The 172,653-nt window shown below is 49.0% G+C and carries 153 protein-coding genes and 3 tRNA genes; 66 read left to right on the forward strand and 90 right to left on the reverse strand.

What is annotated here, in order from left to right; all coding sequences use genetic code 11:
• Positions 1–628: 628 nt before the first annotated feature.
• The 8 genes from B4W65_RS09545 to B4W65_RS09580 all read right to left on the reverse strand — a co-directional run bounded on the left by B4W65_RS09545 (position 629) and on the right by B4W65_RS09580 (position 9,154).
• Entirely contained in the window at positions 629–919 is a 291-nt protein-coding gene (locus B4W65_RS09545; RefSeq protein WP_088654930.1) for a YdeI/OmpD-associated family protein, read from the reverse strand.
• A gap of 193 nt (positions 920–1,112) precedes the next feature.
• Complete coding sequence (locus B4W65_RS09550) at positions 1,113–1,484, reverse strand: GNAT family N-acetyltransferase (protein ID WP_205741252.1); 372 nt, start codon at positions 1,482–1,484, stop codon at positions 1,113–1,115.
• A complete protein-coding gene (locus B4W65_RS09555) occupies positions 1,485–1,979 on the reverse strand; it encodes a lipocalin family protein (RefSeq protein WP_088654931.1) in 495 nt (164 codons plus the stop codon).
• Positions 1,972–3,636 carry a hypothetical protein gene (locus tag B4W65_RS09560; RefSeq protein WP_146697768.1) on the reverse strand — a complete coding sequence of 555 codons (1,665 nt, stop codon included), beginning with the start codon at positions 3,634–3,636 and terminating at the stop codon, positions 1,972–1,974. The genes B4W65_RS09555 and B4W65_RS09560 overlap by 8 nt, the downstream gene beginning before the upstream one ends.
• A gap of 37 nt (positions 3,637–3,673) precedes the next feature.
• Entirely contained in the window at positions 3,674–5,671 is a 1,998-nt protein-coding gene (locus tag B4W65_RS09565) for a DUF3857 domain-containing protein (protein ID WP_088654933.1), read from the reverse strand.
• Positions 5,668–7,521 (reverse strand): DUF3857 domain-containing protein, encoded by a 1,854-nt coding sequence (locus tag B4W65_RS09570; RefSeq protein WP_088654934.1) that lies wholly within the window; start codon positions 7,519–7,521, stop codon positions 5,668–5,670. Before B4W65_RS09570 ends, B4W65_RS09565 begins: the two co-directional genes overlap by 4 nt.
• 49 nt (positions 7,522–7,570) lie before the next feature.
• Entirely contained in the window at positions 7,571–8,245 is a 675-nt protein-coding gene (locus tag B4W65_RS09575; RefSeq protein WP_158522824.1) for an outer membrane beta-barrel protein, read from the reverse strand.
• Positions 8,246–8,335: 90 nt separating this feature from the next.
• A complete protein-coding gene (locus B4W65_RS09580; protein ID WP_088654936.1) occupies positions 8,336–9,154 on the reverse strand; it encodes a M48 family metallopeptidase in 819 nt (272 codons plus the stop codon).
• Between the two features lie 104 nt (positions 9,155–9,258).
• On the opposite strand from B4W65_RS09580, the gene B4W65_RS09585 reads away from it, so the two are divergent.
• A complete protein-coding gene (locus B4W65_RS09585; RefSeq protein ID WP_088654937.1) occupies positions 9,259–10,137 on the forward strand; it encodes a DMT family transporter in 879 nt (292 codons plus the stop codon).
• Positions 10,138–10,177: 40 nt separating this feature from the next.
• A complete protein-coding gene (locus tag B4W65_RS09590) occupies positions 10,178–10,786 on the forward strand; it encodes a class I SAM-dependent methyltransferase (protein WP_088654938.1) in 609 nt (202 codons plus the stop codon).
• Here B4W65_RS09590 and B4W65_RS09595 read toward each other — a convergent pair.
• From B4W65_RS09595 to B4W65_RS09640, 9 genes are all read right to left on the reverse strand, one after another.
• Complete coding sequence (locus tag B4W65_RS09595; RefSeq protein WP_088654939.1) at positions 10,776–11,735, reverse strand: glycosyltransferase family 2 protein; 960 nt, start codon at positions 11,733–11,735, stop codon at positions 10,776–10,778. The two genes, B4W65_RS09590 and B4W65_RS09595, sit on opposite strands and share 11 nt — an antisense overlap.
• On the reverse strand, positions 11,732–13,216 hold the full coding sequence (locus B4W65_RS09600; protein ID WP_088654940.1) for a hypothetical protein: 1,485 nt from the start codon (positions 13,214–13,216) through the stop codon (positions 11,732–11,734). Before B4W65_RS09600 ends, B4W65_RS09595 begins: the two co-directional genes overlap by 4 nt.
• Before the next feature lie 10 nt (positions 13,217–13,226).
• The gene (locus tag B4W65_RS09605; protein ID WP_088654941.1) at positions 13,227–14,405 is read right to left on the reverse strand and encodes a MalY/PatB family protein; all 1,179 of its coding nucleotides are present in this window, start codon (positions 14,403–14,405) and stop codon (positions 13,227–13,229) included.
• Between the two features lie 13 nt (positions 14,406–14,418).
• The gene (locus B4W65_RS09610) at positions 14,419–15,501 is read right to left on the reverse strand and encodes a GDP-L-fucose synthase family protein (RefSeq protein WP_088654942.1); all 1,083 of its coding nucleotides are present in this window, start codon (positions 15,499–15,501) and stop codon (positions 14,419–14,421) included.
• A 12-nt stretch (positions 15,502–15,513) separates the two neighbouring features.
• Complete coding sequence (gene gmd, locus B4W65_RS09615) at positions 15,514–16,629, reverse strand: GDP-mannose 4,6-dehydratase (RefSeq protein WP_088654943.1); 1,116 nt, start codon at positions 16,627–16,629, stop codon at positions 15,514–15,516.
• 31 nt (positions 16,630–16,660) lie between these two features.
• Complete coding sequence (locus B4W65_RS09620; protein ID WP_088654944.1) at positions 16,661–17,644, reverse strand: SDR family oxidoreductase; 984 nt, start codon at positions 17,642–17,644, stop codon at positions 16,661–16,663.
• A 288-nt stretch (positions 17,645–17,932) separates the two neighbouring features.
• On the reverse strand, positions 17,933–19,462 hold the full coding sequence (gene rny, locus B4W65_RS09630) for a ribonuclease Y (RefSeq protein WP_088654946.1): 1,530 nt from the start codon (positions 19,460–19,462) through the stop codon (positions 17,933–17,935).
• A 129-nt stretch (positions 19,463–19,591) separates the two neighbouring features.
• On the reverse strand, positions 19,592–19,882 hold the full coding sequence (locus B4W65_RS09635; protein WP_088654947.1) for a cell division protein ZapA: 291 nt from the start codon (positions 19,880–19,882) through the stop codon (positions 19,592–19,594).
• An 11-nt stretch (positions 19,883–19,893) separates the two neighbouring features.
• A complete protein-coding gene (locus tag B4W65_RS09640) occupies positions 19,894–20,187 on the reverse strand; it encodes a hypothetical protein (protein WP_088654948.1) in 294 nt (97 codons plus the stop codon).
• A 194-nt stretch (positions 20,188–20,381) separates the two neighbouring features.
• Between B4W65_RS09640 and B4W65_RS09645 the strand changes: the two genes are divergently transcribed.
• Together B4W65_RS09645 and B4W65_RS09650 are read left to right on the forward strand one after the other, a co-directional pair.
• Positions 20,382–22,370, forward strand: coding sequence for a YgiQ family radical SAM protein (locus B4W65_RS09645; RefSeq protein ID WP_240509535.1), 1,989 nt, complete (start codon positions 20,382–20,384; stop codon positions 22,368–22,370).
• 35 nt (positions 22,371–22,405) lie between these two features.
• A complete protein-coding gene (locus tag B4W65_RS09650; RefSeq protein WP_088654949.1) occupies positions 22,406–23,155 on the forward strand; it encodes a DUF4197 domain-containing protein in 750 nt (249 codons plus the stop codon).
• Between the two features lie 3 nt (positions 23,156–23,158).
• Here the strand turns inward: B4W65_RS09650 and B4W65_RS09655 are convergent, their stop codons facing one another.
• The 5 genes from B4W65_RS09655 to B4W65_RS09675 are packed head-to-tail and all read right to left on the reverse strand — an operon-like array spanning position 23,159 to position 28,245.
• Positions 23,159–24,100: a TIGR01212 family radical SAM protein gene (locus tag B4W65_RS09655; RefSeq protein ID WP_088654950.1), complete on the reverse strand. Its 942-nt coding sequence runs from the start codon at positions 24,098–24,100 to the stop codon at positions 23,159–23,161.
• 41 nt (positions 24,101–24,141) lie between these two features.
• Positions 24,142–24,843 (reverse strand): N-formylglutamate amidohydrolase, encoded by a 702-nt coding sequence (locus B4W65_RS09660; RefSeq protein ID WP_088654951.1) that lies wholly within the window; start codon positions 24,841–24,843, stop codon positions 24,142–24,144.
• Complete coding sequence (locus tag B4W65_RS09665; RefSeq protein ID WP_088654952.1) at positions 24,843–26,063, reverse strand: carboxylate-amine ligase; 1,221 nt, start codon at positions 26,061–26,063, stop codon at positions 24,843–24,845. Before B4W65_RS09665 ends, B4W65_RS09660 begins: the two co-directional genes overlap by 1 nt.
• A 5-nt stretch (positions 26,064–26,068) precedes the next feature.
• Entirely contained in the window at positions 26,069–27,520 is a 1,452-nt protein-coding gene (locus tag B4W65_RS09670; RefSeq protein WP_088654953.1) for a RimK family protein, read from the reverse strand.
• 14 nt (positions 27,521–27,534) lie between these two features.
• Positions 27,535–28,245: a C39 family peptidase gene (locus B4W65_RS09675; RefSeq protein WP_088654954.1), complete on the reverse strand. Its 711-nt coding sequence runs from the start codon at positions 28,243–28,245 to the stop codon at positions 27,535–27,537.
• A gap of 112 nt (positions 28,246–28,357) precedes the next feature.
• On the opposite strand from B4W65_RS09675, the gene B4W65_RS09680 reads away from it, so the two are divergent.
• The gene (locus tag B4W65_RS09680; RefSeq protein ID WP_088654955.1) at positions 28,358–29,056 is read left to right on the forward strand and encodes a 16S rRNA (uracil(1498)-N(3))-methyltransferase; all 699 of its coding nucleotides are present in this window, start codon (positions 28,358–28,360) and stop codon (positions 29,054–29,056) included.
• A 31-nt stretch (positions 29,057–29,087) separates the two neighbouring features.
• On the opposite strand, the gene B4W65_RS09685 is transcribed toward B4W65_RS09680, so the two are convergent.
• Both B4W65_RS09685 and B4W65_RS09690 read right to left on the reverse strand, forming a co-directional pair.
• Positions 29,088–29,486 (reverse strand): RrF2 family transcriptional regulator, encoded by a 399-nt coding sequence (locus B4W65_RS09685; protein WP_088654956.1) that lies wholly within the window; start codon positions 29,484–29,486, stop codon positions 29,088–29,090.
• Between the two features lie 158 nt (positions 29,487–29,644).
• Positions 29,645–31,294 carry a diphosphate--fructose-6-phosphate 1-phosphotransferase gene (locus tag B4W65_RS09690; protein ID WP_088654957.1) on the reverse strand — a complete coding sequence of 550 codons (1,650 nt, stop codon included), beginning with the start codon at positions 31,292–31,294 and terminating at the stop codon, positions 29,645–29,647.
• A 231-nt stretch (positions 31,295–31,525) separates the two neighbouring features.
• On the opposite strand from B4W65_RS09690, the gene B4W65_RS09695 reads away from it, so the two are divergent.
• Positions 31,526–32,518, forward strand: coding sequence for a glycosyltransferase (locus B4W65_RS09695; RefSeq protein ID WP_088654958.1), 993 nt, complete (start codon positions 31,526–31,528; stop codon positions 32,516–32,518).
• Positions 32,519–32,526: 8 nt separating this feature from the next.
• On the opposite strand, the gene B4W65_RS17655 is transcribed toward B4W65_RS09695, so the two are convergent.
• Positions 32,527–32,649 carry a hypothetical protein gene (locus B4W65_RS17655; RefSeq protein WP_262487810.1) on the reverse strand — a complete coding sequence of 41 codons (123 nt, stop codon included), beginning with the start codon at positions 32,647–32,649 and terminating at the stop codon, positions 32,527–32,529.
• A gap of 123 nt (positions 32,650–32,772) precedes the next feature.
• Positions 32,773–33,366 carry an RNA polymerase sigma factor gene (locus tag B4W65_RS09705; protein WP_088654960.1) on the reverse strand — a complete coding sequence of 198 codons (594 nt, stop codon included), beginning with the start codon at positions 33,364–33,366 and terminating at the stop codon, positions 32,773–32,775.
• A 199-nt stretch (positions 33,367–33,565) separates the two neighbouring features.
• On the opposite strand from B4W65_RS09705, the gene uvrA reads away from it, so the two are divergent.
• A complete protein-coding gene (gene uvrA, locus B4W65_RS09710) occupies positions 33,566–36,376 on the forward strand; it encodes an excinuclease ABC subunit UvrA (RefSeq protein ID WP_088654961.1) in 2,811 nt (936 codons plus the stop codon).
• Between the two features lie 21 nt (positions 36,377–36,397).
• Here uvrA and B4W65_RS09715 read toward each other — a convergent pair whose 3' ends face one another.
• The 8 genes from B4W65_RS09715 to gcvT all read right to left on the reverse strand — a co-directional run bounded on the left by B4W65_RS09715 (position 36,398) and on the right by gcvT (position 44,378).
• Positions 36,398–36,853: a hypothetical protein gene (locus B4W65_RS09715; protein ID WP_088654962.1), complete on the reverse strand. Its 456-nt coding sequence runs from the start codon at positions 36,851–36,853 to the stop codon at positions 36,398–36,400.
• Positions 36,854–36,881: 28 nt separating this feature from the next.
• Positions 36,882–37,808, reverse strand: a complete 927-nt coding sequence (locus tag B4W65_RS09720) for a hypothetical protein (protein ID WP_088654963.1) — start codon at positions 37,806–37,808, stop codon at positions 36,882–36,884.
• A 182-nt stretch (positions 37,809–37,990) separates the two neighbouring features.
• Positions 37,991–38,977, reverse strand: coding sequence for a dihydroorotate dehydrogenase-like protein (locus B4W65_RS09725; RefSeq protein WP_088654964.1), 987 nt, complete (start codon positions 38,975–38,977; stop codon positions 37,991–37,993).
• A 50-nt stretch (positions 38,978–39,027) separates the two neighbouring features.
• Complete coding sequence (locus B4W65_RS09730) at positions 39,028–39,702, reverse strand: YggS family pyridoxal phosphate-dependent enzyme (protein ID WP_088654965.1); 675 nt, start codon at positions 39,700–39,702, stop codon at positions 39,028–39,030.
• Between the two features lie 14 nt (positions 39,703–39,716).
• Positions 39,717–40,964 carry a DUF1015 domain-containing protein gene (locus B4W65_RS09735; RefSeq protein WP_088654966.1) on the reverse strand — a complete coding sequence of 416 codons (1,248 nt, stop codon included), beginning with the start codon at positions 40,962–40,964 and terminating at the stop codon, positions 39,717–39,719.
• Positions 40,965–41,036: 72 nt separating this feature from the next.
• Positions 41,037–41,960, reverse strand: coding sequence for a 3-phosphoglycerate dehydrogenase (locus B4W65_RS09740; protein ID WP_088654967.1), 924 nt, complete (start codon positions 41,958–41,960; stop codon positions 41,037–41,039).
• A 104-nt stretch (positions 41,961–42,064) separates the two neighbouring features.
• A complete protein-coding gene (gene serC / locus B4W65_RS09745) occupies positions 42,065–43,135 on the reverse strand; it encodes a 3-phosphoserine/phosphohydroxythreonine transaminase (RefSeq protein ID WP_088654968.1) in 1,071 nt (356 codons plus the stop codon).
• 160 nt (positions 43,136–43,295) lie between these two features.
• Positions 43,296–44,378, reverse strand: coding sequence for a glycine cleavage system aminomethyltransferase GcvT (gcvT, locus tag B4W65_RS09750; protein ID WP_088654969.1), 1,083 nt, complete (start codon positions 44,376–44,378; stop codon positions 43,296–43,298).
• A gap of 172 nt (positions 44,379–44,550) precedes the next feature.
• On the opposite strand from gcvT, the gene B4W65_RS09755 reads away from it, so the two are divergent.
• Both B4W65_RS09755 and B4W65_RS09760 read left to right on the forward strand, forming a co-directional pair.
• Complete coding sequence (locus B4W65_RS09755; protein ID WP_088654970.1) at positions 44,551–45,027, forward strand: Hpt domain-containing protein; 477 nt, start codon at positions 44,551–44,553, stop codon at positions 45,025–45,027.
• 5 nt (positions 45,028–45,032) lie between these two features.
• On the forward strand, positions 45,033–45,344 hold the full coding sequence (locus B4W65_RS09760) for an STAS domain-containing protein (protein WP_088654971.1): 312 nt from the start codon (positions 45,033–45,035) through the stop codon (positions 45,342–45,344).
• 18 nt (positions 45,345–45,362) lie between these two features.
• On the opposite strand, the gene clpB is transcribed toward B4W65_RS09760, so the two are convergent.
• Positions 45,363–47,936: an ATP-dependent chaperone ClpB gene (clpB, locus tag B4W65_RS09765; protein ID WP_088654972.1), complete on the reverse strand. Its 2,574-nt coding sequence runs from the start codon at positions 47,934–47,936 to the stop codon at positions 45,363–45,365.
• A 252-nt stretch (positions 47,937–48,188) separates the two neighbouring features.
• On the opposite strand from clpB, the gene B4W65_RS09770 reads away from it, so the two are divergent.
• Both B4W65_RS09770 and B4W65_RS09775 read left to right on the forward strand, forming a co-directional pair.
• Positions 48,189–48,620 (forward strand): hypothetical protein, encoded by a 432-nt coding sequence (locus tag B4W65_RS09770; protein WP_088654973.1) that lies wholly within the window; start codon positions 48,189–48,191, stop codon positions 48,618–48,620.
• 61 nt (positions 48,621–48,681) lie between these two features.
• Positions 48,682–51,762, forward strand: a complete 3,081-nt coding sequence (locus tag B4W65_RS09775) for an ATP-binding cassette domain-containing protein (protein ID WP_088654974.1) — start codon at positions 48,682–48,684, stop codon at positions 51,760–51,762.
• 98 nt (positions 51,763–51,860) lie between these two features.
• Here B4W65_RS09775 and B4W65_RS09780 read toward each other — a convergent pair whose 3' ends face one another.
• The 10 genes from B4W65_RS09780 to rpsA all read right to left on the reverse strand — a co-directional run bounded on the left by B4W65_RS09780 (position 51,861) and on the right by rpsA (position 61,608).
• The gene (locus B4W65_RS09780; protein WP_088654975.1) at positions 51,861–52,241 is read right to left on the reverse strand and encodes a DUF1987 domain-containing protein; all 381 of its coding nucleotides are present in this window, start codon (positions 52,239–52,241) and stop codon (positions 51,861–51,863) included.
• A 21-nt stretch (positions 52,242–52,262) separates the two neighbouring features.
• Complete coding sequence (locus B4W65_RS09785; RefSeq protein ID WP_088654976.1) at positions 52,263–52,811, reverse strand: SiaB family protein kinase; 549 nt, start codon at positions 52,809–52,811, stop codon at positions 52,263–52,265.
• 158 nt (positions 52,812–52,969) lie between these two features.
• The gene (epsC, locus tag B4W65_RS09790) at positions 52,970–53,896 is read right to left on the reverse strand and encodes a serine O-acetyltransferase EpsC (RefSeq protein WP_088654977.1); all 927 of its coding nucleotides are present in this window, start codon (positions 53,894–53,896) and stop codon (positions 52,970–52,972) included.
• Entirely contained in the window at positions 53,853–54,422 is a 570-nt protein-coding gene (locus tag B4W65_RS09795; protein WP_088654978.1) for an AAA family ATPase, read from the reverse strand. The genes epsC and B4W65_RS09795 overlap by 44 nt, the downstream gene beginning before the upstream one ends.
• Positions 54,423–54,432: 10 nt before the next feature.
• A complete protein-coding gene (pnuC, locus tag B4W65_RS09800; protein WP_088654979.1) occupies positions 54,433–55,050 on the reverse strand; it encodes a nicotinamide riboside transporter PnuC in 618 nt (205 codons plus the stop codon).
• Positions 55,051–55,100: 50 nt separating this feature from the next.
• Positions 55,101–56,699: a S41 family peptidase gene (locus tag B4W65_RS09805; protein WP_088654980.1), complete on the reverse strand. Its 1,599-nt coding sequence runs from the start codon at positions 56,697–56,699 to the stop codon at positions 55,101–55,103.
• Between the two features lie 105 nt (positions 56,700–56,804).
• Positions 56,805–58,334, reverse strand: a complete 1,530-nt coding sequence (guaA, locus tag B4W65_RS09810) for a glutamine-hydrolyzing GMP synthase (RefSeq protein ID WP_088654981.1) — start codon at positions 58,332–58,334, stop codon at positions 56,805–56,807.
• Between the two features lie 95 nt (positions 58,335–58,429).
• Positions 58,430–59,356, reverse strand: a complete 927-nt coding sequence (locus B4W65_RS09815) for a ribonuclease Z (RefSeq protein WP_088654982.1) — start codon at positions 59,354–59,356, stop codon at positions 58,430–58,432.
• 6 nt (positions 59,357–59,362) lie between these two features.
• The gene (locus tag B4W65_RS09820) at positions 59,363–59,719 is read right to left on the reverse strand and encodes an STAS domain-containing protein (protein ID WP_088654983.1); all 357 of its coding nucleotides are present in this window, start codon (positions 59,717–59,719) and stop codon (positions 59,363–59,365) included.
• A 23-nt stretch (positions 59,720–59,742) separates the two neighbouring features.
• Positions 59,743–61,608, reverse strand: a complete 1,866-nt coding sequence (rpsA, locus tag B4W65_RS09825) for a 30S ribosomal protein S1 (protein WP_088654984.1) — start codon at positions 61,606–61,608, stop codon at positions 59,743–59,745.
• Positions 61,609–61,845: 237 nt separating this feature from the next.
• Between rpsA and B4W65_RS09830 the strand changes: the two genes are divergently transcribed.
• Genes B4W65_RS09830 through B4W65_RS09850 form a run of 5 tightly spaced genes read left to right on the forward strand, consistent with a single transcriptional unit; the run spans position 61,846 to position 66,950 of the window.
• Positions 61,846–62,796, forward strand: coding sequence for a UDP-glucuronic acid decarboxylase family protein (locus tag B4W65_RS09830; RefSeq protein ID WP_088654985.1), 951 nt, complete (start codon positions 61,846–61,848; stop codon positions 62,794–62,796).
• A gap of 6 nt (positions 62,797–62,802) precedes the next feature.
• Complete coding sequence (gene rfbA, locus B4W65_RS09835) at positions 62,803–63,696, forward strand: glucose-1-phosphate thymidylyltransferase RfbA (protein WP_088654986.1); 894 nt, start codon at positions 62,803–62,805, stop codon at positions 63,694–63,696.
• Between the two features lie 21 nt (positions 63,697–63,717).
• The gene (gene rfbC / locus B4W65_RS09840; RefSeq protein ID WP_088654987.1) at positions 63,718–64,281 is read left to right on the forward strand and encodes a dTDP-4-dehydrorhamnose 3,5-epimerase; all 564 of its coding nucleotides are present in this window, start codon (positions 63,718–63,720) and stop codon (positions 64,279–64,281) included.
• Positions 64,282–64,294: 13 nt separating this feature from the next.
• Positions 64,295–65,170 (forward strand): dTDP-4-dehydrorhamnose reductase, encoded by an 876-nt coding sequence (gene rfbD / locus B4W65_RS09845; RefSeq protein WP_088654988.1) that lies wholly within the window; start codon positions 64,295–64,297, stop codon positions 65,168–65,170.
• A gap of 34 nt (positions 65,171–65,204) precedes the next feature.
• A complete protein-coding gene (locus tag B4W65_RS09850) occupies positions 65,205–66,950 on the forward strand; it encodes a phospho-sugar mutase (protein WP_088654989.1) in 1,746 nt (581 codons plus the stop codon).
• Positions 66,951–67,063: 113 nt separating this feature from the next.
• On the opposite strand, the gene B4W65_RS09855 is transcribed toward B4W65_RS09850, so the two are convergent.
• Positions 67,064–68,485, reverse strand: coding sequence for an ATP-dependent DNA helicase (locus B4W65_RS09855; RefSeq protein ID WP_088655077.1), 1,422 nt, complete (start codon positions 68,483–68,485; stop codon positions 67,064–67,066).
• An 88-nt stretch (positions 68,486–68,573) separates the two neighbouring features.
• Here B4W65_RS09855 and B4W65_RS09860 point away from each other — a divergent pair, with 88 nt between their 5' ends.
• From B4W65_RS09860 to B4W65_RS09870, 3 genes are read left to right on the forward strand one after another with little or no spacing between them, the layout of a single operon-like run.
• A complete protein-coding gene (locus B4W65_RS09860; RefSeq protein WP_088654990.1) occupies positions 68,574–69,209 on the forward strand; it encodes a hypothetical protein in 636 nt (211 codons plus the stop codon).
• Positions 69,210–69,220: 11 nt separating this feature from the next.
• Positions 69,221–70,069: a DUF3822 family protein gene (locus B4W65_RS09865; RefSeq protein ID WP_088654991.1), complete on the forward strand. Its 849-nt coding sequence runs from the start codon at positions 69,221–69,223 to the stop codon at positions 70,067–70,069.
• Positions 70,060–70,602, forward strand: coding sequence for an RsmD family RNA methyltransferase (locus B4W65_RS09870; RefSeq protein ID WP_088654992.1), 543 nt, complete (start codon positions 70,060–70,062; stop codon positions 70,600–70,602). The genes B4W65_RS09865 and B4W65_RS09870 overlap by 10 nt, the downstream gene beginning before the upstream one ends.
• A gap of 89 nt (positions 70,603–70,691) precedes the next feature.
• On the opposite strand, the gene B4W65_RS09875 is transcribed toward B4W65_RS09870, so the two are convergent.
• From B4W65_RS09875 to aroQ, 5 genes are all read right to left on the reverse strand, one after another.
• A tRNA-Asp gene (locus tag B4W65_RS09875) sits at positions 70,692–70,765 on the reverse strand.
• A 27-nt stretch (positions 70,766–70,792) separates the two neighbouring features.
• Positions 70,793–70,869: transfer RNA gene (locus B4W65_RS09880), tRNA-Asp, on the reverse strand.
• 28 nt (positions 70,870–70,897) lie between these two features.
• Positions 70,898–70,974: transfer RNA gene (locus B4W65_RS09885), tRNA-Asp, on the reverse strand.
• 305 nt (positions 70,975–71,279) lie between these two features.
• Positions 71,280–72,713 carry a pyruvate kinase gene (gene pyk, locus B4W65_RS09890; protein WP_088654993.1) on the reverse strand — a complete coding sequence of 478 codons (1,434 nt, stop codon included), beginning with the start codon at positions 72,711–72,713 and terminating at the stop codon, positions 71,280–71,282.
• Between the two features lie 46 nt (positions 72,714–72,759).
• Positions 72,760–73,185: a type II 3-dehydroquinate dehydratase gene (gene aroQ / locus B4W65_RS09895; RefSeq protein ID WP_088654994.1), complete on the reverse strand. Its 426-nt coding sequence runs from the start codon at positions 73,183–73,185 to the stop codon at positions 72,760–72,762.
• Positions 73,186–73,423: 238 nt separating this feature from the next.
• Here aroQ and xerD point away from each other — a divergent pair, with 238 nt between their 5' ends.
• Positions 73,424–74,323: a site-specific tyrosine recombinase XerD gene (gene xerD, locus B4W65_RS09900; protein WP_088654995.1), complete on the forward strand. Its 900-nt coding sequence runs from the start codon at positions 73,424–73,426 to the stop codon at positions 74,321–74,323.
• Between the two features lie 417 nt (positions 74,324–74,740).
• A complete protein-coding gene (gene pckA, locus B4W65_RS09905) occupies positions 74,741–76,363 on the forward strand; it encodes a phosphoenolpyruvate carboxykinase (ATP) (protein WP_088654996.1) in 1,623 nt (540 codons plus the stop codon).
• Between the two features lie 37 nt (positions 76,364–76,400).
• Here pckA and B4W65_RS09910 read toward each other — a convergent pair whose 3' ends face one another.
• Genes B4W65_RS09910 through folP form a run of 5 tightly spaced genes read right to left on the reverse strand, consistent with a single transcriptional unit; the run spans position 76,401 to position 81,238 of the window.
• Positions 76,401–77,375: a lysophospholipid acyltransferase family protein gene (locus B4W65_RS09910; protein WP_088654997.1), complete on the reverse strand. Its 975-nt coding sequence runs from the start codon at positions 77,373–77,375 to the stop codon at positions 76,401–76,403.
• 3 nt (positions 77,376–77,378) lie between these two features.
• On the reverse strand, positions 77,379–78,263 hold the full coding sequence (locus B4W65_RS09915) for a TIGR01777 family oxidoreductase (protein WP_240509537.1): 885 nt from the start codon (positions 78,261–78,263) through the stop codon (positions 77,379–77,381).
• 15 nt (positions 78,264–78,278) lie between these two features.
• Complete coding sequence (locus B4W65_RS09920; RefSeq protein ID WP_088654998.1) at positions 78,279–79,568, reverse strand: mechanosensitive ion channel family protein; 1,290 nt, start codon at positions 79,566–79,568, stop codon at positions 78,279–78,281.
• A gap of 17 nt (positions 79,569–79,585) precedes the next feature.
• Positions 79,586–80,365 (reverse strand): diadenylate cyclase CdaA, encoded by a 780-nt coding sequence (gene cdaA, locus B4W65_RS09925; protein ID WP_088654999.1) that lies wholly within the window; start codon positions 80,363–80,365, stop codon positions 79,586–79,588.
• Between the two features lie 18 nt (positions 80,366–80,383).
• Entirely contained in the window at positions 80,384–81,238 is an 855-nt protein-coding gene (gene folP / locus B4W65_RS09930) for a dihydropteroate synthase (RefSeq protein ID WP_088655000.1), read from the reverse strand.
• A gap of 247 nt (positions 81,239–81,485) precedes the next feature.
• Here folP and B4W65_RS09935 point away from each other — a divergent pair, with 247 nt between their 5' ends.
• The 7 genes from B4W65_RS09935 (at position 81,486) to B4W65_RS09965 (ending at position 91,867) form a co-directional block, all read left to right on the forward strand.
• Positions 81,486–82,577 (forward strand): COG1470 family protein, encoded by a 1,092-nt coding sequence (locus tag B4W65_RS09935; RefSeq protein ID WP_158522825.1) that lies wholly within the window; start codon positions 81,486–81,488, stop codon positions 82,575–82,577.
• Between the two features lie 2 nt (positions 82,578–82,579).
• Positions 82,580–83,341: an ABC transporter ATP-binding protein gene (locus tag B4W65_RS09940; RefSeq protein WP_088655002.1), complete on the forward strand. Its 762-nt coding sequence runs from the start codon at positions 82,580–82,582 to the stop codon at positions 83,339–83,341.
• Positions 83,338–84,330 carry an ABC transporter permease subunit gene (locus B4W65_RS09945; RefSeq protein ID WP_088655003.1) on the forward strand — a complete coding sequence of 331 codons (993 nt, stop codon included), beginning with the start codon at positions 83,338–83,340 and terminating at the stop codon, positions 84,328–84,330. Before B4W65_RS09940 ends, B4W65_RS09945 begins: the two co-directional genes overlap by 4 nt.
• 84 nt (positions 84,331–84,414) lie before the next feature.
• Entirely contained in the window at positions 84,415–85,659 is a 1,245-nt protein-coding gene (locus tag B4W65_RS09950) for a BT_3928 family protein (protein ID WP_088655004.1), read from the forward strand.
• A 2-nt stretch (positions 85,660–85,661) separates the two neighbouring features.
• Complete coding sequence (gene tpiA / locus B4W65_RS09955) at positions 85,662–86,417, forward strand: triose-phosphate isomerase (RefSeq protein WP_088655005.1); 756 nt, start codon at positions 85,662–85,664, stop codon at positions 86,415–86,417.
• Positions 86,418–86,500: 83 nt separating this feature from the next.
• Positions 86,501–87,349 carry a 50S ribosomal protein L11 methyltransferase gene (gene prmA / locus B4W65_RS09960; protein ID WP_088655006.1) on the forward strand — a complete coding sequence of 283 codons (849 nt, stop codon included), beginning with the start codon at positions 86,501–86,503 and terminating at the stop codon, positions 87,347–87,349.
• Between the two features lie 9 nt (positions 87,350–87,358).
• Positions 87,359–91,867, forward strand: a complete 4,509-nt coding sequence (locus tag B4W65_RS09965; protein ID WP_158522826.1) for a hypothetical protein — start codon at positions 87,359–87,361, stop codon at positions 91,865–91,867.
• Between the two features lie 87 nt (positions 91,868–91,954).
• On the opposite strand, the gene B4W65_RS09970 is transcribed toward B4W65_RS09965, so the two are convergent.
• Complete coding sequence (locus tag B4W65_RS09970; protein WP_088655008.1) at positions 91,955–92,587, reverse strand: NAD(P)H-dependent oxidoreductase; 633 nt, start codon at positions 92,585–92,587, stop codon at positions 91,955–91,957.
• Positions 92,588–92,937: 350 nt separating this feature from the next.
• Here B4W65_RS09970 and queC point away from each other — a divergent pair, with 350 nt between their 5' ends.
• The 4 genes from queC to B4W65_RS09995 all read left to right on the forward strand — a co-directional run bounded on the left by queC (position 92,938) and on the right by B4W65_RS09995 (position 96,369).
• Positions 92,938–93,609: a 7-cyano-7-deazaguanine synthase QueC gene (gene queC / locus B4W65_RS09980; protein WP_088655010.1), complete on the forward strand. Its 672-nt coding sequence runs from the start codon at positions 92,938–92,940 to the stop codon at positions 93,607–93,609.
• A gap of 23 nt (positions 93,610–93,632) precedes the next feature.
• A complete protein-coding gene (locus tag B4W65_RS09985; protein WP_088655011.1) occupies positions 93,633–94,493 on the forward strand; it encodes a 7-carboxy-7-deazaguanine synthase QueE in 861 nt (286 codons plus the stop codon).
• A 33-nt stretch (positions 94,494–94,526) separates the two neighbouring features.
• Entirely contained in the window at positions 94,527–95,402 is an 876-nt protein-coding gene (locus B4W65_RS09990; protein WP_088655012.1) for an NADPH-dependent 7-cyano-7-deazaguanine reductase QueF, read from the forward strand.
• An 88-nt stretch (positions 95,403–95,490) separates the two neighbouring features.
• Positions 95,491–96,369 carry an ATP-binding protein gene (locus B4W65_RS09995; RefSeq protein WP_088655013.1) on the forward strand — a complete coding sequence of 293 codons (879 nt, stop codon included), beginning with the start codon at positions 95,491–95,493 and terminating at the stop codon, positions 96,367–96,369.
• A gap of 14 nt (positions 96,370–96,383) precedes the next feature.
• Here the strand turns inward: B4W65_RS09995 and B4W65_RS10000 are convergent, their stop codons facing one another.
• Complete coding sequence (locus tag B4W65_RS10000; RefSeq protein ID WP_240509538.1) at positions 96,384–97,154, reverse strand: formylglycine-generating enzyme family protein; 771 nt, start codon at positions 97,152–97,154, stop codon at positions 96,384–96,386.
• Positions 97,155–97,250: 96 nt separating this feature from the next.
• Positions 97,251–98,411: a glycoside hydrolase family 11 protein gene (locus B4W65_RS10005; RefSeq protein WP_088655015.1), complete on the reverse strand. Its 1,161-nt coding sequence runs from the start codon at positions 98,409–98,411 to the stop codon at positions 97,251–97,253.
• A gap of 376 nt (positions 98,412–98,787) precedes the next feature.
• Between B4W65_RS10005 and B4W65_RS10010 the strand changes: the two genes are divergently transcribed.
• The 3 genes from B4W65_RS10010 (at position 98,788) to B4W65_RS10020 (ending at position 102,054) form a co-directional block, all read left to right on the forward strand.
• The gene (locus B4W65_RS10010) at positions 98,788–100,500 is read left to right on the forward strand and encodes an alanine/glycine:cation symporter family protein (RefSeq protein ID WP_088655016.1); all 1,713 of its coding nucleotides are present in this window, start codon (positions 98,788–98,790) and stop codon (positions 100,498–100,500) included.
• 114 nt (positions 100,501–100,614) lie between these two features.
• A complete protein-coding gene (locus B4W65_RS10015; RefSeq protein WP_088655017.1) occupies positions 100,615–100,980 on the forward strand; it encodes a peptidase associated/transthyretin-like domain-containing protein in 366 nt (121 codons plus the stop codon).
• On the forward strand, positions 100,981–102,054 hold the full coding sequence (locus B4W65_RS10020) for a TIGR04133 family radical SAM/SPASM protein (RefSeq protein WP_088655018.1): 1,074 nt from the start codon (positions 100,981–100,983) through the stop codon (positions 102,052–102,054). It abuts the gene before it with no gap.
• A gap of 260 nt (positions 102,055–102,314) precedes the next feature.
• Here the strand turns inward: B4W65_RS10020 and purL are convergent, their stop codons facing one another.
• Both purL and B4W65_RS10030 read right to left on the reverse strand, forming a co-directional pair.
• Positions 102,315–106,004 (reverse strand): phosphoribosylformylglycinamidine synthase, encoded by a 3,690-nt coding sequence (gene purL / locus B4W65_RS10025; RefSeq protein WP_088655019.1) that lies wholly within the window; start codon positions 106,002–106,004, stop codon positions 102,315–102,317.
• Between the two features lie 162 nt (positions 106,005–106,166).
• On the reverse strand, positions 106,167–107,327 hold the full coding sequence (locus tag B4W65_RS10030) for a galactokinase (protein ID WP_088655020.1): 1,161 nt from the start codon (positions 107,325–107,327) through the stop codon (positions 106,167–106,169).
• A gap of 162 nt (positions 107,328–107,489) precedes the next feature.
• Here B4W65_RS10030 and B4W65_RS10035 point away from each other — a divergent pair, with 162 nt between their 5' ends.
• From B4W65_RS10035 to B4W65_RS10045, 3 genes are all read left to right on the forward strand, one after another.
• Complete coding sequence (locus B4W65_RS10035) at positions 107,490–108,527, forward strand: aldose epimerase family protein (protein ID WP_088655021.1); 1,038 nt, start codon at positions 107,490–107,492, stop codon at positions 108,525–108,527.
• Between the two features lie 14 nt (positions 108,528–108,541).
• Positions 108,542–110,443: an AMP-dependent synthetase/ligase gene (locus B4W65_RS10040; protein WP_088655022.1), complete on the forward strand. Its 1,902-nt coding sequence runs from the start codon at positions 108,542–108,544 to the stop codon at positions 110,441–110,443.
• Between the two features lie 140 nt (positions 110,444–110,583).
• Positions 110,584–111,447, forward strand: a complete 864-nt coding sequence (locus B4W65_RS10045; protein ID WP_240509539.1) for a hypothetical protein — start codon at positions 110,584–110,586, stop codon at positions 111,445–111,447.
• Positions 111,448–111,605: 158 nt separating this feature from the next.
• Here B4W65_RS10045 and uvrB read toward each other — a convergent pair whose 3' ends face one another.
• Together uvrB and dapF are read right to left on the reverse strand one after the other, a co-directional pair.
• Positions 111,606–113,627: an excinuclease ABC subunit UvrB gene (gene uvrB / locus B4W65_RS10050; protein WP_088655023.1), complete on the reverse strand. Its 2,022-nt coding sequence runs from the start codon at positions 113,625–113,627 to the stop codon at positions 111,606–111,608.
• A gap of 7 nt (positions 113,628–113,634) precedes the next feature.
• Positions 113,635–114,441, reverse strand: coding sequence for a diaminopimelate epimerase (gene dapF / locus B4W65_RS10055; protein ID WP_088655024.1), 807 nt, complete (start codon positions 114,439–114,441; stop codon positions 113,635–113,637).
• A gap of 417 nt (positions 114,442–114,858) precedes the next feature.
• On the opposite strand from dapF, the gene B4W65_RS10060 reads away from it, so the two are divergent.
• Positions 114,859–116,328 (forward strand): Do family serine endopeptidase, encoded by a 1,470-nt coding sequence (locus B4W65_RS10060; RefSeq protein WP_088655025.1) that lies wholly within the window; start codon positions 114,859–114,861, stop codon positions 116,326–116,328.
• An 81-nt stretch (positions 116,329–116,409) separates the two neighbouring features.
• Entirely contained in the window at positions 116,410–117,270 is an 861-nt protein-coding gene (locus B4W65_RS10065; protein WP_088655026.1) for a sigma-70 family RNA polymerase sigma factor, read from the forward strand.
• Between the two features lie 46 nt (positions 117,271–117,316).
• Here the strand turns inward: B4W65_RS10065 and B4W65_RS10070 are convergent, their stop codons facing one another.
• Positions 117,317–118,444 (reverse strand): glycosyltransferase, encoded by a 1,128-nt coding sequence (locus B4W65_RS10070; RefSeq protein WP_158522827.1) that lies wholly within the window; start codon positions 118,442–118,444, stop codon positions 117,317–117,319.
• 75 nt (positions 118,445–118,519) lie between these two features.
• On the reverse strand, positions 118,520–120,487 hold the full coding sequence (gyrB, locus tag B4W65_RS10075; protein ID WP_088655028.1) for a DNA topoisomerase (ATP-hydrolyzing) subunit B: 1,968 nt from the start codon (positions 120,485–120,487) through the stop codon (positions 118,520–118,522).
• Between the two features lie 305 nt (positions 120,488–120,792).
• Here gyrB and B4W65_RS10080 point away from each other — a divergent pair, with 305 nt between their 5' ends.
• A complete protein-coding gene (locus B4W65_RS10080; protein WP_240509540.1) occupies positions 120,793–121,317 on the forward strand; it encodes a UpxY family transcription antiterminator in 525 nt (174 codons plus the stop codon).
• A gap of 35 nt (positions 121,318–121,352) precedes the next feature.
• Here B4W65_RS10080 and B4W65_RS10085 read toward each other — a convergent pair whose 3' ends face one another.
• Both B4W65_RS10085 and gdhA read right to left on the reverse strand, forming a co-directional pair.
• Entirely contained in the window at positions 121,353–122,555 is a 1,203-nt protein-coding gene (locus B4W65_RS10085) for a uracil-xanthine permease family protein (RefSeq protein WP_088655030.1), read from the reverse strand.
• 117 nt (positions 122,556–122,672) lie between these two features.
• On the reverse strand, positions 122,673–124,028 hold the full coding sequence (gene gdhA / locus B4W65_RS10090) for an NADP-specific glutamate dehydrogenase (RefSeq protein ID WP_088655031.1): 1,356 nt from the start codon (positions 124,026–124,028) through the stop codon (positions 122,673–122,675).
• Between the two features lie 192 nt (positions 124,029–124,220).
• On the opposite strand from gdhA, the gene B4W65_RS10095 reads away from it, so the two are divergent.
• Entirely contained in the window at positions 124,221–124,415 is a 195-nt protein-coding gene (locus tag B4W65_RS10095; RefSeq protein ID WP_088655032.1) for a hypothetical protein, read from the forward strand.
• Here the strand turns inward: B4W65_RS10095 and B4W65_RS10100 are convergent, their stop codons facing one another.
• Complete coding sequence (locus tag B4W65_RS10100) at positions 124,416–125,198, reverse strand: GIN domain-containing protein (RefSeq protein ID WP_088655033.1); 783 nt, start codon at positions 125,196–125,198, stop codon at positions 124,416–124,418.
• Positions 125,199–125,408: 210 nt separating this feature from the next.
• On the opposite strand from B4W65_RS10100, the gene B4W65_RS10105 reads away from it, so the two are divergent.
• Positions 125,409–125,939, forward strand: a complete 531-nt coding sequence (locus B4W65_RS10105) for a nitroreductase family protein (RefSeq protein WP_088655034.1) — start codon at positions 125,409–125,411, stop codon at positions 125,937–125,939.
• A gap of 10 nt (positions 125,940–125,949) precedes the next feature.
• On the opposite strand, the gene B4W65_RS10110 is transcribed toward B4W65_RS10105, so the two are convergent.
• Positions 125,950–126,933, reverse strand: coding sequence for a DUF6588 family protein (locus tag B4W65_RS10110; RefSeq protein WP_088655035.1), 984 nt, complete (start codon positions 126,931–126,933; stop codon positions 125,950–125,952).
• Positions 126,934–127,257: 324 nt separating this feature from the next.
• On the opposite strand from B4W65_RS10110, the gene B4W65_RS10115 reads away from it, so the two are divergent.
• Positions 127,258–129,297 (forward strand): M3 family metallopeptidase, encoded by a 2,040-nt coding sequence (locus B4W65_RS10115; RefSeq protein ID WP_088655036.1) that lies wholly within the window; start codon positions 127,258–127,260, stop codon positions 129,295–129,297.
• Positions 129,298–129,370: 73 nt separating this feature from the next.
• Here B4W65_RS10115 and B4W65_RS10120 read toward each other — a convergent pair whose 3' ends face one another.
• Both B4W65_RS10120 and B4W65_RS10125 read right to left on the reverse strand, forming a co-directional pair.
• A complete protein-coding gene (locus B4W65_RS10120) occupies positions 129,371–129,892 on the reverse strand; it encodes a hypothetical protein (protein ID WP_146697772.1) in 522 nt (173 codons plus the stop codon).
• Positions 129,893–130,579: 687 nt separating this feature from the next.
• Positions 130,580–131,032, reverse strand: a complete 453-nt coding sequence (locus B4W65_RS10125; RefSeq protein WP_088655038.1) for a YhcH/YjgK/YiaL family protein — start codon at positions 131,030–131,032, stop codon at positions 130,580–130,582.
• Positions 131,033–131,458: 426 nt separating this feature from the next.
• Between B4W65_RS10125 and kamA the strand changes: the two genes are divergently transcribed.
• From kamA to B4W65_RS10140, 3 genes are read left to right on the forward strand one after another with little or no spacing between them, the layout of a single operon-like run.
• The gene (kamA, locus tag B4W65_RS10130) at positions 131,459–132,781 is read left to right on the forward strand and encodes a lysine 2,3-aminomutase (RefSeq protein ID WP_088655039.1); all 1,323 of its coding nucleotides are present in this window, start codon (positions 131,459–131,461) and stop codon (positions 132,779–132,781) included.
• 28 nt (positions 132,782–132,809) lie between these two features.
• Positions 132,810–133,643, forward strand: coding sequence for a putative beta-lysine N-acetyltransferase (gene ablB / locus B4W65_RS10135; protein WP_088655040.1), 834 nt, complete (start codon positions 132,810–132,812; stop codon positions 133,641–133,643).
• Positions 133,644–133,652: 9 nt separating this feature from the next.
• Positions 133,653–135,080, forward strand: coding sequence for a sodium:solute symporter family protein (locus tag B4W65_RS10140; protein ID WP_088655041.1), 1,428 nt, complete (start codon positions 133,653–133,655; stop codon positions 135,078–135,080).
• Here the strand turns inward: B4W65_RS10140 and B4W65_RS10145 are convergent.
• Positions 135,031–136,002: an InlB B-repeat-containing protein gene (locus tag B4W65_RS10145; protein WP_088655042.1), complete on the reverse strand. Its 972-nt coding sequence runs from the start codon at positions 136,000–136,002 to the stop codon at positions 135,031–135,033. The genes B4W65_RS10140 and B4W65_RS10145 overlap by 50 nt on opposite strands.
• A 153-nt stretch (positions 136,003–136,155) precedes the next feature.
• Between B4W65_RS10145 and B4W65_RS10150 the strand changes: the two genes are divergently transcribed.
• Positions 136,156–136,851 carry a GDSL-type esterase/lipase family protein gene (locus B4W65_RS10150; RefSeq protein ID WP_088655043.1) on the forward strand — a complete coding sequence of 232 codons (696 nt, stop codon included), beginning with the start codon at positions 136,156–136,158 and terminating at the stop codon, positions 136,849–136,851.
• Between the two features lie 89 nt (positions 136,852–136,940).
• Here the strand turns inward: B4W65_RS10150 and B4W65_RS10155 are convergent, their stop codons facing one another.
• Genes B4W65_RS10155 through B4W65_RS10165 form a run of 3 tightly spaced genes read right to left on the reverse strand, consistent with a single transcriptional unit; the run spans position 136,941 to position 138,902 of the window.
• Positions 136,941–137,429, reverse strand: a complete 489-nt coding sequence (locus B4W65_RS10155; protein ID WP_088655044.1) for a MarR family winged helix-turn-helix transcriptional regulator — start codon at positions 137,427–137,429, stop codon at positions 136,941–136,943.
• Between the two features lie 11 nt (positions 137,430–137,440).
• Complete coding sequence (locus tag B4W65_RS10160; protein ID WP_088655045.1) at positions 137,441–138,199, reverse strand: MBL fold metallo-hydrolase; 759 nt, start codon at positions 138,197–138,199, stop codon at positions 137,441–137,443.
• 34 nt (positions 138,200–138,233) lie between these two features.
• Positions 138,234–138,902 carry a B3/B4 domain-containing protein gene (locus B4W65_RS10165; protein ID WP_240509541.1) on the reverse strand — a complete coding sequence of 223 codons (669 nt, stop codon included), beginning with the start codon at positions 138,900–138,902 and terminating at the stop codon, positions 138,234–138,236.
• 63 nt (positions 138,903–138,965) lie between these two features.
• On the opposite strand from B4W65_RS10165, the gene B4W65_RS10170 reads away from it, so the two are divergent.
• Positions 138,966–139,649, forward strand: a complete 684-nt coding sequence (locus tag B4W65_RS10170; protein ID WP_088655046.1) for an HAD family hydrolase — start codon at positions 138,966–138,968, stop codon at positions 139,647–139,649.
• 5 nt (positions 139,650–139,654) lie between these two features.
• Here B4W65_RS10170 and B4W65_RS10175 read toward each other — a convergent pair whose 3' ends face one another.
• Complete coding sequence (locus B4W65_RS10175) at positions 139,655–140,065, reverse strand: secondary thiamine-phosphate synthase enzyme YjbQ (protein ID WP_088655081.1); 411 nt, start codon at positions 140,063–140,065, stop codon at positions 139,655–139,657.
• Between the two features lie 132 nt (positions 140,066–140,197).
• Here B4W65_RS10175 and B4W65_RS10180 point away from each other — a divergent pair, with 132 nt between their 5' ends.
• The 6 genes from B4W65_RS10180 to B4W65_RS10205 all read left to right on the forward strand — a co-directional run bounded on the left by B4W65_RS10180 (position 140,198) and on the right by B4W65_RS10205 (position 145,012).
• Complete coding sequence (locus B4W65_RS10180) at positions 140,198–140,815, forward strand: SIS domain-containing protein (RefSeq protein ID WP_088655047.1); 618 nt, start codon at positions 140,198–140,200, stop codon at positions 140,813–140,815.
• A gap of 4 nt (positions 140,816–140,819) precedes the next feature.
• The gene (locus B4W65_RS10185; protein WP_088655048.1) at positions 140,820–142,349 is read left to right on the forward strand and encodes a phosphohexomutase domain-containing protein; all 1,530 of its coding nucleotides are present in this window, start codon (positions 140,820–140,822) and stop codon (positions 142,347–142,349) included.
• A 92-nt stretch (positions 142,350–142,441) separates the two neighbouring features.
• Positions 142,442–142,984 carry a hydrolase gene (locus B4W65_RS10190; protein WP_088655049.1) on the forward strand — a complete coding sequence of 181 codons (543 nt, stop codon included), beginning with the start codon at positions 142,442–142,444 and terminating at the stop codon, positions 142,982–142,984.
• Position 142,985: 1 nt separating this feature from the next.
• Entirely contained in the window at positions 142,986–143,960 is a 975-nt protein-coding gene (locus B4W65_RS10195; RefSeq protein WP_088655050.1) for a carbohydrate kinase family protein, read from the forward strand.
• Between the two features lie 115 nt (positions 143,961–144,075).
• A complete protein-coding gene (locus tag B4W65_RS10200; RefSeq protein WP_158522828.1) occupies positions 144,076–144,399 on the forward strand; it encodes a LapA family protein in 324 nt (107 codons plus the stop codon).
• Positions 144,374–145,012, forward strand: a complete 639-nt coding sequence (locus B4W65_RS10205; RefSeq protein WP_088655052.1) for a WbqC family protein — start codon at positions 144,374–144,376, stop codon at positions 145,010–145,012. Before B4W65_RS10200 ends, B4W65_RS10205 begins: the two co-directional genes overlap by 26 nt.
• Here B4W65_RS10205 and B4W65_RS10210 read toward each other — a convergent pair.
• Positions 144,980–145,435, reverse strand: coding sequence for an NUDIX domain-containing protein (locus tag B4W65_RS10210; RefSeq protein ID WP_088655053.1), 456 nt, complete (start codon positions 145,433–145,435; stop codon positions 144,980–144,982). The genes B4W65_RS10205 and B4W65_RS10210 overlap by 33 nt on opposite strands.
• A 4-nt stretch (positions 145,436–145,439) precedes the next feature.
• The gene (locus B4W65_RS10215) at positions 145,440–146,225 is read right to left on the reverse strand and encodes a C40 family peptidase (RefSeq protein ID WP_240509542.1); all 786 of its coding nucleotides are present in this window, start codon (positions 146,223–146,225) and stop codon (positions 145,440–145,442) included.
• Between the two features lie 161 nt (positions 146,226–146,386).
• Between B4W65_RS10215 and B4W65_RS10220 the strand changes: the two genes are divergently transcribed.
• Positions 146,387–148,513: an HD family phosphohydrolase gene (locus B4W65_RS10220; protein ID WP_088655054.1), complete on the forward strand. Its 2,127-nt coding sequence runs from the start codon at positions 146,387–146,389 to the stop codon at positions 148,511–148,513.
• 141 nt (positions 148,514–148,654) lie between these two features.
• Here the strand turns inward: B4W65_RS10220 and B4W65_RS10225 are convergent, their stop codons facing one another.
• Genes B4W65_RS10225 through ileS form a run of 3 tightly spaced genes read right to left on the reverse strand, consistent with a single transcriptional unit; the run spans position 148,655 to position 153,132 of the window.
• Positions 148,655–149,296 (reverse strand): lipoprotein signal peptidase, encoded by a 642-nt coding sequence (locus B4W65_RS10225; protein ID WP_088655055.1) that lies wholly within the window; start codon positions 149,294–149,296, stop codon positions 148,655–148,657.
• Positions 149,297–149,304: 8 nt separating this feature from the next.
• Positions 149,305–149,682: a TraR/DksA family transcriptional regulator gene (locus tag B4W65_RS10230; RefSeq protein WP_088655056.1), complete on the reverse strand. Its 378-nt coding sequence runs from the start codon at positions 149,680–149,682 to the stop codon at positions 149,305–149,307.
• Positions 149,683–149,712: 30 nt separating this feature from the next.
• The gene (ileS, locus tag B4W65_RS10235; RefSeq protein ID WP_088655057.1) at positions 149,713–153,132 is read right to left on the reverse strand and encodes an isoleucine--tRNA ligase; all 3,420 of its coding nucleotides are present in this window, start codon (positions 153,130–153,132) and stop codon (positions 149,713–149,715) included.
• A gap of 181 nt (positions 153,133–153,313) precedes the next feature.
• Between ileS and B4W65_RS10240 the strand changes: the two genes are divergently transcribed.
• Positions 153,314–155,737 carry a TonB-dependent receptor gene (locus B4W65_RS10240; protein ID WP_088655058.1) on the forward strand — a complete coding sequence of 808 codons (2,424 nt, stop codon included), beginning with the start codon at positions 153,314–153,316 and terminating at the stop codon, positions 155,735–155,737.
• A 31-nt stretch (positions 155,738–155,768) separates the two neighbouring features.
• Here the strand turns inward: B4W65_RS10240 and B4W65_RS10245 are convergent, their stop codons facing one another.
• The 4 genes from B4W65_RS10245 to argS form a co-directional block, all read right to left on the reverse strand.
• Positions 155,769–156,065, reverse strand: coding sequence for a type II toxin-antitoxin system RelE/ParE family toxin (locus B4W65_RS10245; RefSeq protein ID WP_088655059.1), 297 nt, complete (start codon positions 156,063–156,065; stop codon positions 155,769–155,771).
• Positions 156,055–156,291, reverse strand: a complete 237-nt coding sequence (locus tag B4W65_RS10250) for a hypothetical protein (protein WP_088655060.1) — start codon at positions 156,289–156,291, stop codon at positions 156,055–156,057. The genes B4W65_RS10245 and B4W65_RS10250 overlap by 11 nt, the downstream gene beginning before the upstream one ends.
• Positions 156,292–156,541: 250 nt before the next feature.
• Positions 156,542–157,756, reverse strand: a complete 1,215-nt coding sequence (locus tag B4W65_RS10255) for a PepSY-associated TM helix domain-containing protein (protein WP_088655061.1) — start codon at positions 157,754–157,756, stop codon at positions 156,542–156,544.
• A 93-nt stretch (positions 157,757–157,849) separates the two neighbouring features.
• Entirely contained in the window at positions 157,850–159,646 is a 1,797-nt protein-coding gene (gene argS, locus B4W65_RS10260; protein WP_088655062.1) for an arginine--tRNA ligase, read from the reverse strand.
• Between the two features lie 220 nt (positions 159,647–159,866).
• On the opposite strand from argS, the gene B4W65_RS10265 reads away from it, so the two are divergent.
• Entirely contained in the window at positions 159,867–162,026 is a 2,160-nt protein-coding gene (locus B4W65_RS10265) for an ATP-binding protein (RefSeq protein ID WP_088655063.1), read from the forward strand.
• Here B4W65_RS10265 and B4W65_RS10270 read toward each other — a convergent pair.
• The 3 genes from B4W65_RS10270 to B4W65_RS10280 all read right to left on the reverse strand — a co-directional run bounded on the left by B4W65_RS10270 (position 162,023) and on the right by B4W65_RS10280 (position 164,391).
• Positions 162,023–162,697: an energy transducer TonB gene (locus B4W65_RS10270; RefSeq protein WP_158522829.1), complete on the reverse strand. Its 675-nt coding sequence runs from the start codon at positions 162,695–162,697 to the stop codon at positions 162,023–162,025. The genes B4W65_RS10265 and B4W65_RS10270 overlap by 4 nt on opposite strands.
• Positions 162,698–162,774: 77 nt before the next feature.
• Positions 162,775–163,071: a hypothetical protein gene (locus B4W65_RS10275; protein ID WP_088655065.1), complete on the reverse strand. Its 297-nt coding sequence runs from the start codon at positions 163,069–163,071 to the stop codon at positions 162,775–162,777.
• Positions 163,072–163,119: 48 nt separating this feature from the next.
• The gene (locus B4W65_RS10280; protein ID WP_240509543.1) at positions 163,120–164,391 is read right to left on the reverse strand and encodes a S28 family serine protease; all 1,272 of its coding nucleotides are present in this window, start codon (positions 164,389–164,391) and stop codon (positions 163,120–163,122) included.
• Between the two features lie 140 nt (positions 164,392–164,531).
• Here B4W65_RS10280 and arfB point away from each other — a divergent pair, with 140 nt between their 5' ends.
• From arfB to B4W65_RS10305, 5 genes are all read left to right on the forward strand, one after another.
• Positions 164,532–164,939, forward strand: a complete 408-nt coding sequence (gene arfB, locus B4W65_RS10285; RefSeq protein ID WP_088655067.1) for an alternative ribosome rescue aminoacyl-tRNA hydrolase ArfB — start codon at positions 164,532–164,534, stop codon at positions 164,937–164,939.
• Positions 164,940–164,958: 19 nt separating this feature from the next.
• Positions 164,959–165,435: a hypothetical protein gene (locus B4W65_RS10290; RefSeq protein WP_088655068.1), complete on the forward strand. Its 477-nt coding sequence runs from the start codon at positions 164,959–164,961 to the stop codon at positions 165,433–165,435.
• 177 nt (positions 165,436–165,612) lie between these two features.
• Positions 165,613–166,029 (forward strand): DoxX family protein, encoded by a 417-nt coding sequence (locus tag B4W65_RS10295; RefSeq protein ID WP_088655069.1) that lies wholly within the window; start codon positions 165,613–165,615, stop codon positions 166,027–166,029.
• A gap of 153 nt (positions 166,030–166,182) precedes the next feature.
• On the forward strand, positions 166,183–167,016 hold the full coding sequence (locus B4W65_RS10300) for an aldo/keto reductase (protein ID WP_088655070.1): 834 nt from the start codon (positions 166,183–166,185) through the stop codon (positions 167,014–167,016).
• Between the two features lie 4 nt (positions 167,017–167,020).
• Positions 167,021–167,254 carry a DUF3820 family protein gene (locus tag B4W65_RS10305; protein WP_088655071.1) on the forward strand — a complete coding sequence of 78 codons (234 nt, stop codon included), beginning with the start codon at positions 167,021–167,023 and terminating at the stop codon, positions 167,252–167,254.
• 55 nt (positions 167,255–167,309) lie between these two features.
• On the opposite strand, the gene B4W65_RS10310 is transcribed toward B4W65_RS10305, so the two are convergent.
• Both B4W65_RS10310 and B4W65_RS10315 read right to left on the reverse strand, forming a co-directional pair.
• Positions 167,310–168,950 (reverse strand): AMP-binding protein, encoded by a 1,641-nt coding sequence (locus B4W65_RS10310; RefSeq protein WP_088655083.1) that lies wholly within the window; start codon positions 168,948–168,950, stop codon positions 167,310–167,312.
• Between the two features lie 10 nt (positions 168,951–168,960).
• On the reverse strand, positions 168,961–169,527 hold the full coding sequence (locus tag B4W65_RS10315) for a helix-turn-helix domain-containing protein (RefSeq protein WP_088655072.1): 567 nt from the start codon (positions 169,525–169,527) through the stop codon (positions 168,961–168,963).
• A gap of 302 nt (positions 169,528–169,829) precedes the next feature.
• Between B4W65_RS10315 and B4W65_RS17300 the strand changes: the two genes are divergently transcribed.
• From B4W65_RS17300 to nrfA, 3 genes are all read left to right on the forward strand, one after another.
• The gene (locus B4W65_RS17300) at positions 169,830–170,084 is read left to right on the forward strand and encodes a hypothetical protein (protein ID WP_158522830.1); all 255 of its coding nucleotides are present in this window, start codon (positions 169,830–169,832) and stop codon (positions 170,082–170,084) included.
• A 202-nt stretch (positions 170,085–170,286) separates the two neighbouring features.
• Positions 170,287–170,868, forward strand: coding sequence for a cytochrome c nitrite reductase small subunit (gene nrfH, locus B4W65_RS10325; RefSeq protein ID WP_088655074.1), 582 nt, complete (start codon positions 170,287–170,289; stop codon positions 170,866–170,868).
• Positions 170,869–170,895: 27 nt separating this feature from the next.
• On the forward strand, positions 170,896–172,410 hold the full coding sequence (gene nrfA, locus B4W65_RS10330) for an ammonia-forming cytochrome c nitrite reductase (RefSeq protein ID WP_088655075.1): 1,515 nt from the start codon (positions 170,896–170,898) through the stop codon (positions 172,408–172,410).
• Positions 172,411–172,653 lie beyond the last annotated feature (243 nt).

The following is a 172,653-nucleotide window of genomic DNA, read 5'->3' on the forward strand; positions in this document are numbered from 1 at the left end:
CCGGTTGTCCTTATGCACCCTTCACTGTGGCCAATTCGACTTTCAGGATGCTTTGTCATGCAAATCACGGCAATCCAGTCAGTTCAATATATTCGGGCAGTTTCTACCGAAACCCGATATGGGTCTGCCAAACTTCACTTTCCTACAACAACCGCAGGAATCCCGGTGTACTACTCTGCACGTACCTTTAAAAGACCTACCCACTGTCTGACCACTATCTTTACTTCACGAATCCCTGGTCAAAGACGCTTGGATTTATATTTTTTGTCTCGCGAAATCCTTCCGGCTGGGAATCAAGAAAAACACGTTCTGCGAATCAGTTATACATGCTGGGAATCCAAGGGCTAGACTACAACACATGTATAAACGCTATTGCGTTTAGGAGTATTATATGATCGTGAAAAAACGGGCGTAAGTGCCTGATGTAACGAGCATATAGACAATTTGGATATATTTGGTTAGTAGAAAATGTAGGCTTTTGGCACGACTTCGTCTTCCTCAGTCACATGGTGGCAGGGTTAGGGGGGCGTGAATCTTGAAAATTCAGAACACAATATTTGCATTATTTTTAACATTAACAATATTTAATAAAAAATTGTCATGGGCCCACAACTAATTGGCTTTAAACTCAATAGAATAAAACATGCTGTAAAACACCCCAGCAGTTGATGGCCAGGAAGAATAACTTACGTTTGCCTTCCTTTAGTTCTTCGGTCATACGATAAATATGAGCGGCTCTGGTTTCTTGCTTCTTCACAATGGTTATCCAGCAAATCCACTCATTGCGTTGAATCGATGTTAGTTTATTCCATCGATCAAGTAAAACGACATCTGCTTTTAACACCGTCCTTACGTCCTCTGGAACTTCGTGTAGTACACCAGAAAGTACATTATGGTCCAAGCTGTTTGTTGAATTCATTTTATCTGTTTTAAGATTTAAAACGAAACGACAGCATCAATCGAATTTTAGCTTGCTGTATATCTCGAGATCGATAAAGGTGCCGTCAGGCATCAGCTCTCCTGCCCTTTCAATGCCTTCGAATTTAAAGCCCAAGCGCTGAGGAATGCGCTTGCTGGGGACATTACCTACTGCACATTAATCTGAATCCGGTTTATAAGGCATAAGCACATAAGCGCTCCACCGACCGGCTTACAATGCCTTGTTTTTGATGATCTTTGGACAGCCAGTAGCCAATTTCGGTCTTTTGATTCAGTTTGTCTGTATCCTTATAACCAATTAAACCAATAAACTCCCCTCCTTTTCTAATGGCAAAAACCAATTCAAAGTGATCTGCGGGTGCGTTTACCACCGATTCAACAAAGCATTCAGAGTCGGACAGTTCACGCGTAAAGACCACAAAGGGCAGCCACTTTCCCAGGTAGTCTCGCTGACTGTCGATTGTTTCAAATATGGCCTTCGCATCCGCCCTTTCGAGTTGCGTCAGCTCAATATCGGCATCCACTTTAATAATTACTTGTTGCATTTATTTCTGGTTGTGTTCTACCCATATCAGGTCGGAAGTGTCGTAACCAATTTCCTCGGCGAGCTGCAAATACTGATCTTTGATTTCGTCAGGTACCGTGGTTTCCCGAGACAGGATCCACAGCAAGTCAAGGTCTTTTCCGGCAATAAGGGCATAGCGGTAATCCACATCGAGGGCTATTACGTTGTAGCCTGAATAGAATGGTCCGAAAAAGGATACTTTCAGCCGTGCTGTGGTTTCGTCTCCAACAAATTTGGCCTTGCCTATGGCCTGGGTCCATTCCTCTTTTACGGTGTTGTAACCTCTGTTTACAACCTTTATGCTGCCGTCCTCATTCAAGCTGTACTCGGCGGTGGTATTGTTCAGGTTCCGCTCAAATTTAAAGTCTTTCCGCGCTATCTCATACCAAAGTCCAAGGTAGCGCTCTTTTTCAAAGGGGCTTACCGGGTTCGCTCCTTTAGGTAACAGGGTTGGGAGTAAGATGTTTTTATTCAATCAAAATCGTTTGCAGGGCCCATTCGTTCAAAAGACCGGAGCCCAAAGCCCGGGTAAAAACGTAAACTTCTTTACCGCTTGCATTAGAGAAAACAAAATGGGGCTCGGCCGCATAAAACGCTCCGCCGCCTGAATTATCAAAGACCACATATTGCTCTAAAGCTATCTGGTAGCGAAATGTTAGGTTGTACGAATTGTAGACATACAAAAAAGGCTGGTTAACAGATTCCCACCCCTGGTTTCCGGCAATAATATATAGGTTGTTCTGGGCTTCTGAATGGTCTAAACCTACTACCTGTGTCGAACTATAATAGGAATTATCGTCTTCTGCAAAACGAATTTTTCCATTATAAAGCATGTCGTATTCTTGAATTTCAGAGGCTTTAAATACGTTGCCTGAGCGGGTAAAAATACGATTACCGTCTTGCGACATCCATAAATTGCCACGCACATCATAATCTCCATGATAGGGCGAATCGTACAGGTAGGCCGCAGTGCCATTTTGAATATCAAATTTTTCCAAATCAGACGGACTTAAACCATTATCAGCTGCGTACATGAACTTTCCGGAAGGATGCAGCTTGGCTTTTGTTCCTGCATAAATGGAGTATCCGGTATGGTGACTCTCCACTGGCTGAGCATCCTCAACATTGATGCAGCGAACGGTGGTGTGCTGATCCTGCTCGGGAAAAACATAGGTCCATCCGTTTGAAGCCAGCACAATATCTATTGCTTTACATGACACATTATGGGTACTAATAACTTCCCCGGTATGGAGATTCACGTAGCTTACCTGGGCATCGTGACCAACAACGGCTTTGGTGCCGTCTAGTGAGACGGCAACGCATGTTGGGATAAAAGCCAGGTTAATGTGATCGGTTTCTCTGGTCAGGGGGTCGTAAATATTCAACTTCAAATCACTGGTCACATACACCAATTTGTCGGTTGATTTTGAGTACTCCGCATCCACTACAACACTTGGCACCATCATTTTTTCTTCTTTAAAAAAATCTATAGAAACCGCTATAGTGTCTACCTTTTCATTTACCGTCAGGTAGATTTCTGATTGATGGGTGCCGGATGAGAGTTTATCCTGATTAAGGAGCACTGTTATACTGCCTTTTTCATATAAACCTACCGACCCACTTTCGTGAGATAAGCTTAACTTGTCATTGGAAACCGCTGCCTCAAAACTAAAGCCAACATTCCCTCCATTGACAATTTCGAGGGTTTGACTGTGGTCAAAAGCTGTAAAGTGGAGCGTTTCTGGAACAGTGTACAACAAATTTTCTCCAACAAATCCTTTTAAATAAACAGACTCTGAACCACTGGTTGACATAATCTCCATGGTGCCGGTGTATAGGCCGGGCGCTCGACCTTCCAGAAGAGAGGCCACTGCTATTTCCTCAACGTCGTTGTTAAAAGTTCCGGCTTCGGGGTATACAACCACCCAATCGGGATAGGAAACTACTTGAAACTCTCCTTCCGAGGCTGGTTTAGAAGAAACAAAGAGGGACTTCGTTTCGACCCCATTAAAAACAAGCGTGTCTGCCGAAAGAATTAACTCTGGCTCCATCCAGACTTTTTTCTCCTTTTCGCAACCTGCCATAATTAATACGACGATCGCAGCCACACTGCCTAAATTTCTGATTTTCATACCTGTCATTTATTAACTTTCTTAACTATCTTACAAACTAATTGGAACTGATTTCATCTAACCTTGAAAGCTCTGCAGCCTTTTGCAGCACTATTTTCTCATTGCCTTTTTTCACAATTTGATCAAAATAAGATTTGACTTTTGAATAATCGGCGGGTGCGTAAACCGTATTTTTGAAGTAATAATCGAAGGTAACCGTAAGCAAATTGCCATTAATGCTGGCGGAGTAGTTCAGGTCAAAAAGGCCGCTGCTTATGCGCTGACCGGCGGGCAGATAATCTACAGAATAGCCTTCAGGTATGGCTATGATGGACCTAAAAACTCTGCGTTTGGGATAGGTAATATCTACAGGGTAGGAACGCTCATTTTGCTTTAGGGGATTATCGGAGGTGGTTTCGCTTAAAAAGGGGGAGATATAGATTTTGTCGTTCACCAATTCGGGATGGGTCTTTAGCTGGTAATTCAACACATAGGGAAGCTCCCTGTCCAGCTGATTTTTAACTGCGATACTGGTGTCAATCACATCATAGCCTAATTTTTCCAGGCTTTTGGCAATAGTTTCCTGATCGCTGGTTTGGGCATTTCTATACTGCAGGGCATCGTACTCGGTGGCATATTTAGAAATGTCGACAAGCAGCTGCGCATCATTGGTTATTTCCAGGCTGAAATTGGTGGTAATGGAAGAGGGAAACAGGCATTCCAGGCCCATCCATTCCACCTGATCTTTTTGAACGATCAAGCCCTTTTCGTTGATACATCTGGATGGGATCCGATGGTTCAGACTCAGTACCTCGGTGGCATCGCTCAAGACTTTTTGCCCATCAACTATGGCCAGGATGATTACATAGTTAAAAAAATGAGTAAAGGGGTAATCGTAGGCGATTTTTCCATTGGATCGGGTGCTGAGGAGTACCGGTTTGGCCTCAATTCCAGAGGCATTGAGCAAACCTATGGCGAATAAATTGACATCTAAAACATTGCCAAATTTTTCTTCCACAAACTTCTTTGGTGATTTGCTCGCATACCTGCCATGCGTTTTATCCCAGTTGTAATTTTTCTTTACATGGTCTATGATAAAATTAAATTTGTCCATCTCATTATCAAACTGTTCTCCATCAAGGTCCATAACTTTCGCAGCAAGCTTCTCTGCGCCCTGAATGTACTTACCAAAATCCTTGTGTTTCAGCAATTCTTTATTCATTTCTTCCCAGGTGGTCATCACATCAACCTTCCCTCCTTCCGGATAATTGATTTTTGACAACTGAAAATCAATTTTCACGATGTAGTCGTTAATGGAAGTTATAAATTCCTCATTATCAAAGGCCGGAACCTCTTTCATCACGTAATTGTGGATCATATCCTGGAAAGTAACGGAACCAAACCGACGTTCCATACCTCTGCTCACAAACGACTTTTGTGAAGTAAAACTACTGGCTCCTTGCAACAGAAAAGTGTACTCATAAAAGGGAATCATTTCTACCTGATATTCGCTGTGAATTACGGGGATGCGCCATTGAAACTCCCAGTCGCGCAAATTAAACATATACTGAGAGTTAATCTTATACCGATATTCTATGATGGTCCCTTCTTTAACGTTGGGAACGGCAAACTTTTTAACATTCCAGTAGTTGTTTACTTTCTCCTCATACACGTTGGATAAATCGAGCGGGGTTTTGTTGATTATACCGTTTTCATAATTGTAGGCATAGGCTTCAATTTCCGAAACAGTTTCATAAATACCACCTTCCTGATAAAAGAGGATCTCAACCTGAGCCCATTCATTTCCGGCTTCGGACAGTACTTTTATACGTGTGCTCCGTTCAAAAACAACGTCGAAGGACCGATCGTTATTAACAAAATAGGAGCGTCCGATATCAAACAGTACTACAGCATGAGCATCTTTATCCTTTGGGTAGGTCTTAAGCTCAATTTCGTCTTTGCCAAGTTTACCAAATTCATTGATGTACTGTTGTCCCTGGATACTGAAGTGCACGATCAGGCACAAAAAGAGCAGGGATGGCGTCTTCATTTTCATAATAATGGTATGTTTTTTTGGAAGGATAAAATGGTGCTGTTTTCGACGGTCAAAATTTGTCTGTAAAAATCGTAAAACGCGGCATATTCTGATTTTGGATATAAGCCGGCGTTAATAAGCAGGCTTTTTACAACTTTGATGCTTTGTCCGTCTTCCAGTATTTCCAACTGGTACTCGCCGTATCTGGAAGACAGCGCCACATCTTTGCTGCCGGGGTTAAGCGAATAACCATGAGGCAGTTCGTAAACAAGGGTGTCGGTTTCATAAATGGGATGGTCTATTTGTACGGGCAGACTTCGGTATTGCGGCTTTTCAAAGGCTGGCAATGCAAAGGCTATATTGCTGAGCAGGATGTCGTTGCCGTAATGCTTGTAAACCTGCTGGGAACGGACGTTGTATCGCATGGTAATGCTTGCAGAATCCCTATCGGGCTTATCGATTTGGTAATCGACCAGATGAAAACCCTCGGGGACAACAAAATTTCGAACTATACGCGCTTTATCGGTTTCATTATATCCGGTGGCCAGGTGCAGAATACGCTCGTAATCGGCTCCCCGTAAGTGGCTTTCAAAAGATAAATGTGCTTCTTTTGGATCATAGGAAATGGCTACATTTCTAGAAACAAGTACATCTTCGGGTTGAAGGGCGGGAATTCTTAGAAAGTGGCTTTTGTTGTCATCGACAACAAAAGCATCCCGATTTTGGATAAAAGTACCGATATAATTCAGGGGCGTTTTGCTTGTACAATCTATCCAAAGGTCACCCTCCTCGTGCGGAACATACAAAATGGCATGATTGAATTGTTGGGAAGGAAACTCTTTTTCAATTTCGTCGTTGGGACTCCCGGCATATACCTTGGCGTAATAAGCGGGAATTTGAACAAAATCCAATAGGGCTTTGAAGTAATTGGTGAGGGCTTTACAATCGCCATACTTGTTGTGCGCAACGTAACTGGCCGGATAAGGTTTTAATCCGCCGGTTTCTATGGTGACGTTTATGTAACGTGTTTCATCCTGAAGATAGTGGTACAGGATTTTAATTTGTTCTTTTACATCGCTTACATCCTGTATCATCCCTTGAATTCGCTCCTTTTCGAAAGCTGGCAGTTCATTCAGGTTACGGAGCAAATCAAATTGCCAATGGCCATAGCTCGCCCAATCTTTAAAGGAACCGTTCCTTTCAAAATTGAAATCGACGGGAACAATTGCGACGGAGGGCAGCAGCTCAGGCATCGGAGGTGACAGCACCTCCGATTTAATTAACTCCTTATAGCTGGCACGCCAATGATAAGTAAGGCGGTTGCCCAGTGTATCCACCTTAAAATCATCTACCTGCTGGTTTTGAAAACTTAGCCTGTAATCCCGTGGCACCGATACATGCAAATCGGCGGCGAGTGTGGGTACACCCTGATGAATGACGGGCATCCAATAAGTAAGGTAAAGAAAATCAGACTGTTTTATTTGATAGGAATAGACGATGGTGTAGGGATAAGTATTGTGCTTTAAGGTGAACGACTGAACAGATTCATCCTCATACAACGAAAAGTCAGATATGGAGCTCCTTGTGGTCAGGTCAGACTTTTTGAGCTTCTTAACCACGCGTCCCCCGGCATCTTTAATGTAGGCGTCAATCTTGCTTAGTTTGTTGAGACTCGAATATGGAATCTCTACCTGGGTAAACCGCTCTCCGCCCCTGTTGTTAATGCGTATTTCGTAAGTAATATTTTTGATCAGGCTGCCCCTATCGACTTCAATGGAAGTATTAGCATAAAGCACCTCAGCATCGTAATGCTGAGCAAACACTGGAATACATAGGGCAAGAAACAAACAAATGGTCGAAAACTTTATCATCGGGGGCAAGACTAATATTTAGGGTTGCGCATAAACAACTTAACGGGGACTAAAGCGCCAGCTTTAGACCGAAACTCCAGTAGGCTGGATTGAAATTGACGAGAAACGAAGCGCTATCGGTTTCCCAGTCAGGTATGGAGTAGGCAATGCCACCTAAGCCCAGACTTAAGCCTAATTTGGGGGTAATAAAATACGTAAGCTCAGGATAAAGTGTGGTCACAAAGAGATCGCTGCTGTTGGAGTTCTCAGCAGTCCTGAATTCGGAACTGGATGACCAGGAAATGGACTGAAAGGCCATAAAAGTACTGTATTCACTTGAAATATTACCATAGGCCAGTTTCAGGTTAGTACTCAAATACAAACGATCTATAATCGGTGCATAATAGCCTGCAAAAACACTGGGCATAAGACTGCTCGAGGTCAATTCCATAAGCTCCGCAGATATGGTCTCGCCCATAAAAACCTGGGATGAGCGGTCTTCAACACTTCGATAATAGTCCAGTCCGGCCCCTACCACAAAATTGTCTCGTAGGGCCAGACCGAGAGATACACCCAAATTCAGGTTTTTGGCCTTACTCTGGGTATGGTTGGTGGTGGGACCGTTGTCATTTAGCGATTTTTGGTAGTTGCCTTCTGCACTTAATAGGACCGCTCCTTTTTGCAGTTGGGCATAAAAAGGCATGGTACAGCAAAGCACAAGTAGGGTTACAGCAAGCTTTTTCATTTTGGGCATTACTTAGGTTTAAGAATTTAGCTCAACAGGGTGTAGAACAACCTTTGGGGATGTTGGCGCGTAGGCGTATGGCGGCACTACTTATTTGTTGTAGTACTGCATGGCTTCGGGTAAGGCTCGTTGTAGGTCCTGAATGCGCTTTTGGTGGGTGGGGTGGGTACTCAAAAAAGGAATACTGCCTCCTCCTCCACTCATCTCGGCCATACGACTCCAAAAGGCAACAGCGGTAGAAGGATCGTAACCGGCCATGGCCATAAAAATGAGCCCCAAACGATCGGCTTCTGTCTCATGGGTGCGTGAGTAAGGCAAAATCACTCCCACCTGGGTGGCTACCCCAAAGGCGGTTTGCGCCATAGCCTGCGTTTGCTCGGGTTTTTCTGACAGCAAAACACTCAAAGTGGTACCGGCCAGTTCGGTGGCTACCTGCTGACTCATACGCTCGCTGCCGTGTTTGGCCACGGCGTGGGCTATTTCGTGGCCCATCACAACGGCCACGCCATTGGCATCCTGGGCAATGGGCATAATGCCTTCGTAAAACACCACTTTGCCACCGGGCATGCACCAGGCGTTGGGGGTATCGTCGGCAACGAGGTTAAACTCCCACTGAAAGTGAGCAATGGCATCGGACAAACCCTTTTCAGCAAAGTAACGCTCAACGGCGGCGGCAATGTTTTGCCCCACCTCTTTAACCATGGCAGTTTGGGCTTTGTTGGTCGACAAGGGATTTTCCTGCAAAAACTGACTGTACTGGCTAAAGGCCATTGCGGTGACTTCAGAATCGGAGACGAGACTGATTTGACGACGCCCGGTAATGGGCACAACGGAGCAGGCGGTGATAATAAGGGCTGTAACAAGCAGTAAAACACCTGCAATTTTGTAAGGCAGCGTGAGCTTTTTCATTGGGTGCTGTATTAGAGTTGGTTTCTGACTTTAAATCAAGGTATGAAAATAAGAAAATTTAGTTTCAAAAAGCTAATTTCGCCGCGCATATTTTAATTGGCGGCATGGAGCAGTACCGGAAGGATTTGATTCACTTGCACATTATTGTGTTCATCTATGGTTTTACAGCCATCTTGGGACGTTTGATTGGACTCCATGCAAGCGATTTGGTGTGGTACCGGGTGCTTATCGCCTTTGTTTCGCTGGGTGCACTTATGATTTACCGCAAGGTATCGTGGCAACTGCCGCGCATTTCCATTATAAAGCTGATTGGGGTGGGCTTTATTGTAGCGCTGCACTGGGTAAGCTTTTTTCATGCCATAAAAATTGCCAACATCTCGGTTGCACTGGGTTGCCTGGCAACCACCACCTTATTTACCAGCTTTTTGGAACCTTTGGTACTGCGGCGACGCATTTCTAAACTTGAGATTTTTGTGGGGGTACTTATTATTATTGGTTTGTACACCATCTTTCAATTTGAGGCCCACTATTTGGCAGGCATTGTAACGGGACTGGTATCGGCCTTTCTGGCGGCATTGTTTACGGTGCTCAATAAATATTTTATTCGCGACCACCATCCCCTGGCCATCAGTTTTTATGAGATGGGGGGTGGACTGCTCATTATGAGCTTATATGTCCTTTTGAAGCATGCTGAAGGGGCCCCCTTCCCGCTTCCACAGGGAATGGATTATGTTTATTTGTTGGTATTGGGGACGATATGTACCGCCTATGCCTACATGGCGAGCGTTAAGGTTATGCAGTCGCTCTCGGCCTATACGGTGGTACTCACAGTTAACCTGGAACCGGTGTACGGCATTTTAATGGCTTTTATTCTTTTTGGCGAGTCGGAACAAATGTCGGGCGGCTTTTATGCGGGAACTCTAATGATATTGGGTGCGGTACTGCTCTTTCCGGTACTGCGGCGACGTAAGATTTTGCACTAAATTGCCTATTTTTACCCGAATAATTCAAACAACAGGCACTATGCAGCGATTAACAAGGATTCTGGGGCTCGCACAAATATATCAATTGTACCAATGGATGGTGGGTGCGCACAAGTATTCGCGTCTTTTTGCTGAGCGCTACATTCAGTACCAAGTCGGCCAAAAGATATTGGACATCGGCTGCGGTCCGGCCGACATCCTTAAGTACCTCCCTAAAGACGTGGATTATACAGGTATTGATTTGAGTGAAGATTACATTATAAATGCGCGCAAAGCACATCCCCACCAACGCTTTATATGCGCCAATGTGGCCGAAACGCTTCCCTTGGATAAGGAACTTTTCGACACCGTGTTTTTTATTGGGGTTCAGCACCACCTGACCGATGCCGAGATGGAGGCAACGTTGCGCTTTGCCTGGTCGAAGGTAAAATCAGGCGGCCGCCTGTTGTCGCTTGAGCCGGTACGTCTGCCGGGCCAGGGGCGTCTGGAAAGGTGGTTTATGGACAACGATCGTGGAAAACACATTCGTACGGCCGAACATTACCGACAAATTTCTGAAAAAGTGCAGAAGGGAGGCAGTCAAACCATACTGAAAAACACCATGAATATTCCCTTTACCATTATCATCAGCGAATCGATTAAAGCTTAGGCGTCTCTTCTTCAATCAGGAAACGCGGCCTTTGCTTAACTTCCAGAAATATTTTGCCTACATACTCGCCAATCAGTCCCAGACAAATCATATTGATGCCCGAGAAAAGGGTTATGATGAGTAACATCGATGTCCACCCCGCAATGGTATTGCCACTGAGATAGGCAATAAGCACCCAAAAGGCGATGAGCAGGGAAAGGATAAACATGCCGATGCCCATCCAGGTAACAAAACGCAGCAAAGAGGTGTTGAAGGAGGTAACCCCCTGCCAGGCAAAACTGGCCATTTTACGAAAGGGGTATTTGGTTTCGCCCAGCTGCCGCGGGGCTCTCGAGTAATACACCACCTCGCTGCGGTAGCCCATCAGTGGGAAAATGCCTCTCAAAAACAGGTTGACTTCGTTAAAGCGTTGCAAACCTTCAATCACCGTGCGATCGGCCAAACGAAAATCGGCATGGTTGTAAACCGTTTTGACCTTTAAAAAACGCAACAAACGATAAAAGAATTGAGCGCTTTGACGTTTCCAAAAACTGTCGCTTTGCCGGCTCTCCCTTACACCATAAACAATTTTGGCTCCGGCCACATACTTCTCCACCATATCCTCTATCACCTCCACATCGTCCTGCAAATCGGCATCAATGGTCAGCAGACAATCGGCAGCACCCACCTGTGTAAAGAGTCCGGCCAACAGTGCATTCTGGTGACCAAAGTTCGACGAGAGTTTAAGACCCTTGATGTTGGGATCCGCCAGGGCAAATTCCTTAATGAGGGTCCAGGTGTTGTCGCTGCTGCCGTCATCAACCAAACAAATAAAACTGTTGGCCGCCACCCTGGAGCGGGCCACCAAAGCCTTCAACCTATGCATTAATTCCTTAACGCTCAAAGGCAAAACAGCGGATTCGTTGTAACAGGGAACAATAATGGCTAAGGTAGGTGTGCTTTTTGTCATGGCGCTATTTTCTGGTTACGAAGGAGGCTGATGAAAACGGGCCCTTTACTAAAGACTTCAACCGGCTCCCACAACTCCCGGTTTTCCAACTCATCAATCAGGTCATCCGACAGATTCGAAAGGTTCGAATAAATGAAGTAGGCTTTATCATGGTCTTGACCAATACGTAAATCCCTGTCCTTAAGATCCACGTAGCGCTGATTACCTGAAAACAGGAAACCACCCCCCACCTGCTCCTCGTCAATATGGTTTTGCTCCAGATAAGTCAGTAATTGCTCGCGAAGGGTATAATAGGGCGTGTGCGCCAGAGTTGCATCCCAGGCGACGGATACCCTGGAAGGATAAACCCAGGCGTGTCCGCCTACAAAAAGGAGTCCCACAACCAGTGCGAAGGTCTGGATGCGCCTGGTGCACCAAAGGCGCTCGGCCGCGACAAAGACGAGCAGTCCCAACACCAAAGTAATGCCCATATAATAACGCGAGCCAATGACCAGCACCGTAGAAAGTGCAAAATACAAAAAGAGCAAGATCAGTCCCCCCACCAATACCACCAACGGCAGTTCTTTTTTGCCTATCAGGGAGGTACGTCGTTTGTAGGCCTGCGTTATGAGGACTAAAGCACTAAGCCAAAGGGCAAAACGTCCATTTTCGAGGAGTCTGAGTCCAAATGCTGCGAAGTTTTTAAGGTAGGCCATAAGGCCCTGAGGCGATTGCCAGCCCTCCGACCAGGGCGAATCGGCCTGGTTCAGAAACCAACCGTTATTAAGCAGGTACAGACCAATGTAGAGTCCGTAAATGCTGTAGGCGGGGACAAAAGGCAGAGCCGTGCGCCACAGCATTTTTACACCAAGCGGAGTGCCCTCAGTAAGATGTTTGTGCAGCACGGCAAAAAGATAAACAAAAGGACCGGCCAACATGCCCCGGCCATTGATCAGCACCAAAAACAGCAGGGCCATGCTGGTCAGCCCCCTGCGCCTGTTTACAATGCCGTACAAAGCCATGACAAGGGCAGTGAGCAAAATGACATCGGGCGAAGCGATCGCAATTTGCGTGAGCAGGGTAGATTCGAGCAACAAAACCAATAGTGCCCAACCGGCTACGCGGGGTGAAAGATAGCAGCGAAACAACTTATGGGTAAACAAGACCAGTAAAACGGACCAAAACCCAATAAATACATGGGACACCCACAAATGCTGACCCAAAACCATCCACAATCCGGCAGTCATCATCCCAATAAGCGGGAAATGATAAGCGGTTCCGGTTATTTCTTCTCCATCGGAAAAACCCGGCAACCAAAAAGAGCTGAATTGCTGTTGATAAAACCAATGTGCCTCTCTGGAAGTTTGCTGCACATTGTCCCAAAAGTAAACCCCATTCAGATGGCTGATCACCAAAACCAGGTAAACCAGCAGAACGGGAACCGCAAACAGCAAAAAATCTTGATGGCGCTTAAAAAAAGGGGCCCGGGTCAACTGCTTCATAAGCACAAATTTAAACCCCCTTATCCCGGGCAGCCTTCAGTTGCTCGAGGGCTTGCTGAATGAGGGCACGGGGACTGGCCACGTTCAGGCGCATGAAACCGCGCCCCTCGTTGCCGAAGGTGAGTCCGTCGTTGAGTCCCAAACCGGCCTGTTCTACCATAAATTTCTTCAGGTCGTTTTGCTTCATGTCCCAGGCACGGAAATCGAGCCACAACAAATAAGTCGCTTCGGGCAAGTGCATTTTTACTTCGGGCAAGTGCGCCTTTAAAAAGTCGGCCACCAGGGTGATGTTGCCTTCGAGATAGCTGCGCAATTCATCAAGCCAGTCTTCCGACTCGTTGTAAGCGGCCTCCAGGGCGGTGGCACCCAATACGTTGCCCATGTGCAGGTGCAAACCAAAAATTTGCTTGCGCATGGCTTTCAGCAGCTCAGCGTTGGTTACTACCAGGTAGGCGGTGCTGTAACCGGCCAGGTTAAAGGTCTTGCTGGGCGCCATGCAGGTCACCGTTATGTCGGCAATCTCGGGCGAAAGCGTGGCCAGCGGACGGTGTACGTGACCAAAAAGGGTCAAGTCGCAGTGTATTTCGTCGGAGATGATGACGACGCCGTGCTTGACACAAATTTCACCCATGCGCTGCAGCTCTTCGGGGGTCCATACCCGACCCACGGGATTGTGGGGGTGGCAGAGCAAAAAGAGTTTGTTTTCGGGTTGGGCACACACCTCCTCAAAATGGGCAAAATCTATTTCGTAGTAGTTGTCCGCATTGGCCTTAAGGGGATTCTCCACCACCTTGCGATCAAAATCGCGCACCACACCAAAAAACGGCGGGTACACGGGAGGCTGTACAATAACGCCTTCGCCGGGTTGGGTAAAGGCTTGTACGGCCAGACCGAGACTGGGCACTACGCCGGGGGTGAACTCGATCCACTCCTGCGCTATTTCCCAATTGTGCCGGCGCTTGTTCCAGCGTTGAATGGCCTCGAAAAAGGTGGTGGGACGCACGGTGTAGCCATAAATGGGGTGCTCCATGCGCTGCTTCAGTGCCTTTTGTATGGCCGGTGCTGCAGCAAAGTCCATATCGGCCACCCAAAGGGGCAGCACATCGTTGGTGCCAAAGAGCAAAGAGCGTTTTTCCAGTTTTAAGGCCCGGGTGCCTTCCCTATCGATGATTTGGTCGAATTGAGACATGAAATATTTTTTTTTAAAAGCTGTTGTACACTTGACGGATGCCGTCTTCGAGCTGGATGCGGGCTTTCCAGCCGAGCTGGGCCAGGCGCGATACATCCATAAGTTTTTGGTAGGTGCCGTCGGGTTTGTCGCTGTCCCAACTCAGACTGCCCTCAAAACCGACCACTTTCTTGACCACCTGGGCCAGTTCGGCAATCGACAAATCGGTGCCCGAACCGATGTTGATGTGGGTGTTGCGGACTTCTTTCAGTCCCCGCTCCTGAACAATGTCGTTAAAACTAATATTCTGCATGACAAAAACCACTGCTTCGGCCAAATCGTCGCTGTGCAGAAACTCGCGACGGGGGGTGCCGCTGCCCCAAAGCCGAATATCTACCTGCAGGTTTTCGTTGGTGAAAATACCAAAGGCTTCGAGCTCCTGGGTCAACTGCTTTTCGCTGGAGGCGGCCGACAGCCCTTTTAGGGGGCGCTCCTCAAGATCGATGCGAATGCCGTTCCAGTCCTCCTCCATGATGAGTTTGCCCAAGTGCATTTTACGGATTAACGCGGGCAATACGTGCGAATTATACAGGTTGTAGTTGTCGTTGGGCCCATACAGGTTGGTGGGCATCACCGAAATAAAATCGGTATTGTACTGCAGGTTGTAGGCCTCACACATCTTCATGCCGGCAATTTTGGCAATGGCGTAGGGCTCGTTGGTGTATTCGAGGGGGCCGGTCAACAGGGCTTCTTCGGTCATGGGCTGGGCACATTCCTTGGGATAGATGCACGAGCTGCCCAAAAACAAAAGCTTCTTCACCCCGCTTTTCCAGGCAGAATGAATGATGTTGTTCTGAATTTGCAGGTTCTCATAAAGAAAGTCGGCCCGATAAGTATTGTTGGCCATGATGCCGCCAACCTTGGCGGCGGCCAAAAAGACAAATTCCGGCTTTTCTTCTTCGAACCAGGCGGCAACAGCAGCCTGATCGAGCAAATCGAGCTGCTGACGGTCGGCCGTCAGCAGGTGCTTGTAACCCTGGCGGTGTAAATGTCGGTAAATGGCCGAACCTACGAGTCCTTTGTGGCCGGCAATAAATATCCTGCTGGTCTTGTTCATTGTATATGGGATTTACTCAAAATAATTCATTACCTGGTAACCGCCGTCCTTCAAATAGCGGTCCTTTTGCATCAGCTTGAGGTCCGAAGCCATCATGTCTTCGACCAGGGCCTGCAAGTCGTACTTAGGCTCCCAACCCAGCTGTTTTTTGGCCTTGGAGGGGTCGCCGATGAGCAGTTCCACTTCGGTGGGACGGAAATAGCGGGGATCGACCTCTACCACGCACTTGTCCTTCAGGTGCGCGTAAGCGGCATTGCCGACACCCACTATCCAGCCCTTCTCGTCCACGCCCTTGCCGCGGAATTCCACTTCGCAACCCAGCCAGGCAAAGGCCATGCGGACAAACTCGCGGACTTCGGTAGTAATTCCGGTGGCCACCACGTAGTCTTCGGGCTTATCCTGCTGCAAAATCAGGTACATGGCTTTCACATAGTCCTTGGCGTGACCCCAGTCGCGCTGGGCCGACAAGTTGCCCAAATACAATTTCTCCTGCATGCCCAGCGCAATGCGCGATACGGCACGGGTAATTTTGCGGGTTACGAAAGTCTCGCCCCGGATGGGCGATTCGTGGTTAAAAAGGATGCCGTTGCAGGCATACATGTTGTAGGCCTCCCGGTAGTTAACGGTAATCCAGTACCCATAAAGCTTGGCTACGGCATAGGGCGAGCGCGGATAGAAGGGCGTGGTCTCGCTTTGCGGAACCTCTTGCACCAATCCGTACAACTCGCTGGTAGAAGCCTGGTAAAAGCGGGTCTTTTGGGTGAGCCCCAAAAGACGAATGGCCTCTAAAAAGCGCAGGGTGCCAATGCCGTCGGCATTGGCGGTGTACTCGGGGGTATCAAAACTTACCCCTACGTGCGACATGGCGGCCAAATTGTAAATTTCATCGGGCTGCGTTTCCTGAATGATGCGAATCAGGTTGGTCGAGTCGGTCAAATCCCCATAATGCAGGGTAAAATTCCTGTTCTCGGTATGCGGATCCTGATAAATGTGATCGATGCGGTCGGTATTAAAGAGCGACGAACGTCGCTTAATGCCGTGTACGATATAGCCTTTCTTAAGGAGAAACTCCGAAAGGTAGGCGCCGTCCTGACCGGTTACCCCGGTGATGAGTGCTGTCTTTGCCATAGCTGCTTGTGCTGGTTGTATGAATTCTGCTTTATTTCAAATTGTTCCAATACCATGTGATGGCCGACTTTAAGCCATCCTGGAAGTAGTGGGTGGGCGCATAGCCCAACAGGGATTTTATCTTGTCGATGGAGGCCAGGGAATGCGGCACGTCGCCAAGGCGTTCGGGACCGTAATCGGGCTCCAGGCGGGCAATTTCAGGATCGAAGGCACTCAGGAGTGTGCGCAGGTGCCCAAACAGTTCGTTGAGGGTACTGCGCTCCCCGCAGGCCACATTGTAAACCGTATTCACCGCATCGGCACGGTCGATGGTGGCTGCCCTTTCGTTGGCCTGAACCACATTGGCTACATAGGTAAAATCGCGCGAGAAACTGCCGTCGCCATTGATGCGCGGCCGCTCGTGGGCAATGAGCGCCTTAACAAAAAGAGGAATAACCGCGGCATAGGCGCCATTGGGATCCTGGCGGGGACCAAAAACGTTGAAGTAACGCAGTCCCACCAGCTCCATTTTGTAAGTCCTGGCAAACACCGAGGCATAGAGCTCGTTCACGTATTTGGTGACCGCATAAGGCGAAAGGGGCTGACCAATGCGCTCCTCCACCTTGGGCAGCTCGGTACTGTCGCCATAGGTAGAACTGCTGGCCGCATAAACCAAACGCTTAACGCCGGCATCGCGGGCCGCCACCAACATATTCAAGAAACCGCTCACATTGACCTCATTGCTGGTAAGGGGATCGTTGATAGAACGGGGAACCGAACCCAGGGCTGCCTCATGCAGTACAATGTCGATGCCCTCAGTAGCACGACGACAAGTTGCCAAATCGCGAATGTCGCCCTCTATAAGGCTAAAGTCGGGGTTGTTGAGATGCGCCGCCAGATTCTCCCGTTTGCCGGTGGCAAAGTTATCGAGACAAACCACCCGGTTGTTTTGCCCCAGCAACTTATCTATGATGTTGGAACCAATAAAGCCGGCACCGCCGGTTACCAGCACCGCTTTGTTACTTATAATCCCCATTTTTTGAAGTCTTTCCGACAAAAATAAGAATATATATCCTTGCAGCAAGTAAAAAAAGAGGAGAAGCTACTCCCCTTAGTTGAAAAAAGTCCCGCCAGAGTGGCGGGACTTTTTGGTCAAGAATCGGGGTTTCCTGATTGGTAAAAATTTAACATTTGTTTACTTATACAACAAAAAGACACAAAGGTTACTGAACCGGCATGAAAATAACGGGCGCCAACAAAAAAAAACTGCCGGAACTAAAAGTTCCGACAGTCTTTCCGGTTAATTTAATATTTGGGCCCTTCCCTACTTGGCAAAACTGATGGCCCTGGTTTCACGAATTACGGTGATCTTTACCTGACCGGGATAAGTCATCTCGGTCTGGATTTTCTTGGCAATATCGTAAGACAATGCTTCTGCATCTTTGTCGCTGACTTTTTCGCTGCCCACAATAACGCGCAACTCACGGCCGGCCTGAATGGCGTAGGTCTTGAGTACACCGGGGTAATTGAGTGCCAGATTCTCCAAATCTTTCAAACGCTTGATGTAGGCTTCTACAATTTCTCTGCGGGCACCGGGACGGGCACCTGAAATGGCGTCACACACCTGAATGATGGGGGCAATCATGGTGGTCATTTCCACCTCGTCGTGGTGAGCACCAATGGCGTTGCAAATATCTGGCTTCTCCTTGTACTTTTCGGCCAGCTTCATACCCAAAATGGCGTGTGGCAATTCCGGATCCTCATCCGATACCTTACCAATATCGTGCAACAGTCCCGCCCGTTTGGCGCGCTTCGCATTCAAGCCCAACTCAGAAGCCATAAGGGCACAGAAATTAGCGACTTCGCGACTGTGCTGCAAGAGATTCTGGCCGTAGGACGAACGGTACTTCATTTTACCCACCAGCTTAATCAACTCGGGGTGCAGACCGTGTACGCCAAGGTCGATGGCGGTACGTTTACCGGTTTCAATGACTTCTTCTTCGACCTGCTTCTTCACCTTGTTCACCACTTCCTCAATACGGGCAGGGTGAATGCGGCCGTCGGTCACCAATTGGTGCAAGGCCAAACGGGCAATTTCCCGGCGCATGGGATCGAAGGCCGAAAGCACAATGGCTTCAGGGGTATCGTCCACCACAATCTCAACACCGGTTGCTGCTTCCAGGGCACGGATGTTTCGGCCCTCACGACCAATGATGCGGCCCTTGATCTCGTCCGAATCGATGTGGAAAATGGTTACGGCATTTTCGATGGCCGTTTCGGTAGCCACCCGCTGAACCGTGTTCAGCACAATGCGTTTGGCTTCCTTGTTGGCGTTGATTTTGGCTTCGTCCATAATGTCGTTGATGTACGACATGGCTTCGGTCTTGGCTTCAGCCTTAAGCGATTCCATCAACATTTCCTTTGCCTCATCGGCCGACATGCCCGAAATAGCTTCCAAATGCTCTACCTGTTGTTTGTGCATGCGCTCCAACTCTTCAGATTTGCGCTCCACCAATTCCAACTGCACATCCAGATTCTCACGAACAGTATCTACCTCTTTCTTCTTACGCTGATACTCTTCGTAACGCTGCGAAAGGGCAGTCTCCTTCTGCTTAACCTTGCTCTCCAGGGCCAGCATTTTGGCATTCCGGCTGTTGATTTCCTTTTCATGTTCTGCTTTAAGTTGCAGAAACTTTTCCTTGGCCTGTAATATTTTATCTTTTCGAATGACTTCGGCTTCTGCCTCCGCCTCCTTTACGATCTTCTGAGAGCGGGATTTTAAGGCCTGCGTAATGATGACCCAGGCCACCAGACCGCCCAGAAAAAAGGCCAATACACCTATTAGTATTTCCATTTGGTTGCTAGTTTAGTACATGTTATATAATAAAAAACGCATCCTCCTCCTGGCATAAAATGCTTATTAACTGCTGCTTAACAACAGTTAATTCAGGAAAAAAATGCGGGACTCTTCTTTAAATAAGTATTACTCCTCCTTCAACAGGCTTTCCAGCTTCTGATCCAAAAGGGCTACAGCATTGACCAGGGGACCGGCATCCTGATTGTTCTCCATTTCCAGCACCTTAATAACATACTGTAAGGCAGCCATGGCCAAAAAATCCTGAACATCCTTGTCGTTGTAACGCTGCTTGTATTGTAAAACTTTATCGTTAATAAGCTTGGCCGCCTTGCGAATGCGCTCTTCATCACCACGATCTACCCGAAGTGGATAATAGCGATCAGCGACATTAACACGTATAGAAAGTTTTTCGTCCATCTAAAAGCCTCTTAACGATTCAACAGGGCAATACACTTATCAATTTCCCGCACTATTTGATTAATCCGCAACTTGGTGTCCCGAACATCTTCGGTAGAAGCCTCCAACGTTCTGGCTACCTTCAACTTATTAAAGCTCTCCTCAAGCTTTTGATAAGAAGCCGAACTCTGGTCCAATTGTTCCGTTAAAAGTGCCACCTGGTTTCTCAAGAGTTTACTCTCCTCTTTTTCAGCCCGGTAGCGCTCAACCAACCGATCAATCTTTTCCTCTAAATTAACAATTAAGTCGCTATTTGGATCAATCATGATTACATTATTCCCTTACAAAATTAACATTGGTTTTAAAATTAAAAAAAAAATGTTGACTTCTTTTCATGATATTTATTGGCTCCTCATCTGAGTGCAGCCAAAAAAGAGGTCAATAATACCCGCAATATAAAGCAAATACCCCACATTGCAGCTGAATAAAAAAATTAACTTTGCAACAACAATTATTTTTTTTGGACAGATTGAATCAGACAGACAAAAAGTGGCTGCCGGTCTCGGTTAAGGAAATGCAGCAAATTGGCTGGGAACAACCCGACGTCATTCTATTTTCGGGCGATGCCTATGTCGACCATCCGGCCTTTGGGGCTGCAGTAATCGGTCGCACCCTCGAAGCAGAGGGCCTGAAGGTGGTTATAGTGCCGCAACCCAATTGGCAGGACGACCTCAGGGATTTCAGAAAGTTTGGGACTCCGCGCTTATTTTTTGCGGTCTCGGCCGGCAATATGGATTCCATGGTGAACCATTATACCGCCAACAGGCGCAGACGCTCCGACGATGCCTATACCCCCGGCGGTAAAGCAGGCATGCGTCCCGATTACGCCGCATCGGTCTACACCAAAATTCTCAAAGAACTGTATCCCGACGTCCCGGTAGTACTGGGTGGCATTGAAGCCTCCCTGCGCCGCCTGACCCACTACGATTACTGGCAGGACGAACTGAAACCGGGCATCATGGCCTGGTCGGGTGCCGATTTGCTGATTTACGGGATGGGCGAACAGCCCCTGCGCGAATTGGTGCGTTTGCTCGGGCGCGGGGTGCCCTTTGCGTCGCTGACCACCCTGGCGCAGACCGTGGTAATGCAGTCGGCCGCTCAGCCCCTGCCCGCCCATAAAAAGTGGATCACCATCGAGCTGAACAGTCACGAAGCTTGTCTGGACGACAAGCTCAAATATGCCGCCAATTTCAAACACATCGAACAGGAATCGAACAGCTTGAATGCCGCGCGTCTTACCCAGCGATGGCAGGAGCAGGTAATGATCGTAAATCCGCCCTACCCGCCGGTTGCAGAGCGGGAACTCGACAGGAGTTACGACTTGCCCTACACCCGTTTGCCGCACCCGAAGTACCGCAACAAGGGCCCCATTCCGGCCTACGAAATGATCAAACACTCCATTATTCTGCACCGGGGGTGCTTTGGAGGCTGCAGTTTTTGTACCATATCGGCCCATCAGGGCAAATTCATTTCGTCACGCTCGGTGGCTTCCATAGTGCGGGAGGCGGAGCAGGTAACGCAAATGGACGATTTTAAGGGTTACTTGTCCGACCTGGGGGGCCCCAGTGCCAATATGTACCGGATGCAGGGGCGCGATCTGGAGCTTTGTAAGCCCTGCAAGCGACCGTCTTGTATATTTCCCTCTGTTTGTAGCAACTTAAATACTTCACACGAAGCTTTACTTGAAGTATACCAAAAAGTGGATGCCCTGCCGGGCATGAAAAAATCCTTTGTGGGCAGTGGAATTCGTTACGATATGCTGTTGAACGATAAGGCCTCGGAAGCCGAAAAACAATCGCACCAACGTTACCTGCGTGAACTCATTCAAAAGCACGTATCGGGCCGTCTTAAAGTGGCTCCGGAACACACTTCCGACCAGGTATTGAAAGTCATGCGCAAGCCCTCTTTCAGTCTGTTTAAAACCTTCAAAAAGGAGTTTGAGCGCATCAATGCGGCGGCGGGACTCAAACAACAGCTCATCCCCTATTTTATTTCGAGTCACCCTGCCTCGGGCGAAAAGGAAATGGCCGAACTGGCGGTGGAGACCAAGCAGTTGAACTTCAACCTGGAGCAGGTGCAGGATTTTACGCCTACGCCCATGACGGTGGCTACAGTGATTTATTACTCAGGCCATCACCCCTATACGCTTAAACCCGTATATACGGCTCGCACCCGGGACGAAAAGCAAAACCAGTGGGCCTTTTTCTTCTGGCACCAACGCGAGAAGCAGGAACAAATTCGCAAAACACTGATAAAAAACGGCTTGGAGCATTTGGTTCCGGTATTACTCGAAGGCCGGGGCGACCCTAAAACACAACAACAGGTCAAAAGGACAAAAAAAGCAACTCCCCGCTCGGGAGACTCCTCTTCCAGGAAGCAAACCCCAAAAGGGGAAAACAAGTTCTCCGGAACAAAAAATAGGGAGACCTTCAAAAAGCGTCGTAAATAAAAAGTATCTTTAATCGTATCCATAAATTCAAAACCATGAAAAAAGCATTCTTTACTCTGGCTATAATCGGATTACTTTCAAGCTCTTGCACAGAATTACTTCAAGTTGTGGAAGCGATTGATTCCGAGCGCCCCCTTACGCAGACGGAGGTGGTGAGTGGCTTACGTCAGGCCTTGCAGGTGGGCAGCGATTCGGCTGCAGGTACCCTGGCACGACTCAATGGCTATTACGGTGATCAGGCGGTTAAGATTTTGCTGCCGCCCGAGGCGGCGGTGATTACCGACAACCTGCACCGGATTCCGGGGGGCGAGAAACTCCTGGAAGATGTCATTTTACGCATCAACAGAGCCGCCGAAGACGCCGCCAGGGAAGCGGCACCGGTTTTTGTTTCTGCCATACGCCAAATGACCATTCAGGACGGTTTTGCCATCCTGCGTGGAGGGCAGGATGCAGCTACTTCGTATCTGCGTTCGACCACCTACGACCAGTTGTTTGCGCTGTACCAGCCCAAATTGAAGACTTCGCTGGACAAGAAGTTGGTGGGCAACATTTCTACCAATGAGTCGTGGGAGACCCTAACGGGACAGTGGAACCGTCTGGCAGGTTCGCTGGCGGGACAAATTGCGGGACTCAACAAGGTGGAGGTGCAGTTGGATGCCTACCTGACCGACAGGGCCCTGGATGGTTTGTTTTTAAAGCTGGCTGAGGAAGAAGAAAAAATCAGAACGGAACCGGCAGCAAGGGTCACGGCCTTACTGCAGCGGGTTTTTGGCAGTCAGAACTAAGCCTCAGGATGCCGTATAGTGCTTGCCCTGCCACAGCTTACGCTCGGCCAGGCGCTGCTCGACCAGTCGCACCAGCTCAAAGTTTTTGAGTCCCCACCGCGGAGCCAGCAGCAGGTCGTGCGGGGCTTGACTGGCAAAGCGTTCGAGCACAATATCGGGCCGCAAAAGGGCCAAAAAGTCGCATACCAAATCTACATAATCGTCCAGCTTCAGCACCTCAAAGTCTTGCGGACGGGCCATAAATTGCCGCCCCAATTGCGAACCCTTTACGTACTGGAGTTGGTGTACTTTCAAATAGGAGATGTCGAGCCGATTGATGGCTGTGGCATGGGCCAGCATTTGGTCGCGGTCCTCCCCCGGCAGTCCCAAAATCAGATGGGCACCTACGGGCAGATTTCTGGCGCGCAGTCGCGCTACTGCATCACAGGTACTGGCGTAATCGTGACCACGGTTCACCCGCTTTAGGGTTGCATCGTTGGTTGATTCCACCCCCAACTCCACGGTAACGTAATAAGCTTTCTGCAAGTCGGCAAAATAATCGAGCAGAGCATCGGGCAAACAATCGGGTCGCGTACCCACAACCAGTCCCACCACCCCTTCGACCTCCAGCGCCTGCCCATACAGGTCCTTGAGGTAAGCCAAATCGGCATAGGTATTCGTATAGGCCTGAAAATAGGCCAGGTAACGGGCTTCGGGGTAGCGACTACTGAAAAAGGCTTTGCCGGTCTCCAATTGCTCCCGTACCCCCGATGCGGGCTCGCAATACGCGGGTTTAAAGGTTTCGTTGTTGCAAAAGGTGCAGCCTCCGCTCCCTTTACTGCCGTCGCGGTTGGGACAAGTAAAACCGGCGTTGATGGAGAGTTTTTGTACCCTGCCGCCGAAGTAACGGCGCAGGTAGGAGGCGAAATCGTTATAGGGTCTGGCGTGTCCCCAGGGATGGTTCATGCGTGGTATTTTTGCGACAAAGATAAGGGAAAAAGCGGGACTCACCAGTCACTGCCCAATTGGGCCACCACCTGATGGTAGCTTTGCACCAGCACTTCCACGACTTCTTTGTTGCCGGCATAACGGTTGTTCATCTCCAGCTCAATGCCGGCATAAGCGGCACCAAAAGCTTTGCGTAGGGGCGCCACATGGCCGTCGGTCTTTCCCAAATAGGGATAGTTAAAACGTACCCGCAAGTCAGGTGCCAATTGGTGCAAGGCCTTCTTCCAGGCCTGGGCCAGCTCTTTTTCGCTTCCGTGCGCCGGATTGTAAAGCAGGCCAATATCTGCCTGTCTCACCTCTCCATGCAGCACCGGCGTGAAGCTGTGTACGGAAACATGAAACACAGGGTGTCCGTTGGCAATGGCTTCGGCAACGGCACTGAAAAAACAGTCGCGAAAGGGATGATAAAATCGGTCGAGCAAGGCCTGCTTTTCTTTTGGCGGCAAGTCCCTGGTATATACTGAGAACAGACTGCGCTTGTGTAAGGAACGGTTCAACTCCACCAACAACCGGGAGGTCTCGCTGTAAAGGGCAAAATCAATGGCTTGCTGTTGCAGGGCGTGAAAGAGCTCAAGGGCCCCGGGGTCCCAGCCGCGGTGACTGGCCAGGACCTCCCCGGCCCCTTTAAAAAGCGGCTGGTAGGCGGTCGGAATGTGGTTGCCGCCGTGTTCACAGGAGAGAAAGTATTTCCAGCGGGCCATTACAACAGGGTATTGGTTTGCAGGCAGTCGCCCAGGCGACGATACACCTCGTGCAAGGCGGGTCTTCGGAAATCTCCTTTCAGCTGCGAAAGGATGCGTTGACTGAGGGTGCCGTTGTACAACTGGTAACGGAGGGTGGTCACTTGCTCGGCACTCAGGCGATCGGCGACCCGCTCCAGTAGGTGTTGCCACAATTCACCGGCTGTGGCTCTTTTTCCGGGATAGTGCCACAGCCGCAGGAAGGCGGCGTCGCTGAGGCGCGCCTCCTCGCCTTCGCGAATGGTTTTAAGTAAAAGGTCGAGCAAGTCCTGCTCGTGCCACTTGCACTGTGCCGCATAAGTGGCCCATTCGCCTTCGGCGAGGGCCTGCACCACGGCTACGACCAGGGCCACTATGGCCAGATCGGCACGGGGACTCTCCTGAATATCGAGCAGGCGAATTTCGATGGCCCCGCGATCGAAGCGGGCAATGGCGCCACGAGAATTCAGAAAATACTGTTTCAACAAGCCTTCTTTATCGTAGGGTGCAATGGCGCTGCGTATGGGATCGAAAATTTGCGTTTGATAGTCGCCCTGCGTAAATACGGCTTCGGGAATTATGCTGCCTGCAATAATGGGTAGGCGCTTTTGATTGAAACGGTAGTGTTCCAGACGGGCATCCCGAAATCCGGTATTCCGCCCGTCGAGAATGGGGGTGCTGGCGGCCAGGGCCGGCAGCAGGGGCAAAACCAGACGAATGGCGGCGTGTAAGCGACCAAATTCTTCCTCGTTTTTAAAGGGCAGGTTGATGTGGGTACTCTGAAGATTGCTCCAACCGTGTCCGCGACAATCAAAAATGCGGTTGTACAACTTGTAAATCTCGCTGCTCTCGTGGGTCCACAACTGCGTTTCTGTCAAGGGATTCATCCAGGGATGGGCGCCCGTTGGCAGCAAAAGCGCATTGTGTTTCGACAACAGTTCGTTGATTTGCTGAACGTTTTGATGAAACACCTGATGCAGGCCTTCGAGACTTGGAGCAGGTCCGTTGGTTTTTAATTCCACCACGTGGTTCACCAGTTCGTTGGACCAGGCCAGGCGTCCGTTGTCAAAATCGCCAGTGATGCGCCCGGCGGCCTCTTGCATGAGCACATCGCAAAGGGGACGAACATCCAGGGTGCTGCGATCGACCAGCATGTATTCGAGTTCAATGCCAAAGGCTTCGAATAATCCGTATTGTGTCATGACAACTAACGATTTATGCCACTGAGCAAATGCTCAATAATCTTGGTATAAAGTTTTTCACCCATAATGCTGTCTTCAACTCCGCCGTCGATGTTGGGGTTGTCGTTGACCTCAATGACATAGGCCTTGCCGTCGACTTCCTTTACATCTACCCCATAAAGGCCATTGCCGATGAGTCGGGTGGCCTTTAAGGCGGTTTCTATAATATAAGCGGGGACTTGATCGATGGGAAAAATATCGAAGGTGCCGCTCACGTCGTTCTTTTTACGACTGCCCCAATTGTATATTTGCCAGTGGTCCTTGGCCATGTAGTATTTGCAGACGAAGAGCACCTCATTATTGAGGACCCCTACCCGCCAGTCGTAGGAGGTGGGCAAAAATTCCTGGGCAATTATCAGGTCGGATACTTTCACCATCTCTTTGACTTTGAGCCGCATTTCTTCGGGGGTGTTGACTTTAACTACGCCCTGCGAAAAGGACGAGTCGGGCAGTTTCAATACGCAGGGAAATCCGAGCTTCTTCTCTACTCCTTTGTGGTTTTCGCTGTGAATGATGATGGTGCGCGGTGTGGGTATGCGGTTGAGACTGAGCAGCTCGGCCAAATAGACCTTGTTGGCGCAGCGCAGTATCGACTCGGGCGAATCGATCACTGCCAGGCCCTCTCGCTGGGCGCGGCGCGACATGCGGTAGGTGTGGTGGTTGACCGAAGTAGTTTCACGTATAAAAAGGGCATCGAATTCGGAAAGGCGACTGTAATCGTCCTTGCCAATCAACTCGACGTAGCAGCCCAACTTTTCTGCTGCATCCACAAAGTGATTCAAGGCCTTTTTGTTGGAGGGGGCCGACTTTTCCTCAGGGTTCACCAAAATGGCCAAATCGTAGCGGTACTTATCGACTCGGGCCTTATCGTAGCGCTTCAACTGCAGGTATTGCTCGGCAAACTGGTTTACAAAAGGGATGTGGTGCTCGGGGATTTCCTTAAAGGGAATGGTTTTGGCCGAGGACAGTTCCCACTTTTTACCGTCGTTAACGAAGCGGGCCCGCAAAAGCGGGGCCTGAAAGAGCTTATACAGTTCGCGGGCCAGCTTGTCGTATTGGGGCGACAGGTTGTGGGCAAAGTACACGCTCAGGATGAACTCTTTGGAACGGATGTGCTTCAGTGTCTTCTGAATGAGGGCGTCCTGCTCTTCCGAAATGGACTTAACTATGGCCTGGGCCTTTAAGTCAAGCAGGTTTTTTACCGAAGGGATGACTTTTTGTCCCCGTGCCGCGGCCAGCAGCGACACGTAATAGCCGCGGGTTTGATAGGCGTAATCGTAGCAGAGATTAAAAACTCTGGCGTTTTTCATTTTGGCATACTTCTCGTCTTCGAGATAGGCCTTGGGCGAAATCACCTCTACCCCTGGTACATCCAGCGTCCATTTTTGCGGATGATTGATTACAATCAGTTTCTTCATTACGACTAAAAAAGCTATAAGTGTTGTGGTTGAACAATGAGCATGTTGGCATCGTAGGTAACAATGCCCAAAAGAATGGCATTTAAGAGACGATTCAGGGGAACATCGTAATAACTCTGCCCGGCCAGGGGATTCTCTTTGTAGGGGTCGGCCACAAAAACCGTATCGTCCTGCATCCCGCTCAGCACGACAAAGTGCCCCATGGGCTCGCCGCGCAGGTCGTCGAAGACCGACTGGTTTTTGCGGTTGGTGTACTCGCGGGTTGAATCGTAGAGATAGGTGGCACTGAGTCCCGTTAGTATGGGTGTGCCCTTGCTTAAATAGCGCTTTAACAAGTCGGGCTGCAAATCTTCGAACAGTATTTTACCGCCCAGTTTAAGAAAACTCTGATAGGCCCGTGTAGCCTGGGTAAACTTCTTCCCTTGTTTAAACTGCAGTTGCTGCTCCAACTTCTCAATTAGGGCCGGATTAGAAAGTTGCTTCCAATCGGGATCGAACATTTTGAGGTTGTAACTGTAAATGGTCGCCTCAAAACCCCGCTGCAGGGCATCAATGCCCAACATAACGGCCAGGGTTCCGCCGCCTTCGAGCGATTTGACCGAAGCAATCACTTCGGTCAAATCAAGCACGTTTCCGTAGTAGGTGTAAACGGCATGGAGACTGGTGGGACCACAGGTTATGTCGTCGGGCTGGGCTAAAATCCGGAGGTGTTTGGGTGCTTGCATAAGACGCGATTTAACGAATCAAATGAACGACTTTTTTTGATTTGCTGTTCGTACCTTGCCCATTATTTTGCACAAATTTCTATTTTTGTGTAAACCCCTTGTTTTATAAGCCATGCAACTGTTTTACGAACCAAGTATTGCCGACAATGGCGGCCTGCTCTCTGCCGAAGAATCGGCACACTGCATAAGGGTGTTGCGCCACCGTGAGGGCGATCTCATTTGGGTACTCGATGGGCAGGGCAAGCGCTATGCTGCCCGCATCATAGTCGCCTCACCCAAGGCCTGCGCCGTGCAAATTGAGTCTGTGGAAGAAGCGCCCGCCTTCCCTGCGGCCTGCCACCTGGCGGTGGCCCCCACCAAAAACATCGACCGCATGGAGTGGCTGCTGGAGAAAAGCACCGAAATTGGTCTGGCGAGCATTACCCCCCTGTTGTGTAAAAATTCGGAACGCAAGGTATTGAAACCAGAACGCCTGGAAAAAATTCTTACTGCCGCCACCAAGCAGTCGGGCGACTTCTGGCGGCCACAGCTGCAGCCCTTAACTCCCTTAAAAGAATTTCTGAATCAAGACTTTGCGGGCGACCGCTTTGTGGCGCATTGTGGCGACGGGCGCGAGGGGCATTTGAAGAATTTGGTGCGTGCGGGACGACCGGTGCAAATATTAATTGGGCCCGAAGGCGACTTTAGGCCCGATGAAATTGAACTGGCCCTGCAGAAAGGTTTTATTCCGGTAAGTCTGGGTACCAAAAGACTGCGAACGGAGACGGCTGCGCTGGCAGCCTGTCACATTGTGCGCTTGCTCAATGAATGAGCACATGCTGCAATAAAATAAAGTTGGGAGCCTATAAATAATCGCTGAGTTTCTTCCCCACCATGTAATCCCTTATTTCGAGAGAGACTTTGTGCGAGAGATCCCCCATAAGACAGGAGCCAAAGGGACAGACCTCCTTGTCGCCGGGACAGCTTTGTACCACAAACTTGCCTTCTATGGCCTCATAAATATCGAGTAAAGTCAGTTCCTCCGGCGCCATGCGCAGGGTAAAACCTCCTGCTGGTCCCCGATTCGATGAAATAAAACCTTCTTTGGCGAGCCTTTGAAGAATTTTTGCCACATGGTGTCTCGAGCTGAAAATTCTCTCGGCGATTTGCCCCACATTGAGTGTTTCATTAGAGCGTGCAATCAACACCATGCTGTGCAAACCAATTGTGGCGGCTTCAGAAAGGGCTACGATACTGGACATGACGATTAAAATTGTTTAAGCTTTATAGCCTTGCAAATATACAAAAAAGCCCTGCTTAATGGACGAATACCAATATTTTTAGTTTAGATCCCGTACTTAACAGAAACGGGGACTGTCGCTTAGGCGGCAGTCCCCGTTGGTAACATATCATTCAAGGCTTACTTGCTCTGCTCCAATTGCAGGGTGTAAGTGGTGATGTCGCTCACTGAGGCGGGACCAAAATACTGGATGGGACCGGGATAGAGGTAGCGGGTGTTCAAGGCCCAATCCTCACGGTTCTCCACCAATTTGCCAAAAGGCTTACCTTTCAGGTCAACCAGCGCTTTCTGAATAACAGGCTTCATGGCACCGTGACGCTTTTCCATATTCATCATCATGGTGATGGGGGCACCACCGGGCAACCACTGATCAGCCGGCTTGGTCAGATTCTTCACCGAAGCCATATAGCCGGTCTTGCCCTCTGAAATCAACAAAGAAGCGGTATAACCCAGCGAGAAGCAATAATCGGCATCAAAGTTAGATGGCGTGGCACAGCGTCCCTCGTAACCGAAGAAGTGGGCCTGACCAGAGAATTTCCCGTCGAATTCACCCGCCTTCTTTCTTTTCTTCAATTTGGACTTAACCATGTCGATCAAAAGTTTCTCTGTCTCAATCATGGAAACCTGTACGTTGCCGTGCGGGTCGCGGTCGAGCATCAACTGGTTGGCAAAACTGTTGGGGAGACTGGCAAATACTTCAGCCGAATCGGCAGCAAGTTTGGTGGCTACGAAATCGCGACGGTCGCGGTTTGTTTCCAAAACGGTAACCTCTGCCTCATGACGGGCCAAAATATCGTTCAGCTCGGCAATCAACTTCTTCATGGCAGGCACAAACTCCACAACGCCTTCGGGAATCAAGACGGTACCAAAATTAAGTCCCTTGGCGGCACGCTTGGCCACAACGTCGGCAATTTCAGTCACCAGCTCATCCAGGGTCATGCCCTTCTGCTCCACCTCCTCTGAAATGATGGTGATGTTGGGCTGCGTTTCCAGGGCACATTCCAAACAGATGTGTGAAGCCGAGCGCCCCATCAGACGAATGAAGTGATAATATTTTTTGGCCGAATTGGCATCGCGCTGGATGTTACCAATGAGCTCGCTGTATGTTTTACAGGCAGTATCAAAACCGAAGGAAGTCTCTACTACTTCGTTTTTAAGGTCGCCATCGATGGTCTTGGGTACACCAATCACCTGAATACCCGATTTCTTTTGCGCAAAATACTCTGCCAAAACGCAGGCATTGGTATTGGAGTCGTCGCCACCAATAATAACGAGTGCGTTTACGCCCAGCTTTTGGCAGTTTTCAATCACCTTGTCAAACTGTTCGGTCTCTTCCAGTTTGGTACGGCCGGAACCTATAATGTCAAAACCACCGGTATTGCGGTATTCATCAACGATTTCGGCAGTCAGCTCTACATACTGGTTTTCCACAAGTCCACTGGGACCACCCAAAAAGCCATACAGCTTGTTTCCGCTGTTGCAAGCTTTTAAGCCATCGAACAAACCGGAAATCACGTTATGTCCACCAGGGGCCTGACCACCGGAAAGAATAACACCGACTTTGTAAGCCGGATAGGTTTTTGCGGTATCGCTGCCTTCAAAAGTAAGAACCGGCATGGCGTAGGTGTTGGGAAACATTTTCTCAATCTCTGCCTGATCGGCAACCGACTGGGTTTTATTTCCTTCCACAATTTTTACGGCACCCTTGAAGGATGCAGGCATTTTGGGAAGGTAACTTTCACGAGCTACTTGTAGTGGACTCTTTAACATTGAAAGGTGTTTTAATGGTTATGTGTACAAATAATTGATTCAGAATGGTGTATTTGCAACAAAAAAGGACTTAGTTACAAAGCACCTGCAAATTTGAGAATATTTTTTCAAACATAAAAAACTGAAGTCTTAATAATTATGAATTGTAAGCATTCGTGCGAATCGGCTTTCTTATCCGGTTTATTGCAGGCTTTTTTATATCTTTGAAGGCAATCAGAAAACCAGAACAGCATGCCGCTTTTTTCAATCATAATACCGGTCTACAACCGCCCGGAAGAATTACAGGAATTATTCGAAAGCATCGACAAGCAAAGCTTTCGTGATTTTGAAGTGGTTGTGGTGGAGGACGGATCTGTAAAAAAAAGTGATCAGCTGGTAAATGCTTATACCGAAAAATTTTCAACGCAATATCTTTATCAGGAAAACAAGGGCCCGGGACTGGCGCGTAACAACGGGGCGGGTTGTGCCTCGGGGCGTTGGTTGCTGTTTTTAGACTCAGACTGTCTGCTCCCCGAAGACTATTTGGCGCTGGTGGCTGAGGAGGTGGCCAGCGAGGACTTCGATTGCTTTGGGGGGCCGGATAAAGCGCACCCTTCTTTCAATACCATTCAAAAGGCCATAGGTTATGCCATGAGCAGCGTGCTGACCACCGGAGGTATTCGGGGGGCCCGGGAGAAACTGGATGTTTTTTACCCACGCAGCTACAATTTGGCTGTCAGAAACAGTGTTTTCCACAGCTTGGGCGGCTTTTCAAATATGCGTTTTGGCGAGGATCTGGACTTTAGTATGCGCCTGCTTGAAAAGGGGTATTCAACACGACTCATTAAACCGGCTTTTGTTTACCACAAAAGACGCAATAATTTCCGCTCCTTTTTCAAACAGATATACAACTCCGGGATTGCCCGCATTAATCTGGACTTAAGGCATCCCGGCACCTTAAAACCGGTGCACTGGCTGCCTGCGCTCTTTGTAATGGGCCATTTGGCCCTGCTCCTCCTGGCTTTCGTAAATCCAGCCTGCCTTTTGCTTCTGTTGGTGGTGCCTTTAATTGTTTTTAGTCATGCGCGCTACGAAACGGGTAATGGCAAAACAGCCTTGTGGGCAGTGCCGGCTGCTTTAACGCAGACTTTCGCTTATGGACTGGGATTTTTAGAAGCATTTATTACGCGCAAAATAATGGGAAGAAAGGAGTTCCAGGCTTTCAGTAAAAACTTCTATAAATAAACCGGGCCCTAATTACGGGCCCTGCGCATACGCTCCATGCGTGCAATTTTGTATTTGAGTTTACGCATTACTTCGGCTGAGGGGGTTGGAAACAGATTGCGGAGTTCTTCGTCCGTCAGGGGCAACAGCATCTTTCTGTACTGTTTACCTTTTCTGTTAAGTAGCTCAAGCTGTCCTTCGGTAGAATATTTCATGCAAATTTGGCGCTAATCTTCTTCTTAAACGCCAAAAACCACTGCTTAGTATGTTTCTTATTAAAAAACCGAAAGACTGCAAGAGCGTTCCTCCATCATTCTGCGTAAGTTAATCAGTGCATAGCGCATACGGCCCAGGGCGGTATTTATGCTCACATTGGTCTCGTCGGCAATTTCTTTAAAGCTCAATCCCATATAATGGCGCATCTTTACCACTTCGCGCTGATTATCGGGCAGCAGTTCTACAAGTTCCGACACATCCTTCAACACCTCCTCCATCACCATTTGGTCTTCAATGGTCTGGTCTGAGTAGCGGGGATGATTGAACAAATCGCGTGCATGATCGTCGTTGTAAACCACCGGAAAATGTTTCTGACGCCGAAAATGGTCGATGATTAAATTGTGGGCAATACGCATCACCCAGGACACAAAACGCCCGTTCTCGGCGTAGCGCCCGTCCTGCAGGGTATGGTACACTTTCACAAAAGCATCCTGAAAAAGATCCTCGGCGAGTTCCTCCTTACGTACCATCATAAAAATATAGGCGTACACCTTTTGCTTGTGTCGTTCGAGCAACACATCAAAGCATTTCTTTTTACCGGAAACGAAACTTTTTACAAGTTCTTCGTCCGACAGCTTGATTAAATCTGTCATAACAAATCTGAATAGATAACTTGTAAACCTGTTTCAATAGGCAATGGTGTTTTAAAGTTTGAGACCACGAATAAATAAAAAAATGTCAACAAAAACAAATATTACCTCACAATAATACTTTTTGCAGTAAACGACGAGGCGTTCACAAATGGATTTTGTTTGGTATCTTTGCACAAAATCATTTGAAGCATCCTACACTATGACGCTTACCAAGGCCAACGCACATACCCACATCCTGATAAAGGGAGCCCGTGTACACAACCTTAAAAATATTTCCCTCGATATCCCACGCAACCGCTTCGTGGTCATCACCGGTGTTTCGGGCTCGGGCAAAAGCTCCCTGGCCTTCGATACCTTGTACGCCGAAGGACAGCGCCGCTACGTGGAGAGCCTGAGTGCTTACGCCCGACAATTTTTGGGGCGCATCGACAAACCGGAGGTCGACTACATTAAGGGCATTCCCCCGGCCATTGCCATTGAGCAAAAAGTAAATACGCGCAACCCCCGCTCTACGGTGGGCACCTCCACCGAAATATACGATTACCTAAAATTGCTCTTCGCCCGGATTGGTCGTACCATTTCCCCCGTTTCGGGTAAGGAAGTGCGCCGCCATCAGGTTATGGATGTGGTCAGGTACATGGAGCACCTGGAAGAAGGAACCCGTCTGGCCATTCTGGCGCCGGTATTACCTCCTGAGGGGAGATCGTGCGAAGAGCATTTGGCCTTGCTGGCCAAACAAGGTTTCAGTCGCATAGAACAAAACAATGAATTTGTAGCCATAGAAGATTATCTGGCTGCTGAGGGGGCCCGCTGTGCGGAAATTCTTTTGCTGATTGACCGACTGGCAGTGAATGCCGGGGACAGCGATACCCTTTCGAGGATGGCCGATTCGGTACAAACGGCATTTTACGAAGGCCGGGGCGAATGTATCATAAAGACCTACGGCAAAGAAGCGCCGGAGGCCCGGCGCTTCTCCAACCGCTTTGAGGCCGATGGCATTACCTTTGAGGAACCCAACGAACACCTTTTTGCTTTCAACAGTCCTCTGGGCGCCTGTCCCCGTTGCGAAGGTTTCGGGAGCGTTATTGGTATTGACGAGGATCTGGTTATTCCGGACAAAAACCGGTCGATTTACGAGGATGCGGTGGCCTGCTGGCGGGGAGATAAGCTGAGCGAATGGAAGAACCAACTGGTGCGCAATGCGCACAAGTTCGATTTTCCGGTACATGTCCCCTACTACGAATTGACCCCGGAGCAGCGTCGTTTATTGTGGACGGGCAACAGCTATTTTCATGGACTGGATGCTTTTTTTGAGCACCTGGAGCAAAAGCTCTACAAGATACAGAACCGGGTAATGCTGGCCCGTTACCGGGGAAAAACGACCTGTCCCGATTGTATGGGCACCCGCCTGCGCAAAGAAGCGGGCTGGGTAAAAGTAAACGGTCGCAGCATTCACGAACTGGTAACCTTGCCGGTGGACGAACTGCAGCAATTTTTTGCAGCTTTTAAGCCCGAACAGCACGATCAGGAGGTGGCACGTCGCTTGTTGACCGAGATAAACAACCGCCTGGACTTTCTGGTGAAGGTGGGCCTGGGTTACCTGACCCTAAACCGCCTGAGTTCGACACTTTCAGGAGGAGAGAGCCAGCGCATCAATCTGGCCACCTCCCTGGGCAGCAGTCTTGTTGGCTCGCTCTACATCCTCGACGAACCAAGTATTGGTCTGCACTCCCGCGATACCCATTTACTTATTGAGGTGCTGCGCCGTCTGCAACAACTTGGCAATACAGTGGTGGTGGTGGAGCACGACGAGGACATCATACGCGCCTGCGACGATTTGATTGATATTGGTCCCGCTGCCGGTCAACACGGTGGCGAAGTGGTTTTTCAGGGTCCTTTTGCCAACCTGGCCTCGGTACCTGAGAGTCTCACCACCCAATACCTTACAGGCACACGTAAGCTTCCCGTTCCCGCCTCACGCCGCTCCTTCTCTTCCTCCATAAAAATATTGGGTGCACGCGAAAACAACTTAAAGAACATCAATGTAAACGTTCCACTGAATGTCCTTACGGTCATCACGGGAGTCAGTGGTTCGGGAAAATCCTCCCTGGTCAAGAAGATCCTCTACCCTGCCCTCAAGAAATTGAAGGGGGGCTTTGCCGATAAAACAGGGGATTTTGATTTGCTTAAGGGCGATGTAGCGGCCATAAGTGAGGTGGAGTTTATCGACCAGAATCCCATAGGCAAATCTTCACGCTCCAATCCGGCGACTTACTTAAAGGCCTGGGACGAGGTGCGTAAATTGATGTCGGACGAAAAGCAGGCGAAGGCAGAGGGCCTGAAACCTGCCCACTTCTCCTTTAATGTGGAAGGCGGACGTTGTGAAGAGTGCCAGGGCGAAGGCAGTATAAAGGTGGAAATGCAATTTATGGCCGACCTGGTGCTGACCTGCGAAAGTTGTAAGGGAAAGCGTTTTAAGGAGGAGGTGTTGGAAATCAAACACCGTGGCTGTGATGTAAGCGACATACTGAATATGACCATAGAGGAAGCCATTGCCTTTTTCTCTGAAAGTGCGGGGGCTACTGCGCGTCGACTGGTTAATCGGTTGCAACCGCTGGCAGAGGTGGGACTGGGCTATGTGAAAATGGGACAGGCTTCGAGCACTTTAAGTGGCGGGGAAAGTCAAAGGGTTAAGCTCGCTTCTTTCCTGGCCCTGGAAAAAACAGCGCCGACCTTATTCATTTTTGATGAACCAACCACTGGTCTTCATTTCCATGATATTGCCAAATTGTTGAAAGCCTTTTATGCCCTTATTGAGAAAGGACATTCGGTGGTGGTGGTTGAACACAATATGGAGGTGATCAAATCGGCCGACTATCTGATTGACCTGGGGCCCGAAGGCGGTAAAGAAGGGGGCCATCTGGTATTTGAAGGGACGCCTGAAGCGCTCATAAAAATACCGGCCTCTTATACGGGGCAATACCTGGCGCCTTATTTAAAAGGAAAATAATTTCTGGCTAAAATACGGGGATCAGCGACGGCGCCCCGTGTTTTCCACCCCAAATAATATGGCGATACAACCGCCTACAATGTTGGCTTCGTCGGCCGGCTCAGGCAATTTTATCTGAACAATCATGGTACCGGTACTCTCTGCCACAAAATCCCACACGGGCGCCATTTCGTAATTGGCGTTGTCGAAGACTACATTGCGCTTACTGTCGAGCAGGCGTACCCGGGCACTGGGCAGCTGATCTACTACAGCAACTACCAGGCGGTAGGACTGTCCCTCATAAAAGGTTTTGTATAACTCAGCACTCTCTCCTTCTTCCAGATAAGTGGCGTTGTAGTTGCCGTCGTGTATAAAATCCTCTAAAAGCGGTTTGGCTATGTTGCGGGCAAAAGAATGACAAGGCGATTGCGCCTGCAAGCCAAATCCCGCTATAAGCAGGAGGAGCAGTAAAGAAATTATTGAACGGGTTTTCAGCATTTTTCCTTGCATCGGTATGGTGCAACCTTCAGGAAACGAAACCGGCTCTGAGCGCAGCTACGTGACTGACCAACTTATTAAGTGTTTCCTGACTGATGAAGGTTTCGGCTTGCGAGCGTAAAATGGTCATTCTTTCTTCGGGGCGGGTTTCTGCTTCTACATCGGCTGTGGTGATGATTTTTACTTCATCGTAAATAGCCATAAGCGCTTGCATATCCACCAGAAGTCGCGCCACATCTTCGTTACTGCTGTGTGTCTCCATCAGATTAATCAGGGTCAGCAAGGAGAGCTTCTGATAAACAATACGATCGATCAGCTCAGGGTTGCCTTCCAGTTCGCCTTCCGTGAGCTGCGTGGCCAAATAAAGACCTTCTACCCAGCCGCCCAACAATACCATTACGGCAATGGCGGGCCTATCCTGCTCGGTGAGGTAGGCATTGGAATTCATAAAGGTTTCGGAAATAATGTCCATCACCACCTCCCTGTTGTTCATGTTTTCTTCGAGGCGACGAATGGTGCCTTCATCAATGGCTTCCATGACGCCCAAACGCTCGGCCAGTTGACGGGCAGCCCCCATAAAATTGAGGGTGCTCTGGGTCTGGTCAAAAAGACTGGAATAACTCATGTCGGCGCTATATATGCCCAAATTAAGGGCCATACGCGCATTGGTGTCGTAGCGCGACGCGGCATCGACATCATTGAGCAAATCGGGATTAAAGGCGGCGCCTGCCCGCTTGATAAGCATCGCCGTTTCCAGCGGCGAGGGCAAAGAATAAAATATCAGTTTGGATTTATTGAAATCGGCCAATAATTGCTCATCAATGGTTACCGATTGCATAATGTCACGGGCTGTTTCATTCTCGGCGTTTTCACGCTGACACTGGCTGCAGCCATAGGAAAACAGCATAAGGGGAAGCGCAAGCAAAAGGGTGACTTTAAGGCTGAAGTGTTTCATGTTTTTTTGGTTGTTTGCATTATGCCTAAGGCAGTCAGATCAAAAGTAGCCATATATTTTGAATTTCTTTCAAGGGATGTACAAATTTGAGAAAAAATGTGCTAAAGGTCAAGTATCGGACTGTGGAGATACCTACTCGGATGGCCCTAAACCAAAAAAACCGGCCAGGGCCGGTTTTTATCTTATTCAAATTTAGAGAAATAGCGCATAAACTGGGCTCTTTCGTATACAGCAGGGTTTTTAATTTTTCCGTAACTCATTAAGCCTCGGAATTGTTCCACATTTTCAAAATCCTTCGACTGCATCCAGCTTTCCAGCTTTTGGAGCATGCTGGTGATGACTTCTGGCCCCTGTTTGTAAATGGCAGAACAGACTTGTACCACTTGTGCTCCGGCCAGTATTTGCTTAATTACCGCATCCCCGTTATGTACGCCGGTGGAAGCAGCAATTTCAATGTTGTGGACTTTGTCGCTGACAATAGCGACCCAACGCAGCGACTGACGCAAATCGGCGGACTGACTGAAAACTTCGGACGAGGTAAAGCTGAGGCTGTTGATGTCGATATCGGGCTCGTAGTACCGGTTAAACAGCGTGACGCCCCTGGCGCCACTGACCGAGAGTTTATTGACCACGGCAACCAGGTTGCTGAAGTACTGGCCCAGCTTGATAACGACGGGAACAGTTACTACTTTGCTGACTTCCCGGGCTACTTTCAGGTAAAGTTCTTCATAGTCGCCGGCTTCACTGTTTTTATCGGTATTCACCGCAAACACGTTGAGTTCAAGGGCGTCTGCTCCGGCATCCTGTACCTGACGGGCAAATTCGATCCACTCCTCTCCTGAGTAACAGTTGATGCTGGCAATAACGGGGATGTCTACTGCGGCTTTGGCATCCTTCACCAATTGCAGATACTCGCCGACCGAATTGCTGCGCGAATAGCCTTTAATATAATCCAATGCCTCGGGATAATCCATCCCGGAACCCTGATATATGGCGCGCTCGGTGTCGTGACTGATTTGCTCTTCGAACAGGGATTTCAAAATCACAGCACCGGCGCCGGCCTGATGAACCTTCCTGATCTTCTCTACGCTGTTGGTAAGTCCCGAACTCCCTACTACAATAGGGTTCTTTAACTTTAACCCCAGGTAAGTGGTTTCCATCTTTGTCATATCCTCGGTTTTATGTGTGGTGTCACTATAAGTTCAGACAAATATACAAATTACAAATTGTAATCCCGCGCCCCAAATAGAGCGCTGCCTACGCGCACCAAAGTACTTCCCTCGGCAATGGCCAGTTCAAAATCATCGGACATACCCATACTGAGTTCCTTAAATGCAGCACGGTCAGCAAAGTACTGCATCCTTACCTCGTCAAACAAAACTTTAAGGCTGTGAAATTCGCGCTGAACCTGGGCTTTTTCCTCGGTGAAGGTGCCCATGCCCATGAGGCCCCTCAGTTCTACAAATTCCAACTCCCGCCAGGCACCCGCAGCCAACATTTCCCGTAGTTCTTCGGGTGAAAACCCAAACTTGGTGCTTTCTTCGGCAATGTGCACCTGCAGCAGACAGGGAATAACACGCTTGTTTTTTCGCCCCTCTTTATCGATGGTTCTCAACAACTTAAAAGAGTCAACGCCGTGTATTAAGGCCACAAATGGGGCAATGTACTTAACTTTATTGCTCTGGAGGTGACCAATCATGTGCCACTCAATATCTTTGGGCAGCTCTTCCTCTTTGGCACAAAGCTCCTGAACTTTATTCTCCCCAAACACGCGCTGCCCGCATTCATAAGCTTCCAGAATGCTGGAAGCAGGATGGGTTTTACTAACGGCAATTAAACGGGTTTGCGGGGGAATTCGCTTTTTAAGGGCTGCTAATCGCTCCTTCAACACCATAGTTTTATCTTTCTTTACTCCAGTTCATGTATCACCAACCCCGAACGCAACTTGGGTTCGAACCAGGTGGTTTTGGGCGGCATAATATTGCCGGTATCGGCAATGCGAATCAGCTGATCCATAGATACAGGGTAAAGGGCAAAGGCGGCTTTCATTTCGCCGGAATCGACTCTCTGCTGCAAGGCTTCGAGTCCACGTATACCTCCCACAAAATCGATGCGTTGAGAGGTGCGCTGATCTTGAATATCCAAAATGCGCTCGAGTACCTGCTTCGACAAGATGGTAACATCCAGTGCACCAATAGGATCGTTATCGTTGTAGGTTCCTTTTCGGGCCACCAAACGGTACCACTTGTGCCCCAAATACAGACCAAACTCGTGTAAAGCTCTGGGTTTAAAGGGCGTGTTTCCCATCGGGTAGACCTCAAAACTGCGTCCCAGGGCAATAATGAAATCCGATTCACTCAGCTCGTTGAGGTCTTTTATCAAACGATTGTAATCGATAATGGCCAATTGCTGATCGGGAAAATGAACGGCCATAAAATAGTTGTAAGCCTCCTCGCCGGTGTGGTGAGGATTGGCGGCCCGTCGTTCTGCACCTATACGGGCTGCTGCTGCTGTGCGGTGATGCCCGTCGGCCACATAGGTGCAGGGCACTTTTTGGGCAAACAATTGTTCGAGCTGATGATTTACTTCGCGATCCCACACCACCCAAAACTGGTGCCGAAAACCCTCGTCGCTGGTAAAATCGTATTCGGCCTTTCCCTGAACCACAGCCGCCACCAGGGCGTCTATTTCGGGTACGGCTTTATAACTGAAGAAAACCGGTTCGAGGTTGGCATTGTTGGTACGAATATGTACCATGCGGTCCTCCTCCTTATCGGGGCGCGTAAGCTCATGTTTTTTTATTACCCCGTTGAAGTAATCTTCACAGGCGGCACGTGCCACCAATCCGTATTGCGTGCGACCATCCATGGTCTGGGCATACACGTAAAAGCAGGCTTCCTCATCCTTTTGCAACCAAGCTTTTTCTTGAAAGGCTTTAAAATTGGCAAGGGACTGTTGGTAAACTTTTTCAGAATGCAGGTCGGTGCCCGGGGCACAATCGATTTCAGCCCGCGTAATGTGGAGCAGCGATTCGGGTTTTCCGGCAGCCATTTGAGCAGCTTCTTCACTGTTCATTACATCGTAAGGCAAACACGATAGTACAGATGCCAAATGCGCGGGGGGACGCAGTCCCCTAAATGGTTTAACAACAGCCATGGGCTTGGTTTTTTGGGGATAATTGGATAAGGAAAGACGGATGTGGGGGGAGCCACATCCGCCTTGGTAAATCTAGCGATTTACACGGTGGGTTTCTTCTCCGGTCAGGAAGTAGCTCACAATCTGACGAGCAGCTGCCATTCCGGCGTTGATGTTGGCCTCTTCGGTCTGGGCACCCATTTTCTTGGGGGTAAAGAAGACGCGACCGGGAAATTTCTCTTGAAATTCTGCGGCATTAGAAGGGGCAATATCACTCAGGTACATAAAATCCTCACGCTCACCCATCAACTCCAGCAGCTCGGTCTCATGAATAACCTCCTTGCGGGCGGTGTTGATAAGAACGGCCCCCTGGGGCATCATGGAAAGAAGTGATTTATTAATGGAATCCCGGGTAATGTCGTTGGCAGGAATGTGCAGCGAAACAAACTCGCAGGTGCGGTAGAGTTCTTCTACACTGTTCATAGGCTCAACGCCATGTGACTGCATACGATCAGAACCTACATAGGGGTCGTAAGCATACACCTTCATGCCAAAACCTTCGGCAATTTTTCCTACATAATACCCCACGTTGCCGTAGGCATGAATACCCAGGGACTTGCCGCGCAGCTCACTGCCCGAAGCCCCGCTGAACTGCTTACGGATACCATAAATCATCATACCAAAAACCAACTCGGCCACAGCGTTGGCGTTTTGACCGGGGGTGTTCATAGCCACAACGTCTTTGGCGTTACAGGCATCCAAATCCAAATTGTCGTAACCGGCTCCGGCACGAACAACAATCTTCAGATTCTTAGCAGCCTCGAGCACCTTAGCCGTTACTTTGTCGGAGCGTACAATGAGCGCGTCTGCATCGGCAACAGCCTCCAGCAGTTCACCCTCACTCTTGTATTTCTCAAGCAAAGCCAATTCGTAACCGGCTTCCTCAACAATAATTCTGATTTCATCCACAGCTACCTGAGAAAAGGGCTTCTCGGTGGCTATCAAAACTTTCTTCATCACAGTATATTTTGGTGTTTGCTATAAAAAACGTTGTACAAAAAGAAAAGGGAGGTTGTGAATCTGCCCCACGCTCTCCCTTTTAATCCTTCAAAGATACATCTTTAATGCTTTTTCTCAAATTCTTGCATCACATCAATGAGGGCTTTAACACTTTCTTCGGGCATGGCATTGTAGATGGAGGCTCTGAATCCACCCACAGAGCGGTGCCCCTTGATGCCTACCATACCTCTGGAAGCAGAGAACTCACGGAATTCGGTTTCCAAGTCCTTATACTCCTCATTCATTACAAAGCATACATTCATAATGGAACGATCTTCCTCGTGCTTAACGGTCGATTTAAAAAGCTTATTGCGCTCAATTTCGTTGTAAAGCATCGTCGCTTTTCGAATGTTGCGCTTCTCCATTTCACCCAAACCACCTTGCTCCTTCAACCAAAGCAGGGTTTGAAGGGCCGAGAAAACAGGCAATACGGGCGGCGTATTGAACATGGAACCGTTGTCGATATGGGTTTTATAGTTCAACATGGTGGGGATCGGACGATCCACTTTACCAAGAAGCTCTTCCTTTATAACGGCAAAGCCTACACCAGATGGTGCCAGGTTCTTCTGAGCACCTCCATATATGATGCCGTACTTCGATACATCTACGGGACGAGAGAATATGTCGGAAGACATATCGGCCACTAAGGGAATATTTACATCCAGATCCTTACGGATTTCGGTACCAAAAATGGTATTATTGGTGGTGATGTGCAGATAATCGGCATCGGCAGGAACCTCAAAATTTTTGGGGATGTAACAGTAATTTTCGTCCTTAGAGGAAGCTACTTCCACAACGTCACCAAAAAACTTAGCTTCCTTTATGGCCTTGGAAGCCCAGGTTCCGGTGTTCAGATAAGCCGCTTTCTTGTTCAACAGGTTGTAGGGAATCATGCAAAAATGGATACTGGCGCCGCCTCCCAAAAAGACAACCTGATAACCCGAGGGGATATCCAACAGCTCTTTAAATAGGGCTGTGGCCTGATCCATTACGGCGATAAACTCTTTATCGCGGTGCGATACTTCCATTACGGATAAACCAGTACCTGCAAAATTCAGTACAGCTTCAGCGGTGTTCTTGATGGTAAACTCGGGAAGGATAGATGGCCCGGCAGAGAAATTGTGCTTCTTCATGAGAGTATAAAATGTTTAAGGTTGTCGTCCTGATATGGAAAATCCGGATACCAGTGTTTGTTTTGCGCTACAAAATTAAAAGAAAAATAGATATCTATGATTGCAAAATGACATAAATAACCTTTTAAAGAGAGCAAAAAGTTAAATTAACTAAAAAGCCCTATACAAATGGAGGCTTTCGTATTTCTGCTGCAATGTCTTTATTTCGTATGCGCACAAAAAGACGGCTTCCGGTCTTCCAATAGGGCTTAGTGACGTAGGCCAGACCGATGCCTTGGTTCAAAACGGGCGACTGGCTGCCGGAGGTTACGCGGCCTACCTCCTCCCCGGCTTCGTTAACAAGGAGGTAACCACTTCGGGGAATGCCCCGCTCCAAAAGTACAATCCCTTTGAGTCGCTCGGCAACACCCTCCTTCATTTGTCGCTCCAGAAGCGGGCGGTCTATAAATTCCCGCCCCGCTGTCAAATGGGTTACCCATCCCAGGCCCGCAGCAATGGGGGAAGTCTGCTCATCAATGTCGTTGCCATACAGACAGTAGCCCATCTCCAGACGCAGGGTGTCGCGGGCGCCCAAACCGCAGGGTACCAAACCTTTTTCCGCGCCCTTTTGCAACAGCAAGTCCCAAAGCACCGCTGCCTCTTCAGCAGCAACATACAACTCATAGCCTCCTGCGCCGGTATAACCGGTGTGCGAAACAATGACTTGAGCCAAATCGCCCACCTGCGCTACAACAAAGGAAAAGGCAGGCAAGTCGTCCAAATTTACCGAAGTAAGGGCTTGCAATATTTGTCGGGCACACGGTCCTTGTAAGGCCAAAAGCGCCATGTGCTTGCTGGCGTTTTCGAGTTCGGCTCCCATGTTATTGTTGGCCTGCAGCCAGTCCCAGTCCTTTTGAATGTTGCCGGCATTAACAACCAGGAGATATTTTTGGGCCTCGTAGGCATAAACCAGCAAATCGTCGACGACCCCTCCCTTACCGTTGGGAAAATAACAATACTGGGCCTTGCCTATAGGCAGGCGGGCCACGTCGGTACTACAGACTTTTTGCAGGAGGGCCTGGGCATGCGGGCCCTTTACCCAAAACTCGCCCATGTGCGACACATCAAAAATACCGGCCGCTTCGCGCACAGCCCTATGCTCTTGTTGTATTCCACTGTATTCAACCGGCATAGCAAAACCGGCAAAGGGAACTATTTTGGCCCCCAGGGCCAAATGCCTATCGTAAAGAGGTGTTTTCTGCATAACGAAAGAAGTTTTGTTAAGTAGTCCGAAAAAAGTTGTTGTTCTGGCGGTAAATTTACGCAATGCTTTAACAATTTTTACGTTTTTTGCTATATTTGAATGGTTCAAAGCGGATGAATCTTCATAATGACCGCAGAATATATTAGCTTTGTACCTACCAAAAGCCAAAAGTATGTCAACCAGTTTCAAAGAAATCAATCTCAGCTATCTGGAAAGTATAGCTGATGGGGATCAAGACATTATAAAAGAATTAATTCTTATTTTCCTGGATCAGATTCCGGAGTTTACCGAAGGAATGCAGGCCGCCTTTGAAAAGGAAGATTGGCGGGTATTGGCGGGACTGGCGCACAAAGCCAAATCCTCCGTTCTTTCAATGGGTATGAATGACCTGGGAAACATCGATCTGAAAAACCTGGAATTGATGGCTAAAACCTTACGCGTGGAGGCTTTAGTGCAGCAGCAGACCAACACAGCGCGGGAAGCGGAGGAACTGGACAACTTAAAACACAGTCTGCGCTCCTACCCTATGGAAAAACAAGAATGGCTCCAAGCAAATACCAGTAGGGAAAGCATGAAAAATATTATTGATAAATTTACAAACGCCTGTGCCAATGCCTGTGGCGAATTAAAGCACGTTCTAGAAAACTAAAGGCTATGTTGAAAACTATTACGAATCAGGAAAACAAAAATGTGAGTTCGATTGAGGGGACGGATCGCCTGAATGCTACTGTGGCTCCCGGAGTGAAGGAACAACTCAACCGACAGCTTAAAGAGTGCCATTATCAACTGACCCTCAATTTAGAAAACATTAAGTACATCGACAGCACCGGTATAGGGGTACTCATTTCTGCGCTAAAAACCGCCCGCGAAAACAACGGCTCTTTTTGCCTCGCTGGCCTTAATAAGGAGGTGATGGGACTCCTGACCCTGATGAAGCTCGACAAAGTATTTGAAATCGGTGATTAAGAAGATGACTTTCCGGAATTAATTCCGGAAAGTCAAGCCTTCTTCCCCGGCATCTATACTTACCGGGCGTTCCTTTTGTACTTCTTCAGCTAAAATCAACTGTGACAAGCGGTTCAGCACAAAACGTTGAATCGCTCTTTTTATGGGGCGTGCCCCATAATGCGGATCAAAACCCGCAGTTGCCAGCCAATCAATGGCTGCTTCACTAAATTCAAGCACCAGGCCTTGCTCTTCCAGCATTTTAACAATGCGCTTGACCTGCAGTCGTACCACCTCACGAATTTCGGCTTTACCCAGGGGCGTAAACATGATTATTTCGTCAACGCGGTTTAGAAACTCGGGCCGAATGGTTCGTTTCAACAGCTCCATCACCTTTTGGCGGGCTGTTTCGTCCACAGCATGCTCCGTGTTGGAATCGAGACTCTGCTGCAGAATATCGGAGCCCAGGTTCGAGGTCATAATAACGATGGTGTTTTTAAAATCGACCACCCTTCCCTTATTGTCGGTCAGCCGACCGTCGTCGAGTACTTGCAACAAGATGTTGAAAACATCGGGATGGGCCTTTTCAATTTCGTCGAGCAATACCACAGAATAGGGCTTGCGCCTTACCGCTTCGGTCAACTGTCCCCCTTCATCGTAGCCCACATAACCGGGAGGGGCACCCACCAGACGCGATACCGAATGCCGCTCCTGGTATTCCGACATATCTATACGGGTCATCAGGTTGTCGTCGTCGAACAAGAAGCCGGCCAGGGCTTTGGCCAATTCGGTCTTTCCAACCCCGGTAGTGCCTAAAAAGATGAAGGAGCCGATGGGGCGTTGTGCATCCTGCAGGCCGGCCCTGCTGCGTCGCACGGCATTGGCCACTGCAGCAATGGCCTCTTCCTGCCCCACCACCCTGCGGTGCAATTCCTCCTCTATACTCAGCAGTTTTTGTCGTTCGCTGCGCAACATGCGACTAACCGGTATGCCGGTCCACTTACTCACCACCTGCGCCACGTCTTCTGCATCCACTTCTTCTTTAATCATGGGCTGGTCCGACTGTTTTTGCTCCAAACTTTGTTTCAGACGTTCAATCTCCATCTCTGCCTTTTTGATTTTTCCGTAGCGCAGTTCGGCCACCTTATCGTACATGCCTTCCCGTTCCGCCTTTTCGGCTTCGAACTTATAGTTGTCGATGGCGGCCTTTTGTTGCTGAATGCCCTCAATGATGCTGCGCTCCTCTTCCCATTTCGAGCGAAGTACCGAACGCTGCTGCTTCAACTCCTCTGTTTCTCGGGAGAGCAAATCCAGTTTGACTTTGTCCCCTTCGCGCTTAATGGCTTCCCGCTCTATTTCAAGCTGCTTGATGCGACGTTCCAGATCGTCAATTTCCTCAGGCACCGAATTCATTTCGAGGCGAAGCCGCGAGGCGGCCTCATCCACCAGGTCGATGGCCTTATCGGGCAGAAAACGGTCTGAGATGTAACGTTTCGACAACTCTACGGCAGCAATTATAGCCTCGTCACGAATGCGCACCTTGTGGTGCGCTTCATAGCGCTCTTTTAAACCACGCAGTATGGATACCGAGGAAAGCACGTCGGGTTCGTCAACCATGACGATCTGGAAACGACGCTCCAGGGCCTTGTCCTTTTCAAAATACTTTTGATATTCATTGAGTGTTGTGGCACCAATGGCGCGTAATTCGCCTCGTGCCAATGCAGGTTTAAGGATGTTGGCGGCATCCATAGCGCCCTCGCTCTTTCCGGCGCCAACCAGGGTGTGAATCTCATCGATAAATAGGACGATCTCGCCCTCACTGCCTATCACCTCCTTAACCACCGCTTTTAGGCGCTCTTCAAATTCGCCCTTGTATTTGGCCCCGGCCACCAGTGCGCCCATATCCAGCGAAAAGATCTGCTTGCTTTTCAGATTCTCAGGCACATCTCCATTGATGATCCGGTGTGCCAGTCCCTCTGCAATGGCTGTTTTCCCCACCCCGGGCTCGCCGATAAGAATGGGGTTGTTTTTGGTCCGTCGCGATAATATTTGCAGGATGCGCCGAATTTCTTCGTCGCGGCCAATTACCGGATCCAACTTACCCGAGCGGGCCCGATCGTTCAGGTTGATGGCGTAACGGTTCAGCGCATTGTAGCTGTCTTCGGCGGTGGGACTGTCGACTTTACTCCCTTTGCGCAGTTCTTTTACGGCTTGCAAAAGGGTCTGTTCGGTGGCACCTGCATCCTTCAGCATTTTGGCTACAGCATCTTTGCCTGCCAATATTCCCATCAGCAGGTGCTCAATGGAAGCAAAACTGTCGCCCAGCTCCTTTGCTTTATTCATGGCATTTTGCAGGGCCTCGTTGGCGCTGCGGGCCAGATAAGGCTCCCCACCGCTCACTTTAGGGTAGGACTCCACTATTTTATCCAATATCGGCTGCACATTGCCCAGGCCCAGCTTGCTGAAAAGAAAGTGAATCAATCCTTCCTCTGTTTGCAGCAGTGCCTTGAGCAAGTGTCCGCTCTCTATGCCCTGGTGATTGTACCCGGCAGCCATTTGAAAGGCTTGCTGTACCGCTTCCTGGGCTTTGATGGTCATTTGATTCAAATTCATCTTTTTCCTTTTTTATTGATTTGTTCTATTTTGCCGGCAAAACCATTGCCAGAAGAACAATTCAGCCAGTTTGTCACACAACCCCTTGAGAAACATGACAACAAGTCAGTTTACAGGCACAACAAACGACACTTTTTCTACCTTAAACCCTGTTTTTAGCAAGATAATTCATAAAAACAGCTGCTGCCTGTTTATAATGTTAAAGTAATTAAATAACTTTGGTGTGCATCTCGTAAATAAAACATTCACCAAATGAAGAAATACTTCTTTCCGGCTGCCCTTTTCAGTATGGCGCTTTTACTGGCCGGAGGCCTTAACGCTCAAATAGACCAGATGGCCAAAGACTGCCAGGCTGAAATGGAGAGCCCCTTCATTACCAGCAACCAAACACTGAAGGCCTTCCTGACCGGCGAGGAAGTGGCTGAATTCCGCACAACACTTTTCGACGGCAATATTTACCGGGTTGTATTGTGCACCCCCGAGGCCCAAGCCGTAGAATTCTCCCTTTACGACACCAATCGCAACCTACTGTACACCAGTGCCGACCACAGCTTTTCTCCGTCGTGGGATTTTAAAATGGAAGGCTCGATGGAGTGTATTATAGAAGCTCGGTTAAACAACGAAGTTAGTGAATCGGGTGTGGCTATGCTCTTAATCGGCTTTAAACACAGCGACCAGAATTGAACCAGGGTCACCGGCACCCTCTTAGGCCGGCAATCCTCCCACCTAATCTGTTGAGACCGGCATGAGTGAAGAGATCTTAAAGACGCTGATGCAACTGTTTGCTTTGGTATCCTCTCCCAGCCAAAACGAGGACAGCCGAAGAAAGGTGGTGGAGAATTATTTGGCGCAGCAGCTCAGCAGCACCCGTACCGGAGAATACCTGGCCATGTACGATGGCTATATGCGCCAGCAGGAAACCCGCTTGCGTGAAACGACCCATCTAAAAAAAAGATATGCGGCCAGCTCTGTTAAGATTCTTCGTATTGCTACCACCATCAATGAAGAACTGAACCATTACCAAAAACTTATCGTATTGATTCAGTTGCTCGAGTTTTTGAGCTCGGGAGAAACGGGAATGAGTGACCTGGAAACGGAGTTTGTTGATTCTATTGCGTCGACCTTTAATGTAGCGGAAGAGGAATACCTCCAAATTAAGGGCTTTCTTACCGGTTCCTTTGCCCTTCCTCCGGAGGCCCCCAACAGCAACCTTTTGGTAGTCACCGACAGCAAAAATCACTACCGGCAGCAGGGCTACCTCTACCAAGAGCATTTGCAGAATGAAATCCGCATCTTAAACATTCACTCGGGCAACCTGATGCTGGTGCGCAGCAAGAAGGCAGGCAATCTTACCATCAACGGCCAAATAGTTCAACCCGGAAAAGTGTACATTATGCGTCCGGGCAGTTCGCTTCGTTTGCACGGCAGCTCTCCCCTTACTTTCACCAGTATTGCCTCCCGTTTCTACAAAAAGCAGGAAGAAGAGGCCCTGGCTTTTGAGGTGGAGAACATGACCTTTAGATACCCCAACAGTGAAGGAGGATTGCATCCGGTGAGTTTCTGTTCGGCCTCCGGCAGTCTGGTCGGAATTATGGGGGATTCAGGTGCCGGCAAAACTACGCTTATTAATTTACTTACCGGCGCGCTTAAACCGCACAGCGGAAGTGTTGCCATTAATGGCACCATCATTCATGAGGAAGCCTGGCGAACCAAGGGCCTGATTGGTTATGTTTCGCAGGACGACCTTTTGATGGAAGATCTTACGGTTTATCAAAACTTATACTACAACGCCACCCTTTGTTTCGACCATATTTCAAAACCCAATATAAAACGCAAGGTGCTTTCCTTGCTGAAGACGCTGGGCCTTTATGAAATAAGAAACCGAAAGGTGGGCAATCCGCTCAACAAAAAACTGAGTGGAGGACAGCGAAAACGACTCAATATTGCACTGGAACTTATACGTGAGCCTGCTGTTATTTTTATGGATGAACCTACGTCTGGACTGTCCTCGCGCGACTCGGAAAACATCATGGATCTCCTTAAGGAGCAGGCGCTGAAAGGGAAGCTTATTTTTGTTGTTATTCACCAGCCCTCCTCCGATATCTTTAAGATGTTTGATCAATTGCTGGTGCTCGACTCGGGCGGCTATTTGATTTACAATGGGGAGGCGGTGGAAGCGATCAATCATTTTAAAGATTGCATCAATCACATCAACAAGGAGGAGAGCGAATGTCCGGTTTGTGGTAATGTAAATCCGGAGCAAATACTGACCATCATCAACAACAATGTACTTGATGAATACGGCAATCCTACGGGAGAGCGAAAAGTCAGTGCTTCGGAGTGGTACCAGCTTTTCCGCAAAAGGAAAAGGGACAAAACAAAACCTCCTTCCGCCAAGGCTACTAAGCTGCCGGAGGTCAATTTTAAAATTCCGGGCAGATTAAAACAGACGCTTATTTTTATGCAGCGCGATCTGATGGCCAAATTGTCGAACCGCCAATACATGGTCATCAACCTGCTCGAATCGCCCCTGTTGGCACTTATCCTGGCCGCTCTGGTGCTCTATTTCGAGGGGGACGCCAACAGCAAGGGTTATGTCTTCAGTCAAAACCTGAACCTGACCATTTATCTGTTTATTGCGGTCATTATTGCCATCTTCATTGGGCTTTCGGTAAGTGCCGAAGAAATAATTAACGATCGCAAGATATTAAAACGGGAGGCTTTTTTAAGTCTATCGAGACTGAGCTACCTCAGTTCAAAATTTTTTATCCTCTCGATTATTTCAGCCATTCAAACCGCCTTATTTGTCCTGGTAGGAAACAGCATTATGCAGATAAAGGATATGGGACTTGCCTATTGGCTGGTGCTTTTTTCGGCTTCGGTTTTTGCCAACCTGTTGGGCTTGAACATCAGCGACAGTTTCAAAAAAACGGTCAATATTTACATCCTGATTCCTTTTTTAATTATTCCACAACTGATTCTCAGTGGAGTATTTGTTAACTACGACCAACTTAATCCCCGCTTGTCGTCGCAACGCAGCATCCCCTGGTACGGCGAATTGATTACTGCCCGCTGGGCTTTTGAGGCCCTGGCTGTAAAACAGTTTAATGAGAACCGCTACCAAAAAGAGTTCCTTACTTTTGAACAACTGAAAAGCAGGGCCACCTACCGGAAGGATTATTGGGCACCCGAAATGACTACTGTGCTTGGGCGCTGGGAAAAATGCCAGGAAACGGAAGAGAAAGTAAAACTGGAAAACCTGCTTAACAACGAGCTTCGTAAGCATCTGCAAGAGCTCGATAAAGAGGCGATTACTTTAGCAGAATTGCAACTGCCCTACGAGCCACCAACTACTGCATCCCCCGAAGTCTTGCTGGAACACATCAAGCAGGTACGCTCCTTTTACATCGGACTATTTAACCAGGCCGATGCGGCTATGGAGGCCCACAAACAGAAACTTATCCAGGAAAAGGGAGGAGAATATCTTCGACATCTTCGCGCGCATTACCACAACGACAACCTGGAGCGTTTTGTTCGACGCAGTGACAATTTCTCCCTGCAAAGGGTGCTTGTTTTGGAGGAGGAAATTGTACAAAAGTTTGACCCCATTTACCTGCATCCCTCCTTTCCTTTTGTCAGAGCGCACTTTTTGGCACCGGTTAAACGTTTGGGAGAGGCCAGCTATTCTACATATGCGGTTAATGTAGCTGTGATTTGGATCTTCAACGGTCTGCTGTTTATTCTCCTATACAGCAAGGTGTTTCAGCAGCTCTTTCTTTTGGGTGGACGCCTCAAACGCCACTTGATGGCGCGGTGGACGAAGTAAAGCACCCCCTCAGCTCACGGTAAAATGTAAAAAAGTCCGGACGTCCTATCGGACGGTCCGGATTTTCAAAGATTTTCTAAGCGCTTCTGAAAACAGAATTACTCTTCCAGCTCGATCATGGTGAAGGGGATGTTTATGATGGACTGGTAATCCTCACCAGCCTCAAACATGTCCTCATCGTCTTCTTCGTAGTACCAATTGATGTGTATCTTGCTGCCCTTTTTGTACAGCAACTCCAGTTTTTTAAAAATATCCAAAATACATTTGGACGAACTGGTGTTAAAGTACTCTAATTGCACATTTACATTGGTATTATCCAAGGGGGAAGAACCATATTTATCGAGCCAGTCAATTAAAGGCTTATAAAACTCCACCGAATTCTCGGGAATTGACCGTCCTTTGATTTCGATCAAACCTTTTTCACTATCGAGCCTTACATATGGGGTTTTGGGACTCCCCTCACGAATTATTGTTTCCATATTGGTAGTTCAGCTGTTATATTAACTAATATAGACATCCATCGCAAAAAAAACAAAATGGTCGTCGTGTGGATACATGGCATACTCCAGTTTATTACCGGTCTTCCGCACAATGTCCAAAATACCAAGCCCTCCTCCACCTTTGAGACTGGGCCCCTCATTCCCCAGAATATCGCGATAAACGGTGCGCAACTCTTCGTCAGACAGGGAGTTTACCTGATCTATGCGATCACGCAAAACCTGAACCCGGTCTACTTGAACAAAATTACCCGTAGAAATGCGATAGAAGGAACGATCCCGCGCCAAAATTATTACGCCAAAACGAGGAATATTCTGAACTTTGGCCGTTGCCGGAGGTATATCCACATGGTGAAAAAGGTTTTGTATGCTCTCAACAAACACATTGTAAACCTTTTTACGAACCTTGTTTTTTTCATTCTTTAGATTAAGGCTCAACTCAATCTCACCAAGAGCTTCGGTTATCTTTTCGGAACTAATCTCCCCCATATAACGGAGCAGCACCTCGCCCTGCATCTTCTGTGTGTACCATTTTTCGATGTCGAACCCCATCCTGCGATTGTATCAAAACCTCACAAAGATATAAAATTTCATATACCGTCAACCATCCCTTATCGTTAATATGGGCCGATATGTAAAAAACCCTGTATTAAAAATGTGATTTTTTGGTTAAACGACCAAAACGAATGATCAAAAAATGCAAAAAGTCATCAGATGCCATCGCCCCCCATAAAGCCACCAAAACGATATCGCTCCTGCAGAACTTTGCTGTTGGGTGCCACATCTGAGGTTATCCATACGTTACCCCCAATAATCGAATTGGCCCCAATGGTAATTCTTCCCAGAATGGTGGCCTGAGCATAAATAATAACGTTATCCTCTACAATAGGATGGCGTGCAATACCCTTTATGGGGTTCCCTTTTTCGTCGAGCGGGAAGCTTTTAGCACCAAGAGTTACCCCCTGATAAATCTTTACATTATCGCCAATTATGGAGGTGGCACCAATAACCACGCCCGTTCCGTGGTCAATGGTAAAACTCTTGCCTATTTTGGCCCTGGGATGAATGTCTATTCCGGTTTCGGAATGAGCCATTTCTGATATAATACGGGGAATAAGGGGTACGTTTAGCTCGAGCAAGGCATGGGCAATGCGGTAATTGGTAATGGCGCGGATGGCGGGGTAGCAGAAGATGACTTCGGCACTGCTTTGTGCGGCAGGGTCGCCCAAAAAGGCGGCTTCCACATCGGTGGACAATAAGTAGCGCATTTCGGGCAACTGTTCGATGAACCGAACGGTTACCCGTGCAGCCTGTTGTTTGGCATCTGAGACTTCAAACTTATCTGCATCCTGGCATCCGAAGCATAAGCCGGCAAAGACTTGCTGGCGCAGCTTTTCGTATAAAAGTTCAACATTTACCCCAATGTAATACTGCACGCTGCCCGGCCGGGTAGGTGAATTGCCAAAATAGCCGGGAAAAATGATTTCGCGCACCAGGTCAACAATCTCTTTCATAACTGCCACCGAAGGCATCGGCTGATCGGGATAATGCCGATGACAAACCGAATGATAGGATTTTTCTTCAGACAGGGCTTCAATGGTCTTTTTCAAGGCCCGCGGGTATTCTAATGTACTCATAAGACTGTTCAATTAGGGCGTTTATATGCTTCTGTGCTCTACTTAATCGCAGGCCCCCTTTTCCTGCGATTTTCCGAAAGGGAATACCGTAGTACTCCAAATTACTTTGATAACGGTTCAGCAGATACCTTCTACGCGTTCCGTTTTCACGTACTGAATCTGCCTTCCAGGGTAAATCGGGCAGACACAAAAGAACCAAATCCGGTTTATTGCCTCGTATGGCGGCATCAAGCCATAGCGGACAACAAGCGTAAACCTCTTCGAACCAGACCTTGGTAAGAATCAGAAAGGTATCAAAAAAAACTAAGCGGTGGGTGCTGTACTCCGCTCTTTTGAGTTTACAGGCAGTAAACAATTGCCGCCGGGCAATTGTTTCCACGTCGCTGAAAGTATAGGGACGCTTGAGGTTTTCCACATAACTGCGCGCGTATTCCGGAATAAGCTCTCCCCCATAGCTTTCAGCCAGTTGTGCGCTTAAGGTCGATTTTCCGGTGGACTCAGGTCCTGTAACTACGATCCAGGGCATGGCGAGGACTTTATTGTGTTTGCTTCAAATTCTGCTTCCAACGATAATAGCCTACAACAGCCATGAGGGTGTACACCACAAACAATCCTGCAGTTATATGTAAGTCCTTATACAAATACATACCCAGGGAAACGGCATTCACAACAACCCAAAACAACCAGTTCTCGAGAATTTTTCGGGCCAGCATCCAGGTGGCCACAATGCCTCCTGCGGTGGTGAAAGCATCCCCCAGGGGTAATTCGGAAGGCGGCAAACCCAACCAAAGCGGCACGGCACGCAAGATGAAATACAAAACAATGCTGCCACCCAGCACCATGGCCAGATAGGTCAACCATCCGCGGGGCGACAAGCAACGGGTTACCAATTGGGTTTCCGGCTTAGTACTCTGCCGGCGCCCCATCCAATGAAACCAGCCGTAAACACTCACCCACAAGTAGTACACCTGCAGGCCCATATCGGCATAGAGTCGACTCTGAAAGAAAATCAACATGTAAAAAAAGGAGGTGACAAAACCTACCGGCCACAACCAGATGTTTTCACGTATGGACAGATAAAGGTAGAGCAGCGCGGATAGGGTTCCTACAACCTCCATCCAGTTTTCGGCCAGCCAATTGAATGCAGTTATCATGTTTTTCGGGTACAAGCGGATTGTACAAAGCTATAAAAAAGCAGCGACAATTACTTGAGCAGCTCCGAAAACAAGAGCTCATCGTCCATCAACTCCAAGGCCTTTTTATATACCGAAACACTGGGGTTAATCACTCGATAATAATTGTTCAAATCCCACAGATCTCTTGCCAACAGAGCTTTAAGCTGAGTTTCAATAAGGGGATCCTGTCGCAGCTCGTCCACCGTTTCAAGCTCTACTCCCGCTTCCTGACCTTCTTCCACCAGCAACTCGAGCAAACTGGTGCTCACCTCATAGTTGTTATTAAAGGTCTCAAAATCTTTATAAGTAGCCAGCAGCGTCTCCCGTTCTACGTCGAGGTAATGCATTACAGCACTGTTAATGACGCCATTACCAGCCAAAACCCTCAACTGCTCTGAATACATGGTGGTGTCCAGTGGCACAAAAACATCGGGAATGATGCCGCCACCACCTAAAACAGGACGCTTGCTGATGAGTGTTTCAAATGTAGGGGCTTCCTCCATGTGAATACTGTCTTTGCTGGTCAACTCACCACTGAGCATGCGTTGACTGATTTCGGACCGATAGGCTTCGGAACCATTTTTATAAGGCTTTTGTATACTGCGTCCCGAGGGGGTAAAGTACTGAGCAATGGTCAAACGTATTTCGGCCCCGTCGGGCATGGAAAAGGGGCGTTGCACCAGGCCCTTGCCAAAGGAACGCCTGCCAACAACCAAAGCTCTGTCCCAATCTTGCAGCGCACCGGCAACAATTTCGGAAGCAGAAGCTGAACCCTCATCTACCAGAACCATCAAACGGCCCTTTTTCCACAGTCCACCACGTGAGGAATGGTGATTTTGGCGATTTACGGCATTTCCCTGGGTGAACAAAAGGAGACGGTCCCCATCCAAAAATTCGTCAAGAATATCCAGTGCAACCTTTAAATAACCACCGCCATTTCCACGCAAATCAAGCACGAGACCTTCCATCCCCTCATTCTTCAAATCACGCAAAGCCTTGGTAAACTCATCGTGCGTGGTAGCTGAAAACCTACTGATTTTAATGTAGCCGGTTTTGGGACTGGCCATATAGGCGGCTTCGAGACTATGAATGGGAATTTTATCGCGTACCACACGAAAGCCTAGCGGCAGGCTGTTGCCGCGTCGTTCAACCGTCAGGTTAACCACGGTTCCTTTTTTCCCACGCAGTAAACCCAGCACATCGGCATTTTTTAATCCTACGCCGGCTATGTTTTTTTCGTCCACCATTACAATTCGGTCGCCGGCACGAACACCGACTTTCTCAGAAGGTCCGCCACCTATGGCAGAAACCACGGTCAGCGTATCCTGTAAAATAACAAACTCTATGCCCACGCCCTCAAAATTACCATCGAGCGGCTCGTTCATCGACTGAACATCTTCTGCAGGAATGTATACCGAATGCGGATCCAGTGTCCCCAACATAGCTTCAATGGCTTCTCTGGACATGGCTTCCGCATCGACTGTATCCACATAAAAACTGTTGATCAGCTGCCAGGCGACCTGTATGTTGTTTAATCCCGGCTGACTCCGCTGCGCCTGAAGTGTCGGTGCAGCTAAAACAAATGTAAGGAGACAAATAATATTCCAAATTCTATACTTTCTCAACATAAGCATCATTCAATTATAGTATCCCTAACGAAAAAGAGCTGCCGAAGGTTTTAGGGCAGCTCTTTTATTTACACAAATATTATTCCATCATTAATAAAACCAATACTATTCCCATTCGATGGTTGCCGGTGGCTTGGAACTGATGTCATAAACCACACGATTAACACCACGCACCTTATTGATGATTTCGTTGGAAATTCTGCTTAAAAACTCATAAGGCAAATGCACCCAATCGGCCGTCATACCGTCGGTAGACTGTACGGCTCTTAAGGCCACTACCCTTTCGTAAGTGCGCTCGTCGCCCATAACGCCGACCGACTGTATGGGCAGCAACATGGCGCCAGCCTGCCAAACCTGATCGTAAAGCCCATTGCTTTTGAGTCCCTCAATAAAAATATGATCTACTTCTTGCAGCAAGCTCACTTTTTCGGCAGTTATGTCGCCCAAAATTCGAATGGCCAAGCCCGGTCCCGGAAAAGGATGACGGCCCAAAATCGTGGGAGAAATTTGCAATTCTTTACCTACTCTTCGTACTTCATCTTTAAACAGAAGCTTTAGTGGCTCCACCACCTTAAGGTTCATTTTTTCGGGTAAGCCCCCCACATTATGGTGCGACTTGATGGTAACAGAGGGTCCGTTGACCGACACCGATTCGATAACATCGGGATAAATGGTGCCTTGCGCCAGCCACTTTACATTTTGAATCTTATGGGCTTCTTCATCGAAGACCTCAATAAATACGCGACCTATGATCTTGCGCTTGGTCTCCGGATCAGAAACGCCGGCCAGTTCGTCCAGGAAACGATCCCTGGCATCAACCCCTATCACATTAAGCCCCATGTGCTTGTACGACTCAAGCACCAACGCAAATTCATTTTTACGTAAGAGCCCGTTATCGACAAAAATACAGGTAAGATTACTGCCCACCGCCTTGTGCAGCAAAATGGCAGCGACCGAACTGTCCACTCCTCCCGAAAGGCCTAAAACAACCTTATCACTGCCCAATTGTTCTTTCAACTGACTAACAGAATCTTCCACAAATGACGCGGGACTCCAATCCTGAACGCAACCACAAATATCTACCACAAAATTCCGAAGGATTTGTAAGCCCTGAATACTGTGGTACACTTCGGGATGAAATTGAATCCCGTAGGCTTGCTTTTCGGGCACATGGTAACCGGCTACTTTTACGTCTCTGGTACTGGCAATAATTTCAAAGCCCTGGGGCAAATTCATAATGGTGTCGCCATGCGACATCCAAACCTGTGAACCGATTTCTATCTCACTAAAAAGAGGGTTTTCCCGGTTAATAAATTCAAGATTGGCACGTCCATATTCTCTGGAATCAGATGCTTCTACTGCGCCTCCGGCTGCCAGCGCCATGTGCTGCGCGCCATAACAAATGCCCAATACCGGTACCTGTCCCTCAATCTTGCTCAAATCCGGAACCGGAGCCTTTTCGTCGCGAACACTGGAGGGACTGCCCGAAAGCACAACACCTTTAACGCTTTCGTCGAGTTCAGGAACATGGTAAAAAGGATGAATTTCGCAATAAACATTCAGTTCCCTCACCCTGCGGGCAATCAATTGTGTGTACTGGGAACCAAAATCAAGAATAATAATTTTATTCTGCATCTGACGGTGGTTAATTGAAAGTTAAAGAAATATGGAACCGCAAATATACACAGAAACCCCTTAAAAATAATGCCTTTCGGCCAATTATGACCAAATTATTGGTTTTGCCAGGGCAGGTCAAAGACCCTGCCCTCGAGGGCCAGACTGCAGTTGGGAAAAACCTCAGCTGCCTCCGCCTGAAAACGCGACAGATCTTTATAGCGTGTACTGAAATGCCCCAGAAGCAAACGGCCTGCCTGAGCCTTAGCAGCGATTTCAGCGGCCTGTCGTGCGGTACTGTGAAAGGTTTTTCGCGCCAATGCTTCATCGCCATTCAAAAAGGTCGATTCGTGATAAAGCATATCTACGTTCTCAATTATTGGCACTATGCTCTCGTTGTATTTGGTGTCGGAACAAAAAGCGTAGGAGCGAGATCGCGGTCCCGGAACCGTCAGCTCCTGATTGGGGATAAATCTTCCTTCCTCGCCAACAAAATCAGCGCCCTTTTTAATGCCCGCTAAGGCACTAACAGGTATCCCATAGAATGAAATTTTCTCCTTGACAAGATGTCGGTCGTAGGGCTTTTCGCGAAACAAATAGCCGCAGGCCGGAACACGGTGCTTTAAAGGGATGGAAGTTACCGTAACCTTGTTGTCCTCATACACCAGGGAAGAAACAGAAGTGTCCACAGGATGAAAAACAACCTGATATTTCATGTCCTGGCAAAAATAAGCAAGCTGAGGCCGGTAAACCTTCTCCAGGTCGGCATGCCCATATATATGCAGGTCGGCTGTCCGCCCCAGCAAGCCCAGGGTCGATATCAATCCCATCAGCCCAAAACAATGATCGCCGTGCAAATGAGATATAAAAATATGATTGATGCGCGTAAATCTAATATGATTATTGCGCAACTGCATCTGTGTTCCTTCTCCGCAATCGATTAAAAAAAACCGCTCAGATACATTGAGCACCTGAGCGGTTGGAAATCTTTCCGAAGTAGGTAACGCAGAATTGCTACCTAAAATTGTAACGGAAAATTGCATGTAATACTATTTTGACTGCAGTGCCTTTCGCATCATTTCAATTCCATCTTCAGCAGTAGGGGCAATAGTAATAACAGTATCCAGCTGACTCACAGCGATCAATCGCTCAACTGCCGGCTGCAGACCTGCCAAAACAAAAACCCCTTCACTGTTTTTACAAAGACGATTGGCGACCAAAATGGCACTTAAACCAGACGAATCACAATAAGTACATTTGCTCAGGTCCAACAGAATATTCTTTTCGTTGTTCCCGGACAGCAAAACCAATTCTGATTTTAAGCCGGGAGCAATAGAAGTATCCAATTTTTCCTTCAGCACCTGAACCAGGTTGAAATCATCCAGTTTGTCAATTTTGAAATCCATTATTGGGTCACATTAAATTAGTATTACTCCTTGGCGTCCTTCTCATCGGCTTCCATCTGATCTTTCAGTGCAGCCAATTCAGAAATATCACCTAAGGTGGTCTTTTCCAGATTGTCCTTCAACTTTTTAACATTCTTCTTGGTGCTGGCAGCTGCTTTGGCCTGCTCGTTGCGGACCGTTTGCTCTTCTCCTTTACGCTCATCTTCGAAGATGCGTGAGTGCGAAAGAATGATGCGCTTGGCACCCTTGTTGAACTCAATCACTTTAAACTCAAGCTTCTCCTCGGCCTTGGCCTGGCTACCATCTTCCTTAACAAGATGACGGGGGGTAGCGAAACCTTCAACACCATACTGTAATGCAATTACGGCACCTTTATCGAAAATGTCAACAATGGTTCCTTCATGAATACTGTCTACAGTGAAAATGGTTTCAAAAACATCCCAGGGATTTTCCTCAAGTTGCTTGTGACCCAGACTCAAACGACGGTTTTCTTTGTCAATTTCAAGAACAACTACGTCAATGTTTTCGCCAATGGCGGTAAATTCAGCAGGATGCTTTACTTTCTTGGTCCATGAAAGGTCAGAAATGTGCACCAAACCGTCGATACCTTCTTCGATTTCAACAAACACACCAAAATTGGTAAAGTTGCGTACTTTGGCAGAATGCGTGCTGTTCAAAGGATATTTCTCCTCGATATTATCCCATGGATCGGGCTTCAGCTGCTTCATACCCAAAGACATTTTGCGCTCCTCGCGGTCGAGAGTCAAAATGGTGGCCTCTACCTCGTCGCCCACTTTCAGGAAATCCTGAGCGCTACGCAGGTGCTGTGACCAAGACATTTCAGAAACGTGAATCAGACCTTCCACACCGGCAGCAATCTCAACGAAAGCGCCATAGTCGGCCATCACCACTACTTTTCCTTTAACAATATCGCCCACTTTCAACTCCTGATCCAGCGCATCCCACGGATGAGCAGTCAGCTGCTTCAGACCCAAAGCGATACGCTTCTTCTCGTCGTCGAAGTCGAGAATAACGACATTAAGTTTCTGATCGAGCTGTACAATCTCTTCGGGGTGAGAAACACGTCCCCACGACAAGTCGGTGATGTGAATCAAACCGTCTACGCCACCCAGGTCAATGAATACCCCATAAGAGGTGATGTTCTTAACGGTTCCTTCCAATACCTGACCTTTCTCCAATTTGGAGATAATTTCTTTTTTCTGCTGCTCCAGTTCGGCTTCGATGAGCGCTTTGTGCGATACCACCACGTTTTTAAATTCGGGGTTGATTTTAACCACCTTAAATTCCATGGTTTTACCTACAAACACATCGTAGTCGCGGATGGGCTTCACATCGATCTGAGAACCGGGGAGGAAAGCCTCAATGCCAAATACATCAACGATCATACCACCTTTGGTACGACACTTAATGTAGCCTTTGATGATTTCATCTTTCTCCAGGGCCTCATTAACACGATCCCATGAGCGCAGTGCGCGGGCTTTTTTGTGTGAAAGCACCAGCTGACCTTTTTTGTCTTCCTGGCTTTCCACATAAACCTCTACCTGATCACCCACTTTCAGTTCGGGGTTGTAACGAAATTCGTTACGGCTGACAATACCGTCAGATTTAAAACCGATGTTGATTACAACTTCACGCTTGTTCATTGCAATCACGGTACCATCAATCACTTCTTTTTCAGAAATGGTCGACAGGGTTTCGTCGTACATTTTTTCAAGATCCTGCTTCTTCTTGCCATCTACAACAACTTCGTCGGCCTCAAAACTTTCCCAGTCAAAATTGTCGTCGGCGGTTTCAACGGCTTTCGCCTGAACCTTTGCATTTTGGGCCTCAGCTTGCTGCTCCTGACCCTTTTCTTCTAATTCTGCCATTAAATTTTAATTACAAAACTACTTGGTTAGACATTATATTAACTTAAAAATCGCTGCAAAAGTACGACATTTATACCAAAGAAACAGCACATAAGAGAAAAAATTACTTGCTTAAAAACAGCTTTTGCCACAACCAGAGTTGCCCGCGGCTAAAATTTTATCAAAGGCTTTATTTTTGCGGATAAAGCCGTACTTTTGGAATAATTTTGAACCAAGGAACCAGTTAGCAGCAACAAAATGAAACGAATACTTATAACCGGTGGCGCAGGTTTTATCGGCTCCCATTTGTGCGACCGGCTGATTCGGGAAGGCCATGAAGTCATCTGTCTCGATAATTATTTTACCGGAAGCAAGCGAAACATTGTTCATTTACTGGACAACCCCTTTTTTGAACTGGTACGGCACGATGTTACCCACCCATATTTTGTTGAGGTGGACGAGATTTACAACCTGGCTTGTCCGGCTTCTCCCGTACACTACCAGTACAACTCCATTAAAACCATAAAGACCTCGGTAATGGGTGCCATAAATATGCTGGGACTGGCCAAGCGTATTAAGGCGAAGATACTACAGGCGTCGACCAGTGAAGTCTATGGCGACCCCCTGGTGCACCCCCAACCCGAAGCCTACTGGGGCAACGTTAATCCCATTGGAATTAGGTCGTGCTACGACGAGGGCAAGCGCTGCGCTGAGAGTTTGTTTTTCAACTACCACCGCCAAAACCAGGTTAACATCAGGGTCATTCGCATCTTCAATACCTACGGCCCCCGCATGCATCCCAACGACGGGCGGGTGGTATCTAACTTTATTGTTCAGGCCTTGCAGAATAAACCCATTACCATTTTTGGCGACGGCACACAAACCCGCAGCTTTCAATACGTAGACGATTTACTGGAAGGAATGATTCGGATGATGGATGCTCCCAATGATTTTATTGGACCGGTCAATCTGGGTAATCCGCATGAGTTTTCGATGCTGGAACTGGCCCGGGAAGTTTTGGACCTTACCGGGTCCAAATCAAAAATAGAACACCTTCCGCTGCCGCAGGACGATCCCACCCAGCGACAACCAGATATTTCGCTGGCACAAGAACGGCTAAACAACTGGCAACCACGTGTGCAATTAAGAGAAGGCCTGACAAAAACCATTGAATACTTTGATCACCTGCTTAAAGAAAATCAAAAATAACGCGATATGAAAGGAATTATTCTCGCAGGCGGCTCGGGCACACGCCTCTACCCCGCCACCCGAAGCATTTCCAAACAGATTATTCCGGTTTACGACAAGCCGATGATATATTACCCGCTTTCGGTACTGATGTTGGCCGGCATCCGTGAAATACTAATTATTTCAACGCCCCAGGACCTGCCCCTGTATAAAAACCTTTTGGGCGATGGCCAGGATTTGGGTCTGTCCTTTAGCTATGCCGAACAACCCTCACCCGACGGACTGGCGCAAGCCTTTATTATTGGTGAGGAGTTTATTGGCGACAGTCCCGTTTGTCTCATCCTGGGCGACAACATCTTTTACGGTTTTGATTTCAGCAAAATACTGCGCGAAGCCAGTCGTTTAGAGTCAGGAGCTATGGTATTCGGGTATTACGTTAACGATCCCGAGCGTTATGGCGTAGCCGAATTTGACCGGGATGGCAGGGTACTCAGTCTGGAGGAAAAACCCAGCGCCCCCAAATCGAACTACGCGGTAACCGGCCTCTATTTTTATGGGTCGGATGTGGTGCAAAAAGCAAAAGGTTTGCGTCCGAGCAAAAGGGGCGAACTGGAGATCACCGATCTTAACCGCTTGTATTTGAATGAAGCGGCCCTGCACGTAAAACTTTTGGGTCGGGGTATGGCCTGGCTCGATACCGGAACGCACGACAGCTTGTTGCAAGCTTCCAACTACATTGCGACCATCGAAAACAGACAGGGCTTAAAAGTGGCCTGCATCGAAGAAATTGCCTACAAAAAAGGTTGGATCAGTAAGGCACAATTGCTGGAATTGGCTAAGCCTTTAGAAAAAAACGACTATGGCAAATACCTGAAGAAAATTGCGACTCTTGACCTGGGCGATATCAAAAACGAATTATAGGGACAACCAAGCGAATTATTCATGAAGATTAGAACCACTCATCTACCGGGGCTGCTTGTAATTGAACCAACCGTATTCAGCGACCACAGGGGTTGTTTTTTTGAACTTTGGAACCGGGAAACCTACAGAACACAAGGTCTCTCCGCAGATTTTGTGCAGGACAATGTTTCCCAGTCGGTAAAAAACACCATTAGAGGTATGCATTATCAACTGGCTCCCTACGCCCAGGCCAAGCTGGTGCAGGTGCTCAAAGGGAGGGTACTGGATGTTGCCCTTGATTTACGTCAGAATTCGCCCACCTTCGGTCAGCATTTTGCCATTGAACTTTCGGATGAAAACCACTTGCAATTTTTTCTGCCCAGGGGTTTTGCCCATGGATTTTCGGCCCTCAGCGAAGAGGTTGTGTTTATGTATAAGTGTGACAACTCCTATGTGCGAGAAGCCGAAAGAGGCATTAACTTCAACGACCCGGAGCTGGGCATCGATTGGAAGGTGGATCCGGACAAGGCCATTGTTTCGCCCAAAGATGAAGTATTGCCTGCGTTTAGAGAAGCGGAAATGAATTTTTTGTTTCAAGAAGATTAAATTCTGCCGACTTATGATGAAAGTATTGATCATTGGCGCAGACGGTCAGTTGGGCAGCAGCCTGTGCAGTTTGGCAGCCGGGTGCGAATTTGCTGAATTTGCTTCTACCACGCCGGCTACGCTTGACGTAAGCAGTGAAACCAACATCCGGAAAGTACTGGAGGCAAGCGATTTCAATTATCTGGTGAATTGCACCGCCTATACGGCTGTGGACAAGGCGGAAAGCGATGAAGAAAACGCCAGACGTATTAACGCAGAGGCACCAGGCTGGCTGGCGCGTTGTGCCAGGGAAAAGGGTGCGGGCATCATTCATATTTCTACCGACTATGTTTTCGACGGCAGCTCCAATAAGCCTCTGCATCCCGCCATGCCGGCCCGTCCCACCACGGTGTACGGACAAACCAAATTGGCCGGAGAAGAGGCGGTTAAAAGGGAAAATCCACAGTCGATCATCATCCGCACCTCCTGGCTCTATTCGGCCTACGGCCATAATTTTGTGAAGACGATGTTGGGACTGAGCGACCGCGGCGAGGTCAATGTTGTTTTTGACCAGGTGGGTACGCCCACTTATGCCGGGGATTTGGCCGCCGCCATTCTAGAGATTTTGGAACGCAGTGCCGAAAATCCAACACTTTTTAAAACCGGGACCTATCATTTTTCTAACCTGGGCGTGTGCAGCTGGTACGATTTTGCCCAAATGATCTTTCAGCTTTCGAACAACCGACAGGTTAAAGTAAATCCCATTAAAACAGAGCATTTCCCTACTCCCGCCCTACGTCCCGCCTATTCGGTAATGGATGTTTCGGACATCATTCACGCCTTCGATCTCGACATACCTTACTGGACGGACAGTTTGCAAAAATGCTTAAAGGAGCTCCGTAAACCGTAAAGCTTTATTATTTTTGTTGCTAAACCTACAAACAATGGATCAGATATTAGAAAACGTTAAGGCCAAGGCCCAACAGTGGCTGGATGGGGCTTACGACGAGGCCACCAAGGAGGAAGTCCGTAAAATGTTGAACAATTCGGACAACACAGAACTGATTGATTCCTTTTACAAAGATTTGGAATTTGGTACGGGTGGACTCCGCGGCATTATGGGGGCAGGCTCCAATCGGATGAACCGCTACACCATGGGGGCAGCCACGCAAGGGCTGGCCAATTACCTGAACAAGGCTTTTGCCGACTTACCAGAACGTAAGGTGGTGATTGGTCACGACTGTCGCAACAACAGTCGCCTCTTTGCCGAAACTGCGGCTCAAATTTTCGCTGCCAACGGCATAACCGCCTATTTGTTTGAGGACTTACGTCCCACCCCGGAAATTTCCTTTGCCATCAGGCACCTCGATTGCCAAAGCGGGGTCATTATTACTGCTTCGCACAACCCCAAGGAGTACAATGGCTACAAGGCTTATTGGAACGATGGCGCACAAATCATTGCCCCGCACGACACCAACATCATTGAGGAAGTCGCTAAAATTACAAGAGTAAGCGATATTCGCTTTGACGGTCCCGCCGACAGAATCAAAATACTGGGTGCTGATATGGACCGCCTGTTTATTGATGCAGTTAAAAAGATTTCCCTGAATCCCGAGGTCATTAAGCGTCAAAAAGACTTGAAAATTGTCTTCTCGCCCATCCACGGCACGACCCATAAGATGGTGCCCGATGCCTTGCGCAGTTTTGGCTTCAGCAACATCATTAATGTGCCGGAACAGGATGTGGTAAGCGGTGATTTCCCTACGGTTATTTCACCCAATCCGGAAGAACCTGCAGCCTTAAAAATGGCCATTGAAAAGGCGGAAGCTACCGGCGCGGAACTGGTAGCGGCATCGGACCCCGACGGTGACCGTCTGGGCATTGCCATTCGCAACGATGATGACCAATTTATTTTGGTCAACGGCAACCAAACGGCCCTGCTGATTACCTGGTACATGGTGAGCCAATGGAAGGAAAGAGGCCTGCTTACCGGCAAGGAGTTTATTGTGAAGACCATTGTTACCACCGAGCTGCTCAAAGAAATTGCCCTGAAGAACGAAATCGGCTTCTTCGATACCTACACGGGATTCAAATGGATTGCCTCAGTAATTCGTGAGCTGGAAGGAAAGCAAAAATACATTTGTGGCGGGGAAGAAAGTTATGGCTTTTTGCCGGGCGATTACGTACGCGACAAAGACTCTGTAGGGGCCATTTGTATGATTGCAGAGGTGGCTGCCTGGGCAAAAGACCAGGGCAAAACGCTGTACCAGCTTTTGAAGGACATTTACATTGAGTACGGCTTCTCCCAAGAGCGTTTGATTTCGATCGTTAGAAAGGGAAAGGCAGGCGCTGACGAAATAAAGGCGATGATGCAGGATTTCCGAAGCAATCCGCCCGCCACACTGGGGGGCTCCAAAGTGTGCCTGGTTAAAGATTACAACACGCTTAAAGCCAGCAAGCCATTAACAGGCCAGAGCGAAAAGTTGGATTTCCCGGCTACTTCGGATGTATTGCAGTTTTTCACGGAGGACGGCTCCAAAATCTCGGTACGCCCCTCAGGAACAGAACCTAAAATAAAATTCTATTTTGAGGTAAAAACGGAAATGGCTGCCCGGGAAGATTTTGAGGCAGCGGGCCAAGCCGGGAACGAAAAAATCGACCGTATTGTAGCCGATTTGAAATTAAGCTAAAAAGCGGGCAAGCATCGGCCCCATTAAAAAAGAGTCCTTTCTGCGATGGCAGAAAGGACTCTTTTTTAACCTGCTTTATTCATAAGTTGTCGTTATGAATAATGCAGGTTAAATCAGTCCCCGAAAAACTCCTTGGGAAAATTGACAAAATACAGTCGCTCAGTAGCACGAGTAATGGCGGTGTACAACCAGCGCAGCATTTCGCGCCCCAGGTGTTCTTCGGTAAAATAACCCAAATCAATAAAAACAGCCTTCCATTGTCCACCCTGAGCTTTGTGACAGGTCATGGCGTAGGCAAATTTCACCTGCAGGGCATTGTAAAAGGGGTTTTCGCGCACCAGCGCATACTGTTTCCGCTTCGATTGCACATCCGGATAATCCTGCAATACCTCATTCAAAAAAGTTTCCTGCTCCTGCTGCGACAAGCCGGCACCTGCGCTTTGCAGGCTGTCGAGATTCACACGCACATCTACTTCCACGTTGCGGTAATCAACCAGCTCGCAACTTAAATCGGCAAAACGATGACCATAAAGGTCGTGATGCTTTTGAACACGCAATACACGGGCAATGTCGCCATTGGCAATAAAACTAATTTCCTTATGCTCTTTTATCCAGTGGTAATTGTTCTTCATCACCAGCAGATAGTCGCCACTGGTTAATTCATCTTCACGATAGAGAACCGAATTGCGTATCCCCTGGTTAAAAAGATTGGCTCTTTTGTTGCTGCGGCACACCACGAGCGTTTCCTCCAAGCCGTACTGATCGTAACAATAATTCAATTCTTCGAGCAATTCTGCCCCACTTATACTGTGCACATCGGCAAAACCCTGGGTATGCAACCGGGGATACACCTCTATGTCTTCAGCGCTGTCCAACAAGGCTCGTAAATGCGTGGCGTTAGTCAAAATGCCGCCCCCCTCCTGCTGACGCACCACATCGGTCAACACACTTTCATGTACTGTGGCACCGTGCGCCTCCAGTTCTGCTTTCTCGAGGGCGGGACTCATGGCAATGCCCACCGGAGGCAGCTGGGCGGTGTCGCCCAGCAGCAACAAACGGCAGTTCTCTCCACTGTATACAAAGCGCAATAAATCATCGAGCAGGCGGCCCGAGCCAAAGTGGGCGCTACCATAATTATCGTTGGCAATCATGGAAGCCTCATCTACAATAAAAAGCGTGTCTTTATAGAGATTGTCGTTCAACTGAAAGGCACTGAAAGCATCGCCACCCTGTTGCCGGTAAATGCGTTTGTGAATGGTATGGGCGGGCATGCCGACATAGGCACTCAATACCTTGGCGGCACGTCCGGTAGGTGCCAATAAAACCGATTTGATGCGAAGCGATTGCAGGCTCTGTACAAAAGCCTGCATGAGAGAGGTTTTTCCGGTACCCGCAAAGCCCCTCAGCAAAAACAGGGGCATGGGTCCCCCGGTCGCCATAAAATCAGCGATATTGGCCATGGCCGCGTGTTGAGAGGGCGTAGGCTCAAATGTGAAATACGATTGAAATCTGTTAAAAATATGTTCTTTCAGCATTTTTTCGGTAAATAAAGCCACAAAAAAAAGTGGATTGATTTTTTTTTGTAAATTTGTGCTACGTTTCAAAAACAAAATGATAAAGATAATGAAAACAGTATTCCAAATTCTATTGACCATTGCGATTCTGGTGCTGGCGTACTTTTGCGTGGACAGTATCAACAGGCCTTTGAAATTCAAAGACGAACATGAATACAGACGCGCTAAAGTAATTGAACGTTTGCAAGACATCCGTTCGGCTCAGGTAGCTTACCGCACCGTTAATGGCAATTATACTGCCGATTTCGACAGCCTGGTAGCTTTTGTAGCCAACGATTCTCTGCCCTTGGTCAGAATGGAAGGCTCCCTCACCGACAGTATGTTGAATGCCGGTATGACTGAAGCAACTGCGCTACGTATGGGCATCATTAAGCGAGATACCACACGTATCAGCGTAATGGATTCCCTGTTCAACAAAAAACATTGGATTGTAGATTCTCTGCCCTACGTTCCCTTCACCAACGGAAAAACCAAATTTGAGTTGGGCATTGCAACCATCCTAACGGCCTCCCAGGTGGAAGTCCCTGTTTTTGAAGCCAAGGTACACAACAACATTTATTTGGAAGGACTGGAAAAGCAGGAGGTCATCAACATCAACGATCGTCAGCGCAAACTGGAACGTTATCCTGGTCTTAGTGTAGGCTCCCTTACTGAAGCCAATAACAATGCCGGTAACTGGGAATAAGCATCTTAGATATGAATGAACCCTTTTCGTTTGTTGACGATTCCTTTGACCCGATTATCAGTTCATCGTATTACTTATCCATCCAGGTCAGCCTGGATGGATTTTCTTTTTGCATTCTGGACCCGGTTCACAACAAGTATTTACAAATACAACACTTTCCTCTGGAAGCAAATCGCCCCATCAACAAACAGGTAGAAGACTGGTTCCGGCAAATCGAAAAACTCAATCTGCCCTTTAAAAAGACCCTGATACTCCTGCCCTCTTCCAAAGGTACACTGGTGCCCACTCCGGTATTTGATGCAGCGCAACCCGAAGATTGGATACGTTTTTGCGGCCAATTGAGTGAGACGCAGACCGTCCACTACAACAAAATTGCGATGGCCGATGCCTACAATGTTTTTCCGGTGGAAGCAGAACTGGAAAGGCTGCTGAAAAAACAATTTCCGAATCCCCGAATAATACACCAGAACACCCCCATCATCGAAGGCAATTTATCCACCAAGTTGGGAAGTGGTAACAATACAACTCTTTTCATAAACTTACACAGCTCGTGCTTTGATCTTCTGGCCTTCAGCGACAACAGTCTTAAACTGTGCAACAATTTTCCCATCAAAAGCGAAAACGACTTCATCTATTTCACCCTCTTTGCTTTTGAGCAACTGAAGCTTAATCCCAATGAAGTGGAGGTTATTTTAAGTGGACACCACCCTCGTTTCGATGCTTTAGGCAAGGAGCTGTCGCGCTATTTACGCCATGTTGCCCCAAGCTCTCTGCCTCATCATTTCCGCTACAGTCACCTCTTTCGTTCTCTAAATGCACCCCAGTTTTACAATCTGCTTAGCTTGCCTGTATGCGTATAGTCAGTGGTTCCTTTAAAGGTCGGCGTTTTTCGCCACCCAAAAACTTCAGAGCCCGTCCCACAACCGATACAGCACGGGAGGCTTTGTTCAATATTTTGGCCAACAACATCGATTTTGAGGAGTTGGAAGTTTTGGACCTGTTTGGTGGAACCGGTGCCATCAGTCTGGAATTTGCCTCCAGAGGGGCTAAAGCGGTTACTTGTATTGAGAAGGACTTCCATCACCAGAAGTTTATTCGGCAGTGTGTGCAGGACTTAAAGCTGGAAAACATCATTCAGGTTATTAAAGCAGATGTTTTTACGGTACTGACCAAAGGAGAACTGAAACCTTGCACACTCATTTTTGCCGATCCGCCGTTCGACTTACGCAATTTTGATAAAGTATTGCCAGCTGTTCTGGATAGCGGCCTGCTCATTAACGAGGGACTCTTTATATTGGAACACGGCCCCGACCGCAATTACAACACACATCCTGCCTTTGAACAACTTCGCAGCTACGGCAAAGTCAACTTTTCCTTTTTCCGCCCTCTGTAAGTCCAACCAGCCCCCTACCAGGCATAGGGGGACTAACAAACTGCCTGAAAACAAAAAACCGTTCAACTTTTATAGCTGAACGGTTTTTGCGGTCTGGACGGGACTCGAACCCGCGACCCTCGGCGTGACAGGCCGATATTCTAACCAACTGAACTACCAGACCAAGCAATTCAATCTTTTAACAAAATGTTGGCGGTCTGGACGGGACTCGAACCCGCGACCCTCGGCGTGACAGGCCGATATTCTAACCAACTGAACTACCAGACCAACAAATCAATAAACCTTAAAAACCTTCTGGCGGTCTGGACGGGACTCGAACCCGCGACCCTCGGCGTGACAGGCCGATATTCTAACCAACTGAACTACCAGACCCATTGATTTGTCTAACTATTGCCCTTTCCTTCAAAGGCGTTGCAAAGATAACGCTTCTTTTGATTTTTCCAACACGGGCATTCACTTTTATGCCCCCATTTTGCACTTTTTTTTCCTGCTGTAAGTCAGTAAATCCGCAGCTTTCGGACCATCAGTCCGCCCGTCCCCATTAAGCTGCTGGTATGTCGCCACTTGCAAAACAAATAAGCACACCGGCTCTTTTAAAACAAAAGAGGCTGCCGATTTAACGACAGCCTCTTCGTGTTTAGCTAAGAGACAAACTGTTGAAGTTTGGTCTCTGAAAATTAGTCCACGTAACGGTCCACTTTATTCAGTAAGCCCTCTACGGTAATAATCTCCAAATAAGTAGTTCCACCACCTATTCCGAAGCTTCCACCCAAATAAGCGATTAAATCATCGTTACCCATAACTTCCTTCTTCTGAAGTTTACGTACGGTTTTTTGAATGATCTCGCTTTTAGAGCTTCCGGGCTCGGTCAAACGGGGGAAAACACCATAAGACAGCGCCAGCTCACGACCGACCCGCTTATTGTAACACATGGCCATAACAGGCTGTGGCCCGCGGAAGGCAGCGAGGTAACGGGCAGTTTTACCGGTGAGACTGTCGGTAAGCACCGCTTTAATGGGCAACTCCATAGATGCCTTGGCTGCAGTGTCGGCCAAATAGGCAGTGATATCGTTTTTGAAAACTTCTACCGGTATGTCGTTTCTGGAATCTTTAGCAGCTTCCACTTCCTTAGCAATACTCGACATGGTTTTAACTGCTTCGATGGGGTAATTTCCATAAGCCGTTTCACCACTCAACATAATGGCATCGGTACGGTAATAAATGGCGTTGGCCACATCGGTAACTTCTGCGCGGGTAGGTCGGGGGTTCTTGATCATACTGTGCAGCATCTGAGTAGCTACAATGACCGGCTTCTTGGCCTCAACGCACTTGCGAATCAACTGACGCTGAACCAAAGGAATTCTTTCCTGAGGAATTTCGATGCCCAAATCGCCACGAGCCACCATAACACCATGTACCACTTCAAGAATTTCGTCGATGTTTTCAACACCTTCCTGATTCTCAATTTTAGCAATGATTTTAATTTGACTGTCGTGAGCATCCAGAATCTCCTGAATGGCCAGCACATCCTGCGCATTTCTAACAAAAGAGTGGGCAATAAAATCAATGTCCTTCTCAATAGCATAGTGAATAAACTCCAGGTCACGCTCGGTCAGGGAAGGCAGATTAATACGTACCCCAGGAACGTTAACACTTTTGCGACTGCCCAGTACTCCGTTGTTGAGCACTTCACAATGCAATTCGTTTCCTTGTACTTCTTCAACTACAATATCAATTTCACCATCATCGAATAAGATATGGCTTCCAACGCCAACATCCTGGGTAATATCGGCATAGGAAACGCAAATAACATCCTTGTTCGAAAGACCTTTAGGATTTCCTTTAATGATGACCTTCTCACCGGTTTTCAGATGAATATCACCGTCTTCACATTTGGTTGTTCTGATTTCAGGTCCTTTGGTATCCATCAAGAGTGCAATCTTTTCAGACACCTCCCGTACATTGGAAACCAAACGATCCAGCCCCTCAAAATCCACATGCGCAGTGTTCATGCGGACAACATTCATTCCAGCCTTGTACAGCTTCTTTACAAAATCCACATCGCATCTTAAATCAGATACAGTGGCCACAATTTTAGTGTGCTTCTTCATCGAGAAAAGTTAATTATGATCTTAAAAAATTGAAGAGAAATACGCATTAATCAGCATAGTTAATTAGAGCATCCAACGCCAGGTTGTACGAATACAAACCAAAACCACCAACAACGCCCTTTACAACAGGCGACAGAAAAGAGTGATGTCGAAAGCTTTCCCTCTTGAAAACATTGGAAAGATGAACCTCTACAGCAGGAGCAGGTACAGCAGCAAGCGCATCGGCCAAAGCCACCGAAGTGTGGGTGTAAGCCCCTGCGTTAATTACAATGCCTTGCACATCAAAGCCGTATTGATGAATACAATCAATCAGCGCACCTTCGCTGTTCGATTGAAAATAAACCAGATCAAGTTTTGGATAGTTTTGCTTCAACACCTCCAAATGCGAATCAAACGACTGACTGCCATACACATCGGGTTCTCTAACACCCAACAGATTCAAATTTGGCCCATTAATAATCAGTACCTGCATTGTATCAAAGCTTATTGTAAAACTAACCAGAGGCTTTCAGCAACAACGCTCCTCCTGGTTAAGCTGCCGCAAAAATAAGACAAGTGTTTGAAATAAAAAAATATGGCATACGTTAAACTTTTTGTAAAAACATTTGCTTTTACCTAAAAAAAAGTCGCAATTTTAGGCAATCATTATCAGTTGGTAATTTATATTTACTTTTGTGGTTGATAAACACCTTCTGAAAAATTATGTTATTATGAACTGGGAAACAGAAATAAGTGAATTCAAGAATTACCTTAAACTCGAAAAGGGCCTGTCGGACAACTCTATTCACGCCTATGTAACAGACCTCTATAAGCTGGTTAACTTTCTTAACGACAAGGGCTTTAAAGAGGGGCCCGACAAGGTTACCCTGGTGCAGTTGAAAGACCTCATGGATTGGGTCAACAGTCGCGGCATCAGTCCCCGTACCCAGGCCAGAATCATCAGCGGTATTAAATCTTTTTACAAGTTTCTGCTCATCGAAGAAAAGGTTGAGAAAGATCCTACAGCGCTGCTGGAGGCACCCAGAGTGGGGCGTAAATTGCCCGAGGTGTTGAGTGTAACCGAGGTAGATACTGTGATTAACGCGGTGGACACCCGCAAACCGGAAGGCCAACGCAACAAAGCCATTCTCGAAACCCTGTACAGTTGTGGACTCAGGGTTTCAGAGCTAATCGACCTGAAGATATCCAACCTTTTTTTTGAGTCGGGCTTCATTAAAATTGAGGGTAAAGGCAGTAAAGAACGACTGGTTCCCATCAGCACCAAAGCTGTTAAAGAGATCAACCTCTACCTCAGCGAGTACCGACGTACCCTCAAGATATTTCCCAGTCATGAAGACATCTTGTTTCTAAACAGGAGAGGCAAAAAGCTGTCGCGGGTAATGATATTCACCATCATTAAAAACATCAGTAAAAAATTGAACATAGCAAAAAATATCAGTCCGCACACCTTTCGACATTCCTTTGCTACCCACCTTATCGATGGGGGGGCCAATCTACGTGCTGTTCAGGAAATGCTGGGCCACGAATCCATTATCACTACAGAAATCTATACGCATTTAGACAAAGAATACCTGAAGGATACCCTCAATCAGTTTCATCCGAGGTCCTAGTACTCTTCTAAAAATTATGAAAAAGAGCCGGCTTTGCCGGCTCTTTTTTTTTCGCTTTACAACAAGACAACGCCTGTTAACTTATTTTAACTATCCATCAAACAACGTGATCAGCATCTCTTTAGTCCTGCCAATCCACCTTTTGCTTAAAGTTACATTTGTTCATATATAACCATGTTTCATAATTCACTCAAAGTCAGACACAGAAACAAAAAACAGGAATTTGCTGAATGTGAAATAATGTTAAATCAAATATGGGGCGTGAAATTTATTAAAGAATTTTATCCCTAATGGAATATTTTGCTACCTTTGAAACAAGTTAAATTTTCTATAAAAACTTTAACAATCAATAACACTGAATTAGTAGGATTCAAGAAGTCAAAATTCAACACTCAATAAACTTAAAATCCAAACACTATGGCCCAACTAGATTTAGCCAGGTATGGCATCAACAACGTAAAGGAGATTGTTTATAACCCGTCTTACGAGCAACTGTTTGAGGAGGAAATGAATCCTGCTCTGCAAGGCTTTGAAAAAGGGCAGCTCACCGAACTGGACGCAGTTAATGTAATGACGGGTAAATTTACCGGCCGTTCGCCTAAGGATAAGTTCATTGTAATGGACGACACTACACGCGACACCGTTTGGTGGACCTCTCCGCTTGCCAAGAACGACAACAAGCCCACCACACCTGAAGTCTGGGAAGACTTAAAAACCATTACCTGCCAACAGTTGTCGGGAAAAAAACTCTATGTGGTAGATTGTTACTGCGGAGCTTGTCCCCACTCCCGCCTAAAAGTACGCTTCATAATGGAAGTGGCCTGGCAGGCTCATTTTGTAAAGAACATGTTCATCAGGCCTACTGAAGAGGAGCTTAAAAACTTTGGAGAGCCCGACTTTGTTTCGCTCAACGCCTCCAAAACCACCAACCCAAGGTGGAAGGAGCATGGCTTAAATTCTGAAGTGTATACCGTTTTCAACCTCACAGAAAAAATGCATGTGGTTGGCGGATCGTGGTATGGCGGAGAAATGAAGAAAGGTCTGTTTGCCATGATGAACTACTACCTGCCCCTGAATGGCATGGCCGCCATGCATTGCTCGGCCAACGTGGGCGAAAATGGTGACGTAGCCATTTTCTTTGGCTTGTCGGGCACCGGAAAAACCACCTTGTCGACCGATCCAAAGCGTAAACTTATCGGGGACGATGAACACGGTTGGGACGAAGAGGGCGTCTTTAATTTTGAGGGCGGCTGCTACGCCAAAACCATTCATCTCGACAAAGAATCAGAGCCCGATATTTATAAGGCGATCAGAAGAGACGCCTTACTTGAAAACGTTACGGTAGATGCCCAGGGCAAGATCGACTTCGACGACAATTCGGTAACGGAGAACACCAGGGTTTCTTATCCCATTTACCACATCGACAACATTATTAAACCGGTATCCAGGGCAGGACATGCCAACAAAGTTATCTTTCTGACGGCCGATGCCTTTGGGGTAATGCCTCCGGTATCCAAGCTGACGCCCGACCAGACCAAATATCACTTTTTGGCGGGATTTACTGCAAAACTGGCCGGTACCGAGTTGGGGGTAACTACTCCCCAGCCAACATTCTCGGCCTGCTTTGGCGAAGCCTTTTTATCCCTGCACCCCATCCAGTATGCAACTGAACTGGTTAAGAAAATGGAAGAGCACAACGCTACAGCCTATCTGGTAAATACCGGTTGGAATGGGACAGGAAAACGGATCTCCATTAAAGATACCCGTCGCATCATCGACGCCATACTGGATGGTTCTATTGAAAAAGCGAAAACCAAAATGGTGCCCGTCTTTAATCTGGAAGTTCCCACCGAATTACCTGGCGTTGATCCTACTATTTTAGATCCGCGCGACACTTATTCCGATCCCATAGAATGGGAAAATAAGGCCATCGATTTGGGCGAACGTTTCATCAAAAACTTTGAAAAGCACACACGCACCAGCGACAAGTGCAAGGAACTGATACCCGCCGGGCCCCAATTGCCTGTGGCGCACAGTTAATGCAAGTGGCAATAAGCAGAAAGCAAAAGAGGCGAACCTAGCGGGTCGCCTCTTTTGCTTTCTGTCTTTTCTTCTCCAAAAATGCAGCCACATCTTCGGGAGTGGTTTTCCAACGTTCGTGCATCCACACCCATTGCTCAGGAGTCTGTTTTATAAAAGCCTCAATCACGGCGGTATAATTGCGGGTATTAACCAGGAGATTCTCCTCCTCATTCCCGGTTTCCTCCCAGGCGATGGGCGGCTGAATGCACAGCTCATGCCGGTCGTCGCTCTTACGACGAATAAATACAGGCACCACCGGTGCACCAGAGTCCATAGCCAGTCGCGCTGCCCCCACAGGTGTATAGGCCGAGTGGCCCATAAAGTCAACAAATACCCCTCTGGCCTGCGTATCCTGATCGATCATAATAATGAGGCAGTCGCCCGCTTCTAAAGCTTCCAGAAGCTTGGGGTAAGCCTTCCTACGACCGATATTCTTCATTCCCCTTTTTTGACGATAGCCAACAATCAGTTTATCTATGCGGGGATTGGGCATGGGGCGACTCAGCGCCGAAGTGGCATAGCCCAACACAGGAGGTAAAATAGCTGAAAACTCCCACGAACCGGCGTGACTCATCAAGCACAGCACGCCTTTGCCCTGCGCATGAGCCTTTTTCAGGTGCTCCTCTCCGCTTACATCTACCAACTTGGCAAAATCTTCCCGCGTAGTATAATGCAGGGTAAGCACATAATCACCAAAGTTTAGGGCTTGATTAACAAACACCTGCCGAGCCATTGCCCGAATGGCTTCGGGCGACTTTTCAGCCCCGTAAATCAAGCTCAGATTTCGAATGGTCTTCTGTCGCTCTCCCTTTACCAGCCAAAAAGCAAAGCTTCCCAGGTGGCGACAAATGGCCAGGACAAAATTGCGGGGAAAGAGACGAACAAAGAGGATAAAGGCTTTGATTAGAAAAACCAAAATGGGGTACTTAATGCCTCTCCTAATCTTTTTCCAACTGAGTTTTCCAGCCATAATCTATTTTTCTTTTCGTGTTTGTAATTCAAATTCCAGCGCTTGGTCTAAACCCGGAAAACGAAAGGCAAAACCATCGGCCAGCAAGCGCTGGGGAATGACCTGCTGTCCGGTGGACAAGACCGATGCCCCTTCTCCAAAAATCAGTTTCAGGGCCCATTCGGGAACCATCAAAAATGCAGGTCGTTTTAAAACCTTAGCCATTTTTCGGGTAAAGCTGCAGTTGGTCAATATTTCCGGAGCCACCAGATTATATACACCTGAAGCACGGGGAATGCTCACACCGCCTACAATGGCTTCCACCACATCGTTCAAATGCACCCAGGGGAAAAACTGCCGACCCGAAGCAATACGCCCTCCCAGTCCCAGCTTAAACGGCAACAGCATCTGTTTCAAGGCACCACCACGGGCAGACAACACCAAACCCAAACGAAATATACTTAAACGCACCCGTTGCGCATCTACACGCAAGGCCTCCTTTTCCCAATCCCGACAAACACGGGCCAGAAAATCGTTGCTGTAATTCAGAGAAAACTCATCGTGCACATTAATCTGATCGTATATACCTACAGCGGAAGTGCTTATAAAATCGGCGGGGGGAGCTTCCATCCCATTGATTGCTTCGACCAGACTTCTGGTGCTTGTAATTCTACTGTTATAAATGCGTTCCTTGGCAGAAGGTGTCCAACGCGTTAATATGGAGGCCCCGGCCAAATTAATCAGGGCGTCGCAGCCCTTCAACTTTTCTTGCAAGTGGGCCTTACCTGCTTTAAGGTCGCTCCTTCCGATCCCTGTTACCGCATGCCCTTGAGCCAGCAAGGCCTGTTCCACTGCAGTACCAATCATTCCGCTAATGCCACAAATAGCTACCCGCAAGGTTTTTTGCATAGTGTCTTATTCTTTTTACTTTATGTGTACATCTCTTTGGGGGAAGGGAATGCTGACCTCGTTCGCTCTAAACTTCTCGTCGATGGCAAAGCGCAACTTACTCTTAATGGGCTCTATACGAAAAACATCCCTAACCCAGAACAACAAACGAAAGTCGAGGGAAGAATCGCCAAAATTGGTAAAGAGCACGAGGGTCTCCTCCTTTCGTACCACCTCGTCACATTCTTCGGCACACTCTCTGAGCAAACGCTCAACCAATCGCACCTCAGAACCGTAGGCCACCCCCACCTCTATGGCAAAGCGGGTCGCATCCTCATTGGTGCTCCAGTTGATTAGTTTGTCGTTTACCAACTTGTGATTCGGCACAAAAACGATAATGTTGTCGCGTGTAACCAAACGGGAGGTGCGCAGACCAACCTCCAAAACCCTTCCAATCATACCCGATTCTATTTCCACCACATCGTCCACCCGAATAGACCCCTCAAACAGCAAAACCAGTCCCGATACAAAATCGTTGAACAAACCCTGAATACCAAAACCCAAACCCACCAACAAGGCGGCAGAACCAGCAATAATCATATTGATGCTGATGCCGATGGAGTCGAGGATCAGAAGTACGCCTACCAACCAAATCAAATACTTCATGATTTGAAAAACCGTCCGAGTTTGTCCGGTACTTAAACCCTTGGCGCGGGCGTGACGCATATAAACAACTTCCAGGATTCGCAGGGCCACCGAAATGCCGTAAATTCCAAGCAGGGCATACAGTACGACCGACAGCGTAACATTCACGTTACTCAGTGTAAAAAGGGTATCTGAAAAAAAACCGGACAATAAGGTCCCCGCCTGCTGCAACCAAATGCCGCCAATCAATAAAAACAAAAAAAGCAACAAAAAACGACGTATCTGTCGCCCCGCCTTAATATCAATGTGCCACCGCTCGCTCAACTTAAGTGACATACTTTTAAGCAAACGGTTTACCCAGACTAAAACCAGGACCCCAATCAGGAGACTGAAAAGCAACAAGGGAGTTAGAGATAATTCATTCCCCACCTGCCACAGCGGAGCCGTCCAAAACTCTTTTAGAGACAGATTGGCAATCTGGGCAAGCGTCGCCATCATAAGTCCCAGCAGCAGCACCCGAAAAAGCCAGATGTATACTGTTTTGGAAGTGCTTTTTTGCCCTTGACGCCCTTTTGCAAACAAGGAACTGCCCAACCACAGCAATACAAAAGCCAAAAGCACCAAGGCCATATAAACAAATTGCAAGGTCGACAAGTTGTAAATCCAAAGCTGCTCTTTCATAAAAAGATTGTTTACACTTATTCGTTGGCCATTCCCTTTTCCAGGTTCTTCTCCAGTTCTTCAAAACTCAAACTGTACTGGCCCTTTCCATTCTTAAAAAAGGAAATCCGACCCGTTTCTTCCGAAACCACTATGGCAATGGCATCGGTCACTTCAGTAATGCCCAGGGCTGCACGGTGGCGCAGTCCCACATGCTTGGGCAAATCCATGTTCTGCGATACCGGCAAAATACAACCGGCCGCCTTAATTTTGCTCTGACTGATAATAAGGGCCCCGTCGTGTAGGGGACTGTTCTTAAAGAAAACGGTTTTCAGCAGCTGCTTAGATATTACAGCATTGATCAATTCTCCGGTCTGCACATAATCCAGCAGTTCCGATTTCCGGGTAATTACGATGAGTGCACCGGTGCGACTCTTGGAAAAATCTTCACAGGCTTTAACCAAAGGACCAATGTAAAAACTCATCATGCCCGGTGTTTTGCTCACAAATAAATTGTCGAGCGAAAAGCGTCCCCCCAGGTTATAGCGACTGCCTAATAAAAGTAAAAAACGACGAATCTCTTGTTGAAAAACAATGATAATGGCCAGTACCCCCACGTTTACAAAGTTGTCGAGTATTGAGGACGACAACTGCATATTAAGGGCCTTAATCAGCAGCCAAAAGACAATAAAGGCGAAAATTCCAATGAAGATGTTTAAGGCTACGGTACCCTTAATCAGCTTGTACAGGCGATACATCAGGTAGGCCACCAGTACAATGTCAATGAGATCAATCAGCCGTATATCCAAAAAAGTCATGTAAGCTCCTTCAATAGTTTATTCCACCCCATTCAATTGTCCGACTAATTTAACACATTCTACCGCTTCTTTTACATCATGCACCCTTAAAATCTTGGCCCCCTTTTGCAAAGCGATGGTGTTCAAGACCGTAGTGCCGTTTAAAGCGGCTTCCGGATCCAGATCTAACAGTTTATATATCATAGATTTGCGCGAAAAGCCCACCAGCAAGGGGTAAGCCAGGAGGCTTAGTTCATTCAGGTGATTAAGCAGCTGATAGTTGTGCGAAATGGTCTTGCCAAAACCAAAACCCGGATCAATCAGGATGTCGGCAACGCCCTTTTTTCGTAAGGCATCAACCCTTTGCGCCAGCCAAAGACTTACTTCAGCAACAACATTCTGATAAGTAGGTGCCGTCTGCATGGTCCGGGGACTGCCCTGAATGTGCATCAACACATAGGGCACCTTCAACGCTGCAATGGTGTCGAACATGTTGGTATCCAGGCTACCTCCCGATACATCATTGATCAAATCGGCTTCCCCTTCCCTTACGGCCTTGCGGGCGACGGCCGACCGAAAGGTATCTACCGACAGCAGCAGGTCGGGGTAATGCTTACGCAAGGTTTCCAGGGCAGGCAAGAGGCGCTGTACCTCTTCCTCCTCAGAGACCTCTGCGGCTCCCGGGCGGGTGGAGTAGGCACCCAAATCAAGCAGGGTTCCACCCTCCTCCAGGATTTGCTCTGCCCTTTTTAACAGTGCCGTATGGTCCCCTACCCTGCTGGCAGCAAAAAAAGAGTCGGGCGTTACATTTACGATTCCCATTACCCGGGGGCGACTCAAATCAATAAGGCGACCACGACATACCATGGTTGATTTAACTTGTTCTGCTTCCATAATAAATATTGTACGTGCAGGCTTCAATTGCCTGCAAAGATAAAACAATGTGAAGGAAGGAACACGAAGCAGACAGGAAATGCCCGAACCGCCCAGCTCTTTCACAAAATTTAACAAACAAACAAAGCCTGTTGTATGGAATTTGTATGGGCAGAAAATAATCATTTATTTAAATACGGAGGATTTTTTTATGAAAGTTACGAACTTGACTTCCTGTCTAAAAAAACCCTTACTATTTGGGTTTTTGATGTTTACAAGTATGGGTACTCAGGCCAAAGACCTTAGTCTCTACACCCCCAACACCCGCATTTCGGCGCCTCCCGGTGCCAGCATTGATTACACCATTGACATCATTAATGAAAGTTCGGTGGTGCGAAATGAAAATTTGTCAGTCACCGGACTGCCATCCACCTGGACCTACACCCTGCAATCGGGCAGCTACCACATCGACCGAATAGCTGTTTTACCCGGTGAAAAAAAGTCACTTAAACTGAAGGTGGAGGTACCCTTTCAGGTTAACAAAGGCATCCAAACCTTTTACGTTAACGCGATCAATACCACTTCCCTGCCCTTAAGTATCAATGTAACAGAAAGAGGTGCTGCCGAAAGCGAACTGAGTACTACACAAAACAATATGCAGGGCGACAACAGTGCAACGCTCACCTACAAAGCCACGCTTCGTAACCGAACGGCCGAGCAACAACACTATTCGCTAAGAGGGGACGTGCCCCGGGGATGGAACCTGACATTTAAGGCTGATTTTAAAGCAGTGACTTCGGTAGAACTGGAACCCAACAGCACCAAAGAGCTGACCATAGAACTCAAACCCTCTGCGACTACTGCACCCGGGGTCTACACCATTCCTGTTAAAGCCCTCACAGGAGCCACCGCTGCGGCACTGGACCTGGAGGCCGTTGTCACGGGTTCTTATGCAGGTCAACTCACAACGCCCGACGGACGGGTAAGTACCAGCGCCCGTGCCGGTCGTGAAAAAGAATTGGATTTGGTGCTGCGCAATACCGGAACGTCCACCTTGCACAATCTTGAATTACGTTCCAACCTTCCGTCCAACTGGGAGCTGCGTTTCGAACCGGAGCAGCAAGACAGTCTCCAAGCCGGCGAAACAGCGCATGTAAAAGCCTACTTAAAACCACATAAAAATGCCATTCCAGGCGATTACGTGACTTCACTGGAATTGCGAAACCCCGAAATCAATACCAAAGTCTCGTATCGGGTAACGATCAAAACGCCCGCCCTATGGGGATGGTTGGGTGTCCTGCTGATTATGGGAGCCTTGGGAGGCCTCGTCCTAATGTTTCGTAAATACGGAAGGAGGTAGGCATGCAGAATACCGTTATTGAGCTGAAAGAATTGACCCGTCGCTATGGGGATTTTACAGCAGTTAGGTCCCTGAATCTCTCCGTGCACAAAGGAGAAATATTTGGCTTGTTGGGTCCCAATGGGGCCGGCAAATCGACCACCATTCTGATGATGCTGGGCCTGACAGAGCCAAGCTCGGGCAAGGCACTGGTAGCGGGACTCGACCCAGCACGAAATCCCTTAGAGGTAAAAAGAAGGGTAGGCTACCTTCCCGAAGATGTTGGTTTCTACGACAACCGTACCGGCCTGGAGAACCTGCTTTATACGGGGCGACTGAATGGTATTCCCGAAAAGGAGGCACAACCCAGGGCGCATAATTTGTTGAAGAAGGTTGGACTGTCGGATGCTGCACATAAAAAGACCAGCACCTACTCTCGCGGCATGCGCCAACGTCTGGGACTGGCCGATGTACTGATGAAGCAGCCGGAAATCATCATTCTGGACGAACCCACTTCGGGCATCGACCCGCAAGGGCTGCGCTTTTTTCTGGACCTGCTCAGGACGCTGCGCAAAGAAGAAGGGCTGACCATTCTGTTTTCGTCGCACCACCTCCAACAAGTGGAGCAAGTGTGCGACCGGGTTGGCCTCTTTGTGCAGGGCCAACTCAGGGCCTGCGGCAGTCTTCAGGAACTATCTGAACAATGGCTGAAGCGCCCCAATGGGGCTTTAGAAGAAGTTTACAACTGTATTTTAGCGCATCAACTTGAAACAGAAAAATTATGAACACAATAAAAATATCCCTTCCTTCGAGTCGATCGGCCCTCGGGGCCGGTCCATTCGGGGCCATGATTCAAAAGGAAATGGCCGACCACCTGCGCAGCTGGCGCTTTCTCCTATTATTGGGCCTCTTGGTTCTGACATGTTTGGGTTCAATGTACGCAGCGCTGAGCAGTTTTTCGTCCCTGCCCCCGTCAGAGCTGGCAAAAATGGAGTTTTTCTTTTTAAAGTTGTTCAGCATATCGGACGGAAGTCTGCCCTCCTACGCCATATTTATAGGTTTCCTGGGACCTCTTTTGGGCATTGCACTGGGTTTTGATGCCATCAACTCAGAGCACAACAACGGTACACTCAGTCGCCTACTTAGTCAACCAATTTACCGCGATTACGTATTACACGCCAAGTTTCTGGCCGCCCTGGCCATAAGCACCATATTGATATTTTCACTGACCATAGTGGTGAGTGGTTGGGGTTTACTGGCACTGGGTATTCCGCCAAGTGCCGACGAAGTGCTGCGCATACTGATGTTCACCCTGCTCACCATAGCCTACATTTCACTATGGATCAACCTGGCCATCCTGTTCTCCATCGTGTTTCGACAGACTTCTGCTTCGGCTTTAGGCAGCCTGTCTGTTTGGCTGTTTTTTAGCGTTTTTTTTAACATGCTGATCGATGTAGTGGCCAAACACCTCGCTCCAAAGCAGTTCTTGTCAGAAGCCCAGGCGGTTGCCTTTCAGAACTTTGTGTTGAACTTGCTGAGATTTAACCCCATTCATCTGTTCAACGAGGCCACCAACATTATACTGATGCCCAGCGTGAGAAGCACGGGCGCTCTAACTATGGAGCAAATCTCGGGGACCTTACCCGGTGCCTTACCGGTGGGTCAAAGTCTGCTGATGATTGGGCCACAGTTGACGGGACTCTTTGCAAGTACCATTGTCCTCTTTGCACTGGGCTATTTCCTGTTTATGCGCAGGGAAGTCCGCTCCAGGTAAAGTTCACTTTTCCTGCTGTTGTTTTAATCAATTTTTGGTACTTTTACGGCTTGAATTTCAAGTCAACCAAAAATTGAAGCGACCATGAAGGACACCATGAAAGCAACCGTTCTTTTCCTTTGCAGACTGGTACCTGCTCTTGTTTTTCTGTTCTCAGGTTTTGTCAAGGCCATCGATCCCTTTGGGGGCATGGTTAAGTTTGAAGACTATTTCACCGCCTTTGGATGGAGTTTTTTTCATCCCCTGGCGCTTCCCCTAAGCATAGCCCTGGCTGTTTTTGAATTCAGCCTGGGCTTTTTCTTGCTTTTTAAGCTGTATATGCGGTGGACAGCAACAGCTGCTTTGGCCATGATGGGACTGTTTACCTTACTGACTCTCTACATTGCGCTGTTCAACCCGGTAAGCGACTGCGGCTGCTTTGGCGATGCCATAAAACTCAGTAATTGGGCCACCTTTTTCAAGAATGTGGTGGTTATTGCTTTTGCTGGTGGCGCCTGGTATTTCAGAAAGCATTACACGACTTCGAGCAAGCCCTTAAAGCAGGTTGTTCTGGCAGCCCTGGCCGTTGTTTACGTACTGTCGCTGGCGCTATACAGCCACCGCAATTTGCCGGTGCTCGATTTCAGACCCTATGCCATCGGCACCAACATTCCTGACAAAATGCGGGTTCCGGACGGTGCTGCGCAACCAGAATACGAAACCATCTTCACCCTCGAAAAAGAGGGCGTTCGGGCTACTTTTGGGGTGGACGACTATCCTTACGAAGATACCACCTGGGTGTTTGTAGATAGTGAAACCCGCACCATCAGCGAAGGCTATGTGCCGCCTTTGCAGACCTTTGCACTGATGGATCCAGGCACGGGTGACAACCGGACTGCTGAAATTTTAAGCCGGGCGGGTGCGCAGTTTTTCCTGATCAGTCCCCGTCTCTCCGGCATTAAGGACGCACAGGTGCTGCATTTGGCAGAAATGGCCGAAAGGGCGCGACAAAACCAACAGGCTTTTTACATCGTAACGGCCTCGGGGAGTGAAGAAATGCGTGCTTTTGACGAAAAGCACAGTACCCTGTTCAACTATTTGCATGCCGATGAAACCATGCTTAAAACCATCATCCGATCCAATCCGGGCTTGCTGCTGATTTACGATGGCACCATAGCGGGCAAGTGGCATTACCGCAACCTGCCCCCGGCCAAAATCGCCGACCAACCACTGGCCTATGCCTTGGACAAACAAAGAAAATCGCGCCAACGGCGCTTCATGTGGCTGCATGCCTTAGGCATTTTAATGCTGCCCCTAATTATCAAGAACATTAAACCAATAAACAATTAAAAATGAGAAAGAACATTGTTGCAGGAAACTGGAAAATGAATTTGACCCTTCAGGAGGGTATCGCATTGGCCAAGGATGTTAACAGTCGCGTCAGCGCCATCAGTCCCAAGTGTGAAATTGTACTGGGCACGCCCTTTACCCATATTACTGAGGTTGTAAAAACAGTAGATGCGCCTAAAATTTCCGTTGCTGCACAAAACTGTGCCAACAAAGTTTCCGGTGCCTATACCGGCGAAGTTTCTGCTGCTATGGTTAAATCAACCGGTGCGCAGTATGTCATTTTAGGCCACTCCGAGCGTCGTGCTTATTATGGGGAGACTTCGGAAACCCTGAAGGAAAAGACCGACCTGGCACTGGCCAACGGTTTGTTGCCCATCTTCTGCATTGGCGAGGTATTGGAAGAGCGCGAAGCAGGCAAGCACTTTGATGTAGTAAAGCAGCAAATTAAAGAAGCGCTGTTTCACCTTTCTGCTGAAGCTTTCGGAAAAATCGTTCTGGCTTACGAACCTGTTTGGGCCATTGGTACCGGAAAAACAGCCAGCGCTGCACAGGCTCAGGAAATGCATGCGGTAATCCGCGGTCTGCTTAAAGAACAATATGGTGCCGAGGTGGCCGACAACTGTACCATTCTTTATGGTGGCAGCTGCAACGCCGGCAATGCCAAAGAATTGTTCTCCAACCCCGATGTGGATGGCGGACTCATTGGCGGTGCTTCGCTGAAGGCGGAGGACTTCCTGGCCATCATCAGTGCTTTCTAATCCCTTCGGGGACAATTCTAACAAGAGCTTGTCCCTGCAGGGGCAAGCTCTTTGTATCTCTACTCATCTTCATTCTACTGCACATGAACTACATACAGGTTAAAGCGATAATTACCCCCTATTCTGAAGACCGGGCCGACGTGTTGATGGCCCTGATGGGGCCACTCGGTTTCGAAAGTTTCGAAAATACGGATGGTGGCTTACTGGCCTACATTCCCGAAGCAGACTTTACTGCTGAGAAACTGACGGGTCTGGAACTGCCCTGGGACGACACGCGCCTTGCCTTTTCGCACGAACTCATCCCCGACCAAAACTGGAATGAGGAATGGGAAAAGCACTACTTTCAGCCCATTGTAGTAGAAAATAAATGCGTGGTACGCAGTCCCTTCCATGCGGCCCAACCAGAAATCCCCCTGGAAATCATCATTGCCCCCAAAATGTCGTTCGGAACAGGACACCACGAAACCACCTCTATGGTCATGGCCCTTTTGTTACAGATGGAAGTGGAAGGAAAAACCGTACTGGATATGGGTTGTGGCACCGGCATTTTGGGTATCCTGGCGTCGAAACTGGGTGCTGTGGAAGTTACAGGAATCGATATCGATTCCTGGTGTACCACCAACAGTGCCGAAAATTGTGAACTCAATGCAGTAAGCAATATGCAACTGAAACTGGGTGATGCCTCCCTCCTGCAAAAAGAAGGACAATTCGACCTCATTCTGGCCAACATCAACAAAAACATTTTGCTGGCAGACCTTCCTCAGTATGTTAAAAATCTGCGCCCAGGGGCCACGCTCATCATGAGTGGTTTTTACCAACACGACCTCAAGGATATCGATGCACTGGCCCAAAAACATAAATTAAGGTTAAAAAAGACGCTGGAAAACAACCAATGGACCGCCGTTGCGTATGTACTGGAAGCGGCTATTTAGATTCAGCTTATGCACAAAGGTTTACGATTTATAGGATGCACTGCGGGCTTGTTCTGGCTGTTTTTTATGGGAGCAAGTGCGCAGGACGGACATTTTACAGAGGGGGGTAAAGACGAGTTTCTGGAACGCCTGGAGGAGATTTTTTCTGTTTCGGCCGACAAGCGGGAAGCGCGTGATTTTATGGAGGAGGTGGAAACCTTTTGGCTTCAACCGGAGCTTGATGAAGTGGTTCAAAACTACGTTATGGCCATGTCTGATTTGTTGTACAGCAAAAGAGGCCGTCCCTTCCCCGACTACCAACTTTACCTGACTACCGTTATGGCCTTTGAGGCCAATCAAGACATACAAACCAATTTCGCAACCTGGCATGAGGCTATGTACAGCCTGCTTAGTCAGCCCCGCTACCCCATACGGCATGCCAATCAACTGTTCGAACTCGCGCAACAAATGTTGGAGGACAAAGTGCTGTATGCCAATGCGGCATTGAAGTGGACCAGCGATGCTCCCCGCTTTATGTTTTCCTTTACCGACTCTCTTTACCTGCAGGTAGATAAAGGCACCCTGACCTGTCGCACCAACAACGACAGCATTATGGTATTCGATACCGGCGGAAAAGTCAACCTGATGAGTGGGGCCTGGCAGGGCGAAAGCGGGAGAATAACCTGGCAGCAAAGCGGCCTGAATCCCCGGCGTGTTTACGCCACCTTTGGCGCCTACAAGATTGATATGGGCCGAAACCAGTTGCGGGTGGACAGTGTTGTTTTTTTCAATAAGGATTATTTTGACCATGCTCTGGAAGGGCATGTGTACCATCGGGTGATGAGTGTGAGGCAAGCTGAAAACAGTACCTTTCCCAAATTTGAATCCTACGAACAGCGCTATCAAATTGAAGACATCCAGCCCAACTTCAACTACGAGGGTGGATTTTCACAACACGGTGCGAAATTTCTGGGCTCAGGGACAGACCGATACCCGGCCGAAATAAGCATTTTCAGAAACGACACCCTCTTCATTACCGCCAAATCGCTTTACTTTGCCCTGCGACAGGACCAAATTGTGAGCAACACCACCGAAATCACCATGTATCTTGATTCGGGAAACATTTACCACCCAGGTTTGCTTTTCAAGTATATGGCGCCTATGAACGAGGTACACCTGATACGAGATGGCGAGGGCCTCTCACGCAGTCCCTTTTTCAATACCTACCATAACATCAGTATGGATACAGAGATGATCCGATGGCGCATTGGCGACCCGCGCATCGAGCTCCGCATGTTGACCGGAGCCGCTGAAAACCATGCTTTTTTTGAATCGATCAGCTACTTCAGAGAGGAATTTTTCAACCAATTGCAAGGGATGGATGCCATCCATCCCTTACAGGGCCTGCTCAATTGCTCCCGCTACATTAAAACCAACACCTTTACAGCACAAGACTATGCCCGGTATTTGGGCATTTCAGAAAATTTGGTGCGCCAGCAAATCATGGGACTTTCCTTTTACGGTTTTGTATCCTACAATGTAAATACCGACACCCTGACGCTGCGTGACCGACTTAAAGACTATCTTCTTTTTAGAGCGGGGCAAAAAGATTACGACGTTATTCGCTTCAAATCGCTTACTCCCGGTGCCATTCCCAATGCCATTTTGGACTTAAGGAACTACGATATGGAGCTGAGTGGCGTAGAGGCCATATCGATCAGCGACAGACAAAACGTGGTTTTTTTCCCTAAAGAACAACGACTTACACTTAAAAAAGACAGAAATTTTGATTTTGACGGAGCCATTGCTTCCGGAATGATTCAATTGTACGGCAACAGCTTCCGCTTCAACTACGAGGACTTTCGCATCGACCTGAACATCATCGACTCTATGGCCATGCGCATGGAAACGCAGGAACTGGATTATTTTGGACGACCCGCTCAACGAAAAATCAACAGCACCATTGCCCGACTATCGGGTTTCCTCGAAATTGACCGCGCCGACAACAAATCCGGCAAAGAAAGCTATGCCGAGTTTCCACGTCTGACCAGTAACACAAACTCTTTTGTCTACTACGACCAAACGCACATTCAAAATGGCGCCTACGACAGGGAAAGTTTTTACTTTGAACTGGATCCCTTTGAAATAGACAGCATCAGTCGCCTTACCCGGGAAAACATCGCCTTTACCGGAACCTTTAAATCAGGCATTTTCCCAAATATGGAAGAACTGCTGGTGGTGCAGCCTGACTATTCGTTGGGCTTTAGTAAAGAAACACCTGAAAACGGCCTGCCCATTTACGACGAAAGAGCCACCTACACCAGCACCCTGGATCTAAGTAATCAGGGACTGAAAGGAAACGGAACCCTGGCTTGGCTAAGCACCACCGCACAATCGGAAGATTTTATCTTTTTGCCACAGCACACGGAGGGATTGGCCCACGACTTTAACATTGCTCCGGTAGAGAGTGGTGTAGAATTTCCCGATGTGCAGGGTCGCTTTGCCCAGATCGACTACCTGCCCTATGAGGACCAACTGCTGGCCGAAATGCAGGAAGAGCCTTTCACGCTTTTCAACCAGGAAGCAAGTCTGGAGGGGACCCTTACCATTCAGCCGGGCGGACTCGAAGGAAGCGGGCTGCTGAATATGCCCAATGCCTCCCTCAGTGCCAAAAGACTTGACTTAACTCACCATACTGTAATGGCCGATTCTGCCGATTTTAATCTGGTGCAGGACGAGAGTTCGAGTGAAATTGACTTTAGGACTTCCAATGTACTGGCCACCATCGACTTTAGGAGCCGGATTGGTAATTTCACAGCCCATGATCCCAACAACACTTCCGAGTTTACCGACCTCCTATATATGGCCTACATCAGTGAATTTTCCTGGCATATGGATAAGAACGATATATATATAGGAAGTCCGGGTTCTGAGGGAAACCGTTTTGTAAGTACGCATCGTCGCCAGGATTCACTCGATTTCTTAGTCCCACTGGCACGTTATGACGCACAAAACAATAAGCTCTATGCCCAGGAAGTAAAGTATGTTGATGTAGCCGACACCCGCATGTTCCTGAACGATGGAAACATCGTAATTAACCGCGAAGCCGTACTTGATCCGCTGGATTCGGTTCGCATAGCACTCAGCGACTCGCTGCACCACTTTTACAATGCAAAGGTACAGATAGAAGGGAAAAACGCTTACGAGGCAGAAGGACTCTACGATTACATCAATGGCGCCAAAGCGGTAAAAACCATCACTTTCAGCTCCATTAAGCCCAACAGCGAAATAACAACGGTGGCAGAAGGAGAAATCAGTGACCGGGAATTGTTTACCTTCGACCGCAGATTCACCTATAAAGGAGGAGTCAGACTGACGGGCGGTCATCCCCTGCTTCACTTTAAAGGGGGCGCACAAATGTTGCACGATCAATCGGTATTGGGCCCCAATGAGTGGGTGCGCTTCGATGCGGAAATTGACCCCGAAGAGGTGCGTATACCCATGGCTGAACAACCCGAGAACTTTGAGTTTGAGCGCATTTTCCCCAACTTCTTCCTGAACCGGGATTCCAACATCATTTACTCCGCTTTTCTGGAGCCAAGGCGCTTCCACAGCGACGTTCCGGTAGTGAGTGCCAAAGGTTTTCTGTTCTTCGACGAAGCCAGCAATGCCTTCGCCATAGCCGAAAAGCATAAAATAGAACAACCCGATACCACGGGCAACATCCTTCGCTTCCACAACAGCGATGCCACGGTCACCGGTGAGGGTACCATCGATATGGGCCTGCCTCTGGACCAGGTAAAAACCTATGCCGCAGGAACAGCCATACACCATAGAGCAAACGGTCAGGCAGAGTTCAAAACCTTATTCGGTTTGGATTTTGCACTCGAAGAAGAAACCATCAACCTTCTGGTAAATGGCCTGCGAGCGGCCGAGGCCATTAAGGGCAAGCCCTTCGAGAACAATTCGACCATCAACCGTATGGCCGAATGGATGGGCAAAAAAACAGCCACCGACGTGGCACGAGAAGTACAAGGCTTTGAACCCATGCGCTCCTTGCCTGCAGAAAACCAGTACACCCTGGTTTTTGACTCCCTCACCTGGCGATGGGACGAACACTCCCGCAGCTACATCGTCGACTCAGAAGCCTATATTGGTTGGGTACGCAACCAGCCCGTTCACCGAAAAGTAAAAGTCCAGGGAACCATCAGCTTCAGCCGGGGTGGCAACTCCCTCGATTTATACATCGATTTGGGTAAAAACAACTACTTTTTCTTCGGCTATCGCAATGGTCTTATGCAGACCCGCTCGTCGATGGAAGCCTTCAACACCCACGTTCAGGCCTTAAAACCAGACGAACGCAAACTAAAAACAGGCCTCGGTGAAAAATCCTACACCTTTGCCCTTGCTCCGGAAAGTCGGGTCAAACGCCTCCTCCGCCAGTTCCAAACCGGTGTCATCGAAGACGAGGACCTTAACGAAGATGGAGAACTGATCGAAGAAGAAGACCTCATCGAAGAAGAAGTCACCCAGGACTGAAGTCCCGTTCGAGGCTCCGCCTCGAACGGTCTGGTCGCAGCCCTCGTCTTCTATAAAGGCGGCTCCGCCGCCGTGTGGACTTCAGTCCTAGGACCTACGCTCAATCAACTCATCCTTGCTCTTACGTACCTTCGGCAGACCCGCATACTTGTCCTCGGGCGACCTGAAACCAAGGGCAGCCATCATCACCGACGACAAGCCACGCTCCGACAAGCCCAAAATCTCATCGAAACCCGCCTTGTCGAAACCCTCCATGGGACAGGCATCAACACCGGCTACCGCAGCCGACGAAAGCAAAACGCCCAAAGAAATGTAGGCCTGACGGGCCGCCCACTGGAATCGCCCCTCGGCATCGTTCGACAGTATGGCCCCTACCATAGCGGCCCTGAAATCCTTCAAATCGTCCACCGAAACACCACGCTGATCGGCCGTACGCTCCACATAGGCATCGATGTGTTCTTCGGACAAATCCTTGTTGGCTGCAAACACCAAAATGTGCGAAGCCTCGGTCAGCTGAGGCTGACCGTAGGCGGCCTCCTTCAGCTTAGCCCGTAAAGCAGGATCCTCTACCAAAACCACCTCAAAGGGCTGCAAACCATAAGAAGTAGGTGCCAGATTAACGGCATCAAGGAGCATCTCCAACTGTTCCGAACTCAATTTTTTATCGGCATTAAAACGCTTGGTGGCGTAACGCCACTGCAAAGATTCACGAATATCCATGTTCGTCTGTTTAAAAGAATCTATTAAAAAAAATCTGTTCAATATTTTATAGTCCCCCTTTAAACACTTCAAGTGCCCGATGGTTCGCAGCAAGGGCTTAATAAAGACTAATAAAGTTTAAGCTGGATTTCACGCTGGGGTACTGGCGAAAATAACTTATCTTTGCACCCGAAAACCAGACAGTTCGAAACCATCCTGTCTCTAAACAAAACTAGGACCATGACAATAAACGCTTTGGCACAGCGCCTCTTGGCACTACGCCCTATGGCCGGCCTTTTATTTCCATGCCTCATTTTGTGGACGACACCTGGCTTTTTGACTGTTGACAACAACATGCAAATACAAGCCTTATGAAACGCGCAGTAATTCTTTTATCGGGGGGACTCGATTCGGCAGTTGCCTTGTGGCTGGCTAAAAGTCAGGGCTACGAAACCCATACCCTCAGCTTTGATTACGGCCAAAAACACAAGCGTGAACTGGAAGCCGCCGCCAAACTGTCGGCCCTGGCCGGAGCCAGTGACCACAGAGTGGTAGGCATCAATATGGACCAGTGGGGCGGTTCGTCGCTGACCGACAAAAACAGGGAGGTGGAAGACGGTCGTGTCGACCGCACAGACATTCCCGTGACCTACGTTCCGGCCCGCAATATGGTCTTCCTTTCATTGGCCGCCTCCTACGCCGAAGCCATTGAGGCCCAGGACATCTTTATTGGGGTGAGTCAGGTCGATTACTCAGGCTACGTCGATTGCCGAGAAAGCTTCATCAAATCCATGGAAGCAGCCATCAATCAGGGTACGGTAATGGCGGCCGAACACAACAAGCCCATACGTGTGAATGCCCCTTTTATACACAAAACCAAGTCCGACGAAATTCGTCTGGGCAAGGAACTGGGCGTACCCTTTGAACACACCTGGAGTTGCTACCGGGGCGGCGAACGTCCCTGCGGCAGCTGCGACAGCTGTCTCCTCAGGGCGCAGGCCTTTGCCGAAGCCGGGGTTGAAGACGGCGCCCTCCACGTTTAAACACCTCATCAGCAAATTTTCAAATGGCACAACTTCTGTCACTCGCCAACGAAGGCGTTTTCCCCATAACCAGAGATGCCGTGGGGCAGCTCCTTCCCCATCTCCCGGCCACAGGCATGCCCCACCCGGGCACGGTACAAGGAGAAGGCAAGCTGGCCGGCGTGCCCTCCCTCTTCGTCCGCCTGGCCTCCTGCAACCTGCGCTGCATCTGGCAGCTGCCCGACGGCAGCTACAGTCGCTGCGACACCCCCTACGCCTCCTTCGATACCCGCGAAATTCTTTCTGTCAGTCCCCAACACGTAAAACAACTGGTGGCCCATAACCTGGGACAAGTAAGGCATGTGGTACTGACCGGCGGCGAGCCCTTATTGCAAAAAGGGGCCCTCAGCGAACTGGCCCGCATGCTGAAAGAAGAATTGGGACTGCACCTGACTATGGAAACCAACGGAACCGCCTACTACGAACCGCTGGCGAAGCACATCGACCTGTTCAGCATTTCGCCCAAGCTGGAGAACTCCACCCCCAACAGTGCCAAACTGGCTGCGCTGGGCCTCCAGACTTCGGGCCCCCTCTCCTTTCATGGCCAACGCCGACGCAACATCGAAGTACTGCAGAATTACATCGATTTCTGTCGCGCCACCAACAAGGACCTGCAATTGAAATTTGTCGTGGCCCGGGCCAGCGAGGAAGAGGAGATAAAGCGCGACTTTCTGGACCAATTGCGGCACTGGCAGGCCAGCGACGTAATGCTGATGCCCCTGGGCGCCAGCATGGAAGAATTGCAGCAGACCACCCCTCTGGTACTGGACATGGCCATACGCAACGGCTGGCGTTTTACACCACGTGTACACATCGAACTCTTTGGCAGTAAACCCGGCGTATAAACCCCGTCCCTGCCGCCACCAAACACAAGCACTATGGAACCCATCGAAGGCAAAATACTCGGCAAACAAGTCGACTACCCCCAGCATTACAGTCCCCACATACTCGTGGCCGTACCCCGCGCCCTCAATCGCGAAATGTATGGTCTGGACGAGCAGGCCCTGCCCTTTTGTGGCAAAGACGTATGGCACGCCTACGAGCTGAGCTTCCTTACCCAAAAAGGCTTGCCGGTGGCGGGACTCCTCAAATTCACCTATCCGGCCCACTCTGCCTTCCTGGTCGAAAGCAAGTCCCTGAAACTCTATCTCAACGGCTTTAACATGAGCCGCTACGGCCAATCACCGGAGGAGGGCCTGCAAGAGGTCCTGAACCTCATACGTAAAGATTTGGAGGAACTCCTGCAGACGCAGGTGGACTTAAGTTTTCATCAGGGCAGCGCACAAGCCAGCGCCTTCGATTTTAAGGACTATGAGCTTTTAGAACAGCTGCCGGAAAGCCGGCAGCTGAACTTCGACGACTTTAAGGAAAATCCGGCACTGCTGACTGCTGCTGACCAGCAAGGCGTCTTTCAGGTGGCGACCCACCTGCTGCGCAGCAACTGTAAAATTACGCATCAACCCGACTGGGGCAGCGCCTATATCCATATTAAAGGGGCCTGTTTGCCCGACAAAGGGGCCCTGCTGCGCTACCTGGTTTCCATTCGCAACGAGAACCATTTTCACGAAGAAATCTGTGAAATGATTTACAAGCGGCTGTGGGACCGTTTTGAACCGGAAGAATTGATGGTCAGCTGTATTTATACCCGTCGCGGCGGCATCGACATTTGTCCCCTCCGCGCCAGTTCCACCCATCTTTTACCACAACACCTGGCCAACGCCGCCAGCTTATCCCAAAAATTATTGCAGCAATAAGTCGCAGTGGTACCACACGAACAGGCAGAAAACAATAAGAAGATTAAAAAATCTTTTTATATTTGTCTCCACATTAAAACCACCACTTATGTTGCGAGAAGTAGTACACATAGATGAGGAACTTTGCGATGGTTGCGGCGAGTGCGTACCGGGCTGTCACGAAGGTGCCCTCCAAATCATCGACGGCAAGGCCCGTTTGATTTCCGACTTATTGTGCGACGGACTGGGTGCCTGCATCGGCTCCTGCCCCCAGGGCGCCATTACCATGGAGCAACGAGAGGCAGAGCCTTACGACGAAATCAAGGTGATTCGCCTGATCATTCCCAAAGGAAAAAACACCGTAGTGGCCCACCTCAAACACTTACGCGACCACAACGAAACGGCCTATATGCGCCAGGCCATGGAATACATGCAGTTGTACCGCGACGACCTGCCTTTTAATCTCGACGAAGTCATTCGGGAAATGCATCGCCCCAAAATCGGCGTAATGAAGCAGGCCCACGGTGGTGGCTGTCCCGGTTCGGCCGAGCGCAAAATTCAAAAGCCTCAGACGCCGTCTTTTACAGCAACAACCACCGGAGGCGCCTCAGAGTTGCGCCAATGGCCTGTTCAGATGCACCTCATCAATCCGGCCTCCAGTCTTTTTGCCGGCAGCGATATGGTACTGGCCGCCGATTGTGCCGCCTTTGCCATGGGCGATTTCCATACACGCATCCTCAAGGGCAAAACAGTAGGCATAGCCTGTCCCAAACTCGACCAGAGGAGCGACATTTATCAGCAAAAGCTCGTGCGCCTCATCGATGAGGCCCGCATCAATACCCTCACCGTGGTCGTTATGGAAGTACCCTGCTGCTCGGGCCTCCTGCAGATGGCTCAACAGGCCATAGCGTCCAGCACACGCAAAATCCCCTTAAAAATGCTTCGCATCTCCATCGAAGGCGAAGTGCTGCAAGAAGACTGGGTATAACCAAGAAGAAGACCTTACCGGGCGTTTCGTGCCAAACGAAACCCTTGGTCGGGCCCCTTTCCGCTGGCTTCAAACAAGCCACGATAGGTGACCTCACAGGCATGTTCGCCACCCAGCCAACCGCCACCACGCCAAACGCGTCCGTATCCAGCCGCCAGCTCCTCATCCTCATACCAATCCCAACACCATTCCCTAACATTACCCGACATATCGTACAATCCCCATTTGTTGGACTGTTTCAGTCCCACGGCCTTAGTACGTCCTTTATTTTTTTCAATATGTTCCCATTTCCAATCGCCTTCTAAGTACTCCTCCCCGGAATTACGCCAATACCAGGCCACCTCATCGATACGATTGCTTCCACTGTACTTTTTCCTGCTGCCTCCAGCCGTGGCAGCATATGCCCATTCCATTTCCGTTGGCAAACGATACCCATTTGCTTCGGGGTTTACTTCGACCAGCCACTTAACACTGTCGAGTTGGTTAAAATTGACCGTATCCAGAGCTTGCTTATTCACTATATAATAGGGTTCAAATCCCTCCGTGATGCTTCGTTTGTTACAGTAGTCGATACAATCGTACCAACTCACCATTTCCACGGGCCGCTTTGCTCCTTTAAATGCCGAAGGATTATAGCCCATTACTTCCTCCCATTGTGCTTGTGTAACCTCGTGGATGCCCAAATAAAAATCATTTATCCTCACCAGTTCTTCCTCCACACCCGCTGAACAAGCCAACAAACACTTCAATACAAAAATGCCTGCAAAAAATCTCCAAAACTTCATACATCTGTGCTTTTTGTTAATAGTGCGTTGCCTGCAAAAACTCATTTGCAGGCAACGCAAAAAACAGTTCTGCCATAACTGAAACTAAATGTTGAATTATTGAACTGCTACAAAGCGCCACTGCGCATTTACGTGCGTAGTATTGGCATACAGACTTACTGCCGCACCATTTGTAGTCCGCCCGTAACCATCCAAATACATACCAGTACCCCGGTTCTTCAAGCGATAATAACCATCTCCGGCTGATTCTAAGCTCCACTGAGCATTTACATGGCTTGTATTGGCATACTGCCCACAATTCTCACCATTCGTAGTCCTTCCCATTCCGTCGATATACAAACCGGTTGCACGATTCTTGATGCGCTCATAACCATCGGCCGCCTCACGAATCCATTGCGCATTTTCTGATGTCGTATTGGCATATTGTCCCAGATCATCCCCGTCGCTTGTTCGAGCCATACCATCAAGGAACAAACCAGTGGCACGATTTTGAATGCGATAAAACTGTGAACTACCACCTGTTTCGCCACCTGTATTGCCACCTGTACTGCTTCCACCTTCCCAAACGGTTAAATTCGCATACCCCTGACTGTTGCCGCCATAGGCCTCAGTCAACATAATGGCGTAAGCATTCCAGGTATTACCCAAACCCAAACCAGCGGCCCCCCAGGCATTAACGTGATTGGCAAAAGTGATGGTCCGACTCTCACCAACCGGAGCCATGGATCGCCGTGTACTGAACACCTGACGAAAAGTCTGTGTTCCGTCAATCGACGGAGCATTATAGCGCATTGCGGTATATATATCGTAAGTACCTCCATCAGAAGTAACACTACCACGATATTCGCCCGTAGGTCTCGACGCACCCCAACGCTCATTTACATAGTACTCGATCAGCGGATTCCTTGTCCATCCGTAATAGGCTATACTCCCCCCACCAGAATGCGTATGCGCACCTATATTATACCCAACCACCCGTGTAGCCGATCCCGTACTCCATCCTTTACCGCAAGTAAAATTCCCGGTATAATCCCAGGAAACCGAATAGTTTCCTCCTTCTCCATTCTCATAATCTACATAGCCCCCTCTATCGTCGGTCCACAAGAACCAAAAAAATCCATCATGCGTGCTTGAGGTATAGGATTTTAAAGGCGCCTCTAAAGTATCTTCACCGAGGAGGTCCATTTCATCTGTGTCTTCAGAACATCCGACAAACAATAACAGCAAAAGTATTGCTGAACCCAATAAATTTTTCATTTAACTCTTTTTTGTTAACAATAAAATAAGTTTGGCAGAACCAACACCACTCTGAAATTTCTACTTTCAAACAGTTAAATCAGCAGAATGATGTAAGTGTAAATTTACAAATCAATAATCCATTGATCTTTACCATTTGAGACAATCTTTTTAAGATTTGAGATAAAGCAGTGTACATATTTCAATTTTGGGACATAATAAATTTCCACCTCCGCCCATTAACTAAACATAATTACTAAACCTTAATCTTTATTCTTAGCCATTAATGACAATACTCAGCCAAACCTAAATGCAAAAATCAGTGTCCGACCAGAGGAATAAATCGTGCATTTCTCAATAATTCTCTTATTTTTGTTAGCAATCATCATTTTTTAATATGCAGCACTTCAGCGACCTGTTAACCAGCATCGATTCGGCCATTGGAGGTTCTCAATGGTTTGTTTTCCTTTTATTGGGTACCGGACTGTTCTTCACGCTCTATCTGGTATTTCCGCAGTTGCGCTACTTTAAATACGCCCTAAAGATTGTCCGTGGCAAGTTCGACCGCGACGGCGACGAAGGCGACACCAGTCACTTCCAGGCACTGACTACCGCCCTCTCGGGGACCGTGGGCACCGGTAATATTGCCGGAGTGGCCTTTGCTTTGCACCTGGGGGGACCGGCAGCGCTGTTTTGGATGCTGGTAACGGCGGTAATTGGTATGACCACCAAATTTGTGGAGGTAACCCTTTCGCACAAATACCGCGAGAAAGCACCGGATGGCTCCATAGCAGGCGGTCCCATGTACTATATGAAAAAACGCCTTTGGTTAAAGCTGCCCTCAGGGCGCACCCTACGTTTTGGAAAAGTGCTGGCGGCACTTTTTGCCGTGGCCACCGTTTTCTCCTCCTTCGGCACCGGCAACCTTCCCCAAGTCAACAGCATAGCCAACTCCCTCTGGGAAACATTTTCTATCCCCCACCTCTACACCGGTATTGTCCTGTCCATTCTCCTCGCCTTTGTGATTGTAGGCGGCATCAAACGCATCGCCAAAGTCACCCAAACCCTGGTACCGGCTATGGCCCTCATCTACTTTGCCGGCGCCATCCTGGTCATTGCCTTCAATTACGATAACATCTGGCCCTCCATGGTCGCAGTAGTCAAGGACGTATTTACCGGCTCTGCAGCCAGCGGTGGCTTTCTGGGCGCCTCCATAGCCTTTGCCTTTAACCGCGGGGTCAACCGGGGACTCTTTTCCAACGAGGCGGGACAAGGTTCCGCGCCCATAGCCCACGCGGCTGCACGGGCCCACGAGCCCGTTTCAGAGGGCCTCGTAGCCCTGCTCGAACCCTTCATCGACACCATCATCATCTGCTCCATAACCGGGATGACCCTCCTGGCCTCCGGCGTTTGGCAGGAAAAGCACGAAAATCTGTTCCAGACGGCCGATATGGAAATTCTGGACCAGCGCTATCACGAAGAGCAGGAAGAACAGCTCCAGCTCTTGGCCAATCACGTCAAGGGCTCCGCCTCGCTGCCCCTATTCAACGGAGAGCTGGAAGTAGCAGAGGGCGTAATCACCAATGAGCTAACCGTAATCCATGCCCGCTCAGTAGCTGAAAACGTACGCATACAACAAGGAGGCAAGCCCTACACCGGAAGCATTCGGGTGCGGCAGGGAAAACCCGTGGGACAACCCCAGCTCCAGTTCTACGGCCGCTCCCTGATTCACAGCGCCCCCCTAACCACCATTGCCTTTTCGCGCAGTTGGCTGGGCCCCTGGGGCAAGTACATTGTAGCGATCGGACTGCTCCTCTTTGCCTTTTCCACAGCCATCTCCTGGAGCTACTACGGCGGCCGCGCCATGGTTTACCTCTTTGGCCTGCAATCGGTCCTCTATTACAAAATTGTTTACGTTATAGGCTTCTTCCTGGCTGCCATCCTCGACACCTCCCTCATCTGGATTTTCTCCGGCATCACCATTGCGCTCATGACCATCCCCAACCTCCTGGGCATGCTGTGGCTGCACAAAGAAGTAAAAACCGAGGTAAAAAGCTTCTGGAACGAATACGCCGAACGCTTCCCCGAAGAAAAACCACCCCGCTACTAACCATGAAACACCTGCTTCACGAAATAAATTTCATCAAACCAACCCGAAGGGTTATTTTTGCAGTCTCGAAGCAACCTGAGCATTAAAACCAACACTTATTTTAAATCAAATAAGATGAAACGAAATGTGATTAGGCAAATAGTTGGAGGATTAAGTTTGACATCTGCCATGTTTGTTTTTCAAGCATGCTATGGCACTCCGCAGGATTTTGGACTTGATTTATTAATTGAAGGCCAGGTGAAATCTAAAACATCAGGGTTGCCAATTAAAGGAATTAAAGTATCTGTAGCCGACAATATGCAATACACCTGGACAAATGAAGAAGGCGAGTTTTCATTTTATACGGAAATGCTGGAAGAATTAACCCTACGATTCCAAGATGTTGATTCTATTAAAAACGGACTTCATGTTGATAAGGATACGGTATTAACAGACTTAAGCAAAGACATTTACTTAGATATAGTTCTGGAAGAAAAATAAATGCTATCATCACTTATAAAATACAGTTTCAGAAAATTTAAGGTTTCAGAAACAAAACGGCACGAACTCAATTATTTGTTTTGGGAGTGTACTACACGCTGTAATTTAAATTGCTTGCATTGTGGAAGTGATTGCTCAAAAAACAGTGTAAATAAAGATATGCCTGCTGAGGATTTCTTTGAGGCAATTGATACAATAAAGCGTATTCCACAAAATTTCACGGTTGTATTTACCGGTGGTGAGCCTCTTTTACGAAAGGATTTAGAGCTATGTGGAAAAGAACTGCGCAGACGAGGTTTTAAATGGTCGATGGTCTCAAATGGACATTTATACGATAAAGAAAGACACATTTCATTACTTAATGCAGGAATTGGTGCATTGACAATTAGTTTAGATGGCCTTAAAGAATCTCATAATTGGTTGAGAAATAATGAAAAAAGTTTCGACAAAGTAATGAATGCAGTTCAATTGGCAGCATCTTCCAATCGTTTAAACTTTGACATTGTAACTTGTGTAAACCAAAGGAATATTAATGAACTTGAACAAATAAAGAAATTACTAATTTCAAAAAATGTAAAGGCATGGAGGCTTTTTACAATTATTCCTATCGGTAGAGCCGTTCACAATCCAGAGTTACTACTGACTGACAATCAGCTTGTTCAATTAATGGACTTCATAGCAGCTTGTCGGAAATCCAAAGAAATTGATATAAAATTCAGTTGTGAGGGTTATGTTGGTAAATACGAACCATTGGTAAGGGACTCGTTCTTCTTTTGTCGGGCAGGAATTAATATTGGCTCGATTTTAATTGACGGTTCTATTTCAGCATGTCCAAACATTGCCAGGTCTTTTTCACAAGGAAATATTTACAAGGATAATTTTTATTCGGTTTGGGATAATAAATTTCAACCCTTTAGAAACAGAGACTGGACAAGAATTGGGCAATGTAAAACATGCAAAGACTTTAAAGATTGTCAGGGAAACGGCTTACACAACTGGCATGGTGAAAAGAATAATGTTCTAGTTTGTCATAAGGAAAAAATCGAGACAGCCACCTACAGAGAACACCGTTAGTGAACAAACATTCCTACCGTTACAAGCATCCCTCCACTCTGGAAGGGAAGTAGTGCAAGAAGCGGCCTACAGAAAACTCCGTAATGAACAAGGATGCGTAGCGTTACAAGCACGGCCCCAGTACTGGAAGGGAAGTAGTGTAGAACAGCTGCCTTCAGAAAATTACTCGTTAGAGCGCAGATGCCTGTTGTTAAGCAGCAGCGCAAACAACAGGCATCAAGCGTAAAGAACAGGTGTTTAATGTCAGGCGCAGGAATACACTACTGCGCCTCTACCCACTTCCTCGCATTCACAAAAGCCTCCAACCACGGACTCACCTCATCCGATTTGCGCCCCTCAGGATAATGCGGCCACTGCCAAGGCAGAATGGCCCGCTCCGGGTGCGGCATCATGGCCAGGTGACGCCCATCCTGCGAACAGATGGCTGCAGTATTAAAAGCACTGCCATTCGGATTGGCCGGATAACCCTCATAACCGTAGAAACCAGGCAAGTGATAAGCATCCTTCGCTTTCGGGAAATTGAACTTGCCCTCACCGTGTGCCACCCAGACGCCCAGACGCGAACCCGCCAGAGACTGCAACATCACCGAGTGGTTTTCGGCAATTTCCATATTGATGAACTGAGATTCAAACTTATGAGATTCATTGTGCGCCATAAAAGGCTGCTCGTCGTGCTCCGGATAAACCAGTCCCAGCTCCACCATCAACTGACAACCGTTACAAATACCCAGACTTAAAGTATTGTTGCGCGCATAAAAAGCATTAAGCGCCTTTTTGGCCTTCTCGTTGTGCAGGAAGGCACCCGCCCAACCCTTGGCCGAGCCCAGCACGTCGGAGTTGCTGAAGCCGCCCACATACACCACGAAGTCGATTTCTTCCAGCGTTTCACGCCCCGAAATCAAATCGGTCATGTGTACATCCTTCACATCAAAGCCAGCCAGGTAGAGGGTGTAGGCCATTTCACGGTCGCCATTGACCCCTTTTTCACGAATAATGGCCGCCTTGGCCTTACGCGGCCCGGAAGCCGGCACCTGGGTCAAGCCCAGGGCGGACAAGGAACCTTTGAACTGGTCCGGGAAACGGTAATGCAGCGGCTGCTCCTTATAATTGGCAAAACGTGCTGCAGCCAGTTCTTCCCCACTTTGCTTACGATCAAGCAGGAAGGAAGTACGGAACCACAAGTCGCGCAAGGCATCGATGTCCAGCTCCAGCGGCTGGCCCTTGCCCGCAATACGTAACTGACGCTCAGCTGTCGGTGCACCCAGGTCCACCGCATGCACTTCATACTTGTCCAAAATGGCCTGAACCCGCTTCTGATCCTTCACCTGAACCACCACACCGGGATTCTCGCTGAAGAGGATCTTTACCAGGTCGTCTTCCTGAAAGGCGGACAAATCGATGGCTACACCATAATCCTTATTGGCAAAGCACATTTCGAGCAAGGCAATAACCAGTCCCCCCGCAGAGATGTCGTGACCGGCCAACACCAATCCCTCCTGAATCATTTCCTGCAGGGCGGCAAAACCGTCCTTAAAGTAATCGCTGTCCATCACCGTGGGCGCCTCATTGCCCAGCTGGTTCAGTATTTGGGCAAAGCTGCTGCCACCGAGTTTCAAATTGTCGAAGGACAAATCGATGTGCAGCAAACGGGTGGCGACATCCTTCTTCAATACAGGCTCTACCATCTTGCGTACATCCGACACCTCACCCACCGAACTGATGATGACGGTTCCGGGCGACATCACCTGCTCCCCGTTCTTATATTTTTGGGTCATCGACAGGGAATCCTTACCCGTAGGCACATTAATTCCCAAATCCACCACAAAGTCGCTCAAAGTCTCCACCGCCTCGTACAAACGGGCATCTTCACCGGGGTTTTTACAAGGCCACATCCAGTTGGCACTCAAACTCACCCCTTTCAATCCGTGCGTCAGCGGTGCCCAAACCAGGTTGGTCAGGGCCTCGGCCACACTCAAAATAGAGCCGGCTCCGGCATCGATCAAAGCAGCGGCGGGGGCATGCCCGATAGAGGTAGCCACCCCTTCGCGTCCGCGATAATCTATGGCCGTAACACCCAGGTTGTTCAAGGGCAGCTGTACCTCACCGGCACATTGCTGCTTAGCCACCCGGCCCGTTACCGAACGGTCCACTTTGTTCGTCAGCCAGTCCTTACAGGCCACCCCTTCAATCTGCAACACCTTTTCGAGGTATTCCTCAATAAGGGCCGAATCGTAGCGCAAAGGCGCAAAGTCAGTGGTCTGCGTACTGTCCTGCATCACCGTTTTGGGAGGATTACCAAACATATCGGCCAATTGCCAGTCGATGGGCGCATTGCCCTTGTCGTCCTCAAACTTGAAGTGCATATCGCCGGTGGTCTCTCCCACCACATACATGGGCGAACGTTCCCGTTCGGCCACCTTTTGCAAAACATCCAGGTCCTTCTCCTTCAAAACCAGTCCCATTCGCTCCTGCGACTCGTTGCCAACTATCTCACGGGCCGACAAGGTGGGGTCGCCCACCGGCAGTTTGTCGATGTGAATGGTTCCTCCGGTGGTCTCCACCAATTCGGAAAGACAGTTGAGGTGACCACCGGCACCGTGGTCGTGAATCGATACGATGGGGTTCTCGTCCCGCTCTACCATGGCGCGAATGGCGTTCATGGCGCGTTTCTGCATTTCGGGATTCGAACGCTGTACGGCATTCAACTCAATGGCATTGGCAAATTCTCCGGTGGCCACCGACGAAACGGCACCGCCACCCATACCAATGCGATAATTGTCGCCCCCCAGCAGCACCACCCGGTCGCCCTTCTTCGGGTCGTCCTTTAGTCCGTCCCGCTTGCGGGCATAGCCAATGCCACCGGCCAGCATAATCACCTTATCAAAAGCAAATTCCTTTTGTTGCTCAAAATGCTCGAAGGTCAGCAAGGAACCACAAATAAGGGGCTGACCAAATTTATTGCCGAAATCACTGGCTCCGTTGGAGGCTTTGATAAGAATCTGCTCGGGGGTTTGATACAACCAGGGGCGCTCGGGCACGTTCTTTTCCCATACCCGGCCCCCTTCGGGACGCGGATAGCTGGTCATGTAAACAGCGGTTCCTGCCAGGGGCAGGGAGCCCTTTCCGCCGGCCAAACGGTCGCGAATCTCTCCTCCCGTACCGGTGGCTGCGCCGTTAAAAGGCTCTACTGTGGTCGGGAAGTTATGGGTTTCTGCTTTCAGCGAAATGATGGACTCGAAGGGCTGTTCCCTGAAAAAATCGGGCTTGTCCTGCGAAGCCGGCGCAAACTGCACCGCCCGGGGACCTTCAACAAAGGCCACATTGTCCTTATACGCCGAGACCAGGAAATTCTTATTTTCGTTGGAGGTTCGTTTGATCAGTTGGAACAGGGTACTGGGCATTTCCTGTCCATCGATTACAAAAATGCCATTGAAGATTTTATGTCGGCAATGCTCGGAATTCACCTGAGAGAAGCCAAATACTTCGCTGTCGGTGAGTCGGCGCCCGAGGCGCTGACTCAGTTCCTCCAGATAGCTGACCTCTTCCTCACTCAGTGCCAGACCCTCCTGCTTGTTGTAGGCCGCTACATCCTCAATATACACAATGGGATCGGGCTGCTTAGCAATGGTAAACACTTCCTGATCCAAACCCTTATAAAGGCGCTGCAACATAGGGTCAAAGTCCACCTCTGCGCTGGCTGCCTTAAAAAATTCTTCGATGCGGATGATTCCGTTGATGCCCATATTCTGGGTAATTTCTACCGCGTTGGTGCTCCAGGGCGTAATCATCTCGCGACGTGGACCAACAAAAAAGCCGTCCAGTTTATCGGCTTGCAATAATTTTGCGCCACTGAACAGCCATTCCAATTTGATGACATCTGCCTGCGGCAGTTGTACCGAAGTATGTACTGCCAATACCTGAGCGGCTTTGCCCTCGAAAAAAAGCACCATGAAGTTTAGATTTGGAAGGTTTATAATCAATTCCGTTGCAAATTTAATCAAAAGCCCCCATCGCACCAACTAAAAAAACACTAATTGCCACCAAAAGCAAAGCCGCCGCAAGGTGCTGTGAGAACCCTGCGGCGGCTTTAATGATTTATACCGAAGTTCAGCTTATTCAAGGCGACGTGCCCCGTCGCCCACATCGGCAATGTAAAATTCGGGCTTAAGACCGGTCCGCTTTTCATAGGCGGGACCGACTTCAGCAATGAAACGATCAACAGCAGCTTCCTTAACAATGCTCACGGTACAACCGCCAAAACCTGCACCGGTCATTCGGGAGCCCACCACGCCTTCAATGCGCCAGGCCTCCTCTACCAATGCATCCAGCTCAATCCCGGTCACCTCATAATCGTCGCGCAACGAAACATGCGAAGCATTCATCAACTGCCCAAACTCCGCCAGATTGTTCTGCTCCAAAGCCTTCATTGCATCCAGCACACGCTGGTTTTCGGTAATTACGTGACGGGCCCTGCGCAACAAAACCTCCTTCGACAGCTTGCTGTGCAAGTCATTAAACATATCGAAAGAAATATCACTGAGGGTTTCAAACTTACCTTCGGTATTCATTTCGGCTAAAGCCTGCTCACACTCCGAGCGGCGCTCATTGTACTTCGAATCGGCCAGTCCCCTGCGCTTATTGGTATTGCTGATTACAATCTTATAGCCATCGAGTTTCAGCGGCACCGCCTCCCATTTTAAGGTGTCGCATTTCAAAGCCAGCGCATGATTTTCCTTACCCATACCCACGGCAAACTGGTCCATAATGCCGCAGTTCACCCCTACAAACTGGTTTTCGGCATCCTGCGAAAGTTTTACCATATCCATCATAGCCAGCTTTCCGCCAAACAAATCGTTGATCAGCACCGAAGTCACCAATTCAATAGAAGCAGAAGACGAAAGTCCCGCGCCATTGGGAATGTTGCCGCTGTACAGCAAATCCATGCCCTCCACCTTAGTTCCCTTTTTGGCAAATTGATCGATTACCCCGAGCGGGTAATTCACCCAGGCCCCATCGGGCTGCAGTTCGCCCAGCTTATCCAGCGTCAGTTCCACCTTCAAGTCCATATTGGTGCTGGCAAAACGGACCACCTTCTCGTTGTTTCTACGCACCAACAGGTAGGTGCCAAAATTAAGGGCACAAGGAAAAACATAGCCCCCGTTGTAATCGGTATGTTCTCCTATCAAATTAACCCGTCCGGGCGAAAAGAATAGCGCTTCGGCCTCCTTCTGGTAAAGGTCTTTGAAAGACTTCTTCAATGCTTCGGTGTTCATAGTGATGTATGGTTTAATTGCTTATGTTTGTTGAGAACTACAAAAATAAGGATAATTTTAAGACCACCAGAAAATACAGTAAAAACTACTTTTAAAATTTGCTGTGCCACAATTGGTCTATTTTTTTTACTTTTGTGCTAATGCACCAATAAAAACTGAGCTATGTCAATTAAGAGCACCCAGACTGCGGTCGTTAACGAACAAGCTATTGTTCTCTTTGAATTGAAGAACAACACCGGAACCACCGTTTGCATCACCAACATCGGATCGACCATCACCAGCATACAAACACCCGATAAAAACGGGAAAATTGAAGAAATCACCCTGGGATTCAACAAGCCCCTGGAATACCTCAACGAAGCCTACCTTAATAACTGTCCCTATTTGGGCGCCACCGCAGGCCGTTTTGCCAACCGCATTGCCAAAGGAAAGTTCAGTTTGGAAGGACAAAGCCATCAACTTCCGATAAACAACGATGCCAACCATTTGCATGGCGGACCCGACGGCTTTCACCAACAAATATGGAAGGGCCAGATAGAAGGCGAAAGCCTGGTGATGACGCTGGTGAGTCCCGACGGTCACATGGGCTATCCCGGAAAGGTTACTGCCCGAGTAAAGTACACCCTGACCGATGAACACGAATTAGTTATGGATTACCTGGCAGAAAGCGAGCAGGCCTGCCCTGTTAACCTTACCAACCATGCTTATTTTAACCTACGGGGAAAAAAAGCCAGCATTCTTGATCAGGAAGTGATGATAATGGCCGACCACTACACACCGGCCATCGATGCCATACCCACCGGGGAAATTGCACCAGTAAAAGACACCGCCTTCGACTTCAGCAGTCTGCGTACCATCGGCGAAAAAATCGACGCTTCGCCCATAAAGACCTACGATCACAACTTCGTACTGAACCATCCGGAGGGCCAGCTCGAAAGAGCCGCCCTGGCCCTCGATAAAGAATCAGGGCGCGTATTGGAAGTATTCACTACCCTCCCGGGCATGCAATTTTATGCCGGCAAGTTCCTCGACGGCAGTTATGCCCGGGGCGACTGGCAATTCGACAGCCACGAAGGCTTTTGTTTCGAGACCCAGTATTTCCCCGACAGTCCCAATCACCCCAACTTCCCCGACTGCATCGCCCGTCCCGGAAAACCATTTGAGCACACCACCGTTTTCAAATTCAGTGTCCAAGCCTAAGCCAAGCCCCATATATGAACAGCATCATTGATTACTTTGAGGAAAGGGTCGAACGCTATGCCGACAACGCCCTTATCTGGGAAAAAACAGAGGGCGTATTTCAGCCCACGACTTATAAAGAAACCCTTGAACTGGTCAAAAATTTCGCAGCGGGGCTCCTCGCTCTGGGCATTGAAAAGGGCGATCGCATTTCCCTGCTTTCTGAAGGACGGCGAGATTGGTTACTGGCCGAATTGTCGGTACTCTACTCCGGCGCCATCAATGTCCCCCTTTCCGTCAAACTGGAAGAAGCCAACGACCTGATTTTCCGCATCAGTCACAGCGAAAGTCGGCTGGTCATCGTCTCCGGTTTCCAGGTGGAAAAAATTCGCAAGATACGTGCACAACTGCCCAAGGTGGAGACCGTAGTCGTTTTAGACCCCATGGAAGCCTTGGAGGAAGGAGAAATCACCTGGGCCGACCTGCAACGAAAAGGGCAGGATTTTGTAAAGGAAAGAAAGGACGATTTGGACGCCAGGAGGCAAAGCGTTCAGGACGGGGATGTTGCCAACATTTCCTACACATCAGGGACCACAGCCGATCCCAAAGGCATTATGCTGTCGCACCGCAATTACACCGCCAATGTTGAACAGGCCTTTAGTTTCATCGACATTCCCGCCCACTTTCGCACCCTGGTGGTACTGCCCTGGGACCATGCCTTTGCCCACACCGCAGCCCTTTATGCCTTTATGTACCGTGGTGCTTCCGTGGCCGCTGTGCAAGCCGGTAAAACGGCCAACGAAACCCTCAAAAACTTTTCGAACAACATTCAGGAGATTCAGCCCCATGTACTGATGAGCGTACCGGCCCTGGCTAAAAACTTTAAAAAGAACATCGAAAAAGGGGTACAGGCTAAAGGAAAAATCGCCTGGCTCCTCTTCCGCCTGGCAATAGCCCATGCCTATTGGTACAACGGAACCGGCAACAACAAAGGGAAAGGACTGCGGCGACTGACCCACCCCATCGGTCGCCTGTTCGATAAAATTCTTTTTTCCAATGTGCGTTTAAAGCTGGGCGGCAATCTGCAGTTTTTCATTGGCGGAGGAGCCCTGCTGGACATTGAATTGCAGAAGTTCTTCTATGCCCTGGGCATTCCGATGTATCAGGGCTATGGCCTCAGCGAAGCGGCACCCATTATTTCGGCCAACACCCCCGACTACCACAAAATGGGCTCCTCTGGTAAGGTAGTGCAGCAACTCGACATCCGCATCTGCGACGAAAACGGCCAGAATTTGCCCCAGGGACAATCCGGCGAAATTGTAGTCAAAGGCGAAAATGTTATGCTGGGCTACTGGAAAAATGAAAAAGCCACCGCAGAAACCATCAAGGACGGCTGGCTGTTTACCGGCGATCTGGGCTATCTCGATGCAGAGAATTACCTATATGTACTTGGGCGTTTCAAAAGCCTTTTGATTTCGCACGACGGAGAAAAATACAGTCCCGAAGGCATAGAGGAAGCGCTTACCGACCACTGTCCCCTCATCGACCAGGTAATTTTATACAACAACCAGAGTCCCTATACCGTGGGCATTGTAGTACCATCGGCCGATGCGATAAAGAAAATTCTGGACAAGAACGCTGTAAGCAATCCGGAAGAAAAGTCAGAAATTGTGTTGCGCGAATTGCAAAAAGAACTGGCTCAGTTTAAAAAAGGGGGACACTTACAGGATTTGTTTCCGCAACGCTGGCTGCCGACCACTGTGGTGGTAGCTTCAGAACCCTTTACAGAAGCCAATCATATGGTCAACAGCACCATGAAGATTGTACGGCGTAAAGTCGAAGAAGTCTATGCAAAAGAGCTGGAACAACTCTTCACGCCAGGCGGAAAAGACCTGCAAAACCCACTGAATCGGGCCAATATTCAAAATTATTTTTAATAGAACGTCAATCGCAGCTGGCGAAACGAAACAAAAACGTAAAAATTTCGTCTTAAAGAAAACGACAAACTTTTGATTTTATTAAAGTTTTCACCATTTTTACAGCAAATTTTGCGGACACTAATACCTGAAAATCCCGGATGTGCACATTTTATAAAAAAGCGACACTCCTAACTGTAGCCTTGATGCTGCTGGGCTTAAGCGTGGCCGAAGCTCAGCTTCGACGCTCCTTTGCCCGTCGCGGCTTCGATATTTGGGATGGTATGACCATTACCCCAAAAGCAGGCGTCAACTTGTTTTATGGTGACCTGGTCGACGAATCCCGCACCAGCTATTCGGCAGGACTGCTGATCGATCGGGAGATGACCCGGACGCTTTCTCTGCGGGTGAATGTCACGGCAGGACAAATGAAGGGCGAACAAATGAATCCGGTTTATGACCTACCCTACGCCAGCTTCACCAACTTTTACACCGACATCAGTCTTGGGGGCAGTTATCGTCCATTGAACCACCTGCTTGGCTATTTCAGGGAACGGACCTTCCAGCCCTATATTACCGGACAAGTCGGATTGGTCTATTTCAGTGCCCAGGAAACCTGGGGACCTGCCAGCGAACTCGTAACGCCAGGAGCCGTCGACGGAGAAATCTGGCGCCAACCCAGTGGCATTGCCCCCCTGGTTTCAGGCGGAGGCGGTTTCTCCTTTTGGGTAAGTCCCACCATCAGTGTAAATGCAGAGTTCACCGGTTTTTTTCCATTTAGCGACAAACTTGACGGACACGATGTATGGTACAGCGCATGGCCGGAAGGCGTGGAATATGAAACAGACCCTCTGGATGTCTACTACACGGCAACCTTGGGTCTCAGCATCTTGATTTCCGACAGCCCCTTCCGAAACGACCCGCGTTTCAACCGCAGGAGCTACACCAAAACCAGACGCTTCTATCAGCCTAAGAATACTGGTCCACGCAGAACCGGCACACGTCGCCGTTTCTTATTCTTCTAGAAAACACAAACGGTCCTAAGCTGCATTATTCATAAATTATCTATTACAACAACGTATGAATAAAGCAGGCTAAATATAAAGAGGGTGTCTCTGATTTTTGAGACACCCTCTTTGTTTATCAAGTCAGCCGACCGTACCTGCTTTCAGGCGAATGCAGGCTATTGCTGCATCGTCTTCTCTTTCAACAAATCCTGCAGGCGCAACATCTCATCACGATATTGCGCAGCAGAAACAAAATCCAAATCTTTTGCCGCCTTCTCCATAGCCTTCTTCGCAGCTTCAGCGGCTTTTTCCAGACCCTTTACCCCCATGTTGGCAACAACAGGATCCGCAGCGATATCCAGATTTTCCGGTTCAATATAAGCTTTCGGTTCTGCCAGCTGTTTCTGACCCGGAATAATGGCTCCTTTCTTACGAACTACTTGACGTGGAACAATACCGTGCTCCTCGTTGTAACGCAGTTGCTTCTCCCTACGATACAAAGTCGCATCTATGGTTTCTTTCATCGATCGGGTAATGGTATCGGCATACATGATGACCCTCCCATTTAAGTTTCGGGCAGCCCTTCCGGCGGTCTGCGTAAGCGAACGCGCCGAACGCAAAAAACCTTCCTTGTCGGCATCCAGAATAGCCACCAGGGAGACTTCCGGCAAATCCAGTCCCTCCCGAAGCAGGTTCACCCCCACCAATACATCAAAAGCTCCCTCGCGCAAGCCCTCCATAATCTTAACCCTTTCTAAGGTATCCACATCGGAATGAATGTATTCACACCGAACACCCATCCTGTTCAAATAGCTGGTCAACTCCTCCGCCATACGCTTGGTCAGGGTCGTCACCAAAACCCGTTCCTCCTTCTCTGCACGCAAATGAATTTCTGCCAGCAAGTCGTCTATCTGGTTGAGACTGGGGCGCACTTCAATTTCCGGATCGGGAAGACCGGTGGGACGAATCACCTGTTCCACAATAACTCCCTCACTTTTGGCCATTTCATAATCGGCCGGCGTAGCACTGATGTAAATGGCCCGCTGTGCCAGGGTCTCAAACTCCTCAAATTTTAGAGGCCGGTTGTCCAGGGCCGAAGGCAACCTAAAACCGTACTCCACCAGATTTTGTTTGCGACTGAAATCGCCCCCGTACATGGCCCTGATTTGAGGAATGGTAACGTGACTCTCATCAATCACCGCAATAAAATCATCGGGAAAATAATCCAGCAAACAGAAGGGGCGTGTCCCCGGGAGGCGACCGTCGAAGTAACGACTGTAATTCTCAATACCGGGACAGTGCCCCAGCTCCCTTATCATCTCCAGGTCATAATTCACCCGCTCCTCAAGGCGTTTGGCTTCCAGGCTCTTGCCTTCAGAGCGCATCCATTCTAAATGCAACACCAAGTCATCCTGAATGTGATGAATGGCCTCATGGATGCGTTCCTTCGTCGTCACAAAAATATTGGCGGGATAAATAAGCAGTTCCTCAAAAATTTCCAGGCGGATGTTGTTCACCGGATCAAAAGTTTCAATCCGCTCCACCTCCTCGCCCCAAAAAATGATGCGACAAGCATGATCGGCGTAGGCCAGATAAACATCCACCGTATCGCCCTTCACCCGAAAATGTCCCCGGTTAAACTCCACCTCATTGCGTGAGTACAAACTGTCCACCAGTTTGCGCAAAAATTGATTACGTCCAAGCGGTTCACCCACCTTCACCTTAATAACATTGGAATGGAAATCCTCCGGATTGCCAATACCATACAAACAGGAAACAGAAGAGACGACAATGACATCGCGCCTGCCCGACAACAAGGCCGAAGTGGCGCTCAGGCGCAACTTCTCAATCTCATCGTTGATGGCCAGGTCCTTCTCAATATAAGTGTCGGTAACGGGCAAATAAGCCTCCGGCTGATAATAGTCGTAGTACGATACAAAATATTCCACCGCGTTGTTTGGGAAAAACTGACGAAATTCACCGTACAACTGAGCAGCAAGGGTCTTGTTGTGACTCAGCACCAGTACAGGGCGATCGAGCTGCGCAATAACGTTGGCCACCGTAAAGGTCTTTCCCGATCCCGTTACGCCCAGGAGTGTCTGATAATTGCTGCCCGCATGAAAACCCTCTACCAACTGTCGGATGGCTTCGGGTTGATCGCCCGTGGGTTGAAAATCTGAAACCAATTCAAAGGCCATAAGCAAATTATTTTAATAAGAAATTGGCATCCAGACTGCCACGGAACACAAATCGAGCAGGCCCCTCCAACCAAATATCGGAATACCTGCCTTTAGCCGGAGAAACAAAGCTGACCTGGAGCTCTCCGCCCTGTACAGTCACCCGATAAGCCGAAGTTTCTCCATGTAAGAAATGGTCGCTCAACACAGCAGCCACGCAGCCTGTACCACACGACCAGGTTTCATCTTCTACCCCACGTTCATAAGTTCGCACCTGCAGAAATCCAGGCGTTTTGCGCCCCACAAAATTAACGTTACAGCCGCCCTTTCCATAAGCCGGATCATTTCTTAAGGCACGTCCAAGCCCAGGCACATCCACCTGATCGGGTTGCGCACAGAAACGAACCAAATGCGGGGATCCGGTATTCAGGAAACAATCCCCATCCATCTCTTTAATCTCGTGCACATCCACCATTTTCAATCGGATGGCTCCCGGGGCATATACCGCCTCGTGCAAACCGTCAATAGCCTCAAAAGAAAAAGACTTACCCGCCTCCACCAAACCCAAATCGAAGGCAAAGGCAACCATGCAACGACCTCCATTGCCACACATGGTACTCTCGCGGCCATCGCTGTTGAAATAGCGCATCGAAAACCGCTGTTTTTCCGAATCCTCCAGCAACATTAGGCCATCTGCCCCCACTCCAAAGCGCCGGTGACACAGTGCCCTTATCAGCGCCTCGTCACCAGCCGGAAAGCCACCCTCCCTGTTATCCACTAAAACAAAATCATTTCCAGTCCCCTGGTATTTGTAAAAAAACAGCTCTTGATTCATATCTTAAACCTCCTATAAATGGTACAACGACAAAGATACGGAAGCCAATCCAAAACAAGAAACAACAGTAAACCAGTATGGAAATTATTGTTTATGTATAAATCGACTGTTTTGGTCAAACAAATCCCGCCAAAGCCAAAAAAAAAGTGATCTTTGAATTGACAAGTGAACATGGCCGTACTATCTTCACACAAACAAATAAGGCCCCCTGTTATTTTCTTTTCGGTTTTGGTTAAGGGTTAGGGTTTCCGGAAAGAGCTGCAGGGGGCTTTTTTGTGCCCTAAACAAACGCTCCACCTGCTTGTTTCTTTATCAACAGGTCCCATTCAGGCCAACACCCCCGTTAAATACTGTTAATCTACATTGCAAGGCACACAATTTGATTGCTTATAAGGCAAACCTTTAAAACAAATTGTTATGAACGCAAAACAACTTTTCAGCACCTTTGCCATTGCCATTATAAGTGCTTTTGTGGGCGTAATGACCTACTCATTGGTAAAACAGCCCGATGTTATAAAAGAACAAGTTCCCGTACAGGTCGAACATGCTGCACGCTACGCCTCTTTACCGGCGGAACCACAGGGCGGTTATCCCGACCTGACCTTTTCGGCCGAAAAATCGGTCCACGCCGTGGTACACGTAACCACCAAGGCCACCAGTTCGGTCTCCCACCAAATGATGCCCGACCACCCGCTCTTTGAATTCTTTTTTGGTCCCCGGGGTTTTTACCAGGAACCCCAACAACAGCAGCCCGTAATGGGATCCGGATCCGGCGTAATTCTTTCCAGCGATGGTTTTATCGTAACCAACAACCACGTTATTGACAATGCCGATGAAATTGAAGTAACTTTGAACGACAAGCGGACGTTCAAAGCAGTAAAGGTGGGTGCCGATCCCACCACCGACATTGCACTGCTAAAAATTGACGCTTCCGACCTTCCCTACCTGCGTTATGGCAACTCTGACGACCTGCGCATAGGGGAATGGGTTCTGGCTGTGGGAAATCCCTTTAATCTCAACTCAACCGTTACCGCAGGTATTGTCAGCGCCAAGTCGAGGAGCATACAAATATTGGGACAAATGAGTATCGAAGCCTTCATACAAACCGATGCGGCCGTAAACCCCGGCAACAGTGGTGGTGCCTTGGTCAACACCCGCGGCGAACTGGTAGGCATCAACACCGCAATTGCTTCCCGTACGGGTTCCTTTAGTGGCTATTCCTTCGCTGTTCCGGTCAGCATTGTGGAGAAGGTGGTCAACGACCTGATGGAATTCGGAGAAGTTCAAAGGGGCCTCATCGGAGTCAACATACGTGAAATGGACAACGAGCTGGCTGCCGAATTGAATATGGATCGTGTAAATGGAGTTTACGTCGCTGAAGTCATTGAAGGTGGTGGTGCAGCAGCGGCCGGCATACGTGCCCACGACGTCATTGTCTCCATTAACGGCGAAGCGGTAAATACCGTTCCCCAGCTGCAGGAAAAGGTTGGTCGCTTCCGTCCCGGTGACAACTTACAAGTAGAGGTAATCCGTGATGGAAAAAGAAAACCTTTTACGGTCACTTTACGTAACATTCACGGCAGTACCGACGTAGTAGTCACTTCAGCCAAGATGGCTGCACTGGGAGCTGCGTACGACCAATTGAGCGACAGCGACAAACAACGACTAAGAATTAGAAATGGCCTTAAGGTGAGTAGCGTTGGCAGCGGAAAATTCCGTGAGGCAGGAGTCAAGGAAGGCTACATAATTACCCAGGCCAACCGCGTACCTATAAATAGTGAAGAAGATCTTAAAAAAGTAGTAGAAGTGCTCAACGAAGGACTTTTCCTAACGGGAATATATCCGAATGGTCAGGTGGCGTACTATGCCATAAACCTTCAGGATTGATTAAAGAACCTTAACAGGCGGGTATCGATATTGCTTTACTGAATAAAATGTAGTAATTTTGCGCCGTATTTTGGAGGAAACATGAGACAATTAAAAATAACAAAATCCATTACCAATCGCGAAAGCGCTTCTTTGGATAAGTATCTTCAGGAAATTGGTCGTGAAGAGCTGATATCCGTTGAGGAAGAAGTGGAATTGGCACAACGTATCAAGAAAGGCGACCAGGCTGCTCTTGAGAAGTTGACCAAGGCCAACCTGCGATTTGTGGTGTCCGTTGCAAAGCAATATCAAAACCAGGGACTCAGTCTGCCCGACCTGATCAACGAGGGCAACCTGGGCCTGATTAAAGCCGCCGAAAAGTTCGATGAAACACGTGGTTTCAAGTTCATTTCGTATGCGGTTTGGTGGATTCGTCAATCGATACTGCAAGCCCTGGCCGAGCAGTCCCGCATTGTACGCTTACCCTTAAATCAGGTAGGCTCCCTCAATAAAATCAACAAGGCTTACTCCAAGTTTGAGCAGGAGCATGAGCGCAAGCCTTCACCTGAAGAACTGGCAGACCAGCTGGAACTGCCCGCCGACAAAGTGGCAGACACGCTGCGTGTGGCCGGAAGGCACATCTCAGTAGATGCTCCCTTTGTTGAAGGAGAGGACAACAGTCTGCTTGACGTACTGGTCAACAGCGATTCGCCCAATGCGGATAAGACACTGATCAACGAGTCACTGGCTCGTGAAATAGAGCGTGCTCTGGCCACCCTCACCGAGCGGGAAAGCGACATCATCAAGCTCTTCTTCGGAATTGGTTGTCAGGAAATGACTTTGGAGGAAATTGGAGAGCGCTTTGGTCTGACCCGTGAGCGGGTGCGTCAAATCAAGGAAAAGGCCATTCGCCGTTTGCGACACACTTCACGCAGTAAACTACTGAAAACCTATTTGGGGTAAAGACCCGTACAAATAAAAAAGCTGTTTGCGTTGCAAACAGCTTTTTTTATTTGCTGTAATTCAATAGTTTGGTCAACACTTTGGCTTCCTTCTCCCAGTTCAATTCCGCCACAATCCGCGGCAAAGCCTTCCCCCATTGCAAACGCAAAACCCTATCTTCACAAGCCCTACGGATGGCCGCGGCAATTACTTCAGCTTCCATACTGTCCAGCAACAAGCCTGTATTGTATTCTTGCACCAGCCGGCCCATATCCGGAAAGTTCGTAGCAATAATGGGCAGGCCCAAGGCAGGGTAATCGAAAAGCCGATTGGGCAAGGAATGATAGTAATTGAGTCCCATACTTTCAAGCAAACACAAACCCACATGGGCCTTGGCCGCCTCCGCACGCAGCTCTTCAAAAGGCAAACGTCCCAAAAAAACAACGTGCTCTTCCAGCTTCAGTTCCTTCACCAGCTCCCGCAGCACGTCTTCCTCATCGCCCGATCCAGCTATATGCAGCTTGTAGCCAGGCAGCAAAGTCATCGCCCTTATAGCCTCCTTTAAACCCCTGCCTACATTTAATGCCCCCTGGTAATATACAACTGGATGAGCACCCAACTCCCGCAAAGGCAATAAGTCTGCGGGCCTCCGGGGAACATTCCGAAGCAAATCAAAATCTACCCCAAAAAGTCTTTGATACAGATCAACAATGCCCGGAGAAACTGTAAATCCACCATTCAAACGGGGCAACAAAAACTTTTCCAGATTGCGCCATATGCGCTTAACCCCGGGGCGGTGCTGCAGTTCGGGACTTTCAGAGAAAAACTCGTGACTGTCCATAAATACCGGGCGCCTTTTCAAACGAGCCCCTAACCAGGCCGCAGGCAAGGTATCCATATCCACCGCCAGCACCAAATCAAAACGATGGCCCAGCAACCAAAAGAACATGCGAAGATTAAGCAAGGCATAAAACAAAGGCCCCTTATTCACCCAGAGTTTAAAGCGCCGGAGTTGCCCCTTGCGATTTGCGGGAAGGGCCCCTCCGGGCCAATTCCTTCCAAGCACAAAGACCTCCATCCCTTCTGAATCAAAATAATGGACCAGCTTGGCCACCCTGTTATCGGTTACTAAGTTATTACTGACCGTAATGACCAACCGCTTTCGTATGCTGCTCGCCTGCTTCATAAACTTCATTTCCTCCGCTAAAATAAAAAACCTTCCCGACATTACACCGGGAAGGTTCCTATATACTTCGATCAGCAGGGCTGCTTAAACATCAATTTTGGCATAAGTAGCATTCTGCTCAATAAATTCACGTCGTGGCGGCACGTCATCGCCCATGAGCATACTGAAAATGCGATCGGCCTCGGTGGCACTCTCAATGGTTACCTGGCGCAAGGTACGCAATTCAGGATTCATGGTGGTGGTCCACAGCTGCTCTGCATTCATTTCTCCAAGACCCTTATAGCGCTGAATATGTACCGCATCTTCTTTACCGCTGGCATAACGCTCTACAAATTCGCGACGCTGCTGCTCGGTCCAGCAATACTCTTCTATCTTACCCTTCTTCATCAAATACAAGGGAGGCGCGGCAATGTACAAGTGTCCGTTGGCAATCAAATCCTTCATGTAACGGAAAAAGAAGGTCATAATCAAAGTGTTGATGTGGCGCCCGTCCACATCGGCATCCGTCATGATGATGATTTTGTGATAACGCAATTTTGAAAGATTGAGCGCCTTGCTGTCTTCTTCCGTTCCGATGGTTACCCCCAGGGCAGTGAAAATATTCTTGATCTCCTCACTATCAAATACCCGGTGCTGCAAGGCCTTCTCCACATTCAGGATTTTTCCACGCAAAGGAAGGATGGCCTGAAACTGGCGATTACGGCCTTGCTTGGCCGTACCACCCGCAGAGTCTCCCTCTACCAGAAAAACTTCGCACAAGGCAGGGTCTTTCTCCGAGCAATCGGCCAGCTTACCGGGCAGACCACTGCCCGATAAAACGGTCTTTCGCTGCACGAGCTCACGGGCCTTACGGGCGGCATGACGCGCCGTTGCGGCAAGTATTACCTTGCTGACAATGGACTTGGCATCCTTGGGATTCTCCTCCAAAAAGTTCTGGAGCATCAAACTCACCGCCTGATCAACGGCCAGACTCACATCGCTGTTGCCCAGCTTGGTTTTGGTCTGCCCCTCAAACTGTGGCTCCTGTACTTTAACCGAAATAATCGCGGTCAAGCCCTCCCTGAAGTCGTCTCCATTGATGTCGAACTTCAGTTTGGCAAACATTCCCGACTTCTCTGCAAAAGTCTTCAGCGTACGGGTCAGACCTCTACGAAAGCCGGTCAGGTGCGTACCACCCTCTATGGTGTTGATGTTATTGACGTAAGAATAAACATTCTCCGTAAAGGAGGTATTGTAAACAATCGCAATTTCAACCGGAACCTCATTCTTCTCTGAATTGATGTAAATGATGTTGTCGATCAGTTTTTCACGATTGATGTCTACAAACTGAACAAACTCCTTGAGCCCTTCCTCGGAATGGAATTCTTCTGATTTAAAGGATCCATCCTCACTGATTTCCCGACGGTCGGTCAGCACAATACGAATGCCCTTATTCAGGAAGGCCAATTCGCGCATACGATCGGCCAGTATGGAATACTTGTATTCCGTAGTGATAAAGATAGAAGCGTCTGGCTTAAATTTTACCCAGGTACCACTTTTATCGGTAGTTCCGATTTCCTCAACACCGGTCTGAGGTTTACCACAGCAGTATTCCTGACGGTAAACCTTTCCGTTTCGATGCACTTCGGCAATCAGCTGGGTCGACAGGGCATTAACACAGCTTACCCCTACTCCGTGCAAACCACCGGAAACCTTATAACTGTCCTTATCAAACTTACCACCGGCGTGCAACACAGTCATCACCACCTCCAAGGCGGATTTCCCTTCCTTCTCATGCAAGTCCACCGGAATACCCCGTCCATTGTCTAAAACGGTTATGGAATCGTCCTCATTAATGGTTACCTCAATATAATCGCAATGACCGGCAAGGGCTTCATCAATGGAGTTATCCACCACTTCATAAACCAGGTGATGCAGACCTTTAACCCCTACATCACCAATGTACATGGCCGGACGCTTTCTTACAGCCTCCAGTCCCTCCAGTACCTGAATACTGTTGGCTGAATAATCGCCATTAGATTTGCCTGGCGTAAGCTCTAAATTATCACTCATGATTGTTTACAATTACATTAATCGCACCTTTTTCGGAGCGTGCCACAAATATAACAAAATTTACCCGGCATACCCTCTTCCAGGAAGCTTATTTTACAAGAAAACCAAATCTTCAAACCCTTGACAAACAAACTGTTATGCCACACAGGCGAGATTACGGAGACTTTTATTGCTTCTGGGCGCTGTTCCTGCTGTCTGGCGGCACATTCCCCTTCAAAAAAAAGCCGCGCATCACATTTATAAAGAAAAAAAGAGTAAATATTTCTACCTTTGGATGCCTGAAAACAATAAAAAGACCAAGCAGCTTGAAAACAGACCCGAAATCAGAACACTGGTTTGCCCTCTATACCAAATCCCGCACCGAAAAGCGGGTGTACGACAGTCTTACACGTCTGGGCATTCACACCTATTTGCCTTTGCGGAAAGAGCTCAAACAGTGGAGCGACCGCAAAAAATGGGTCGAAACCCCGGTAATCAACTCCTATATTTTCGTGCGCCTGCCCGAAAAGGAATACCGGAGAGTATTCGAAGCCCCGGGAGTCGTAGCCTATGTTTGCTACAAAGGGAAGGCAGTAATCATTCCCGACCATGAAATGGAAGCCATGCGCAGAACAGTGGAAAATAAGATGAGTTTCAGCGTGGAAAGTGGCGGCTTAAAAAAGGGCCAAATGGTCACAGTAACCTCCGGCCCCTTGAAAGGAGTAACAGGAAGGGTAACCCATATTCGGGGACAAAAGAAACTCTACCTGAGCATCACCAACATTGGCTTTACCCTGGTGGTTAACCTCGATGAAGACACGGTTATGGAAGAAAAAAGCGAAACGGCCTGAACCCTTTCGCTTTTTTCAAAAAATCGTTTAAAATTCTACTTGGCCCTGACGGGCTTTGCCTTATCGGGTAAAATCAAATTGAGTAATACGCCCACCACAGCAGACAAACCAATACCTGCCATCGAGAAGTTTCCGAATTCGACCATGGCACCGCCAATCCCTACCGTTAAAATCACCGACACAATTACCTGATTGCGCGTCTTTTGCAAATTGGCACCCGAGTCCACCAGCGTTTTAATGCCCACAGTAGCAATCATACCAAAAAGCAAAAGCATAATGCCCCCCAACACACCTGCGGGTATGGATTGCAAAACACCACTGATTTTCCCGATTAAAGCAAAAACAATGGCCGTTACCGCTGCGATACGTAGTACAAAGGGATTGGTGACTTTCGTGAGCGAAATGGCCCCCGTAACTTCAGAATAGGTGGTATTGGGTACCGAACCCATAAATCCACCCAGGGCTGTAGCCAAACCATCGCCCAACATGGTACGGTGCAAGCCGGGTTCACGAACAAAATTCTTTTCTGCTACGGCGCCCACTGCATACATATCCCCAACGTGTTCAATCATGGGAGCAATGGCTACGGGCAGCATATAAACAATGGCGCTCCAATTTAATTCAGGACGGGTAAACTCGGGCAAGGCCAACCAGGCGGCCTCTTGAATCGGCGCAAAATCTACTTTTCCTAAAAGCATGGCCGCTACATAGCCCACAACAATACCGCAAAAAATAGGAATCAGTTTAATCAATCCCCTAAAGTAAACTACAACAACAATGGCAGTGAGTAAGGCAATAACGGCCAACAACCAATCACTGCTGGCCATTTCTACACCAGTAGGCGCCAGAGAAAGACCAATAACCATAATCACCGGTCCAACAACCACCGAGGGAAAAATGCGCTCAATCAGCCCCAGTCCACGCCATTTCACCAAGGCCGACATCAGTCCGTATACCGCACCCACCGCCACAATGCCCGAAAGCATCCCGGCAAAGCCAAACAAACGCGTAGCCTCAGTAATGGGGGCGATAAACGCAAAACTACTGCCCAGGAATACCGGCACCATTCCGCGGGTTATCAGATGAAATAGAAGGGTACCCACTCCTGCGGAAAACAGGGCGATGGATGGGTTAATACCCACCAGCAAGGGCACCAGCACAGTAGCCCCGAAGGCCACAAATAAAAACTGCACCCCAAGAATGGTATTGCGGGGTAAAGACTTGGTAAATTCACTCATAAAAATCTTTCTTTTTTGGGGTAAATTCAAAAATCCCCCAAAGAAAGAAAAAAACCCTTAAAAGGCAAGCCTTTTAAGGGTTTTATCTGCATATGATTTTTAACAGTTCAGACGGTCTTATACCAATCCTTGCGCCAGCATTGCGTTAGCCACTTTAATAAAACCACTGATATTGGCTCCATTAACATAGTTGACAAAGCCATCTGCCGTTTTTCCGTGCTTCACACAAGCCGCATGAATGTTCTTCATAATGCTCTGCAATTTCTCATCTACCTCAGCAGGAGTCCATTGCAAACGCATAGAATTCTGACTCATTTCAAGTCCCGATACAGCCACACCACCAGCGTTGGCAGCCTTACCGGGTCCGTACAGGATCTTACGATCGAGGAAAACCTTAATGGCTTCAGGAGTTGAAGGCATGTTGGCGCCCTCAGCCACACAAATACAGCCGTTGTCCACAAGCGTCTGAGCATCGCTGCCATTCAGCTCGTTCTGGGTAGCGCAAGGCAAAGCAATATCGCACTTGGCCTTCCATGGGCGCTCGTTCTCCCAGTATTCGGCCGAAGGATACTTTTCTACATACTCTTTGATACGTCCGCGAAGGGCATTTTTCAACATCATCACATGCTGAAGCTTCTCCGTAGTAATGCCCTCTGCATCGTAGATGGTTCCGTTGCTGTCAGAGAAGGTTACGACTTTACCGCCCAACTCCAAAACCTTTTCAGCCGCATACTGAGCCACATTACCGGAGCCACTGATGGCTACGGTTTTGCCTTTAAAGCTGTCGCCTTTGGTCTTCAGCATTTCTACAGCAAAATATACAGTACCGTAACCGGTCGCTTCGGGACGGAAGGGACTTCCACCAAAATCAAGGCCTTTACCGGTAAAGGTTCCGGTGAACTCGTTGCGCAAACGCTTGTACTGACCGTACATATAGGCTACTTCGCGACCACCTACACCAATATCACCGGCAGGAACGTCGGTATTGGGACCAATGTGACGGTGCAATTCGGTAACAAAGGACTGGCAAAATTTCATGACCTCGTTGTCGGACTTTCCTTTGGGGTTGAAGTCCGAACCACCTTTACCACCACCCATGGGCAAAGAGGTGAGACTGTTTTTCAAAACCTGCTCAAAAGCCAAAAACTTCAGAATACCCAGGTTCACCGAAGCGTGAAAACGAATTCCTCCTTTGTAAGGTCCGATGGCGCTGTTCATCTGCACTCTGAAACCACGGTTGATTTGTACTTCACCGCGATCGTCGAGCCAGGGTACCCGAAACATGATCACCCGCTCGGGCTCAGCCATACGCTCCAGAATTTTATTTTTCATCAAAGAAGGGTTCTCCACAATAAAGGGAGCAAGGCTCTCTACTACCTCATGTACTGCCTGGTAGAATTCGGGCTCAGCCGGATTACGGGCAATTACACCGGCCATAAAATCGTCAACAAAACGGGATACCTGGTTTTTCATTTGCTAAAAATTTGATTGGTTATATTTTGATTTTTCTGTTCGAACTCCTAAACCGCGACAAAAATAATAGTTTTTACGGACTTTTACTTATAATCCACCACGTTTTTTTAAGTTTAAATTACGAACTATCGAAAAAATGAAGCGTTCGAAGAAAAAACTACCTTTGTCGAACAGAAAATAACACTGCACATTATGGAAAAAGAAGCACCAAGTGTTGGCCGAAAATGCTTTGTTTGCGGCAAAGACCTAACAAGGGAGGACTACATTGTTCATCCAAAAACAAACCTACCCGAATGTCGCGCCTGCATTGGAAGCGAAGCGGAAGAGAAAGCCGTTCGGGAAGCATTCGATTCTTTGGGCGAGGATTTTGTATGCGGCTGCATTTAATCAATAAGTGCCTACCTGATTGGCAGGAGCTTTTACCTCAGCAGGGATCGCGCCCCGATAAAATACCCGTCCGCTGCCCGTAATTTCAATGCCTAAAAATGAAAGGGAGCGACAATAGACCAGTCCCGAGCCGTTAAGACCGACATTCAAATAATCGGCGGCTAAGTCACCCGCCTCTATCTTTCCGGAACCCTCCTGAATTAAGCGCGCTTTATCGGCATGCCCGCGAACAAGTAGAGAACCACTTCCGACCTGTCTCAGCTGAAGCTCACCAAAACCTCCCTCCAGGTCGATAACGCCACCGCCATTACTTAAAACTTTTAAATGGTCCGCCTCCACCCCTCTGGCTTTTACACGGGCACGAGCGTAAACCTTGATGTCGCTTAAATCTGTTTGTAAAGAGTCGATGTTCACCCAGCCATCACCAAAAACCTCCAGCAAATCAAGTCTCGATGTGGTCACTGTAATTACAACCGGCTCCCGTGGAATCAGCGTGTAATTGGGCAAGCGACGAATCAGCAAAGTACCCCGCAGCACTTCTGTATGTATGTAAGCTAAAAGATTGGCGTCGGCCTGAACCTGCACTTGCTGCTGATCGCCAGGCTTCAACTGCAAGGTAAAATCATCGTAAAATTCAATGGAGGTAAAAGCAGCATGCACCCGTTCCTGGGGCTCGGCCGACTTACCATCTCCTACCACCTCAATATTAAGGATGCCTTCACAGGATGCAAGCATCAGCAAGAGAATGCCTCCAAAAACAAATCTGTAGCTATTTACGACCACCCGACCCCTGTTTACCGGTTAGTATTACGTTCTTGTACAAAGATAGACGAGACAAAGATAAATGCAATAAATATTATACTGTAGCGATACAAGCAAATACAAAATTATTATCTTTGAAGTGCTTTTGGTTTATATTAGTTTAAAAGGGAAGGGAACAAAGGTTTCTTTCCCTTTTTCTATTTTTAAAGCATAATCAAAAACCGCGACAGTATGGATTTTTTTAAACTCGCCGCCCTGCGTCAATCGGTCCGTCAATTCAAAAGCCAGGCCCCCACACGCAACGAAATTCTTCAAATTTTAGAAGCGGGTCGACTCGCCCCCTCAGCCGTCAACTACCAGCCTTGGCAAATAGTTGTGGCCGATGCGCCCAACTTACGCCAACAACTCTGGGAAGCCTATCCACGCGATTGGTTCAAAGCAGCCCCGGTTGTATTGGTCATTTGCGGCAACCATAACGAAGCCTGGAAACGGGGTGTCGACAAAAAAGATCATTGCGACATCGACGCAGCCATCTTAACCGATCACCTCAGTTTAATGGCTGCCAGTATCGGAATTGGATCTTGCTGGGTATGTAATTTTAATCCCGAAAAAGTTCGGGAAGCTTTACAACTTCCCGAACATTTGGAGCCCATGGTTTTACTTCCTTTGGGCTATCCTGCATCACCCCTGGATGTGGGTGAAAAAAGACGCAAGCCCTTGGAAGATATTGTCTTTCATAACGGTCTGTCCAGATTCTACTGACCCGGGCCTGCTAGCGTATGTTGATGCCTACGCCGGCCGACAACATGGAATAGTCGCCAAAGGTATAATCGCCATGGATGGCAAAAAAGCCAAAGCGCAAACGCAGTCCTGCATTGAAATCGACGCCATTGGTGGTGTAGCCGAGGGTAAAAGGATCCTGTCCAATCCCCGGATATTCCCCCTTAAGTGCAAAGTCGCTGTTGGTGGTGCCATAACCCACACCAGTATAAACTGCCAAAATGGGCATATTCAATCCAACAAGCAGGCGACTGGTAAATGCGCCGGAGGTAACCTCGAGGAGCTGATCCGAACCACCGCCATAGGCACTGACATCCACGTCAGAACCCAAATGCGTATAGCCCACCATTACCGAGCTCTGCAGCATAGGCATCCTTTTCAAAAAAGGGATGTACTGCTTCAGACTGTGCTTGACGCCAAAACCATAGAGGTTTACTTTTCCGGCATCTCCTAAAGAAGTACTCGGAATGAAACGTAGCACCACTTCGGTATCCCAGGGCAAACCCACCGCTGCCTGTACCATGGGGGCCGGCAGCTTGTCGAAACCACTGCCATTGGGCAGGGTCAGGACAGACTCCCCTTCGTACTCCAAGCGCGGACGCAGGGCTTCCGGCATGCTTCCGGCAGCAGTCGGTGCCATATAAAGATTTGGATCTTCCAACGACCACCCCTCACTCATCTGTGGCAAGAGAGCCGCAACGTCAAAGGTCTTCCCCACATCGGGAACCATGGCCATATTCACCCCAAAAGTGAGGTCAAAACCCCCAATCCGGTGAACACCGGCCGAGTTGTACCAACCCCCATTTAAGGATTTTCCAAGCATTTCGCCATAGGGTTGCAAATAGGCTTCTGATACAATACGGGCATCCTCAACACCCATTTCCAGAAAATCGGTGACTTGCTTTTGGGCTTTTAGTCCCACCGGCAAAAGCAATAGGAACACCACAAGCATCGAACTCAGCATTTTTAATTTCATAGGTCTTTGATTTTTTGGTTAGCAAACATATATGATTAAGCTTCCTTGAACAAACCAAGTGGCAGCACGCAAGGTTCAAATTTCCCTGCAAATAAGAGGCAAAAAGATAAAAATGTGACAAAAATCATAAGTTTGTGTCCAATTATTAACTTTGCAATGCAGCTTCGAATGTGTAAAATTGCAGCTTTCAAACTCAGTGTTCATTTATTCTTATTTTAAATCCAATACATGAAAGCGTTGCACAATCGTTTAAGGCAAACAATCCTGGCATCGACTTGTTTGCTTGCTGTACTCTTAACAACACAATGTAAAAATAAAACAGATATGACGGATAACAATCCTTTATTACAAGAATTCAACACCCCACATCAAACACCGCCCTTTACTCAAATACAGACTGCACACTATATTCCGGCTTTTACTGCAGCCATGGAAGAGGGACGTGCAGAAATCAAGGCCATCATCGACAATCCTGCGACACCGGACTTCAACAACACCATCGAAGCCCTGGAAAAGGCGGGCAATAAGTTGAGTCGCATCAGCAGCATCTTTTTCAACCTCAACTCGGCAGAGACCAGCGAGGCCATTCAGGAGGTGGCCCGGGAGGTATCTCCCCTCCTTTCGGAATACGGCAACGACATTTGGCTGAACGAGGCTCTTTTTGCCAGAGTAAAAGCCGTGTACGAGCAAAAGGACAAACTTACACTCAGCACAGAGCAGGCTACCCTCCTGGATAATACTTATAAAGGTTTTGTTCGTCGTGGTGCGCTGTTGAATGCTGAGGACAAGCAAAAATACCGCAACATAACCGCAGAACTCTCCAAGCTCTCCCTGCAGTTTGGTGAAAACCTGCTGGCGGAGACCAACGACTACAAACTGCATATTACCGATGAGGCCGACCTGGCGGGTTTGCCCGAGGCAGTGCGCGAAGCCGCTCAGCAACTGGCCGAAAGCGAAGGAAAAGAAGGCTGGATGTTTTCGCTGCATGCGCCCAGCATGCTGCCCTTTATGCAGTATGCCGACCAGCGGGAGCTGCGCGAGCAACTCTTCCGTGCTTCTACCAAACGGGGCAATCAGGATAACCAAAACGACAACAAAGCCAACATCCTGCGTCAGGCCGAACTTCGCCTGGCGAAAGCGCAGCTTTTGGGTTACCGGTCGCACGCCGACTATGTGCTGGAAGAGCGGATGGCGCAGAGCGCCGACAAAGTCAATGCTTTCTTAAACGAACTTTTCGAAAAATCCTTCCCCTTTGCCCAGGAAGATGTGGCCCAGGTGGCCGCCTTTGCCAAACAGCAGGGCCTCGAAGGGGAACTACAGCGTTGGGATTTTGCTTACTATTCTGAAAAGCTGAAGACTTCCTTGTTCGACTTGAACGAAGAAATGACCAAACCCTATTTCCAACTGGAAAAGGTAAAAGCGGGCATTTTCGATTTGACCAATAAGCTGTGGGGACTCAGCTACAAACTGAACAAGGACATTCCGGTGTACCATCCCGATGTGTTTGCCTATGAGGTCTTCAACCGCGACGAGCAAGTCATTTCGGTACTCTACCTCGATTTTCATCCCCGCAAGGGCAAGCAGGGCGGTGCCTGGATGACCTCCTTCCGCGACCAACATGTGGAAAACGGCCAAAACATCATTCCCCACGTTTCGGTGGTTTGCAATTTCACGCCGCCCACCGCCTCTCGCCCCTCCCTCCTGACTTTCAACGAGGTGACCACTTTCTTACATGAATTTGGCCATGCCCTGCACGGCATGCTCAGCGAAGTGACCTACGAAAGTCTTTCCGGCACCAGTGTGTACCGCGACTTTGTTGAATTGCCCTCACAAATTATGGAAAACTGGGCGCTGGAGAAGGAGTGGCTCCAGGATGTGGCTGTTCACTACCAGACCGGGGAGACCATGCCTGAGGACCTCATTCAAAAAATTATTGCTGCCGATAATTTCCAGAGTGGCTACCTGACCGTTCGTCAGCTCAGCTTCGGCTTCAACGACATGGCCTGGCACTCCATTACCGAACCCGTTGCCACCGACGCCATCAGTTTTGAGAAAGCCGCCATGGCCAAAACCGAGCTTTTTCCCGAAGTGGCGGGCAGCTGTTTCAGTACCGCCTTCGGACACATCTTCGACGGGGGCTATGCCGCCGGCTACTACGGCTACAAATGGGCCGAAGTCCTCGATGCCGATGCCTATGCCCTCTTCAAAGAAAAAGGCATCTTCGACCAGGCTACCGCCGAAAGCTTTCGCGAACACATCCTCAGTAAGGGCGGCACCCGCCACCCCATGGACCTCTACGTTGCTTTTCGTGGCGCCGAACCCTCGGTGGAAGCCCTCCTGCTGCGCAGCGGTCTCAGCAAGTAACACCTGTTTGCAGACAAGCAAAAAAAGGAGGAAAGCGACAGCGCTTTCCTCCTTTTTTTTTTGATTTAAACCATTAGTGATAAATGGATAATATCATATCCGGAGTACTCATGTACTCAAAAGGATTAGAGTCAGTCCATCCTATATAATGCAAAGTAACACTCTTATCTTCAGTAACATAAAACCTAAATTCCCAAACCAAAATACTCCCTTCATGATAGGAAATATAAGTATGTCTAAAATACCGGTCACTGCCAGGCAGAAATCCTTCCTCTATTAAATCATAGTCAAACAATTTACCAAACACCCCTTTAGGAGGCTTTAAACTGATGATTTCAAATTTTGCCAAATAATCATTCAACTCGGTAATTTTCTTGGATTCATCCCAATTGGCACCAAGACTTTCAACAATGAAGTCGGCATTTTCCTTGTGCTTATTGTTCTTTAGATTCTCAAAAAAGGTTGTGACCAGTTGCTTTGCTGCGGTAAGAGATTCGTCCGTTGGCATCTTCGATTTGTCAATACTCTGGCCCCAAAGACCAGGAGTTAAGCCCATAAAGAGGAACACCGTTAAAAGGATAATTCGATTTTTCATAAGTTTGAAATTAGGAGTTAATAAAGAACGAAAATAGCACTTTTCCATCAACGGAGATCCTGTGGCACAAAAATATTTCACAAACACAAAATACTTATGAAGTGAAAAAAAACTGCCCCTAACTTTAAGGAAGGAGGTGTAGAAGAACTGCCTTAAGTTAAAACTCGTACAAAGTAAGATGCAGATGCTCAAGCCTCTGAATGTTTCCGTAAGCGAGTAAAGGAAGGCAGCATTACAAGCACGGCACTACTCAGGAAGGGAAGTGGTGCAAGATAGCGACCTACAGAAAACAACTCGACCAAGCGAAGATGTATACCATCAAGCCTCAGATTATTTCCGATTATGAGCATTTGTAAATGACGCGTAAAAAATTCCGGCTTCACTCTGGAAGGGAAGTAGTGTAGAACAGCTGCCTTCAGAAAAACTCGTCAGAGCGCAGATGCAGCTGTTCAAGCCTCTGAATGTTTCCGTAAGTGAACAAAGGAGTGCAACGTCAAAAACATCGCTGTTTGAGCCAAAGGCGAGTTTCGATGTTTTTAGTGAAGCGACTGCAGTGAACAGGAAACAGACAGCAGCGCAGAACAGCTGCATCAAGCGTAAGGAATAGAAATTTTATGTCAGCAGCAGGAATACACTACGACCACCCGAGTTTCAGAACAACTGCAACAAGCTAAACTCCTGGAGGTACTACGCCAGTTGCAGCTTCACCACCATCTTCTTCACCTCCATCGCTTCCTCCTTCTTCACCAAAGCCTTATGAATCTCCCCCGGAAAGAAAATCACAAAAGCACCTTTGGGAACAAGCACCTCGTATCCCTCCCCTTCAAATACCGTGATGTCCTTCTCCGCATCGTAAGCCTTCACTTCCTTCATATTATCCTCCGGAGCATAAAAAATACGCTCCTCTCCTTCCGCCAAAAAGTGAATATCGAGGTACTGCTCATGCGCCTCCCAAATACAGTCGTCGTAATCTTTCGTCGATCGTTTCATGCCATTGGCAAATAAATGCTCGCCTACAAGCTCCTGCTTTCCTTCAGGAAAATCTTCAGCATTGACCTCCTCCAAAAAATCAAAAGCCTGCTCCAGGGAAGGATGCAGCATAAAATACCTTGCGGCATTGTCCAGTGTATCTACTATCATAGTCTTATTAATTTAGCAACACAAAATTACAGATAAAAGTGGCCATCCTCCCAAAAATGTACGAAATTAAACCGATAAACTGTCGCGATGCATTCAATGGCACAGAAACCATTTAAAGTCCGGAGGTTTTTTCAGCTTAAAACAAAACCAGCATAACAAACTATATACCAACACCTACACCCTTTAACAAAACACCGGCACCCCTGAGAATACTGGGATTTTTAATTTTTTATGCCTATATTTGTCGCACAGAACACATTTTTAGGTTTTGGGTCAACCGGAAAAACGGAAACAAAAACGACCAACTTTTAACGGGCAATCAGCGCTTTTCACCAATGGTCAAAAGCAGCCATCTACCTTACAAACAGTGCTCCACGGCACAACGACCAAAACCACCGTCCCGTTAGCGGTCACAACACAAAAACCATGGACAAAATTTTCACCGAACACCAGGAGTCAATCGCCCACAAGATTGAACCCAAATCGCAGTTGAAAAACTGGCGCGACTGGAAGTGGCATATGCGCCACGCCATCAAGACCATCGAAGAATTTGAAAACCTGACCGGCATTCGGTTCTCCCAGGAAGAACGAAAGAAGTTTACAGAAACCCAGGACCGTTTTCCCCTCTCCATTACGCCCTATTACCTCTCCCTCATTAAAAAGGACAATTTCCGGAACGACCCGGTTTACAAGCAATCCTTTCTCGACAACCGCGAACTCATCATCTCCAACAGCGAGATGGGCGACCCCCTGTCTGAGGACCACGACAGTCCCGTTCCCGGCATTACCCACCGCTACCCCGACCGGGTGCTTATGCTTGTCAGCAACGTATGTGCGATGTACTGCCGCCATTGCACCCGCAAGCGCAAGGTGGGCGATGTAGACTCCATTCCCAACAGGGCACAGATTAAAGAAGGTATTGAATACATCCGCAACAACCCGCAGGTACGCGACGTACTGCTGTCGGGCGGCGACCCCTTTTTATTGAGCGACGATTACCTCGACTGGATTTTGACCGAACTCCGTGCCATTCCGCACGTTGAAGTCGTCCGCATAGGCACCCGTACCCCCGTGGTACTGCCCTACCGCATCACCGACGATTTGGTGAACATGCTTAAAAAGCACCATCCGCTGTGGATCAACACCCATTTTAACCACCCGCGCGAACTCACCGCCTCAGCACGGGAAGCCCTGGCCAAACTGGCCGATGCCGGCATCCCTCTGGGCAACCAGTCCGTGTTGCTGGCCGACGTCAACGACTGTCCCCGCATTATGAAGGACCTGGTACACAAACTGGTGATGAACCGCGTACGTCCCTACTATCTTTATCAGTGTGATTTATCGGAGGGACTCTCCCACTTCCGGACGCCCGTCGGAAAAGGCATCGAAATTATGGAAAGTCTCATAGGCCATACCAGCGGCTTTGCCGTTCCAACCTATGTAATTGATGCCCCGGGCGGCGGCGGAAAAATACCCGTAATGCCCAACTACATCATTTCGTGGAGCACCAACAAAGTCATTCTGCGCAATTACGAGGGCGTAATCACCTCCTACCAGGAGCCCGACAAGTACGAATCGACCATCTGCGACCGCAACTGTGCCGATTGCAGCCTCGAACTCGACGTCAACGAAAGCGACGAAATAAATGCCATCGGTATTGAGCAGCTCTTGTCCGATTACGACGACACCATTTCGCTCATACCCTCGAACAACGAACGTTACGAACGAAGAAACGACAGCACCGAGTAGGGTGCTGTCCCCATCAAAACTGAAATATATGGATGTTATAGAAAACTGGGGCGCCTCACGCATATCGCACGGACCGGACAGCAGTCGGATTTACCTGATGGATCTGGATCCGGCAGATTTTCCACAAATCTTGCCGGCTTTGGAGCAAATCGCCGAAAAAGGCCGCTACACCAAGCTCTTTGCCAAGGTACCGGCCCGCTATGGCCCGGCCTTCCAGAACAGAGGCTATGTTATAGAGGCCGCCGTTCCGGGCTTTTACAAGGGAGAAGAAGACGCCCTCTTTCTCATGAAATATACCGACCCCGAAAGGAGTCGCCCCGAAAGCGAGCAGCTCGAAGCCTTCCAGGCTTTGCTTCTGGAAGGGACCGACTACCGTCACAAAGAAATGGACGCAGCCTACCGGCTGCGCCCCCTGGGCGAAGCCGATGCCGAAGCCATGGTGCCGGTATTTAAGCAGGTTTTCGAGACCTACCCCTTCCCCATTTACGATCCGGCCTTCCTCATTCAAAGCATGCGCGAAGACGGCACCCGCTATTTTGGGGCCTTTAAAGACGGGGAACTCATCGCCATCAGCTCGGCAGAGTGCAACGACATCAAGCTGAATGCCGAGATGACCGACTTTGCAGTATTGCCCACCCACCGGGGTCAACGACTGGCCGTGCACCTGCTGCGCTTTATGGAGGAGCAGCTGACGGCCGACGGCTTCCTGACCTTTTACACCATTGCTCGTTTGCATTCGCTGCCCATGAACAAGACTTTTTACAACCTGGGCTATCGCTTTGCCGGCACCCTTACCCGAAACACCCAGATTGCAGGAAAAATTGAAAGTATGAACGTGTGGTACAAGCACGCACGCCCATAAAACAACATTATGCATTGGATTGACCTGAGCATTGTAGTGGTTTACTTCGCTGCCATGCTTTTCATCGGCTTTTGGTTTCACCGGAAGAACAACAACACCGAAGACTATTTTGTAGGGAGCAGAGAGATGACCAAGTGGCACCTGGGGCTCTCGGTCGTCGCCACCGACGTCGGTGGCGGCTTTTCGATTGGACTGGGGGGACTGGGTTTTGTGATGGGCCTCTCGGGCTCGTGGATTTTGTTTACGGGACTCCTGGGAGCCTGGCTCACCGCCGTGGTGCTTATCCCTAAAGTGCACCGTAGGGGCGTCGCCAACAAAATGCAGACCTTCCCCGAGATTCTCCAACACAGTTACGGAAAAATCGTTGCCCTGGCCGCGGCACTTATTTCTGCCATCGGTTACATGGGCTTCACCGCCAGTCAGGTCCTGGCTGGAGCCAAACTCACTTCGGCCACCTTTGTGGGCGTGGACATACCCGAAGCCGTAATCATTATGGGGGCCATTGCCGTGGTGTACACCGCACTGGGCGGCATCAAGGCCGTCATTTACACCGACACCGTACAGTGGATCATTTTACTGTCGGGCCTCTCCCTTGTAGGCGTACCCTTCGCCCTCAAAGCCCTGGGCGGATGGGAAGCGGCCAAAGTCTTTCTGGGAGCCGAAATGTTGCAAATGACCAACCTTTCGATCAGCACCCTCATCAACTGGACCTTTTCCATCATTCCCATTTGGTTCATCGGCATGACCCTGTACCAACGCATTTTTGCCGCCAAGTCGGGCAAGGAAGCCCAACGTGCATGGTTCATTGCCGGCCTCTTCGAATGGCCCTTCATGGCCTTTCTGGGCGTATTTCTGGGTATGCTGGCCAAAGCCAGCTTTGGTGCCGGCATTATCCCCGAGGCCGAAATGGCCATGGCCGACAACGAGTCGGCCATGCCCTTAATGCTGAAACACGTGCTGCCCATAGGGGCATTGGGATTAATACTGGCGGCTTATTTCTCCGCCATATTGTCGACGGCCGACAGCTGCCTGATGGCGGCCTCGGGCAACATCAGTCGCGACCTCTTCAACTACAAAAAATCGAAGAACGCCCTCAAGGTAGTGCAGTGGATGACCCTCGTCATTGGCATACTGGCCATCGTCATTGCCTTGTACATTCCTTCGGTACTCGAACTTATGCTGCTCTCCTATGGGTTTATGGTAAGTGGACTCATGGCTCCTGTCCTGGGCTTTCTCATTTATAAAAAACCCTCACGCACTGCGGCCATCGCCTCCATGATCAGCGGCAGTCTCACCCTCTTAATTGTTCAAGTCGGCCAACTTCCCCTGCCCTGGGACCTCGATGCCGTAGTGCCCGCCCTCAGCATCAGTCTCCTTACCCTCTTTGTTATGCAGGCTTATTACTCAAACGAGTCCCCCGACGCCCAATCAGCATAAAACGACTGTCGGGGGCCATGCCCTCCAGGGGTTCTAAAAGATTTACGGGACAAAGCCAAACCGTAAAATACACCGGGGGGACCAGGCTTACGTTTACATAAGAAGTGTAAATCTCATTCTCGGTCACCGACAATTCCGATTCGGTCAACAAGGGCCAGGCATCCGCCTCTACACTTCCTGAAGAACTCTCAAAAAGACGGTAAAACTTAAAGCCGTCGCAATCCAGGTCCTCCCAGTCGAGCTGCAACACCCCCTCGTTGGAGGCATACTGCAGATTGTTGTTTTCCGAAAACATTGGGGGAATGTTCAGCTTATAGCTCATCTCACCAATCCAGGCATGCTTCAGCACCACGGCCACCTCGGCACCCGGCAAAAGATTCAAGCCCTCTACCACGTACAAACCATCAAAAAAATCGTCTTTGGTCGCATTAAATCCAGCCACCGTGAGCACTGCATCGTCGATGTTCTCCACCTCCCCCGATGCATCACTCAACCGGATTTCAAAGTCCCACAAGCCATCGTCCAACTGCAAAACCCCTTCCACCACCATCTTTAAATCAGAAGCGCTTACCACAGGAATCTTCTCAAACAAAGCCTCAATCTGTAAATTTTCATCCACCACGACTTGCACCGGATTGGCTGTGGAAGTCAATCCCCCCCACCCCTTAAAAAGCCAGCCTGTGGCAGGGACTGCCTCCAGGGTAAGCACCGTTCCCTGCCTGTAAGGACCCGTTTCCGGAGAAACATTCACCACGCCGCCGGCTTCGGTCCAGTCCACCTCCACAGTAAACTCCGGCAGGTTAACGTCGTCCCCGGTTTTATCCTCGCAGCCCCCCAGCAAAGGCAGGCCGGCCAAAAGCACCAGACCCATCACCAGTCCGATTGCCCATTTAACTTGCAGCTTCTCTTTCATACTTTTCATTTGGTTTGTTTAATCCGGAATAAGAACGTCGACCTGCTCCCAATTATTACGGCCAACTACCACTTTAACAGGACTTAACAATAGCAGAAAGAAAGCTACTGTTCAGCAAGTCGGGAAAAACCCCTAAATTAGGGCAACCAAAAAACATAGAACGTGAAAACAACCATCTTTCTCCAAACCGCCCTCCTGTTTATAGCGCTGCTGGGGGGGAGCTCCTGCCAACCATCGGGGGGCATCATTCAACCCGGCGACTACTCCGAAACCATACGCATTGCCTGTGTGGGCAACAGCATTACCTATGGCATGGGCATTGAAGGTCGCGACAGTCTCAGCTACCCCGCCCAGCTGCAAGATTTGCTGGGCAACAAATTTGAAGTACGTAACTTCGGGGTAAGTGCCCGCACACTCATGAGCAGCGGCGATTTACCCTACATTAAAGAACCCGAATACCTGGCCGCATTGGAATTTAAGCCCCATGTGGTGCTCGTCAAACTGGGAACCAACGACACCAAACCACACAACTGGGTGCATAACGGGGACTTAGAAAAGGACTACACCCAACTCATTCAGAGTTTTCAGGCGCTGGAAAGCAAGCCCAAAGTAGTGCTGTTGAAAGCGGCTCCTGCCTTTCCCGAGCGCTGGGGCATCAGCGACAGCACCATTGTTAACCACCTGAATCCCAGAATAGAGAAGCTGGCGACAGAGCTTGGACTGCCCTGCATCGATCTGCACACGGCCCTGGCCGGCAGGGACGAACTCTTCCCCGATTTGATTCACCCCAACGCAGAGGGAGCTGGTATTATGGCCCACAGCATTTACGAGGCCTTGCTGGGCCAAGCGGCAAAATAAGCGCCATAGACCTCAGCAAAACAGCTTAGCGTTTAAAGAATACGAAATCACTTTCAATAAAAAGGGCTGCACGCGCAGCCCTTTTCTTATTACAATTTCTCCTCTCCTTCGTAAAAGCCCTCGGCCGACAAAAAAGGGATCTCTTCACTTTCCTCCAGCTCCAACATTTCAATGAGCTGATCCAGGGTAGCAGAAATTTGCTCCACTTTACCGGGCGACAAGCGCTCCAATTTGGAGGCCAATCGCTGTTGCAACAGGTCCGGTGTTTTCTCCAGCAGCTCATCCCCCGCCGAAGTCAGGGTAATGTGCGTCACCCGCTTGTCGCCACTCTTGGGCAAACGGGCCAGTAAACCGTGCTTCTCCAAGCGTGTAATGATGCCGGTCACCGTGCTCGAATTCAAATTCAAATGCTCCCGAATGGCGCGCTGCGTGGCCTGGTAGTTGGGGGAGGACTTCAAATATTCCAGACACAGAATCTGAGGAATGCTTACCCCAAAATCTTTTTGCACCTTTTTCGATTCCAGATTAATCGAACGTACAATGCGGCGCACCCGTATTAAAATACCCCTGTAATCCATTGCCTTAACTCTTATAAACGAAACACTTCCGCCGCGGCATAGCGGTTGGTCAAACGCACACTGAAACGCTCCTGCAAAGGCGCAAAAGCAGCCGCCGCCACTTCCGGTCGGTTGTTCTCCTCCGACAGGTGCGAAAGGTACACCACCTGCAAATTCGCGTGGTGATGCGCTTGCAACAACTCAAAAGCCTGCAGATTGGACAGGTGCCCCCGATCACCAGCCACCCGCACTTTCAAATGCGGTGGATAAGGGCCCGACCACAGCATGTCCTCATCGTAATTGGCCTCCAAAAACAAGGCATCGCATAGCGGCAACTCCCGCCGTACATTATCGCAAGGCTCCCCAATATCGGTAAAAACGCCTACGTTTTTGCCCGCGTGCTCCACTCTAAAACTACAAGGTTCTGCCGCATCGTGCAACTTCAAAAAGCTGTGGATTTTAAAGGCGCCCACCTCCAGGACTTCACCCGGTTCAAAAAAAAGTACCCGTGTGGGCCGATTGGGTCCCCAGCTTTTTTCGTGCGACTTCCGGGTCATATATACCGGAACTTCCAGCTTATTACTCAAAACCCGTACCCCCCTGAAGTGATCGGCATGCTCGTGTGAAATCAAAATGGCACGAATGCGACCCGGATCCAGTCCCCGCTCCTTCATACGCTCCAGCACCTGGCGGCGACTGATGCCCGCATCGATCAAAACAGCATCGCTGCCGTTGCCTATGTAATAACAATTCCCGTTACTCCCCGAAGCCAGGGCACATATTTCCAACATCTTATTATTCCTTCCTTTACCGGTACCGCTTCCGCTAACGCAGTCCCTGTACCCCTATACGAATGGCTTTAAGCCCAATCCATTCCACCAAATAACGCTCGCACAGCTCCAAAGCAGCCTCCAACTCAGCGGCCTCTCCTGCAAAAGCAGGCAGCACCATCCAAAAACGACGCGTTTGCTCCGTCACCATGGTGCGGACCGAATCGCTGGTAGAAGTACCAAAAGCCCCAATTTCATCCCTAAACACCGGTAAGCGTTCGATGTTCACATCGCCGCGACCAATGCCCACGTAGGCTTCCTCTGCTTCACCAATACCCAGGGTCACCTGTCCCACCACCTTATCTGCATCGTAGCCGCCAATGGAAAAACCCGTCTCCACCGACACCCGGTTAAGCACATCCACCACGCTGTTCACCCGATAAAGACCCTTGCCTGAGGCAATGCGACGAAGCAGACTCTCCGCAGCCGGCCGGTAACGATTGGGATCCTTGCCCAAAAGCCGGTAGGCATTCTTGGTAGCCGCCACCACCGGGTGGCGGCGAATGGCCTCGGCATCCAAATCCTTTTCCAGGCGACTTGCCACCGCCTCCATTTCCGCATTAAAAGCAGCTGAAGCAGGCGTCACCACCACTTCGGCCTCCACCGTTCCCAAAAGCAAATCCGGAAAGCGCGCGGCCATTTCCTGGTCAACAGTAATCTCCAAAACAAACAGGTTTAGAAAAATCAAAAGTAACAAAAACGAAGGTTTTTTCCCATCTTTGCAGGCATGATTGAAACAACAGCTTTTCCCAAAGACCTGAAAGCGGTCTTTTTTGATATGGACGGGGTTTTGTACGACTCCATGACCAACCACGCCCACACCTGGGTCGAGAGTTTTAAAGCAGCAGGCATCGACTTTCCGGCCTACGATGCCTACATGAACGAAGGGCGCACCGGTCCCTCCACCATCATCAAAGCCTTTGAGTTGTACGGCAGTCGCAGCGCCACAGAAAGAGACATTCAGGAAATTTACGACCACAAAACCCGGTTGATGCAAGAAGCCCCCGAGGCGGCCTTGATGCCCGGCATGCAGGACGTGCTGCGCCAAACGATGGCGAAGGGACTAAAAGTGGTGGTGGTAACCGGCTCTAAGCAGCCCATGTTGCTGAGTCGACTTAAAAACGATTACCACATTGCCGACGACAACATCATCAGTGGCTTCGATGTTAAAAAGGGCAAGCCCGATCCGGAGCCCTACCTTATGGCCCTGGAAAAGGCCGGATGTTTGGCCAGCCAGGCCCTTGTGGTAGAAAATGCGCCCTTGGGCGTAGAATCGGCCCGGGCGGCCGGCATCTTCACCATTGCGGTAAACACCGGAATTTTAAAACCCGAAGTCCTCAGTCACGCGGGCGCCAATCTGGTTTTTCCGGGCACCGAAGCCCTGGCGGAAGAATGGCCCGGGATGTTGTAGAAGCATCAGCTGTAAACCGTAAGCACCAGGCGGCGCGCGCCGCCATGGTTGCGAAACTCACACAAATAAATGCCCTGCCAGGTTCCCAGAGCCAGACGACCGTCTCTAATGGGAATCGTCAAAGATGGGCCCAGCAACGAAGCCTTCACATGGGCCGGCATATCGTCCGCCCCCTCCAGCGTATGCCGGTAATCCGGTTGATTCTCGGGCACCAGGCGGTTCATAATGGTTTCAAAATCCTCCCGTACGGTAGGGTCGGCATTTTCGTTGAGCGAGAGTGCAGCCGAAGTGTGCTGAATAAAAATATTCAGCATACCCGTTCGGGGCAAAGCGGGCAGTTCTGCCTCGATGCGACTGGTAATTAAATGGTAGCCCCTTTTGTAAGGAGGCAAACTAAGTGTCTTTTGTTCTGTCATGACTTCAATAATCAAACACGTTTCATCAATACAACCAAAGATAAACAATTTTGGTTTGGACCGCCTTCTGCTTATTTTTGATACATTTGTCCTTATAAACACACAAGCCAAACAATCAGTTCAACTACATTCATGATACAGGAAAGCGTCAAAACACTGCTGCAAACTGAGGCAGAGGCAGTCAAAAACATACCCGTCACCCCCGAATTTGAAAAAGCCCTGAACATCCTGTGGGAACAGGTGCACCAGAAAAAGGGAAAACTGATTACCAGTGGCATGGGTAAGGCGGGCCAAATTGCCATAAACATGGCAACGACCTTCAGCAGCACCGGCACCCCTGCCGTTTTTCTGCACCCCTCTGAAGCCCAGCACGGCGACCTGGGGGTTATTCAGGAGAACGACACCATGATACTGATCTCCAATTCGGGTAAGACCCGTGAGATCATCGAATTGGTGGAGCTGGCACGTGGATTACGACCCGGCATTCGTTTTATTGTCATTACGGGCAACCCCGACTCCCTGTTGGCCCAGGCCGCAGAAGCCACTTTATTTACCGGTAATCCCCCGGAGGTCTGTGCGCTGGGCTTAACGCCCACTACCTCAACAACTACCATGACCGTTATCGGCGATGTACTGGTGGTGCTGTTGATGAAGAAAATTGGATTTACTAACCGCGACTACTCCTTACGTCACCACGGAGGTTATCTGGGCGACAAATCGCGTGAGGCAGCTGGTCGAGAAAATAAATAACATCATGAGCAACTTCAACTGGAAAGCACTGCAGAACGGATCAGACATCCGCGGCGTTGCCCTCGAAGGGGTCAGCGGTGAAAATGTTAATCTGACTCCCGATACAGTGGCCCGTCTGGGTGAAGCCTTCGTGGCCTGGTTGCAAAAACGAAGCAACAAAACAAAACTGCGTTTGGCTGTGGGTATGGACTCCCGCCTGTCGGGACCCGACTTGCGTGCAGCCCTGTGCCGGCAACTGTCGCGTTGCGGTGTAGAAGTCCTCGATTGCGGTCTGGCCTCCACCCCGGCCATGTTCATGACTACCATAAAGGCTGAAGAGCCTGCCGACGGCGCCCTCATGCTTACCGCCAGTCACCTCCCCTTCAACCGCAACGGCATTAAGTTTTTTACACCGGAGGGCGGACTTGAGAAAAGGGACATCAGCGACCTGTTGGCCCTGGCTGAGGAAGGCTCTGAGCTGCCTGGGTCAAAAGCAGGCAGCATCAAGGAAGTAGATTTCATGTCGGCCTATGCCGCCCATTTTGTGGAACTGATTCGTGAGGGGGTAAAACACCCCACCCACTACAACGAACCCCTCAAAGGCATCAAAATTGTGGTAGATGCCGGCAATGGTGCAGGGGGCTTTTATGCCTCACAGGTATTGGCCCCCCTGGGCGCCGATGTTTCAGCCAGTCAGTTTTTGGAGCCCGACGGCCGGTTCCCCAACCATGTTCCCAACCCCGAGGACGAGCTGGCCATGGCTTCGGTGGTGCGTCAGGTGAAAAACAACGGGGCCGACCTGGGCATTATTTTCGACACGGACGTGGATCGGGCTGCCCTGGTGGCAGAAAACGGTCAGGCCATCAACCGCAACGAACTCATTGCCCTTATCGCGGCAGTGGTGCTCGATGAACACCCGGGAACCACGGTGGTTACTGATTCAGTGACCTCCAACGGACTCTCCTGGTTCATCAACAACCACCTAAAAGGTCGCCACCACCGCTATCAGCGTGGCTATAAAAACGTCATCAACGAAGCCAAACGGCTTAACGAAAAGGGAGAAGATTGCTGGCTGGCCATTGAAACTTCCGGCCATGCGGCCTTGCGCGAAAACCATTTCCTGGACGACGGTGCCTTTTTGGCCACAAAACTGGTCATCAGCATGGCCAAAGCCCGTCAGCAAGGACGAAAGCTGACCGATTTACTGACGCACCTACCCCAACCCTTGCAGAGCTGTGAAGTACGCCTGACCATTAAAACAAGTGACTTTAAAGACTATGGCGAAAAAATAATTACCGACCTGGGCATATTGGCGGGCAACCGACACGGCTGGGACATCGCACCCGACAATTTTGAAGGTGTGCGCATTCAATGCGGTCCCCCGCTGAAAAAAGGCTGGTTTTTACTTCGGATGTCCTTGCACGACCCGGTTCTCCCGCTCAATTTGGAGGCCGAAGAAGCAGGAGCCCTGGACGAGATGTTGGACCTGCTGCGTACCTTCTTTTCGGTATATGAACATTTGGACAGCTCCGCCCTTAAGCGCGTAAAGTGCTGATGTACTGTAGACTGAACGGCCCCAACAACCAAAAACCCAAAAGCAACAAACCAAAACAATAAAACAATAAATCTCTCAACCAATAAGTAAGTATGCGAATTCATAAGGAAGACACCCTGGCTTTAATTGTAGATATTCAGGAACGCTTGTTTCCGCACATTCACCAGCACGAGCAGCTGGCACAAAACACCCGAATTTTGATTCAGGGATTACAAGTATTGCAGGTCCCCCTGCACATTACCGAGCAATACCGTAAGGGATTGGGGGCTACCATACCCCAGTTGGCCGAGTTGCTCGATGGCGTTAACAACAGTGAAAAAATGAGCTTCAGTTGCTGCGACGAGCCTTCTTTTCAAGAGCAGCTGGAGCAAAGCGGCCGCAAAACCATTATTCTTGCGGGTATTGAGGCCCACATTTGCCTCTTGCAAACCGCCCTCGACCTGAAGGAAAGAGGTTTTCGTCCGGTAGTGGTGGAAGACTGTGTGGGCTCACGCAACCCGGAAAATAAGCGGATAGCCATACAGCGCATGTTGCAAGAGGGCATTACCGTAACCAGCTGCGAATCCCTGCTTTTTGAATTGACCCGTGTGGCAGGCAGCGAAGCCTTTAAGACCATTTCGAAACTGGTTAAGTAATATGAACACAGGAAGAACCATCTACGGGATTGGAGAAGCCCTGCTGGACGTCATCTTTAAAAATAAGCAACCCATCGGCGCCACCGCCGGTGGAAGCACCCTCAATGCCATTGTTTCTTTGGGACGGATGGACTATCAGCCCTTTCTCATTAGTGAAATAGGGAACGACCGCATTGGCGATATCATTGACGACTTCCTGCTGAAGAACGGGGTCTCCGATCGTTACCTGTACCGTCGCGAGGACTCCCGCTCACCACTGGCCCTGGCCTTCCTCAACGAGAACAACGATGCAGAATATGAAATTTTTAAGGATTATGCTGCCCAAACCCTGCACGAAGAAATGCCGCCCTTCGCGGCGGACGATATCGTCACCTTTGGCTCCTTCTATTCCATCAATCCTGCATTTCGACCCCAACTGCTGAAATATTTGCAAAGGGCTAAGGCAGAGGGTGCCCTCTTGGTTTACGATCCCAATTACCGCAATCACCACGCACACAAAAGAGCGCAAATGCAAGCCGCTCTCGAAGAGAATTTTGCCCTTGCCGATGTGGTGAGGGGCAGCAATGAGGACTTTCAAAACATTTATGGGCTCCAGCGGGTCGAGGACGTGGCCGAACGCCTGCACCGTTTCAGCAAGCACATCATCATCACCGCCAACGCCAAAGGCAGTTATGTGAGCACGCCAAGCGGCGCTGCCTGGTACCCCGCTGTACCTTTACAAGCAGTGAGCACCATAGGCGCCGGCGACAATTTCAACGCGGGCATCATCCACGGTTTGCTGTCGGGGCGTATCGGTAAAAAGGAGTTGGAAGGAGGGCTGTCGAACGACCAATGGGCCGGCATCATCGCTTCGGCTACAGTTTTTGCCACAGAAGTCTGCCAACTGAGCGACAATTATGTGGCGGCAGATTTCAAGCATCGGATAGATGAGGCCATCAAGACCTACCTTACAAAGCACTTGTCTGGCCACATTTAGAACCTGGAAAGCAGTTGGGCCCATTGTGATAAATTGCACAAACAGCTCCTTCCTATATAAAAAAAACTGTTTACCTTGTGGGGAATTAGTGCAAACTCCTTTTAAACCCATTATCATGACTGAAATGAAAAAGAAAATCCAGATATCCTTCTGGTTCTTCATTGCCCTGGCCATTTTGCTGGCCATTTTTTCGGTACAGAACGCCGGAATCATTGAAGTACAAGTACTCTGGTTTCCGGTTAATGTTTCCCTCTCGATTCTGCTCATCGGCACTTTTATTACAGGACTGGTGATTGGGGCCCTTTATGCCTACAACAAATTTCTGCCCAAGCCTACCAAAGCAAAAAGCGATGCCAGCGAAACCTTAAAAGAAAAAGACAAGAACACAAAAAAATCCCCCAGCAATCCTGAACATGACGTATCCCCAAAGGATTTTTAGTTCCGCACTCTTTCCGCCGGTTCAGTATTTCGTGCACCTCGAAGCAGCCAGCGAGGCCTGCATCGAGGTTTTTGACCGTTACGAACGTCAGAGCTACCGCAATCGCTACCTCCTTTACGGCGCCAACGGTCCCCTCACCCTCAGTGTACCGGTGGTAAAACCGAAGGGCAAGCAGGTGCCCCTGAAGGACGTACGCCTATCCTACGATACACCCTGGCACCAAATTCACTGGAAGTCCATTGAGGCGGCCTACAACTCCTCCCCCTACTATCTGTACTACAAAGACGAACTGGAACCCCTGTTTTCGGGAAAATGGAAATACCTCCTCGATTTGAATCAGAGCGCCCTGGAGCTAACCATGGCAGCCTGCGACATCGCTACCCCACTCAGGCAAACCACACAATACCATACCGAATATCCCGATGCCCTGGATCTTAGAAATCAAATTCATCCCAAGCTGGATTTTAAAGAAGACAGCTTTTTTAAACCGCAATCCTACCGACAGGTATTTGGATGGGACAAGCCCTTTGTACCCAATCTGAGTATCCTTGACCTGCTCTTTAACAAGGGACCGGAATCTTTACTGGTGCTGCGCGACAGCCTCCTGACCTAAAGCCAGGCGCTCCAAAGCAGCGGCAATGATGGCGTCATGATCAAAAGCCAGCTCGGGCAAAGCACGCAAAGAAAACCATTGCGCCTCCCTGGCATCATCGCCGGCCCGGGCCTCCACCACGGAAGGCCATACCGTGGCATAGGCCACGGTAACCGTATGCCCCCTGGGATCACGCCCGGGTTTGCCAAAGGCGCCCACTTGTACAAGGGAGTCTACTTCCAGGCCCGTTTCCTCCAACAACTCCCGACGGGCAGCCGCCTCCAAATCCTCATCCTGATCTACAAAACCGCCCGGCAAGGCCCAACAGCCCTTATAAGGATCGGCAGCACGTTGAATCAGCAAAATAAAAAAGTCTTCACCGCTCCCGGCCAACAAAACAACATCGGCCGTAACCGACGGTCTGGGATAAGCATAACTGTACATATGTCTAGTCCATTATTCTTTTAATCACCCGTAAGTGATGGGTGTATTTTTGACGTTCGCGACAAAAAATGCCTTGATGGTCCAAATGATCGATACGCACCTCCCCACTGGCGTGGATGATGCGGCCCGAACCGAGGCAAAGACCAACGTGAACTATACGCCCCTCTTCATTTTCAAAGAAAGCCAAATCACCCGCCTTGGATTCCTCCACAAAAGCAATCTCCCTGCCGCAGTCCATTTGCTGCGAGGCATTTCTGGGTAAGACTTCCCCCATGGTTTTATAAACAACCTGGGTAAGTCCCGAACAGTCGATGCCAAAAAAACTACGTCCGCCCCAAAGATAGGGCGTATTAATAAAACCTTTTGCCACTTCCACCACATCGGGTTTTCGCTCAGGCACAGCCCCTTGCAAATAAAACTCCCGATTTCCGATAACAAAAGCGTTACGATCCTCGCCGTTGAAGCTAAGCCGACTGCCGGCAGAAATCAACTGCACCGATTTATACGGCTCCCGAATCAATTTAATAAAGGGCAAAGTCACCACATAATCCGGCTCACGCATCCAACTCTCAATGGTCTTTTCACTGCTGGGAAGCCAATATTTCTCATCTACCCAGCCCTCATAACCATCAAAATCAAGTCGAACCCTGCACCATCCTTTAATCTGCTCCAAGAGATAAAACACCTCCCCAAATAAAATCTGAGTCTCCAGCTCGGCCGCCTCCGAAGGTTCGCGGCGTACCGGAATAAGGCTAAAGGGACTGATCGATCCTTGCTTGCTCTCCATCATAAGCGCTCTACAATTAAACAGTTAAATATAGCCAAAAGAAGTCACTCCCCATCTTAAAAGGGACAGAAAGCCCTCACAAAAACCTTCTTCTGCCCCAATTCAGCGACAATTATTCTCAACTAATTGATACCTTTGCAATCACACACGCATACCAAAGCCTTATGATTGATACCATACGCAAATATTCCAAATCCATCAACCGGATCCTGCTTTTTGCTGCTGCCGTGGCACTGGTCATCTACATCTTTCCCCGACAGGGCAAATTTATGTTCGAGTACACCAAGGGCAAACCCTGGCGACACAGCACCCTCATTGCACCCTTCGATTTTCCCATATACAAAACTCAGGCCGAACTGAAAACCGAACGCGAACAAGCCCTGAGCAACTTCAAACCCTATTTCAGCTTTCAAAAACAACAAGCTGAAGAACAAATCAAACGCTTCGATCAGGAAATAGGGCAACAAAAAGCACAGTTGCTCAACGCCTATCCCTTTCTTAGTGCGCCCCTTCCAGGCAATTCAGAATATGCCTTGTTTTCAGGACTTCGGGTACAAACCCGAAAACTGCTGCAAGAAGTGTACGACAAAGGCATTATTTTACTGCCCGAGGAGTACCACGAGCGCCCCGATGCCATGGTCTTGATGCTGGTAAAAGACAACTTTGCCGAACCCTACGAACTTAGTGAATTCTACACCTATACCACAGCCTATCGTTATCTGAGCGACGAGCTCATACGCTACCTGGGCAGCCGCAGCGAGCTTCAGCGGGAAACCGCCGAAGCCCTCATCAGCGATTTACAATTGAACCGTTTTCTCGATAACAACCTGAACTACGAAGAAGAACGCACCGAACAGGAAAAGAATCAAGCACTCAGCAATCTGAGTCTCACCAGCGGCGTTGTGATTGCTGGTCAGCGCATCATCGACACCGGTGAACTCATCAACGATGAAACCGCAAAAATTCTGGACTCTCTGAAACTTCAATACGAAGCCAGTCTGGGTAAAGGCGTTAGTCAGTACTTCATCATTTTGGGACAAACCCTCCTGGTGGCCCTCCTCTTTCTAATCATATTCTTCTTCCTTTACTTTTTCCGTAAAGATGTGTACGGGAAACTGTCCTCCGTACTCTTCTTACTGCTTATGGTTGTGGCCATGGTCAGTCTGGCCCAACTGTCGTTCAAGGCCGAGGCCTTCAACATTTACATCATTCCCTTTGCCATCCTGCCCATCATCATACGTATATTTTTCGATTCGCGTCTGGCCTTTTTCCTGCATGTAAGTACCGTATTGCTCGCAGCCCTCTTCGCCCGCAACAGCTTCGAATTTGTCATTATTCAAATACCGGCGGGACTCACCGCCATGTTCAGTCTCTACCGCATGGTGCGCCGCTCTCAACTGGTGCGCGCAGCCATCCTCATTATCCTGACCTATTCGCTGCTGTACACCGGACTGGCTTTGTGGCAGGAGGGCGACATCAGTCGCATCGACTACAACATGTACATCCAGTTCATCATTAATGGAGGTCTCCTCCTCCTGGTGTACCCCTTAATTTACATCTTCGAAAAACTGTTCGGCTTTTTGTCCGATGTCACCCTGGTTGAGTTGGCCGACACCAACCACCCCGTACTTCGCCGCCTGGCAGAAAAAGCCCCCGGCACTTTCCAGCACTCCATTCAGGTCGGCAATCTGGCTCAGGAAGCCGTTTACAAAATAGGCGGCAACCCCCTGCTCGTAAGAGCCGGTGCCATGTACCACGACATTGGCAAACTGGGCTCCCCCATGTATTTTACCGAAAACCAGGCCAACGGACTCAATCCCCACGACCACCTGCCCTACGAAGAAAGTGCCCAAATCATTATTCATCACGTAGAAAGCGGCATAAAAATGGCACAAAAGGAAAAACTGCCGCGACAAATTATAGACTTCATCGCCACCCATCACGGCACCCTCAAAACCCTATATTTCTACAACTCCTACATGAATCAAAATCCCGATAAAGAAATAGACGTAACCCTCTTTACCTATCCCGGTCCCACCCCCTTCACCAAAGAAATGGCTGTATTGATGATGGCCGACTCGGTGGAAGCCGCCTCACGCAGTCTCAAAACCTATACCGACGACGACATCGACCGCCTCGTAGAAAACATCATCAACCACCACATCGCTGAAAACCAATTCATCAACGCCCCCATCACCTTCAAAGAAATCTCCGAAGTAAAAGACATCTTCAAACAAAAGCTCAAAAACATCTACCACGCCCGCATCGAATATCCGGAGTTAAAGAAATAGAACCATTATGCCATGGTGCATGGATGCACCATGGCCGTGGACTTTAGTCACCCGGGGTTGAAACCCCGGGCCATGATTAAGAGGAAGCGGTGTGCCCCCATGGGGCACGGATAGGTAACGGGACTGAAGTCCCGATCGAGGCTACGCCTCCTCGTCCTTCTCGGCTCCGCCGACCAACATCTCCCCTTCCGGAAAAAAGCGTTTCTGAAAAACCAGCAAGATGCCAATCCCCACAGAAATAGAAGCATCCGCTATATTAAAAACCGGCCGAAAAAAAGTAAAGTTGTTTCCACCGATTCTTGGAATCCACTCCGGATAAGTACCAGAAAACAAAGGAAAGTAAAACATATCGACCACCTTACCATGCAAAAAGGTGGCGTAGCCACCACCCTCCGGTAAAAAGGTCGCCACTCTGCCGTAACTGGCATCGAACAACATGCCATAAAAAGCGCTGTCGATGATGTTGCCCAAAGCGCCCGCCATAACCATACTTACACTAACAATGAGTCCCAAAGGGGCATCCTTTTGGGCCAAAGTGTACAAATACCAGGCTATTCCGCCCACGGCCACAATTCGGAAGATACTCAAAAACATTTTCCCATACTCACCGGCCAGCTCCATGCCAAAGGCCATGCCGTTGTTCTCTACAAAATGAATGATAAACCAGTCAAAAATACGGTACTCCTCCCCCAGCATCATGTTGGTTTTAATCCAAATCTTGAGCACTTGGTCCACCAGGAGAATCAAACCACTTATCAACAAGGCCTTCTGTAATTTCGTCATCCGCTGTACTATTTCTGGTTACGTTTGGCATCTATACTCAAAGTGGCATGCGGTACGGCACGTAAGCGCTCCTTAGGAATCAACTTACCCGTCTCACGACAAACCCCATAGGTCTTATTTTCAATGCGTACCAAAGCCGCCTGCAAATGCTGAATAAATTTCTGCTGTCGCTGAGCCAGCTTGCCGGCTTCCTCTTTCGACAAAACTGCGGCTCCCTCTTCCAGAACTTTAAAAGTGGGTGAAGTATCCTGAGTATCGTTACCATCTTCCAGGGTAATGGTATTCTTGAGCAATTCGTAATCCCTCTTGGCCTTTTCCAGCTTTTTCAGAATTATGTCCTTGAACTCCTGCAACTCCTCTTCGGAGTATCTGGTTTTTTCGCTCATAGTTAGTCAGTTATGGGTCAATACAACATATTAAAGTTTCTCAATCGCAATAATTGTTTCCAGTTCGGATTCCAGTTCTACGCTGATGGCCCCCGATTCGTTACAAGTATCCACCAGCTGAAGGTCGTCGGCCAGGGTCTGACTGCTGATGTAAGTCCTGTGCTTTTCAACCGCAGCATCCAGTGCGGCATGCCGCTGAATTTGCAAACGGATTTTATCGGTAACATCCAAGCCACTGTCCTTACGCAAATTCTGAATACGGTTAACCAATTCACGGGCATAACCTTCCTGACGTAAGTCCTCACTAATGGTAATATCCAGTGCCACCGTAATCCGTCCTTCATTGGCCACCAGCCAGCCGGGAATGTCCTCACTGATGATTTCCACATCCTCGGGCAACAACTGGAGCTTCTCCCCATTTACCTCCACGGAAAAAGAACCAGCACTTTCAAAAGCCGCTATATCTTCGGCAGTCATTGCACCAATAGCCGCGGCAATCGGCTTCATCAGTTTGCTGTACTTTGGACCCAGCGACTTGAAGTTTGGTTTAATGGTTTTTACCAGAACACCCGTACTTTCTTTCAGGTACTCCAACTCCTTCACATTCACCTCATTCAAAATCAAATCCTTCACCGCTTCCAACTGGGCCTCAAAGCGGGCATCCAAAATAGGGACCATGATCTTCTGCAAGGGCTGACGCACCTTAATGCTTACCTTACGACGCAGGGCCAATACCATAGAGGAAATCTGCTGGGCATAGGCCATACGCTCCTCCAGGCCCTTATCAATCAAAGTCTCCACAACCTCAGGCATCAAAGCCAAATGCACCGAAGCGGTCTGCCCCTCTGGTTGCAAGTCGCGGTACAACTGCTCCATATAAAAAGGCGCAATGGGCGCAGCCAACAGCGCTACAGTCTCCAGACACTGATGCAAGGTTTGGTAGGCCGCCAGCTTATCCTGATTAAAGGCCCCTCCCCAAAAACGCTTCCGATTCAGTCGTACGTACCAATTACTCAGGTTTTCGGTCACGAAATCCTGAATGGCACGACCCGCCCGGGTAGGCTCATACTGATCGTAGGCCGCATGCACATCCTTCACCAGGGTGTTGAGCAAGGAAATCACCCAACGGTCAATTTCCGGTCGCTCGGCGACCGGAACCTGCGCTTCGGTTCCTTTAAAGCCATCCACATTGGCGTAAAGCGAAAAGAAGGAATAAGTATTGTAAAGGGTACCAAAAAACTTGCGCTTCACCTCATCCACCCCTGAAAGGTCGAACTTCAGATTGTCCCAGGGCTGCGCATTGGTCATCATGTACCAACGCAGCGGATCCGAACCATAGTCCTCAATCACCTTAAAGGGATCCACGGCATTACCCAGACGCTTCGACATCTTGTTGCCCTTTTTATCGAGCACCAAACCGTTGGAGATGATATTCTTAAAGGCCACCGAATCAAACAACATGGTACCCAGCGCGTGCAGGGTAAAGAACCAGCCTCGCGTTTGGTCCACCCCCTCAGCAATAAAATCGGCCGGGAAAGGCAGGCTGTCCTTATTCTCGAAAGGATAGTGCATCTGCGCATAAGGCATGGCACCCGAATCGAACCAGACATCAATCAGGTCCAGCTCCCGATACATGGGCTTGCCGTCTTCCGACACCAAGATGATATCGTCCACAAAAGGACGGTGCAAATCAATTTTATCGTAATTGGCTGAGCTGAAATCACCCGGCTTAAAATCGGGGAAGGGATGTTTGTCCATCACCCCGGCCTTCACGGCCTTATCCACCTCCTGCATCAACTCTTCCACCGAGCCGATACACACTTCGGCACTGCCGTCCTCGCTGCGCCAAACCGGCAGCGGCGTTCCCCAATAGCGGGAGCGACTCAGGTTCCAGTCCACCAAGTTCTCCAACCACTTGCCAAAACGCCCCGTACCCGTACTTTCCGGTTTCCAGTTGATGGTGTTGTTCAGCTCCATCATGCGCTCCCGCATAGCCGTGGTCTTTACAAACCAACTGTCGAGCGGATAGTACAACACCGGCTTATCGGTACGCCAACAGTGCGGATAATTGTGTACATGCTTTTCAACCCTAAAGGCCTTGTTCTCTTTTTTCAACATCACCGACAAGTCCACATCCAGAGTGGCATCCTCGTCGCTGAGACTCGCATCGTAGGCATTCTTAACAAAACGACCGGCAAACTCGCTGTAGGCTTTAACGTCAACAAACTGCTTAACAAAGGCGTCGTCCAAATCCTTAATCAGGAAAAATTTTCCGCTGCGATCGACCATCGGCTGGCGCTTGCCCTCCCTATCCATCAAAACAAGGGGCGCAATGCCCGCCACCTTAGCCACCCGGTCATCGTCGGCACCAAAAGTCGGCGCAATATGCACAATACCGGTACCGTCTTCGGTGGTCACATAGTCGCCCGGAATTACCCTAAAGGCATCCCCATCGGGTTGAATCCAGGGAATCAGCTGCTCATAGCGCACGCCGGTCAGCGTGCTGCCCGAAAACTCATCCAGCACCTTAAAAGGTAATTTCTTATCTCCTGCCTGGTAAGCATCCAGATCCAGGTCGGCATTTTTTTCATTGAAATAAGCCCCCACCAGGTCCTTAGCCAGCACCACGGTTACCGGCTCACCGGTGTAAGGATTAAAAGTACGTACCCGCACATAAGTCACAGACGGCCCTACCGCCAAAGCAGTATTCGAGGGCAGGGTCCACGGCGTCGTGGTCCATGCCAGAAAATAAACTTCCGTATCGCAATCCGCATACAAAAAGTCCGAAGTCTCGTCCCTAACCACCTTAAACTGCGCCGTACAAGTGGTGTCCTTCACATCTTTGTAACAACCCGGCTGGTTCAGCTCATGCGTACTCAGGCCCGTTCCGGCAGCAGGTGAAAAGGGCTGAATGGTATAACCCTTGTACAAAAGGCCTTTCTTATAAAGCTCCTTCAGCATCCACCAAAGGGTCTCAATATAACGATTGTCGTAAGTAATGTAGGGGTGTTCCATATCCACCCAGTAACCCATCTTCTCGGTCAGGTCCTCCCACATATCGGTGTACTTCATCACATCCTTGCGACAAGCCTGATTGTATTCGGCCACCGAAATGCGCTTACCAATATCTTCCTTGGTAATGCCCAGCGACTTCTCTACACCCAACTCAACGGGCAAACCGTGGGTATCCCAGCCGGCTTTGCGGTGCACCTGAAAGCCTTTTTGGGTTTTGTAACGACAAATCACATCCTTAATGGTACGGGCCATAACGTGGTGAATACCCGGCATTCCATTGGCCGAGGGCGGTCCCTCAAAAAAAATGAAGGAGGGCTGTCCCTCACGTGCCTTAAGACTCTGCTCAAAAGTGCCCTCTCCTTCCCACAGCTTCAACACCGATTTGTTGATGGCCGAAAGATCAAGCCCCTTGTATTCAGGAAATTTCTTACTCATGATGTGCGGTCGTTATTTATGCTTTTTTAAAAAACGTACAAATATAGAGCTTGGAGCGTGGAAAAGCAAGGACAAAACCACTATATAAGCACCCCACAAAAGCAACTTACAATAAAAATGCCGGAAACCAGTTAATACCATAGAAAATCCTATTTTTGCATTCCCCCGAGCGTAAGCAATTATGATGAAACGACACAGCATTTTTCTGATTACCGCTTTGATGTTCTTCATCGGCACAGCCGGCCATGTGGCCGGTCAGTCCACCCGCCCCCTCCTACGGGGAAAAATTACCGACACCAACAACCAGCCTGTTATACAAGCCCACATCCTGGCCCAGCCATCGGGCTACGGCAGTGTAAGCGACAGCACAGGACACTTTCTGCTGCCCCTCGATGGAAAATTCCCCATGACCCTACGCATCAGTGCCCTGGGCTACCACCGTCGCGAGCTGGTGCTGCAGCAGGCACCGGATGGCAGCTTGCAGATAAAGCTGGAGGAAGATACCCAGAACATTCAACAAGTCGACGTGCGGGCACGGCGACTCGGCAGCACCCACAACCAACGCCTGGATGCGGCACATCTGCAGAACCTCCCATCGGCAGGGGGCCATGGCATAGAGGGCATCGTTCGCTCACAGATGGGCGTAGCCGCCAACAACGAGCTCAGCAGTCAATACCGCGTTCGCGGAGGCAACTTCGACGAAAACCTGGTGTACGTCAACGGCCAGGAAGTGTACCGGCCCTTTCTGCTCCACAGCGGGCAGCAAGAGGGCCTCAGTTTTGTGAACCCCGACCTGACCGATGCCGTGGAGTTCTCAGCCGGAGGATTCAGCGCCGCCTATGGCGACAAAATGAGTTCGGTCCTCGACATCCAATACAAGCGCCCCCAAGAATCGGCAGGCAGCGCTTCACTGGGAATACTCGGTGCCAATGCCCACCTCGAAGGCGCCGCCCTGCAGCAGCGCCTCACCTGGATCACCGGAGCCCGCTACAAAACCAACCGCTATCTGCTGGGCACCCTCGACGAGAAAGGCAGTTACCGGCCCGACTTCTCCGACATACAGGCCTACCTGACCTATCGGGCCAGTCCCCGCCTGCATTTTGAAGTCCTCGGTTACTATTCGCTCAACAGCTATGCCTTTGAGCCGGAGGACCGTGAAACCACTTTTGGCACCACACAGGACATCAAACAGTTGCGCATTTACTTTGCCGGCAAAGAAGAGGACCGCTTCCAGACCGGCTACGGCTCCTTCAGCACCCACTTTCAGGTAAGTTCCCACCAAAGCTACCGCCTCACCTACACCGGTTTTCGCACCTTCGAAGAAGAAACCTACGACATAGCCGGAGCCTACTGGCTGCGCGAAGTGCAGGACCCGAATAACGAGGAAGCCAACGACTTGATTGGGGTGGGTGAATACCTGCAACACGCCCGTAACGACTTGTTGGGCATCGTTAATGCCCTGCACCTCGAAGGCAAGCACAGCACAAGGCGCAGCACCTCCGCATGGGGACTCCAATACCGCAACGAAGTCTTTAAGGACCGGGTAAACGAGTGGGAAATGATTGATTCGGCCGGTTACACCATCCCCTACACCGGCAGCAACATTCAACTGGCCTACACCAAAAATGCGCAGCACAACCTGGCCAACCACCGCATACTGGCCTATTTCCACAATCAGTCGTCCTGGGAGCTCGGACAGGGACAACTTTTGCTTGATGCGGGACTGCGGGCCAGCTATTTCTCCTTCAACGAAGACTTCACCCTGAGTCCCCGCCTCCTGCTCAGCTACCTGCCCACACAGGGCCACCGCCGCTACCGGCTTTCCGGCGGCTATTATCACCAACCGCCCTTTTTTAAAGAAATGCGGCGACCCGACGGCAGCCTCAACCCCAGCGTCAAAGCCCAGCGCTCCATTCACCTTGTTGCCGGTTACGATTACTATTTCGAACGCTGGGAGCGGCCCTTTAAATTCACCACAGAAGTCTACTACAAGCACATGGACCGCCTCATTCCCTACCAGGTAAACAATGTGCGCATTGTTTACAGCGGCGAAAATGAAGCCAAGGGTTACGCGGCGGGCATCGATTTTAAAATCAACGGCGAACTGGTGCCGGGAGAAGAGAGCTGGGCCACCCTGTCCTTTTTAAAGACCGAAGAAGATTTGCTCAACGACCAGTGGAGCGACCCCGAACGCGCCGGGGAACCAGGCTATACCCCGCGACCGTCGGATCAGCGGGTCAATTTCTCCCTCTTTTTTCAGGACTACCTGCCCAACAATCCCGACTTTAAAGTGCATCTGAGCTTTTTGTACGGATCGGGACTGCCCTTTGGGGCACCCCGTGCCCCCCGCTACCAGGCCACCCTGCGCATGCCCCCCTATCGGCGGGTAGATTTGGGCTTTTCGTACGACTTGATGAGTCGCTGGGCCCAGCCCAGGGCATGGGGACTAAAAAATATGTGGCTGGGTCTGGAAGTGTTTAACCTGCCCAACATCAGCAACACCATCTCCTATTATTGGGTGACCGACATCAACAACGGTCAGTTTGCCGTGCCCAACTACCTGACTGCACGACGCATCAACCTCAAGCTGTCGGTGAAATTTTAAGTCTCCGATTCCGGGTCTTGTGCGGCGGGAATTAATATTTGAGTTTCTTGGGGTTTTGTCGATTGTCCCAAAATGTAAGTAAGATTATTTCCTTCTTGTAAGGTTTAACTTTATAAAACAAGCTATTGTGCTTAGTAACAAAGCCTTTTCGAACATTTCTTTTTCGAGGGGATTCAACAAAAGTTTTAGGATGTTTTTTAATAACCCCGAGAACTTCCTCTGTCTTATCCACAAAGTTTTTCACTTCATTTAGCCCCCAGTTTTCATGAAGGTAGTCCAGTTCTTTTCGTGCTTGATTTGACCAGGCTATTTCCATTTCAAATGCCATATCTTAAGCGAACTTCTTTCATAACTTCTTCATGAGGAGTAGTCTCTCCTCTGTCAGCTTCCTTAATCCCTACTTCAATGGCTTGCTGAACAGATATAGGCAATTCATCCCACCATTCATCCTCTTTCTCCTGTTTGAGTATTTGGCTGACCTTTTCCAATAAATTTGGTTGGTCAGTATTTAATATCATCTGAACCAATTCCAGTTTTCTTGCTTGAAGATTCATAGCATTTATTGTTTTATCTCCTGCAAATTTAACGATTAATATTCATATTTTCTTGAATTTAAGGGATGCAGCTTTTCAAGTTTCTTTTGAAGATTATCCAGATTATTTAACTGGCACCGTTCGGTTAAACTTACATATTTATGGCCGGCCAAGTACCATACTTATCTTAACCTGCCTTTCTCAAACCTCCCCAAACTGGGGTCATACATTCTGGCTCCGTAATCGTACCAGAACAGTTATTCGGCAGCGTTTAGGCCTTTTTACGCCCTTTAACCTGCTTCCACCACCACAAAATAAAACCCGTAATGGGCAAGGAAGAAGCGATAAGGCAGGCTATGAAATACAATATTTTAGAGAAAGTCCCAAATATTTCTCCTGTGTGCAAAGGTTTTATGGAGGCGGCCAACTGCTCGTTGAGGGGCTTATCACGAAACAACTCGAGAGCGCGCACCGCACCGTCCGTCCGCGAAAGCTCCAGCTGATCGCTGCCCGAGTAGGCGAAGAAACCACTGTGCGACTTGCTAAGCTGGAAAGACGCTGCATCGGGTGACGGCAGTGTTAATCGATAGACTCCTTTGTAAGGCAACACACTGTCAGCTTTCGCCAGCAACTCTGCATAAGTCAGAAAACTCACCGGCACAGCCCCCTCCAGTCCCTGCACGCTGTCGGACGCCAGCGCCAGCTTGCCTTGATTGCGGTCCAGCCCCGCTCCCCTTTGCGGGGCAGCCTGACTCCCCCCTCTTTGCGGGGCCTCCACCTTCAGTACCGTGTAAATAAGCTGGCGCGACCAGTCGAAGGACCAAAACAGGCCCGTAAAAGCCATCACAAAAAGCAGAATGGCAGAGTAAAAACCAAGTGTGCTGTGCAAATCAAAAGTAAAGCGGCGCTTACCTCCCCGCCAGTGCACCACCAACCTTTGTTTCAATTTTCCCCATTTTTTTGGCAGCCAAACCACCAGTCCCGTTACAATCAACAAAAGCATAATAACGGTAGACCAGCCTACAATGGGTCGACCCACCGAAGTGTCGAGCAGCAGCCAGCGATGAAGACGAAACACCCAGAAGAAGAAGTCGTTTCCCCGTAAATGATCAGAAGGCAGCACTTCGCCCGTATAGGGATTTACATACAGATTGCTCCCCCTGCGGCCATCCCCTTCGCGCTGCACATTAAAAGTCCAACTGCGGTCCGCCCGCGGATCCAGGGTGACCGAACGGGGCCGGGCACCACTTGCTTCGCTCACCTTCGCAATCAGTGCTTCCAGCGACAAAGGCGCCTCAGTATCGGGCACCTCTACCTTAAAAGCCGACGGGTTCAGCAGCTCCACCACCTCATTGCGAAAAACATAAACCGTACCACTCAGGCACACCACCGTCAACACCAAGGCACTGGCCAGTCCCAGCCACTTATGCAACCAAAATAAAAAGGATTTTATCACCGTCCACGGTCCTCTATTTTTTCCAGCCATAATAAATAAGTTATTAGAACAGCAAAAATAGCGGGCAAAGACTATGGATAAAATCCCTAAAACTGGCGGTTTTTACACCGCAAAACCATGGCTTTACATACGATCGGGCACGCCGGCACCCAGCAGCCACATGCCTTTTTTAATGACTTGGGCTACGGCGTGACAAAGCGTTAAACGCAGATCGCGCACCCGTGCATCTTCCTCAAAAAGAATGGGGTTATCGTGGTAAAACTGATTGTACTCCTTAGCCAGATCGTAAATGTAGTTGGCAATAATGGCGGGACTAAAAGCCGCACCTGCCTCTCTCACCACATTTGGGAAACTGACCAGCGAGCGAATCAGATTGTTTTCCTTTTCGTTCAAAACCAAACCAACAGGCGCCGAGCCCTTCCAGGCAATACCTTTTTCCTCCGCCTTGCGGAAGATGGAGCGAATGCGGGCGTGGGTGTACTGGATGAAGGGACCGGTATTGCCGTTAAAATCGATGCTCTCAGCAGGATTAAAAGTCATATTTTTACGCGGATCGACTTTCAGCATAAAGTACTTAAGGGCACCCAGGGCCACCATACGGTAAACCTCCTCGGCCTCCTCGTCGCTGTAGCCATCCAGCTTACCCAACTCCCGGGCCATATCGCGGGCAGTAGCCACCATTTCTTCCATCAAGTCGTCGGCATCCACCACAGTGCCCTCGCGCGATTTCATTTTACCCTCAGGCAGCTCCACCATGCCGTAACTAAAATGCACCAAGTCGCGCCCCCAGTCAAAGCCCAAACGATCAAGCAGAAGCGACAAAACCTTAAAGTGATAATCCTGCTCATTACCGACCACATACACCATTTTATCAATATTGTAGTCGTCGAAACGCAACTTGGCCGTACCAATATCCTGCGTCATATACACCGAAGTCCCGTCGCTGCGCAACAAAAGCTTCTCATCCAGGCCCTGGGCACTCAAATCGGCCCACACACTGCCGTCGTCGCGTCGGTTAAACAGCCCTTTTTCCAAGCCCTCCAACACCATGTCGCGCCCCACCGAGTAGGTATCCGACTCGTAATAAATCTTATCAAAATCAACACCCAGCTTTTTGTAAGTCACGTCAAACCCAGCATAAACCCAGGCATTCATCGTCTTCCACAAAGCAACCACCTCCTTATCGCCAGCCTCCCACTTGAGCAGCATCTCACGGGCCTCCGCCATCAAAGTCGACGCCTTTTCCGCCTCCTCCTTGCTCATGCCTTTCTGCTCCGTAAGCTCCTTCAGCTCTGCCTTGTAATGCTGATCAAAAAGCACATAAAAATCGCCCACCAAATGGTCGCCCTTTTTTCCGGTCGACTCCGGAGTAGCACCCTGTCCCCACTTCTGCCAGGCCAGCATCGACTTGCAAATGTGGATGCCCCGGTCGTTCACAATATTGGTCTTTACCACCCGATAGCCGTTGGCCGCCGCAATGCGTGAGAGGGAAAAACCCAACAAATTGTTACGAATGTGCCCCAGGTGAAGGGGCTTATTGGTGTTGGGAGAAGAATACTCGATCATCATCAAGGGGGCATCAGCCGACGCCGGCTGCATGCCAAAATCGGCATTCACAGCCAACTCATTCAGCCGCTCCACCCAAAAGTTGGGCGAGAGACTCAGGTTCAGAAAACCTTTAACCACCTCAAAACCAACCACCAAAGGCAACTTCTCCTGAATAAATCGGCCCAGGTCCTCTCCCGTTTCTTCGGGCTTCTTTTTCGAAACCTTCAACAAAGGAAACACCACAATGGTGAAATCCCCATTTTGGTCCTTACGGGTGAGTTGAACCTGAAGCATTTTCTCCTCCAGTTGAGCTCCGTAAAGCTCTTTTATCGCTTCCAGAGCCGCAGCTCTTAACTGTTGTTCGATGGTCATGACCTTAGCTTATTTTTTAACCCTGCAAAGATAAAAAATCTATCCAATCGACCGTTAATAAGCCCGCCACATATCCTCAAAGCACGTTCACTCATCACAAAAGCAGCAAAAATTAACAAATAATGGCACGCAAGCACAAAAATTAACGTATATTTAGTTTAAGCTGTAACCACACGGCCCATCTTACGTAAGTGTTCAATTGTAATATAGACCAAGTACTATGTGGATGAATCTGCTCTCCGCTTTATATCTGAACCTGGTGGTAATGCAAGGCAGCAGTGCCGCTCTTTCTTACCACTCGGCCCTGTGGCTGGGTTTTGGTGTGGCCGCTTTGGGCCTGTTGATGTCGGTATTTCTGGTGATCAACCACCGGGCTAATCTGAAGCGACAAAAAAGTGTTGCTGCGGAGGAAGAACGGCCTGCACAGGAACATGCATTAGCAAGTGCATCGGACAGTGCCTGGGCACTCATCGATAAGCACCCCACGCCTACCGCACTTTGCGATGAGGGCGGACACCTGTTGAAAGTCAACACCCACTTTGCCCGGGTATTTGGCTCAACCCCCGAAAATCTGCACGAACTAAAAATATTCAACCTGCTTCCGGCCCAACTGGCCGAACCGCTTTCGCAAGCTTTTGCCAACCCCGCTACAGCCCCCTTTCAAAGTAAAATGCCCTTTTTCAGTCCCAACACCCGCGACAATTACTGCCTTCAGCTGCTGACGCTCTCGGCCGAAAAGGGACACGCTGCAGAACAACTGCTGACCCTGCATCCACACAGGCAAGCCGAAGAACCAGCACCATCCCAGTCGCCCGCCCATCCCCAACCCACCCCCAACTTCGAGCCTCAAAGCGAGGAGGATCCCTTGCAGGATATCCTTGACCAAACACCTCTCCCGCTGCTCATCGAAAACAGTCAGGGAAAAATACTACGGGCCAACAAGGCCGCCTGCTCCCTTTTGGGGGCCGACTGCGAAAGTCTTGCCACACAAAACATGGACAGCTATTTTGCCTCCTCTCCCGACAGTCCCGCCTCCTCGGGGCAGGCCTACCTCGTGAAGGAACGCCACATCAGTTATAAAACCATCATTTACCCCCTTAGCGGCAAAGCCCTGCCTGCCGAAGTCCGTGTTACCAGCATAAAATATCAGGGCCAATCGGCGCTGCTTTATCTGATCAGCGACCTGAGCGAGGCCATCGAAAAGAAAAAAGAACTGGACGAGTATAAGATAAAATCGGAAGAAAGCGATCGCCTCAAAAGCTCCTTTTTGGCCAATCTCTCGCACGAAGTCCGCACCCCCATGAACTCCATTCTGGGTTTTGCTGAATTGCTGGCCGAGCCCGACATCAATGCCAAGGAACGAAAGGAATTTATTCGTCTGATTCGCCAAAGCGGCAAAGAGTTGCTGAACCAGATCAACAACATGATCGACTTTTCTAAAATAGAGGCCGGTCTGGTACAACTGAAGGTCGAAATATGCAATTTCGAAACCCTGTTTCACCAATTGCACGAGTTTTGGCTCGAAGAAAGCCAAAACACCAATGAAGTCAAGCTCTTTTTTGAATTGCCTCCCGAAATTCAACGCAACGGCATTGCCAGTGATCGAATTCGCCTGAAACAAATACTCAAGGTGTTTTTGAGCAACAGCATTAAATTCACTCAAAAAGGGGTCATTGAAATGGGCATTCGCTCCAAAGCACCCCAGCTCTACGAGTTTTACATCCGCGACACCGGAGTGGGCATACCTGCCGATAAGCACCAGCAAGTCTTTGAAAAGTTTCGGCAGGGCAACGACAGCAATTCCAGGGAATTCAGCGGGATGGGACTGGGCTTATCCATGGCGGCACGCCTGATTCAGTTCCTGGGCGGACACCAGTGGGTCATTTCCGAGACGGGACAGGGATCGGAATTCCGCTTTGTACTGCCCGACCTCCTCTTCCCCCAAGGCTCGCCCTTCCTGCAGGTATCTTCCGGACCCACCACCATGCTTCAGAAAATCATGGTCATAGCGCCCGATCAGGAAATTTATCTGGACCTCAACCACAATTCCAAGCCGGTAAATTATCAGGTGTTTTGGGCACAAAACGCCCAGGAAATGAAGGCCATGATGCTGTCGAACAACATTCGCTTTATTTTGGTAGCCGTTGATTTATTGCCCTTCTGGCAAGAGCTGCTGCCCAAGATTCACGGCATCAATCCCAAAGCCAAAATTATTGGGGTAGCGGGACAACTGGACAGCAAGCGAAAGGAGCGACTGGTGGCCATGGGACTGGACGATGTGATACGTACACCGGTCAATATCCCCATCCTGCTCAACATTGTGGAAGAGAAGGAACTCAGCTCCATGAACATCCTGAGCACCGTCTTCCATCAAAACTAATGGTGCTTCAACTCAAAGTGAATACTTATGCGGTAAAGGCTGCGCAGCTTTTTACCGTTGACCCTTTGGGGCAACCAGCGCCAATCCTCCGGCAACAAGCGGGATGCTTCCAAAACAGCCCTGCCGAGCTCAGCCGGAGCGCCGGGACCAACATAGCGGCGCAGGATCTCTCCCTCTTCGGAGATATCCAAATACAGGTCCACCACCCCCTCAATATCCCCCTCATAAGCGGCTACAGGATAACCAACGAGCGAGGTCAAATGGGCATAAGGCACCAGCGAACTGCCTAAAAACATACAATCAGAATTTTGGGCAAGCGCCCTTTGTTCTTCGTATCCGGCTACCAAAACAATCGAATCGGCATCGTAGTCGTACTTAAACTCCAACACCTTTCCCAAATTTAAGAAAGTCCACACCCCGGTACGCTGGCCATGGGTATAACGCCCGGCCTCTACCAGGTGCGACTTGTAATAAAGGGCATAGGGCCCATGGAGTACGGCGGTGTCCGACTTCAATACATGATAACTGCAATTCAATTGCCCCTTCATGGTTCGCGAAGTCCGCAACTCGATAGGTGGTGATGCCGCCACCAGCAAAAGGAAGAGGGCCCCCAGCAAAACGACCAGCTGCACCCGGAGCTTTCCGGTTTTCTGTAATATAACGCGATTCATAGGCCTCTTCTGAAAAAAATAAAGGACTGTTCGCCTAAGCGCCCAGCCCTTTAGAAAAAACATTCACGCCACCCGGTTTATTGGGCGCTTTCCTTCAATTGCTGAGCCAAGGCCTCGTACAAAACACCAAACTCCTCTACCATTTCCTTGCGCAGAGTACGGTAATAGGCTTTCACCAGCTTGGCATTGTCCTTTCCGTCGGGATGATTGGCTCTTTCCACAAAATTATTGCGAAAATCTACCGCCTTGGTAATGTGCTCCACCAAAGCATCGTCCGAAATTTTATTAAAAATCAATTGATTCAGGTAGGCCTGAGTAACCAGTTCTGAAGTCAAAAAGTTTATATCCTTCTTAAGGGTTCTAACACTTGCCATAAGCTCAAAATTTAGAGATTTATCTTAAACAGCACAAAGATAATACAATTATTGCAGATTGTCTTCCAACCAAAGCAAGACCCGCTGGCGCAAATCCTCGGGCAGAGTTTGAATACGGGTCAGGTGGCTGCCCTCCGGATCAATAATCCGCACACTGTTTTTCAACCCTTCTACATCAAAAGCCGTAGCACTCCAGGGATCCCTGGCCCCAACAATATGCAGTACAGCCGGATCTTTTCGGCGCAGGCGCTCCTCAACACGACGCAACATACTGCGATCAAACACCGGCATTCCGGCCGCCTCGGGTACCATAAAAGCATTGCTGACCACGGGCGTATCGAAATGCTTTAACCAGGGCAATAGTGCCGCAGCGTCGTAGGCATAATAACCCAACTCTCGATAGGCCTGATAAAAAAACGGACCCACAGCCAAGGCATCCTGTTCCGAGAAATAACTGAAATCAATACCCCGGTACAAATGCTCGAACAAAGCCAGACCACTGGCTCCCTCTGAGGGTATTTCAGCCGGGGGCACACCCCACTGCCAAAAACTAAAAGGATACTCCAAAACCGCCAATTCAAAAACCTGCTCCAGATCCAGGCTAAAAGTCAACTCCCGCTCCGCCACCCAGGCTTCAAAATAAGGAAACACCTCACTGCGCCGCTGCAAAACCTCCTTCTGAAAGGCTGCAATCCTTTCCCTTGTATCTGCATCGCCCACCTCCTTAAAAAAGGTTTGGAGGCGCACATCTTCCTGTTCATAATTAAATGGGGCTACATAGCAGACTGTAGCCGCTACCTGACGCGGAAACAAGGCCCGGTGCACCAAGGCAGCCTGCCCGCCCTTACTGATGCCCGTACTTACCCAGTTGCCCCGGTACATACGCTTAAAAAAAGCTGCAATACGCTGCTGATCCCTGGCGGCCTGCTCTACCGTAAGCAAATCCCAGGGAAGAGAATCGGGCACCGATGCGCCAAAAAAGCGGTGCTCTACCACCAGTTGGTTGGCATCCAAAAGGGTCGCTAATTCGGACCGGTACAAGGCTGGAGCACTATAGCCTTCTGTCACCAACACCACAGGGGCATCCTCGTCCTTATGGCTCCACCACACCCGCTGCCAAAAGCTGCCTGCCTTTGGGTTATTGTGGTCCAGCGGCTGTTTAAACCAGACTAAAAAATGCTGTTCGCCACCGGATTCTCCCGCCAACACCTCCAAGCGTATGCCCTCCGGCTCCTTTTGCTGCAAATCAAGCACCGTGGTGCGCTGAAAGGCACAAGCACCCAGCAACAACGGAAGCAGCAACAAACACAATATCCGCATATTAAACCTCATTCTTAATTTCATTAAACAGACCAGTCCACTTTTTTTGCTGCCTGCACTGTAATAATAGTCAAAAAAGTGCTATCTTCCCTATAATTGGGGCTAACTTTGACGCGCCGATTATTAAGCGGATAAGAAGGATGAATGAGCTGCGGCACGACATACTATTGAGTGAACTCCGGTTTTCTGCCTCCCGCAGCAGTGGGGCTGGCGGACAGCATGTCAACAAAGTGAGCTCACGTATCGAACTGCGCTTTAGTGTAGTACAGAGCCTGGGGCTCAACGACGACCAGCGCCAGAGAGTCCTGCAAAAACTGGCCGGTCGCATCACCTCCGACGGCGAATTGGTGCTGCACGTACAAGAACATCGCTCTCAGGTGCGCAACAAGCAGCTGGCCATCGACAGGTTCTTTGAATTGCTGCAACAGGCCCTGCACCGACCCAAAAAGCGTAAAGCGACCGCTCCAACCCGTGCATCCCGCTTAAAACGGCTCGAATCAAAGAAAATACAAGCAGAAAAGAAACAAAGACGCAGAAAAGAATACTAACATCAACAACTCCGATATTATGGTAACCAAAAACATTAAACTGGGCAGCGGATTGGGCGCCCTCAAATTTGGAATGACGCGCGAAGAGGTAAAGGCCGCTTTGGGCGAACCCAACGAAATAGAGAATTACAATCCCCTGGAAGAAGACGAAGGACAGTCCGAAGCCTGGCACTACGATGAGCTGGAGCTCTCGGCCAATTTCGACGAGGAGGACAATTTTAAGCTGACCTCTTTGGCGGTAAGCTCGTCCGACTACCTTTTCGAAGGGGTCAATTTGATCGGCCTCAGTCAGGAAGAGGTGATGCAACAAATTGAAATGATGGATTTGGGCGAAGTGGAGATGGAGGATGTGGCGGAAGAGGAAGTTGCCCAACAAATGGTTTGCAGTATTGCAGAGGTGAGTCTCAACTTGTGGTTTGAAGAAGGACAGTTGTCCGAAATTCAGTGGGGCCCCTATTGGGATGAGGATGAAGAATGTTACATCTGGCCCGAATAAGACCACAGCCACCAGGCCACTGGGCCTTTCTTAACAAAGGATTAACGCAGGCTCCAAAACATTTTTGGGGCCTGTGCTGTTTTAAGTTCACAAATTTACATCGCCAGCTGCAAATGTTCGGAAAACAGCTCCGGGTATTTTTCAGCCAGCGAACATCAGCAACTTAAAAAGATTATTATGAAAGCATTACTCAACAACGAAAGAGATTTAGCAGCTTTGGTGCTGCGCCTTGGTTTTGGATTTTTCATTGTATTTGGTCACGGCTTGGGCAAATTACAAATGCTCTTAGGAGGCGGAGAAATCATGTTTCCCGGACTCTTCGGCCTGAGTCCCACCATCAGTCTGGTATTGGCCGTAGGTGCCGAGTTTTTTGCGGGACTTCTGGTTATGCTTGGCTTTAAAACGCGTCTGGCCAGTCTGCCCGTCATCTTTACCATGGCAGTTGCGGCCTTCATCATCCACTTCAGCGATCCCCTCTTTTCTGGCGGTGGCGCTGCCAAGGAACCTGCCATCCTTTTCTTGCTGGGTTTTGTAGGAACTTTCCTGCTGGGATCGGGCAAATACTCAGTGGATGCCTTGTTGAGCAAAAAATAAGAAGCGCAAAGAAGCTTTGTTCTTCGCGCAAAGGATTTCAAAGGGCTGGCCGCATGGTCAGCCCTTTGTCGGCTAAAAAGGGCGTCCTTCTCACCCAAAAAACCAAAAAACTGAGTATATTTAAACCAACAGATTAAAAAAAAACTGCCCACTATGAAACTTACCGACAAACAAGGAACTGTACGCCTGTCCAACGGCGTTGAAATGCCCTATTTGGGATTGGGCGTTTTCAAGAGTCGCGATGGCCAGGAAGTAATCGATGCGGTCACCTATGCACTCGAAGCAGGCTACCGCCACATCGACACGGCCGCTGTATACAACAACGAAGCCGGCGTTGGGCAAGCCATCCGCCAATACCAGCTCCCCCGCAACGAAATCTTCGTGACCAGCAAGGTATGGAACTCGGACCAGGGCTACGACAGCACCATTAAAGCTTTTAATGCCTCTATGGAGCGCCTGGGACTGGACTACCTCGACCTGTATTTGGTACACTGGCCGGTAAAGGGGAAATACAAGGAAACCTACCGGGCACTGGAAACCCTCTACGAAGAAGGCAGAGTACGTGCCATTGGGGTGAGCAATTTTTTGGCCCACCATATCGACGATCTGCTCGAAACGGCAAAAGTCCGTCCCATGGTTAACCAACTGGAATACCATCCCCGATTGACCCAGCCCGAACTTATTCAGAAGTGTTTAGATCTCAACATTCGGCCCGAAGCCTGGAGTCCGCTTATGCAGGGAGAAGTCTTCGACATTCATGAACTGCAGAAAATGGCCAATAAATACGACAAGAACATTGCCCAGCTGGTTTTGCGCTGGAATCTGCAGCACGGCATCATTACCATTCCCAAGAGTGTAAATCGCCAACGCATTGAAAGCAACGCCCAGCTTTTCGATTTTGAAATAAGCGACGAAGATATGCGCATCATCGATGGCCTTAATCGCAACGAACGCATTGGCGCCGATCCCGACAATTTCAACTTTTAAGCGAATGGAACAGGAAGCCTTGGCCGGCGGTCTCAGAAAAGAACTCCTCCTCGATCTGGTGCGTATGCGTATGCCTTATGGAAAATACAAGGACCGGATATTGTGCGACTTGCCCGAATTCTATTTGGTGTGGATGGCACAAAAGGGTTTTCCCAAAGGGAAATTGGGCACCCTGCTGGCTACCTTGTACGAAATCAAGGTGAACGGACTGGAGTATTTGCTGAAACCTCTGCGCTGAAAGATGCAAAAAAGGCGTCCTTTGCGGGACGCCTTTTTTTCTAGTAAATAGGAAGCTATGCTTTGGCAGCCGCCAACTCCGCCCCCATTTCACGCAACTTGTATTTCTGAATCTTTCCGCTTGCGGTAGTCGGAAAACCATCTACAAAAAACACATGTTTGGGAATTTTGTAACGGGCAATTTGTCCCCGACAAAACTCCTGCACCTCCGCTTCGCACAAGTTTTTTCCAGCCTTGAGCTTAACAAAGGCACCAACAATCTCACCGTATTTTTCATCCGGAATACCAACTACTTCGACCATTTCCACCTCAGGCATTCGGTAGATAAAATTCTCAATTTCACGGGGATAGATATTCTCTCCGCCACGAATAATCATATCCTTAATGCGACCGGTAATTCGGTAAAATCCGTCTTCGGTCTTTACCGCCAAATCGCCTGAATGCAGCCAGCCATCGGCATCAATGGCTTTTGCCGTAGCTTCCGGGTTATTGTAGTACCCCTTCATCACGTTGTAGCCCCGGCAGCAAATCTCGCCCTGCTCTTCCGGTGCACATTCCTCCCCGGTTTCGGGATTCATCACTTTCACCTCCACACCGGGCAAAGCAACACCTACTGTGGTGGCACGCACTTCAGGACTATCAAACACACGGGTAGTTGTCATCCCCGGAGAGGTTTCTGTGAGTCCGTATACAATAATGATGTCCCTACAATTCATTTTGTCCATCACCTCCTTCATGGTTTCTACGGGACAAAGGGAACCTGCCATGATGCCGGTACGCAGCGTGCTCAAATCAAACATATCGAACATCGGATGATTGAGTTCGGCAATAAACATGGTAGGTACCCCGTAAACTGCGGTACATTTCTCCTTTTGGATGCCTGCCAGCACCCGCAAAGGATCAAAATCCTCGGTCAGCACCATTGACGCACCATGAGAAACAATGGCACATACGGCGAGGACACACCCAAAGCAATGAAAAAGAGGTACACAAAGTAAAAGACGGTCCTTGTTGGTGTAGCGCATATTTTCACCCACCTGAAAGCCATTGTTCAAAATATTATGGTGGGTGAGCATCACACCCTTTGGAAAACCAGTGGTTCCCGAAGTATACTGCATGTTGACCACATCCTGGCAATCCACTTCTGCCTCCATTTTCTCCAACACACTGTCGTCGGTGTGACTGCCCAGAATCAAAAGTTCGGCTGTATTGTACATGCCGCGGTGTTTTTGGGGACCAATAAACACCACATTGCGCAGCTCCGGAAAACGCTCGGCCTTTAAGCTGCCTCTTTCACAGTTCTTCAACTCGGGCACCAAATCAAAAACCATGTTTACATAGTCGCTGTCGCGGTATCCATCGATGATGCACAGTGTATGTATATCGGCATTCTTCACCAGAAATTCCAGCTCGGCCAGCTTATAATTGGTGTTGATGGTCACCAGAACGGCCCCCATCTTAGCCGTGGCAAACATAAAGGTCAACCAATCGGGTACGTTATTGGCCCAAATGCCCACCTTATCGCCCTTCTTCACCCCAATTTCAATAAGCCCCTTGGCCAAATTGTTGGCGCGCTCGTTAAACTCAGCATAAGAAAAACGCAAGCCCCGGTCGGGGTAAACCATAAAATCCGTATCGGGGGTTTCCCTGGCCCACTTCTCCAGCATGCCCCCCAGCGTATAATTGAGTAACTCCATAGTCGGCCAATTAAAGGGGTAAGTAAACCACAGCCAATACACGGGCCATTTGGTCATCGGCACTGTACAACTGGTGCTTTACAATGGAGTCGAGGTAAATGCTGTCGCCCGGCAACAATTCGTATTCCTCTTTGCCATACACCACACGCACCTTGCCCTCCAAAACATAAATAAACTCCTCTCCCTCATGGGTCGAAGCCAGAGGGTTGGAAGGGACCCCCGGTTTAATCTCTACCAAAAATGGCTCCATTTGACGATCGGCCTTTTCACGGGCGAGACTAAAAAAAGACAATTGCTCCTGCTTGCTTACTTCGGCCGACGACATGCTCATACTTTCCTTTTCGGCGCCCTTTCGGGACACAACAGCACCACTTCGAGGCTGATCATCGAGAAAAGTTCCCAGGCGGACACCAAGGGCACGAGCCAACTTGGTCAACACACCCAGGGATGGAGCCATAGCACCACTCTCGATGCGTTCCAGTTGTTCCTGATTCAAATGCACTTTACCGGCCAAATCACTAAGACCAATTTGCTTTTCTTCTCTCAATGCCTGAATTTTAGCACCTGGTTGTTTCATAAATTATAGGTTTTGATGGTGTTCTCCTTACATATTTATACAGAGAAAAACAAAAATATATCAATTCAGCAACAATTATACAGAAAACTGGTAATTTAAAACAATTCCAATTAACTCAAAGCGGAGTAACCCGGAGAAAAAAACATCGTACAAATTTGAAGTTTAAGGGCCCGATATTATGCCCTTTGGAGCCACAAAAAAAAGTTTTGGTAAAAACTGTTGGCTTGTTTGTGAAATTGCAAGGGCTTTATATATTTGAGCACAGAAAATTCCAAGAATAAATAATTAATAAACAAATGAAGATGAGCCTATTAACCACAGCAGGCATACGCAGCAGCTACGACGACGATGCCGACTTCGATGAGGATCTTGATGATTTCATGGAAGACGACCTGGATTTGGACGAAGACGATCTTCCCTTGGACGACGAGGAGGAAGGATTTGATGATTACGAAGAGGAAGATGAGGACGAGGACTTCGGGGCCATTGACTTTGACGAAGACGACCTGGATGAGATCCCCGACCTGGATGATTTTGAGGACGACGAGGATTTTTAATTTTTCCTCCATACCGTTTAACAGAAGGCTGTCACACCAAGTGGCAGCCTTCTGCTTTTTCAAACGGTCGCTCATCAATTTTCCCAGTGCCACAACCCATCACCTTTAATCAGACTAAGTATAAATTACATCGATGACACCTACATATATTCCGCAACTCGATACTTCTATGTATTTTTACTAAGGACCAAAAAACGATCCTATGCTCAAACCTATCCTTCAATATCTGATCCCACCGGACCGCTGGAAGTTTCCGGTCATCATTCTGTTGGGTATTTTTGCGGGTCTGGGACTTTACGTATTTCACATCGCCAAAGTCCCCTCTTACTTATCCGACAGTCCCGAAACCTGCGTCAACTGCCACATTATGGGCCCCCAGTACGCCACCTGGAACCACAGTTCCCATCGCGAGTGGGCCACCTGTAACGATTGCCATGTGCCCCAGGACAATGTTTTCAGGCACTACTACTTTAAGGCTGCCGATGGCTTGCGTCACTCCTACATGTTCACCTTCCGCCTCGAACCCCAGGTCATCACCATCAAACAGGCAGGCAAAGATGCCGTACAGGAAAACTGTGTGCGCTGTCACACCCAACAAATTCACGACAGCAAGCTGGCCACGCATCGGCCTGAGTTTCATGCGAACATCGACGACCGCTATTGCTCGGAATGTCATCGGGAAACTCCGCACGGCACCGTAAACAGCCTGTCCAGCGTACCAGATGCCCGCGTACCGGTACCTACCAGTCCCGTACCCGCCTGGCTGCGTCAACTCACCAATTAGTCAGTAACCCATATAAACCATAACAATATGCGACCAATCAGCGAAGTAATAAAAGAAAAACCGTGGCTCGGATGGCTCATTTTCTTTGCCACCGTAGTGCTTGTTTTTGTTTTAGGCCTCTTTGCCTCCACCATCATTGAGCGAAGAGCCGAATCGGTATTTGCCTACACCCCTCAGGTGAAGCACGACCAGTTTGAGCCCCGTAATGAAGTATGGGGCCAAAACTTTCCCAGGCAGTACCAATCCTACATGCAGACTGCCGACACCAGTTTTGTAAGCAAATACAACGGCGCCTCGCTTCGGGATGCTTTAGGAGAAAACCCCCGTATGGTAGTACTTTGGGCCGGCTATTCTTTTTCATGGGAATACAACCAACCCCGAGGACACTATTATGCCATTGAAGACATCCAACAAACCTTAAGAACCGGCTCACCCATGGGCGATGCCAAATCCAATCAGCCCAACACCTGTTGGACCTGCAAAAGTCCCGATGTACCGCGACTGATGGCCGAGCACGGCGTAGCCGAATTCTATGCCGGTACCTGGGAAATGTGGGGAGACGAAGTAGTTAACCATATTGGCTGTGGCGACTGCCACGATGCAGAAACCATGAACCTGCAAATTACTCGTCCCGCCCTGATCGAAGCTTTTGAGCGTCAGGGAAAGGACATCACCAAGGCCAGTCACCAGGAAATGCGTACGCTCGTTTGTGCCCAGTGTCATGTTGAGTATTACTTCAACAAAGAGAAAGTAGATGGCGTAAACTACCTCACCTTTCCGTGGGACAAAGGCAACAAAGTAGAAGAAATAGAGGCCTATTACGATGAAATGGGCTTCACCGACTGGACCCACGCCCTAAGTCGCGCCCCCATGCTTAAAGCTCAGCACCCCGACTATGAGGTATATTCTACCGGTATTCATGCCGAGCGCGGTGTGTCCTGCGCCGACTGCCACATGCCCTATAAGAGTGAAGGCGGACTCAAATTCACCGATCACCACATTCAGAGTCCCCTCAACAACGTAGCCAATTCCTGCCAGGTTTGTCACCGCGAAGAAACCGACAAACTCATCAAGAACGTGTACGACCGCCAGGACAAGATCTATGAAATTCGCACCGAGCTCGAAGACAACCTCGTAAAAGCCCACATCGAGGCCAAAACCGCCTGGGATTTGGGTGCTACTGAAGATCAAATGGAAGCCATCTTAATGGACATCCGTCACGCCCAATGGCGCTGGGACTTTGCAGCCGCGGGGCACGGCAACGCCTTCCACAACCCGTTGGAATTGAGCCGGGTAATTTCTACCGGCAACAACAAGGCTCAGGATGCCCGCCTCAAACTGGCCCGCCTCCTGGCCGACCTGGGACACAACAAACCCGTTAACTTCCCCGACATTTCGACCAAGGCCAAAGCCCAGGACTACATCGGTCTGGACATAGCGCAGCGCAATGCCGACAAAGAAGAATTCCTAAACACCGTTGTTCCTCAATGGCTCGAAGCGGCCAAAGAACGCGAAGCCAGTTATATCGTAACCCAGGACTGAAGTCCTGGGCCATAATTGGGAAACAGCTGTCATAGCAACCCTGTATTTTGAACAAAAAAGCCGGCGTAAAGCCGGCTTTTATTTTGCAGATTAAGGACTGAGGTCCTGGGCCATTATTAAGAAGAAACGGTGTGCCCCCGATAGGGGCACGTACAGAAAAGGGGACTGAAGTCCCCTCGAGGCACAGCCTCGATCTGCCTGGTATACACTTACCGTTATGGGGCACGGGTGCACCATAGCGGC

Source organism: Geofilum rhodophaeum (genome assembly GCF_002210225.1).
GTDB classification, from domain to species: Bacteria; Bacteroidota; Bacteroidia; order Bacteroidales; family Marinilabiliaceae; genus Geofilum; species Geofilum rhodophaeum.

Coding starts and splice junctions, on each gene's coding strand:
- B4W65_RS09545 (WP_088654930.1), bottom strand. CDS start 919: ATGAATTCAACAAACAGCTTGGACCATAATGTACTTTCTGGTGTACTA.
- B4W65_RS09550 (WP_205741252.1), bottom strand. CDS start 1,484: ATGCAACAAGTAATTATTAAAGTGGATGCCGATATTGAGCTGACGCAA.
- B4W65_RS09560 (WP_146697768.1), bottom strand. CDS start 3,636: ATGAAAATCAGAAATTTAGGCAGTGTGGCTGCGATCGTCGTATTAATT.
- B4W65_RS09565 (WP_088654933.1), bottom strand. CDS start 5,671: ATGAAAATGAAGACGCCATCCCTGCTCTTTTTGTGCCTGATCGTGCAC.
- B4W65_RS09570 (WP_088654934.1), bottom strand. CDS start 7,521: ATGATAAAGTTTTCGACCATTTGTTTGTTTCTTGCCCTATGTATTCCA.
- B4W65_RS09575 (WP_158522824.1), bottom strand. CDS start 8,245: ATGAAAAAGCTTGCTGTAACCCTACTTGTGCTTTGCTGTACCATGCCT.
- B4W65_RS09580 (WP_088654936.1), bottom strand. CDS start 9,154: ATGAAAAAGCTCACGCTGCCTTACAAAATTGCAGGTGTTTTACTGCTT.
- B4W65_RS09585 (WP_088654937.1), top strand. CDS start 9,259: ATGGAGCAGTACCGGAAGGATTTGATTCACTTGCACATTATTGTGTTC.
- B4W65_RS09590 (WP_088654938.1), top strand. CDS start 10,178: ATGCAGCGATTAACAAGGATTCTGGGGCTCGCACAAATATATCAATTG.
- B4W65_RS09595 (WP_088654939.1), bottom strand. CDS start 11,735: ATGACAAAAAGCACACCTACCTTAGCCATTATTGTTCCCTGTTACAAC.
- B4W65_RS09600 (WP_088654940.1), bottom strand. CDS start 13,216: ATGAAGCAGTTGACCCGGGCCCCTTTTTTTAAGCGCCATCAAGATTTT.
- B4W65_RS09605 (WP_088654941.1), bottom strand. CDS start 14,405: ATGTCTCAATTCGACCAAATCATCGATAGGGAAGGCACCCGGGCCTTA.
- B4W65_RS09610 (WP_088654942.1), bottom strand. CDS start 15,501: ATGAACAAGACCAGCAGGATATTTATTGCCGGCCACAAAGGACTCGTA.
- gmd (WP_088654943.1), bottom strand. CDS start 16,629: ATGGCAAAGACAGCACTCATCACCGGGGTAACCGGTCAGGACGGCGCC.
- B4W65_RS09620 (WP_088654944.1), bottom strand. CDS start 17,644: ATGGGGATTATAAGTAACAAAGCGGTGCTGGTAACCGGCGGTGCCGGC.
- rny (WP_088654946.1), bottom strand. CDS start 19,462: ATGGAAATACTAATAGGTGTATTGGCCTTTTTTCTGGGCGGTCTGGTG.
- B4W65_RS09635 (WP_088654947.1), bottom strand. CDS start 19,882: ATGGACGAAAAACTTTCTATACGTGTTAATGTCGCTGATCGCTATTAT.
- B4W65_RS09640 (WP_088654948.1), bottom strand. CDS start 20,187: ATGATTGATCCAAATAGCGACTTAATTGTTAATTTAGAGGAAAAGATT.
- B4W65_RS09650 (WP_088654949.1), top strand. CDS start 22,406: ATGAAAAAAGCATTCTTTACTCTGGCTATAATCGGATTACTTTCAAGC.
- B4W65_RS09655 (WP_088654950.1), bottom strand. CDS start 24,100: ATGAACCATCCCTGGGGACACGCCAGACCCTATAACGATTTCGCCTCC.
- B4W65_RS09660 (WP_088654951.1), bottom strand. CDS start 24,843: ATGGCCCGCTGGAAATACTTTCTCTCCTGTGAACACGGCGGCAACCAC.
- B4W65_RS09665 (WP_088654952.1), bottom strand. CDS start 26,063: ATGACACAATACGGATTATTCGAAGCCTTTGGCATTGAACTCGAATAC.
- B4W65_RS09670 (WP_088654953.1), bottom strand. CDS start 27,520: ATGAAGAAACTGATTGTAATCAATCATCCGCAAAAATGGACGCTGGAT.
- B4W65_RS09675 (WP_088654954.1), bottom strand. CDS start 28,245: ATGCAAGCACCCAAACACCTCCGGATTTTAGCCCAGCCCGACGACATA.
- B4W65_RS09680 (WP_088654955.1), top strand. CDS start 28,358: ATGCAACTGTTTTACGAACCAAGTATTGCCGACAATGGCGGCCTGCTC.
- B4W65_RS09685 (WP_088654956.1), bottom strand. CDS start 29,486: ATGTCCAGTATCGTAGCCCTTTCTGAAGCCGCCACAATTGGTTTGCAC.
- B4W65_RS09690 (WP_088654957.1), bottom strand. CDS start 31,294: ATGTTAAAGAGTCCACTACAAGTAGCTCGTGAAAGTTACCTTCCCAAA.
- B4W65_RS09695 (WP_088654958.1), top strand. CDS start 31,526: ATGCCGCTTTTTTCAATCATAATACCGGTCTACAACCGCCCGGAAGAA.
- B4W65_RS17655 (WP_262487810.1), bottom strand. CDS start 32,649: ATGCTGTTGCCCCTGACGGACGAAGAACTCCGCAATCTGTTTCCAACC.
- B4W65_RS09705 (WP_088654960.1), bottom strand. CDS start 33,366: ATGACAGATTTAATCAAGCTGTCGGACGAAGAACTTGTAAAAAGTTTC.
- uvrA (WP_088654961.1), top strand. CDS start 33,566: ATGACGCTTACCAAGGCCAACGCACATACCCACATCCTGATAAAGGGA.
- B4W65_RS09715 (WP_088654962.1), bottom strand. CDS start 36,853: ATGCTGAAAACCCGTTCAATAATTTCTTTACTGCTCCTCCTGCTTATA.
- B4W65_RS09720 (WP_088654963.1), bottom strand. CDS start 37,808: ATGAAACACTTCAGCCTTAAAGTCACCCTTTTGCTTGCGCTTCCCCTT.
- B4W65_RS09725 (WP_088654964.1), bottom strand. CDS start 38,977: ATGACAAAGATGGAAACCACTTACCTGGGGTTAAAGTTAAAGAACCCT.
- B4W65_RS09730 (WP_088654965.1), bottom strand. CDS start 39,702: ATGGTGTTGAAGGAGCGATTAGCAGCCCTTAAAAAGCGAATTCCCCCG.
- B4W65_RS09735 (WP_088654966.1), bottom strand. CDS start 40,964: ATGGCTGTTGTTAAACCATTTAGGGGACTGCGTCCCCCCGCGCATTTG.
- B4W65_RS09740 (WP_088654967.1), bottom strand. CDS start 41,960: ATGAAGAAAGTTTTGATAGCCACCGAGAAGCCCTTTTCTCAGGTAGCT.
- serC (WP_088654968.1), bottom strand. CDS start 43,135: ATGAAGAAGCACAATTTCTCTGCCGGGCCATCTATCCTTCCCGAGTTT.
- gcvT (WP_088654969.1), bottom strand. CDS start 44,378: ATGCAGAAAACACCTCTTTACGATAGGCATTTGGCCCTGGGGGCCAAA.
- B4W65_RS09755 (WP_088654970.1), top strand. CDS start 44,551: ATGTCAACCAGTTTCAAAGAAATCAATCTCAGCTATCTGGAAAGTATA.
- B4W65_RS09760 (WP_088654971.1), top strand. CDS start 45,033: ATGTTGAAAACTATTACGAATCAGGAAAACAAAAATGTGAGTTCGATT.
- clpB (WP_088654972.1), bottom strand. CDS start 47,936: ATGAATTTGAATCAAATGACCATCAAAGCCCAGGAAGCGGTACAGCAA.
- B4W65_RS09770 (WP_088654973.1), top strand. CDS start 48,189: ATGAAGAAATACTTCTTTCCGGCTGCCCTTTTCAGTATGGCGCTTTTA.
- B4W65_RS09775 (WP_088654974.1), top strand. CDS start 48,682: ATGAGTGAAGAGATCTTAAAGACGCTGATGCAACTGTTTGCTTTGGTA.
- B4W65_RS09780 (WP_088654975.1), bottom strand. CDS start 52,241: ATGGAAACAATAATTCGTGAGGGGAGTCCCAAAACCCCATATGTAAGG.
- B4W65_RS09785 (WP_088654976.1), bottom strand. CDS start 52,811: ATGGGGTTCGACATCGAAAAATGGTACACACAGAAGATGCAGGGCGAG.
- epsC (WP_088654977.1), bottom strand. CDS start 53,896: ATGAGTACATTAGAATACCCGCGGGCCTTGAAAAAGACCATTGAAGCC.
- B4W65_RS09795 (WP_088654978.1), bottom strand. CDS start 54,422: ATGCCCTGGATCGTAGTTACAGGACCTGAGTCCACCGGAAAATCGACC.
- pnuC (WP_088654979.1), bottom strand. CDS start 55,050: ATGATAACTGCATTCAATTGGCTGGCCGAAAACTGGATGGAGGTTGTA.
- B4W65_RS09805 (WP_088654980.1), bottom strand. CDS start 56,699: ATGTTGAGAAAGTATAGAATTTGGAATATTATTTGTCTCCTTACATTT.
- guaA (WP_088654981.1), bottom strand. CDS start 58,334: ATGCAGAATAAAATTATTATTCTTGATTTTGGTTCCCAGTACACACAA.
- B4W65_RS09815 (WP_088654982.1), bottom strand. CDS start 59,356: ATGCAATTTTCCGTTACAATTTTAGGTAGCAATTCTGCGTTACCTACT.
- B4W65_RS09820 (WP_088654983.1), bottom strand. CDS start 59,719: ATGGATTTCAAAATTGACAAACTGGATGATTTCAACCTGGTTCAGGTG.
- rpsA (WP_088654984.1), bottom strand. CDS start 61,608: ATGGCAGAATTAGAAGAAAAGGGTCAGGAGCAGCAAGCTGAGGCCCAA.
- B4W65_RS09830 (WP_088654985.1), top strand. CDS start 61,846: ATGAAACGAATACTTATAACCGGTGGCGCAGGTTTTATCGGCTCCCAT.
- rfbA (WP_088654986.1), top strand. CDS start 62,803: ATGAAAGGAATTATTCTCGCAGGCGGCTCGGGCACACGCCTCTACCCC.
- rfbC (WP_088654987.1), top strand. CDS start 63,718: ATGAAGATTAGAACCACTCATCTACCGGGGCTGCTTGTAATTGAACCA.
- rfbD (WP_088654988.1), top strand. CDS start 64,295: ATGATGAAAGTATTGATCATTGGCGCAGACGGTCAGTTGGGCAGCAGC.
- B4W65_RS09850 (WP_088654989.1), top strand. CDS start 65,205: ATGGATCAGATATTAGAAAACGTTAAGGCCAAGGCCCAACAGTGGCTG.
- B4W65_RS09855 (WP_088655077.1), bottom strand. CDS start 68,485: ATGCTGAAAGAACATATTTTTAACAGATTTCAATCGTATTTCACATTT.
- B4W65_RS09860 (WP_088654990.1), top strand. CDS start 68,574: ATGAAAACAGTATTCCAAATTCTATTGACCATTGCGATTCTGGTGCTG.
- B4W65_RS09865 (WP_088654991.1), top strand. CDS start 69,221: ATGAATGAACCCTTTTCGTTTGTTGACGATTCCTTTGACCCGATTATC.
- B4W65_RS09870 (WP_088654992.1), top strand. CDS start 70,060: ATGCGTATAGTCAGTGGTTCCTTTAAAGGTCGGCGTTTTTCGCCACCC.
- pyk (WP_088654993.1), bottom strand. CDS start 72,713: ATGAAGAAGCACACTAAAATTGTGGCCACTGTATCTGATTTAAGATGC.
- aroQ (WP_088654994.1), bottom strand. CDS start 73,185: ATGCAGGTACTGATTATTAATGGGCCAAATTTGAATCTGTTGGGTGTT.
- xerD (WP_088654995.1), top strand. CDS start 73,424: ATGAACTGGGAAACAGAAATAAGTGAATTCAAGAATTACCTTAAACTC.
- pckA (WP_088654996.1), top strand. CDS start 74,741: ATGGCCCAACTAGATTTAGCCAGGTATGGCATCAACAACGTAAAGGAG.
- B4W65_RS09910 (WP_088654997.1), bottom strand. CDS start 77,375: ATGGCTGGAAAACTCAGTTGGAAAAAGATTAGGAGAGGCATTAAGTAC.
- B4W65_RS09915 (WP_240509537.1), bottom strand. CDS start 78,263: ATGCAAAAAACCTTGCGGGTAGCTATTTGTGGCATTAGCGGAATGATT.
- B4W65_RS09920 (WP_088654998.1), bottom strand. CDS start 79,568: ATGAAAGAGCAGCTTTGGATTTACAACTTGTCGACCTTGCAATTTGTT.
- cdaA (WP_088654999.1), bottom strand. CDS start 80,365: ATGACTTTTTTGGATATACGGCTGATTGATCTCATTGACATTGTACTG.
- folP (WP_088655000.1), bottom strand. CDS start 81,238: ATGGAAGCAGAACAAGTTAAATCAACCATGGTATGTCGTGGTCGCCTT.
- B4W65_RS09935 (WP_158522825.1), top strand. CDS start 81,486: ATGTTTACAAGTATGGGTACTCAGGCCAAAGACCTTAGTCTCTACACC.
- B4W65_RS09940 (WP_088655002.1), top strand. CDS start 82,580: ATGCAGAATACCGTTATTGAGCTGAAAGAATTGACCCGTCGCTATGGG.
- B4W65_RS09945 (WP_088655003.1), top strand. CDS start 83,338: ATGAACACAATAAAAATATCCCTTCCTTCGAGTCGATCGGCCCTCGGG.
- B4W65_RS09950 (WP_088655004.1), top strand. CDS start 84,415: ATGAAGGACACCATGAAAGCAACCGTTCTTTTCCTTTGCAGACTGGTA.
- tpiA (WP_088655005.1), top strand. CDS start 85,662: ATGAGAAAGAACATTGTTGCAGGAAACTGGAAAATGAATTTGACCCTT.
- prmA (WP_088655006.1), top strand. CDS start 86,501: ATGAACTACATACAGGTTAAAGCGATAATTACCCCCTATTCTGAAGAC.
- B4W65_RS09965 (WP_158522826.1), top strand. CDS start 87,359: ATGCACAAAGGTTTACGATTTATAGGATGCACTGCGGGCTTGTTCTGG.
- B4W65_RS09970 (WP_088655008.1), bottom strand. CDS start 92,587: ATGGATATTCGTGAATCTTTGCAGTGGCGTTACGCCACCAAGCGTTTT.
- queC (WP_088655010.1), top strand. CDS start 92,938: ATGAAACGCGCAGTAATTCTTTTATCGGGGGGACTCGATTCGGCAGTT.
- B4W65_RS09985 (WP_088655011.1), top strand. CDS start 93,633: ATGGCACAACTTCTGTCACTCGCCAACGAAGGCGTTTTCCCCATAACC.
- B4W65_RS09990 (WP_088655012.1), top strand. CDS start 94,527: ATGGAACCCATCGAAGGCAAAATACTCGGCAAACAAGTCGACTACCCC.
- B4W65_RS09995 (WP_088655013.1), top strand. CDS start 95,491: ATGTTGCGAGAAGTAGTACACATAGATGAGGAACTTTGCGATGGTTGC.
- B4W65_RS10000 (WP_240509538.1), bottom strand. CDS start 97,154: ATGAAGTTTTGGAGATTTTTTGCAGGCATTTTTGTATTGAAGTGTTTG.
- B4W65_RS10005 (WP_088655015.1), bottom strand. CDS start 98,411: ATGAAAAATTTATTGGGTTCAGCAATACTTTTGCTGTTATTGTTTGTC.
- B4W65_RS10010 (WP_088655016.1), top strand. CDS start 98,788: ATGCAGCACTTCAGCGACCTGTTAACCAGCATCGATTCGGCCATTGGA.
- B4W65_RS10015 (WP_088655017.1), top strand. CDS start 100,615: ATGAAACGAAATGTGATTAGGCAAATAGTTGGAGGATTAAGTTTGACA.
- B4W65_RS10020 (WP_088655018.1), top strand. CDS start 100,981: ATGCTATCATCACTTATAAAATACAGTTTCAGAAAATTTAAGGTTTCA.
- purL (WP_088655019.1), bottom strand. CDS start 106,004: ATGGTGCTTTTTTTCGAGGGCAAAGCCGCTCAGGTATTGGCAGTACAT.
- B4W65_RS10030 (WP_088655020.1), bottom strand. CDS start 107,327: ATGAACACCGAAGCATTGAAGAAGTCTTTCAAAGACCTTTACCAGAAG.
- B4W65_RS10035 (WP_088655021.1), top strand. CDS start 107,490: ATGTCAATTAAGAGCACCCAGACTGCGGTCGTTAACGAACAAGCTATT.
- B4W65_RS10040 (WP_088655022.1), top strand. CDS start 108,542: ATGAACAGCATCATTGATTACTTTGAGGAAAGGGTCGAACGCTATGCC.
- B4W65_RS10045 (WP_240509539.1), top strand. CDS start 110,584: ATGTGCACATTTTATAAAAAAGCGACACTCCTAACTGTAGCCTTGATG.
- uvrB (WP_088655023.1), bottom strand. CDS start 113,627: ATGGCCTTTGAATTGGTTTCAGATTTTCAACCCACGGGCGATCAACCC.
- dapF (WP_088655024.1), bottom strand. CDS start 114,441: ATGAATCAAGAGCTGTTTTTTTACAAATACCAGGGGACTGGAAATGAT.
- B4W65_RS10060 (WP_088655025.1), top strand. CDS start 114,859: ATGAACGCAAAACAACTTTTCAGCACCTTTGCCATTGCCATTATAAGT.
- B4W65_RS10065 (WP_088655026.1), top strand. CDS start 116,410: ATGAGACAATTAAAAATAACAAAATCCATTACCAATCGCGAAAGCGCT.
- B4W65_RS10070 (WP_158522827.1), bottom strand. CDS start 118,444: ATGAAGTTTATGAAGCAGGCGAGCAGCATACGAAAGCGGTTGGTCATT.
- gyrB (WP_088655028.1), bottom strand. CDS start 120,487: ATGAGTGATAATTTAGAGCTTACGCCAGGCAAATCTAATGGCGATTAT.
- B4W65_RS10085 (WP_088655030.1), bottom strand. CDS start 122,555: ATGAGTGAATTTACCAAGTCTTTACCCCGCAATACCATTCTTGGGGTG.
- gdhA (WP_088655031.1), bottom strand. CDS start 124,028: ATGAAAAACCAGGTATCCCGTTTTGTTGACGATTTTATGGCCGGTGTA.
- B4W65_RS10095 (WP_088655032.1), top strand. CDS start 124,221: ATGGAAAAAGAAGCACCAAGTGTTGGCCGAAAATGCTTTGTTTGCGGC.
- B4W65_RS10105 (WP_088655034.1), top strand. CDS start 125,409: ATGGATTTTTTTAAACTCGCCGCCCTGCGTCAATCGGTCCGTCAATTC.
- B4W65_RS10110 (WP_088655035.1), bottom strand. CDS start 126,933: ATGAAATTAAAAATGCTGAGTTCGATGCTTGTGGTGTTCCTATTGCTT.
- B4W65_RS10115 (WP_088655036.1), top strand. CDS start 127,258: ATGACGGATAACAATCCTTTATTACAAGAATTCAACACCCCACATCAA.
- B4W65_RS10120 (WP_146697772.1), bottom strand. CDS start 129,892: ATGAAAAATCGAATTATCCTTTTAACGGTGTTCCTCTTTATGGGCTTA.
- B4W65_RS10125 (WP_088655038.1), bottom strand. CDS start 131,032: ATGATAGTAGATACACTGGACAATGCCGCAAGGTATTTTATGCTGCAT.
- kamA (WP_088655039.1), top strand. CDS start 131,459: ATGGACAAAATTTTCACCGAACACCAGGAGTCAATCGCCCACAAGATT.
- ablB (WP_088655040.1), top strand. CDS start 132,810: ATGGATGTTATAGAAAACTGGGGCGCCTCACGCATATCGCACGGACCG.
- B4W65_RS10140 (WP_088655041.1), top strand. CDS start 133,653: ATGCATTGGATTGACCTGAGCATTGTAGTGGTTTACTTCGCTGCCATG.
- B4W65_RS10145 (WP_088655042.1), bottom strand. CDS start 136,002: ATGAAAAGTATGAAAGAGAAGCTGCAAGTTAAATGGGCAATCGGACTG.
- B4W65_RS10155 (WP_088655044.1), bottom strand. CDS start 137,429: ATGGATTACAGGGGTATTTTAATACGGGTGCGCCGCATTGTACGTTCG.
- B4W65_RS10160 (WP_088655045.1), bottom strand. CDS start 138,199: ATGTTGGAAATATGTGCCCTGGCTTCGGGGAGTAACGGGAATTGTTAT.
- B4W65_RS10170 (WP_088655046.1), top strand. CDS start 138,966: ATGATTGAAACAACAGCTTTTCCCAAAGACCTGAAAGCGGTCTTTTTT.
- B4W65_RS10175 (WP_088655081.1), bottom strand. CDS start 140,065: ATGACAGAACAAAAGACACTTAGTTTGCCTCCTTACAAAAGGGGCTAC.
- B4W65_RS10180 (WP_088655047.1), top strand. CDS start 140,198: ATGATACAGGAAAGCGTCAAAACACTGCTGCAAACTGAGGCAGAGGCA.
- B4W65_RS10185 (WP_088655048.1), top strand. CDS start 140,820: ATGAGCAACTTCAACTGGAAAGCACTGCAGAACGGATCAGACATCCGC.
- B4W65_RS10190 (WP_088655049.1), top strand. CDS start 142,442: ATGCGAATTCATAAGGAAGACACCCTGGCTTTAATTGTAGATATTCAG.
- B4W65_RS10195 (WP_088655050.1), top strand. CDS start 142,986: ATGAACACAGGAAGAACCATCTACGGGATTGGAGAAGCCCTGCTGGAC.
- B4W65_RS10200 (WP_158522828.1), top strand. CDS start 144,076: ATGACTGAAATGAAAAAGAAAATCCAGATATCCTTCTGGTTCTTCATT.
- B4W65_RS10205 (WP_088655052.1), top strand. CDS start 144,374: ATGACGTATCCCCAAAGGATTTTTAGTTCCGCACTCTTTCCGCCGGTT.
- B4W65_RS10210 (WP_088655053.1), bottom strand. CDS start 145,435: ATGTACAGTTATGCTTATCCCAGACCGTCGGTTACGGCCGATGTTGTT.
- B4W65_RS10215 (WP_240509542.1), bottom strand. CDS start 146,225: ATGATGGAGAGCAAGCAAGGATCGATCAGTCCCTTTAGCCTTATTCCG.
- B4W65_RS10220 (WP_088655054.1), top strand. CDS start 146,387: ATGATTGATACCATACGCAAATATTCCAAATCCATCAACCGGATCCTG.
- B4W65_RS10225 (WP_088655055.1), bottom strand. CDS start 149,296: ATGACGAAATTACAGAAGGCCTTGTTGATAAGTGGTTTGATTCTCCTG.
- B4W65_RS10230 (WP_088655056.1), bottom strand. CDS start 149,682: ATGAGCGAAAAAACCAGATACTCCGAAGAGGAGTTGCAGGAGTTCAAG.
- ileS (WP_088655057.1), bottom strand. CDS start 153,132: ATGAGTAAGAAATTTCCTGAATACAAGGGGCTTGATCTTTCGGCCATC.
- B4W65_RS10240 (WP_088655058.1), top strand. CDS start 153,314: ATGATGAAACGACACAGCATTTTTCTGATTACCGCTTTGATGTTCTTC.
- B4W65_RS10245 (WP_088655059.1), bottom strand. CDS start 156,065: ATGGCATTTGAAATGGAAATAGCCTGGTCAAATCAAGCACGAAAAGAA.
- B4W65_RS10250 (WP_088655060.1), bottom strand. CDS start 156,291: ATGAATCTTCAAGCAAGAAAACTGGAATTGGTTCAGATGATATTAAAT.
- B4W65_RS10255 (WP_088655061.1), bottom strand. CDS start 157,756: ATGGCTGGAAAAAATAGAGGACCGTGGACGGTGATAAAATCCTTTTTA.
- argS (WP_088655062.1), bottom strand. CDS start 159,646: ATGACCATCGAACAACAGTTAAGAGCTGCGGCTCTGGAAGCGATAAAA.
- B4W65_RS10265 (WP_088655063.1), top strand. CDS start 159,867: ATGTGGATGAATCTGCTCTCCGCTTTATATCTGAACCTGGTGGTAATG.
- B4W65_RS10270 (WP_158522829.1), bottom strand. CDS start 162,697: ATGAATCGCGTTATATTACAGAAAACCGGAAAGCTCCGGGTGCAGCTG.
- B4W65_RS10275 (WP_088655065.1), bottom strand. CDS start 163,071: ATGGCAAGTGTTAGAACCCTTAAGAAGGATATAAACTTTTTGACTTCA.
- B4W65_RS10280 (WP_240509543.1), bottom strand. CDS start 164,391: ATGCGGATATTGTGTTTGTTGCTGCTTCCGTTGTTGCTGGGTGCTTGT.
- arfB (WP_088655067.1), top strand. CDS start 164,532: ATGAATGAGCTGCGGCACGACATACTATTGAGTGAACTCCGGTTTTCT.
- B4W65_RS10290 (WP_088655068.1), top strand. CDS start 164,959: ATGGTAACCAAAAACATTAAACTGGGCAGCGGATTGGGCGCCCTCAAA.
- B4W65_RS10295 (WP_088655069.1), top strand. CDS start 165,613: ATGAAAGCATTACTCAACAACGAAAGAGATTTAGCAGCTTTGGTGCTG.
- B4W65_RS10300 (WP_088655070.1), top strand. CDS start 166,183: ATGAAACTTACCGACAAACAAGGAACTGTACGCCTGTCCAACGGCGTT.
- B4W65_RS10305 (WP_088655071.1), top strand. CDS start 167,021: ATGGAACAGGAAGCCTTGGCCGGCGGTCTCAGAAAAGAACTCCTCCTC.
- B4W65_RS10310 (WP_088655083.1), bottom strand. CDS start 168,950: ATGGAGTTACTCAATTATACGCTGGGGGGCATGCTGGAGAAGTGGGCC.
- B4W65_RS10315 (WP_088655072.1), bottom strand. CDS start 169,527: ATGAAACAACCAGGTGCTAAAATTCAGGCATTGAGAGAAGAAAAGCAA.
- B4W65_RS17300 (WP_158522830.1), top strand. CDS start 169,830: ATGAGCCTATTAACCACAGCAGGCATACGCAGCAGCTACGACGACGAT.
- nrfH (WP_088655074.1), top strand. CDS start 170,287: ATGCTCAAACCTATCCTTCAATATCTGATCCCACCGGACCGCTGGAAG.
- nrfA (WP_088655075.1), top strand. CDS start 170,896: ATGCGACCAATCAGCGAAGTAATAAAAGAAAAACCGTGGCTCGGATGG.